General features: G+C 56.2%; 196 protein-coding genes, 1 tRNA gene, 1 pseudogene and 1 riboswitch. Of the genes and pseudogenes, 122 read left to right on the top strand and 76 right to left on the bottom strand.

The window, feature by feature from the left end; all coding sequences use genetic code 11:
• From folC to hisP, 10 genes are all read left to right on the top strand, one after another.
• A partial coding sequence (gene folC / locus ACOTX2_RS02830) for a bifunctional tetrahydrofolate synthase/dihydrofolate synthase (protein WP_421625873.1) occupies window positions 1-893 on the top strand: 893 nt, incomplete at its 5' end.
• Entirely contained in the window at window positions 883-1,569 is a 687-nt protein-coding gene (gene dedD, locus ACOTX2_RS02825) for a cell division protein DedD (RefSeq protein WP_023300639.1), read from the top strand. The genes folC and dedD, both read left to right, overlap by 11 nt.
• 254 nt (window positions 1,570-1,823) lie before the next feature.
• Entirely contained in the window at window positions 1,824-2,312 is a 489-nt protein-coding gene (cvpA, locus tag ACOTX2_RS02820) for a colicin V production protein (protein WP_000262116.1), read from the top strand.
• A gap of 33 nt (window positions 2,313-2,345) precedes the next feature.
• On the top strand, window positions 2,346-3,863 hold the full coding sequence (gene purF, locus ACOTX2_RS02815) for an amidophosphoribosyltransferase (RefSeq protein ID WP_008502595.1): 1,518 nt from the start codon (window positions 2,346-2,348) through the stop codon (window positions 3,861-3,863).
• An 89-nt stretch (window positions 3,864-3,952) separates the two neighbouring features.
• A complete protein-coding gene (locus tag ACOTX2_RS02810; RefSeq protein WP_015572254.1) occupies window positions 3,953-4,522 on the top strand; it encodes a UbiX family flavin prenyltransferase in 570 nt (189 codons plus the stop codon).
• Between the two features lie 290 nt (window positions 4,523-4,812).
• Window positions 4,813-5,595: a lysine/arginine/ornithine ABC transporter substrate-binding protein ArgT gene (argT, locus tag ACOTX2_RS02805; protein WP_063147684.1), complete on the top strand. Its 783-nt coding sequence runs from the start codon at window positions 4,813-4,815 to the stop codon at window positions 5,593-5,595.
• 224 nt (window positions 5,596-5,819) lie between these two features.
• On the top strand, window positions 5,820-6,602 hold the full coding sequence (hisJ, locus tag ACOTX2_RS02800) for a histidine ABC transporter substrate-binding protein HisJ (RefSeq protein ID WP_003861421.1): 783 nt from the start codon (window positions 5,820-5,822) through the stop codon (window positions 6,600-6,602).
• 88 nt (window positions 6,603-6,690) lie between these two features.
• On the top strand, window positions 6,691-7,377 hold the full coding sequence (locus ACOTX2_RS02795; protein ID WP_006811404.1) for a histidine ABC transporter permease HisQ: 687 nt from the start codon (window positions 6,691-6,693) through the stop codon (window positions 7,375-7,377).
• Window positions 7,374-8,087, top strand: a complete 714-nt coding sequence (locus ACOTX2_RS02790) for an ABC transporter permease (protein WP_003861424.1) — start codon at window positions 7,374-7,376, stop codon at window positions 8,085-8,087. The genes ACOTX2_RS02795 and ACOTX2_RS02790 overlap by 4 nt, the downstream gene beginning before the upstream one ends.
• A 9-nt stretch (window positions 8,088-8,096) precedes the next feature.
• A complete protein-coding gene (hisP, locus tag ACOTX2_RS02785) occupies window positions 8,097-8,870 on the top strand; it encodes a histidine ABC transporter ATP-binding protein HisP (protein WP_003861426.1) in 774 nt (257 codons plus the stop codon).
• 139 nt (window positions 8,871-9,009) lie between these two features.
• On the opposite strand, the gene ACOTX2_RS02780 is transcribed toward hisP, so the two are convergent.
• The 4 genes from ACOTX2_RS02780 to yfcG all read right to left on the bottom strand — a co-directional run bounded on the left by ACOTX2_RS02780 (window position 9,010) and on the right by yfcG (window position 11,544).
• A complete protein-coding gene (locus ACOTX2_RS02780) occupies window positions 9,010-9,519 on the bottom strand; it encodes a GNAT family N-acetyltransferase (RefSeq protein WP_045308691.1) in 510 nt (169 codons plus the stop codon).
• Between the two features lie 44 nt (window positions 9,520-9,563).
• Window positions 9,564-10,457: a TIGR01777 family oxidoreductase gene (locus tag ACOTX2_RS02775; protein WP_058647003.1), complete on the bottom strand. Its 894-nt coding sequence runs from the start codon at window positions 10,455-10,457 to the stop codon at window positions 9,564-9,566.
• Window positions 10,458-10,470: 13 nt separating this feature from the next.
• On the bottom strand, window positions 10,471-10,839 hold the full coding sequence (gene folX, locus ACOTX2_RS02770; protein ID WP_063147685.1) for a dihydroneopterin triphosphate 2'-epimerase: 369 nt from the start codon (window positions 10,837-10,839) through the stop codon (window positions 10,471-10,473).
• A gap of 75 nt (window positions 10,840-10,914) precedes the next feature.
• Complete coding sequence (gene yfcG, locus ACOTX2_RS02765) at window positions 10,915-11,544, bottom strand: GSH-dependent disulfide bond oxidoreductase (protein ID WP_022648841.1); 630 nt, start codon at window positions 11,542-11,544, stop codon at window positions 10,915-10,917.
• 140 nt (window positions 11,545-11,684) lie between these two features.
• Here yfcG and yfcF point away from each other — a divergent pair, with 140 nt between their 5' ends.
• From yfcF to yfcD, 3 genes are read left to right on the top strand one after another with little or no spacing between them, the layout of a single operon-like run.
• Complete coding sequence (yfcF, locus tag ACOTX2_RS02760) at window positions 11,685-12,329, top strand: glutathione transferase (RefSeq protein WP_023300634.1); 645 nt, start codon at window positions 11,685-11,687, stop codon at window positions 12,327-12,329.
• Between the two features lie 56 nt (window positions 12,330-12,385).
• Complete coding sequence (yfcE, locus tag ACOTX2_RS02755) at window positions 12,386-12,937, top strand: phosphodiesterase (RefSeq protein ID WP_063147686.1); 552 nt, start codon at window positions 12,386-12,388, stop codon at window positions 12,935-12,937.
• Window positions 12,938-12,992: 55 nt separating this feature from the next.
• Window positions 12,993-13,559, top strand: coding sequence for an NUDIX hydrolase YfcD (gene yfcD / locus ACOTX2_RS02750; protein WP_006811396.1), 567 nt, complete (start codon window positions 12,993-12,995; stop codon window positions 13,557-13,559).
• A gap of 3 nt (window positions 13,560-13,562) precedes the next feature.
• Here yfcD and ACOTX2_RS02745 read toward each other — a convergent pair whose 3' ends face one another.
• The gene (locus ACOTX2_RS02745) at window positions 13,563-14,582 is read right to left on the bottom strand and encodes a LacI family DNA-binding transcriptional regulator (RefSeq protein WP_003861441.1); all 1,020 of its coding nucleotides are present in this window, start codon (window positions 14,580-14,582) and stop codon (window positions 13,563-13,565) included.
• 236 nt (window positions 14,583-14,818) lie between these two features.
• Between ACOTX2_RS02745 and ACOTX2_RS02740 the strand changes: the two genes are divergently transcribed.
• From ACOTX2_RS02740 to ACOTX2_RS02720, 5 genes are all read left to right on the top strand, one after another.
• Window positions 14,819-15,262 carry a PTS sugar transporter subunit IIA gene (locus ACOTX2_RS02740; protein WP_063147687.1) on the top strand — a complete coding sequence of 148 codons (444 nt, stop codon included), beginning with the start codon at window positions 14,819-14,821 and terminating at the stop codon, window positions 15,260-15,262.
• Between the two features lie 79 nt (window positions 15,263-15,341).
• A complete protein-coding gene (locus ACOTX2_RS02735) occupies window positions 15,342-15,614 on the top strand; it encodes a PTS sugar transporter subunit IIB (RefSeq protein WP_003861447.1) in 273 nt (90 codons plus the stop codon).
• A gap of 21 nt (window positions 15,615-15,635) precedes the next feature.
• Window positions 15,636-17,027: a PTS ascorbate transporter subunit IIC gene (locus tag ACOTX2_RS02730; RefSeq protein WP_017383437.1), complete on the top strand. Its 1,392-nt coding sequence runs from the start codon at window positions 15,636-15,638 to the stop codon at window positions 17,025-17,027.
• Window positions 17,024-17,854, top strand: a complete 831-nt coding sequence (locus tag ACOTX2_RS02725; RefSeq protein WP_023300630.1) for a transketolase — start codon at window positions 17,024-17,026, stop codon at window positions 17,852-17,854. The genes ACOTX2_RS02730 and ACOTX2_RS02725 overlap by 4 nt, the downstream gene beginning before the upstream one ends.
• Window positions 17,847-18,800 (top strand): transketolase family protein, encoded by a 954-nt coding sequence (locus ACOTX2_RS02720; RefSeq protein ID WP_023306640.1) that lies wholly within the window; start codon window positions 17,847-17,849, stop codon window positions 18,798-18,800. The genes ACOTX2_RS02725 and ACOTX2_RS02720 overlap by 8 nt, the downstream gene beginning before the upstream one ends.
• Window positions 18,801-18,910: 110 nt before the next feature.
• Here ACOTX2_RS02720 and pta read toward each other — a convergent pair whose 3' ends face one another.
• Both pta and ackA read right to left on the bottom strand, forming a co-directional pair.
• Window positions 18,911-21,052 (bottom strand): phosphate acetyltransferase, encoded by a 2,142-nt coding sequence (gene pta, locus ACOTX2_RS02715; protein WP_022648836.1) that lies wholly within the window; start codon window positions 21,050-21,052, stop codon window positions 18,911-18,913.
• Window positions 21,053-21,127: 75 nt separating this feature from the next.
• A complete protein-coding gene (gene ackA / locus ACOTX2_RS02710) occupies window positions 21,128-22,330 on the bottom strand; it encodes an acetate kinase (RefSeq protein WP_022648835.1) in 1,203 nt (400 codons plus the stop codon).
• 335 nt (window positions 22,331-22,665) lie between these two features.
• Here ackA and yfbV point away from each other — a divergent pair, with 335 nt between their 5' ends.
• From yfbV to ACOTX2_RS02690, 4 genes are all read left to right on the top strand, one after another.
• Window positions 22,666-23,121 (top strand): terminus macrodomain insulation protein YfbV, encoded by a 456-nt coding sequence (gene yfbV, locus ACOTX2_RS02705; RefSeq protein WP_003861459.1) that lies wholly within the window; start codon window positions 22,666-22,668, stop codon window positions 23,119-23,121.
• Between the two features lie 92 nt (window positions 23,122-23,213).
• A complete protein-coding gene (locus ACOTX2_RS02700; RefSeq protein ID WP_008502874.1) occupies window positions 23,214-23,708 on the top strand; it encodes a YfbU family protein in 495 nt (164 codons plus the stop codon).
• Between the two features lie 11 nt (window positions 23,709-23,719).
• Window positions 23,720-24,379, top strand: a complete 660-nt coding sequence (locus ACOTX2_RS02695) for a sugar phosphatase (RefSeq protein ID WP_022648834.1) — start codon at window positions 23,720-23,722, stop codon at window positions 24,377-24,379.
• 75 nt (window positions 24,380-24,454) lie between these two features.
• Window positions 24,455-26,287 carry an SLC13 family permease gene (locus tag ACOTX2_RS02690; RefSeq protein WP_063146680.1) on the top strand — a complete coding sequence of 611 codons (1,833 nt, stop codon included), beginning with the start codon at window positions 24,455-24,457 and terminating at the stop codon, window positions 26,285-26,287.
• Window positions 26,288-26,369: 82 nt separating this feature from the next.
• On the opposite strand, the gene yfbR is transcribed toward ACOTX2_RS02690, so the two are convergent.
• Both yfbR and alaA read right to left on the bottom strand, forming a co-directional pair.
• Entirely contained in the window at window positions 26,370-26,969 is a 600-nt protein-coding gene (yfbR, locus tag ACOTX2_RS02685) for a 5'-deoxynucleotidase (RefSeq protein WP_022648832.1), read from the bottom strand.
• Between the two features lie 117 nt (window positions 26,970-27,086).
• A complete protein-coding gene (alaA, locus tag ACOTX2_RS02680) occupies window positions 27,087-28,301 on the bottom strand; it encodes an alanine transaminase AlaA (RefSeq protein WP_022648831.1) in 1,215 nt (404 codons plus the stop codon).
• Between the two features lie 936 nt (window positions 28,302-29,237).
• On the opposite strand from alaA, the gene lrhA reads away from it, so the two are divergent.
• From lrhA to nuoN, 14 genes are all read left to right on the top strand, one after another.
• Window positions 29,238-30,176, top strand: coding sequence for a transcriptional regulator LrhA (gene lrhA / locus ACOTX2_RS02675; RefSeq protein ID WP_032622483.1), 939 nt, complete (start codon window positions 29,238-29,240; stop codon window positions 30,174-30,176).
• A 631-nt stretch (window positions 30,177-30,807) separates the two neighbouring features.
• Window positions 30,808-31,248 carry an NADH-quinone oxidoreductase subunit NuoA gene (gene nuoA, locus ACOTX2_RS02670; RefSeq protein WP_003861475.1) on the top strand — a complete coding sequence of 147 codons (441 nt, stop codon included), beginning with the start codon at window positions 30,808-30,810 and terminating at the stop codon, window positions 31,246-31,248.
• Window positions 31,249-31,263: 15 nt separating this feature from the next.
• Complete coding sequence (gene nuoB / locus ACOTX2_RS02665) at window positions 31,264-31,938, top strand: NADH-quinone oxidoreductase subunit NuoB (protein ID WP_003861482.1); 675 nt, start codon at window positions 31,264-31,266, stop codon at window positions 31,936-31,938.
• A gap of 89 nt (window positions 31,939-32,027) precedes the next feature.
• Window positions 32,028-33,830 carry an NADH-quinone oxidoreductase subunit C/D gene (gene nuoC, locus ACOTX2_RS02660; protein ID WP_003861484.1) on the top strand — a complete coding sequence of 601 codons (1,803 nt, stop codon included), beginning with the start codon at window positions 32,028-32,030 and terminating at the stop codon, window positions 33,828-33,830.
• Between the two features lie 2 nt (window positions 33,831-33,832).
• A complete protein-coding gene (nuoE, locus tag ACOTX2_RS02655; protein ID WP_063147688.1) occupies window positions 33,833-34,333 on the top strand; it encodes an NADH-quinone oxidoreductase subunit NuoE in 501 nt (166 codons plus the stop codon).
• A complete protein-coding gene (nuoF, locus tag ACOTX2_RS02650; protein WP_006811381.1) occupies window positions 34,330-35,667 on the top strand; it encodes an NADH-quinone oxidoreductase subunit NuoF in 1,338 nt (445 codons plus the stop codon). Before nuoE ends, nuoF begins: the two co-directional genes overlap by 4 nt.
• Window positions 35,668-35,721: 54 nt before the next feature.
• Complete coding sequence (gene nuoG / locus ACOTX2_RS02645; protein ID WP_023300626.1) at window positions 35,722-38,445, top strand: NADH-quinone oxidoreductase subunit NuoG; 2,724 nt, start codon at window positions 35,722-35,724, stop codon at window positions 38,443-38,445.
• On the top strand, window positions 38,442-39,419 hold the full coding sequence (gene nuoH / locus ACOTX2_RS02640) for an NADH-quinone oxidoreductase subunit NuoH (protein WP_022648828.1): 978 nt from the start codon (window positions 38,442-38,444) through the stop codon (window positions 39,417-39,419). The genes nuoG and nuoH overlap by 4 nt, the downstream gene beginning before the upstream one ends.
• Window positions 39,420-39,433: 14 nt before the next feature.
• Window positions 39,434-39,976 (top strand): NADH-quinone oxidoreductase subunit NuoI, encoded by a 543-nt coding sequence (gene nuoI, locus ACOTX2_RS02635; protein WP_003861491.1) that lies wholly within the window; start codon window positions 39,434-39,436, stop codon window positions 39,974-39,976.
• Between the two features lie 10 nt (window positions 39,977-39,986).
• Window positions 39,987-40,541: an NADH-quinone oxidoreductase subunit J gene (gene nuoJ / locus ACOTX2_RS02630; protein ID WP_006176507.1), complete on the top strand. Its 555-nt coding sequence runs from the start codon at window positions 39,987-39,989 to the stop codon at window positions 40,539-40,541.
• Complete coding sequence (gene nuoK / locus ACOTX2_RS02625) at window positions 40,538-40,840, top strand: NADH-quinone oxidoreductase subunit NuoK (protein ID WP_006176506.1); 303 nt, start codon at window positions 40,538-40,540, stop codon at window positions 40,838-40,840. The genes nuoJ and nuoK overlap by 4 nt, the downstream gene beginning before the upstream one ends.
• Entirely contained in the window at window positions 40,837-42,678 is a 1,842-nt protein-coding gene (nuoL, locus tag ACOTX2_RS02620) for an NADH-quinone oxidoreductase subunit L (RefSeq protein ID WP_023300625.1), read from the top strand. Before nuoK ends, nuoL begins: the two co-directional genes overlap by 4 nt.
• Window positions 42,679-42,838: 160 nt before the next feature.
• Window positions 42,839-44,368, top strand: a complete 1,530-nt coding sequence (gene nuoM, locus ACOTX2_RS02615) for an NADH-quinone oxidoreductase subunit M (protein ID WP_023300624.1) — start codon at window positions 42,839-42,841, stop codon at window positions 44,366-44,368.
• A 6-nt stretch (window positions 44,369-44,374) separates the two neighbouring features.
• A complete protein-coding gene (nuoN, locus tag ACOTX2_RS02610) occupies window positions 44,375-45,832 on the top strand; it encodes an NADH-quinone oxidoreductase subunit NuoN (RefSeq protein WP_046619075.1) in 1,458 nt (485 codons plus the stop codon).
• A gap of 99 nt (window positions 45,833-45,931) precedes the next feature.
• Here nuoN and ACOTX2_RS02605 read toward each other — a convergent pair whose 3' ends face one another.
• Both ACOTX2_RS02605 and rbn read right to left on the bottom strand, forming a co-directional pair.
• Complete coding sequence (locus ACOTX2_RS02605; protein WP_023306639.1) at window positions 45,932-46,936, bottom strand: chemotaxis protein; 1,005 nt, start codon at window positions 46,934-46,936, stop codon at window positions 45,932-45,934.
• A gap of 64 nt (window positions 46,937-47,000) precedes the next feature.
• Window positions 47,001-47,918, bottom strand: coding sequence for a ribonuclease BN (gene rbn, locus ACOTX2_RS02600; protein WP_022648823.1), 918 nt, complete (start codon window positions 47,916-47,918; stop codon window positions 47,001-47,003).
• 71 nt (window positions 47,919-47,989) lie between these two features.
• Here rbn and ACOTX2_RS02595 point away from each other — a divergent pair, with 71 nt between their 5' ends.
• From ACOTX2_RS02595 to menE, 8 genes are all read left to right on the top strand, one after another.
• Window positions 47,990-48,454: a GNAT family N-acetyltransferase gene (locus ACOTX2_RS02595; RefSeq protein ID WP_023300622.1), complete on the top strand. Its 465-nt coding sequence runs from the start codon at window positions 47,990-47,992 to the stop codon at window positions 48,452-48,454.
• A gap of 50 nt (window positions 48,455-48,504) precedes the next feature.
• Complete coding sequence (elaB, locus tag ACOTX2_RS02590; protein ID WP_022648821.1) at window positions 48,505-48,810, top strand: stress response protein ElaB; 306 nt, start codon at window positions 48,505-48,507, stop codon at window positions 48,808-48,810.
• A gap of 86 nt (window positions 48,811-48,896) precedes the next feature.
• Window positions 48,897-50,192 (top strand): isochorismate synthase MenF, encoded by a 1,296-nt coding sequence (gene menF / locus ACOTX2_RS02585; RefSeq protein ID WP_063147689.1) that lies wholly within the window; start codon window positions 48,897-48,899, stop codon window positions 50,190-50,192.
• Window positions 50,193-50,280: 88 nt separating this feature from the next.
• Window positions 50,281-51,951, top strand: coding sequence for a 2-succinyl-5-enolpyruvyl-6-hydroxy-3-cyclohexene-1-carboxylic-acid synthase (gene menD, locus ACOTX2_RS02580; RefSeq protein ID WP_063147690.1), 1,671 nt, complete (start codon window positions 50,281-50,283; stop codon window positions 51,949-51,951).
• Window positions 51,948-52,724 (top strand): 2-succinyl-6-hydroxy-2,4-cyclohexadiene-1-carboxylate synthase, encoded by a 777-nt coding sequence (gene menH, locus ACOTX2_RS02575; RefSeq protein ID WP_063147691.1) that lies wholly within the window; start codon window positions 51,948-51,950, stop codon window positions 52,722-52,724. Before menD ends, menH begins: the two co-directional genes overlap by 4 nt.
• Window positions 52,721-53,578, top strand: a complete 858-nt coding sequence (gene menB / locus ACOTX2_RS02570) for a 1,4-dihydroxy-2-naphthoyl-CoA synthase (protein WP_014832749.1) — start codon at window positions 52,721-52,723, stop codon at window positions 53,576-53,578. The genes menH and menB overlap by 4 nt, the downstream gene beginning before the upstream one ends.
• Window positions 53,578-54,543 carry an o-succinylbenzoate synthase gene (gene menC / locus ACOTX2_RS02565; protein WP_058677678.1) on the top strand — a complete coding sequence of 322 codons (966 nt, stop codon included), beginning with the start codon at window positions 53,578-53,580 and terminating at the stop codon, window positions 54,541-54,543. The genes menB and menC overlap by 1 nt, the downstream gene beginning before the upstream one ends.
• Window positions 54,540-55,901 carry an o-succinylbenzoate--CoA ligase gene (gene menE, locus ACOTX2_RS02560; protein WP_063147692.1) on the top strand — a complete coding sequence of 454 codons (1,362 nt, stop codon included), beginning with the start codon at window positions 54,540-54,542 and terminating at the stop codon, window positions 55,899-55,901. The genes menC and menE overlap by 4 nt, the downstream gene beginning before the upstream one ends.
• Here menE and ACOTX2_RS02555 read toward each other — a convergent pair whose 3' ends face one another.
• The 3 genes from ACOTX2_RS02555 to ACOTX2_RS02545 are packed head-to-tail and all read right to left on the bottom strand — an operon-like array spanning window position 55,902 to window position 58,851.
• Window positions 55,902-57,416, bottom strand: a complete 1,515-nt coding sequence (locus tag ACOTX2_RS02555; RefSeq protein WP_023300617.1) for a tripartite tricarboxylate transporter permease — start codon at window positions 57,414-57,416, stop codon at window positions 55,902-55,904.
• Window positions 57,417-57,427: 11 nt separating this feature from the next.
• Window positions 57,428-57,859, bottom strand: coding sequence for a tripartite tricarboxylate transporter TctB family protein (locus ACOTX2_RS02550; RefSeq protein ID WP_022648813.1), 432 nt, complete (start codon window positions 57,857-57,859; stop codon window positions 57,428-57,430).
• Window positions 57,860-57,870: 11 nt separating this feature from the next.
• Window positions 57,871-58,851, bottom strand: a complete 981-nt coding sequence (locus tag ACOTX2_RS02545) for a Bug family tripartite tricarboxylate transporter substrate binding protein (RefSeq protein ID WP_022648812.1) — start codon at window positions 58,849-58,851, stop codon at window positions 57,871-57,873.
• Between the two features lie 152 nt (window positions 58,852-59,003).
• Here ACOTX2_RS02545 and tctD point away from each other — a divergent pair, with 152 nt between their 5' ends.
• From tctD to ACOTX2_RS02525, 4 genes are all read left to right on the top strand, one after another.
• Complete coding sequence (gene tctD / locus ACOTX2_RS02540) at window positions 59,004-59,678, top strand: transcriptional regulator TctD (RefSeq protein ID WP_046619087.1); 675 nt, start codon at window positions 59,004-59,006, stop codon at window positions 59,676-59,678.
• A complete protein-coding gene (locus ACOTX2_RS02535) occupies window positions 59,665-61,074 on the top strand; it encodes a sensor histidine kinase (RefSeq protein ID WP_063147693.1) in 1,410 nt (469 codons plus the stop codon). Before tctD ends, ACOTX2_RS02535 begins: the two co-directional genes overlap by 14 nt.
• 129 nt (window positions 61,075-61,203) lie before the next feature.
• Window positions 61,204-61,743 (top strand): YfaZ family outer membrane protein, encoded by a 540-nt coding sequence (locus ACOTX2_RS02530; protein ID WP_022648809.1) that lies wholly within the window; start codon window positions 61,204-61,206, stop codon window positions 61,741-61,743.
• A 94-nt stretch (window positions 61,744-61,837) separates the two neighbouring features.
• The gene (locus ACOTX2_RS02525; protein WP_023300615.1) at window positions 61,838-63,037 is read left to right on the top strand and encodes a nicotinamide mononucleotide deamidase-related protein YfaY; all 1,200 of its coding nucleotides are present in this window, start codon (window positions 61,838-61,840) and stop codon (window positions 63,035-63,037) included.
• A gap of 31 nt (window positions 63,038-63,068) precedes the next feature.
• Here ACOTX2_RS02525 and glpC read toward each other — a convergent pair whose 3' ends face one another.
• Genes glpC through glpA form a run of 3 tightly spaced genes read right to left on the bottom strand, consistent with a single transcriptional unit; the run spans window position 63,069 to window position 67,091 of the window.
• A complete protein-coding gene (gene glpC / locus ACOTX2_RS02520; protein ID WP_063147694.1) occupies window positions 63,069-64,259 on the bottom strand; it encodes an anaerobic glycerol-3-phosphate dehydrogenase subunit GlpC in 1,191 nt (396 codons plus the stop codon).
• The gene (gene glpB / locus ACOTX2_RS02515) at window positions 64,256-65,473 is read right to left on the bottom strand and encodes a glycerol-3-phosphate dehydrogenase subunit GlpB (protein ID WP_063147695.1); all 1,218 of its coding nucleotides are present in this window, start codon (window positions 65,471-65,473) and stop codon (window positions 64,256-64,258) included. The genes glpC and glpB overlap by 4 nt, the downstream gene beginning before the upstream one ends.
• The gene (gene glpA / locus ACOTX2_RS02510) at window positions 65,463-67,091 is read right to left on the bottom strand and encodes an anaerobic glycerol-3-phosphate dehydrogenase subunit A (protein ID WP_063147696.1); all 1,629 of its coding nucleotides are present in this window, start codon (window positions 67,089-67,091) and stop codon (window positions 65,463-65,465) included. The genes glpB and glpA overlap by 11 nt, the downstream gene beginning before the upstream one ends.
• A gap of 250 nt (window positions 67,092-67,341) precedes the next feature.
• On the opposite strand from glpA, the gene glpT reads away from it, so the two are divergent.
• On the top strand, window positions 67,342-68,694 hold the full coding sequence (glpT, locus tag ACOTX2_RS02505) for a glycerol-3-phosphate transporter (protein WP_063147697.1): 1,353 nt from the start codon (window positions 67,342-67,344) through the stop codon (window positions 68,692-68,694).
• A gap of 11 nt (window positions 68,695-68,705) precedes the next feature.
• Window positions 68,706-69,764 carry a glycerophosphodiester phosphodiesterase gene (glpQ, locus tag ACOTX2_RS02500; protein WP_063147698.1) on the top strand — a complete coding sequence of 353 codons (1,059 nt, stop codon included), beginning with the start codon at window positions 68,706-68,708 and terminating at the stop codon, window positions 69,762-69,764.
• 161 nt (window positions 69,765-69,925) lie between these two features.
• On the opposite strand, the gene yfaE is transcribed toward glpQ, so the two are convergent.
• From yfaE to ubiG, 4 genes are all read right to left on the bottom strand, one after another.
• On the bottom strand, window positions 69,926-70,180 hold the full coding sequence (yfaE, locus tag ACOTX2_RS02495; protein WP_003859419.1) for a class I ribonucleotide reductase maintenance protein YfaE: 255 nt from the start codon (window positions 70,178-70,180) through the stop codon (window positions 69,926-69,928).
• On the bottom strand, window positions 70,180-71,310 hold the full coding sequence (gene nrdB, locus ACOTX2_RS02490) for a class Ia ribonucleoside-diphosphate reductase subunit beta (RefSeq protein ID WP_023306627.1): 1,131 nt from the start codon (window positions 71,308-71,310) through the stop codon (window positions 70,180-70,182). The genes yfaE and nrdB overlap by 1 nt, the downstream gene beginning before the upstream one ends.
• A 108-nt stretch (window positions 71,311-71,418) precedes the next feature.
• Entirely contained in the window at window positions 71,419-73,704 is a 2,286-nt protein-coding gene (nrdA, locus tag ACOTX2_RS02485) for a class 1a ribonucleoside-diphosphate reductase subunit alpha (protein WP_023300610.1), read from the bottom strand.
• Window positions 73,705-74,053: 349 nt separating this feature from the next.
• Window positions 74,054-74,782: a bifunctional 2-polyprenyl-6-hydroxyphenol methylase/3-demethylubiquinol 3-O-methyltransferase UbiG gene (gene ubiG / locus ACOTX2_RS02480; protein ID WP_045620901.1), complete on the bottom strand. Its 729-nt coding sequence runs from the start codon at window positions 74,780-74,782 to the stop codon at window positions 74,054-74,056.
• A gap of 146 nt (window positions 74,783-74,928) precedes the next feature.
• On the opposite strand from ubiG, the gene gyrA reads away from it, so the two are divergent.
• Window positions 74,929-77,565, top strand: a complete 2,637-nt coding sequence (gyrA, locus tag ACOTX2_RS02475; protein ID WP_023300608.1) for a DNA topoisomerase (ATP-hydrolyzing) subunit A — start codon at window positions 74,929-74,931, stop codon at window positions 77,563-77,565.
• A gap of 134 nt (window positions 77,566-77,699) precedes the next feature.
• On the top strand, window positions 77,700-80,546 hold the full coding sequence (gene rcsC / locus ACOTX2_RS02470) for a two-component system sensor histidine kinase RcsC (protein WP_063147699.1): 2,847 nt from the start codon (window positions 77,700-77,702) through the stop codon (window positions 80,544-80,546).
• A gap of 111 nt (window positions 80,547-80,657) precedes the next feature.
• On the opposite strand, the gene rcsB is transcribed toward rcsC, so the two are convergent.
• A complete protein-coding gene (rcsB, locus tag ACOTX2_RS02465; protein ID WP_003859405.1) occupies window positions 80,658-81,308 on the bottom strand; it encodes a response regulator transcription factor RcsB in 651 nt (216 codons plus the stop codon).
• A 16-nt stretch (window positions 81,309-81,324) separates the two neighbouring features.
• Window positions 81,325-83,997 carry a phosphotransferase RcsD gene (gene rcsD, locus ACOTX2_RS02460; RefSeq protein WP_023300606.1) on the bottom strand — a complete coding sequence of 891 codons (2,673 nt, stop codon included), beginning with the start codon at window positions 83,995-83,997 and terminating at the stop codon, window positions 81,325-81,327.
• A gap of 746 nt (window positions 83,998-84,743) precedes the next feature.
• Between rcsD and ACOTX2_RS02455 the strand changes: the two genes are divergently transcribed.
• The 6 genes from ACOTX2_RS02455 (at window position 84,744) to mgtE (ending at window position 92,082) form a co-directional block, all read left to right on the top strand.
• Complete coding sequence (locus tag ACOTX2_RS02455; protein WP_048966266.1) at window positions 84,744-85,835, top strand: porin OmpC; 1,092 nt, start codon at window positions 84,744-84,746, stop codon at window positions 85,833-85,835.
• A gap of 113 nt (window positions 85,836-85,948) precedes the next feature.
• Complete coding sequence (gene apbE, locus ACOTX2_RS02450) at window positions 85,949-87,004, top strand: FAD:protein FMN transferase ApbE (protein WP_023300605.1); 1,056 nt, start codon at window positions 85,949-85,951, stop codon at window positions 87,002-87,004.
• A gap of 72 nt (window positions 87,005-87,076) precedes the next feature.
• Window positions 87,077-88,135, top strand: a complete 1,059-nt coding sequence (ada, locus tag ACOTX2_RS02445) for a bifunctional DNA-binding transcriptional regulator/O6-methylguanine-DNA methyltransferase Ada (protein ID WP_023300604.1) — start codon at window positions 87,077-87,079, stop codon at window positions 88,133-88,135.
• A complete protein-coding gene (alkB, locus tag ACOTX2_RS02440; RefSeq protein WP_023300603.1) occupies window positions 88,135-88,785 on the top strand; it encodes a DNA oxidative demethylase AlkB in 651 nt (216 codons plus the stop codon). The genes ada and alkB overlap by 1 nt, the downstream gene beginning before the upstream one ends.
• A gap of 76 nt (window positions 88,786-88,861) precedes the next feature.
• Complete coding sequence (locus tag ACOTX2_RS02435) at window positions 88,862-90,505, top strand: multidrug ABC transporter permease/ATP-binding protein (RefSeq protein WP_003859392.1); 1,644 nt, start codon at window positions 88,862-88,864, stop codon at window positions 90,503-90,505.
• Between the two features lie 140 nt (window positions 90,506-90,645).
• Window positions 90,646-92,082, top strand: coding sequence for a magnesium transporter (gene mgtE, locus ACOTX2_RS02430; RefSeq protein WP_006811337.1), 1,437 nt, complete (start codon window positions 90,646-90,648; stop codon window positions 92,080-92,082).
• Here mgtE and ACOTX2_RS02425 read toward each other — a convergent pair.
• Entirely contained in the window at window positions 92,045-93,340 is a 1,296-nt protein-coding gene (locus ACOTX2_RS02425) for a SulP family inorganic anion transporter (RefSeq protein ID WP_063147735.1), read from the bottom strand. The genes mgtE and ACOTX2_RS02425 overlap by 38 nt on opposite strands.
• 187 nt (window positions 93,341-93,527) lie before the next feature.
• Between ACOTX2_RS02425 and mqo the strand changes: the two genes are divergently transcribed.
• A complete protein-coding gene (mqo, locus tag ACOTX2_RS02420) occupies window positions 93,528-95,177 on the top strand; it encodes a malate dehydrogenase (quinone) (RefSeq protein ID WP_032622479.1) in 1,650 nt (549 codons plus the stop codon).
• 134 nt (window positions 95,178-95,311) lie between these two features.
• On the opposite strand, the gene eco is transcribed toward mqo, so the two are convergent.
• Complete coding sequence (eco, locus tag ACOTX2_RS02415) at window positions 95,312-95,821, bottom strand: serine protease inhibitor ecotin (protein WP_032622478.1); 510 nt, start codon at window positions 95,819-95,821, stop codon at window positions 95,312-95,314.
• A 202-nt stretch (window positions 95,822-96,023) separates the two neighbouring features.
• Here eco and ACOTX2_RS02410 point away from each other — a divergent pair, with 202 nt between their 5' ends.
• Window positions 96,024-96,284 (top strand): DUF2534 family protein, encoded by a 261-nt coding sequence (locus tag ACOTX2_RS02410; protein ID WP_006811332.1) that lies wholly within the window; start codon window positions 96,024-96,026, stop codon window positions 96,282-96,284.
• Window positions 96,285-96,350: 66 nt separating this feature from the next.
• Here ACOTX2_RS02410 and ACOTX2_RS02405 read toward each other — a convergent pair.
• The 3 genes from ACOTX2_RS02405 to ACOTX2_RS02395 form a co-directional block, all read right to left on the bottom strand.
• Window positions 96,351-96,427 (bottom strand) — tRNA-Pro (locus tag ACOTX2_RS02405).
• 73 nt (window positions 96,428-96,500) lie between these two features.
• On the bottom strand, window positions 96,501-98,261 hold the full coding sequence (yejM, locus tag ACOTX2_RS02400; protein ID WP_022648735.1) for an LPS biosynthesis-modulating metalloenzyme YejM: 1,761 nt from the start codon (window positions 98,259-98,261) through the stop codon (window positions 96,501-96,503).
• A 19-nt stretch (window positions 98,262-98,280) separates the two neighbouring features.
• Entirely contained in the window at window positions 98,281-98,508 is a 228-nt protein-coding gene (locus tag ACOTX2_RS02395; RefSeq protein ID WP_001135586.1) for a YejL family protein, read from the bottom strand.
• 134 nt (window positions 98,509-98,642) lie between these two features.
• On the opposite strand from ACOTX2_RS02395, the gene yejK reads away from it, so the two are divergent.
• Window positions 98,643-99,650 (top strand): nucleoid-associated protein YejK, encoded by a 1,008-nt coding sequence (yejK, locus tag ACOTX2_RS02390; protein ID WP_017693031.1) that lies wholly within the window; start codon window positions 98,643-98,645, stop codon window positions 99,648-99,650.
• Between the two features lie 51 nt (window positions 99,651-99,701).
• On the opposite strand, the gene rplY is transcribed toward yejK, so the two are convergent.
• On the bottom strand, window positions 99,702-99,986 hold the full coding sequence (gene rplY, locus ACOTX2_RS02385) for a 50S ribosomal protein L25 (protein WP_022648733.1): 285 nt from the start codon (window positions 99,984-99,986) through the stop codon (window positions 99,702-99,704).
• Between the two features lie 125 nt (window positions 99,987-100,111).
• The gene (locus ACOTX2_RS02380) at window positions 100,112-101,872 is read right to left on the bottom strand and encodes a DEAD/DEAH box helicase (RefSeq protein WP_063147700.1); all 1,761 of its coding nucleotides are present in this window, start codon (window positions 101,870-101,872) and stop codon (window positions 100,112-100,114) included.
• 151 nt (window positions 101,873-102,023) lie between these two features.
• On the opposite strand from ACOTX2_RS02380, the gene rsuA reads away from it, so the two are divergent.
• The 3 genes from rsuA (at window position 102,024) to ACOTX2_RS02365 (ending at window position 104,567) form a co-directional block, all read left to right on the top strand.
• Complete coding sequence (rsuA, locus tag ACOTX2_RS02375) at window positions 102,024-102,731, top strand: 16S rRNA pseudouridine(516) synthase RsuA (protein ID WP_063147701.1); 708 nt, start codon at window positions 102,024-102,026, stop codon at window positions 102,729-102,731.
• A gap of 15 nt (window positions 102,732-102,746) precedes the next feature.
• Entirely contained in the window at window positions 102,747-103,946 is a 1,200-nt protein-coding gene (locus tag ACOTX2_RS02370) for a Bcr/CflA family multidrug efflux MFS transporter (RefSeq protein WP_063147702.1), read from the top strand.
• 276 nt (window positions 103,947-104,222) lie between these two features.
• The gene (locus ACOTX2_RS02365) at window positions 104,223-104,567 is read left to right on the top strand and encodes a YejG family protein (protein ID WP_003859372.1); all 345 of its coding nucleotides are present in this window, start codon (window positions 104,223-104,225) and stop codon (window positions 104,565-104,567) included.
• A 3-nt stretch (window positions 104,568-104,570) separates the two neighbouring features.
• Here the strand turns inward: ACOTX2_RS02365 and yejF are convergent, their stop codons facing one another.
• The 9 genes from yejF to ACOTX2_RS02320 form a co-directional block, all read right to left on the bottom strand.
• A complete protein-coding gene (gene yejF, locus ACOTX2_RS02360) occupies window positions 104,571-106,160 on the bottom strand; it encodes a microcin C ABC transporter ATP-binding protein YejF (protein ID WP_063147703.1) in 1,590 nt (529 codons plus the stop codon).
• 1 nt (window position 106,161) lies between these two features.
• A complete protein-coding gene (locus tag ACOTX2_RS02355) occupies window positions 106,162-107,187 on the bottom strand; it encodes a microcin C ABC transporter permease (RefSeq protein WP_045308660.1) in 1,026 nt (341 codons plus the stop codon).
• Window positions 107,187-108,281, bottom strand: a complete 1,095-nt coding sequence (locus tag ACOTX2_RS02350; protein ID WP_003859369.1) for a microcin C ABC transporter permease YejB — start codon at window positions 108,279-108,281, stop codon at window positions 107,187-107,189. Before ACOTX2_RS02350 ends, ACOTX2_RS02355 begins: the two co-directional genes overlap by 1 nt.
• Window positions 108,282-108,290: 9 nt before the next feature.
• Window positions 108,291-110,096, bottom strand: coding sequence for an extracellular solute-binding protein (locus tag ACOTX2_RS02345; protein ID WP_063147704.1), 1,806 nt, complete (start codon window positions 110,094-110,096; stop codon window positions 108,291-108,293).
• Between the two features lie 75 nt (window positions 110,097-110,171).
• On the bottom strand, window positions 110,172-111,725 hold the full coding sequence (locus ACOTX2_RS02340) for a cyclic di-GMP phosphodiesterase (RefSeq protein ID WP_046619109.1): 1,554 nt from the start codon (window positions 111,723-111,725) through the stop codon (window positions 110,172-110,174).
• A 127-nt stretch (window positions 111,726-111,852) separates the two neighbouring features.
• Window positions 111,853-112,422, bottom strand: coding sequence for a bifunctional murein DD-endopeptidase/murein LD-carboxypeptidase (gene mepS / locus ACOTX2_RS02335; RefSeq protein ID WP_003859364.1), 570 nt, complete (start codon window positions 112,420-112,422; stop codon window positions 111,853-111,855).
• 424 nt (window positions 112,423-112,846) lie between these two features.
• The gene (locus tag ACOTX2_RS02330) at window positions 112,847-113,551 is read right to left on the bottom strand and encodes a phosphatase PAP2 family protein (RefSeq protein ID WP_046619110.1); all 705 of its coding nucleotides are present in this window, start codon (window positions 113,549-113,551) and stop codon (window positions 112,847-112,849) included.
• Between the two features lie 33 nt (window positions 113,552-113,584).
• Window positions 113,585-114,571: a CobW family GTP-binding protein gene (locus tag ACOTX2_RS02325; RefSeq protein WP_063147705.1), complete on the bottom strand. Its 987-nt coding sequence runs from the start codon at window positions 114,569-114,571 to the stop codon at window positions 113,585-113,587.
• Between the two features lie 123 nt (window positions 114,572-114,694).
• Window positions 114,695-116,161 (bottom strand): mannitol dehydrogenase family protein, encoded by a 1,467-nt coding sequence (locus ACOTX2_RS02320; RefSeq protein WP_063147706.1) that lies wholly within the window; start codon window positions 116,159-116,161, stop codon window positions 114,695-114,697.
• A 205-nt stretch (window positions 116,162-116,366) separates the two neighbouring features.
• Between ACOTX2_RS02320 and uxuA the strand changes: the two genes are divergently transcribed.
• The gene (uxuA, locus tag ACOTX2_RS02315) at window positions 116,367-117,557 is read left to right on the top strand and encodes a mannonate dehydratase (protein ID WP_023306613.1); all 1,191 of its coding nucleotides are present in this window, start codon (window positions 116,367-116,369) and stop codon (window positions 117,555-117,557) included.
• 116 nt (window positions 117,558-117,673) lie between these two features.
• Here the strand turns inward: uxuA and yeiP are convergent, their stop codons facing one another.
• On the bottom strand, window positions 117,674-118,246 hold the full coding sequence (yeiP, locus tag ACOTX2_RS02310) for an elongation factor P-like protein YeiP (RefSeq protein ID WP_003859355.1): 573 nt from the start codon (window positions 118,244-118,246) through the stop codon (window positions 117,674-117,676).
• Window positions 118,247-118,410: 164 nt separating this feature from the next.
• Here yeiP and ACOTX2_RS02305 point away from each other — a divergent pair, with 164 nt between their 5' ends.
• Window positions 118,411-118,665, top strand: a complete 255-nt coding sequence (locus tag ACOTX2_RS02305; RefSeq protein WP_048966258.1) for a YkgJ family cysteine cluster protein — start codon at window positions 118,411-118,413, stop codon at window positions 118,663-118,665.
• Here the strand turns inward: ACOTX2_RS02305 and setB are convergent.
• Together setB and ACOTX2_RS02295 are read right to left on the bottom strand one after the other, a co-directional pair.
• Window positions 118,662-119,843, bottom strand: a complete 1,182-nt coding sequence (gene setB, locus ACOTX2_RS02300; protein ID WP_038416423.1) for a sugar efflux transporter SetB — start codon at window positions 119,841-119,843, stop codon at window positions 118,662-118,664. The genes ACOTX2_RS02305 and setB overlap by 4 nt on opposite strands.
• A gap of 103 nt (window positions 119,844-119,946) precedes the next feature.
• Window positions 119,947-120,126 carry a hypothetical protein gene (locus ACOTX2_RS02295; protein WP_139152663.1) on the bottom strand — a complete coding sequence of 60 codons (180 nt, stop codon included), beginning with the start codon at window positions 120,124-120,126 and terminating at the stop codon, window positions 119,947-119,949.
• 75 nt (window positions 120,127-120,201) lie between these two features.
• Between ACOTX2_RS02295 and fruB the strand changes: the two genes are divergently transcribed.
• From fruB to fruA, 3 genes are read left to right on the top strand one after another with little or no spacing between them, the layout of a single operon-like run.
• Complete coding sequence (fruB, locus tag ACOTX2_RS02290) at window positions 120,202-121,332, top strand: fused PTS fructose transporter subunit IIA/HPr protein (RefSeq protein WP_022648705.1); 1,131 nt, start codon at window positions 120,202-120,204, stop codon at window positions 121,330-121,332.
• Entirely contained in the window at window positions 121,332-122,270 is a 939-nt protein-coding gene (gene fruK / locus ACOTX2_RS02285; protein ID WP_006811313.1) for a 1-phosphofructokinase, read from the top strand. Before fruB ends, fruK begins: the two co-directional genes overlap by 1 nt.
• A 16-nt stretch (window positions 122,271-122,286) precedes the next feature.
• Complete coding sequence (gene fruA, locus ACOTX2_RS02280) at window positions 122,287-123,972, top strand: PTS fructose transporter subunit IIBC (protein WP_063147707.1); 1,686 nt, start codon at window positions 122,287-122,289, stop codon at window positions 123,970-123,972.
• A 74-nt stretch (window positions 123,973-124,046) separates the two neighbouring features.
• On the opposite strand, the gene nfo is transcribed toward fruA, so the two are convergent.
• Both nfo and ACOTX2_RS02270 read right to left on the bottom strand, forming a co-directional pair.
• Window positions 124,047-124,904, bottom strand: a complete 858-nt coding sequence (gene nfo / locus ACOTX2_RS02275; protein ID WP_032623904.1) for a deoxyribonuclease IV — start codon at window positions 124,902-124,904, stop codon at window positions 124,047-124,049.
• Window positions 124,905-124,968: 64 nt separating this feature from the next.
• Entirely contained in the window at window positions 124,969-126,015 is a 1,047-nt protein-coding gene (locus tag ACOTX2_RS02270; protein ID WP_023306611.1) for a YeiH family protein, read from the bottom strand.
• A 97-nt stretch (window positions 126,016-126,112) separates the two neighbouring features.
• Here ACOTX2_RS02270 and yieE point away from each other — a divergent pair, with 97 nt between their 5' ends.
• Together yieE and ACOTX2_RS02260 are read left to right on the top strand one after the other, a co-directional pair.
• Complete coding sequence (yieE, locus tag ACOTX2_RS02265; RefSeq protein ID WP_003859337.1) at window positions 126,113-126,979, top strand: DNA-binding transcriptional regulator YeiE; 867 nt, start codon at window positions 126,113-126,115, stop codon at window positions 126,977-126,979.
• 170 nt (window positions 126,980-127,149) lie between these two features.
• Window positions 127,150-128,619: an amino acid permease gene (locus ACOTX2_RS02260; protein ID WP_022648700.1), complete on the top strand. Its 1,470-nt coding sequence runs from the start codon at window positions 127,150-127,152 to the stop codon at window positions 128,617-128,619.
• A gap of 54 nt (window positions 128,620-128,673) precedes the next feature.
• Here the strand turns inward: ACOTX2_RS02260 and ACOTX2_RS02255 are convergent, their stop codons facing one another.
• Both ACOTX2_RS02255 and fghA read right to left on the bottom strand, forming a co-directional pair.
• The gene (locus tag ACOTX2_RS02255) at window positions 128,674-130,659 is read right to left on the bottom strand and encodes a ligand-gated channel protein (protein ID WP_023306610.1); all 1,986 of its coding nucleotides are present in this window, start codon (window positions 130,657-130,659) and stop codon (window positions 128,674-128,676) included.
• Window positions 130,660-130,920: 261 nt separating this feature from the next.
• Window positions 130,921-131,748: an S-formylglutathione hydrolase gene (gene fghA / locus ACOTX2_RS02250; protein WP_038416422.1), complete on the bottom strand. Its 828-nt coding sequence runs from the start codon at window positions 131,746-131,748 to the stop codon at window positions 130,921-130,923.
• Window positions 131,749-131,885: 137 nt separating this feature from the next.
• Here fghA and ACOTX2_RS02245 point away from each other — a divergent pair, with 137 nt between their 5' ends.
• From ACOTX2_RS02245 to mglC, 7 genes are all read left to right on the top strand, one after another.
• The gene (locus tag ACOTX2_RS02245; RefSeq protein ID WP_022648697.1) at window positions 131,886-133,034 is read left to right on the top strand and encodes a YbfB/YjiJ family MFS transporter; all 1,149 of its coding nucleotides are present in this window, start codon (window positions 131,886-131,888) and stop codon (window positions 133,032-133,034) included.
• A 102-nt stretch (window positions 133,035-133,136) separates the two neighbouring features.
• Window positions 133,137-133,805 (top strand): GTP cyclohydrolase I FolE, encoded by a 669-nt coding sequence (gene folE / locus ACOTX2_RS02240; RefSeq protein ID WP_017383384.1) that lies wholly within the window; start codon window positions 133,137-133,139, stop codon window positions 133,803-133,805.
• Between the two features lie 18 nt (window positions 133,806-133,823).
• A complete protein-coding gene (gene yeiB, locus ACOTX2_RS02235) occupies window positions 133,824-134,981 on the top strand; it encodes a DUF418 domain-containing protein YeiB (RefSeq protein WP_046619122.1) in 1,158 nt (385 codons plus the stop codon).
• Between the two features lie 155 nt (window positions 134,982-135,136).
• The gene (gene galS, locus ACOTX2_RS02230; protein WP_048966254.1) at window positions 135,137-136,159 is read left to right on the top strand and encodes an HTH-type transcriptional regulator GalS; all 1,023 of its coding nucleotides are present in this window, start codon (window positions 135,137-135,139) and stop codon (window positions 136,157-136,159) included.
• A gap of 295 nt (window positions 136,160-136,454) precedes the next feature.
• Window positions 136,455-137,453, top strand: coding sequence for a galactose/glucose ABC transporter substrate-binding protein MglB (mglB, locus tag ACOTX2_RS02225; protein ID WP_022648695.1), 999 nt, complete (start codon window positions 136,455-136,457; stop codon window positions 137,451-137,453).
• 79 nt (window positions 137,454-137,532) lie between these two features.
• Window positions 137,533-139,053, top strand: coding sequence for a galactose/methyl galactoside ABC transporter ATP-binding protein MglA (gene mglA, locus ACOTX2_RS02220; protein WP_003859320.1), 1,521 nt, complete (start codon window positions 137,533-137,535; stop codon window positions 139,051-139,053).
• 15 nt (window positions 139,054-139,068) lie between these two features.
• Window positions 139,069-140,079 (top strand): galactose/methyl galactoside ABC transporter permease MglC, encoded by a 1,011-nt coding sequence (gene mglC, locus ACOTX2_RS02215; protein ID WP_022648694.1) that lies wholly within the window; start codon window positions 139,069-139,071, stop codon window positions 140,077-140,079.
• Window positions 140,080-140,206: 127 nt separating this feature from the next.
• Here mglC and sanA read toward each other — a convergent pair whose 3' ends face one another.
• The 4 genes from sanA to ACOTX2_RS02195 form a co-directional block, all read right to left on the bottom strand.
• A complete protein-coding gene (sanA, locus tag ACOTX2_RS02210; RefSeq protein WP_022648693.1) occupies window positions 140,207-140,917 on the bottom strand; it encodes an outer membrane permeability protein SanA in 711 nt (236 codons plus the stop codon).
• Between the two features lie 127 nt (window positions 140,918-141,044).
• Window positions 141,045-141,929, bottom strand: a complete 885-nt coding sequence (cdd, locus tag ACOTX2_RS02205; protein WP_022648692.1) for a cytidine deaminase — start codon at window positions 141,927-141,929, stop codon at window positions 141,045-141,047.
• A gap of 128 nt (window positions 141,930-142,057) precedes the next feature.
• On the bottom strand, window positions 142,058-142,753 hold the full coding sequence (locus ACOTX2_RS02200) for a CidB/LrgB family autolysis modulator (RefSeq protein WP_022648691.1): 696 nt from the start codon (window positions 142,751-142,753) through the stop codon (window positions 142,058-142,060).
• On the bottom strand, window positions 142,750-143,145 hold the full coding sequence (locus ACOTX2_RS02195; protein WP_022648690.1) for a CidA/LrgA family protein: 396 nt from the start codon (window positions 143,143-143,145) through the stop codon (window positions 142,750-142,752). Before ACOTX2_RS02195 ends, ACOTX2_RS02200 begins: the two co-directional genes overlap by 4 nt.
• A 168-nt stretch (window positions 143,146-143,313) precedes the next feature.
• Here ACOTX2_RS02195 and dusC point away from each other — a divergent pair, with 168 nt between their 5' ends.
• The 3 genes from dusC (at window position 143,314) to ACOTX2_RS02180 (ending at window position 146,816) form a co-directional block, all read left to right on the top strand.
• On the top strand, window positions 143,314-144,249 hold the full coding sequence (gene dusC, locus ACOTX2_RS02190; protein WP_023306604.1) for a tRNA dihydrouridine(16) synthase DusC: 936 nt from the start codon (window positions 143,314-143,316) through the stop codon (window positions 144,247-144,249).
• A gap of 333 nt (window positions 144,250-144,582) precedes the next feature.
• Window positions 144,583-146,001, top strand: coding sequence for a multidrug resistance outer membrane protein MdtQ (gene mdtQ, locus ACOTX2_RS02185; protein ID WP_048965843.1), 1,419 nt, complete (start codon window positions 144,583-144,585; stop codon window positions 145,999-146,001).
• 50 nt (window positions 146,002-146,051) lie between these two features.
• Complete coding sequence (locus ACOTX2_RS02180) at window positions 146,052-146,816, top strand: SDR family oxidoreductase (RefSeq protein ID WP_063147708.1); 765 nt, start codon at window positions 146,052-146,054, stop codon at window positions 146,814-146,816.
• 101 nt (window positions 146,817-146,917) lie between these two features.
• Here the strand turns inward: ACOTX2_RS02180 and ACOTX2_RS02175 are convergent, their stop codons facing one another.
• Window positions 146,918-147,490 carry a DedA family protein gene (locus ACOTX2_RS02175; protein WP_063147709.1) on the bottom strand — a complete coding sequence of 191 codons (573 nt, stop codon included), beginning with the start codon at window positions 147,488-147,490 and terminating at the stop codon, window positions 146,918-146,920.
• A gap of 157 nt (window positions 147,491-147,647) precedes the next feature.
• Here ACOTX2_RS02175 and ACOTX2_RS02170 point away from each other — a divergent pair, with 157 nt between their 5' ends.
• Entirely contained in the window at window positions 147,648-148,235 is a 588-nt protein-coding gene (locus ACOTX2_RS02170; protein ID WP_003859296.1) for a Yip1 family protein, read from the top strand.
• A gap of 167 nt (window positions 148,236-148,402) precedes the next feature.
• Window positions 148,403-149,326 carry a D-alanyl-D-alanine endopeptidase gene (gene pbpG, locus ACOTX2_RS02165; protein ID WP_063147710.1) on the top strand — a complete coding sequence of 308 codons (924 nt, stop codon included), beginning with the start codon at window positions 148,403-148,405 and terminating at the stop codon, window positions 149,324-149,326.
• Between the two features lie 105 nt (window positions 149,327-149,431).
• Here pbpG and ACOTX2_RS02160 read toward each other — a convergent pair whose 3' ends face one another.
• Both ACOTX2_RS02160 and dld read right to left on the bottom strand, forming a co-directional pair.
• Window positions 149,432-149,986 (bottom strand): GNAT family N-acetyltransferase, encoded by a 555-nt coding sequence (locus ACOTX2_RS02160; RefSeq protein WP_022648685.1) that lies wholly within the window; start codon window positions 149,984-149,986, stop codon window positions 149,432-149,434.
• 102 nt (window positions 149,987-150,088) lie between these two features.
• Entirely contained in the window at window positions 150,089-151,846 is a 1,758-nt protein-coding gene (gene dld / locus ACOTX2_RS02155) for a D-lactate dehydrogenase (protein ID WP_038416416.1), read from the bottom strand.
• A 189-nt stretch (window positions 151,847-152,035) separates the two neighbouring features.
• Here dld and bglX point away from each other — a divergent pair, with 189 nt between their 5' ends.
• The 5 genes from bglX (at window position 152,036) to ACOTX2_RS02130 (ending at window position 158,221) form a co-directional block, all read left to right on the top strand.
• Entirely contained in the window at window positions 152,036-154,333 is a 2,298-nt protein-coding gene (gene bglX / locus ACOTX2_RS02150; protein WP_063146228.1) for a beta-glucosidase BglX, read from the top strand.
• A gap of 136 nt (window positions 154,334-154,469) precedes the next feature.
• Complete coding sequence (gene osmF / locus ACOTX2_RS02145) at window positions 154,470-155,387, top strand: glycine betaine ABC transporter substrate-binding protein OsmF (protein WP_022648682.1); 918 nt, start codon at window positions 154,470-154,472, stop codon at window positions 155,385-155,387.
• Between the two features lie 12 nt (window positions 155,388-155,399).
• Window positions 155,400-156,557: an ABC transporter permease gene (locus ACOTX2_RS02140; protein WP_063147711.1), complete on the top strand. Its 1,158-nt coding sequence runs from the start codon at window positions 155,400-155,402 to the stop codon at window positions 156,555-156,557.
• On the top strand, window positions 156,550-157,500 hold the full coding sequence (locus tag ACOTX2_RS02135) for an ABC transporter ATP-binding protein (protein WP_063147712.1): 951 nt from the start codon (window positions 156,550-156,552) through the stop codon (window positions 157,498-157,500). The genes ACOTX2_RS02140 and ACOTX2_RS02135 overlap by 8 nt, the downstream gene beginning before the upstream one ends.
• The gene (locus ACOTX2_RS02130) at window positions 157,484-158,221 is read left to right on the top strand and encodes an ABC transporter permease (RefSeq protein ID WP_063147713.1); all 738 of its coding nucleotides are present in this window, start codon (window positions 157,484-157,486) and stop codon (window positions 158,219-158,221) included. The genes ACOTX2_RS02135 and ACOTX2_RS02130 overlap by 17 nt, the downstream gene beginning before the upstream one ends.
• Here ACOTX2_RS02130 and ACOTX2_RS02125 read toward each other — a convergent pair.
• Both ACOTX2_RS02125 and mlrA read right to left on the bottom strand, forming a co-directional pair.
• Complete coding sequence (locus ACOTX2_RS02125) at window positions 158,196-158,309, bottom strand: protein YohO (protein WP_022648678.1); 114 nt, start codon at window positions 158,307-158,309, stop codon at window positions 158,196-158,198. The genes ACOTX2_RS02130 and ACOTX2_RS02125 overlap by 26 nt on opposite strands.
• A gap of 69 nt (window positions 158,310-158,378) precedes the next feature.
• Window positions 158,379-159,119, bottom strand: coding sequence for an HTH-type transcriptional regulator MlrA (mlrA, locus tag ACOTX2_RS02120; protein ID WP_022648677.1), 741 nt, complete (start codon window positions 159,117-159,119; stop codon window positions 158,379-158,381).
• A 218-nt stretch (window positions 159,120-159,337) separates the two neighbouring features.
• Here mlrA and ACOTX2_RS02115 point away from each other — a divergent pair, with 218 nt between their 5' ends.
• Genes ACOTX2_RS02115 through ACOTX2_RS02105 form a run of 3 tightly spaced genes read left to right on the top strand, consistent with a single transcriptional unit; the run spans window position 159,338 to window position 162,253 of the window.
• Window positions 159,338-161,023 (top strand): sensor histidine kinase, encoded by a 1,686-nt coding sequence (locus ACOTX2_RS02115; protein ID WP_003859271.1) that lies wholly within the window; start codon window positions 159,338-159,340, stop codon window positions 161,021-161,023.
• Complete coding sequence (btsR, locus tag ACOTX2_RS02110) at window positions 161,017-161,736, top strand: two-component system response regulator BtsR (protein ID WP_022648676.1); 720 nt, start codon at window positions 161,017-161,019, stop codon at window positions 161,734-161,736. Before ACOTX2_RS02115 ends, btsR begins: the two co-directional genes overlap by 7 nt.
• Window positions 161,737-161,782: 46 nt before the next feature.
• A complete protein-coding gene (locus ACOTX2_RS02105) occupies window positions 161,783-162,253 on the top strand; it encodes a DUF1456 family protein (protein WP_015572337.1) in 471 nt (156 codons plus the stop codon).
• Between the two features lie 108 nt (window positions 162,254-162,361).
• Here ACOTX2_RS02105 and metG read toward each other — a convergent pair whose 3' ends face one another.
• A complete protein-coding gene (gene metG, locus ACOTX2_RS02100; protein ID WP_023300575.1) occupies window positions 162,362-164,395 on the bottom strand; it encodes a methionine--tRNA ligase in 2,034 nt (677 codons plus the stop codon).
• A 137-nt stretch (window positions 164,396-164,532) separates the two neighbouring features.
• Between metG and apbC the strand changes: the two genes are divergently transcribed.
• Window positions 164,533-165,642, top strand: coding sequence for an iron-sulfur cluster carrier protein ApbC (gene apbC / locus ACOTX2_RS02095; protein ID WP_023300574.1), 1,110 nt, complete (start codon window positions 164,533-164,535; stop codon window positions 165,640-165,642).
• Window positions 165,643-165,731: 89 nt separating this feature from the next.
• Here apbC and ACOTX2_RS02090 read toward each other — a convergent pair whose 3' ends face one another.
• Both ACOTX2_RS02090 and ACOTX2_RS02085 read right to left on the bottom strand, forming a co-directional pair.
• The gene (locus ACOTX2_RS02090; protein WP_032622520.1) at window positions 165,732-166,208 is read right to left on the bottom strand and encodes a GNAT family N-acetyltransferase; all 477 of its coding nucleotides are present in this window, start codon (window positions 166,206-166,208) and stop codon (window positions 165,732-165,734) included.
• Window positions 166,159-166,491: an RcnB family protein gene (locus ACOTX2_RS02085; RefSeq protein ID WP_022648672.1), complete on the bottom strand. Its 333-nt coding sequence runs from the start codon at window positions 166,489-166,491 to the stop codon at window positions 166,159-166,161. Before ACOTX2_RS02085 ends, ACOTX2_RS02090 begins: the two co-directional genes overlap by 50 nt.
• A 455-nt stretch (window positions 166,492-166,946) precedes the next feature.
• Between ACOTX2_RS02085 and ACOTX2_RS02080 the strand changes: the two genes are divergently transcribed.
• The 3 genes from ACOTX2_RS02080 to ACOTX2_RS02070 are packed head-to-tail and all read left to right on the top strand — an operon-like array spanning window position 166,947 to window position 170,715.
• Window positions 166,947-168,077 carry a polysaccharide export protein gene (locus tag ACOTX2_RS02080; RefSeq protein ID WP_063147714.1) on the top strand — a complete coding sequence of 377 codons (1,131 nt, stop codon included), beginning with the start codon at window positions 166,947-166,949 and terminating at the stop codon, window positions 168,075-168,077.
• Window positions 168,077-168,526, top strand: coding sequence for a phosphotyrosine protein phosphatase (locus ACOTX2_RS02075; RefSeq protein WP_022648670.1), 450 nt, complete (start codon window positions 168,077-168,079; stop codon window positions 168,524-168,526). The genes ACOTX2_RS02080 and ACOTX2_RS02075 overlap by 1 nt, the downstream gene beginning before the upstream one ends.
• Window positions 168,526-170,715 (top strand): polysaccharide biosynthesis tyrosine autokinase, encoded by a 2,190-nt coding sequence (locus ACOTX2_RS02070; RefSeq protein WP_058677655.1) that lies wholly within the window; start codon window positions 168,526-168,528, stop codon window positions 170,713-170,715. The genes ACOTX2_RS02075 and ACOTX2_RS02070 overlap by 1 nt, the downstream gene beginning before the upstream one ends.
• Window positions 170,716-170,767: 52 nt before the next feature.
• Here the strand turns inward: ACOTX2_RS02070 and ACOTX2_RS02065 are convergent, their stop codons facing one another.
• The 4 genes from ACOTX2_RS02065 to ACOTX2_RS02050 all read right to left on the bottom strand — a co-directional run bounded on the left by ACOTX2_RS02065 (window position 170,768) and on the right by ACOTX2_RS02050 (window position 175,820).
• Window positions 170,768-172,234, bottom strand: a complete 1,467-nt coding sequence (locus tag ACOTX2_RS02065; RefSeq protein WP_063147715.1) for a pyridoxal phosphate-dependent decarboxylase family protein — start codon at window positions 172,232-172,234, stop codon at window positions 170,768-170,770.
• Window positions 172,235-172,252: 18 nt separating this feature from the next.
• Complete coding sequence (locus tag ACOTX2_RS02060; RefSeq protein ID WP_032623920.1) at window positions 172,253-173,629, bottom strand: diaminobutyrate--2-oxoglutarate transaminase; 1,377 nt, start codon at window positions 173,627-173,629, stop codon at window positions 172,253-172,255.
• A gap of 311 nt (window positions 173,630-173,940) precedes the next feature.
• Complete coding sequence (locus ACOTX2_RS02055; RefSeq protein ID WP_022648666.1) at window positions 173,941-174,384, bottom strand: hypothetical protein; 444 nt, start codon at window positions 174,382-174,384, stop codon at window positions 173,941-173,943.
• A 206-nt stretch (window positions 174,385-174,590) separates the two neighbouring features.
• Window positions 174,591-175,820: a YadA C-terminal domain-containing protein gene (locus tag ACOTX2_RS02050; protein WP_063147716.1), complete on the bottom strand. Its 1,230-nt coding sequence runs from the start codon at window positions 175,818-175,820 to the stop codon at window positions 174,591-174,593.
• Window positions 175,821-176,502: 682 nt separating this feature from the next.
• Window positions 176,503-176,599: riboswitch (TPP riboswitch) on the top strand.
• Window positions 176,600-176,634: 35 nt separating this feature from the next.
• Between ACOTX2_RS02050 and thiM the strand changes: the two genes are divergently transcribed.
• From thiM to ACOTX2_RS02035, 3 genes are read left to right on the top strand one after another with little or no spacing between them, the layout of a single operon-like run.
• Window positions 176,635-177,405: a hydroxyethylthiazole kinase gene (gene thiM, locus ACOTX2_RS02045; protein ID WP_063147717.1), complete on the top strand. Its 771-nt coding sequence runs from the start codon at window positions 176,635-176,637 to the stop codon at window positions 177,403-177,405.
• The gene (gene thiD, locus ACOTX2_RS02040; protein WP_023300565.1) at window positions 177,402-178,202 is read left to right on the top strand and encodes a bifunctional hydroxymethylpyrimidine kinase/phosphomethylpyrimidine kinase; all 801 of its coding nucleotides are present in this window, start codon (window positions 177,402-177,404) and stop codon (window positions 178,200-178,202) included. The genes thiM and thiD overlap by 4 nt, the downstream gene beginning before the upstream one ends.
• Window positions 178,203-178,243: 41 nt before the next feature.
• Window positions 178,244-178,990: a GntR family transcriptional regulator gene (locus ACOTX2_RS02035; RefSeq protein WP_022648658.1), complete on the top strand. Its 747-nt coding sequence runs from the start codon at window positions 178,244-178,246 to the stop codon at window positions 178,988-178,990.
• Here ACOTX2_RS02035 and ACOTX2_RS02030 read toward each other — a convergent pair.
• Genes ACOTX2_RS02030 through ACOTX2_RS02020 form a run of 3 tightly spaced genes read right to left on the bottom strand, consistent with a single transcriptional unit; the run spans window position 178,964 to window position 182,192 of the window.
• Window positions 178,964-179,917 (bottom strand): PfkB family carbohydrate kinase, encoded by a 954-nt coding sequence (locus ACOTX2_RS02030; RefSeq protein WP_063147718.1) that lies wholly within the window; start codon window positions 179,915-179,917, stop codon window positions 178,964-178,966. The genes ACOTX2_RS02035 and ACOTX2_RS02030 overlap by 27 nt on opposite strands.
• Window positions 179,914-180,918: an ADP-ribosylglycohydrolase family protein gene (locus ACOTX2_RS02025; protein WP_023300562.1), complete on the bottom strand. Its 1,005-nt coding sequence runs from the start codon at window positions 180,916-180,918 to the stop codon at window positions 179,914-179,916. The genes ACOTX2_RS02030 and ACOTX2_RS02025 overlap by 4 nt, the downstream gene beginning before the upstream one ends.
• Window positions 180,915-182,192, bottom strand: a complete 1,278-nt coding sequence (locus tag ACOTX2_RS02020; RefSeq protein ID WP_063147719.1) for a nucleoside permease — start codon at window positions 182,190-182,192, stop codon at window positions 180,915-180,917. The genes ACOTX2_RS02025 and ACOTX2_RS02020 overlap by 4 nt, the downstream gene beginning before the upstream one ends.
• Window positions 182,193-182,440: 248 nt before the next feature.
• On the opposite strand from ACOTX2_RS02020, the pseudogene fbaB reads away from it, so the two are divergent.
• Window positions 182,441-183,492: pseudogene (gene fbaB / locus ACOTX2_RS02015) on the top strand (class I fructose-bisphosphate aldolase).
• A gap of 88 nt (window positions 183,493-183,580) precedes the next feature.
• On the opposite strand, the gene yegS reads toward fbaB, so the two are convergent.
• The 9 genes from yegS to yegD form a co-directional block, all read right to left on the bottom strand.
• Window positions 183,581-184,480 (bottom strand): lipid kinase YegS, encoded by a 900-nt coding sequence (gene yegS, locus ACOTX2_RS02010; RefSeq protein WP_023306584.1) that lies wholly within the window; start codon window positions 184,478-184,480, stop codon window positions 183,581-183,583.
• A gap of 248 nt (window positions 184,481-184,728) precedes the next feature.
• Complete coding sequence (gene yegQ, locus ACOTX2_RS02005) at window positions 184,729-186,090, bottom strand: tRNA 5-hydroxyuridine modification protein YegQ (RefSeq protein WP_038416385.1); 1,362 nt, start codon at window positions 186,088-186,090, stop codon at window positions 184,729-184,731.
• 209 nt (window positions 186,091-186,299) lie between these two features.
• Complete coding sequence (gene baeR / locus ACOTX2_RS02000) at window positions 186,300-187,022, bottom strand: two-component system response regulator BaeR (RefSeq protein WP_015572364.1); 723 nt, start codon at window positions 187,020-187,022, stop codon at window positions 186,300-186,302.
• Window positions 187,019-188,422 carry a two-component system sensor histidine kinase BaeS gene (gene baeS, locus ACOTX2_RS01995; RefSeq protein ID WP_063147720.1) on the bottom strand — a complete coding sequence of 468 codons (1,404 nt, stop codon included), beginning with the start codon at window positions 188,420-188,422 and terminating at the stop codon, window positions 187,019-187,021. The genes baeR and baeS overlap by 4 nt, the downstream gene beginning before the upstream one ends.
• Window positions 188,419-189,834, bottom strand: a complete 1,416-nt coding sequence (locus tag ACOTX2_RS01990) for an MFS transporter (RefSeq protein ID WP_063147721.1) — start codon at window positions 189,832-189,834, stop codon at window positions 188,419-188,421. The genes baeS and ACOTX2_RS01990 overlap by 4 nt, the downstream gene beginning before the upstream one ends.
• A complete protein-coding gene (gene mdtC, locus ACOTX2_RS01985; protein ID WP_045621311.1) occupies window positions 189,835-192,912 on the bottom strand; it encodes a multidrug efflux RND transporter permease subunit MdtC in 3,078 nt (1,025 codons plus the stop codon). It lies immediately after the preceding gene.
• Entirely contained in the window at window positions 192,913-196,035 is a 3,123-nt protein-coding gene (locus ACOTX2_RS01980) for an MdtB/MuxB family multidrug efflux RND transporter permease subunit (RefSeq protein WP_063147722.1), read from the bottom strand.
• Window positions 196,035-197,237, bottom strand: a complete 1,203-nt coding sequence (locus ACOTX2_RS01975) for an MdtA/MuxA family multidrug efflux RND transporter periplasmic adaptor subunit (protein WP_063147723.1) — start codon at window positions 197,235-197,237, stop codon at window positions 196,035-196,037. Before ACOTX2_RS01975 ends, ACOTX2_RS01980 begins: the two co-directional genes overlap by 1 nt.
• Window positions 197,238-197,446: 209 nt before the next feature.
• Window positions 197,447-198,799 (bottom strand): molecular chaperone, encoded by a 1,353-nt coding sequence (yegD, locus tag ACOTX2_RS01970; RefSeq protein WP_063147724.1) that lies wholly within the window; start codon window positions 198,797-198,799, stop codon window positions 197,447-197,449.
• Window positions 198,800-198,929: 130 nt separating this feature from the next.
• Here yegD and alkA point away from each other — a divergent pair, with 130 nt between their 5' ends.
• Complete coding sequence (gene alkA, locus ACOTX2_RS01965) at window positions 198,930-199,802, top strand: DNA-3-methyladenine glycosylase 2 (protein ID WP_063146243.1); 873 nt, start codon at window positions 198,930-198,932, stop codon at window positions 199,800-199,802.
• Here the strand turns inward: alkA and ACOTX2_RS01960 are convergent.
• Entirely contained in the window at window positions 199,767-203,096 is a 3,330-nt protein-coding gene (locus ACOTX2_RS01960) for a diguanylate cyclase (RefSeq protein WP_063843710.1), read from the bottom strand. The genes alkA and ACOTX2_RS01960 overlap by 36 nt on opposite strands.
• A 342-nt stretch (window positions 203,097-203,438) precedes the next feature.
• Here ACOTX2_RS01960 and udk point away from each other — a divergent pair, with 342 nt between their 5' ends.
• The 3 genes from udk to asmA all read left to right on the top strand — a co-directional run bounded on the left by udk (window position 203,439) and on the right by asmA (window position 206,627).
• The gene (gene udk, locus ACOTX2_RS01955; protein ID WP_000130320.1) at window positions 203,439-204,080 is read left to right on the top strand and encodes a uridine kinase; all 642 of its coding nucleotides are present in this window, start codon (window positions 203,439-203,441) and stop codon (window positions 204,078-204,080) included.
• Between the two features lie 91 nt (window positions 204,081-204,171).
• Window positions 204,172-204,753, top strand: coding sequence for a dCTP deaminase (gene dcd, locus ACOTX2_RS01950; protein WP_006811250.1), 582 nt, complete (start codon window positions 204,172-204,174; stop codon window positions 204,751-204,753).
• A gap of 23 nt (window positions 204,754-204,776) precedes the next feature.
• Window positions 204,777-206,627, top strand: coding sequence for an outer membrane assembly protein AsmA (asmA, locus tag ACOTX2_RS01945; protein ID WP_063147726.1), 1,851 nt, complete (start codon window positions 204,777-204,779; stop codon window positions 206,625-206,627).
• 90 nt (window positions 206,628-206,717) lie between these two features.
• On the opposite strand, the gene ACOTX2_RS01940 is transcribed toward asmA, so the two are convergent.
• Entirely contained in the window at window positions 206,718-208,301 is a 1,584-nt protein-coding gene (locus ACOTX2_RS01940; protein ID WP_063147727.1) for a TerC family protein, read from the bottom strand.
• 693 nt (window positions 208,302-208,994) lie between these two features.
• Between ACOTX2_RS01940 and ACOTX2_RS01935 the strand changes: the two genes are divergently transcribed.
• The 19 genes from ACOTX2_RS01935 to wcaL all read left to right on the top strand — a co-directional run bounded on the left by ACOTX2_RS01935 (window position 208,995) and on the right by wcaL (window position 230,190).
• The gene (locus ACOTX2_RS01935; RefSeq protein WP_022648641.1) at window positions 208,995-210,131 is read left to right on the top strand and encodes a polysaccharide export protein; all 1,137 of its coding nucleotides are present in this window, start codon (window positions 208,995-208,997) and stop codon (window positions 210,129-210,131) included.
• Window positions 210,132-210,137: 6 nt separating this feature from the next.
• Window positions 210,138-210,581 (top strand): low molecular weight protein-tyrosine-phosphatase Wzb, encoded by a 444-nt coding sequence (gene wzb, locus ACOTX2_RS01930; protein WP_003862078.1) that lies wholly within the window; start codon window positions 210,138-210,140, stop codon window positions 210,579-210,581.
• A 2-nt stretch (window positions 210,582-210,583) separates the two neighbouring features.
• Entirely contained in the window at window positions 210,584-212,746 is a 2,163-nt protein-coding gene (gene wzc / locus ACOTX2_RS01925; RefSeq protein ID WP_063147728.1) for a tyrosine-protein kinase Wzc, read from the top strand.
• A gap of 122 nt (window positions 212,747-212,868) precedes the next feature.
• Complete coding sequence (gene wcaA, locus ACOTX2_RS01920; RefSeq protein WP_006811246.1) at window positions 212,869-213,711, top strand: colanic acid biosynthesis glycosyltransferase WcaA; 843 nt, start codon at window positions 212,869-212,871, stop codon at window positions 213,709-213,711.
• Complete coding sequence (gene wcaB / locus ACOTX2_RS01915) at window positions 213,711-214,202, top strand: colanic acid biosynthesis acetyltransferase WcaB (RefSeq protein ID WP_023300548.1); 492 nt, start codon at window positions 213,711-213,713, stop codon at window positions 214,200-214,202. The genes wcaA and wcaB overlap by 1 nt, the downstream gene beginning before the upstream one ends.
• Entirely contained in the window at window positions 214,199-215,416 is a 1,218-nt protein-coding gene (wcaC, locus tag ACOTX2_RS01910; protein ID WP_023300547.1) for a colanic acid biosynthesis glycosyltransferase WcaC, read from the top strand. Before wcaB ends, wcaC begins: the two co-directional genes overlap by 4 nt.
• Complete coding sequence (gene wcaD, locus ACOTX2_RS01905) at window positions 215,391-216,611, top strand: colanic acid polymerase WcaD (RefSeq protein WP_022648637.1); 1,221 nt, start codon at window positions 215,391-215,393, stop codon at window positions 216,609-216,611. Before wcaC ends, wcaD begins: the two co-directional genes overlap by 26 nt.
• A 16-nt stretch (window positions 216,612-216,627) precedes the next feature.
• Window positions 216,628-217,374: a colanic acid biosynthesis glycosyltransferase WcaE gene (wcaE, locus tag ACOTX2_RS01900; RefSeq protein WP_023300546.1), complete on the top strand. Its 747-nt coding sequence runs from the start codon at window positions 216,628-216,630 to the stop codon at window positions 217,372-217,374.
• Between the two features lie 16 nt (window positions 217,375-217,390).
• Complete coding sequence (wcaF, locus tag ACOTX2_RS01895; protein ID WP_003863512.1) at window positions 217,391-217,939, top strand: colanic acid biosynthesis acetyltransferase WcaF; 549 nt, start codon at window positions 217,391-217,393, stop codon at window positions 217,937-217,939.
• A gap of 24 nt (window positions 217,940-217,963) precedes the next feature.
• Entirely contained in the window at window positions 217,964-219,085 is a 1,122-nt protein-coding gene (gene gmd, locus ACOTX2_RS01890) for a GDP-mannose 4,6-dehydratase (protein ID WP_003863514.1), read from the top strand.
• Window positions 219,086-219,087: 2 nt separating this feature from the next.
• Window positions 219,088-220,053 carry a GDP-L-fucose synthase gene (fcl, locus tag ACOTX2_RS01885; RefSeq protein ID WP_015572377.1) on the top strand — a complete coding sequence of 322 codons (966 nt, stop codon included), beginning with the start codon at window positions 219,088-219,090 and terminating at the stop codon, window positions 220,051-220,053.
• Window positions 220,054-220,055: 2 nt separating this feature from the next.
• The gene (locus ACOTX2_RS01880) at window positions 220,056-220,535 is read left to right on the top strand and encodes a GDP-mannose mannosyl hydrolase (RefSeq protein ID WP_074136338.1); all 480 of its coding nucleotides are present in this window, start codon (window positions 220,056-220,058) and stop codon (window positions 220,533-220,535) included.
• The gene (wcaI, locus tag ACOTX2_RS01875) at window positions 220,532-221,755 is read left to right on the top strand and encodes a colanic acid biosynthesis fucosyltransferase WcaI (RefSeq protein WP_022648633.1); all 1,224 of its coding nucleotides are present in this window, start codon (window positions 220,532-220,534) and stop codon (window positions 221,753-221,755) included. Before ACOTX2_RS01880 ends, wcaI begins: the two co-directional genes overlap by 4 nt.
• A 3-nt stretch (window positions 221,756-221,758) precedes the next feature.
• Window positions 221,759-223,195: a mannose-1-phosphate guanyltransferase gene (cpsB, locus tag ACOTX2_RS01870; RefSeq protein ID WP_063137677.1), complete on the top strand. Its 1,437-nt coding sequence runs from the start codon at window positions 221,759-221,761 to the stop codon at window positions 223,193-223,195.
• Window positions 223,196-223,303: 108 nt separating this feature from the next.
• Window positions 223,304-224,674, top strand: a complete 1,371-nt coding sequence (gene cpsG, locus ACOTX2_RS01865; RefSeq protein WP_022648631.1) for a colanic acid biosynthesis phosphomannomutase CpsG — start codon at window positions 223,304-223,306, stop codon at window positions 224,672-224,674.
• Between the two features lie 128 nt (window positions 224,675-224,802).
• Window positions 224,803-226,197, top strand: coding sequence for an undecaprenyl-phosphate glucose phosphotransferase (gene wcaJ, locus ACOTX2_RS01860; RefSeq protein ID WP_023300544.1), 1,395 nt, complete (start codon window positions 224,803-224,805; stop codon window positions 226,195-226,197).
• 1 nt (window position 226,198) lies between these two features.
• Entirely contained in the window at window positions 226,199-227,677 is a 1,479-nt protein-coding gene (gene wzxC / locus ACOTX2_RS01855; protein WP_063843711.1) for a colanic acid undecaprenyl disphosphate flippase WzxC, read from the top strand.
• 15 nt (window positions 227,678-227,692) lie between these two features.
• Complete coding sequence (gene wcaK / locus ACOTX2_RS01850; RefSeq protein WP_063147730.1) at window positions 227,693-228,973, top strand: colanic acid biosynthesis pyruvyl transferase WcaK; 1,281 nt, start codon at window positions 227,693-227,695, stop codon at window positions 228,971-228,973.
• Entirely contained in the window at window positions 228,970-230,190 is a 1,221-nt protein-coding gene (wcaL, locus tag ACOTX2_RS01845) for a colanic acid biosynthesis glycosyltransferase WcaL (RefSeq protein WP_063147731.1), read from the top strand. Before wcaK ends, wcaL begins: the two co-directional genes overlap by 4 nt.
• Window positions 230,191-230,311 lie beyond the last annotated feature (121 nt).

Raw genomic sequence — 230,311 nt, 5'->3', positions numbered from 1 at the left:
ACGGCACCCTGTCGGCGCTGTGGCTGTTTAAGCAGGCGCAGCTGGACGTGGTGATCCTGGAAGTGGGGCTGGGCGGGCGTCTGGATGCCACCAATATGGTAGATGCGGATGTCGCCGTCGTCACCAGCATCGCGCTGGATCACACCGACTGGCTGGGGCCCGACCGCGAAAGCATTGGCCGTGAGAAGGCCGGTATTTTCCGGGCCAATAAGCCTGCCGTGGTTGGCGAACCGGACATGCCACATACCATCGCTGAAGTGGCGAAAGAGAAGGGTGCTCGACTGCTGCGTCGCGGCGTGGACTGGCAGTATGAGGTGCAGGACAACGGCTGGCGCTTCAGCGACGCGCAGGGCGTGCTGGAGAATCTGCCGCTGCCGCAGGTGCCACAGCCTAACGCGGCGACTGCGCTGGCAGCCCTACGCGCCAGCGGATTAGCGGTAAGCGAGCAGGCAATCCGCGATGGCATTCAGAACGCACTGCTGCCGGGACGTTTTCAGATTGTGAGTGAGTCACCGCGTCTGATTCTGGATGTTGCACATAACCCGCATGCGGCGGCGTACCTCGCAGGACGTCTCAAATCGTTACCAAAAACCGGGCGCGTGCTGGCGGTTATCGGTATGCTTCATGATAAAGATATCGGCGGCACGCTGGCCTGCATGGAGAGTGTGGTCGATAGCTGGTATTGTGCTCCTCTGGAAGGGCCGCGCGGCGCGACTGCTGAGCAGTTGATGGAACATCTCGGCAAAGGCGAAATCTACAGCAGTGTGGTTTCGGCCTGGCGTGCCGCGATGGCGGAGGCTAAACCAGAAGATACCGTGCTGGTGTGTGGGTCATTCCACACGGTGGCACATGTCATGGAAGTGATGGACGCGGGGAGAACCGGTGGCGAGTAAGTTTCAGAACCGTTTAACAGGAACCATTGTGCTGGTCGCGCTCGGGGTGATTATTCTCCCGGGATTGCTCGACGGGCAGAAAAAGCATTACCAGGATGAATTTGCGGCCATTCCGCTGGTACCCAAACCGGGCGATCGCGACGAGCCCGATATGCTGCCAGCGGCAACGCAGGCGCTGCCAGCCCAGCCGCCTGAAGGCGCAGCGGAAGAGGTGCGCGCAGGTGATGCAGCCGCGCCGTCTCTTGACCCGTCGCGTCTGGCGACGAACAATAACATCGAGATTGATCCGGTGCCGGTAGAACAGCCTAAGCCTGTTGAGAAGCCGAAACCGGTGGAGAAGCCGCAGCCGAAACCGCAGCGGGATAAAGCGGCCGAGCAACTGGCAGCCGCTTCAGAAACGCCACCGCCGGCGAAACAGGACGCGGCCCCTACCGGCAAAGCCTATGTCGTTCAGCTCGGTGCATTGAAAAATGCAGATAAGGTCAATGAGATTGTGAGTAAACTGCGCGGCGCGGGATACCGTGTTTATACTTCACCCACCACGCCGGTACAGGGTAAAATTACCCGTATCCTCGTGGGGCCGGATGCGTCTAAAGATAAGCTCAAAGGTTCGCTTGGCGAGCTGAAGCAAATCTCCGGCCTGAGCGGTGTGGTGATGAACTACAGCGCAAACTGACAGAAATTACCCCCTCACCCTAACCCTCTCCCCAAAGGGGCTAGGGGATGGTTTGCTCCCTCTCCCTTGAGGGAGATGGCCGGGGTGAGGGGGAGGCAGACGTTCACAGAAACGTCAAAGGTGCGGTGGCGTTGAGCATTTTTTCAGCGCCTTTTTTATTTACGCGTGGGAAGGAAATCCCTACGCAAACGTTTTCTTTTTCTGTTAGAATTCGCCCCGAACTGGATGACAGGGCGTTTAATCGTGGGACACATATGGTCTGGATTGATTACGCCATCATTGCGGTGATTGGTTTTTCCTGTCTGGTTAGCCTGATCCGTGGCTTTGTTCGTGAAGCGTTATCGCTGGTAACCTGGGGTTGTGCTTTCTTTGTTGCCAGTCATTACTACACTTACCTGTCTGTCTGGTTCACGGGCTTTGAAGATGAACTGGTCCGAAACGGAATCGCCATCGCGGTGCTGTTTATCGCGACGCTGATTGTCGGCGCTATCGTCAATTACGTGATAGGTCAGCTGGTCGAGAAAACCGGTCTGTCAGGAACGGACAGGGTGCTCGGCATCTGTTTCGGCGCGTTGCGAGGCGTGCTGATTGTGGCCGCGATCCTGTTCTTCCTGGATACCTTTACCGGGTTCTCCAAAAGTGAAGACTGGCAAAAATCGCAGCTCATTCCGGAGTTCAGCTTCATCATCAGATGGTTCTTTGACTATCTGCAAAGCTCGTCGAGTTTCTTGCCCAGGGCATAAACCCTGAGATGTGGCTTAACGAGGAAAAGACGAATGTGCGGTATTGTCGGTATCGCCGGTTTCATGCCGGTAAACCAGTCGATTTATGACGCGTTAACGGTGCTTCAGCACCGTGGGCAGGATGCTGCGGGTATCATCACCATTGATGCAAACAACTGCTTCCGTTTACGCAAGGCGAATGGCCTGGTAAACGATGTGTTTGAAGCCCGCCATATGCAGCGTCTGCAAGGTAATATGGGGATCGGTCACGTTCGTTATCCTACTGCTGGCAGTTCCAGCGCCTCTGAGGCTCAGCCTTTTTACGTTAACTCCCCGTATGGCATCACGCTTGCCCACAATGGCAATCTGACCAATGCCCACGAGCTGCGTAAAAAGCTGTTTGAAGAGAAACGTCGCCACATTAACACCACGTCTGATTCTGAAATCCTGCTCAATATCTTTGCCAGCGAGCTGGATAACTTCCGCCATTATCCGCTGGAAGCAGACAACATTTTTGCCGCCGTTGCCGCGACTAATCGCCAGATCCGTGGCGCGTACGCTTGCGTGGCGATGATTATCGGTCACGGCATGGTGGCCTTCCGCGATCCAAATGGCATTCGCCCGCTGGTGCTCGGCAAACGTGACCTCGGCGATGGCCGTTCCGAGTACATGGTTGCCTCCGAAAGCGTGGCGCTGGACACGCTGGGCTTCGAATTCCTGCGTGATGTCGCGCCAGGCGAAGCGGTCTACATCACCGAGAAGGGCCAGCTGTTTACCCGCCAGTGCGCCGACAATCCGGTGAGCAACCCGTGCCTGTTCGAATACGTTTACTTCGCGCGTCCGGACTCGTTCATCGACAAAATTTCCGTTTACAGCGCGCGCGTCAACATGGGGACGAAGCTGGGCGAGAAGATTGCCCGCGAGTGGGACGATCTCGACATCGACGTCGTGATCCCAATCCCTGAAACCTCCTGTGATATCGCGCTGGAAATTGCCCGTATTCTGGACAAGCCGTACCGTCAGGGCTTCGTGAAAAACCGCTACGTTGGCCGCACCTTTATCATGCCGGGCCAGCAGCTGCGTCGTAAGTCCGTACGTCGTAAGCTAAACGCTAACCGTGCCGAGTTCCGCGACAAGAATGTGCTGCTGGTGGACGACTCCATTGTGCGCGGCACGACGTCTGAGCAGATCATCGAGATGGCGCGTGAGGCCGGGGCGAAGAAAGTATATCTCGCCTCCGCAGCGCCGGAAATTCGCTTCCCGAACGTGTATGGCATTGATATGCCAACCGCTAATGAGCTGATTGCGCATGGCCGTGAAGTGGATGAGATTCGCCAGATCATCGGGGCCGACGGCCTGATTTTCCAGGATCTGAACGATCTGATCGATGCGGTGCGCGCCGAGAACCCGGATATTCAGCAGTTCGAATGCTCGGTATTCAATGGGATCTACGTGACAAAAGACGTAGACCAGCAGTATCTCGACTACCTTGATTCTCTGCGTAACGACGATGCGAAAGCCGTCCAGCTGCAAAACGATCTCGAAAGCTTAGAGATGCACAACGAAGGTTGATGCGTATGCAGGTGAGGGCGTTCGCCCTCACTTGCAACTCCCCGTAAAATCCTGCACAGTCAGCCCTGAAATCAGCAAGGGCAAAAATCATGAAACGACTCATTGTAGGGATCAGCGGTGCCAGCGGCGCGATTTATGGCGTCCGGCTGTTACAGGTGCTGCGTGACGTTGCTGGCGTAGAAACCCATCTGGTGATGAGCCAGGCGGCGCGTCAGACCCTCTCTCTTGAAACCGATCTCTCTCTGCGCGACGTTCAGGCGCTGGCTGATGTTGTCCACGATGCCCGCGATATCGCCGCCAGCATCTCTTCGGGCTCGTTTAAAACGGCCGGCATGGTTATTTTGCCCTGTTCGATTAAAACCCTCTCCGGTATCGTAAACAGCTATACCGACACGCTGGTGACGCGTGCGGCGGACGTTGTGCTGAAAGAGCGTCGTCCTCTGGTGCTCTGCGTGCGGGAAACGCCGCTACACCTGGGACATCTGCGTTTAATGACGCAGGCAGCCGAACTGGGAGCTGTGATAATGCCGCCGGTCCCCGCGTTCTATCATCGTCCACAAACGCTGGACGATGTCATCAACCAGACCGTTAACCGCGTGCTGGATCAGTTCGATATAGATCTGCCGGAAGATCTCTTTACCCGCTGGCAGGGGGCGTGAGGCTGTGCACAAACAAGGTGCATGAAATGACTGCTTGCCCTGTTTCAGGGCAAAACTGCAACCGCGATCATATCCTCGACATTTAATTCGTTTTTTCCCTTTTTCTCTTTCCGGTTCGTTCGGCAGACCTGCTATCTTTCACCATTAAGGCAGTATCGCAACGTTTTATTAACATATTTAACGTCGTAGTTTTAACCCGACGACAATGTGGCATAAGACCTGCAAGAGCAGCCTGCAACACAACACACAACATAAACCATAATAAAATCACGGTTCTTGAGGGTAAATGTATGAAGAAGACGGTTCTGGCTCTGTCTTTGCTCGTGGGCTTGAGTGCAGCAGCAAGTAGCTATGCAGCGCTACCACAGACAGTTCGTATCGGTACAGACGCAACCTACGCGCCATTCTCCTCCAAGGATGCGAAAGGCGACTTCGTGGGGTTTGATATCGATCTGGGAAATGAGATGTGCAAACGCATGGAAGTGAAATGCACATGGGTGGGCAGTGACTTTGACGCGCTGATCCCGTCGCTGAAAGCCAAGAAAATTGATGCCATTATCTCTTCTCTCTCCATCACGGAAAAACGTCAGCAGGAGATCGCCTTCTCAGAGAAGCTCTACGCTGCCGACTCACGTTTGATTGCCGCGAAAGGCTCGCCAATCCAGCCGACCATCGACTCGCTGAAAGGCAAACATGTTGGCGTGCTTCAGGGCTCGACCCAGGAAGGTTACGCCAATGCTAACTGGCGCGAGAAGGGCGTCGATGTGGTCGCTTACCAGAACCAGGATCTGATCTACTCTGACCTGGCGGCAGGCCGTCTGGATGCCGCGTTTCAGGATGAAGTCGCCGCGAGCGAAGGCTTCCTGAAACAGTCTGCGGGTAAAGAGTACGCCTTTGCCGGCCCGTCGGTGAAAGACAAAAAATACTTTGGCGACGGCACCGGTATTGGCCTGCGTAAGGATGATACCGAGCTGAAAGCCGCCTTCAACAAAGCGTTTAATGAGCTGCGTAAAGACGGTACCTACGACAAACTGGCGAAGAAATACTTCGATTTCAACGTCTACGGTGATTAATACCTGAATGAGATGCACTGATGTGGTGCATCTTTAGGGGGAGTGTTCCAGCATGGTGCAAGCAATGCACCATATTGGAACGCTGTGTGCATAGTTAAGCATTTTAAATGCAAAAATTCCCGTTCAGAGGCATTAATCTTTGCCTGAGTGAGGGGATTAATGGCACATTAACGGCACCCCGTAGTCGTAAAATCTCGTATTTAGACAGTTTGTTGAGGACAGATATGAAAAAACTGGTGTTGTCACTTTCTCTGGTACTGGCCTTTTCCAGCGCCACCGCAGCATTCGCAGCCATTCCGCAGAAAATTCGTATTGGGACTGACCCAACCTACGCGCCTTTCGAATCGAAAAATGCGAAGGGGGAACTGGTCGGTTTTGACATCGATCTGGCTAACGAGCTGTGCAAACGCATTAAAGCGCAATGTACCTACGTTGAAAACCCGCTGGACGCGCTAATCCCGTCCCTGAAAGCGAAAAAAATTGACGTGATCATGTCCTCCCTGTCTATCACCGAAAAACGTCAGCAGGAGATTGCCTTCACGGACAAACTCTACGCGGCTGACTCACGTCTGGTGGTGGCGAAATCCTCTGACATTCAGCCAACCCTTGAATCTCTGAAGGGCAAACGCGTGGGCGTGTTGCAGGGTACGACGCAGGAAACCTACGGTAACGAGCACTGGGCGCCAAAGGGGATTGAAATTGTCTCTTACCAGGGTCAGGAAAACATCTACGCAGACCTGACGGCAGGCCGTATTGACGCGGCATTCCAGGATGAAGTGGCGGCAAGCGAAGGCTTCCTGAAACAGCCTGTGGGTAAAGATTACAAGTTCGGCGGTCCGTCCATTAAGGACGAAAAACTCTTTGGCGTTGGCACCGGTATGGGCCTGCGGAAAGAAGACAACGAACTGCGTGAAGCCCTGAACAAAGCGTTCGCCGAGATGCGCGCGGACGGCACTTACGACAAGCTGGCGAAAAAGTACTTCGATTTTAATGTTTACGGCGGCTAATCGCCCCGTCTGATAACGTGCGGCCCCTCCCGTTGCGGGAGGGGAAAAGACACGGTTCCACCACTCACGAGACGACAGGGCACGCGGTATGCTGTACGGATTTTCTGGCGTTATTTTACAGGGCGCGCTTGTCACCCTTGAGCTGGCTATCAGCTCCGTGGTGCTGGCGGTGCTGATAGGCCTGGCGGGCGCGGGGGCAAAGTTATCCGCCAACAGACCGCTGGCGCTGATATTTGAAGGCTATACCACGCTGATTCGCGGCGTGCCTGACCTGGTGCTGATGCTGCTGATCTTTTATGGCCTGCAAATCGCACTTAACGGCGTCACGGATGCCATCGGCATGGATCAGATCGATATCGACCCGATGGTGGCCGGTATTATTACCCTTGGTTTTATCTACGGTGCTTATTTCACTGAGACCTTTCGCGGCGCTTACATGGCCGTGCCGAAAGGGCACATTGAAGCGGCGACCGCCTACGGTTTTACCTCCTCACAAACGTTTCGCCGGATCATGTTCCCGGCCATGATGCGCTACGCGCTGCCGGGCATCGGTAACAACTGGCAGGTTATTCTCAAGGCAACGGCGCTGGTCTCCCTGCTGGGTCTGGAAGATGTGGTGAAGGCCACGCAGCTGGCGGGTAAAAGTACCTGGGAACCGTTCTATTTTGCGGTGGTCTGCGGCGTAATCTATCTGGTCTTTACGACCGTCTCCAATGGTGTGCTGCTTCTGCTCGAACGTCGCTACTCCGTGGGTGTGAAGAGGGCTGACCTGTGATTGAGATTATTCAGGAGTACTGGAAATCCCTGCTGTGGACGGATGGCTACCGCTTTACTGGCGTGGCGATCACGCTGTGGCTGCTGATCTCCTCGGTGGTCATGGGCGGCATTCTGGCGGTGTTTCTCGCCATTGGCCGCGTGTCGAACAATAAATTTATCCAGTTTCCGATCTGGCTGTTCACCTACGTGTTTCGCGGTACGCCGCTGTACGTGCAGCTGCTGGTGTTCTATTCCGGAATGTACACGCTGGAGATCGTGAAAGGCACCGAGATGCTGAACGCGTTCTTCCGCAGCGGTCTGAACTGTACGGTGCTGGCGCTGACTCTTAATACCTGCGCCTATACCACCGAAATCTTCGCCGGGGCCATTCGTTCCGTGCCGCACGGTGAGATTGAGGCGGCGCGCGCGTATGGCTTTTCCTCCGTGAAGCTCTACCGCTGTATTATTCTGCCTTCAGCGCTGCGCATTGCGCTGCCGGCGTACAGCAACGAAGTGATTTTAATGCTGCATTCGACGGCACTGGCGTTTACCGCCACGGTACCTGATCTGTTAAAGATTGCCCGCGATATTAACTCTGCCACCTACCAGCCGTTTACGGCGTTTGGCATTGCGGCAGTGCTCTATTTGATCATTTCTTACGTCCTGATCAGCCTGTTCCGTAAGGCTGAAAAACGCTGGTTGCAGCATATAAAACCGTCGACGCACTGAGAATTTATAATGGCTGAGAACAAATTAAACGTAATTGATTTGCACAAGCGCTACGGCGAACATGAAGTGCTGAAAGGGGTGTCGCTGGAGGCTAACGCGGGCGACGTGATCAGTATTATCGGCTCATCAGGTTCGGGTAAAAGTACCTTCCTGCGCTGCATCAACTTCCTCGAAAAGCCGAGCGAAGGATCGATTGTGGTGAGCGGACAGAACATCAACATGGTCCGTGATAAAGACGGTCAGCTTAAAGTGGCGGATAAAAACCAGCTGCGCCTGCTGCGTACGCGTCTGACAATGGTATTCCAGCACTTCAATCTCTGGAGCCACATGACGGTGCTGGAAAACGTGATGGAAGCGCCGGTTCAGGTGCTCGGCTTAAGCAAGCAGGAAGCCCGCGAGCGTGCGGTCAAATACCTGGCGAAAGTGGGTATCGACGAGCGGCAGCAGATCAAATATCCGGTGCACCTGTCAGGGGGACAGCAGCAGCGTGTTTCCATCGCCCGCGCGCTGGCGATGGAGCCGGAAGTATTGCTGTTTGACGAACCGACTTCCGCGCTGGACCCGGAACTCGTTGGCGAAGTGCTGCGCATCATGCAGAAGCTGGCGGAAGAGGGCAAAACGATGGTGGTGGTGACGCACGAGATGGGCTTCGCCCGTAACGTTTCTAACCACGTTATCTTCCTGCATCAGGGCAAGATTGAGGAGCAGGGGCATCCGGACGAAGTGCTGGCGAACCCGCAAAGCCCGCGTTTGCAGCAGTTCCTGAAAGGCTCGTTGAAGTAGGTTTGGCCTTTCTCCCTCTCCCTGTGGGAGAGGGCCGGGGTGAGGGCATCAGCCCCAGAGCCGCCCAATTGCCCGGTGGCGCTTCGCTTTCCGGGCCTACAAAAACCGTAGGCCGGGCAAACGCAGTGTCGCCCGGCATTCAGACCGCACCACACTCCAGCCGATACACCCAGTCGTCATACCGTACGCCGTTAATCTCGTACGCCTTCTCCAGTACCTGTGTGCGCACAAAACCTGCTTTCTCAAGAACCCGCACCGACCCGCCATTATCCGCCAGCACGTACGCGTTAAGCGCCTTCACGCCCGTCTGGTTAAATGCATACTCACACACCGCGCGCAGCGCCTCGCTGGCAATGCCTTTTCCCTGCGCGTCAGGCACAACCGTGTAGCCAATATCCGCCTCTTCACGGTTCGCCGCACTGATTTGCAGGCCGATATCCCCGAGCGGCGTAACGTCGTTATGCAGACGGATCACAAAGACATGCTCCGCCATCAGGCGCGCGGCAAATACGCGGCGCGTCTCTTTTTCAGGCATGATAGCGGCCATATAGCGCATGATGTTGGGGTCTTCGCGCAGAGAGCGAAAGAACGCCCAGTCAGAAGGTTCGAAAGGGGTGAGGTGAAGCCGGGTTGTGGTGATGGTTGCCATAGTTACGCCATATCATCCAGAGATGGCGTATAACTCTAACATATTCACTGCACCACATCCCCCAGCGCCTCTTCCAGGTCATACCAGCGGAACGTAAATCCGGCCGCTTCCAGCCGTTTTGGCAGCGCGCGCTGGCCGCCCAGCACCAGCACCGAAGATTCGCCCATCAACAGCCGAATCGCCGTCGCAGGCACGCGCAGTACCGCCGGGCGATGCAGGGCATGACCCAGGGCGTGAGCAAACTGTTCATTACGTACGGGGTAGGGAGATACCATGTTAAACGGCCCGCGCAGGTCGTTATCCAGCAGCCAGAGAATACCGTTGACCATATCGTCGATATGGATCCACGCCAGATACTGACGACCGTTGCCGATGGGCCCGCCAAGCCCCATTTTAAACGGCGGCAACATTTTACCGAGAATACCGCCTTTCGGAGCAAGCACCACGCCGGTGCGCAGCAGGCAGACGCGGGTGTTATCGCTCTGCGCCCCGCAGGCGATACGCTCCCACTGGGCGCAGAGTTTATGGGTAAACTCGTTGTGCGGCGGCTCTTCTTCGGTCACCACCACTTCACCGAGATCGCCATAATAGCCTGTTGCAGAGCCGGAAATCAGCACCGAGGGCGGCATCTCGCTGTTACGAATCAGCTCAACCAGCCTTTCGGTCATGTTCCAGCGGCTGCTGCATAAACGCTGTTTTTGCTCTTCGGTCCAGCGTTTATCGGCGATTGGTTCGCCTGCAAGGTTGATGACGGCGTCAAAGCCGTTCAGATCCTGCCGTTCCGCCAGGCCTTTCCAGATCTCAACGCCGGTGCCCAGCACCTGGCGCGCTTTCTCCGGGCTGCGCGTGACCACGGTAATGTCGTGATGCAACGCATGCAAACGTGGAATGAGATGGCGACCAATCAGCCCCGTACCGCCGGTGAGCAGGATCTTCATACAACCTCCAGGTTTACGCCTGGCGCTGCCAGCTTAACGTCATGGAGACGGAGTCGGCGTAGCGCAGGGCGTGAAGTTTATCGATCTCCACTTCAGCATAAGTGACCCAGTGGTGTTCGCGTGCGATGTCGAGCACATCCTGAGTTAATTTTTCCAGTAGCGCAAAACGGTTGTTCTCAACGTACTGGATGATGCTTTTGGTGATCGTGCGATAGTTCAGCGCGTCATTGATGTCTTCGCTGGCGCACGCCTTGTCTGCCGGGTAATGGATCACGACATTCACCACGATATCCTGGCGATTCGCGATCTCCTCCTCTTTGATACCAATGAATGTGCGTAAGCGTAGGTTTTTTATACGAATAATAGCGTCATGCTGGGACATTGCAGGTCTTCTCCGTGTCAGTATTTTTACCTCATCATACATGAGGAGAACACCTGCACCCAACGGGGCACAGGCTCAAATCTGATGGATTTTTTGCATGGCGCGTTCGGTTGCCGGGCGGGTCCGGATGCGCTCAAACCAGTTGTTCACCGCCGGATAAGTGGCCAGGTCGATCCGGTGGCGTTCATGAGTGTTGATCCACGGCCAGCAGGCGATATCTGCGATGCTGTAATGCTCACCTCCCAGCCATGGTGATTTTTCCAGCCGACGGTTCAGTACCCCGTACAGGCGCTGGGTTTCGACCTGATATCGCTCAATGGCGTAAGGGATCGTCTGCGGCGCATAGGCGGTAAAGTGATGATTCTGCCCCAGCATCGGCCCCAGGCCGCTCGACTGCCAGAATAACCATTGCAGCGTGTGATGACGCTCGCGCAACTCCCCGCTCAGGAGCTTGCCGGTTTTCTCTGCCAAATAAAGCAAAATCTCTCCGGACTCAAACAGGCTTAACGGTTTGCCCCCGTCAGAAGGCAGGTTATCAATGATGGCCGGAATTTTATTGTTGGGCGAGATGGCCAGAAAAACGGGGCGGAACTGATCGCCTTTGCTGATATCCACGCGAATGATCCGGTAGTCCAGTTCGGCTTCTTCAAGAAAGAGGGTGATCTTATGGCCATTAGGGGTGGGGGCATAATAGAGATCTATCATTCTCAACTCCTGTCAGTGCGAATAGTGTTGCCATGAAAAATCAGTATAGGTGCTTGTTGTAAATCGTGAGTTTTCATCAAGTGACAGCGAGGCAAAGAGATTATATGTTGAGTGAAAACCGATCAGCCGATGAGGATGTTATGAGCCAGCCTGTAATAACGTTGTGGTCCGATGCGAACTTTTTTTCTCCTTATGTCATGAGCGTTTATGTGGCGCTGGCAGAAAAGGGGCTAACTTTTAGTCTGAAAACCGTTGACCTGGACAGCGGCGAACATCTGAAGCCTCAGTGGCAGGGCTACGCGCTCACCCGCCGTGTCCCTGTGCTGGAGATTGACGGTTTTGAGTTGAGTGAATCCTCAGCGATTGACGAGTACCTTGAAGACCGCTTTGCCCCACCAGAGTGGGAACGCATCTATCCTCACGATCTGCAAAAGCGCGCCCGCGCCCGCCAGATCCAGGCGTGGCTGCGTAGCGACCTGGTGCCGATTCGCACAGAACGCTCCACGGACGTGGTTTTCGCTGGCGTCAAAAAGCCCGCCCTCAGCGAGGAAGGCTTATCCAGCGCCCGGAAGCTGATTGATACCGCGTCATCGCTGCTGTCACAGGGTAACCCAAACCTGTTTGGCGAGTGGTGTATTGCCGACACCGATCTGGCGCTGATGCTCAATCGCCTTATCCTCAACGGCGATGACGTCCCACAGCTACTGGTGGATTACGCCACATTCCAGTGGCAACGCGCGTCGGTACAGCGCTATCTGGCACTCTCTGCTAAGCGCGCGGGCTGATAAGACGGGGCGCTTGAGGTATGATAGGGGCAGTCTGAATTCCCGAGGAGTAACTGATGAAACTGATGCTTGCGTCGGATATTCATGGATCGCTGCCCGCGACCGAACGCGTGTTATCTCTGTTTGCCCAAAGCGGGGCGCAATGGCTGGTGATCCTGGGCGATGTGTTAAACCACGGCCCACGCAATGCGTTGCCGGAAGGCTATGCTCCCGCGCAGGTGGCGGAAAAACTTAATCATTTTGCCTCGCGCATTATCGCCGTTCGCGGCAACTGCGACAGCGAAGTTGACCAGATGCTGCTGCAATTTCCCATCACCGCTCCCTGGCAACAGGTGTTGATGGAAAACAGCCGTTTGTTCCTGACCCACGGGCACCTGTTCGGCCCGGATAACCTGCCGTCACTCGCCGCTGGCGATGTCCTGGTTTATGGTCATACTCATATTCCGGTGGCGGAAAAACGCGGGGCGTTTTACCACTTTAACCCCGGGTCTGTCAGCATTCCTAAAGGCGGTAACCCGGCAAGCTACGGCATGTATGAAGACGGGACATTAAGCGTTATCGCACTTAATGATCAGCAAGTTATTGCGCAGATAGCGATTAATCCGTAAGTTACACCACAACTGCAAACGCGCCGAAAGAGCGCTTAGACGAGAAGGTTTCCCGATGGTGGAGCAGAATCATTTGGCAAGTACTGAGTGGGTTGACATTGTCAGCGAAGAGAATGAAGTGATCGCGCAGGCCAGCCGCGAACAAATGCGTGCGGAGCGTCTGCGTCACCGCGCGACTTACATCGTTGTTCATGACGGCATGGGCAAGATTCTGGTCCAGCGTCGCACTGACACCAAAGATTTTCTTCCTGGTATGCTGGATGCCACAGCGGGTGGCGTCGTGCAGGCCGATGAAGTATTGCTGGATTCCGCGCGTCGTGAAGCGGAAGAAGAGTTAGGTATCGCTGGCGTGCCGTTTGCCGAGCACGGACAGTTTTATTTCGAAGATGAGCATTGTCGCGTCTGGGGCGGGCTGTTTAGCTGCGTTTCCCACGGACCTTTCGCCTTGCAGGAAGAGGAAGTGAGCGAAGTGTGCTGGATGACGCCGGAAGAGATCACCGCGCGTTGCGACGAATTCACGCCGGATTCCCTTAAAGCACTGGCGCTGTGGATGACCCGCAACGCCAAAAACGAATCCGCTAAACCGGAAAATAAGGCGGAAAAAGAGGAAGAGGCTGAGTAAGCCTTAACAGCTTTCCCGCAAACACAGGCTGGACGCGATGGGTTTATGGTCGCGCCAGTCTCCGTCATTCAGACGTTCCAGTAACGCTTTCCCGGCTTCAATCCCAATCTTGCGATGCGGTACTGCCATCGTCGTCAGCGGCGGCTGACAGACGCGGCTGACGTCGCTGTCGCCAAAGCCCACGACCGCTAAATCGTCCGGCACCTTGATGCGCCGACGCTGGCACTCATACAGCGCGCCGCAGGCCAGTTCATCTGATACGCACACCAGCGCATCCAGCTCCGGCCACGCCAGCAGAAACTCCGGCAATTGTGCCGCACCGGTGGAGAAGTTCGGCGGCATGGCGGCATTAATCACTCTGTTTGGCGCCAGGTGGTGGCGCAGCATCGCCTTGTACCAGCCCTGCAAATGCTGCTGAAAAATCCACTGCTCCTGGTTAGCGCACAGCAGGCCAATATTCTGGTAGCCGCGCTGAATCACCATTTCGGTAAGTTCATACATGGCGGCGACGTTATCAATCCCGATATTCATATCAATAGGATCGGCACGCATTGCACCCATTTCCATCACCGGGATAGAGGCGTTTTTTAGCCAGTGTCGCACGGTGTCGGAGTGCTCGACGCTGAGCAGTATCGCCGCGGCGATGTTCGAGGCCAGCAGCGTTTCAAGCAGTTTCTCTTCCTGTTCAAGACGATGCTGAGATTCCGCCAGCATAATCTGATATCCGGCTGGCTGGAGCACCTGCTGTAGCCCGGCGAACATCTCGGAACAGCCAGCTTCGGAAAGATTGGGTACAACCATCGCAATCGTCCATGACGATGCCGATGCCAGTGCGCTGGCGGCAAGATTGGGCATGTAACCCAGCTCCTGCACCGCGGCTTCAATTTTTTCACGCAGTTTATCGGAAACCTGTTCGGGCGTGCGGAGGGCACGGGAAACAGTCATCGTGCCTACGCCGGCAAGCTGCGCGACATCCGCGAGCGTTACTTTTCCGGTACTGCGCCGTTTTCGGGTTAAAGACATACATCTTCCTGCTGACAGGACGCGATTTAGTTTCATCCTTCATTTTACGTGACAGGCAGTATACGCCTTAAATCCCTTTTTTTGCTGTGATTTCGCACCAGGATAGCAATTTGATAGCGCTATCACAGTTCTGCATGTTAGTCGTTGGTAGCGCTATCTTTGTGATCGCGATCGCAGTCATTAATTGATGGGTTGAATAGAGTTTGCCCATGTCTGGTCTTTAGCGGGAGTGAAAAATGCTCAAAAAGTGGATATATGATACAACCATCATCCTACAGGATAGCGTTGAAAGCTGGCCCCAGGCGCTGGAACTGTGCGCGAAACCGCTGCTGGATTTGCAGGTCATTGCGCCGAAATATGTCACGGCTATCATTGAGCAGCATCACAGGTTAGGTCCCTACTATGTGCTGGCTCCTGGGCTGGCAATGCCACATGCGCGACCGGAAGAAGGGGCGAAAGGACTTGGCCTGTCATTATTAAAACTGAAACAGGGCGTCTCATTTGGTGCTGGTGAGTTTGACCCCGTCGATGTGATTGTGATGCTGGCGGCGCCGGACAAACATAGCCATATCGAAATGATCTCCGCCTTAGCAGAATTATTTTCCAGCGACGAAGATATGGCTGAATTACATCGGGCGAATACGCTGGAGGAGATAAAAACCGTCATCAATCGCTTCTGATTTAATTATTTAATCCGATTCATCTCAACATTACGCGTCAGCGTGATGGGGCGTGCTCTACTCAAAAAAGGGGATAACAATGAAAATTATGGCTATTTGCGGCTCCGGCCTGGGCAGCAGTTTTATGGTCGAAATGAATATTAAAAAGGTGCTCAAAAAACTGGAAATTGAGGCAGAGGTTGAACACTCCGATCTCTCCTCGGCCACGCCGGGCGCGGCGGACCTGTTTGTAATGGCGAAAGACATTGCCGCCAGCGCCAGCGTGCCGGAAAGCCAGCTGGTGGTGATCAACAATATTATCGATATCAACGAACTCGAAGCGCAGCTGCGCGCCTGGTTCGAAAGACAATAATCCTGAAAAGGCGAGGTGGATATGTTTATCCTTGAAACGCTGAATTTCGTTGTTGATATTTTAAAAGTCCCTTCAGTCCTGGTCGGGTTAATTGCCCTGATTGGTCTGGTGGCGCAGAAAAAAGCCTTTTCAGATGTGGTAAAAGGCACAATTAAAACCATTCTCGGCTTTATTGTACTGGGCGGCGGCGCAACCGTGCTGGTGGGCTCTTTAAATCCGCTCGGCGGTATGTTTGAGCACGCCTTTAATATTCAGGGCATTATTCCCAACAATGAAGCTATTGTGTCAATTGCCCTGGAAAAATATGGTGCCTCCACCGCGCTCATTATGGCTTTCGGGATGGTGGCGAATATTATTGTCGCGCGCTTTACCCGCCTGAAGTACATCTTCCTGACCGGGCATCACACCTTCTACATGGCGTGCATGATTGGCGTGATCCTGACGGTCGCAGGCTTCGAAGGGGTAGGGCTGGTCTTCACCGGTTCGTTGATCCTTGGCCTGATTATGGCCTTCTTCCCGGCGATTGCGCAGCGCTATATGAAGCGTATTACCGGCAACGATGAGATCGCCTTCGGTCATTTCGGCACGCTGGGCTACGTGCTGTCCGGCTGGATTGGCAGCAAGGTCGGTAAAGGCTCGCGCTCCACCGAAGAGATGAACCTGCCGAAGAACCTCAGCTTCCTGCGCGACAGTTCGATCTCCATCTCACTGACCATGATGATTATCTACCTGATTATGGCGGTGAGCGCCGGGCGTGAGTACGTGGAGGCCACCTTCAGCGGCGGCCAGAACTACCTGGTGTACGCCATCATTATGGCCATCACCTTCGCGGCAGGCGTGTTTATCATCTTGCAGGGTGTGCGCCTGATTCTGGCGGAGATTGTCCCGGCCTTTACCGGCTTCTCGGAAAAACTGGTGCCCAATGCGCGACCTGCGCTGGACTGCCCGGTGGTCTACCCGTATGCGCCAAACGCGGTGCTGATTGGCTTCCTGTTCAGCTTCCTCGGCGGGATTGTAGGCTTGTTCATCTGCGGTCAGTTTAGCTGGGTGCTGATCCTGCCGGGCGTCGTGCCGCATTTCTTCACCGGTGCAACGGCGGGCGTGTTTGGGAACGCCACCGGCGGACGTCGCGGGGCGATGATTGGCGCCTTTGCTAACGGCCTGCTGATCACCTTCCTGCCGGTCCTGCTGCTGCCTGTTCTGGGCGCGATTGGCTTTGCGAATACGACCTTCTCGGACGCCGACTTTGGCGCCGTCGGGATTGTGCTCGGCAACCTGGCGCGCTTCCTGTCGCCGCTTGCCATCACCGGACTGGTTGTTGTGTTGTTTGCGCTGCTGGTGGCCTACAACGTCTTCGCTAAAAACAAACCTGCCAGCGGTAACGCGCAGGAAAACCCCGGAGCCAAATCATGAATGAAAATGAAATAACCGAACTGGCGCGTCAGATCCGCCTTGAGACGCTGAAATCCCTGACGCAGCTGGGTTTTGGTCACTACGGCGGCAGCATGTCAGTCGTTGAAACACTGGCCGTTCTGTACGGCGCGGTAATGAAAATTGACCCGGCCGATCCGGACTGGCCAGAGCGCGATTACTTTGTGCTGTCGAAGGGACATGCGGGCCCGGCGCTGTACAGCACGCTGGCGATTAAGGGCTACTTCCCGATTGAAGAGCTGAGCACGCTAAACCAGAACGGAACGCGTCTGCCAAGCCACCCGGATCGCCTGAAAACACGCGGCGTGGATGCCACCACCGGATCGCTGGGTCAGGGGATCTCCATTGCAGGCGGCATGGCGCTGTCGCACAAGCTGGCAGAAAGGCCAAACCGGGTGTTTTGCATCGTTGGCGACGGGGAGCTGAACGAAGGGCAGTGCTGGGAAGCCTTCCAGTTTATTGCACACCATCGACTGAACAATCTGACGGTGTTCGTGGACTGGAACAAACAGCAGCTCGACGGCGAGCTGGACGAAATCATCAGCGCCTTCGATCTGGAAGGCAAATTCCGGGCCTTTGGTTTTGACGTGGTGACGGTGAAAGGGGACGACATTCCGGCGCTGCTGGAGGTGACCGCACCGATCCCTGCGACCGATGCGCGTCCGCGAGTGGTGATCCTCGACAGCATCAAAGGGCAGGGGGTGCCATACCTGGAACAGCTCAGCAACTCGCATCACCTGCGATTAACTGAGGAAAGCAAAGCGGCGCTCAACGAGACGATTCGCCAACTGGAGGCTTCACATGATTAAGGTTGCACCGACAGGACAGAAAGATTCGGTTGAGATGCGTAAGGTCTATGCGGGTTTTGTGGCAAAACAGATTGAGGCCGGGAGCGAGATTATTGCGCTCGAAGCGGATCTGATGAGTTCGATGGCGATGGACGGCGTAGCGCGTGATTATCCACAGCACGTCATCAACTGCGGCATTATGGAGGCCAACGTGATTGGGACGGCCGCCGGGCTGTCGCTCACCGGACGTAAGCCGTTCGTCCATACCTTTACCGCCTTTGCCAGCCGTCGCTGCTTCGACCAGCTGTTTATGTCCCTGGACTACCAGCGCAATAACGTGAAGGTGATTGCCTCGGATGCGGGCGTGACGGCCTGCCACAACGGCGGGACGCATATGTCGTTTGAGGATATGGGCATCGTGCGCGGTCTGGCGCATTCAGTGGTGCTGGAGGTGACCGATGCGGTGATGTTCGAAGATGTGCTGCGTCAGCTTATCGACCTGGAAGGCTTCTACTGGGTGCGGACCATCCGTAAACAGGCGCCGAGCGTCTATGCCCCGGGGTCAACCTTCACCATCGGCAAGGGCAACGTGCTGCGCGAGGGAACCGATATTACCCTGATTGCTAACGGCATTATGGTGGCGGAAGCGCTGGAGGCGGCGCGCCAGCTGGAGCAGGAGGGGGTAAGCGCAGCGGTCATCGACATGTTTACCCTGAAGCCCATCGATCGGATGCTGGTGAAAAATTATGCCGAGAAAACCAGGCGTATTGTGACCTGCGAAAACCACAGCATTCACAACGGGCTGGGGTCGGCGGTGGCGGAAGTGCTGGTGGAAACCTGTCCGGTGCCGATGCGGCGGGTTGGGGTGAAGGAGCGTTACGGTCAGGTAGGCACGCAGGACTTCCTGCAGAAGGAGTATGGCCTGACGGCACATGACATTGTGTCGGCGGCACGAGAGTTGCTGTAATAAAAAAGGCGACCGTTGAATGGTCGCCTTTTTTTGCCGGATGGCGCTTCGCTTATCCGGCCTACAAAACCCTGGGCCCGGTAAGCGCTAGCGCCACCGGGCTTTTTAGCTTACTGCTGCTGCGAAGACTGAATCGCCGTCAGCGCGATGGTGTAGACGATATCGTCAACCAGCGCACCACGAGACAGGTCGTTCACAGGCTTGCGCATACCTTGCAGCATTGGCCCGATGGAGATCAGGTCTGCTGAACGCTGTACCGCTTTATAGGTGGTGTTACCGGTGTTCAGATCCGGGAAGATGAACACGGTAGCGCGACCTGCAACCGGCGAGTTAGGCGCTTTAGATTTCGCAACGTCAGCCATTACCGCGGCATCGTACTGGAGCGGGCCGTCGATCATCAGATCCGGACGTTTTTCCTGCGCAATGCGGGTCGCTTCACGGACTTTCTCTACGTCGCTGCCTGCACCAGAGGTACCGGTGGAGTAGGAGAGCATCGCGACGCGCGGTTCGATACCGAAGGCAGTCGCGGAGTCCGCAGACTGGATTGCGATTTCTGCCAGCTGCTCTGCGGTTGGGTCCGGGTTGATCGCGCAGTCGCCATAAACGTAAACCTGTTCAGGCAGCAGCATGAAGAACACGGAGGAGACCAGAGAGCTGCCCGGTGCGGTTTTGATCAGCTGCAACGGTGGACGGATGGTGTTCGCGGTGGTGTGAACCGCACCGGAAACCAGGCCGTCAACTTCGTCCTGCTCCAGCATCAGCGTACCCAGCACGACGTTGTCTTCCAGCTGCTCGCGCGCAACGGCTTCGGTCATGCCCTTGTTCTTACGCAGCTCAACCAGGCGGGCAACGTAGCTTTCGCGAACCACTTCCGGGTCAACGATCTCAATGCCAGCGCCCAGCTCAACGCCCTGAGACGCCGCAACGCGGTTGATCTCATCCGGGTTACCCAGCAGCACACAGGTCGCGATACCGCGCTCTGCACAGATGGCCGCCGCTTTAACGGTACGTGGTTCGTCACCTTCTGGCAGAACCACGCGTTTGCCCGCTTTACGCGCCAGCTCGGTCAGCTGGTAACGGAAGGCTGGAGGAGACAGACGACGGCTGCGCTCGGACGTCGCCGTCAGGGATTCGATCCAGTCTGCGTTGATGTAGCCCGCAACGTATTCCTGAACTTTCTCGATACGCTCGTGGTCATCAACCGGCACTTCGAGGTTGAAGCTTTGCAGGCTCAGGGAGGTCTGCCAGGTGTTGGTGTTCACCATGAATACTGGCAGGCCAGTGGCGAACGCACGTTCGCACAGCTTGCTGACGCGCGGGTCCATCTCGTAGGCACCGGTCAGCAGGATCGCACCGATTTCCACGCCGTTCATCGCAGCCAGGCACGCTGCAACCAGCACGTCTGGACGGTCAGCAGAGGTCACCAGCAGGGAACCTGCGCGGAAGTGTTCCAGCATGTGCGGAATGCTGCGCGCGCAGAAGGTCACGGACTTCACGCGGCGGGTGTTGATATCGCCTTCGTTAACGATGGTGGCATTCAGGTGACGCGCCATATCGATTGCACGGGTGGCAATCAGATCGAAGCTCCATGGCACCGCACCCAGCACCGGCAGTGGGCTGGAATCCTGCAGCTTAGCCGGGTCAACTTTGATGACTTTCGCTTTGGAAGAGTCGTCGAAGATTTCGGACAGGTCAGGACGCGTACGGCCCTGCTCATCTACTGGCGCGTTCAGCTTGTTAACAATCACGCCGGTGATGCTGGTGTTTTTCGCACCGCCGAAGCTGCTGCGCGTCAGTTCGATACGCTCTTTCAGCTGCTCTGGGGTGTCCGTGCCCTGAGACATCACGAAAACGATCTCTGCGTTCAGGGTTTTCGCGATTTCAAAGTTCAGAGACTGGGCAAACTGGTGTTTACGGGTCGGGACCAGGCCTTCAACCAGCACCACTTCAGCGTCCTGCGCGTTTGCGTGGTAGTTGGCGATGATCTCTTCCATCAGCACGTCTTTCTGGTTGCTGGAGAGCAGAGATTCAACGTGGCTCATCTTCAGCGGTTCAGCCGCTGGCAGATTGGAGTTCTTACGAACGATGGAGGTGGTCTGGTCTGGCGCATCGCCACCGGCACGTGGCTGGGCGATAGGCTTAAAGACGCTCAGACGAACGCCTTTGCGTTCCATAGCGCGGATCACGCCGAGGCTGACGCTGGTCAGGCCGACGCTGGTTCCGGTAGGGATCAGCATAATAGTACGGGACACGGTTTATCCTCTTTCGTTACCGCCGCGTTGGGCGGGCTACAAAACAGCACCGCCAGCATTGCTGGCGGTGTGGAATCAGGCAGTCAGGCGGCACGCGTCTTGCGCGATGACCAGCTCTTCGTTAGTTGGGATAACGATAGCCGGGCGGGTGCCTTCTTTGTTGATGAAGCCAGACTTGCCGAAGCGGGCAGCCAGGTTACGCTCGTGATCGACTTCGAAGCCCAGTACGCCCAGTTTGCCCAGGGACAGCTCACGTACCATTGCCGCGTTCTCACCGATGCCGCCGGTGAAGATAACCGCGTCCAGACGACCGTCCATCAGCGCGGTGTAAGAACCGATGTACTTCGCCAGACGGTGGCAATAAACGTCCATTGCACGTTTAGCGTCAGCTTTTTCTGCGTAGTTGTCTTCAACGTAACGGCAGTCGCTGGTGACTTCGGTCAGACCCAGCAGGCCAGACTCTTTGGTCAGCATTTTGTTGATGTCGTCAACGCTCATGCCCAGGGTGTCGTGCAGGTGGAAGATGATCGCCGGGTCGATATCACCGGAACGGGTACCCATCACCAGACCTTCCAGCGGGGTCAGACCCATAGAGGTATCAACACACTTACCGTTGCGGATAGCAGAAACAGAACCACCGTTGCCCAGGTGGCAGGTGATGATGTTGACTTCTTCAACCGGCTTGTTCAGTACTTTTGCGGCTTCCTGAGTCACATAGAAGTGGCTGGTGCCGTGTGCGCCGTAGCGACGTACGCCGTGCTCTTTGTACAGGCTGTATGGCAGGGCATAGAGGTAAGACTCTTCCGGCATGGTCTGATGAAACGCGGTGTCAAACACGGCCACGTTTTTATCTTTCAGATTCGGGAAGGATTTCAGTGCTTCAGCGATACCGATCAGGTGAGCCGGGTTATGCAGCGGTGCGAAAGACGCAGAGTCTTTGATGCCCTGAATCACAGAGTCGTCGATTACCACGGAGCTGGTGTATTTTTCGCCGCCGTGGACGATACGGTGACCAATCGCAGTCAGCTGAGCAGACAGTTCTGGTTTTTGTGCCAGAATAGTGTTAACGATAAAGTTCAGCGCTTCACTGTGAGCGGCGCCTGCACCTAAAGCCGCTTCTTGTTTGCTGCCGTCCATCTTCCACTTGATACGTGCTTCAGGCAGATGGAAACATTCGGCCAAACCAGAGAGGTACTCATCACCGTTGAGCGCATCGATGATGGCGAATTTCAGTGAAGAGCTACCGCAGTTCAGAACCAGTACTAACTTACTCGACATGGAAGTACCTATAATTGATACGTGGCTAAAAAAACGTCAATGAGTCTAAAGCGTAACGCATGCTGACTCAGACATTTATGATTAACATCATGCCAAACGAACATTCTGGCAGGATGGAAGAAATACCTATTATTTTAAGCCATTTTGAACATTTTTCAGACAATGGCATAATATGCGATAATTTGACGAGTTAACGCTTCTCGTCTACGGCCTATCAGGCTGGCACAGGATACCCGATACGGGGTAGCGATGACAAAATATTTTGAACGTTGTCATAGCCTGTTGTGGTTTTGCACGAAAATTTTAATTTTTATATGTGAAGTTGAGGTACAGCCATGTCAACACCTGAAATCCCGTCCGTGAACTTTTTTAGTCTGTTTCGTCGGGGACAGCATTACGCAAAGACATGGCCGATGGAAAAGCGCCTCGCGCCCATGTTTATTGAAAATCGCACTATTCGCGCCACGCGCTATGCGATTCGCTTTATGCCCCCGATCGCCGTCTTTACTCTTTGCTGGCAAATTGCGCTGGGTGGACAGCTTGGACCTGCCGTCGCGACGGCGCTCTTTGCGTTAAGCCTGCCCATGCAGGGATTGTGGTGGTTAGGTAAACGTTCCGTCACGCCACTTCCGCCTTCTATTTTACACTGGTTTTATGAAGTGCGTGGAAAACTGGAGGAGGCCGGCCAGGCGCTCGCCCCGGTTGAAGGCAAGCCGGATTATCAGGCGCTGGCGGACACCCTCAAGCGCGCGTTTAAACAGCTTGATAAAACATTCCTCGATGATTTGTGATTGATCATCGAAACGACGACCAAAAGAAGGCACAGTAACAATCAGTTACCGTGTCTTTTTTTTACAGTGCAATGCGCTACAGGAGTCGAAAGATGGAAATGACCCATGCTCAACGTCTGATTTTGTCTAACCAGTACAAGATGATGACTATGCTTGATCCCGATAACGCTGCGCGCTACAGCCGCCTGCAAACCATTGTTGAACGTGGTTTTGGCTTGCAGATGCGCGAACTGGATCGCGAATTTGGCGAACTGAAAGAGGAAACCTGCCGTATCGTTATCGACATCATGGAGATGTACCATGCGCTGCATGTGTCCTGGACCAATCTGAAAGACCAGCAGTCCATTGACGAGCGCCGCGTAACGTTCCTGGGCTTTGATGCCGCGACAGAAGCGCGCTATCTGAGCTATGTGCGCTTTATGGTGAACACCGAAGGGCGCTACACTCATTTTGATGCGGGTACGCACGGCTTCAACGCCCAGACCCCAATGTGGGATAAGTATCAACGTATGCTGAGCGCGTGGCACGCCTGTCCGCGTCAGTACCATTTAAGCAGCAACGAAATTCAACAAATCATTAATGCCTGACGGAGGTGCGTGTGCAGTGTAAAGGTTTTCTGTTTGATCTGGACGGTACGCTGGTGGATTCGCTGCCGGTAGTGGAGCGTTCCTGGTGTCATTGGGCCGACAGGCACGGCATTGACCATCAGGATGTACTGAATTTCATCCATGGCAAACAGGCCATTACCTCATTGCGGCACTTCCTGGCGGGACGTCCTGAGGAAGAGATTCAGGCGGAGTTCAAATATCTGGAGCAGATTGAAGCTACCGACACTGAGGGCATCACCGCGCTGCCCGGTGCGCGCGAATTGCTTGAGCATCTGAATGAAGCGCAGATCCCGTGGGCTATCGTCACCTCCGGCTCGGTTCCTGTCGCGCATGCCCGCCATAAGGCGGCCGGTTTACCGACGCCGGACGTCTTCATTACCGCTGAGCGCGTAAAGCGCGGCAAGCCCGAACCGGATGCGTTTCTGCTCGGCGCTGAACTGCTCGGCCTTGCGCCAGCGGAGTGCGTGGTGGTGGAAGACGCGGCGGCAGGCGTGCTGGCCGGGCTGAACGCCGGAAGCCACGTCATTGCCGTTAACGTCCCGGCGGGGTCCCCCCGGCTGGAGGAGGCGGATTTTGTGCTTAATACTCTGACCGCCATCGACGTCTCGAAGGCATCAGACGGCGTTGTAACCGTCTCGCTAAAAATGTAATCCCATGATATAGCCCCGCATTACCGGGGCTTTTTTATGGCAGAATTGCTTCTCCTCCACTGACAAGGACATGTTGTGAACGGTGAACTGATTTGGGTCCTGAGCCTGCTGTTAATCGCCATCATTCTTTTTGCCACGGGCAAGGTGCGCATGGATGCCGTCGCCCTGTTTGTGATTGTCGCGTTCGTTCTGAGCGGTACCCTTTCCCTGCCGGAAGCCTTTTCCGGGTTTAGCGATCCCAACGTTATTTTGATTGCCGCCCTGTTTATTATTGGCGACGGGCTGGTACGCACCGGCGTGGCGACGATGATGGGGTCGTGGCTGGTTAAAGTGGCGGGCAGCAGCGAAACCAAAATGCTGATTTACCTGATGCTGACGGTCGCCGGACTGGGTGCGTTTATGAGCTCGACGGGGGTCGTGGCCATCTTTATTCCGGTTGTGCTGAGCGTCTGCATGAGGATGCAGATCTCCCCGTCGCGGCTGATGATGCCGTTGAGCTTTGCCGGGCTCATCAGCGGCATGATGACGCTGGTCGCGACCCCGCCGAACCTCGTCGTAAACAGCGAACTGATCCGTGAGGGGCTTGAGGGGTTTAGCTTTTTCAGCGTCACGCCGATCGGGCTGGTTGTACTGGTGATGGGCATTATCTATATGCTGTTGACCCGTTTCGCGCTGAAAGGGGAGAAGCAGGACAAAGCCAAAGAGGGCTGGAAGCGGCGAACTTTTCGCGATTTGATCAAAGAGTACCGTCTGACCGGGCGCGCCCGTCGGCTGGCTATCCGCCCCGGTTCGCCGATGATAGGCCAGCGGCTGGACGACCTTAAGCTACGCGAACGCTATGGCGCGAACGTCATCGGGGTTGAGCGCTGGCGTCGTTTTCGTCGGGTAATCGTTAACGTGAATGGGGTGTCAGAGTTTCGCGCGCGTGACGTCCTGCTGATTGATATGTCCACCGCGGACGTGGATCTGCGAGAGTTTTGTAGCGAGCAACTGCTGGAGCCGATGGTGCTGCGCGGCGAGTATTTCTCCGACCGGGCGCTGGATGTGGGTATGGCCGAGGTGTCTCTAATCCCGGAATCGGAGTTATTGGGCAAAACCGTGCGCGAAATCGGCTTTCGTACCCGCTATGGTCTCAACGTGGTGGGCCTGAAGCGCGATGGCGTAGCCCTTGAAGGGGCGGTGGTGGATGAGCCGATCCTGCTGGGGGATATCTTCCTCGTGGTCGGCAACTGGAAACTGATTAGCCAGCTCGGGCAGAAAGGCCGCGATTTTGTGGTGCTGAATATGCCGATTGAAGAGAGCGACGCGTCACCGGCGCACAGTCAGGCGCCCCATGCGATTTTTTGCCTGGTGTTGATGGTCGCGTTGATGCTGACGGACGAGATCCCTAACCCGGTGGCGGCGATAATCGCCTGTCTGTTAATGGGCAAATTCCGCTGTATCGACGCCGAAAGCGCTTACAAAGCGATTCACTGGCCAAGCATCATTCTCATCGTTGGGATGATGCCCTTCGCCCTGGCGCTACAGAAAACCGGCGGGGTGGATTTGATCGTAAAAGGCTTAATGGACGCGGGCGGGGGATATGGTCCGTACCTGATGATGGTTTGCCTGTTCGTCATGTGCGCCACCATTGGTTTGTTCATCTCCAATACCGCAACGGCGGTGCTGATGGCGCCTATTGCGCTGGCGATGGCAAAATCGATGGGCGTTTCGCCCTATCCGTTTGCGATGGTGGTAGCGATGGCGGCGTCCGCGGCATTTATGACGCCGGTATCTTCCCCGGTCAATACCCTGGTGCTGGGGCCGGGAAACTATCGATTCAGCGATTTTGTAAAGCTGGGCGTGCCGTTCACCGTGCTGGTGATGCTGGTATGCGTGGTGCTGATTCCGGTGTTATATCCGTTCTGAGAACATCGCCGGGTGGCGGCTACGCCTTACCCGGCCTACGTGATTCGTAGGCCCTGCAAGCGCAGCGCCGCTGGGCGAAAAACTACAGCGGCGAATCCTGACTGATCTCATCCAGCGACAAATGGAAGCTCGGCACAAACACCTGCATAAAGTAATCCATCTCTTCGCTACGGCGGGAGTCGAGCGTTTTCTCCAGACGCGTTTTCGCCAGCAGGAACTCGTTATTCCCCGCGGATAACTCTTCCAGACATTTCAGGTAGGCGCACAGCGCATCGGCCTGCTTAACCAGGGATTTCTCCTCTTCCGTATACTGATGCTCGTCGATCAGCGGCCCGAAGATATCACGCAGCTCATCAGGCACCATATCGATCAGCTTCTGCTGGGCAATCTTCTCAATGGCCTTATATTCCTGGGCAATCTGCGAGTTGAAATATTTCACCGGCGTAGGCAGATCCCCGGTCAGCACTTCCGATGCATCGTGGTACAACGCCAGCAGGGCGATACGTTCGGCATTAACCTGCCCGTTGAATTTGCGGTTTTTAATTGCTGCCAGCGCATGAGCGACCATAGCAACCTGCAAACTGTGCTCAGACACATTTTCAGTGCGCACGTTGCGCATCAGCGGCCAGCGGTTGATGAGTTTCAGGCGGGAGAGGTGGGCAAAGAAATGACTCTGACTCATAGGTTACCTTATGTCTTCACTGCGGCGGACTTCATTGTGCGGGGAGGGGAGGGAAGATGCAAATTTGCAGATGTTACAGGCCGGGTAAGCGCAGCGCCACCCGGCGGAAAGTCAGCGTTACTGATGGTACCCCGAGAGGAATCGCCCGAAGCGGCTGATGGCCATTTCGAGATCGTCTTCGCGCGGCAGGGTTACAATACGCACGTGATCCGGCCACGGCCAGTTAAACGCCGTCCCCTGAACCAGCAGCACTTTTTCCTGCAACAGGAAGTCGAGCACCATTTTCTGGTCGTCGTGAATATTGAAGCGCTTCGCGTCGATTTTCGGGAACATATACAGCGCGCCGTTAGGCTTCACGCAGGAGACGCCCGGAATATCATTAATTAATTCCCATGCACGGTTGCGCTGTTCATAGAGGCGGCCGCCTGGAACGATAAACTCGCTGATGCTTTGATAGCCCCCGAGTGCTGTCTGGATCGCATGTTGCGCCGGTACGTTGGCGCACAGACGCATGGATGCCAGCATCTCCAGCCCTTCAATGTAGCCTTTCGCATGTTTTTTCGGACCGTTCAGTACCATCCAGCCCTGACGGAAACCTGCAACGCGGTAAGTTTTAGACAGTCCGTTAAAGGTGACCGTCAGCAGATCGGGCGCCAGCGCGGCGATAGAGTGGTGCTGCGCCGCGTCGTACAGGATCTTGTCGTAAATCTCGTCGGCAAAGATGATCAGGTTGTGCAGGCGGGCGATCTCGACGATCTCCATCAGCAGCTCTTTTGAATAGACCGCGCCCGTCGGGTTATTCGGGTTAATGATCACGATTCCCCGGGTGCGCGGTGTTATTTTGGCGCGAATGTCATCCAGATCCGGGAACCAGTCCGACGATTCATCGCAAAGATAGTGCACCGCTTTACCGCTGGAGAGCGATACCGCAGCCGTCCACAGCGGATAGTCTGGAGCGGGAACCAGCATTTCATCGCCGCTGTTCAGGAGCGCCTGCATCGCCTGAACGATCAGCTCCGAGACACCGTTGCCAATGTAGATATCTTCAACGGTGACGTCGCGCATACCGCGAGCCTGATAGTGCTGCATAATGGCTTTACGGGCGGAATAAAGCCCTTTTGAATCGCAGTAGCCTTGTGCAGTGGGCAGGTTACGGATCACATCCACCAGGATCTCATCCGGCGCTTCAAAACCAAATGGCGCGGGGTTGCCGATGTTGAGTTTCAGAACCTTATTGCCTTCCTCTTCAAGGCGTTTTGCCTCTTTGAGTACCGGGCCACGGATGTCGTAACAGACGTTGTCGAGCTTGCTGGATTTTTCGATAGGGGACATGAACCTTTAACCTTTTCGCTATTATTGCAACTTCCTGCCGTGGAAGCAGCACGGAACAATGTACTCCCACCGCGCTTCGTTTTGAAGGGCGCACAGAAGAAGATTTTGTCCAACCAGGCAGCACTGCTGTGATTGCTTAATCTAATGATGGAGTGATTTTGCGCCTGAAATTACCGTGAAAACGCTTAATGTTGGGTTTTTTATGCTGAAAGTTTCACATAAATATTAATATTATTCTGATTTAAATTAAAAGACGATCCGGGCTGAAGCGTTAGTCCCCCTGAGTGACCATTCGTAAAACCTGAATGCTGAGATACAGTTTGCTCTATTAGCAAAGCCAGGTTAAAAGTTACTCATGTGAAATTAATGTTAAGTGTTATTAATGAATGGCCTGAATCTAAATTAAACTTTATTTATTATTAACGAAGAAAATGCAACTTTCGTTAATTTTAATAAAAAGAGTGTAGTTGCTTATCATTGGCGTTAAATCCGTTATATTGCAATAAGACTTATAAATATAGTGGATTTGGGTTAAGATGTGTTTTGGGAATGCAGCGTAGCGATAGGCCTGTTACGTATATCAGCTTCTGCCTTCCTGTATTAATCGATTGTTATTGTTAAAGTAATCTCTGGCTGATTGGGTAAGTCACATCTTGCTACGCTGGCAACGCTGCGATATAGATGGCAGAAAACATGTCTTACTCTTAATGGAATTTACATCTACCTTCAGATAACGAAATATCCTGAACGCAAGAGAATAAAAATAACGTCATGAAACGTGATTTCTGACTGTTGATATACCAAAGTACAATAACTATCTGTCAGGCAGTCTGCCGGGCCGGGACGCGAGGGAAACTCTTCAGAAGGAATTGCTTAACTGTTACACACAGCTTCAACCCGGGCAGCTCCGCACGAGCAACCTGAAAGTGAAAAGATATGATAAATGCAAATCGTCCGATAATGAATCTCGACCTCGATCTGCTGAGAACGTTTGTTGCGGTCGCCGATCTCAACACTTTTGCAGCAGCTGCTGCCGCCGTTTGCCGTACCCAGTCCGCCGTGAGTCAGCAAATGCAGCGGCTGGAACAACTGGTTGGTAAAGAGCTTTTTGCGCGTCATGGACGTAATAAGCTTTTAACAGAACATGGTATTCAGCTTCTGGGTTATGCCAGAAAGATACTGCGCTTTAATGATGAAGCCTGTATGTCTTTAATGTTTAGCAACCTTCAGGGAGTGTTAACATTAGGGGCGTCAGATGAATCAGCAGATACCATTTTGCCCTTCCTTCTCAACCGAATTAGCTCGGTTTATCCGAAGCTTGCCCTGGACGTTAGCGTTAAACGCAATGCCTTCATGGTTGAGATGCTGAAAGAAAACGAGGTTGACCTGGTGGTCACCACGCATCGACCTGGCCAGTATGACTGCCTGACGCTGCGTACTTCTCCTACGCACTGGTACTGTGCCGCGGAGTACGTATTGCAAAAAGGTGAGCCAATACCCCTGGTCCTGCTGGACGATCCTAGTCCGTTCCGCGATATGGTGCTGACTGCGCTCAACGAAGCCAGTATTCCGTGGCGCCTGGCGTACGTTGCGTCAACGTTGCCTGCGGTACGAGCGGCAGTGAAGGCCGGACTTGGCGTAACAGCCCGTCCGGTGGAGATGATGAGCCCCGATCTGCGTGTGCTGGGTCAATCTGAGGGACTCCCGTCGTTGCCGGATACGGAGTACCTGCTGTGCCATAATGCCGCCAGCAACAACGAGCTAGCGAAAGTGGTATTCGAGGCAATGGAAAACTACCACAATCCATGGCAGTACGCGCCTGTTACTCCGGAAGGAGGGGATGACTCCCTGATTGTGGAAAGGGATTTTGAGTGATCATTCCCCCAAAATTCTCGTAACAAAATGTAAGTGCAAAAAAGAGCCACTCGCATGATTTTTTCCTGCGAGTGGTTTTTTTTGCTATTCATAACCGCGAACGGAGCAGGGTTAAAGCAAATACCGCTTATTTATCAATGCAGAAAATGCTTTTGGTTAAGTTGTAAACGATACCTCTTCTAACTTGCCTAATACCCCGCCGATGTTAAAAAAACAGGAAATATGTTGCTGTTTTTTTGATTGAATTAACAAAAGCGTGTCTCAGATCAAGAAAATACTCCCATTTGGGGGGAGGAATCGTTGGCAAATCCTGTCAAAATAGGAGGGTTATTTTTTTTACTTCCAAAACGGACACGATTCAACAAGATGCATTTGACGTAAAGTCATGTACCCACCAGGGTTAAAGGGCACCAAATGTTAATGAGAATCGCACGTTGTAATTTAATGTGAAGAAACCTTTGTTAAAGTTGACAAAAGGTTATAGAAAGGAGTAAAAAACCCCATCATTTTGCTGTCTATGTCTCATTTCTGACAGTTAGTGTAAGGTTATTTTGTTCCTCCCCATGAATCGATGTGATGCCCATCTGCCAGCAAGAGCAGTGTCGTCGGTATCACTTTTGATGAGTAAGCAATGAGTATGTCAACATCCACAGAAGTCATCGCTCATCACTGGGCATTCGCAATCTTTCTTATTGTAGCCATTGGCCTGTGCTGCCTGATGTTAGTCGGCGGCTGGTTCCTGGGCGGTCGCGCCCGCGCAAGGCACAAAAACACACCTTTCGAATCAGGTATTGATTCAGTAGGTACCGCTCGCTTACGCCTGTCTGCCAAGTTCTACCTGGTAGCCATGTTCTTCGTCATTTTCGACGTGGAAGCGCTTTACCTCTTCGCGTGGTCTACCTCCATTCGCGAAAGTGGTTGGGTGGGCTTTGTCGAGGCCGCAATTTTCATTTTAGTGTTACTGGCCGGTCTGGTTTATCTGGTGCGTATTGGCGCGCTGGACTGGACACCTGTGCGTTCACGCCGTGAACACATCAACCCGGAAAACAGTATCTCTAATCGTCAGCAGTAACAGCGAGGCAATAAGATGGATTATACGCTCACCCGCATAGATCCTAACGGTGAGAATGACCGTTACCCCCTGCAAAAACAGGAGATCGTAACCGACCCCCTGGAGCAAGAAGTCAACAAAAGCGTGTACATGGGCAAGCTCGAACATGCCATGCACGATATGGTCAACTGGGGTCGTAAGAACTCCATCTGGCCATACAACTTTGGCCTTTCTTGCTGCTACGTTGAAATGGTGACGTCATTCACTGCGGTGCATGACGTTGCGCGTTTTGGGGCCGAGGTACTGCGTGCTTCTCCACGTCAGGCTGACCTGATGGTGGTGGCCGGGACCTGCTTTACCAAGATGGCACCGGTTATTCAGCGTCTTTATGACCAGATGCTGGAGCCAAAATGGGTAATCTCCATGGGCGCATGTGCAAACTCCGGCGGTATGTACGACATTTATTCCGTTGTGCAGGGCGTTGATAAGTTCATTCCGGTGGATGTGTACATCCCGGGCTGCCCGCCGCGTCCAGAGGCCTATATGCAGGCGCTGATGCTGCTGCAGGAGTCAATCGGTAAAGAACGCCGTCCGCTCTCCTGGGTTGTCGGCGATCAAGGTGTCTATCGCGCGAACATGCAGTCTGAGCGCGAGCGTAAACGTGGTGAACGTATTGCCGTCACCAACCTGCGTACGCCTGACGAAATTTAATTTGCGCCTGTGGGCCTGGAGAACACCTTCGCATATCACTACTCAAATAGCGCGAAGCCAGGCTTAACAGTCACCACGGACCATTTGCAATGGTGAACAATATGACCGACTTAACCGCGCAAGAAGCCGCCTGGCAGACCCGGGATCATCTCGATGACCCCGTCATTGGCGAACTGCGCAACCGTTTTGGGCCGGATGCCTTTACTGTTCAGGCCACCCGCACCGGGGTACCCGTTGTTTGGGTGAAGCGTGAGCAATTACTGGAAGTTGTCGATTTCCTCAAGAAATTGCCAAAACCTTACGTCATGCTGTTTGACTTACACGGCATGGACGAACGTCTGAGAACGCACCGCCAGGGTCTCCCTGCTGCGGATTTTTCCGTTTTCTACCACCTGATCTCAATAGACCGCAACACGGATATCATGCTCAAGGTGGCATTGTCTGAAAACGACATGCATCTGCCGACGATCACCAAACTTTTCCCAAACGCTAACTGGTACGAGCGTGAAACCTGGGAAATGTTCGGCATGACCTTCGACGGCCACCCCCATCTGACGCGCATCATGATGCCGCAGACCTGGACCGGCCACCCGCTGCGTAAAGACTACCCGGCACGCGCCACCGAATTCGACCCGTTTGAGCTGACCAAAGCCAAGCAGGATCTGGAGATGGAAGCGCTGACCTTCAAGCCGGAAGACTGGGGCATGAAGCGCGGCACCGAAAACGAGGACTTCATGTTCCTTAACCTCGGTCCAAACCACCCGTCTGCGCACGGTGCATTCCGTATTATTCTTCAGCTTGACGGCGAAGAGATTGTCGACTGCGTGCCTGACATTGGCTACCACCACCGTGGTGCCGAGAAGATGGGTGAGCGTCAGTCCTGGCACAGCTACATTCCGTATACTGACCGTATCGAATACCTCGGCGGCTGCGTAAACGAGATGCCATACGTGCTGGCCGTTGAGAAACTGGCAGGCATCACCGTCCCGGATCGCGTTAACGTGATTCGCGTGATGCTGTCTGAACTGTTCCGTATTAACAGCCACCTGCTGTACATCTCCACGTTCATTCAGGACGTCGGCGCGATGACGCCGGTCTTCTTCGCCTTTACCGACCGTCAGAAAATCTACGATCTGGTGGAAGCGATTACCGGTTTCCGTATGCACCCGGCCTGGTTCCGCATCGGCGGCGTGGCGCACGATCTGCCGCGCGGCTGGGACCGCCTGCTGCGTGAATTCCTCGACTGGATGCCGAAACGTCTGGCGTCTTACGAGAAAGCCGCGCTGCGTAACTCCATCCTGAAAGGCCGCTCCCAGGGCGTTGCCGCCTACGGCGCGAAAGAGGCGCTGGAGTGGGGAACCACAGGTGCTGGCCTGCGTGCGACCGGTATTGATTTCGACGTGCGTAAAGCCCGTCCTTACTCTGGCTACGAGAACTTCGACTTTGAAGTCCCGGTTGGCGGCGGCGTTTCCGACTGCTACACCCGCGTGATGCTGAAAGTGGAAGAGCTGCGCCAGAGCCTGCGCATCCTTGAGCAGTGCCTCAACAACATGCCGGAAGGCCCGTTCAAGGCGGATCACCCGCTGACGACGCCGCCACCGAAAGAGCGCACGCTGCAACATATCGAAACCCTGATCACCCACTTCTTGCAGGTTTCCTGGGGCCCGGTCATGCCGGCACAAGAATCCTTCCAGATGATTGAAGCGACCAAGGGTATCAACAGCTACTACCTCACCAGCGACGGCAGCACCATGAGCTACCGTACCCGCGTGCGTACGCCAAGCTTTGCGCACCTGCAGCAGATCCCGGCCGCTATTCGCGGCAGTCTGGTCTCCGACCTGATTGTGTATCTGGGTAGTATCGATTTTGTTATGTCAGATGTGGACCGCTAATTATGCACGAGAATCAACAACCACAAACCGAGGCTTTTGAGCTGAGTGAAGCAGAGCGTGCCGCCATTGAGCACGAGATGCACCACTACGAAGACCCGCGTGCGGCGTCCATTGAAGCGCTGAAAATCGTACAGAAACAGCGTGGTTGGGTGCCGGATGGGGCGATCTATGAGATCGCAAAATTGCTGGGCATTCCGGCAAGTGACGTAGAAGGCGTAGCCACGTTCTACAGCCAGATCTTCCGTCAGCCGGTCGGCCGCCATGTGATCCGCTACTGTGACAGCGTTGTCTGCCACATTACCGGTTATCAGGGCATTCAGGCTGCGATTGAGAAGAAACTTAATATTAAGCCGGGCCAGACCACGTTCGACGGACGCTTTACCCTGCTGCCAACCTGCTGCCTGGGTAACTGCGACAAGGGACCGACCATGATGATTGATGAGGACACTCACAGCCATCTGACGCCGGAAGCGATTCCTGACCTGCTGGAGCAGTACAAATGAAAACTGTAATTCGTACTGCTGAGACGCATCCGCTGACCTGGCGTCTGCGTGATGACAAACAGCCGGTCTGGCTCGACGAATATCAGAGCAAAAACGGCTATGCCGGTGCGCGTAAAGCCCTCGGCGGCATGGCGCCAGACGACATCGTTAATGCGGTAAAAGATTCTGGCCTGAAAGGGCGCGGCGGTGCGGGCTTCTCCACCGGTCTGAAGTGGAGCCTGATGCCGAAAGATGAATCCATGAACATCCGTTACCTGCTGTGTAACGCCGATGAAATGGAGCCGGGTACCTATAAAGACCGCCTGCTGATGGAACAGCTGCCGCACCTGCTGGTGGAAGGCATGCTGATCTCCGCGTTCGCGCTGAAAGCGTACCGTGGCTACATCTTCCTGCGCGGTGAATACATCGAAGCGGCTGAAAACCTGCGTCGCGCGATTGCCGAAGCCACTGAAGCCGGACTGCTGGGTAAAAACATCCTGGGCACCGGGTTTGACTTCGAGCTGTTCGTGCACACCGGTGCCGGGCGTTATATCTGCGGTGAAGAAACCGCGCTGATTAACTCCCTGGAAGGCCGCCGCGCGAACCCGCGCTCCAAGCCACCGTTCCCGGCAAGCTCCGGCGTGTGGGGTAAACCGACCTGTGTAAACAACGTCGAAACCCTGTGTAACGTTCCGGCTATCCTTGCGAACGGCGTGGAGTGGTATCAGGGCATCTCATCAAGTAAAGATGCCGGTACCAAGCTGATGGGCTTCTCCGGTCGCGTGAAGAATCCTGGCGTCTGGGAGCTGCCGTTCGGCACCACCGCACGTGAAATTCTTGAAGACTACGCCGGCGGTATGCGCGATGGCCTGAAATTCAAAGCCTGGCAGCCGGGTGGGGCAGGGACAGACTTCTTAACCGAAGCCCACCTTGACCTGCCAATGGAGTTCGAAAGCATTGGTAAAGCAGGCAGCCGTCTGGGTACCGCGCTGGCGATGGCCGTCGACCACGAGATCGGCATGGTATCCCTGGTGCGTAACCTGGAAGAGTTCTTCGCCCGCGAGTCCTGCGGCTGGTGTACACCATGCCGTGACGGTCTGCCGTGGAGCGTGAAGATCCTGCGCGCTATCGAACGTGGCGAAGGCCAGCCTGGCGATATCGAGACACTTGAGCAACTGTGTCGATTCTTAGGGCCAGGTAAAACCTTCTGTGCCCATGCACCGGGTGCCGTCGAGCCGCTGCAGAGCGCGATTAAATATTTCCGCGACGAATTCGAAGCAGGCATCAAGCAGCCGTTCAGCAATACCCATTCTATCAATGGTATTCAGCCGAACCTGCTGAAAGCACGCTGGTAAAAACAGAATTTTGATTAACGCTCGGTTTCGGCCGAGCCAACTGGAAGCATGCTAATGGCTACGATTCATGTAGACGGCAAAGAATACGAAGTCAACGGGGCGGACAACCTGCTGGAAGCTTGTCTGTCTCTTGGCCTCGATATTCCGTACTTTTGCTGGCATCCGGCGCTGGGCAGCGTCGGTGCTTGCCGCCAGTGTGCGGTGAAGCAATATCAAAACGCGGAAGACACGCGTGGTCGACTGGTGATGTCCTGTATGACGCCAGCCACCGAAGGCACTTTTATTTCGATTGATGACGAAGAAGCCAAACAGTTCCGCGAAAGCGTAGTGGAGTGGTTGATGACCAACCACCCACACGACTGTCCGGTGTGTGAGGAGGGTGGTAACTGCCACCTTCAGGATATGACCGTCATGACTGGTCACAGCTTCCGTCGCTATCGCTTTACCAAGCGTACTCACCGAAATCAGGATCTGGGGCCGTTCATCTCTCACGAAATGAACCGCTGCATCGCCTGCTACCGCTGCGTGCGTTACTACAAAGATTATGCAGACGGTCAGGATCTGGGCGTGTATGGCGCGCATGACAACGTTTACTTCGGTCGTCCGGAAGACGGTACGCTTGAAAGCGAATTCTCCGGTAACCTGGTAGAAATCTGCCCGACCGGCGTGTTCACGGATAAAACCCACTCCGAGCGTTACAACCGTAAATGGGACATGCAGTTTGCGCCAAGCATCTGCCAGCAGTGCTCCCTCGGCTGTAACACCAGCCCGGGTGAACGTTACGGTGAACTGCGTCGTATCGAAAACCGTTACAACGGTACCGTTAATCACTACTTCCTCTGCGATCGCGGTCGTTTTGGCTATGGCTATGTGAACCTGAAAGACCGTCCGCGTCAGCCGGTTCAGCGCCGTGGCGACGACGTCATTACCCTCAACGCTGAACAGGCGATGCAGGGCGCGGCAGATATTCTGCGCCAGTCGAAGAAAGTGATCGGCATCGGCTCCCCGCGCGCCAGCATCGAAAGCAACTTCGCGCTGCGTGAGCTGGTTGGGGCGGAAAACTTCTATACCGGTATCGCCCATGGCGAGCAGGAACGTCTGCAACTGGTGCTGAAAGTGCTGCGTGAAGGCGGTGTACACACGCCTGCGCTGCGCGAAATCGAATCCTATGATGCGGTTCTGGTGCTCGGGGAAGACCTGACGCAGACCGGCGCACGCGCGGCTCTGGCGGTTCGTCAGGCGGTGAAGGGTAAAGCACGTGAAATGGCAGCGGCGCAGAAAGTGGCTGACTGGCAGATTGCGGCGATCCTCAACATCGGCCAGCGCGCGAAGCATCCTCTGTTTGTGACTAACGTCGACAACACCCGTCTGGACGATATCGCCGCGTGGACCTACTGCGCACCGGTTGAAGATCAGGCTCGCCTCGGCTTTGCCATTGCCCACGCGCTGGACAGCAACTCGCCGGCCGTTGAACTGGATCGCGACCTGCAGAACAAGGTCGACGTGATTGTTCAGGCGCTGGCGGGGGCGAAGAAACCACTGATCATTTCCGGTACCAACGCCGGTAGCGCTGAAATCATTCAGGCCGCAGCGAACGTTGCCAAAGCCCTGAAGGGCCGTGGCGCTGACGTCGGTGTGACCATGATTGCCCGTGCGGTGAACAGCATCGGACTGGGCATGATTGGCGGCGGCTCGCTGGAAGAAGCGTTAAGCGAACTGGAATCCGGTTCTGCTGATGCGGTGGTAGTGCTGGAAAATGACCTGCATCGCCACGCTTCCGCCGCTCGCGTTGACGCCGCGCTCTCCAAAGCACCGCTGGTGATGGTTATCGACCATCAGCGCACCGCGATCATGGACAAAGCACACCTGGTGCTCTCTGCTGCAAGCTTCGCAGAAAGCGACGGGACGGTGATCAACAACGAAGGCCGCGCACAGCGCTTCTTCCAGGTTTATGACCCGGCCTACTACGACAGCAACACCGTGATGCTGGAAAGCTGGCGCTGGCTGCACTCTCTGCACAGCACCGTGCAGAGCCGTGAAGTGGACTGGACGCAGCTCGACCACGTTATCGACGCGGTTGTTGAGAAACTGCCTCAGCTGGCGGGCATTAAAGACGCCGCGCCTGACGCAAGCTTCCGTATTCGCGGCCAGAAACTGGCGCGTGAGCCGCACCGCTACAGCGGTCGTACTGCGATGCGTGCCAATATCAGCGTGCACGAACCGCGTCAGCCGCAGGATAAAGACACCATGTTCGCCTTCTCGATGGAAGGGAACAACCAGCCGTCTGCGCCGCGTTCGCAAATCCCATTTGCATGGGCACCGGGCTGGAACTCCCCGCAGGCATGGAACAAATTCCAGGCTGAAGTGGGTGGTCATCTGCGCCACGGCGATCCGGGCGTGCGTCTGATTGAAGCCTCCGAAACCGATCTGGACTTCTTCTCTACCGTTCCGGAACGTTTCCAGGCTCAGGAAGGCCACTGGCGTATTGCGCCGTACTACCATCTGTTCGGTAGCGACGAAATGTCCCAGCGTTCTCCGGTATTCCAGCAGCGTATGCCGCAGCCGTACATCAAGCTCAACCCGGCGGATGCCGCGAAGCTTGGCGTTAACGCGGGTGCGAACATTGCCTTTAGCTACGACGGCCAGACAATCAGCCTGCCGCTGATTATTTCTGAAAGCCTGTCAGCAGGGCAGGTGGGTCTGCCTATGGGTATGCCTGGCATCGCGCCGGTCCTGGCGGGTGCGCATCTTGATAACCTTCAGGAGGCAAAAGCATGAGTTGGTTAACGCCGGATCTTATCGACATCCTGCTGAGCATTCTGAAAGCGGTCGTCATTCTGCTGGTGGTCGTCACCTGCGGCGCGTTCATGAGCTTTGGTGAACGTCGTCTGCTCGGTCTGTTCCAGAACCGTTACGGACCGAACCGCGTGGGCTGGGGTGGTTCACTCCAGCTGGTGGCGGACATGATCAAGATGTTCTTTAAAGAGGACTGGGTTCCGCGCTTCTCGGACCGCGTGATCTTTACGCTGGCGCCGATGATCGCCTTTACCTCGCTGCTGCTGGCGTTTGCTATCGTTCCCGTCAGCCCGACCTGGGTGGTGGCTGACCTGAACATCGGCATTCTGTTCTTCCTGATGATGGCAGGCCTCGCGGTGTACGCGGTGCTGTTCGCAGGCTGGTCCAGTAACAACAAATACTCGCTGCTGGGTGCGATGCGTGCTTCCGCGCAGACGCTGAGCTACGAAGTGTTCCTGGGGCTCTCCCTGATGGGCGTGGTGGCGCAGGCCGGTTCATTCAACATGACCGACATCGTCAACAACCAGGCCGACATCTGGAACGTTATCCCGCAGTTCTTTGGTTTTGTGACCTTTGCTATCGCGGGCGTGGCGGTGTGTCACCGTCACCCGTTTGACCAGCCAGAAGCCGAACAGGAACTGGCCGACGGTTACCACATTGAATATTCCGGTATGAAATTCGGTCTGTTCTTCGTGGGCGAGTACATCGGTATCGTCACCATTTCCGCGTTGATGGTAACGCTGTTCTTTGGTGGCTGGCATGGCCCGTTCTTACCGCCGTTCATCTGGTTCGCGCTGAAAACCGCGTTCTTCATGATGATGTTCATTTTGATTCGTGCGTCCTTACCGCGTCCGCGTTATGACCAGGTAATGTCCTTCGGCTGGAAAGTGTGCCTGCCGCTGACGCTCGTCAACTTGTTGGTAACGGCGGCTGTCATTCTCTGGCAGCAGCCATAAGGGGCTTTGAGATCATGACCTTAAAAGAATTACTCGTAGGCTTTGGCACCCAGGTACGCAGTATCTGGATGATCGGCTTGCACGCGTTTGCCAAACGCGAAACCCGGATGTATCCGGAAGAGCCGGTATATCTGCCGCCGCGCTACCGTGGCCGTATCGTGCTGACGCGCGACCCGGACGGTTCCGAGCGCTGCGTAGCCTGTAACCTGTGTGCGGTAGCGTGTCCGGTAGGCTGTATCTCTCTGCAGAAAGCCGAGACGGTGGACGGCCGCTGGTACCCTGAGTTCTTCCGCATCAACTTCTCACGCTGCATTTTCTGCGGTCTGTGTGAAGAAGCGTGCCCAACCACGGCGATTCAGCTGACTCCAGACTTCGAGCTGGGTGAGTACAAGCGTCAGGACCTGGTGTACGAGAAAGAGGATCTGCTGATTTCCGGTCCGGGCAAATACCCGGAATATAACTTCTACCGGATGGCGGGTATGGCAATCGACGGCAAAGATAAGGGCGAAGCAGAGAACGAAGCTAAGCCTATCGACGTCAAGAGCCTGTTACCGTAAGGAGAGGGCAATGGAATTCGCTTTTTATATCTGTGGCCTTATCGCCATCCTGGCTACGCTGCGAGTGATCACGCACACCAATCCGGTGCATGCGTTGCTGTATTTAATCATTTCGCTGCTGGCTATTTCCGGGGTGTTCTTTGCGCTGGGCGCGCATTTTGCCGGTGCGCTGGAAATTATCGTCTACGCGGGTGCCATTATGGTGCTGTTCGTGTTCGTGGTGATGATGCTCAACCTGGGCGGCTCTGAAATTGAGCAGGAACGTCAATGGTTAAAACCGCAGGTGTGGATTGGCCCGGCAATTTTGTCGGCCATCATGCTGGTGGTGATTGTTTACGCTATTCTGGGCGTTAACGACCAGGGCATTGACGGCACGCCAATCAGCGCCAAGGCTGTTGGTATTGCGCTGTTTGGTCCGTACGTTCTGGCGGTTGAACTGGCCTCTATGCTGCTGCTGGCGGGCCTGGTTGTTGCCTTCCACGTCGGTCGCGAAGAACGTGTTGGTGAGGTGCTGAGCAACCGCACTGATGACCGTGCGAAAAGAAAAACGGAGGAGCGCGCATGATCCCCTTAACACATGGACTGATCCTCGCTGCGATTTTGTTCGTTCTGGGCTTAACCGGTCTGGTTATCCGCCGCAATCTGCTGTTTATGCTGATCGGTCTGGAAATCATGATCAACGCTTCCGCGCTGGCCTTTGTGGTCGCCGGTAGCTACTGGGGCCAGGCCGACGGTCAGGTGATGTACATTCTCGCCATCAGCCTCGCGGCTGCCGAAGCGAGTATTGGCCTGGCGCTGTTGCTGCAGCTCCATCGTCGCCGCCAGAACCTGAACATCGATTCAGTAAGTGAGTTGCGTGGATGAACATGCTTGCCTTAACCATTATTTTTCCGCTGATTGGCTTCGTGCTGCTGGCATTTTCTCGCGGCCGCTGGTCTGAGAATCTGTCTGCCACCGTGGGCATTGGCTCAATCGGTCTGGCTGCGCTGGTGACAGCGTATGCGGGTATCGATTTCTTTAACAATGGACGTCAGGCCTATAGCGTGCCGCTGTGGAACTGGATGTCGGTCGGTAACTTCAACATCGGTTTCAACCTGGTGCTGGATGGTCTGTCTCTGACCATGCTCTCCGTGGTCACCGGCGTCGGCTTCCTGATCCACATGTTCGCCTCCTGGTACATGCGCGGTGAAGAGGGATACTCCCGCTTCTTCGCCTACACCAACCTGTTTATCGCCAGCATGGTGGTTCTGGTGCTGGCCGATAACCTGCTGCTGATGTATCTGGGCTGGGAAGGCGTGGGTCTGTGCTCTTACCTGCTGATCGGTTTCTACTACACCGATCCGAAGAATGGCGCAGCGGCCATGAAAGCGTTCGTCGTGACCCGTGTGGGTGACGTCTTCCTCGCTTTCGCGCTGTTCATTCTCTACAACGAACTGGGCACGCTGAACTTCCGCGAAATGGTGGAACTGGCGCCAGCGCACTTCGAAGCAGGCAACAACATGCTGTGGTGGGCAACGCTGATGCTGCTGGGTGGTGCTGTGGGTAAATCCGCACAGCTGCCGTTGCAGACATGGCTTGCCGACGCGATGGCGGGTCCAACCCCTGTCTCCGCGCTGATCCACGCTGCGACCATGGTCACCGCCGGTGTCTACCTGATTGCGCGTACCCATGGCCTGTTCCTGATGACCCCGGAAATTCTGCATCTGGTGGGTATCGTCGGTGCGGTTACGCTGGTGCTGGCAGGCTTTGCCGCACTGGTGCAGACCGACATCAAACGCGTTCTCGCGTACTCCACCATGAGCCAGATTGGTTACATGTTCCTGGCGCTGGGCGTTCAGGCGTGGGACGCAGCCATTTTCCACCTGATGACGCACGCGTTCTTTAAAGCGCTGCTGTTCCTCTCATCCGGTTCGGTGATCCTGGCCTGCCACCACGAGCAGAATATCTTCAAAATGGGCGGACTGCGTAAGTCCATCCCGCTGGTCTATATCTGCTTCCTGGTAGGCGGCGCGGCGCTGGCGGCACTGCCGCTGATTACCGCAGGCTTCTTCAGTAAGGATGAAATCCTGGCGGGCGCCATGGCGAATGGTCATATCAATCTGATGGTTGCGGGTCTGGTCGGTGCGTTTATGACCTCCCTGTACACCTTCCGTATGATTTTCATCGTCTTCCACGGTAAAGAACAAATTCACGCCCACGCAGGGAAGGGGATTACCCACCACCTGCCGCTGATTGTGCTGCTGGTACTCTCCACCTTCGTTGGCGCGATGATTGTGCCACCGTTGCAGGGCGTACTGCCGGCAACAACCGAGCTTGAGCACGGTCGCGTTCTGACGCTTGAAATCACCTCCGGCGTTGTGGCTATCGCGGGCATCCTGATTGCCGCATGGCTGTGGCTGGGCAAACGCACGCTGGTGACTGCCGTTGCCAACAGCGCGCCGGGCCGTCTGCTGGGCACCTGGTGGTACAACGCATGGGGCTTCGACTGGCTGTACGACATGATCTTCGTGAAGCCGTTCCTGGGCATTGCGTGGCTGTTGAAGCGCGATCCGCTGAACAGCCTGATGAATATCCCGGCGATCCTCTCTCGCTTTGCAGGTAAAGGCCTGCTGTACAGCGAGAACGGCTATCTGCGCTGGTATGTGGCATCCATGAGCATCGGTGCGGTTGTCGTGCTGGCGCTGCTGATGGTGTTGCGATAGTGGTTTTTGCCCGGTGGCGCTGCGCTTACCGGGCCTACGAGACCGTAGGTCGGGTAAGCGTGATCGTCACCCGACACCACAAACCGCACTAACACGTGAATTTTGTCGAATTCGTTGAAAATCGGTCCCTGAGGGACTTTAACAAGGAATAAAAATCGCCATGTTATTACCCTGGCTAATATTAATTCCCTTCATCGGCGGCTTCCTGTGCTGGCAGACTGAACGCTTTGGCGTGAAGATGCCGCGCTGGATCGCGCTGATCACCATGGGATTGACGCTCGCGCTTGGCCTGCAACTGTGGTTGCAGGGTGGCTACTCATTGACCCAGTCTGCGGGCCTTCCGCAGTGGCAATCTGAGTTCATTCTGCCGTGGATCCCACGTTTCGGTATCACGATCCACCTTGCGATTGACGGTCTGTCGCTGCTGATGGTCGTGCTGACCGGTCTGCTCGGCGTTCTGGCGGTACTCTGCTCCTGGCGAGAAATCGAAAAATACCAGGGCTTCTTCCACCTGAACCTGATGTGGATCCTGGGCGGCGTTATCGGCGTGTTCCTGGCCATCGACATGTTCCTGTTCTTCTTCTTCTGGGAGATGATGCTGGTGCCGATGTACTTCCTGATCGCGCTGTGGGGCCACAAGGCATCCGACGGTAAAACGCGTATCACGGCGGCCACCAAGTTCTTCATCTACACCCAGGCGAGTGGTCTGGTGATGTTGATTGCCATCCTGGCGCTGGTGTTTGTGCATTACAACGCCACCGGCGTCTGGACCTTCAACTATGAAGATCTGCTGAAGACCCCGATGTCCCACGGTGTGGAATACCTGCTGATGCTCGGCTTCTTCATCGCCTTCGCGGTGAAAATGCCGGTAGTTCCGCTGCACGGCTGGCTGCCGGACGCGCACTCTCAGGCGCCAACGGCGGGTTCCGTTGACCTGGCGGGTATCTTGCTGAAAACGGCGGCCTACGGTCTGCTGCGTTTCTCCCTGCCGCTGTTCCCGAACGCCTCCGCAGAGTTTGCGCCGATTGCCATGTGGCTTGGCGTGATCGGTATCTTCTACGGTGCATGGATGGCCTTCACGCAGTACGACATCAAACGTCTGATTGCTTACACCTCCGTTTCCCACATGGGCTTCGTACTGATTGCCATCTACACCGGTAGCCAGCTGGCGTACCAGGGCGCGGTGATCCAGATGATTGCGCACGGCTTGTCCGCTGCCGGTCTCTTCATCCTGTGCGGTCAGCTGTACGAACGTCTGCATACCCGCGACATGCGTATGATGGGCGGCCTGTGGGGCAAAATGAAATGGCTGCCTGCACTCTCCATGTTCTTCGCGGTTGCCACCCTGGGTATGCCAGGTACCGGTAACTTCGTTGGCGAATTTATGATTCTGTTCGGCAGCTTCAAAGTGGTTCCGATGATTACCGTCATCTCCACCTTTGGTCTGGTGTTCGCCTCCGTGTACTCGCTGGCGATGCTGCACCGCGCCTACTTCGGTAAAGCGAAGAGCGAAATTGCTGCTAAAGAACTGCCGGGGATGTCGCTGCGTGAGCTGTCCATCATCCTGCTGCTGGTCGTACTGCTGGTGCTGCTGGGCTTCTATCCGCAGCCGATTCTGGATACCTCGCACTCCGCGATGGGTAACATCCAGCAGTGGTTTGTTAATTCTGCTTCTACTACAAGGCCGTAATTCGCCATGACAATAACTCCACAACAACTGATCGCGCTGCTACCGCTGCTGATCGTCGGATTGACGGTGGTGGTTGTGATGCTCTCCATTGCGTGGCGACGCAATCACTTCCTGAATGCGACCCTGTCCGTTCTGGGTCTGAACGCTGCGTTAGTCTCCCTCTGGTTTGTTGGCCAGGCGGGCGCAATGGACGTCACGCCGCTGATGCGCGTTGACGGCTACGCCATGCTCTACACCGGTCTGGTGCTGCTGGCGAGCCTGGCAACCTGTACCTTTGCGTACCCGTGGCTCGAAGGGTACAACGACAACAAAGAAGAGTTTTACCTGCTGGTACTGATTGCCGCACTGGGCGGCATTCTGCTGGCGAACGCGAACCACATGGCCGCGCTGTTCCTCGGTATTGAGCTGATCTCACTGCCGCTGTTCGGCCTGATTGGTTACGCCTTCCGCCAGAAACGCTCACTGGAAGCGGCGATCAAGTACACCATCATGTCCGCTGCTGCGTCGTCGTTCCTGCTGTTCGGTATCGCGCTGCTGTATGCACAGACGGGTAACCTCTCCTTCCTGGCGCTCGGCAAGAGCCTCGGCGACGGCATGATGCATGAGCCGCTGCTGCTGGCGGGTCTGGGCATGATGATTGTTGGCCTTGGCTTTAAACTCTCTCTGGTGCCGTTCCACCTGTGGACGCCAGACGTTTATCAGGGTGCGCCAGCGCCGGTCTCTACCTTCCTGGCGACGGCGAGCAAAATCGCTATCTTTGGCGTGGTCATGCGTCTGTTCCTGTACGCCCCGGTGGGTGACAGCGAAGCGGTTCGCGTGGTGCTGGGCATTATCGCGTTCGTCTCCATCATCTTCGGTAACCTGATGGCGCTGAGCCAGACCAACATTAAGCGTCTGCTGGGCTACTCCTCAATCTCCCATCTGGGCTACCTGCTGGTGGCGCTGATTGCGCTGCAAAGCGGTGAGATGTCGATGGAAACCGTGGGTGTGTATCTGGCCGGTTACCTGTTCAGCAGCCTCGGCGCGTTCGGCGTGGTGAGCCTGATGTCCAGCCCGTACCGTGGCCCGGATGCAGATTCCCTGTTCTCCTACCGTGGTCTGTTCTGGCACCGTCCGATTCTGTCTGCGGTAATGACCGTGATGATGCTCTCTCTGGCGGGTATCCCGATGACGCTGGGCTTTATCGGTAAGTTCTACGTGCTGGCCGTCGGTGTGCAGGCGGGTCTGTGGTGGCTGACTGCCGGTGTCGTTATCGGCTCCGCGATTGGTCTTTACTACTACCTGCGTGTGGCTGTGAGCCTGTACCTGAGCGCGCCTCAGCAGCTCAACCGTGATGCACCGTCCAACTGGCAGTACAGCGCCGGGGGGATCGTGGTGCTGATCTCCGCGCTTCTGGTGCTAATCTTCGGTATCTATCCGCAGCCGCTGATTGAGATTGTGCAGCGCGCGATGCCGCTGATGTAAAAGCAAAAAACCCGCCTCGGCGGGTTTTTTATTGCCCAGCGGCGCTACGCTTGCAGGGCCTACAGGTCTTGTAGGTCGGGTAAGCGAAGCGCCACCCGACTAAGCTAACTGCTTCCTGCTTATAAGCGGCCCGTCAATCTTCTTCATCGAGCGGTCCAGCACCTCTTCAATCACCGACGACAGCTCATTCAGCTCAAACTTCGCCACATAGCCGTCAGCCTTCACTTTGCGTATATGATCTTCGTTCGCGTTGCCGGAAAGAGACGAGTGGATCACCACCGGAATATCTTTCAGTACCGGGTCAGTTTTGATTTTGCGCGTCAGCGTAAAGCCGTCCATCTCCGGCATTTCGAGGTCGGTTAATACCAGGGCAATCTTATCGGTAACGGGGACGCCCTCAGCCTGAGCCTGCGCGGCCAGCTGAGTGATTTTCTCCCATGCGTCTTTGCCGGTGATATGCAGCTGAGCCGGGATCTCCATTGCCTGCAATCCCTTCTCCAGCATTGAGCGCGCTACTTTCGAGTCTTCAGCAACAATCGCGACAGAGCCAGGCTTGATGTTGAATTTGGTGGTTTCCAGATGGGTGGCGTGCAGATCGTGGTTCGCCGGGGTGATGTCATACAGGATCTGCTCCACGTCGAGCACCATTGCCAGATCGTTGGTATCGGTCTTATCGTCCAGACAGGCAATGCTGGTGATGTAGCGACCGCTGACGGCGGTTTCCGCGGCGTGCACCTGCTTCCAGTCGAGACGCATGATGTTCTCCACCGATTCCACGGCAAACGCCTGCACGCTGCGGGCATATTCGGTGATCAGCAAAATGTTTAGCCCGGTGGCTGGCTTGCAGCCGGCGACGGCGGCCAGATCGATCACCGGGATCACCTGGTCGCGAATATTTACCATCCCCATCAGCGGAGACTTCATTCCCGCTGGTTTGGTGAAGGTCGGCATCGGCACAATTTCGCGCAGTTTGAACACGTTGATGCCGAACAGCTCGGATTTATTTTCGTTCAGAGAGGTGCCAAGACGGAACAGCAACAGTTCAAAACGGTTGGACTGGGTCAGGTTCGCCCTGTCATCAATATCTTTCTGGAAATTATCCATTCTACCCTCAAGAGAAATGCTGGCCTTTTAATCGTTATCGGCACCCTGAGGGAAAAATGAAGGACTAAACGCTGACCTGAGCAAAATCTTCCGCCAGCTCGCATGCCGGGAACACCTCCCGACACTCTGCCAGCAGGCTTTCACAGCCGCGGACGTCATAGCGTGAGCTGACGTGAGTGACAATCAGTTTCCGGACGCCAGCCTCGCGCGCCAGCTGCGCGGCCTGACGCGTTGAGCTGTGCCCCCGGCTATTGGCTTTTTCTTCCATCGCCGCTTCCAGCGTTGCCTCATGCACCATCACATCCACACCCCCGGCAAGCCGGAGCGCCGAAGGGCAGGGGGCGGTATCCCCAAAAATAGCCAGTTTTTTGCCCGGCTGCGGCGGCGCAAGGTAATCCTGACCGTTGATGACGCGCCCGTCTTCCAGCGTGACGGTCTCGCCGTGCTTCAGACGCTGGAACAGCGGGCCAGGTTTCACCCCATCGGCCTGCAACGCGGCGGCGTTCAGCGCGCCGGGCTTGTCATGCTCCTCAACGCGATAGCCGTAGCATTCCACCGGATGGTTAAGCGGGTAAGCGCGCACCTGGTAATCTCCGTCGTCGAACACCAGACCTTCGCCGATCTCAACCACCTCCAGCGGATAATCGGTCCACGAGCCGCTCAGGCGCAGCGTGGTCTCAACGAATGCCTGAATACCCGCAGGGCCATAAATGGTCAGCGGGTTAGCGTTACCGGCCATCGAACGGCTACACAGCAGGCCCGGCAGGCCAAACAGATGGTCGCCGTGCAGATGGGTGATAAATATTTTATCCACTTTCCCCGGGTGGTATGAGGTATGCAGCAACTGATGCTGCGTACCTTCGCCGCAGTCAAACAGCCACAGCCCGCCGCGGGTAGGATGCTTAAGATCCAGCAGAATCGCCGTCACGTTGCGTGAGCGGGTTGGCACGCCCGCGGACGTACCCAGAAAAATCAGTTCCATAACGCAATCAGCCCTTTGCCGAATGGGAAGGGGTTTAGTATAACGTGATGAACCCCAGGAAGGAGAAACACATGATCCAGTGGCAAGATCTACACCACAGCGAACTGACTATTCAGTCACTCTACGCCCTGCTCAAACTGCGCTGCGAAGTTTTTGTGGTTGAACAAACCTGCCCGTATCAGGATATCGACGGCGATGACCTGGTCGGCGAGAACCGGCACATCCTCGGCTGGCGCGATAACGAGCTGGTGGCGTATGCGAGGATTCTGAAAAGCGAAGAGGATTTTGACCCTGTCGTCATTGGCCGCGTCATTATCAGCGGAAGCGCGCGCGGTGAAAAGCTGGGCTATCAGCTGATGGAAAAAACGCTGGACGCATGCCTGAAACGGTGGCCAGACAAGGCGTTATACCTGGGCGCGCAGGCGCATTTGCAATCATTCTATGGCCATTTTGGTTTTACCCCGGTCACGGACATTTACGATGAAGATGGCATCCCACACATCGGTATGGCGCGCGAAGCGAAACAGGCGCAATAGCGAGACGTTGTCTATAGTTATCGGACTGGTGTACTAACATGGAGAAAAATATGTCATTTCAATCCTGGGATACCCGAGCAGACGACGATTTAACGCTGTTAAGCGAAACGCTGGAAGAAGTACTGCGCTCTTCAGGCGATCCTGCCGATCAGAAGTACATTGAGCTCAAAGCCCGCGCCGAGCAGGCGCTGCATGACGTGAAAAACCGCGTCAGCAACGCATCCGACAATTACTACTACCGCGCCAAACAGGCGGTTTATCGTGCCGACGATTATGTGCACGAAAAGCCGTGGCAGGGCATTGGGGTCGGTGCGGCCGTAGGGCTGGTGCTGGGCCTGCTGTTAGCCCGTCGTTAAGCCGGTAAACCCCTCCCTACACGTGGGTACTGCTATTTATCATCAGTACCCCGTATAATGTAAGGTTTTAACAGGGAGAGGTTCGCGTGCATTCGATTTCCATCGCGCTGGAACGCCTGCGCACTCAGCTTGCGCAAGCGTTACCCGCTACACCCGGTTTACGCCATTTCGATGTCTCTTTCCCGTTAAACGACGCCTTCGATCCGCTGGCCTGGCTGGGTGTGCAGCGATGCTATCCCCAGTTTTACTGGCAACAGCGGAGCGGTGATGAAGAACTTGCCGCGCTCGGAAGCCTCGCCCATTTTGACTCTCTGGCCTCGGCTTCCCGGTTTTTGCACACCCATGACGTAGCCAATGATACCCGTATCTGCGGCCTGAACGCCTTCAACCCGGCACAGGGAAATCTGTTTTTACCGCGCCTTCTCTGGCGACGGTCTGGCGGGGTCGCCACGCTGCGCCTGCAACTGTGGAGCGAAACGTCGCTGTGTGACGATGCCGGTGACGCACTGAAGTTTATTGATAACCTGCGCGACGCCGCGCCGATCCGCCCGTTGTCCGTGCAGATTGTGCAGGAAACCCATCATCCGGAAAAACCGGAATGGCTGGCGTTGATTCGTCAGGCGACGGATACCCTTGCTCGCGGCGATTTTGAGAAAGTGGTGCTCGCACGTGCTACAGACGTGCAGTGCCAGCAGCCCGTGAACGCCATCGCGCTAATGGCCGCCAGCCGCGCGCTAAACCTCAACTGCTATCATTTTTGTATGGTCTTTGACGCCAGCAACGCGTTCCTCGGCTCGACGCCCGAGCGACTGTGGCGGCGACGCGGCATGCTGCTGCGCACTGAAGCGCTGGCAGGCACCGTCGCCAGCCATTCTGACGATAAGCAGGCCCAGCGTCTGGGCGACTGGCTGATGAACGACGACAAAAATCAGCGGGAAAATATGCTGGTGGTGGAAGATATCTGCCAGCGTCTTCAGCACCATACCCGGACGCTGGAGATCCTCCCAGCGCAGGTGCTGCGTCTGCGCAAGGTGCAGCATTTACGCCGCTGTATCTGGACCGAACTCAAACAGTCTGATGACGAGCAGTGTCTGCATATTCTGCAACCGACGGCGGCGGTGGCCGGGCTGCCGCGTCAGGCAGCGCGAGAATTTATTGCGAAAGTGGAGCCGTTTGACCGGGAGTGGTACGCCGGATCGGCGGGCTATTTATCGCGCGATCAAAGCGAGTTCTGCGTGGCATTACGCTCCGCCCGCGTTCATGATGCCGCGCTGCGTCTTTATGCGGGGGCGGGCATCGTCAGCGGCTCCGATCCAGAGCAGGAGTGGCAGGAGATCGAAAATAAGGCCGCCGGGCTGCGTTCCCTCCTCCTGAGGGATTAATACTGATTCGTGCAATCCCGATTCATATCAAAATTCTGACTTTTTCTATTATTTATACTGTGTCGCATTCTTGATACTGGACAATCTCATGTCAGTAAGTTCTTTTAACCGACGCTGGGCGACGGTGATCCTTGAAGCCCTGACCCGCCATGGTGTCAGGCATGTGTGTATTGCTCCGGGCTCTCGCTCCACGCCGCTCACCCTTGTTGCGGCGGAAAACAGGGCTTTTATTCATCACACCCATTTTGACGAGCGTGGTCTCGGCCACCTGGCGCTCGGGCTGGCGAAAGTCAGCAACGCGCCCGTGGCGGTGATAGTGACTTCCGGCACGGCGGTGGCAAACCTCTATCCGGCGCTGATTGAAGCGGGGTTAACCGGCGAAAAGCTGATTTTACTCACCGCCGATCGTCCTCCGGAACTTATTGACTGCGGCGCGAACCAGGCGATTCGTCAGCCTGGCATTTTTGCCTCGCATCCTTCACAGACGGTCTCGTTGCCGCGCCCCACCCAGGATATTCCCGCCAGCTGGCTGGTCTCAACTCTCGACCACGCCATGAACGCACTGCGCAGCGGCGGGCTGCACATTAACTGCCCGTTTGCCGAACCGCTGTACGGCGAAATGAACGAGACCGGCCTAGCCTGGCAACAGCAGCTGGGAGAATGGTGGGAGAGCGAAAAGCCCTGGCTGCGTGAGCAGACGCATCTGGAAAGCGCTAAGCAGCGCGACTGGTTCTTCTGGCGCCAGAAGCGCGGGGTGGTGATTGCCGGGCGGATGAGTGCGGCGGAAGGCAAGCTGGCGGCGGAGTGGGCACAAACGCTTGGCTGGCCGCTGATTGGTGACGTGCTTTCCCAGACGGGCCAGCCGCTGCCCTGCGCTGACCTCTGGCTGGGGAACGCGAAAGCGGTCACCGAGCTGGCGCAGGCGCAAATTGTCGTCCAGCTGGGCTCGAGCCTGACGGGCAAGCGACTGCTCCAGTGGCAGGCCACCTGTACGCCAGAAGAGTACTGGCTGGTGGATCCGCTCGAAGGACGCCTTGACCCGGCGCACCATCGCGGTCGCCGCCTGGTGAGCGATATTGACAGCTGGCTGGAATTGCATCCGGCGGAAAAACGCAAACCCTGGGCGGTGGAGATCCCGGCGCTGTCGCGTCAGGCGTGGGAACTCACCAAAGCGCAGTGCGAGGAGTTCAGTGAAGCCGGGCTGGCGCACCGTATCCGCAAATATCTTCCCGAGCAGGGGCAACTTTTTGTCGGTAACAGCCTGGTGGTGCGCCTGATTGACGCCTTTTCGCAGCTGCCCGCGGGTTATCCGGTATACAGCAACCGGGGCGCGAGCGGCATTGACGGGCTGATCTCCACCGCCGCTGGCGTACAGCGGGCCAGCGCAAAATCCACGCTGGCGATTGTGGGGGATCTCTCAGCCCTCTACGATCTCAACGCGCTGGCGCTCCTGCGTCAGGCGTCGGCTCCGTTCGTGCTGATTGTTGTTAACAATAACGGCGGACAGATTTTCTCCCTGCTGCCGACGCCGCAAAGCGAACGTGAGCGCTTCTATCTGATGCCGCAAAACGTGCAGTTCGAACACGCCGCCGCCATGTTCAGCCTGAAGTACCATCGCCCGGAAAACTGGGACGCGCTGGAGACGGCGCTGAACACCGCCTGGCGGCAGCCTGGCGCGACGCTGATTGAGCTGGTGGTAAACGATTCTGACGGCGCGCAGAAGCTGCAACATCTGCTGGCGCAGGTGAGTCACCTGTGATCCTCGCTGGCGTCACTCTGCCCGGAAAATCAGGCTACCCCTGGCTGGTTTTCTTGCACGGTTTTTCCGGTGACTGTCGTGAGTGGCAGACCGTTGGGGCGTCGCTGCATGACTACCCCAGGCTCTACCTTGACCTGCCCGGGCACGGTGGTTCAGCGGATACGGGCGTGACGGGGTTTGCAGAGGTAAGTGAATTGCTCACGTATACCTTAATTAGTTACAACATACTAAATTACTGGCTGGTAGGGTACTCACTCGGTGGCCGCATTGCGATGTTCCATGCCTGCCAGCATCCTGCGGGGTTAGACGGGGTGATTGTGGAAGGTGGACACCCTGGGCTGCAAGACGTCGAGGCGCGCCAGGCGCGGCTGACCTCGGACCGCCGCTGGGCGTCACGTTTTCGCAGTGAGCCGCTTGAAGCCGTCTTTGCCGACTGGTATCAACAGCCGGTCTTTACCTCCCTTACGGATGAACAGCGCAACGCGCTGATCGCGCTGCGTAGCCGGAACAACGGCCCGAGGCTGGCTGAGATGCTGGAAGCCACCTCGCTTGCCGTTCAGCCTGATTTACGTCCCGCGCTCACCGCGCGTGATTTTTCTTTCGACTATCTCTATGGCGAACGTGACGGGAAGTTTGCAGCCATCGCTGCTGAACTTAACGCCATGCGTCATGCTATCCCTCATGCCGGACACAACGCCCACCGGGACAACCCGGAAGCGGTTGCCGCGAGTCTGGCTCAGATACTACGTTATCGAACAAAGGACACGCTATGATCTATCCTGATGAAAACATGCTTTACGCGCCGGTTGAATGGCAGGACTGCTCCGAAGGCTACACCGACATTCGCTACCACAAATCCACCGATGGTATCGCCAAAATCACCATCAATCGTCCACAGGTACGCAACGCGTTTCGTCCGCTGACCGTAAAAGAGATGATCCAGGCGCTGGCGGATGCACGCTACGACGACAACATCGGCGTCATCGTCCTCACCGGGGAAGGGGAGAAAGCCTTTTGCTCGGGCGGCGATCAGAAAGTCCGCGGCGACTACGGCGGATACCAGGATGATGCCGGCACGCACCACCTGAACGTGCTGGATTTCCAGCGCCAGATCCGCACCTGTCCAAAACCAGTGGTTGCGATGGTGGCAGGTTATTCCATCGGCGGCGGTCACGTGTTGCACATGATGTGTGACCTGACTATCGCGGCGGAAAATGCCATTTTCGGTCAGACTGGCCCGAAAGTTGGCTCCTTCGACGGCGGCTGGGGCGCGTCCTACATGGCGCGCATCGTCGGCCAGAAAAAAGCCCGCGAAATCTGGTTCCTGTGCCGTCAGTACAACGCCCAGGAAGCGCTGGACATGGGGCTGGTTAACACCGTGGTGCCGATCGCCGATCTGGAAAAAGAGACCGTGCGCTGGTGTCGCGAAATGCTGCAAAACAGCCCAATGGCGCTGCGCTGCCTGAAAGCAGCCCTCAATGCCGACTGTGACGGTCAGGCGGGACTTCAGGAGCTGGCGGGTAACGCCACCATGCTGTTCTATATGACCGAAGAGGGTCAGGAAGGGCGCAACGCGTTCAACGAAAAACGCCAGCCAGACTTCAGCAAATACAAACGGAACCCGTAATGCGTCGCGCGCAGGTTTACCGCTGGCAGATACCGATGGACGCGGGCGTGGTACTGCGTGAAAGGCGGTTAAAAACCCGTGATGGCTTTTTCGTGCATCTCCGGCAGGGCGAGCGGGAAGGGTGGGGCGAAATCGCCCCGCTTCCGGGCTTTAGCCTGGAAACGCTGGATGAGGCGCAGGCGGCGCTGATGGCCTGGACGCACGAATGGCGTGAGGGGGCAGATCCGTCGCTGCCGGACGTTCCTTCCGTCGCGTTCGGCATCAGCTGCGCGCTGGCAGAGCTGGACGGCCGTTTGCCGGATGCGGCGAATTATCGCGCCGCGCCACTCTGTTCCGGCGATCCGGATGAACTTTTCGCGCTGCTCTCCGGGATGCCTGGCGAGAAGGTGGCGAAAATTAAGGTCGGCCTGTACGAAGCGGTGCGCGACGGGATGGTGGTTAACCTGTTACTAGAAGCCATTCCCGATCTGCACCTGCGCCTGGACGCCAACCGCGCCTGGACGCCGCTCAGGGCGCAGCAGTTTGCGAAGTACGTCAACCCGGCGTACCGCAACCGCATCGCGTTTCTCGAAGAGCCGTGCAAAACGCGCGACGACTCTCGCGCCTTCGCCCGGGAAACCGGCATTGCCATTGCCTGGGATGAGAGCCTGCGCGAAGCCGGTTTTACGTTTGTCGCCGAGCCGGGCGTCGGGGCCGTGGTCATTAAGCCAACGCTGACCGGCAGCCTCGACACGGTGCGCGAGCAGGTTGCGGCGGCCCATGCCGCAGGGCTGACGGCGGTGATCAGTTCATCCATCGAATCCAGCCTCGGGCTGACGCAGCTGGCGCGCATCGCTGCATGGTTAACGCCGGACACCGTTCCCGGTCTTGATACGCTAAACCTGATGCAGGCCCAGCTGATTCGCCAGTGGCCGGACAGCACCTTACCGTGCCTCGACGTCGGGACGCTGGAGCCGCTGCAATGACTTTTACCGACTGGCCGTGGCGGCACTGGCGCTCCAGGAGTGCCGATACACCCGCGCTGCGTTTAGACGATATAACGCTCAACTGGTCACAGCTGGGCGAGCGTATCGATCGTCTGGCAGCCGGTTTTCAGTCTCAGGGTGTCAGGGACGGTGACGGCGTCATGCTGCTCGCCCACAACCATCCGCAGACCCTGCTGGCCTGGCTGGCGCTGCTTCAGTGCGGCGCCCGCATTTTGCCGGTGAACCCTCAGCTTCCCCGACCGCTGCTGGACGTCCTCCTGCCGCAGATGACCCTGCGCTTTGCGCTGGTGCTTAACGGTGAGTATGACGGTCTGTCTGGGCTGGTATTAAGAGAGGGAGAGGGGCAGGGCGGCGTGACGTGGCGGGCAGAACGGCTGGCCTCAATGACGCTCACCTCCGGCTCCACCGGCTTGCCGAAAGCGGCGGTGCACACCTGTGCCGCCCACCTTGCCAGCGCAAAAGGCGTGTTGTCGCTGATGCCTTATGGCGGTGATGACGACTGGCTGCTGTCCTTGCCGCTGTTTCACGTCTCTGGTCAGGGGATTTTGTGGCGCTGGTTGCAGGGCGGAGGCCGTCTCACCGTGCGTGAAAAACAGCCGCTGGAGCAGGCCCTGCAGGGCTGTACCCACGCCTCGCTGGTGCCGACGCAGCTGTGGCGGCTGCTCAATTCACACCATCCCGTTGCGCTGAAAGCCGTGCTGCTCGGCGGGGCGGAAATCCCCGTTGAGCTGACCGAACAGGCGCGCAAGCAGGGGATCCGCACGTTCTGCGGCTACGGTCTGACCGAGTTCGCCTCCACCGTCTGCGCCAAAGAGGCCGACGGCGCGCCGGACGTGGGCAGCGCGCTGCCGGGCAGAGACCTTCAGGTGGTGAACGGTGAAGTCTGGATCCGGGCGGAAAGCATGGCGGCGGGCTACTGGCGAGACGGCGCCTTACTGCCGCTGGTCAACGAGCAGGGCTGGTTCGCCACCCGCGATCGCGGCGAGTGGCATGACGGACGCCTGACCATTCTGGGCCGAATGGACAATCTCTTTTTTAGCGGCGGAGAAGGGATCCAGCCGGAAGCGCTGGAGCGCGTTATCGTCTCACATCCGCAGGTTAGCCAGGTGTTTATCGTCCCGCTGGATGACGCCGAATACGGGCAACGCCCGGTGGCGGTAGTGGAATGTGAGCCGGGCACGGATATCACGCTGTTGCCGGAGTGGGTTCAGGGCAGGCTGGCACGCTTTGAGCAGCCGGTACACTGGCTGGCGCTGCCGTCAGAACTGAAAAATGGCGGGATAAAGATCTCCCGCCAGGCGTTAAGGCAGTGGGTCAATGCCCTGTTGAGGGGCTAATCAGCCGATATCCGGCTGCGGTTTCTGCTGGCGTCGACGCATCCAGCGCAGCACCGGCGGCACGACAATCACCATGATCGCCATCGCCAGCAGGATCTTCGTCACGCTGCTCTCCCACAGGATCGCCATGTTGCCATTGCTGATGGAGAGGGCGCGGCGCAGGTTCTGCTCCAGCATTTCCCCCAATACAAACCCTAAAATCAGCGGCGACATCGGGAAGTGCATCTTGCGCAGAATGTAGCCCAGCACGCCGAGCAGCACCATTAACACCAGGTCGAAGGTGGTGCTGTGCACCGCGTACACCCCAACCGCAGAGACGGCGGCGATGGCCGGGACCAGGAACCACAGGGGAATGGTCAGCATGCGGGTGAACAGCCCGATCAGCGGGATGTTCATCACCAGCAGCATCACGTTGGCGATCAGCAGCGCCGCAATCAAGCCCCAGACGATATCGGGCTGCTCGGTAAACATCGCCGGACCCGGGGTGATGTTATAGAGCGTCAGCGCGCCCATCATCACCGCCGTGGTGCCGGAGCCCGGCACGCCGAGGGTCAGCATCGGGATAAACGAGCCGCAGGCCGAGGCGTTATTGGCTGCCTCTGGCGCCGCCACGCCGCGTATATCGCCCTTACCGAAGCTGTCGCTGTTGCCGCTCAGCTTTTTCTCGGTCATGTAGGTGATGGCGCTGGCGATGGTCGCCCCCGCGCCGGGCAGGATGCCGACAAAGAAACCAATCACCGACGAACGCAGGGTAGCACCCACACACTGTGCCCCCTCTTTGGCATTAAAGAGCATGCGGCCGGTTTTGCGCACCAGCGTCTGCCCGCTGCTGGTATGTTCCAGCATCAGTAAGATTTCTGAGACAGAGAACAGGCCAATCACGACGACAATGAACTGCACGCCGTCGGACAGGTGAACGCTGTCGAAGGTAAAGCGATAAACCCCGGTGTTGGCATCCACGCCGACGGTGGCCAGACTGAGGCCAATCAACGCAGACAAAAACGACTTCAGCGGATTCTGCGCCATCATGCTGCCGAGACAGGCGATGGCAAATACCATCAGGGCAAAATACTCGGCCGGACCAAACGCCAGCGACCACTGGGCCAGCGCCGGGGCGAAGAGGATGATGCCGCCAATGGCGATCAGGGAGCCAAAGAACGAGCTGACGGCGGAAATAGAGAGCGCCACGCCGCCGCGTCCCTGCTGCGCCATCGGATAACCATCCAGCGCGGTCATAATGGCGGCGGCATCGCCGGGCACGTTAAGCAGTATCGAGGAAATACGCCCCCCGTATTCGCAGCCGATATAAACCGTCGCCAGCAGGATCAACGCCGACTCCGCAGGCAGGTGCAGCGCAAAGGCCAGCGGCAGTAAAATCGCCACGCCGTTGATAGGCCCAAGGCCCGGCAGCAGGCCAACGATCGTCCCGACGAAACAGCCGATCAGGGCGATCACCAGGTTTTCCGGGGTCATCGCTACCGCGAACCCCTGAGAGAGATAGATCCAGGTATCCATAGCGTGCTCCGTTAGTTAAACCATGCGCCGAGCGGCAGGGTCACGTCCAGCAGGCGGTCGAAGGCGTACCAGAGTAAAATGCCCAGTACGACCCCGGAGATCCCCGCCGCAGGCAGCGAGGCGTTAAACAGTATGCCAATCACCATCGTCAGCAGGGCGGTGGCGATCGGGAAGCCGAGCCACTCAAAGCCCCACGCGTACATCAGCAGAACAATCACCATTACCAGCAGACGTTGCAGCGTGCGGCGTGGCGGCCACTCCACGGTGTCCGGATGGCGCAGCAGCAGGGCCACCGAACAGAGCAGCATCAGGCCGACAATGCCTACGGGAAAGGGGCGTGGCCCCACGGGTTCATAGCTGTATTCGCTGTGGATCTGCCAGGCGACGAACAGGCCGCCAATGCAGAGCAGCAGCCATATCCCGGCAAAAATGCGATCGCTCATAGCGCCTCCGGTTATTTCGCCAGACCAAAGGCTTTCGCCTGTTCGCGGTAGTCATTCACCTGTTTTTTCACGTACTCGTCCAGCTGCTTGCCGTTCAGGTTGAACTCAAACAGCCCGCGCAGATCGCGCTGTTTTTTGAACTCCTCGGTTTGCTGAAGTTTTGCGAAGGTATCCACCCACCACTGGTACTCGGCGTCGGTCACTTTTGGCCCGACGAAGAAGCCACGGATGATCGGCCAGACCAGGTTATAACCCTGCTCTTTGGCGGTTGGGACGTCTGCCAGCTGGCCCGGCAGACGGTTTTCTGAGAAGACCGCCAGCACGCGGATCTTATCCCCGCTCAGGTAGGGCACCATTTCGCTGAGATCGCCCGATACTGCCTGCACGTGATTGCCCATCAGCGCCGTCACCGGCTCACCGCCGCCTTCAAAGGCCACGTAGCGCATTTTGTGCGGATCCACTTTGGCCTGCTGCGCCAGCAGCGCGGCTTTCATCCAGTCCTGGCTGCCGATAGAGGCGCCTGCGCCAATCACCACGCTGTTCGGATCTTTTTCCATGGCGGTCAGCAGATCTTTCAGGGATTTCCACGGGGAGTCGGCGCGAACGGCGATCATGCCGTAATCGGTGCCCACGGTGGCGAGCCAGCGCACGTCATTTACGTCATAACGACCAAATTTCCCCTGCGACAGGTTCAGCAGCGAGCCGCCGGAGAAGGCCACCACGGTGCCGGGTTCAGCAGGGCGCTGGGCGACGATGGCGTTATAGGCTACCGCGCCCACGCCGCCGGGCATGTAGGTGACGCGCATTGGTTTCTCGATGGCCTTCGTCTCCAGCAGGCTGACCTGAATTAGCTTACAGGTCAGGTCGAAGCCGCCGCCGGGTTTGGCCGGGGCGATACACTCGGTGCGGGACGGGGTGTCCTGCGCCTGGACGACAGAGGCACTCAACAGCAATGCGCTTGCAGCAAGGGTAGAAAGTAATTGTTTTTTCATCGTTTATCCTCACGCCGGAGAACCGGGAGTACGAGTACGGGTGTCTTTTTTCTGATTATGTGAACCACCTTGTAGCGGTTCCGTTGCGTGATTGTTAAAACAATAACCTTTCATTTCCCTTTCACTGCGACACCAACTTTACAGGATGTGATATGCGTCTCTTACTCGCGGAAGATAATCGTGAGCTGGCTCACTGGCTGGAGAAAGCGCTGGTACAAAGCGGATTTGCCGTGGATTGCGTCAACGATGGACGGGCGGCCGATCACCTTTTGCAGGGGGAAAACTATGCCGTCGCGATCCTTGATATCGGCATGCCCGGCTTCGACGGGCTGGAGGTGGTGCATCGTCTGAGAAAGCGCGGGCAGACGCTGCCGGTGCTGTTTCTCACCGCCCGCAGCAACGTGGCAGACAGGGTGAAAGGGCTGAATGCCGGGGCGGATGACTATCTTCCGAAGCCGTTCGAGCTGGAGGAGCTTGATGCCCGCCTGCGCGCGCTGCTGCGCCGCAGCGAAGGGCGAACCCAGGAGCGCCAGCGGCTGGGAGAGCTGGAGTACGATGATGAAGGCTTTTTTCTGCTGCGCGATGAACCCCTTTCCCTCACGCCGCGCGAGCTCTCTTTACTGAAGGTGCTGATGCACCGCCGGACCCGTCCCGTCTCCCGGCAACAGCTCTTCGACCAGGTGTTCAGCCTGAACGACGACGTCAGCCCCGAGAGTATCGATCTCTATATTCACCGCCTGCGTAAGAAGCTGACCGGCAGCGGCGTGAGGATCACCACCCTCCGGGGACTGGGCTACGTGCTGGAGTGCGGCGATGAAGTGGGTTAAGCCGCAGTCGCTTTACCTGCAACTTTTGCTCTTTCTGGGTTTGCCGCTGCTGCTGTTATGGGGGCTGTCAGCCTTTAACAGCTACGTTAGCGCGCTACAGGCGGCGACGCAGGCCTATGACCGTACGCTGTTATCCTCGGCTCGCACCGTGTCTGAGCGGCTGGTGGTGCACAAGGGCAAGCTGCTGGTGAACGTGCCCTGGGTCGTGCTCGACAGCTTTGAGCTGAACATGAACGATCGCCTCTACTACAAGGTGGTTGACCCTGACGGGCGGACGATCTCCGGCTATGACGATCTGCCAAATATGCCTCCCTCCACGTCGCGCACCACTCACTATCCGGCGCTGGCGTGGTTTTATCATACCGAGTATCGCGGGCAGGCGATCCGCGTGGCGAAGCTGCTCCAGCCGGTTAACGAAGATAACGTGTTCGGGATGGCGGAAATTTACGTCGCAGAAACGTTGCAGTCGCGGCGCTATCTGGCCACACAGCTGCTGTTTTCCTCACTCGTGTCGCAGGGGCTGCTGGTGCTGCTGACGCTGGTCCTGACCGCCTGGCTGCTGCGCCGCGTGCTGCGCCCAATGCGGCAACTCTCTTCGCTGATGGTGCGCCGTGAACCCGGGCTGCTGGCCCCGCTGCCGGAGCTGCTGCCCTGGTCGGAAACGCGGCTGCTGATTGTGGCGTTTAACCGTTACATCGACCGGTTGCGCGGCGTACTTTCGCGGCAGGAGCGCTTCAATGCCGATGCCTCACACCAGCTCAAAACGCCGCTGGCGGTGCTAAAAACGCAGGTATCCGTTGCTCTGACGCGTAACGATCCGGCGCTGTGGCAGGAGAGCTTACGGGCAATGAACGTTACGCTGGATAACACCATCGTGCTGACGGAAAGGCTGTTACAGCTTTCGGCGGTGAAGCGGAAAGAGCAGGGGGAGCGACAGTTTGCCCCTGTCGATCTGGTGCAGGTGGTGCAAAACTGCTGCTTTTCGCGGCTGGCACAGGCGCGCAGCAAGGGTATCGATCTCGGTTATGACGGCGTACAACAGCCGGTAATGATTGAGGGGGATGACGTTCTGCTGGGCGAACTCTGCGCTAACCTGCTGGAGAACGCGATCAAATACACGCCGGAGCAGGGCATCGTGACGGTATACCTGCGCATGGATAACGATGCCGTTGAGCTGAGCGTGGAGGACAGCGGACCGGGTATTGCCGAAGACCAGATCTCCCAGGCCATGCTGCCGTTTCATCGGCTGGATAACGTGGGCGATGCCGCCGGGTCCGGCATTGGCCTGGCGCTGGCCAACGATATTGCCCGCCTGCACCGCAGCCATCTTCAGCTGATGCCCAGTGAAAATCTGGGCGGCCTGTGCGTAAAAATTCGTTTTTTATTGATGATATAAATACCGATATTATCAAATCGTTACAAACTAATTGCCCGATGTCCACTGAGCGCATTGATCCCACAGACAGTCAGGTTAAAATCTCGCGGTTTTTGGACATCTCTGAATATATTGTGCGGGATCACGACAATGAAAAAAGTGGCATTAATGGGCTTAGGCCTGATGTTTGTATCGGCAGCAGCCAACGCTATTTCCTTCAACGGCTCGGCGGGCGAAGATTATACCCACCTGGGCTTTGGTCTTGGCACGGATAGCGCAGGCCTGGCGATGACCGGCGGCTGGACGCATAACGACGACGATGGGGATGCGGCAAGCCTGGGGCTGGGCTTCAACGTACCTTTGGGTCCTTTCCTGGCGACAGTCGGCGGTAAAGGGATTTACACCAACCCGAACGACGGTGACGAAGGTTATGCGGCGGCAGTGGGCGGCGGTTTGCAGTGGAAAATCGGCGACAGCTTTGGCCTGTTCGGTGAGTACTACTACTCTCCGGATTCCCTCTCCAGCGGTATCGATAGCTATGAGGAAGCCAACGTGGGTGGACGCTGGACCATCATCCGTCCTGTCACCATCGAAGCGGGTTATCGTTATCTGAACCTGGCGGGTAAAGACGGCCACCGCGACAACGCGCTGGCAGATGGTCCCTACATCGGTGTGAGCGCAGGTTTCTAATCCTTTCGGCGCGGCGTTCAGTCGCGCCAGTTTCTCTCTTCCCCCGGTCTTCGATTGCGCTATAGTGTTTTGACCATTGAAATGGGAGAACACAATGATAAACGTGGAAATGTTATCCACTGGCGACGAAGTGCTGCATGGGCAAATCATTGATACCAATGCCGCCTGGCTCGCCGATCTCTTCTTTGAGCAAGGATTACCGTTAACGCGCCGCAACACCGTGGGTGACAATCTTGAGTCGCTGGTCAACGTTCTGCGCGAGCGCAGCGAACGCTGCGACGTGCTGATTGTGAACGGCGGGCTTGGGCCCACCAGCGACGATCTCAGCGCGCTGGCCGCCGCCACGGCCAGAGGTGAAGGCCTGGTCCTGCACGAGGCGTGGCTGGCACAGATGGAGCGATTTTTCTCCGAGCGTGGCCGCGTGATGGCCCCCAGCAACCGCAAGCAGGCTGAAATTCCCGCCAGCGCGGAACTGATTGATAACCCGGTCGGCACCGCCTGCGGGTTTGCCGTTCAGTTGAACCGCTGCCTGATGTTCTTCACTCCGGGCGTGCCGTCGGAATTTAAAGTGATGGTCGAGCAGCAGATCCTGCCGCGCCTGCGCGCGCGCTTCACGCTGCCTGAACCGCCGCTGTGCCTGCGTCTGACCACCTTTGGCCGCTCGGAAAGCGATCTGGCTCAGAGCCTCGATCACCTGCAACTGCCTCCCGGCGTGTCGATGGGCTATCGCTCCTCCATGCCGATTATTGAACTGAAGCTGACCGGACCGGCGTCAGAGAAAGCCGCTATGCTGGCACTGTGGCCGGAAGTGCAGCGCGTCGCCGGGGAAAGCCTGATTTTCGAAGGAACGGAAGGGCTGCCGGCGCAGATCGCAGCGCATTTGCAGTCCCGCCAGCTGAGCGTGACGTTAAGCGAGCAGTTTACCGGTGGGCTTCTGGCGCTTCAGCTTACCCGGGCGGGTGCGCCGCTGCTGGCCAGTGAAGTGGTGCCGTTCCAGCAGGAGACGCTGGCGCAGACGGCGCGCTGGGCATCCGAGCGCAGAGTGAAGCATTTCGCCGGACTGGCGCTGTTTGTGGGCGGGCTGGATGAGGAGCACCTCAACTTTGCCCTGGCAACGCCGGAAGGGACCCACGCCCTGCGGGTGAAGATGAGTATTACCCGCCACAGCCTGGCCGTGCGTCAGGAGGTGTGCGCGATGATGGCGCTGAACATGCTGCGCCGCTGGCTGAACGGGAAAGAGGTCGCCAGCGAGCACGGCTGGATCAACGTCGTGGAATCGCTGTTTGTAGAGTGAGAATGTGCCGGGGGAGTGTCCCCGGCAACGGTTACGCCAGTGCGTTTGCCAGCAAGGTAATGGGATGTTCACAGCGTTTGCTGGTGGACATCTCGATCTGCCACTTGCAGGTTTCGCAGTCCGTCACCACGATATCTGCGCCGCTCTCTTCAATCTGCCGGAACAGCGGCGCGCCAATGGCCTGTGACGTTGGGTAGTTTTCACGCTTGAATCCGTAGGTGCCAGCGATGCCGCAGCAGCGTGAGTCCAGCACCGTCAGCTCCAGCCCCGGGATCAGCCGCAGCAGATCCAGCGTATAGATCGACCAGCCCATCTTCTCCATATGACATGGCGTGTGATACACCACCTTCAACGGCAATTTGCCCAGCGGTAACGTCTGCCCACTGTCAAGTTTGCGCCAGAGAAAACGGGTCGCCAGCTCAATGTGCTCGCGCAAGCCGGTGTTATCCACATCCAGCAGATGCGGATATTCATCGCGCAGCGTGAAGGTACAGGTTGACGACGTCGCCAGTACCGGTATCCCTTTGTCGACGATCGCCTCACGTAAAGAGGTGACGTTGCTTTTCGCCTGCCTGCGCGTTTTGTCGGTAAAACCGTTGGCAATCAGCGGAACGCCGCAGCACTTCTCTTTGCTCAGCAGCTGAACGCCCGTCCCCATGGCGTTCAGCACTTTCAGCAGGTCTTTCCCCAGCTGCGGATGGTTGTAGTTCACGTAGCAGCCGTGGAAGAAGGCAACTTGCTCAGCAAACTGCGCCTGTTCTGCCGCCACGGATTTATACCAGCGGCGGAAGGTGCCGTGAGAATATTTCGGCAGACTGCGGTGATGGTCGATTTTGAGCGTCGCATCCAGCAGCCTGCGCACCGGCTTCAGGGCGGTGGCGGCATTGACGACCGGCGCGAAAGGCGTCGAGAGGCTGCCCATCAGATCGGTGTGGCTCAGTATCGCGTCGCGCAGCGTCGGTTTTTGCGTACTGTAGCGGGCGCGGGCGCGCTGGATGATATCGCCTATTTTCACGTCCGACGGGCAGGCAACTTCGCAGCGTTTGCAGTTTATGCAGTATTTCAGCGCCTCGTCGTAGAGCGCGCCGTCCTTCAGGCGCAGACGCTCCCCGTCGGGGCCGGCCTGTTTCGGGCCGGGATAGCGCGGATCGACGCCGCTGACCGGGCAAACCGTGGTGCAGACCGTGCATTTGATACAGCTTTCAAATCGGGTGTCGTTCATTGTGCTCCCTCCCTGCGCTGGATAATCTGCTCCGCGACATGCAGCGCGGTGACGGCGCAGACGCCGCCACCGCAGCCCTGTGCCACGGGATCGTACCCGCCCAGAACCGAGCCGATGGCGTAAAGATTTTCAACCGGTTCCCCGCCCAGCTGCGGGCGCAGCTGGGTATCGACGATCACGCCGAACTGCTGCCAGGGCTGCGGGGTGAAGAAATCGCTTTGATACCAGTCCGCGCGGGAAGCGCTTTGCCGGACATCCAGCCCGAGAATTGCCTCACGCACGCCATCCCGGCTGCTCAGCAGACCGTTACTGAAGAAGCTGCCGCTTGCCAGCACCGTATAGTGTGCACGAAGCGGGATGTCGCCGTGGTTGCGGGTCCAGATTTCGCTTACCGCGCCCTCTGCCAGGGTGATTTTTTTCACCTCGTCGCCTGCCATCCAGACGCCACCCTGGGCGACAAACTGACGTTGAAGCTGGGTATGCAGACGAATGCCGGGCACGGAAGGGGGGAGCGTCGGCAGTAAACCGAGCGTACAGGGCAGGCGCGCCGAGAGCCAGCGCCAGAGCCGGTTGTCCGTTAAGCCAAAACAGGCGGGCATAAACAGGGCGTCGCAGGTCTCGCCGAGCGGTTGAAGCGCCGCGTACAGCTGCGGCCAGTAGCGTTCATTATCCAGCAGGCGGGCAATGTTCACCGCACGAAACTCGCTGGGGTTTTCGCGCAGCACGTCGAGCTCGGGGAGATCAATCTCCGCCGTATCCACCTGAATGCCCTGCTGTCTGAGAGACGCGGCGGCAAGATGCGGCTGGAAATCAAGGAAACCGCTGATCCCCACCACCCGCACGTGCCCGGCAGCGATGGGGGCGACAGGCACCTCTTCCGGGCTAAGCCAGGCGGCGCGTAGAGTGCCGAGCGGCGTGACGCGCTGATGATTTTGCTCGGCGTCACCCTGCATGCGTGCGCCGCAGGCGGTCAGCAGGTGTTCGGTTTCGCAGGCAAAGCGGGCCATATTCTCTGCGCCCGTCAGGCGGTAGGGATGTTCAGGCGGCAGATCGGCGAACGATAGCGCGCCCAGTAAATCCAGCGAGCCGGAAGAGAAGTGCAGGGCACTTTGACCGCGAGTGACAATGGCGCAGCGCAGACCCCGCTGCGTCAGTTTGAGACCGCACAGCAGGCCCGCCAGCCCTCCACCCACAATCACGGTATCAAATTTCATGGTTGTGCTCCTTCTCCAGACCGCAAAGTCCCTGATAGACCCAGCGGGTAAACTCACTTTCGCGCAGGGCATCGCCCCAGGCGACGGGCTGAATGCCTTTCCAGCGCTCATTTAAAAAATCGCTGAGCTGGGCGAGCGACTGGGTTGAGGAGGTGGCATGAAAACGTTGCAGCAGCCCGGCGGCACGGCAGGCGCACAGCTCCCCCTGACAGGTGCCCATCCCGACTCGCGTGCGGCGGCGTAAATCAAGCAGGTTGTTCACCGTCAGGTTTTCCACGGCATATTGCACCTCGCCTGCGGTCACGGCTTCGCATTCGCACACCAGGCTGCGGCTGAGTCGCCCTTCACCAAGCCAGGTCGGGGTGCGGTCGCCGTGGCGGTAAATCGCCGAACCGCGAAGCGGGGCAGGAAGTGAAATGATTTTGTGCAGCGTTTTTTCTGTCGATTGCTGCGAGCCGGGCAGAGCCTGTTCCGCCGTCACGCACGGCGCGGTGTTGCCGAGCTTACGGCAGACGGCATCGGTGGCGCACTGCGCCATCAGCCGGTAGGTCATCAGCTTGCCGCCGGTAATGGTGATAAACCCGTCCATGCCGTCGCGTTCGGCGTGATCGAGCAGCACGATGCCGCGGCTGACGTTACGCCCGCTCGGATCGTTGTCGCTGGCGACGAGGGGACGCACGCCCGCGTAGGCACGCAGAATACGCGTCTGCGCCATCACCGGGGCCAGCTTTTCCCCTTCGCGCAGCAGAATATCCACCTCTTCGGCGGTAACGCGGTTGTAATCGATTTCGCTGTAGTCCACATGCATTGAGGTCGTGCCGATCAACGAAATGGTGTCCCCCGGCACGAGGATGTCGGCGTCAGACGGTTTACGGCAGCGGTTGATGACATGGTTATTGATGCGATGGTCGAGGATCAGCAGCGAGCCTTTGGCCGGGAACATGCGGACGGATAAATCGGCGTATTCCGCGATGCGCTGGCCCCAGATCCCCGCCGCGTTGACCACGACGGTGGCATACAGCTCGCGGTGTTCATTGTACTGCGTATCACACACGCGCACCCCGCGTACGGTATTACCTTCACGAATAAGCCCGGTGACGTGATGCCCGGTCAGGATCTGTGCACCGTGTTCCCGCGCGTCGAGCATATTGGCGGCGGTCAGGCGGAAAGGATCAATGGTTCCGTCAGGCACTTTTACCGCGCCCAGTAACGCCGGGTTTACCGAGGGTTCAAGACGGCGCGCCTGTGCAGGATCGAGCGCCTCGGCCTGAATGCCTGCCGCCGTGCAGGCGGTGATAAAGGTTTGCTGAAAGCCGAAATCATCTTCGGGAAGGGTGATAAAAAGGCCGTTGGTCGGTTCAACGCAGTGGCGGGCGATGCGCCTGAGGATCTGGTTTTCAGCAATACACTCGCGCGCGGACTCAGCGTCAGTGACTGCATAGCGGGCGCCGCTGTGCAACAGACCGTGGTTACGCCCCGTTGCGCCGGTGGCGATGTCGTGGCGTTCCAGAAGCGTGACGCTCAATCCCCGCAGGGCGCAGTCGCGTGCGATGCCGGCACCCGTCGCGCCACCGCCAATGATAATCACATCGCTGAAGCGTGGATCGTGAATTGTCATTGCCTTTCCTCTATGTTCGTTTTTTAGCATTTAGCCACATTGATCGTGTGGTTTGTTTGATTTCGAACATAAACGCGCGAAATTCGAAAGTGAAACGTGATTTCATGCGCTTTTTTGCGCATTCTGTCATATTTCTGTAACAATCTGTGCGTTGATTCACAGTAACATTCACCGTGATTTCTTAACATCGCCGCCTCTGTAGCCGGGCGCGAGATGCCCGGTCATTTTTTGAAAGGCCACGGAGGCTGTTATGCTCAGTATCTTTAAACCTGCGCCACACCGGGCGCGACTGCCAGAGGCAGAGATTGATCCTCTCTACCGCCGTCTGCGTTGGCAAATCTTCCTCGGGATCTTCTTCGGGTATGCGGCGTACTATCTGGTACGTAAAAACTTTGCGCTCGCCATGCCGTACCTGGTGGAACAAGGCTTCTCCCGCGGCGATCTGGGCTTTGCGCTGTCGGGGATCTCCATCGCGTACGGTTTTTCGAAGTTCATTATGGGGTCGGTGTCGGATCGCTCGAATCCGCGCGTGTTCCTGCCCGCCGGTCTGATCCTCGCGGCAGCGGTGATGCTGTTCATGGGCTTTGTGCCATGGGCGACCTCCAGCATTGCCGTCATGTTCGTACTGCTGTTCCTCTGCGGCTGGTTCCAGGGGATGGGGTGGCCGCCATGCGGACGTACCATGGTGCACTGGTGGTCACAGAAAGAGCGCGGTGGGATTGTATCGGTCTGGAACTGCGCGCATAACGTCGGGGGCGGGCTTCCGCCGCTGCTGTTCCTGCTGGGGATGGCCTGGTTCAACGACTGGCACGCGGCGCTCTATATGCCTGCCTTTGGCGCCATTCTGGTGGCGATTATCGCCTTCGCCCTGATGCGCGACACGCCGCAGTCCTGCGGCCTGCCGCCGATTGAAGAGTACAAAAACGACTACCCGGATGATTACAGCGAGAAGCACGAAGAAGAGCTGACCGCGAAACAGATCTTCATGAAGTATGTGCTGCCAAACAAGCTGCTGTGGTACATCGCGGTGGCGAACGTGTTTGTCTACCTGCTGCGCTACGGCATCCTCGACTGGTCCCCGACTTACCTGAAAGAGGTGAAGCACTTTGCGCTGGATAAATCCTCCTGGGCCTATTTCCTGTATGAATACGCGGGCATTCCCGGCACGCTGATCTGCGGCTGGATGTCGGACAAAGTGTTTAAGGGCAACCGTGGGGCGACGGGCGTGTTCTTTATGACGCTGGTGACCATCGCGACGGTCGTTTACTGGCTTAACCCGCCGGGTAATCCGGGTGTGGATATGGCCTGTATGATCGTAATCGGCTTCCTGATTTATGGTCCGGTTATGCTGATCGGCCTGCACGCGCTGGAGCTGGCGCCGAAGAAAGCGGCTGGCACGGCGGCAGGCTTTACCGGTCTGTTTGGCTACCTCGGCGGTTCAGTGGCGGCAAGCGCCATCGTCGGTTACACCGTCGACTTCTTCGGCTGGGATGGCGGCTTTATGGTGATGATTGGCGGCAGCGTGCTGGCTGTTCTGCTGCTGGTTGTTGTGATGATTGGTGAAAAACGTCATCACGCCGAAGTGCTGGCGCGTCGTCAATAAGGAGCATTGCGATGAAATTAACTCAGTTAGCGACAGGCCTGCTGCTGGCGGGCCTGATGACAGGCTCCGCGCTGGCGGCGGATAAAATCGTGATCGCCCACCGTGGCGCCAGCGGTTATCTGCCGGAGCATACGCTGCCGGCAAAAGCGATGGCCTATGCCCAGGGCGCGGATTATCTGGAGCAGGATCTGGTGATGACCAAGGACGACCAGCTGGTCGTTCTGCATGACCACTATCTTGACCGCGTGACGGACGTGGCGGAGCGTTTCCCGGATCGCGCCCGTAAAGATGGTCGCTACTACGCCATCGACTTCACGCTGGCGGAGATCCGCTCGCTGAAGTTTACCGAGGGCTTCGAGATTGAGAACGGTAAGAAGGTGCAGGTCTATCCGGGGCGTTTCCCGATGGGCAAGTCTGACTTCCGTATTCACACCTTCGAAGAGGAGATCGAGTTTGTTCAGGGGCTGAACCACTCGACGGGCAAAAATATCGGTATCTACCCGGAAATCAAAGCGCCGTGGTTCCACCATCAGGAAGGAAAAGACATTGCCGCGAAGACGCTGGAGGTACTGAAAAAGTACGGCTACACCAGCAAGAAGGATAAGGTTTTCCTGCAATGTTTCGATGCCGCGGAACTGAAGCGCATCAAAACTGAGCTGGAGCCGAAGATGGGGATGGATCTCAATCTGGTGCAGCTGATTGCCTATACCGACTGGAATGAAACTCAGGAAAAACAGCCGGACGGGAAGTGGGTGAACTACAGCTACGACTGGATGTTTAAGCCGGGCGCGATGAAGCAGATTGCGCAGTACGCCGACGGCATCGGGCCGGATTACCACATGCTGGTGGCGGAAGGCTCAACGCCGGGCCACGTGAAGCTGACGGCGATGGTGAAAGAGGCGCATGCGAGCAAGATGCAGGTGCATCCGTATACCGTGCGTGCAGACCAGCTGCCGGAGTATGCGACGGACGTGAATCAGCTTTACGACGTGCTGTATAACCAGGCGGATGTGGACGGATTGTTTACGGATTTCCCGGATAAAGCGGTCGAATTCATTCACCGGAAGTAGGTTTTGTAGGTCGGGTAAGGCGAAGCCGCCACCCGACAATCAGGCTCTGCGGCCTGATGCCCTCACCCTAACCCTCTCCCCGGAGGGGCGAGGGGATTGCTCAGTGCTCGCATTAATTTGTGGGGAACCCTCTCCCACCGGGAGAGGGGATAAGGACAACATCACATCTCGATCTCTATATCGCCTTTTGCCCGGCAGCAGCAGGGCAAAATTTCCCCTTCACTGATAAAGGCCAGCGGTTCGGTCAGCCAGTCTACCTGGCCTGCGACCAGACGGCAGCGGCAGGAGCCGCAGTAGCCTTCACGACACTGGTACTCGACTTCTACCTGATGCGCTTCAAGCGCCACCAGCAGAGAAGGGTGCTCTTCCTGGCACAACACCTCTGTACCCGAAAGGCTCAGCGTTACGCGGCTCATCAGAGCTGGAAATCGCTCAGGTCGTCGGTGTTGACTTCAGAATCAATCTGACCGACCAGGTAAGAACTCACTTCCACTTCCTGCGGCGCGACCTGCACGTTATCGGACACCAGCCAGGTGTTGATCCACGGGATTGGGTTAGAGCGCGTCTGGAACGGCAGGTCGAGACCGACGGCCTGCATGCGGATGTTGGTGATGTACTCAACGTACTGGCACAGAATGTCTTTGTTCAGGCCAATCATGGAGCCGTCGCGGAACAGGTAGTCTGCCCACTCTTTCTCCTGCTGGGCCGCCAGCACGAACAGGTCGTAGCATTCCTGTTTGCACTCTTCCGCAATTTCCGCCATCTCCGGATCGTCTGCACCGCTGCGCAGCAGGTTCAGCATATGCTGAGTCCCGGTCAGGTGCAGGGCTTCGTCACGGGCAATCAGACGGATAATTTTGGCGTTGCCTTCCATCAGTTTGCGCTCGGCAAACGCGAAGGAGCAGGCGAAGCTCACGTAGAAGCGGATTGCTTCCAGGGCGTTGACGCTCATCAGGCACAGATAGAGCTGTTTTTTCAGGATCCGCAGGTTTACGGTGACGGTTTTACCGTTCACGTTGTGCGTACCTTCGCCCAGCAGATGCCAGTAGCTGGTCATCTCGATCAGTTCGTCATAGTAGTGCGCAATGCCTTCGGCGCGCTTCTGGATCTGTTCGTTGGTGACGATATCATCAAACACCACCGCCGGATCGTTCACGATGTTGCGGATGATGTGGGTGTAAGAGCGGGAGTGGATCGTCTCGGAGAACGCCCATGTCTCAACCCAGGTTTCCAGCTCAGGAATCGAGATCAGCGGCAGCAGCGCCACGTTCGGACTACGACCCTGAATGGAGTCCAGCAGCGTCTGGTATTTCAGGTTGCTGAGGAAGATGTGCTTTTCGTGTTCCGGCAGCGCCTGGAAATCGATACGGTCGCGGGAAACGTCAACTTCTTCCGGACGCCAGAAGAAAGAGAGTTGCTTTTCAATCAGCTTTTCGAAGATGTCATATTTTTGCTGATCGTAGCGTGCCACGTTGACCGGCTGGCCGAAGAACATCGGCTCTTTGAGCTGGTCGTTTTTCGTCTGTGAAAAGGTGGTATATGCCATTGCGGTGAGTCCTGTGGTGTTATTTCCCCTCACCCCGGCCCTCTCCCACAGGGAGAGGGGGAAAGAGTTCCCTCTCCCTGTGGGAGGGGGTTAGGGTGAGGGAATTTATTAGATCTTACATGCGCCGCTTTCGCAGCCATCGTCCTGAATTGACGGCGCCAGGTCGTCCTGGGCGTCTTCCGCACCATCACGGGTGTTGTGATAGTACAGGGTCTTCACGCCAAATTTGTAGGCGGTGAGCAGGTCTTTCAGCAGTTGCTGCATCGGAACCTTGCCTGACGGGAAGCGCGTCGGGTCGTAGTTGGTATTGGCAGAGATCGACTGGTCGATAAACTTCTGCATGATACCCACCAGTTGCAGGTAGCCATCGTTGTTTGGCATTTCCCACAGCAGCTCGTAGTTGTTGCCCAGCGTTTCGTAATCCGGTACCACCTGACGCAGCACGCCGTCTTTCGACGCTTTGATGCTGACATGGCCGCGCGGTGGCTCAATACCGTTGGTGGCGTTGGAGATTTGCGAAGAGGTCTCGGACGGCATCAGGGCAGAGAGCGTGGAGTTACGCAGGCCGTGAGTTTTAATGGACTCGCGCAGGCCTTCCCAGTCGAGGTGCAGCGGCTCGCTGACGATCGCATCCAGGTCTTTTTTGTAGGTGTCGATCGGCAGAATGCCTTTCGCGTAGGTGGTTTCATTGAACCACGGGCACGCGCCTTGTTCTTTCGCCAGCTCGTTGGAGGCTTTCATCAGGTAGTACTGAATGGCTTCGAACGTCTGGTGCGTCAGATTGTTGGCGCTGCCGTCGGAGTAACGCTTGCCGTTTTTCGCCAGCCAGTAGGCGAAGTTGATCACGCCGATACCTAAAGTGCGACGGCCCATTGCGCCGCGTTTTGCCGCCGGGATTGGGTAATCCTGGTAGTCCAGCAGGGCGTCGAGCGCACGAACCGCCAGCACGGCCAGCTCTTCCAGCTCGTCCAGGCTCTTAATCGCACCCAGGTTGAACGCAGAGAGCGTACACAGGGCGATTTCACCGTTTTCATCGTTCACATCGTCCAGCGGTTTGGTCGGCAGGGCGATCTCCAGGCACAGGTTGGACTGGCGCACTGGCGCAACCACCGGATCGAACGGGCTGTGGGTGTTGCAGTGGTCAACGTTCTGGATGTAGATACGGCCGGTAGAGGCACGTTCCTGCATCATCAGGGAGAACAGATCGACCGCCTTCACGCGCTGCTTGCGGATGCTGTCGTCTTTTTCGTATTTGGTGTACAGACGCTCGAATTCGTCCTGATCGGCGAAGAACGCGTCGTACAGACCCGGGACGTCGGATGGGCTGAACAGGGTGATATCTTCACCTTTCAGCAGGCGGGTGTACATCAGCTTGTTGATCTGCACGCCGTAGTCCATGTGACGCACGCGGTTGCCTTCCACGCCGCGGTTGTTCTTCAGAACCAGCAGGCTTTCCACTTCCAGGTGCCACATTGGGTAGAACAGGGTCGCAGCGCCACCGCGCACGCCGCCCTGAGAGCAGGATTTTACTGCCGTCTGGAAGTGCTTGTAGAACGGGATACAGCCGGTGTGGAACGCTTCACCGCCGCGGATCGGGCTGCCAAGCGCACGGATACGACCAGCGTTGATGCCGATACCAGCACGCTGGGAGACGTATTTTACGATGGCGCTGGAGGTCGCGTTGATGGAATCCAGGCTGTCACCACACTCGATCAGTACGCAGGAGCTGAACTGACGGGTAGGGGTACGCACGCCAGACATGATTGGCGTAGGCAGAGAAATCTTGAACGTAGAGACCGCATCGTAGAAACGCTTCACGTAGTCCAGACGGGTTTCACGTGGATAATTAGAGAACAGGCAGGCGGCCACCAGAATATAGAGGAACTGGGCGCTCTCGTAGATTTCGCCCGTCACACGGTTCTGAACCAGGTATTTGCCTTCGAGCTGCTTCACCGCCGCGTAGGAGAAGTTCATGTCGCGCCAGTGATCGATAAACCCGTTCATCTGCTCGAACTCTTCTTCCGTATAGTCTTCCAGCAGATGCGTGTCGTATTTGCCCAGCTCAACCATTTTCACTACGTGATCGTAAAGCTTCGGCGGCTCGAACTGGCCGTAGGCTTTCTTACGCAGGTGGAAAATCGCCAGACGCGCAGCGAGGTACTGATAATCCGGTGCGTCGCGGGAGATCAGATCTGCCGCTGCTTTGATAATGGTTTCGTGGATATCAGACGTTTTGATGCCGTCGTAGAACTGAATGTGAGAACGCAGTTCGACCTGGGATATAGATACGTTGTTCAGTCCTTCTGCTGCCCAGTCGAGAACTCGATGGATTTTGTCCAGATTGATACGCTCGGTAGTACCGTCGCGCTTTGTCACCAGCAGACTCTGATTCATGTGGGTTTTTACCTGTCCGTGAAATAAAAAAATATCCCCCGCTTATCCACAGAACCGTCTTGTGACTAACTCTGTGGATAAATACTACATATAGGGGTTTTGCGATAAGAAGAACGCTATATGGTGAGTATTCTAGTATCGAATCTTTTCAGCACAAGGGTTGATTTTGACGTTAAATTGAGGTTGTGAAAGGGTAAAAAAGGCTAAGTCCTCGTACCGTAAGGCCTGGAAGAGATGTCAATATTCCAGAAAAAAAATTCAAAATTTGATCGAGTGCTGATTTCTTCAACGGGAGGTCAGAATTGCGCAACATGATGTCGCGCAATCTTTATAAGAATAACGAATGACGTTAGTCGTTTTTGGCGGTTGTGTGCAACATATAGTTAACATCCACGCCCGGGGCAAGTTTGAATTTATCCGTCAGAGGATTGTAGTGCAGACCCGTCATGTGCTGTTCCTTAAGCCATGTCTGGTCAACCCAGCCCAGCAGTTCGGCAGGCTTGATGAACTTCTTCACGTCGTGCGTCCCTTTCGGCACCATGCGCAGCACATATTCCGCGCCTACCACGGCCATCAGCCAGGCTTTGCCGTTGCGGTTGATGGTCGAGAAGAAGACCTGTCCACCCGGTTTCACCAGTTTTGCACAGGCGTTGACGACCGACTGCGGATCGGGAACGTGCTCCAGCATCTCCATGCAGGTCACCACGTCATACTGGTGCGCATGTTTAGCCGCGTGCTCTTCCACGGTTTCCTGGACATATTCTACCTGTACGCCGGACTCCAGCGCATGAAGACGCGCAACCTGTAGAGGTTCGAAGCCCATGTCCAGACCGGTGACGGTGGCCCCTTCGCGCGCCATGCTTTCCGCCAGGATGCCGCCGCCGCAGCCGACGTCGAGCACTTTCTTACCGAACAGACCGCCGGAACGCTCCGCGATATAGCCCAGACGTAGCGGGTTAATACGATGCAGAGGTTTGAACTCACCTTCGAGATCCCACCAGCGGGACGCCACCGCTTCAAATTTGGCAATCTCTTCGTGGTCAACGTTGTGAGCCACCGGGGATTTTTCGGCATTCATGGGCGCTTTTACTCCTTATTTAGCAAGACAAATGAGTATATCAGGCAATCCCTGTGAATAAAGCGTATAGGTTTACCTGTATCACCGCGGCTGTGTTATAATTTGCGACCTTTGAATCCGGGATACAGTAGAGGGATAGCGGTTAGATGAGCGACCTTGCGAGAGAAATTACACCGGTTAACATCGAGGAAGAGCTGAAAAGCTCCTATCTGGACTATGCGATGTCGGTCATTGTTGGCCGTGCGCTGCCGGACGTCCGCGATGGCCTTAAGCCGGTACACCGTCGCGTACTATACGCCATGAACGTATTGGGCAATGACTGGAATAAAGCCTACAAAAAATCTGCCCGTGTCGTTGGTGACGTAATCGGTAAATACCATCCCCATGGTGATTCCGCGGTGTACGACACCATTGTCCGTATGGCGCAGCCTTTCTCGCTGCGTTACATGCTGGTAGATGGTCAGGGTAACTTTGGTTCTATCGACGGCGACTCCGCCGCGGCAATGCGTTATACGGAAATCCGTCTGGCGAAGATTGCCCATGAGCTGATGGCTGACCTGGAAAAAGAGACGGTTGATTTCGTTGATAACTACGACGGCACGGAAAAAATTCCTGACGTTATGCCAACGAAGATCCCAAACCTGCTGGTGAACGGTTCGTCCGGTATCGCAGTGGGTATGGCAACCAACATTCCGCCGCACAACATCACGGAAGTGATTAACGGCTGCCTGGCCTACATCGACGATGAAGACATCAGCATTGAAGGGCTGATGGAACACATCCCGGGCCCGGACTTCCCGACGGCGGCAATCATCAACGGCCGTCGCGGTATTGAAGAAGCGTACCGTACCGGTCGCGGCAAGATTTACATCCGTGCCCGCGCCGAAGTGGAAGCGGACGCCAAAACCGGCCGTGAAACCATTATTGTTCACGAGATCCCGTATCAGGTGAACAAAGCGCGTCTGATTGAAAAAATCGCCGAGCTGGTAAAAGAAAAACGCGTTGAAGGCATCAGCGCGCTGCGCGACGAGTCTGACAAAGACGGTATGCGCATCGTGATTGAAATCAAGCGCGACGCGGTGGGTGAAGTTGTGCTGAACAACCTTTACTCCCAGACTCAGCTTCAGGTCTCCTTCGGTATCAACATGGTTGCGCTGCACCATGGCCAGCCGAAGATCATGAACCTGAAAGAGATCCTGAGCGCGTTTGTGCGTCACCGCCGTGAAGTGGTGACTCGCCGTACCATCTTTGAACTGCGCAAAGCGCGCGATCGTGCCCATATCCTTGAAGCACTGGCCGTTGCGCTGGCGAACATCGACCCGATCATCGAACTGATCCGCCGTGCGCCGACGCCAGCAGAAGCGAAGGCGTCGCTGGTTGCGCGTCCATGGGATCTGGGCAACGTGGCGGCGATGCTGGAACGTGCCGGCGATGATGCTGCGCGTCCTGAGTGGCTGGAGCCGGAATTCGGCGTGCGTGACGGTCAGTACTATCTGACTGAACAGCAGGCCCAGGCGATTCTGGATCTGCGTTTGCAGAAACTGACCGGCCTTGAGCATGAAAAACTGCTCGACGAGTACAAAGAGCTGCTGGAGCAGATTGCCGAGCTGCTGCATATCCTGGGTAGCGCAGAGCGCCTGATGGAAGTGATCCGTGAAGAGCTGGAGCTGGTTCGCGATCAGTTCGGCGACGAGCGTCGCACCGAAATCACGGCCAACAGCTCTGATATCAACATTGAAGATCTGATCAACCGCGAAGACGTGGTCGTGACGCTGTCTCACCAGGGTTACGTGAAGTATCAGCCGTTGACCGACTACGAAGCACAGCGTCGTGGCGGTAAAGGTAAATCTGCGGCGCGTATTAAAGAAGAAGACTTCATTGACCGTCTGCTGGTGGCCAACACCCACGACACGATCCTCTGCTTCTCCAGCCGGGGCCGTCTGTACTGGATGAAAGTCTATCAGCTGCCGGAAGCGAGCCGTGGCGCGCGGGGTCGACCTATCGTTAACCTGCTGCCGCTGGAAGCGAACGAACGTATCACCGCCATTCTGCCGGTACGCGAGTACGAAGAGGGTGTGAACGTCTTTATGGCAACCGCGAGCGGTACCGTGAAGAAAACCGCGCTGACCGAATTCAGCCGTCCACGTTCCGCCGGGATCATCGCGGTGAACCTGAACGAAGGCGACGAGCTGATCGGCGTGGATCTGACCTCCGGTTCTGATGAAGTGATGCTGTTCTCTGCGGCCGGTAAAGTGGTGCGCTTTAAAGAGAACGCCGTGCGCGCAATGGGTCGTACGGCGACCGGCGTGCGTGGTATCAAGCTGGCGGGTGAAGACAGCGTGGTTTCCCTGATCGTTCCGCGTGGCGAAGGCGCAATCCTGACCGTCACCCAGAACGGCTACGGTAAACGTACGGCGGAAAGCGAATACCCGACCAAGTCTCGCGGCACGCAGGGCGTTATCTCCATCAAAGTGACCGAGCGCAACGGTTCCGTTGTTGGCGCGGTGCAGGTGGACGACGCGGACCAGATCATGATGATCACCGATGCCGGTACGCTGGTGCGTACCCGCGTGTCAGAGATCAGCGTGGTGGGTCGTAACACCCAGGGCGTTATCCTCATCCGTACTGCGGAAGATGAAAACGTCGTCGGTCTGCAACGCGTTGCTGAGCCGGTGGATGACGAAGAGCTCGACTCTATCGACGGCAGCGTCGCGGAAGGGGATGATGAAATCGTCCCGGAAGCGGACACCGATGATGAAGCAGCGGATGACGCTGACGAGTAACGTCTCCTGACGCATAAAGGGCCGGTTTCCGGCCCTTTTGTTTTGCGCAAGCAGACAAGTGAACGTTGCGACAAGCCGCGTTTACCGCTACCTTAACCACATTCTTTTTTCCCCGATGGCGGAGCCTCGCCCCTTTGAAATACCTCGTCTCCTTTCGTACCACGTTAAAAGTCTCTCGCTATCTGTTTCGGGCGCTTGCGCTACTGCTATGGTTGCTGGTGGCACTGCTCTCGGTGTTTTACATCGTTAACGCGTTACACCAGAAAGAAGCGGAGATCCGCCAGGAGTTTAACTTAAGCTCGGATCAGGCCCAGCGCTATATCCAGCGCACGTCTGACGTGATGAAAGAGCTTAAGTATATCGCTGAGAATCGACTGACGGCGGAGAACGGCATTCTTGCCCTCCGCGGTCGGGATGAAAAAACCGAAGTACCTGATTTCGAACCGCTCTTCCCGGACTCCGATTGTTCCGCGATGGGCAAAGCCTGGCGTGGCTCACTGGAGTCCCTGTCATGGTTTATGCGCTACTGGCGCGATAATTTTTCGGCCGCTTACGATCTAAACCGCGTCTACCTGATTGGCAACGAAAATCTTTGCATGGCGGACTTCGGTCTGCGAGATATGCCCGTCGAACGCGAAGACGCGCTGAATAGCCTGCATGAGCGCATAGTGAAATACCGCAATGCGCCTCAGGAAGAGCGCGGGAACAACATCTTCTGGATAAGCCAGGGGCCGCGCATGGGCGTCGGCTATTTCTATGCCCTGACTCCGGTTTACCTCGGAAACCGCCTGCAAGCGCTGCTGGGGATTGAACAAACCATCCGCATGGAAAACTTCTTCACGCCGGGCAGTCTGCCGATGGGCGTGACCATTCTGGATGAGAACGGCCACCCACTCATCTCCCTTACCGGGCCTGAAAACCGCCTGAAAGTGGAGCCCAGCTGGATGCAGGAGCGGTCATGGTTTGGCTATACCTCCGGGTTCCGCGAGCTGGTGCTGAAGAAAAGTTTACCGCCATCGTCGCTGAGCATTGTCTATTCGCTGCCGGTGGACAAGGTGCTGGAGCGCATTCGCATCCTGATCCTTAACGCCATTTTGTTGAACATCGCGGTAGGCGTCGCGCTGTTTATGCTGGCGAGAATGTATGAGCGGCGGATCTTTATTCCGGCGGAAGCGGATGCTCAGCGTCTGGAGGAGCACGAGCAGTTTAACCGTAAGATTGTCGCCTCGGCGCCGGTAGGGATCTGTATCCTGCGTACTCAGGACGGGACAAATATCCTCAGTAACGAGCTTGCCCATAACTACCTGAACATGCTCACGCATGAAGACCGCCAGCGGTTAACGCAGATCATCTGTGGGCAACAGGTTAACTTTGTGGATGTGCTGACCAGCACGCACACCAATCTGCAAATCAGCTTCGTCCATTCGCGCTACCGCAATGAAAACGTGGCGATTTGCGTGCTGGTGGACGTCTCCGCGCGCGTTAAGATGGAAGAGTCATTGCAGGATATGGCGCAGGCGGCGGAGCAGGCCAGCCAGTCGAAATCGATGTTCCTCGCGACCGTCAGCCATGAGCTGCGTACGCCGCTGTACGGCATTATCGGTAACCTCGATCTTCTCCAGACCAAAGAGCTGCCGAAAGGGGTCGACCGCCTGGTGACGGCGATGAACAACTCGTCCAGCCTGCTGCTGAAAATTATCAGCGATATTCTCGACTTCTCTAAAATTGAATCCGAGCAGTTGAAAATAGAACCGCGTGAGTTCTCCCCGCGCGAGGTGATGAACCATATCAGCGCCAACTATCTGCCGCTGGTGGTGCGCAAACAGCTGGGGCTGTACTGCTTTATCGAGCCGGATGTGCCGCTGACGCTGCATGGCGATCCGATGCGTCTGCAACAGGTCATCTCGAACCTGCTAAGCAACGCCATCAAATTCACCGATATCGGCTGTATTGTGCTGCATGTCTGCCGGGCAGGGGAGTACCTGACTATTCGCGTACGCGACACGGGTGTTGGCATTCCGGCGAAAGAGGTCGTTCGCCTGTTCGATCCGTTCTTCCAGGTGGGGACGGGCGTCCAGCGTAATTTCCAGGGGACCGGGCTGGGTCTGGCGATTTGCGAGAAGCTTATCAGCATGATGGACGGGGATATCTCCGTCGATACCGAGCCGGGTATGGGCAGCCAGTTCACCATCCGTATCCCGCTCTACTCGGCACACTATCCGGTGAAAACCACGGTCGACGGGCTGAGCGAAAAGCACTGCTGGCTGGCGGTGCACAACGCCTCCTTACATGATTTCCTGACCTCGATGCTGACCAGCAGCGGCGTGCGGGTCTCACGCTATGAAGGCCAGACGCCGGACGCAGATGACATGCTGATTACTGACGTTGAGCCAGACAAGGCGTGGGCGGGGCGGGGCGTGGTGATGTTCTGCCGCCGTCATATCGGTATTCCGATTGAGCGTTCGCCCGGGGTATGGGTGCACAGTGTGGCGACACCGCACGAAATGTTGGGCTTGCTGGCGCGTATTTACAGCGTACAGCTTGAGGACAGCGATGGCGCTACCGTGCTGGCTTCCCCTGATGAGCTGGCATCGGTGAATGACGATATGATGATTCTGGTCGTCGACGATCATCCGATTAACCGTCGTCTGCTCGCAGACCAGCTTGGCTCTCTGGGCTATCAGTGTAAAACGGCCAATGATGGCGTGGATGCCCTGAATGTCTTAAGTAAGAATCATATTGATATTGTGCTCAGTGATGTGAACATGCCTAACATGGACGGCTATCGTCTGACGCAGCGTATCCGACAGCTGGGGCTGACGCTGCCGGTGGTGGGGGTGACAGCCAACGCACTGGCGGAGGAGAAGCAGCGCTGTCTGGAGTCGGGAATGGACAGCTGTCTGTCGAAGCCGGTCACGCTGGATGTACTGAAGCAGACGCTATCCGTGTATGCGGAGCGGGTGCGAAAAGCAAGACAATAAAAAAGGCCCGAAAGGGCCTTTTTTATGTGTCCGACGGCACTGCGCTTGCGCGGGCCTACGGGGTCTTTAGACCGGGTAACCGCGAGGGTCACCCGGCGTAGACAGCGACGATCAATCTTTGTCCGTTGCGCTCAGCGTCACGGAAGAGAGATAGTTCAGCAGGGCGATATCGTTATCCACACCCAGCTTCATCATCGCGGATTTTTTCTGGCTACTGATGGTTTTGATACTGCGGTTCAGTTTCTTGGCGATTTCAGTAACCAGGAAACCTTCAGCGAACAGACGCAGAACTTCACTCTCTTTAGGCGAGAGACGCTTGTCGCCATAGCCACCCGCGCTGATTTTTTCAAGCAGGCGTGAGACGCTCTCAGGCGTGAATTTCTTCCCTTTCTGTAGCGCCGCCAGCGCTTTAGGCAGATCGGTAGGTGCGCCTTGTTTCAGCACAATCCCTTCAATATCAAGATCCAGAACGGCGCTCAGGATCGCCGGGTTATTGTTCATGGTCAGAACAATGATCGAAATGTCCGGGAAGTGGCGTTTAATGTATTTGATGAGCGTAATCCCATCACCGTATTTATCCCCAGGCATGGAGAGATCGGTAATGAGCACGTGCGCATCAAGTTTAGGCAGGTTGTTAATAAGGGCTGTGGAATCTTCAAATTCACCGACTACATTCACCCACTCGATCTGTTCAAGTGATTTGCGAATACCGAACAGTACAATCGGATGGTCATCGGCAATAATTACGTTCATATTGTTCATGTATAAGGCTACCTTGCTACAGCAAGCTCTTGACGTAAGCGTCAATGTCGCTGATGTATTTTTCAATGCCAGAGGCATCTTTCTCACGAATTAGATGTTCCAGCGTTTCACATAACTGCTTGCCGGGAACCAGATTAAGCATGGCAAACACCCCTTTAAGCCGGTGTGCTGTCTGTGCCAGCGCTGCAAAATCCTGCGCAGCGGACTCAGTATACAACCGCTTAACATCATCTGGTACTGTATCAACGAAGAGCGAATAATATCCGCTGGCATGGAGTTCGGCATTTTCATCGCCGCCTAACGGTGACTCCAGGATCTCTTCCTGCGCCAGATTCTCTTCAATCAGTTGTAATACAGCTTCCTGCATTGCATTGCTCATATTAAAGTTGACGCGCAGCTGCCCAGGGCCGATTTTCCGCACGCCTGGCTCATCATCGCTTAAAAGCAAGCCGGAGGCAGTAAGATTAGACGGATTATCAGTTAAAAATAGATCAAATTCTTGACTCGCGAGCCTTTCGTCCGGGGTAATGCAGGACGCGCCCCAGTTTTCCAGCTGACGAACGACGATATTACGGATCTCACTGGAGGTCACGTCCACCATCACCACCACATCATCCAGCAGACGCTCTTCATCCTCTTCCTGAGGATTCGCCGCCATTTTAACATGCAAGGAGTAGCGGGTGCCGAGGGATTCGCGCGCCTTAATGTTCAGATGACCGCCCAGCTTACGCGCCAGCTGATCGCAGAGCCAGAAGGTGAGGGCATTCGCCTTACCGTAGTGGTCGCGCTGGGTATCGTTCAGGAACGGGAAGTGCAGGTTATCGATTTCGCTCACGGTGACGCCTTCGCCCGTATCCAGAATACGGAACGTCAGACGATCGTCGGTGGACTCATCGGTGCTGACTTCAAGGGTGATCTTGCCGATCTGTGTCGTGGTGACGGCATACTGAATCAACATCATCAGGATGCGACGCAGGGCATCGCGATCGCCGTGACGCTCGTCGTTGGCCGGTAAATGGTTGTTGATCAGCAGCTGGAGCCCTTTGCGCTTGATCACCGGCAGGACTTCCGGAACCACCTCATCAATCAGATCCTGGATGGAGAAGAGCGTAGGGGTGCCCTTCCAGATGTCATTCTCCAGCATGTTCGCAAGCTGGATTTCGTCCACCAGACGAACCAGCGAGTCGGCCTGGCTGCTAAGCTGTCGGCTTTCCGGCGTGCTTAAATCAGCAATCTGCGTGGCGAGTGACTTCAGCGGCTGTTTAAAGGCATCGCCAATGTTTTGCATAAACGCCGCGCGGCCATGCTGGTTTTTCTCATACAGCCTTTGCGCCTGCTTGAGCTTTTTATTCACCAGCACTTCGCGATCCTGATCGCGGATGATGAAGATTTGCGTGCGCGAGGCGACCTGACTGCGGAACTGACGGATCTCATACAGTTCATTATTAATGGTGGCCTGAATGACTCCCTGATGCTGGTCCGCCATGGCCGTAATATTTTGCAGGTTAAGATGCGGCAGAAGGTGATCGGCAATTTTGTTGCTCATCACCGTCCGGTTTGCTTCCTGATCGTGAACAAGCACCCCAAGCGGCAGCACGGAAATAATCTCTTCATTCAGGGCACGAAGAACACGCAACTCGTTGCTGGTCCCGGCTGATACCGACGTCGAGTCGCTCTGGCGGCCCGACTGGAAACGGAAGGTGCTGTAGCCAAACAGCGCCAGCGCCAGCAGGCCGATATTCAACAGCAGCGGCAGCATAATGTTTTGCAGGGTATCAAGCATCAGGGTGCCAAAAGGCACCTGCCACACCAGCCGCATACCGGTTGAGTTGAGCGATGAGGCAATCTCAATCTTCGAGCCATTAAATGAGATCGCTACGCTGTCCGGGCCTTCTTTATCCGACGGCGTGCGCATATTTTGGGTGCTGTTGTCTGGCTCCAGTCGGAAACTGTCCAGCGGCATATCCGGCGGGATAAGATCGTTAATTGGCAGATCGAAGGCAACCACGGTCGCCAGATGGCCCGGCTGGTTAAAGGTGGTTCGCAGCGTAAAGTAGTGGCCATTCTGCCAGGCAAGACGGCGTAATGACGAGAAACTTTCGCGCTCGTCCAGCGCGTTGGCCTGTTGCAGCATTTCTGCCCGACGGGAATCGACAATGCTGCCAACGGTGGTCTCTTTAAAGCCCGACGAGAGATCCTTAAGCGGCAGGGTCGAGATCAGGATCATGCTGTTGTCCTGACCGTTCAGGTAATACATGGACCACGGTACGGTCTCGGCGCCCCACAGGGTGTCCAGATAGGAGGAGATCCGCTGCGTCATCTCAAGCGTTGCGCTGTCGTGCGAGCCGAAAATCAGGGCTTCCGTCTTGCGCTGCGGTTTTTCAAGGTAATACACATCCTGCTTAAGGCGCGTTTCCTGTAACCCTTCGCCTGATGAGGTGGCAGGTGCGGCGGCGATATTGTCGTAGATTTGCCAGGTCGCGTAGCGCCACGTATCAATGCGCTTATGCACCGCATGGGTGATATCGACAATTTGATAGCTTTTATCTTTAAGCCAGGTATTCACGGCGCTCTGAACCATCACTCCCATTGTGACTAACAGCACAACGATCAACAGAAGAAAGAAACGGGTGATGCTGCCCGGTAGAAGGGAGAATTTGCTCGGGGCGGTAGTTTCAGTCTGACTCATCGATGTGTTTAACCCGTAATGGCCGCGCGGTAATGGGATAGGGCAGTATAAAGGGTAATAACTGAATTTCCAGCGTCGTTATCGGTATGACCTTGACTTTTTATCTGTCGCAACCCGCTTCAACGTCATCCGTGTGAAAGATGTACAAAACCCAGTGAAATGTACAAATATGCTGTTACAACGGCAATAAAATAGCACGAATTAACAAGAAATTAATTTTGAAAGTGAAAAGGAAAATCTGTAATCGCCGGGCGATGGATTTAGTTAATAGTCGTTATCATTACAGACGGGTAGCACATAAAATGTCTGTTGACGTAAAGAAAGGTAAAAAAAAAACCGAATGCGGAGCATCCGGTTCAATTAGGGATAAACAGACATTCAGAACTGAATGACGGTAATAAATAAAGTTAATGATGATAGCGAGGGTTATTTTAATGGTGTTGACGGGAATTTTTTTGTCATTCAGTGCTGTACTCTTTTTTAAGTTAGTCTTTTGAATTTTATAGGATATATTTTTGTTTTGATTATCCGTGCTATATTTTTAAACTTTTGATGCTTTGTGAAAGTTCCTTGAAATTTACACATTGAAACATCTTGATGGTAAAGTGAAACATCTTCAAAGTTTTCGTATCATATTCCTGTTGGATTATTCTGCATTTTTGAGGAGAATGAACTTGCCGACTGGTTAAGAGGGTTGACCAGTAAGCAGTGGTAAATAATAAGGCATATAACAGAGGGTTAATAAAATGAAAGTTAAAGTACTGTCCCTCCTGGTACCAGCTCTGCTGGTGGCAGGCGCAGCAAATGCGGCTGAAATTTATAACAAAGACGGCAACAAATTAGATCTGTACGGTAAAGTGGATGGCCTGCACTATTTCTCTGATGACGACAGTGCAGACGGCGACCAGACCTACATGCGTCTGGGCTTCAAAGGCGAAACTCAGGTTAACGACCAGCTGACCGGTTACGGCCAGTGGGAATACCAGATCCAGGGTAACTCTGGTGAGAACGAAAACAACTCATGGACGCGTGTGGCGTTCGCAGGTCTGAAATTCGCTGATGCGGGTTCATTCGACTACGGTCGTAACTACGGCGTTGTTTACGATGTGACTTCCTGGACCGACGTTCTGCCGGAGTTCGGCGGCGATACCTACGGTTCTGACAACTTCATGCAGCAGCGTGGTAACGGCTTCGCGACCTACCGTAACCAGGACTTCTTCGGTCTGGTTGATGGTCTGAACTTCGCGTTGCAGTACCAGGGTAAAAACGGCAGCGCAAGCGGCGAAGGCCAGACCAACAACGGTCGTGACGCGCTGCGTCAGAACGGTGACGGCTACGGCGGCTCTCTGACTTACGATCTGGGCGAAGGCTTCGCACTCGGTACGGCAGTCACCAGTTCTAAACGTACTGCTGACCAGAACGCTGCGGGCTACTACGGTGAAGGCGATCGCGCAGAGACCTACACCGGTGGTCTGAAATACGACGCGAACAACATCTACCTGGCTGCACAGTATACTCAGACTTACAACGCGACCCGCGTTGGCGATCAGGGCTGGGCTAACAAAGCACAGAACTTCGAAGTGGTTGCTCAGTATCAGTTCGACTTCGGCCTGCGTCCATCCGTGGCTTACCTGCAGTCTAAAGGTAAAGACATCGAAAACTATGGCGATCAGGATATCCTGAAGTATGTTGACGTGGGTGCGACTTACTACTTCAACAAAAACATGTCCACCTATGTTGATTACAAAATCAATCTGCTGGATGAAAATGACTTCACCCGTCAGACAGGTATCGGTACTGACGATATCGTCGCGCTGGGTCTGGTTTACCAGTTCTAATTGCTCATACTGCAACAAAGGGGCCATCAGGCCCCTTTTTTCGTGCTTTTTTAGGGTCTTCAAATACGCTGTTTTAGTGTACTCTTGCCGCCCTGGCATGAGGATAATAACCAATGGATATGACTTTTTTACGCGCCAGCGTTCTGGCGACTTTTTTACTCCTGACCGCGTGTGACTCTTCTACACAGCCCGCAAAAATCGACGCACCCGCCGCGACGGTGCTGGAAGGGAAAACCATGGGGACCTTCTGGCGCGTCAGCGTGATGGATATTGATAAGTCCCGCGCTGAAGAACTACGCGGTAAAATTCAGGCGCAGCTGGATGCCGACGATCAGCTACTCTCTACCTATAAAAATGACTCAGCGCTGATGCGTTTCAATCGCTCCAGCAGCACCTCGCTGTGGCCGGTGAGCGAAGCAATGGCCGATATCGTCACGGAAGCCATGCGCGTGGGCTACAAAACCAACGGCGCAATGGATGTGACCGTGGGGCCGCTGGTGAACCTGTGGGGATTTGGCCCCAACAAGCAGCCGGTGACCACACCCGATCAAGCCGCCATCGACGACGCCCGCGCGCGTACAGGGTTACAGCATCTGGCGGTGATCTCCCAGTACGGTCAGCAATACCTGCAAAAAGACATTCCCGACCTGTTTGTGGATCTCTCCACGGTAGGCGAGGGGTATGCTGCGGATCATCTCGCGGCCCTGATGGCGCAGGAAGGTATTCCCCGTTATCTGGTTTCCGTCGGGGGCGCGCTCGTCAGCCGGGGCATGAACGCCAGCGGCAGGCCGTGGCGAGTGGCCATCCAAAAACCAACCGATCAGCAGAACGCGGTGCAGGCGATTGTCGACATCAACGGGCACGGTATCAGCACCTCCGGAAGCTACCGCAACTATTACGAGCTGGATGGCAAACGTATCTCGCATGTGATTGATCCGCAAACCGGACGCCCGATTACCCACAACCTGGTGTCCGTGACTGTGATAGCGCCAACTGCGCTGGAAGCCGACGCCTGGGATACCGGATTGATGGTGCTCGGCACGGAGAAGGCCAAAGAGGTGGTGCGTCAGGAAGGGCTGGCCGTTTATATGATCACCAAAGAGGCTGACGGGTTTAAAACCTGGAGTTCACCGCAGTTCAACAGCTTCCTGGTGAGCGAAAAAAATTAAAAAGCAAGGTTGCGGGTTTTTGTTCGGTGGCGTTCAGGCAAGCTGAGCGTATGCTTGTAAGAGGAGCCGATGATGAAAAACACAACCTATCTTACCGATGAGGATCGCTGGCAGGCTGTTCTGGCCCGCGATCCGCGTGCGGATAACCAGTTTGTCTTTGCCGTGCAGACGACCGGCATTTATTGTCGTCCGTCCTGCCGTGCCCGCCACGCGCTGCGTAAAAATGTCTGCTTTTATCCTGATGCTCACCAGGCCGCGCAGGCGGGTTTCCGCCCCTGTAAGCGCTGTAGGCCGGACCAGGTCGACCCTATGGCGCAGAAAAAGGCCAACGTTGCGCTGGCCTGCCGACTGCTTGAGCAGGATGCCGCGCTGAACCTGGAGGCACTGGCGCAGCAGGTTGGCATGAGTCCGTTCCATTTCCACCGCTTGTTTAAATCCGTCACCGGCATGACGCCGAAAGCATGGCAGCAGGCCGCGCGTGAACAACGCCTGCGTAGCCTGCTTGCACAGGGCGGTAAAATCACCGATGCCGTACTGGCCGCTGGCTTCCCGGACGGCAGCAGCTACTACCGTAAAGCCAACGGCGCGCTGGGCATGACGGCGAAACAGTACCGTAACGGAGAGGCTGCGGTCCGCTATGCCATCAGCGACTGCTCGCTGGGCCACTGTCTGGTGGCGGAAAGCGAGCGCGGGATCTGCGCAATACTGCTGGGTGATGACGACGCCGGGCTGACGGCTGAGCTGCTGTCACTGTTTCCGCTTGCCGTCCGCGAACCGATGGAAGGCGCATTTGCCGGGCGTGTTCGTCAGGTGATTGCCTCTGTCGACAGCCGCGCGACGCCGTTGACGCTGCCGCTGGATATCCGGGGTACCGCCTTCCAGCAGCAGGTCTGGCAGGCGCTGCGGGCTATCCCCTGCGGTGAAACGGCGAGCTATCAGCAGGTGGCGAAGGCCATTGGTAAACCCAATGCCGTACGTGCCGTGGCGGGGGCCTGCGGAGCCAACAAACTGGCGATAGTTATCCCCTGTCACCGCGTGGTGCGTAACGACGGTGCGCTGTCGGGTTATCGCTGGGGCGCAGCGCGTAAGGTGCTATTGTTGAAACGTGAGGCGAACAACCCGGAGGGATAATGCTCGATCTTTTTGCTGATGCTGAACCCTGGCAGGAGCCGCTCGCGCCGGGGGCGACGATCCTGAGACGTTTTGCGCTTTCCCGCGCGGCGGCGTTGTTCGACGGTATTGATACCGTCACCGCCCGTTCGCCGTTTCGCCATATGGTCACGCCGGGCGGGTATACCATGTCCGTGGCGATGACCAACTGCGGCGAACTGGGATGGGCGACGAATGAGCGGGGCTATGTATATGCCGCGAACGACCCGCTGACGGATCGGCCGTGGCCGCCGATGCCGGAGGCGTTTCAGGCGCTGTGTCACGATGCCGCCGTCGCGGCCGGCTATCCTGATTTTCGTCCCGATGCCTGTCTGATCAACCGCTATGCCGTCGGGGCAAAGCTCTCCCTGCATCAGGATAAGGACGAGCCTGACCTGCGCGCGCCGATTGTCTCGGTATCCCTTGGGCTGCCCGCTGTCTTTCAGTTTGGCGGCCTGCGGCGCAACGACCCGCTCAAACGGCTGATGCTGGAGCATGGCGATGTGGTGGTCTGGGGCGGTGAATCACGGCTTTTTTATCACGGCATTCAGCCGCTTAAAAATGGCGATCACCCGGTGGCGGGGGCGTTTCGCTACAACCTCACGTTCCGCCAGGCAGCGTACAGAGAATAAAAATAAGAATTATTCTTGATGTGTGTGAAAGGCAGTTTACACTGCTGGCTGATTTTTCTTGTCCGGATTGCTCTGCATGCAACTACTTCTTCTTGTCTGGCGGCAGTATCGCTGGCCTTTTATCGCGGTGATGGCGCTAAGCCTTGCCAGCGCGGCGCTGGGGATCGGCCTGATTGCCTTCATTAACGTGCGTTTGATCGAAATGGTCGACACGTCACTCTCCGTCCTGCCGGAATTTCTGGGTTTACTGCTGCTGCTGATGGCAGTCACGCTCGGGTCACAGCTGGCGCTGACCGCGCTCGGCCACCACTTCGTTTTCCGTCTGCGCAGCGAGTTCATCAAACGGATCCTTGATACTCAAGTGGAACGCATCGAACAGCTGGGAAGTGCTTCTCTGCTGGCGGGGCTGACCAGCGATGTGCGCGCCATTACCATCGCCTTTGTGCGCCTGCCGGAGCTGGTGCAGGGGATCATCCTGACCTTTGGCTCGGCAGCCTATCTCGCCTGGCTCTCCAGCAAAATGCTGGCGGTAACGGCGCTGTGGATTGTTATTACCATCTGGGGCGGGTTCCTGCTGGTATCACGCGTCTATAAGCACATGGCGGTGCTGCGCGAAACGGAAGACAAGCTCTATAACGATTATCAGACAGTGCTGGAAGGGCGCAAAGAGCTGACGCTGAACCGCGAGCGCGCCGAACATATCTTCAACCATCTCTATATCCCGGATGCGCACGAATATCGTCATCACATTATTCGCGCCGATACGTTCCACCTGAGCGCCGTGAACTGGTCCAACATCATGATGCTGGGTGCCATTGGCCTGGTGTTCTGGATGGCGAACAGCCTGGGGTGGGCGGATACCAACGTGGCGGCAACGTACTCCCTGACGCTGCTGTTTTTACGCACGCCGCTGCTGTCGGCCGTTGGCGCACTGCCGACGCTGCTGAGCGCACAGGTGGCCTTCAACAAGCTGAAGAAGTTCGACCTTGCGCCGTTTAAGGCTGAGTTCCCGCGCCCGCAGGCCTTTCCGAACTGGCAAACGCTTGAGCTGCGTAACGTGACCTTCCGCTATCAGGATAACGCCTTCTCCGTGGGGCCGATAAATCTGACCATTCACCGCGGCGAACTGCTGTTCCTGATCGGCGGTAACGGCAGCGGCAAATCCACGCTGGCGATGCTGCTGACGGGCCTCTACCAGCCGCAATCAGGCGAAATTTTGCTGGATGGCAAAGCGCTGAGCGCGGAGAAACCGGAGGACTACCGCAAGCTCTTCTCGGCGGTATTTACCGACGTCTGGCTGTTCGACCGGCTGCTGGGCCCGGAAGGGCAGCAGGCGGATCCGGCGCTGGTGGAGAAGTGGCTTGCGCATCTGCAAATGTCACACAAGCTGGAGCTACAGGATGGCAAAATCCTGAATCTCAAGCTGTCGAAAGGGCAGAAGAAGCGCGTGGCGCTGCTGCTGGCGCTGGCCGAAGAGCGCGACATCATCCTGCTGGATGAATGGGCCGCCGATCAGGACCCGCACTTCCGTCGCGAGTTTTATCAGGTCCTGCTGCCGCTGATGCAGGCGATGGGGAAAACCATTTTTGCCATCAGCCATGACGATCACTACTTCATTCACGCCGACCGTCTGCTGGAGATGCGCGACGGCAAACTGAGCGAGCTGACCGGCGATGAGCGCGATGCGGCGTCACGGGACGCGGTGGCGCGCACGGCCTGATTGCAATTGTGCCGGGTGGCCCCCGGCACACTCATTTTTCATATATGCCGTTTTTTTCTCCATCCCGACCCGCCGTTTATTCTTATTTACATATCCCCGCGCTATGCTTAACGCCAACTCATTTAATGGATTTATGATTGATGTCGGTATTAAAGAAAAACAGCGCCAGGCAGCGTGACCAGGAGCGTGCGCGGCTCATCTGGCTCCTGACGACCGATAAAGCGGTCACGTCAACGTTATTGGGTAAGCTAACCCTGGCTGAGCAATATGATGTCGGCACGCTGGCCGACGATATTGCTGAGGTAGGTGCGCTGGTTGCACATTTACCACCTCCGGATCTGGCGGATACCCTGGAGGCATTGCCTTCCGAGGAGCGCCACGCCCTGTGGCGGCTGGTGCAGGATCATGAGCGCGGTCAGGTGCTGCTTGAAGCCTCGGAAAACGTCTGGGATGACCTTATCGATGAGATGAGCGACCGGGACATTCTTGACGCCCTGCAAACGCTGGATATCGACGAGCAGATTTACCTCGTTCAACATCTTCCGCGCAACCTGACCGGACGCCTGCTGGCTTCCCTGCCTGCCGAAGAGCGGGCGCGCGTGCGTCAGGTGATGCACTACGAGAAAAACAGCGTCGGCGCGATCATGGAGTTTGGCGTCATCACCGTGCGTCCGGACGTCACCCTGGGTACGGTGCAGCGCTATCTTCGTCGCCTGGGCAGTATGCCGGACAACACCGATAAACTGTTCGTCACCTCGCGGGATAAAACCCTGCTCGGGGAGCTGGAGCTTAAAACGATCCTGCTGAACAGCACCCAGCAGCGGGTAAGTGAGGTCATGGAAACCGAGCCGATGGTCTTCTCGCCGGAAGACGATGCCGAAAAAGCCGCGCGTACCTTCGAACGTGATGACCTGGTGAGCGCGGCGGTGGTGGATTCGGTGGGCAAGCTGATGGGGCGTCTGACCATTGATGAGATCGTTGACGTGGTCTATGAAGAGACCGATAACGACCTGCGTGCCCTTGGCGGTATCAGTGCCGAAGACGATGTTCATGCCTCCGTCGGCAAGGCCGTCAAAACCCGCTGGGCGTGGCTCGCCATCAATTTATGCACCGCGTTCGTGGCGTCCCGCGTTATTGACGGCTTCGAACATACTATTTCCCAGCTGGTGGCCCTGGCGTCGTTGATGCCGATTGTGGCGGGGATCGGCGGGAACACCGGCAACCAGACTATCACCATGATCGTTCGCGCCCTGGCGCTGGAAAACATTCAGCCGGGTAATTTTTCGTGGCTGATTTTCAGGGAGATGGGCGTCGCGCTGATTAACGGCCTGGTCTGGGGCGGCATCATGGGCGGCATTACCTGGTGGTTGTACGATGATATGGCGCTGGGCGGGGTCATGATGCTGGCGATGGTGCTGAACCTGCTGGTGGCGGCGATGATGGGCGTGATTATCCCATTGACGATGACCCGGCTGGGGCGCGACCCCGCGGTGGGGTCGAGCGTGATGATCACCGCCATTACCGATACCGGCGGTTTCTTTATTTTTCTTGGACTGGCGACGATTTTTCTTCTGTAGCCAGTGCTTTTTGCTTAAGTCGGGTAGGGAGGATGAACATCATCACAATCCCGCCCAGCACGCCAATCGCCAGGTTGCCGGTGGAAACCGTTGCCACAACCGTCACCAGCATCACGACGGTTTCAGCCACCGGCGCGTTTTTCAGCGTTCCGGGCTGAACGCTATGCCAGCTAAAGGTCTTGACGGCCACAATGGCCATAATACCCGCCAGTACCGCCATCGGGATTTTGGCCATCACCTCGCTGAGCGCCGTAACCAGCACCAGCAGTACGATACCTGCCGCAAGGGTGGAGATACGGCTTCTGCCTTTCCCCATCTCCACGTTAACGATGGTCTGCCCAATCATCGCGCAGCCCGCAATGCCGCCGTAGAACCCGGCCATAATATTCCCCACGCCCAGACCGATGCTCTCGCGGCGCTTGCTTGAAGGGGTAACGGTCAGTTCATCCACCAGTTTTGCCGTCAGCAAGGATTCCAGCAGGCCAACAAAAGCGATACTTAGCGCGCACGGCCAGATAATGCTCAGGGTTTCCAGATTAAGCGGCACCAGCAGTTGCGTAAAGCCCGGCAAACCGCCGCTCATGGAGCCTTCATCCCCTACCGTTGGCAGGATTTGCCCGCTGGTGACGGTGAACAAAGTCAGCAGCACAATGGCAATCAGCGGGGAGGGCACGCTTTTGATATAGCGTGGCACCCACAGCACAATCAGCAGCGTCAGCACGAACAGGCCCACTATCAGCGGGCTTCGGCTCCAGAAATGGGGCACCTGGGCAAAGAAAATCAAAATGCCAAGGGCGTTAACAAACCCGGTCATCACCGACTGGGGAATAAAGCGCATCAGCCGCGCCATTCCCAGCGCGCCGAACAGGATCTGAATCACGCCAGCCATCACCACCGCGGGCAGAATGTACTGTACGCCGTGTTGATGGACCATCGGGCCAATCACCAGCGCGACGGAACCGGCCGCCGCCGTCACCATGGCCGGACGCCCGCCGAGCAGGGAAAGGGCGAAACAGAGCACCACGGAGGCGATAAGGCTCACTTTCGGATCCACGCCCGCGACCACGGAAAACGAAATCACTTCCGGGATCAGCGCCAGCGCGGTAATCACGCCGGCCAGGGTTTCGCGCATCAGACGTTGAGGCGAACGTAAAACGGTGGCGACATGGCCTTCTTGGGGTACAGACGAGTGAGGTAATGACATAACAATTCGCTGGTAGGGGCAGGCTTCCGTGCGCGCGATCACAAAGTGCAGCATCATAGCCAGGAAAATCGTCGGGTGCCAGCCTGTATGCCAAAACCCTACAAACAATCCATCATTAAATTTCACAATTACAATAATTTCGTAACCTTTAAACAATATTTAAAAGTTGCTACCGTGCCACCGCAGCGTGTTTCACCTGTAATTTCTACGCATCAAGCACTATTCAACTAAGGCATAAATGATGAAAAAAATGACTGCCGTGCTCTTTTCTCTGGCCGTGGGGCTGAACGCCGTCTCGCTGGCGGCGAAGGCTGACGCACCAAAAGAGCAGGAAACGGATGTCCTTTTAATTGGTGGCGGCATCATGAGCGCCACGCTGGGCACATATCTTCAGGAATTAGAGCCGAACTGGTCCATGACGATGGTCGAGCGCCTTGATGGCGTGGCGCAGGAAAGCTCTAACGGCTGGAATAACGCCGGGACGGGGCACTCGGCACTTATGGAACTGAACTATACGCCGCAGAAAAAGGACGGTTCCATTAGTATCGAGAAGGCGGTAGAGATCAACGAAGCGTTCCAGATCTCACGTCAGTTCTGGTCTCACCAGGTGAACAGCGGTGTGTTGCACAATCCGCACTCCTTCATCAACACCGTTCCGCACATGAGCTTTGTGTGGGGCGATCAAAACGTCAACTTCCTGCGTGCGCGCTACGCTGCCCTGCAACAGAGCACGCTTTTCCGCGGGATGAAATACTCTGAAGATCACGCTCAAATCAAAGAGTGGGCGCCGCTGGTTATGGAAGGCCGCGATCCGAACCAGAAAGTGGCGGCGACCCGCACTGAAATTGGTACTGACGTTAACTACGGTGAAATCACCCGTCAGCTGGTGGCCTCTCTGAAGAAAAAAGAGAACTTTAACCTGCAACTCAGCTCCGAAGTGCGTGGTTTCAAGCGCAACGCGGATAACAGCTGGAGCGTGACCGTTGCCGATCTGAAAAACAACGAAGCCGAGCATGTGATTAAGGCGAAGTTCGTGTTTATCGGTGCTGGCGGCGCGGCGCTGAAACTGTTGCAGGAGTCCGGTATTCCGGAAGCGGACGACTACGCCGGCTTCCCGGTTGGCGGCCAGTTCCTGGTGTCGGAAAACCCTGAAGTGGTTAACCGTCATCTGGCTAAAGTGTACGGTCAGGCTTCTGTTGGTGCGCCACCGATGTCCGTTCCCCATATCGACACCCGTATGCTGGACGGTAAGCGCGTAGTGCTGTTCGGGCCGTTCGCCACATTCTCCACCAAGTTCCTGAAAAACGGTTCCCTTTGGGATCTGCTGAGCGCGACCACGACGTCGAACGTCAAGCCAATGATGGACGTGGGACTGGATAACTTCGATCTGGTGAAATACCTGATTAGCCAGGTGATGCTCTCTGATGAAGAACGCTTCGAGGCGCTGAAAGAGTACTATCCGCAGGCGAAGAAAGAAGACTGGCGTCTGTGGCAGGCGGGTCAGCGCGTGCAGATCATCAAACGCGATCCGAAAGAGGGCGGTGTGCTGCGTCTGGGTACCGAAGTAGTAAGCGATAAGGATGGCACTATTGCCGCGCTGCTGGGAGCATCCCCGGGGGCGTCTACCGCTGCGCCAATCATGCTACACCTGATGGAAAAAGTGTTTAAGGACAAAGTATCCAGCCCGGAATGGCAGGCGAAGCTGAAAACCATTATTCCATCCTACGGTACGAAGCTGAACGGTAACGTTGACGCCACGGAACAAGAGCTGGAATACACCAGTCGCGTTCTGCAACTGCAATACGTCAAACCGCAGGCTGCGGATGCTGCGCCACAGGCAGAGCTGAAGCCTCAGGCGGAAAACAAGCCGGTTGCGGATATCGCGCTGTAAGGTAAACGCAAAACGGTAACATCCGTTACCGTTTTTCGTGTTTTCTCCCTCTCCCACCGGGAGAGGGTTGGGGTGAGGGCACCAGAACGCACCCTTTCCAGGTCGGGTAAGCGTGAGCGCCACCCGACTTATTTTTAACGAACTACTGCTTGTCCTACCGTCTCATCCGCCTTCCATACGCGATATTTCACATCCACGTTTTCCGGCGTATAAACGACAATCGGCAGCTTGCTGTTATAGCGCAGCAGACTGTTATCACCCAGATAGGCGGTGATAAATTTCTTCTCTTTCTTGCCGTCCGGGCACGCCATCATGGTGGAGACTGGCGAGGTTACTTTGTCGAAGACATAGTAGTCATAACCCCAGCCTTCCAGTGTTTTGCTTTCCAGTTGGCCGCCCAGACGATGCTGGTTGCAGTCCACTTCCAGCGTTTGGCCGATTAACAGCTCGACTTTGAAATTCCCTTCATTCTGCTGAGCCGGGAGCTGAATAACCTGGCGCTTCATCCCTTTGTCCGCTTGCGGATACGGGGCAACTTTTTCCAGCGGCTGCTCTTTTGGGGTTTCGCTGGCGAAAGCGCTGGTGCTCGCGCACGCAGCGGCGATAAGGGCGATGGCAAATTTAGGTGCGTTTTTCACTGTCATTCCTTTTTGTTAAAACGATCCCGGAAAGACTAACATAATGTATGTGAATGGTTGGCGTAATTTACTCACATTTTCATTTTAAACGGAGTAAAGCACTGCTTTTATGCTCTTTTATTGGTGTTTAATGCTGTGGTGGAGTCGGTGCAGAGATCGTGTTATTTTACGCGTTAATTATTGTTATTCATCTGTAAAGGGAGAAGAGATGGTACGGGAAAAACTGAAGACACCTGAAGGCCGCAAGTTCCTGCTGGCGTTACTGGTTGTGTTTATGATTGCTGCTGCATGCGTGGGGCGAGCAACCATTGTCGGCGTGATCGAGCAGTACAACATCCCGCTCTCTGCGTGGACAACCAGCATGTTTGTCCTGCAATCAGCGATGATCTTTGTTTACAGTCTGGTGTTCACCGTTCTGCTGGCGATTCCGCTGGGGATTTTCTTTCTCGGTGGGCGTGAGAAGCACTAAGCATTGTGCATGCGAAGACAGGCAATAAAAAAACAGCCATAAGCGGCTGGTTTTTTTGTGTAGTTTTGGTCGGCACGAGAGGATTTGAACCTCCGACCCCCGACACCCCATGACGGTGCGCTACCAGGCTGCGCTACGTGCCGACGCATAAAAGGAATACTACTCGATTCCTTTTTGATTGCAAGGGGGAAGCAACGCTAACTGATTCATAAATAATCAGTTAGCGATAAAGCGCTTCTCGTCTGTCAGCACCTGCAACAGCAAGCTGAGCTGCGGTTTCTGGTCTTTCAGCTTCTCACCTTCGAGGCTGTACGTCTGGTAATTGCCGTTGCTGTTCAGCACAAGGGACAGCGTCGGCGTGGTCACCACCAGCGTGTTTTCGCCAGCAGCCGTGACCCAATTATGACGCCGCGTGGCGCTAAAGAGGTCTTGTCCCTGCGAGTATTCAATTGCCGGCGTGCTAACGTGCAGCAGCCGCTGCATTAACGTGGTCATGACGTCTTTATGGTCGGTCAGCATATTGATGCGTTGCGCGGGAGTGCCCGGCCAGTGGATCACCAGCGGGACATGCAGGTTCGGGCGCGACCAGTCCATGCCCTTCGCTTCGTCGCCGAGCGGCACGCCATGCCCCGCCGTGATAATGACGACCGTATTGTCCAGCTTGCCCGCGTCGCGCAGGGCGGTCAGCACGCGAGCGATCTGCGCATCGACATCACCCGCCGCACGGCTATAGCGGCGCGCGAAGCCTTTCTGATTGCTGTCATCAAGATTTGTGCCGTTAAACGCAACCCAGGAGAACCAGCGGTTATCTTCCTGTGCATAACGCTTCAGCCAGTCTATCCACTGGTCAGCAGTCCGATCGTCAGACTGGCTCTGCGCGGCTGGCAGTGAGAAATCAGACAGCAGCGCCTGGCGGTACAGCGAGCTGTTGAAACCATCAGAGGCGAACAGCCCCAGCTGGTAGCCCTGCTGATTAAGCCCGGTAATCAATGCAGCCGGAATACGGGCCGACAGCACGCCGTCCATATAACTCGGTGAAATGCCGTAGAACAGACCGAAAATACCCGCGTCGGTCGAATTACCGGAACTCATATGCTGAGTGAATACGATGTTGTTCTCAGCGAATTCAGCCAGGGCAGGCATTTGCTTCTCATAGCGAGAATAGTTCAGGCCATCGACGGTAATCAGCAGCACGTTCTGACCGCGCCCCATGTCGCGATATTTCAGATCGCTCAGGGGATACTGCACGCTGACCGCTTCCGGATTACCCTGTTCGACCAGACGACGCTGATACTCCTGCGCGTCCAGCAGACCGTGTTTTTCAAGGAAACGACGTGCCGTCATCGGATAGGAGAGCGGCAGATTCGCGCGCTGCATGGTAATAGGGCGGTAGAAGTTCGCATCTGCCCAGATATACATCAGGTGCGAACCGATAAATGAGGCGAAAAAGAGCGCCGCGACGGGCTTCGCATAATGTCGGCGTCGGGTCAGGCTGCGGAGCTTTTGCCAGCTCCACGTCGCGAACAACATTTCGATCAGCAGGATAATCGGCACGCTGATAAACATCAGCTGCCAGTCGCGGGCGGTCTCGTTCTGATCCGGGTTAATCACCAGCTCCCAGACGACAGGATTCAGGTGCAGGTGGAACCGGGTAAAGACTTCGCTGTCGATAAGCAACAGCGTCATGCCCGCCGTCGCAAGAATGGCGGACAGGAAGCGCATCAGCCGCTGCGACATGACGATAAACGTCAGTGGGAACAGGATCAGCAGATAGGTGGCGAAGACCAGAAAGCTAAAGTGACCAACAAGGCTCATCCACGAGTAGATACGCCCGGTTAACGTGGTTGGCCAGTCTGCCACAAACAGATAACGGCAGCCGAGCACCATCGCCAACAGAATGTTGAACAGGGCAAACCAGTGCCCCCAGCTGACCATCTGGGAGACTTTTTCACGGTAGCGCTGACGATTCGTCACCATAAACTGTTGTTCGTTTCCCTTAGTGTGCCTGGTCGTCGCTAACTGATGACTGCAAAGCCTGGGCGAAAGATTTGGCGATCGCCTGACGCTGAGCCGGAGCAACGCTGGTATTGATCAGGTTGGTAACCATATTTCCCAAAACCATCAGGGAGAGATCGGTTGGCGTTTTATGTTTTTCCAGTACGTTGACCAGCTCACTGAGCAGTTGTTCAACGTGTTCGTCACTGTAGCGGGAATGTTGTGGCATAAATCAAAATCAGTTTGTTGAGAGAAGGGCGACATATTACCGTAGCAACAGCTTTTTTTCCCATTTTTTATCTTCTGTTGCACACATGCGTTGGTGGTGGTTGAATACCGCCCGGTCTAAAAGGAGAGTTTATCATGAGTCTGGAAATCAACCAGATTGCCTTGCACCAGCTTATCAAGCGTGATGAGCAAACCCTTGAAGTGGTGCTACGCGATTCGTTACTGGAACCAACGCCTACCGTTGTCGAGATGATGGCGGAGTTGCATCGCGTCTACAGCGCGAAAAATAAAGCCTATGGCTTGTTCAGCGAAGAGAGCGAGCTGGCGGATAGCCTGCGCCTGCAACGTCAGGGCGAAGAGGATTTCCTGGCATTCAGCCGCGCTGCAACCGGCCGTCTTCGTGACGAACTGGCGAAATATCCCTTCGCCGATGGCGGTATCGTCCTGTTCTGCCACTACCGCTATCTGGCGGTAGAGTATCTGCTGGTCACCGTGCTGAATAATTTAAGCAGCATGCGTGTGAACGAGCAGTTGGATATCAGCTCAACGCACTATCTGGATATCAACCATGCGGATATTGTGGCGCGTATTGATTTAACTGAATGGGAAACCAATCCGGAATCGACGCGCTACCTGACCTTCCTTAAAGGCCGCGTGGGCCGCAAAGTGGCCGATTTCTTTATGGACTTCCTCGGTGCCAGTGAAGGGCTGAACGCCAAAGCGCAGAACAAAGGTCTGCTCCAGGCGGTGGATGACTTTACCGCTGAGGCGCAGCTGGATAAATCTGAGCGTCAGACCGTGCGTCAGCAGGTTTACAGCTACTGTAACGAGCAGTTACAGGCCGGGGAAGAGATTGAGCTGGAGTCGCTGTCCAAAGAGCTGGCGGGCGTCAGCGAAGTCAGCTTCCAGGAATTTACCGCAGAAAAAGGCTATGAGCTGGAAGAGAGCTTCCCGGCGGATCGCAGTACGCTGCGTCAGCTGACGAAATTTGCCGGTAGCGGCGGTGGGTTAACCATTAACTTTGATGCCATGCTGCTCGGGGAACGTATCTTCTGGGATCCGGCGACCGACACGCTGACCATTAAAGGCACGCCGCCGAATCTGCGCGATCAGCTCCAGCGTCGCACCTCAGGCGGTAAGTAGCGGCCATAAAAAAACCCCGCAGAAGCGGGGTTTTTCTCGACTGGTTTGCGATTACGCGCGAACGAAGTCGATGTGAGACAGTTTTGGCTTGAACGGGTGACGCTGAACAGCCTGAACTTTCACTTTTTCTTCTTTACCGCCAACAACGATGGTCAGAACTTCGCTGTAGAATTCAGCTTTATTCTGCATGTTCCACACTTTGTCGTGATCCAGTTCGATTGCAACTGGAGCAGCTTCGCCACCGTAAACGATAGCCGGGAACTTGTTAGCGTTACGCAGGCGGCGGCTCGCACCCTTACCCTGCACGTTACGTACTTCTGCTTCGATAGTGAACATTGATTTCTCTCTGTATTTAAAACCCTGCTACAGGCGACCCAGCAGCAGGTGAGTGTTCTGCCTCACGGATGTGAAGCGGGCGGCATTTTATACTCAAATGGCTCGCGCATCAACGAAAAGTCCCGTTAACCGCGCAATTCGTTTGCCCGGCGAAAGCGTCCTTCATAGTCAAAGACCTTCTCACGCACCTGCCAGAACTGCCCTTTTTTACGGGCGACAACAAAATCAGGATGGCGCAGCAGCGCCTGCTGGCGCACGATATCGGCAACGGTTATCCAGCGCAGCGGCACGCCGGGCGTGCGGGTATGCGGGCGGATAAAGAGCTGTTCGAACGCGGTGCGCTGGGCGGGCGTCTGGACCCTGAACCGCTCGCTGACGTCTGCGCCGTCCTCGTCGTAATAGGTAATCTTTAGCCACTCGCCTTTTTCATCCGCACCGGGCTGTAAGACCATGCCGGAACAGCGCAGCACCAGCGCATCTTTCAGTTTCAGCGCCGCTTTCAGCATGTCATCCGGGTCGACCAACACCGTGTCACACTCCCGACAGCGGCGGGCAGCGATATCGTTCTCGGCGTTGCACTGCGGGCAGTTTTTGAAGCGGAAGCGGAAATCACACTGTTCGCGATGGCCTTCATCGTCTTCAAACCAGCCCTGACAGCGGCGGCCAAAATGTTCGATCAGCGTGCCGTCGGCGGTAGTTTTGCCCCAGAAAGTGTTGGCAAACCCGCAGGCCGGACAAAACACCTGTACCGGCACGTTGTCGCTCTTGCCTTTTGGCGTGCCCACTTCCGGGGAGTAGAGATCGTGCGGATTACCGGCATAATCGAGGATCAGACAGTCGGTTTTGCCCGGTGCCAGGCGCAGGCCACGGCCGACAATCTGCTGGTACAGGCTGACGGATTCGGTCGGGCGAAGAATCGCAATCAGGTCAACGTGCGGTGCGTCAAACCCGGTGGTTAATACGGAGACATTCACCAGGTAGCGGAACTGCTGGGCTTTGAAAGCCTCAATCAGGCTGTCGCGCTCCGGCCCGGGGGTTTCACCGGTAATTAACGCCGCGTCGTTGGTGGGCAGAAGCCCCGTGATTTCGCGCGCGTGTTCGACGGTAGCAGCAAAAATCATCACCCCTTTGCGCATTTGCGCAAACTCTTCAATCTGGCTGATGATATGCGGCGTGATCCGCTTCTGTATTTTCAGCTCATGGTTAAGATCCGCCTCGCTGAACAGCCCGTTGCTCTGCGCCTGTAAGCGGCTGAAATCGTACTGCACGACCGGCATATCCAGCCGCTCCGGTGGCGTCAGATAGCCATGCTTGATCATGTAGCGCAGCGGAAGCTCATAGATACAGTCGCGGAACAGGGCCTTTTCATCGCCACGCACCATGCCGTGATAATGAAACTGATAAATCCAGCCCTTGCCCAGACGAAATGGCGTGGCGGTCAGGCCAAGCAGGCGTAAGTGAGGGTTCACCTCTCTCAGATGAGTGAGGATTTGCTGATACTGGCTGTCGTCGTCATCGCTGATGCGGTGACACTCATCGACAATCAGCAGGGAAAACTCGCTGCGAAACAGGTCCAGGTTGCGCGCAACGGACTGTACGCTGCCAAACACCACTTTCCCGTGGCTCTCTTTGCGCTTCAGCCCGGCGGCAAAAATATCGGCCTCCAGGCCGAGCGCGCAATATTTGGCGTGGTTTTGCGCCACCAGCTCTTTTACGTGCGCCAGCACCAGCACGCGCCCGCGAGCCAGGCGCGCCAGTTCGGCAATCACCAGGCTTTTACCGGCTCCGGTCGGGAGCACGATGGCGGCGGGTTCCCGGTGCTTGCGAAACCAGGCGAGGGTGGCATCAACGGCTTCTTGCTGATAGGGGCGTAGTGTGAACGTCATGGCTTCTCTATTCAGTTAACTCGCATATAGTATGCCACGAAACTTTTTCCCTTGAGTGGCGCAACCAGACCATTATACTGAACTGTTTCTGACTGCTTCTTTTTCGGACGCGTAGTCCGACTTCCAGCACCATTAAGGCTAAAAAGATTTCATGCGACTTGATAAGTTTATCGCTCAGCAACTCGGCGTAAGCCGCGCTATTGCCGGGCGTGAAATTCGCGCCAGCCGCGTAACCGTGGACGGCGACATTGTGAAAGACAGCGCTTTTAAACTCCAGCCTGACCACCAGGTGGAGTATGACGGCAACCCGCTGACCCAGCAGAATGGCCCGCGCTACTTCATGCTCAACAAACCGGAAGGTTACGTCTGTTCAACGGACGATCCGGATCACCCGACGGTGCTCTACTTCCTCGACGAACCTGTGGCGCACAAGCTGCATGCGGCAGGGCGACTGGATATTGATACCACCGGCCTGGTGCTGATGACCGATGACGGTCAGTGGTCGCACCGCATCACCTCCCCGCGCCATCACTGTGAGAAAACCTATCGGGTGACACTTGAGTCGCCGGTCTCGGATGACACGGCAGAGCAATTCGCAAAAGGCGTTCAGCTACATAATGAAAAAGATCTGACCAAACCGGCGGTGCTGGAAGTCATTACCCCAACGGACGTCCGTCTGACCATCAGTGAAGGCCGCTACCACCAGGTGAAACGGATGTTTGCCGCCGTGGGCAACCACGTTGTGGGGCTGCATCGTGAACGTATCGGCGCGATTGAACTCGATCCAGACCTGGCGCCAAGGGAATATCGTCCGCTGACGGAAGAAGAGATTGCCAGCGTCGGGCTGCTTTCACGCTAAATTCAGGAGAACCCTGTGACCACCAGGCCACACTCGTCGTTTAAAATCGTATTTATCCTTGGCCTGTTGGCCATGCTGATGCCGCTGTCTATCGATATGTATCTGCCCGCGCTGCCGGTGATTTCCGCGCAGTTTGGCGTACCGGCAGGCAGCGCACAGATGACGCTCAGCACCTACATTCTTGGTTTTGCGCTCGGCCAGCTCTTTTATGGCCCAATGGCAGACAGCCTGGGGCGCAAACCCGTTATTCTGGGCGGGACGTTGATATTTGCCGCGGCGGCGGTGGCCTGCGCGCTGGCGCAGAGTATCGATCAGCTGATCGTGATGCGTTTCTTCCATGGCCTGGCTGCGGCTGCGGCAAGCGTGGTGATTAACGCGCTGATGCGCGACATCTACCCGAAGGAAGAGTTCTCACGCATGATGTCGTTCGTCATGCTGGTCACAACCATTGCGCCGCTGGTCGCCCCCATGGTGGGCGGGGCGGTGCTGGTGTGGTTCAGCTGGCATGCGATTTTCTGGATCCTGGCGATTGCCGCGCTGCTGGCCTCGGTGATGATCTTCGTCTTTATCGATGAAACGCTGCCGGTCGAGCGCCGTCAGAAGTTTCACGTCCGCACCACGCTTGGCAACTTTGCCTCGCTGTTTCGCCATAAGCGCGTGCTGAGCTATATGCTGGCCAGCGGCTTTAGCTTTGCCGGGATGTTTTCGTTCCTGAGCGCGGGGCCGTTTGTGTACATCGAACTGAACCATGTGTCACCCCAGCACTTTGGTTACTACTTCGCGCTGAATATCGTGTTCCTGTTTGTGATGACCATTATCAACAGCCGCTTTGTCCGGCGGGTCGGGGCGCTGAATATGTTCCGCGCCGGGCTGTGGATCCAGTTCGTGATGGCTATCTGGCTGGTATTGAGCGCATTGTTGGGCGTCGGTTTTTGGGCGCTGGTGATGGGCGTGGCGGCGTTTGTTGGCTGCGTCTCGATGGTCTCATCCAACGCGATGGCGGTGATCCTCGACGAATTCCCGCATATGGCGGGCACCGCCTCGTCGCTGGCAGGGACGTTCCGTTTCGGGATTGGCGCGATTGTCGGGGCGCTGCTCTCAATGGCGACGTTTAATACTGCCTGGCCGATGCTGTGGGCGATTGCCCTCTGCGCGACTTGCTCCATCCTCTTCTATCTTTACGCCAGCCGGCCCCGTAAGACGGCGCATAAATGAGCACTTAAGGCCCGAAACGGGCCTTTTTGTTGACCCATATCAACCAACCCTCGGTTCGTTTACCCGGTGTTTGTTTCTTTTATGTAAAATCTATTTATGTAAAAAGTCACATCATTGTATTTAAAAAGGTTGAGTTAGATCGCAGAAACGGGTACATATAGCGCCGACGCGAGCCTGCAACGCCTATAAAATCCGCTAAACAGTGCAGGTTGGCGATGATGTGTTACTATAAATGTAAATAAATTGTGAAGTAAATTTGCTTCCGGGGATCTGAACGTGAATACATTACAACTCTCCATTGTCCATCGCTTGCCCCAGAGCTATCGCTGGTCGACGGGTTTTGCAGGTTCGAAAGTTGAACCGATTCCGCAAAGCGTTGCCGGGGAGGATAATTGTCTGGTGGCGCTCAAGCTGCTTAGCCCGAGCGATGAAAATGCGTGGCCGGTTATGGAACGTCTCAGCCAGGCGCTGACGGACATCGAAGTAGACAGCTCCGTGCTGGAATGCGAAGGTGAGCCGTGCCTGTTTGTTAACAGCCAGGATGAATTTGCTGCGACCTGCCGTCTGAAAAACTTCGGCGTGGCGATTGCCGAACCGTTCTCCGGTCAATATCCTTTCTGAGTGCTAGTCAGCGGACAATAGCTGGCGCGTGTAATCCTGCGCAGGCGCAGTGAATACGCGCTGGCACTCTCCCTGCTCAACGACTTCTCCCTGCCGCAATACCACCACCTGATGGCAAAGCGCACGCACCACCTGTAAATCGTGGCTGATAAAGATATAGGCCAGCCGATGCTTTTCCTGTAGCCCCTTCAGCAGCGCCAGAATTTGCGCCTGCACGGTGCGGTCCAGTGAAGAGGTAGGCTCGTCCAGCACGATCAGCTCCGGTTTCAGGATCAACGCGCGGGCAATCGCTATACGCTGGCGCTGTCCGCCGGAAAACTCAGCCGGATACCGGTGCCGGGTCTCGGGATCTAAACCCACTTCCGCCATCACCCGCTTAACGTCGATTTCACGCTGTTGTGCCGTCAGCGCGGGCTGATGAACGCGCAGGCCCTCTTCAATAATCTGCAATACGCTCAGCCGCGGGTTCAGCGAAGAGTTCGGATCCTGAAAGACCACCTGCATCCGCGGGCGGACGGGCAGCATTTGGCGGCGGCTCAGGTTTTGCAGCGGCATGCCGTCAAAGAGAATGCTTCCCTGCGAGGCGATCAGGCGCAGCAGCGCCAGGCCGGTGGTGCTTTTGCCCGAACCGGATTCGCCCACAAGCCCAAGCGACTCGCCCGGACGCAGAGAGAAGCTCATGTTTTTCAGAACATGATTGTGATCGACCACGCGACGCAAAATGCCTTTGCGGATCGGGAATGACACCGACAGGTCCTCAACCTTCAGCAACGGTGCGCTGTCAGCGTTAAGCGGAACCGGGTCGCCAGAGGGTTCGCTATCGAGCAGGCGCTGTGTATACGGGTGCTGAGGCGCGCTCAGCAGGGCAGTTGCCCTGTTCTGTTCGACGCAGCGGCCATTTTGCATCACGGCCACCGCGTCAGCGAGCTTTTTCACGATGCCCAGGTTATGCGTAATAAACAGCAGGCTCATGTTCAGCTCGTCGCGCAGTTCGCGCAGCAGTTGCAGAATTTGCGCCTGCACCGTGACGTCCAGCGCGGTGGTGGGTTCATCCGCAATCAACAGTTCGGGGCGCGTCAGCAGCGCCATCGCGATCATCACGCGCTGGCGCTCGCCGCCGGAAAGCTGATGCGGGAAATCGTTCAGCCGTTTCGCCGCATTACGAATGCCGGTGCGTTCAAGGCAGTCCAGAATTTCCCCCCGCGCTGCCTCTTTACGCATTCCCCGATGAAGTGACAGCACTTCATAGAGCTGTTTTTCCAGCGTATGCAATGGATTGAGCGACACCATCGGCTCCTGAAAAATCATGGCAATCTTATTGCCACGAATGCCGCGCAGGGTTTGCTCATCAGCGTTCAGCAGGGATTGTCCATGGAACAGAATATCCCCGTGCGGATAGCTGACCGGCGGGGAAGGGAGCAGGCGCAGCACCGACAGTGCCGAAACGCTCTTACCGGAGCCGGATTCCCCGACCAGCGCCAGCGTCTCTCCGCGCTGGATCTGCAACGATAAATCCGTCACCACCGGGCGAGATTCGCCCTGTTTTGAAAACGCAATCGACAGATTTTCTATGCTCAGAAGAGGCCGGGTCATGTCATACCGCCTTGTTGGGATCGAAGGCATCGCGCACGGCTTCGCCAATAAAAATCAGCAGGGAAAGCAGCACCGCCACGGAGAGGAATGCGGCGATGCCCAGCCAGGGGGCCTGGAGGTTGTTTTTGCCCTGCAACAGCAGTTCGCCAAGAGACGGTGAGCCCAGCGGCAAACCGAAACCAAGAAAATCAAGCGACGTCAGGGTGGTAATGGAGCTACACAAAATAAACGGCAGGAAGGTGAGGGTCGCCACCACCGCATTGGGAAGCATGTGACGGAAGATAATTGCGCGATCGCTCACGCCTAATGCCTGCGCGGCGCGAATATAATCGTAATTTCGCGTGCGCAGAAACTCCGCGCGCACCACGCCGACCAGTGCCATCCAGCCGAACAGGACGGTGATGCCTAACAGCCACCAGAAGCCAGGCTGTACTACGCTGGACAGCAGGATAATCAGAAACAGCGTCGGCATACCGGACCAGACTTCAATTACGCGCTGCCCCCACAAATCGATTTTTCCACCGTAATAGCCCTGCACGGCGCCCGCCACGACGCCCATCACGCTGCTAAAGAGCGTCAGAAGCAGCCCAAACAGGAGCGAGATGCGGGTGCCATAGAGGATGCGCGCCAGCACATCGCCGCCGTTGGCGTCCGTTCCCAGCCAGTTCTGCGAGGAAGGCGGGGAAGGGAAGGGGGTGGACGTGGCGTAGTTAATACTGTTCGCGCCAAAGCGAATCGGTGCCCAAAGCGCCCAGCCGTGCTGCGCGATCTGTTCACGTAACCAGGGATCCTGATACTCGGCTGGCGTCGCAAACGGACCGCCAAAATCGCTTTCGCTATAGGTAGTAAGCACCGGCACGTACCAGCGATCTTTGAAATGCACCAGCAGGGGTTTATCGTTGGCAATCAGTTCGGAACACAGACTTAAGGCGAACAGGACGGCGAAGATCCACAGCGACCAGTAGCCGCGACGGTTGTGGCGAAAGCGCGCCCAGCGGGCCTGATTGACGGGGCTTAAACGCAACATCAGCGGCCCTCAAAATCGATACGGGGATCGACCAGCGTATAGCTGATATCGCTGATGATATTCAGCAGCAGGCCGATCAGGGTGAAAATGTACAGTGTGCCAAACATCACCGGGTAATCACGGGAGACGGTGGCCTCATAGCCGAGCAGCCCTAAACCGTTGAGAGAGAACATCACTTCTATCAGCAGAGAGCCGGTAAAAAACATACTGATGAACGTGGCGGGAAAACCGGCAATCACCAGCAGCATGGCGTTACGAAAAACGTGCTTCCACATAATCTGCTTTTCACCGACGCCTTTGGCGCGCGCGGTGACGACGTACTGTTTGCGGATCTCATCAAGAAAGGCATTTTTGGTCAGCATCGTAAGCGCCGCAAAACCGCCGATAACCGTCGCCAGCACCGGAAGCGTGATGTGCCAGAAGTAATCGGTGATTTTCTGATACCACGGCAACGTGCTGAAATCCGCAGAGACCAGCCCGCGCAGCGGGAAGAGGTCGAAATAACTGCCGCCAGCGAAAAAGACAATCAGCAGCACGGCAAACAGAAACGCCGGGATAGCGTAGCCGATGATAATGAACGTGCTGCTCCAGATATCAAAACGGCTACCGTTGTAGACCGCTTTGCGGATCCCCAGCGGAATGGAGACCAGATAAATAATCAGCGTCCCCCACAGTCCGAGCGTGATGGAAACCGGAAGGCTTTGCTTGATCAGGGTTAGCACCGAGGCGCTGCGAAACAGGCTGTCGCCAAAATCGAAACGGACATAATCCCAGAGCATCCTGAAATAACGCTCGTGCAGCGGCTTGTCAAAACCATAGCGATGGGTGATCTCGGCAATCACCTCCGGATCCAGTCCCCGACCGCCCCGGTAGTGGCTTTCGCTGATATTGCCCACGCCCGTCCGGGCATGGCTGGCCCCCATTCCTTCACCGCCGCCGCCCGGCATGCCGCCAGCGTGACCAAATTCTATGGCCGCAATCGCCTGGTCCACCGGGCCGCCGGGGGCAATCTGCACGATAAAAAAGTTAATGGTAATGATGGCCCATAGCGTCGGGATAACCAGCAGCAGCCTGCGGATAAGATAAGCGCCCATCGTCACTCCTCAACGCCGCGCTGCGGGCAGTTTTGCGGCTTTATTCACGTCATACCACCACGTATCAAAACCAAGCGTATAAACCGGGCGAACGGCGGGCAGGGAGAATTTGTCCCAGCGGGCCACGCGATCTTCACCCATGTACCACATCGGCAGCATGTAATAGTTCCAGGTTAACACCCGGTCAAGCGCGCGCCCGAGCGGCAGAAGTTTCTCTTTATCGCCCTGAGCGGCAACGATTTTCGCGATCAGCGCATCAATCACCGGACTCTTTACCCCCGGAGCGTTGTAGGAGGAGTCGATATACCCCGATGCCCAGGAGATTTGCAGGTCTGAACTCGGCCACGGCTGGGCAGCCCACAGGGTTTGCATCATGTCGTAATCGCGACTGCGCTTGCGGTTGGTCAGCTGGGCAATATCGACCTGGCGGATATTCATGGTCACCCCAAGACGGGCAAGGTTCTTCTTAAACGGCAGCACCCACTGATCGTTTGCGCCGGAGGCAATCAGCAGTTCGAAGCTGAGCGGCTTACCAGTTTTAACATTTACTCGTAGCCGATTTTTCAACACCCAGCCAGCGTCATCCAGCAGTTTGCTGGCTTTCAGCAGGTTGTCCCGGTCGAACCCGTTTCCGTCGGATTTTGGCGGTTCAAATAGGCGGGTGAACACTTCCGGCGGGAGCTCCGCTTTCATTGGCGCCAGCAAAACCAGCTCGTCCGCGTGGGGATAATCACGGGCGGCATATTCAGTATTCTGGAAATAGCTGTTCGCCCGGCTGTAGGCTCCGTAAAACAGCGCTTTGTTCATCCATTCGAAATCAAACGCCAGGGTAATAGCTTCACGCACCCGACGATCGGAAAAAACCGGGCGCTGAATATTAAACGCCAGCCAGCGCGTGTCCTGCGCGGATTCGTTTTTATGTTCGTCTTTAACGATATAGCCTTTCGCGAAATTTTTTCCGATATACCGGGTCGCCCAGTTTTTGGCGCTGTTCTCGACACGTAAATCAAATGCGCCTGCCTTAAACGCCTCGAAGGCCACGTTATCATCCAGGTAGTAGTCGTAGCGGATTGTATCGAAGTTCCAGCGGCCCCGGTTTACCGGCAGCGTGGCTGCCCAGTAATCTTTCACGCGGGAATAGATCACGTACTGGCCCATTCGCCAGTCGGTAATGCGATACGGTCCTCCGGCCAGCGGCGGGGAAGAGAGGGGATCGCTCAGCTTATGGTTTTTCCAGAATGATTCGGGCATGACGGGCAGGGAGAACAGGCTCAGCATATTCTCTTTGTTTGGCTCAGGGAGTTCGATTCGCACGGTCAGCGGGGCGATGGCTTTCACCGTGGTGCCCTTGTACACCAGACGAAACTGCGGCACGCCTTCGGTCATAAATTTATGAAAGGTGAACGTCACATCGCGGGCGCTAACCGGCGTACCGTCGTGAAAACGCGCCCGCGGATTAATCGCGATTTCTGCCCAGCTAAAATCATCGGCGTAACGCACGTTCTCAGCGACCAGGGGATAATAGCTGCCGGGCTCGTCGTCGGAGGTGACGAACAGCGTGTCATAGAGGGATTCGGTACGCGCTGCCGCCACGCCGCGCAGGGCGAAGCGGTTAAAGTTGTCAAACGTTCCGGTCGCGGAAAGCGTCACGTTCCCGCCTTTCGGGGCGGCGGGGTTCACATAATCGTAGTGAGTAAAGTTGACCGCATACTTCGGCTCGCCAATGACGGCAAAGGCCGTGCTCTCTTTGATGGTCTGCGCCTGGCTCGACAGGCTCACCAGCGCCAACAGCATCAATACAACGCGCATAATCATAGTGCGGCGGATCCCTTTGTTCACAGGCAGGCTCGGTTGAGGAGAATAATAAGGGACAGCGCCGTGATTGTGAAATTATTCCCCGAGCGTGATGTCGGGTTGCCACGTCCTGAACTGCTCCAGCGGCATTGGTCGGCCGATCCAGTAGCCCTGAAGATAGTTCACGCCATGCTCGCGCAGCCACGCCGCCTGCTCGGGCGTTTCAACACCCTCGGCGACGGTTAACATATTCAGGCGTTCTGCCAGCGTCAGCACCGCGTCAAGCACTGGCGAGGTAACGGTTTCAGTCCCGATGGCATTCACGAAGCCACGGTCAATTTTCAGGTAATCCATCGTGAAGCGTTCCAGATAGATCAGCGCGCTGTGGCCGGTGCCAAAATCATCGATGGCGATTTCAAAACCTTCATTGTGCAGCCATTCAAACAGCTGATTTGCCTCGCGGTGGTTGATCATGTCGCGCTCGGTTATTTCCAGCACAATCTGGAAGTGATCGGGCGGAAGGGCAGCGGCAAACGCGCGCATATCCTCCTTAAAGTTTTCCGCATGCAGATGACCGGGCGCGATGTTGATCCCAAACTTGGCCCCAGGCGGGAGCACCGTTTGCAGGACAGGGGCATCGCGGATAATCAGGTCAAAAAGATGCAGCGTCAGCGGGACAATCAGCTTCTGCGCTTCAGCGAAGTTAATAAAGGCATCCGGTGGAATTTCGCCCATCACCGGGTGCTTCCAGCGCATCAGGACTTCCAGCCCGGTCATTCTGAGCGACTGCGCATCCACGACGGGCTGATAGACCACGTAGAACTGGTCGTGCTTGATGGCCGTAAGGATCTCTTTCCCGGGATTCAGACGGATAGTGAGAATATAGAAATTCAGCAGACCTGCCGCAATACCGCAGACCAGGCCGAAGAACACGGCGTAGAGCAGTTCATCGGTCTTCCAGGCTTGCGCATAGACGTTAACGGTCAGAGGAATATTTTTCAGCGTGGCGGTGCGGGCAGGGACCTCAGGCAAATCCCGCGCCTGAACCAGCATTCCGGACTGGGTGGATAACGCGGAGTCGCCAATGACGATCGATATTCCGGAAAATTCATCCTGACGTGACGTATAAAGAAGGTAAGGCGTCAGGTTGATGTTCACGGAGGTAAATACGCCGCCGTCTTTTACCAGCGGATTGCGATACCAGATAGCGATCGCGGGTTTATCCGGCAGCATGGGCGTACCCGGCAGGAGCGCGATATCAACAGGTTTGCTGATGTGTAGCTGAGGGATAAGCGTTTCCATTGGGGTATTCATCGGACCTGTTGCCGAAGAGCAGAAGGCCTGTTTATCCCGGACCAGCAAAAAGGCGCGCACGTTAATACTGAAGGCCGCGCGTGAGGTGAGCGCCGCACTGACCTCTTCACAGCTGTTCAGCGTGAGCGGCTGGAGCGTATCAATAGAGGTTTTAAGCTCGTCGAAAAAGCTCTCCATGTAGACGCTTAAATCCGTAATGAGGGTATCGTACCTGACTTCTCGCTTGTGATAACTCCAGTAAAACTGTAACGCACTCAGAAGCAGGGCGGTAAACAACCCCGTCAGAATACTGAGAAACAGTATCTTGCGGTTGCTGGAGAAGTAGCGGGTAAACATAGATGTCGTGATTCCTGAAATGACGCTGGATGTCTATCAGTGTAACGGGCAAAAAAAAACACTGCCGGAGCAGTGCTTTTTTAATCGTATCGCCAGCCAAGGGATAACCAACGATACGACAGCAATATTAACTACGGCTCAGAACGCGGCGAGCTTCGTTGTAGCGCTTCTTCCAGTAAGGTTCGTTCATGCTGGAAATCGTCACACCACTGCTGGTGGAAGCATGGACAAACTGATCGTTACCGATATAGATGCCAACGTGTCGACCGGTTGAACCTGCTCTGAACAGGACTAAATCGCCCGTACGCAGTTTAGTGCGCGAAATGGACTTGCCCATTTCCTGCTGTTCATAAGTAGAACGCGGAAGGTCTAACCCAAACTGCTCACGGAAAGTACGCTGTACGAATGCGGAGCAATCGATGCCTTTCTTGGTGCTGCCGCCCAGGCGGTAACGCACGCCTTTCCAGTCAGCATACTGATCCATAATACGCGACTTAACGTCGAGATTACGCACCATATTTTCAAATTCATCCTGAGAGGCTTGCAGTGAAGAGGAATCTTCCATTCCCACAACACGCGTCTCAGGATGCATATTCTTCGCGGTGTTCGTCGTACTACATGCCGAAAGCAGAACCGCCACTGCAATCGCCGGGATCCCCCGCAAGATATATCTCAAAATTGGTTGAGATTTGACCATTTTGTTTGTTTTCCCTTGTAGTCCTTAACGAAAATATCGTTATAAAAATGCCAACCGTGACGAGACTAATTATCTGTTCACAATGAGACAATTCTTTATGGTGAAATCTGTGGCACAACGCACAAAATTATTCACCACGATAATAATTATCTCAATGGGGCAAAACGAGTTCGAGGTTAACCGATTGCAAAGGGCATTGCGAGCAAAAAAGACCGTTTTTTTATAAGAAAATGTGATACACAACGTTACAGCGCGGAATTGCTCAAAATGCCGCCATTCATACCGGTAATCCCTGCAATTGCTTCATTTTTATCACGAATTGTATGACGGAATGATGACAGCGCTGAATGATACCGGAAAGAAGTGACTCAGGGATCGAAAACGATCCCTGATGAATGGTGTTAATTAGCGTTATTTATTTGTTTCAGACTTGTTTAAATTTGCCGGGAAGATAGCGATCAAAAATACCTATTACGCGATCGCTCAGGGGAGTCATCAACACCCAAGGCAAACCAATTAACACCGCCGTGAGGGAGCCTACGGCGATATCTGTCAGCCAGTGAGCGCCAATCATCACCCGCGGGAATGCAAATACCACCACAATAACCAGGGCGATGGCGAAGGCTTTTTTACCGAAATAGCGCAGCATGAAGCCAGCAAAAATCAGCAGCATCATACCGTGGTCGCCCGGGAAGCTGTCCTTCGAGGCGTCTTTGGTTGGAATATGAAGCAGCTCGCTGACGCGGTTAATATTCGGGAAAGAGAGCGACGGACTGGCGCGTTTAACCGGCATCAGATGCTGCGCCAGCTGGTTGATAATCACGGCTGCCAGCAGCATGACCAGGCCGATAATCAGAATACGGCGACGACCCGTTTTGTCTTCCTTCAGCCAGAAGGAGAGCATCAGACAGCCCATTGCCAGCAGCGAACAGCCGTCAAACGCGCGGTTGTTGGTGATCGCCACCAGCCACAGGAAGGCTTCACTCTTCGCCAGCGCCTGGTTAAAGAAGTGGAACAGCCCGGAATCCAGCGGGAACCAGAATCCGTGATCCGCCGGGATATACCAGGAGAAAAAAAGCGCCAGACCGGCAGCGTTGAGCAATAAAATAGCAGGAAGTCGAGTCGTCATAGTCTTCAGCAATGTGTGAAATCAGGGGCAACGTTAGCCGCCCAAACTTAAACGAAGCTTCAACAGGCTTGACTGGAGGGCATTCCAGTCGGTATTAACCGCACTAATTAACTCTATCCGGCTGTCGGGTGGCGCGACGTTCTGGGTTTCTATAAAGAAATCCTCGCCCTGACGATTAATGCGCACCAGACCATCCGGGGTGCGCATGATCCCTTTTACCCGCTCAACCGGCGCCAGTCTTGCCCATTCCAGTATACCAATGGTGTCGAAAACCGTATCGGCATCGAAGATCCAGCCGCAGGCCTGGTGTCCCTGGCCGCTGTTCAGATTTCGACGCCAGCGCTGATGTTCCGGCAGGCTCAGCGCTGCCAGACCTTGCTTCGCGCCGTGGCTATGCGAATGCTCAGCGCTGGCAGGCAGTTGCGTCTGGTTGAGGCGGGGAAGATCGAGCAGGGCGCCATCAATGTTGCCCTGGGTGGTCTGCACGTACTGACGTCCACCGCCAGCCTGCTGCCACCAGGCATTGAACGCGGCCTGACTCTCAGCCGTCGCGCGATCGGATTTATTCGCCACGATAATATCTGCCGAGGCGAGCTGGTCGCGGAAATTGTCGTTATTGATCGCTTTTTCATTCAGCAGCTGGCGGGGGTCGAGCAGGCAAAGCGTCGCACGCAGCTCAAGCCACGGCTCGTAGACCGGGGCGGTCAGTAAATCAAGAATTTGCTTCGGATGACCCAGCCCAGTGGGTTCAATCAGCAGACGGTCAGGCTTGCCCTGACGCAGCAGCGTATTCAGCCCGACCTGCATCGGCAGACCATTCACACAGCACATACACCCGCCCGGGATCTCTTTCACCATCGCGCCGCTGTCGGCGAGCAACGCGCCGTCGATCCCCACTTCGCCAAATTCGTTGACCAGCACGGCCCACTTTTCCGCCGGATCTTTATTGGCCAGCAAATGCAGAATGGACGTAGTTTTACCGCTGCCGAGAAAACCGGTGATCAGGTTGGTTTTGGTCACGTGCGCTCCGATAAATAATTGTGATGTAGTAACAACTATCTATCATCCTGACGAAAAAATCGGGCATTGAGAAGAGGGAGGGCGAACGGAGCGTAAAACCGTTCGCCTTAAACGCTATAATCGCTAAATTTTTAACGTTTCGATAACGGCCTGACGCGCGCCGAGCCGGACGAGGCGCTGGTACGCGCCGGTGATTGCCTCGACAAAGACAGGGTTTTTCGGCAGGTCGTCGCCAAAGATTTCTTTTAGCGTCAGCAGGGCGCTAACGCGTTCTGCGTCACTGCTGGAAGCGACAATGGCCTGAAACTTGTCGCTCAGCGGATCGCGCACGTCAATGGCGTTGCCCTGGTCGTCCGTCCCGCTGACGTAGCGCATCCAGCCTGCGACGCCCAGCGCCAGTAATGGCCAGGCGGTGTTACGCTCAAGATGCATGTGGATCCCATCCAGCATGCGCTGAGGCAGCTTCTGACTGCCGTCCATAGCGATTTGCCAGGTGCGGTGCTGTAGCGCCGGGTTGGCGAAGCGGTCAAGCAGGCTGTCAGCATAGGCTGTCAGATCGACGTTGGTGATGCGCAGCGTAGGGGCCTGCTCATTCAGCATCAGCCTGCGGGCAGCCTCGCGGAAGCTATCGTCCTGCATACATTCATTTATGTGCGCGTAGCCGGCAAGGTAGCCCAGATACGCCAGGAAGGAGTGGCTGCCGTTCAGCATCCGCAGCTTCATCTGCTCCCAGGGCAGGACATCCTCAACCATCTGTACGCCTGCAACCTCCCATTCCGGACGCCCGGCGACAAAGTTATCTTCCACTACCCACTGAATGAACGGTTCACAGCTGATGGCGCAGGGATCTTCAACGCCAAGTTCCTGGGTGATTTCCGCGAGTGAGGCGTCAGTGGCGGCGGGCACGATTCGGTCGACCATGGTGCCAGGGAAGCTCACGTGCGCCTCGATCCATCCGGCCAGCTCTGCGGAACGCTTTCCGGCCATGCCGAGAACGGCATTTTTCACCACGTGGCCGTTGTCGGGAATATTGTCGCAGGAGAGCACGGTAAACGCGGGTAGCCCCCGCTCGCGGCGGCGATGAAGCGCTTCGACCAGAATACCCGGCGCGGAATGCGGCTCAGACGGATGCTCAAGATCGTGCAGAATGCGGCTGTTGTGCATATCCAGTTTCCCCGTCGCCGGATCGATGCAGTAGCCTTTTTCGGTAATGGTGAGGGAGACAATGGCCACCTGCGGTTCGCAGAACTTCTCAATAATGGCTGCCAGCGAGTCGAGTTTTGCGTTCAGGCACTCTTTTACCGCACCGATAATAATGGGCTGATTGCCTTCGGCACCTTTCTCCAGCACGGTAAACAGATGATCCTGCGCGCGGAGCTGGCGCATGAGAACATCGCCGCTAAAGAGACTAATCTCACAAATACCCCAGTCGCCTCCTTTGGCGTTCAGCACCCGGTTTGTTAACAACGCCTGATGCGCCCGGTGGAACGCGCCAAAGCCGAAATGGACGATGCGGGAGCGTAACTGCTCGCGATCGTAGCGGGGCTGCTGGACATGAGCAGGAAGCGCGGTGGAGGCAATAGTCTTCATGTAGTACACACCTGATTAACCATTAATTAACAATGCCAGTGTAAAGTTATATGACAACAAATTAAATTGGTAAGCCGTAAATATCCCGGTTATGTGAGTTTGATCAATCAATGTCGCGCGCTGTGTTGACCACTTCGATTAAACATGTATGGTAGTCGTCATTGAGGTGATTCATATTGGTATAACAACTTGAGAGGGTGGGGCAATGGAACAAACCTGGCGTTGGTACGGGCCGAACGATCCGGTTTCTCTTGATGATGTGCGTCAGGCTGGCGCAACGGGTGTGGTCACGGCGCTGCATCATATTCCGAACGGTCAGGTGTGGCCGGTGGAGGAAATCCAAAAGCGTCAGGCACAGCTGGCAGAGAAGGGTCTAACCTGGTCTGTCGTGGAAAGTATTCCGGTTCACGAAGATATCAAAACCCACTCCGGTGAGTGTGAAACCTGGATTGCGAATTATCAGCAGAGCATTCGTAACCTGGCGGCCTGCGGTATTGATACCGTCTGCTATAACTTTATGCCAATTCTGGACTGGACGCGTACCGACCTGGAATATGAAATGGCCGATGGTTCGAAGGCGCTGCGTTTCGATCAAATCGCTTTTGCGGCTTTCGAGCTGCACATTCTGAAGCGTCCGGGGGCGGAAGCAGACTACACCGCCGAAGAGCAGCAGCAGGCGCTGGCGTGGTTCAATGCCGCCAGTGAAGCGGACATTGAGAAGCTGGTTCGCAATATAATCGCGGGCCTGCCGGGGGCGGAAGAGGGCTATACCCTCGATCAGTTCCGCGCGCGCCTGGCGGAATATGGCGATATCGATAAAAACCAGCTGCGTGAAAACATGGCGCACTTCCTGCGCGCTATTGTGCCGGTGGCAGAAGAAGTCGGCGTGCGGCTGGCGGTCCATCCGGACGATCCTCCGCGCCCAATCCTCGGCCTGCCGCGTATCGTGTCGACCATTGAGGATATGCAGTGGCTAAAAGAGACGGTGGACAGCATCTACAACGGCTTTACCATGTGTACGGGCTCTTACGGCGTGCGTGCGGATAACGATCTGGTGCGGATGATCGAAACCTTTGGGGATCGCATTCATTTCACTCACCTGCGTGCAACCTGCCGTGAAGAGAATCCGAAAACCTTCCATGAAGCAGCCCACCTTGGCGGCGACGTGAACATGGTTGCGGTGGTGGATGCCATTCTCTCTGAAGAAGTACGTCGTAAGCAGGCGGGGGATGTACGTCCTATCCCGTTCCGTCCGGATCACGGGCATCAGATGCTGGACGATCTGCGCAAGAAAACGAATCCAGGGTATTCGGCGATTGGCCGTCTGAAAGGGATGGCGGAAGTGCGCGGTATCGAGCTGGCGCTGAAAATGACGAAGTATCCAGAGCTTCTGTAAGCCTGATTGCCCGGTGGCGCTACGCTTACCGGGCCTACGAAAAACCGGCTCTGAGGCCGGTTTTTGTGTTTTTGTAGGCCGGGTAAGGCGCAGCCGCCACCCGGCAAACGCCACAATCAGTCAGCGCGACCCATATAGCGTTTTTCTTCGATATGGATACGGATTTTCTCGCCCGCTGACAGGTATTCTGGCACCTGTACGACCAGACCGGTAGTCAGGGTAGCCGGTTTGTTACGCGCGCTTGCAGACGCGCCTTTGATGCCCGGTGCCGTTTCAACGATTTCCAGATCAACGGTCTGCGGCAGCTCCAGCGCCAGCAGCACGCCATCCCAGGTCAGCACCTGCATGTCCGGCATTCCACCTTCAGGAATAAACAGCAGCTCTTCTTCGATCTGATCTTTGGTGAAGATATACGGGGTGTAATCTTCTTTATCCATGAACACGTATTCGTTGCCGTCGATATAAGAAAAATCAACGTAGCGACGGGTCAGGGTCACGGTATCCACGATATCGTCGCCTTTAAAACGTTCTTCCACTTTCAGGCCGGTACGGACATCGGAGAAACGCATTTTATACAGCGTTGCTGCGCCACGGGCGCTGGGTGCCTGAATGTCGATATCTTTCACAATCAGCAGTTTGCCGTTGTAATTCAGTACCATACCTTTCTTGATTTCGTTCGCTCTTGGCATTGCAGTAATCCTGTTTACGGGAGGTAAAAAATATCGCGCCAAATTACTCGCGCGCGGCCTTTCAGGCAAGCGGAATTCGTGGGTTTTGCTATCAATACATAAAAGGTGTTACTGTGCGCGCAATGCCCGACTGCGCGGGCATCTGCCACCAACAGAGAGCATGTATGGATTGTCGTTCCGACTGTGGCGCGTGCTGTACCGCACCGTCCATCTCAAGCCCCATTCCAGGCATGCCACAAGGCAAGCCTGCCAATACCCGCTGCGTTCAGCTCTCTGAATCTAACCTGTGCATGATCTTTGGCTCGCCTTTACGCCCGAAGGTGTGCTCCGGGCTCCAGCCTGACGCCGAAATGTGCGGCAGTACGCGCCAGCAGGCCATCACTTACCTGCTTGAGCTGGAAGCGCTCACCGCGCCTTAAACGTCCTTAATCCGCGTCAGGCAGCTCAGCGTCAGGACGCACATCACCAGCGCAATCCAGAACACCGTATGATAGTTCCAGATTTCAGCCACAACGCCCGCCAGTGAGCCTGCAATAATCCAGCCCACGCGGGTGGTATTAGTATAAAGGGTGGTGGCAGCGCCTGCCTGACCCGGCATCAGATCCTGGAAGTAGAGCATGCCGATACCGGCCAGAATGCCGATATAAATGGCGTTCAGCAGCTGTAAAGCAAGAAGCAGCGCTGGCGTATGAACCGTCAGCATACCGATATAAAACAGCAGCCCGGCAACGGCGGCGATGCGCATCAAAAAGCGCTTGCCGAAGCGCTTCGCGTAATAGCCCGCAATCAGCATGGTGGGGATCTCAAGCCCCGCGGCGGTTCCCATCATGATCCCGGCCAGCTTCTCCGGCAGATGCAGCTCATCAATAATAAACAACGGCATATTAATGATATAGAGGCTGTTCGTTCCCCACATCAGCGTACAGATAATGAATAACAGTAGTGCGTCGCGCCGGTTACGCCGCGGTGCTTCCAGCGTACCGGTCGCCACTTTCGGCTCTTTACGCATGGAAGGCAGGAAGAACCATACCATTGCGCCACACACCACGAAGGCTACCGCCGCGCTGAGGTACATTACCGTAAAGCCAAAACCCATTGCCAGCGCGTAGGCGAGCGGGGGGCCAATCACCCACGCAAGCGACACCTGCGCGCGCAGTATCGAGCTGAACATCACCGCTTCCCGTCCTGTACGGTCGGCGTGCTCGCGGGCAAGGGCGAACATCTGCGGGTTGGCGGTCGAGCCGAAGCTGCTCAGGAACACCCCAACAAACAGCAGAATGAAATAGTTGCGGTTCCAGGCAAACAACACGCAGGCGAAAACGCCCAGCAGACAGCAAAAAACAATCAGGCTTTTGCGATCGCCTTTTCTGTCGGAACGCCCGGCCAGAAACTGGCTGACCAGGATGCCAATGATGGCGCTCCCGGTGAAGAAGAAGCCAACCATCGCCGGACGCGCGTGGACTTCGTTGGTCAGAAACAGGCTCAGCGTAGGCGTTTGTAACGCACCGGCAATACCGGTGAGGAAAGCAACAATCAAAAACGCCGTTGACGTCAAATCAAAGGGCTTTGGTGAGGCGGCAGCGGGGGTGTTATGCATGTTCAGTCTTTGCGAGTAACAGAGAGAGGCGGAGTTTACGCCGCCTGTCATTAAATAAACAGAGGGCAAAATCAAGATTGCCACAATAAATCAAAATAGCATTTCAGTTTAACGCTGTTTCGCTGAAGCGTGCTGAACCTGTTTGCTGAACATCAGCAAAAACCTCCCTATTGAAGAAGAAATGTGCTGCACTTCTAAATTCTGCAACAAGAAATGTAACTTTTCTTGCAACCTTTTGTAGAAAAGACAAGACTTCTTGAAACGTTTCAGCGCTATCTTGCATGTCCTGTAGAAGCAGGTTAGCGCATATTTTCTCAGTTAAGCTGAAACGATTCAATTTCAGCAGGAGAGGAGAATCATGTTCCAGTTATCTGTTCAGGATATCCACCCGGGCGAACAGGCCGGGAATAAAGAAGAGGCTATTCGCCAGGTCGCCGCTGCGCTCGTGCAGGCTGGCAACGTGGCGGACGGCTACGTCAACGGCATGCTGGCGCGTGAACAGCAGACCTCCACCTTCCTCGGTAACGGTATTGCAATTCCGCACGGCACCACGGACACCCGCGATCAGGTGCTGAAAACCGGCGTGCAGGTTTACCAGTTCCCGCAGGGCGTGCTCTGGGGCGAGGGGCAGGTGGCTTACGTGGCGATCGGTATCGCGGCCAGCGGTGACGAACATCTGGGCCTGCTGCGTCAGCTGACGCACGTGCTGAGCGATGATGCCGTCGCGGAACAGCTTAAATCCGCCACCACTGCTGAAGAGCTGCGTGCCCTGCTGATGGGCGAAAAACAGAGCGAAGCGCTGAAGCTGGATAATGAAACCCTGATGCTGGACGTCGTTGCGTCCGATCTGGTGACGCTCCAGGCGCTGAACGCGGCTCGCCTGAAAGAGGTGGGGGCGGCTGATACCGCCTTTGTGACCCGCACCATCAATGATAAGCCTTTAAACCTGGGTCAGGGCATCTGGCTGAACGACAGTGCTGAAGGCAACCTGCGCAGTGCTATCGCGGTCAGCCGTGCTGCGGTTGCCTTTGAGACAGACGGGGAACGCGCCGCGATGCTGGTAACCGTTGCCATGGCTGACGATCAGCCGGTATCCGTCCTGAAGCGCCTTGGCGATCTGCTGCTGAACAATAAAGCTGAAAAATTGCTGAACGCAGACGCGGCGACGGTGCTGGCCCTGTTGACCAGCGACGATGCGCTGACGGACGACCTGCTGAGCGCGGAGTACGTGGTGCGTAACGAACACGGCCTGCATGCCCGTCCGGGCACCATGCTGGTGAATACCATTAAACAATTTGAAAGTGAGATCACCGTGACCAATCTGGACGGTTCGGGTAAACCAGCCAACGGGCGCAGCCTGATGAAAGTTGTCGCGCTGGGTGTGAAGAAAGGCCATCGTCTGCGTTTTACCGCGCAGGGTGCTGATGCTGAACAGGCGCTGAAAGCGATTGGCGACGCCATCGCGGCCGGTCTGGGGGAGGGCGCATAATGAGCAGACGTGTTGCGACCATTACGCTGAACCCGGCTTACGATCTGGTGGGCTTCTGCCCGGAAATTGAGCGTGGCGAAGTTAACCTGGTGCGAACCACCGGCCTGCATGCTGCAGGGAAAGGGATTAACGTGGCGAAGGTGCTGAAAGATCTCGGTATCGACGTCACCGTTGGCGGCTTCCTTGGCAAAGACAACCAGGACGGTTTTCAGCAGTTGTTCAGTGAACTGGGCATCGCCAACCGTTTTCAGGTTGTGCAGGGCCGTACCCGTATTAACGTTAAGCTGACCGAGAAAGACGGTGAAGTAACCGATCTGAACTTCTCCGGCTTCGAAGTGACCCCGGCTGACTGGGAGCGCTTCGTTGCCGATTCCCTGAGCTGGCTGGGCCAGTTTGACATGGTGTGCGTCAGCGGCAGCTTGCCGTCCGGCGTCAGCCCGGAAGCGTTCACCGACTGGATGACGCGCCTGCGCAGCCAGTGCCCGTGCATTATTTTTGACAGCAGCCGCGACGCGCTGGTCGCCGGTCTGAAAGCCTCGCCATGGCTGGTTAAGCCTAACCGCCGTGAACTGGAAATCTGGGCGGGCCGTAAGCTGCCAGAATTAAAGGATGTGATTGACGCTGCCCATGCGCTGCGCGAGCAGGGTATCGCTCATGTGGTGATTTCGCTGGGTGCAGAAGGTGCCCTGTGGGTTAACGCCTCCGGGGAATGGATTGCCAAACCGCCTTCTATGGAAGTGGTCAGCACCGTGGGTGCCGGGGATTCGATGGTTGGCGGCCTGATCTACGGTCTGCTGATGCGCGAATCCAGTGAACATACCCTACGCCTTGCTACCGCCGTTGCGGCCCTGGCCGTGAGCCAGAGCAATGTCGGTATTACCGATCGTACCCAGTTAGCCGCGATGATGGCGCGCGTTGACTTAAAACCTTTTAACTAACAGCAGGAGAGGAATAATGAAAACGCTGCTGATCATTGACTCCGGTCTCGGACAGGCTCGTGCCTATATGGCGAAGACCCTGCTGGGCGCGGCGGCACAAAAAGCGCACCTGGATATCATTGATAACCCGGGTGATGCTGAAATGGCGATTGTTCTGGGCGAAAAAATCCCCGCGGACAGCGCCCTGAACGGCAAAAAAGTGTGGCTGGGCGATATTAACCGCGCGGTGGCACACCCTGAACTGTTTCTGAGCGAAGCAAAAGGTCATGCGACGGTTTACAGTGCACCCGTTGAGGCCGCGCCGGTCGCAACCGCTGGGCCGAAACGCATTGTTGCGGTAACGGCCTGCCCGACAGGTGTGGCTCACACCTTTATGGCGGCTGAAGCCATTGAAACCGAAGCGAAAAAACGCGGCTGGTGGGTGAAGGTTGAAACTCGCGGCTCTGTTGGCGCGGGTAATGCCATCACACCGGAAGAGGTGGCCGAAGCCGATCTGGTGATCGTGGCGGCCGATATCGAAGTGGATCTGGCGAAGTTTGCCGGTAAGCCGATGTACCGCACCTCAACCGGCCTGGCGCTGAAGAAAACTGCGCAGGAGTTTGATAAAGCGCTGGCGGAAGCCAAACCTTATCAGGCGACCGGTGCGGCTAAGACGCCTGGCGAAGGTAAGAAAGAGTCTGCGGGTGCCTATCGTCACCTGTTAACCGGGGTTTCCTACATGCTGCCGATGGTGGTGGCGGGCGGCCTGTGTATTGCGCTCTCCTTTGCCTTTGGTATCGAAGCCTTTAAAGAGCAGGGCACGCTGGCGGCAGCCTTGATGCAGATTGGTGGCGGCTCCGCGTTTGCGCTGATGGTGCCGGTGCTGGCGGGCTTTATCGCCTTCTCCATCGCTGACCGTCCGGGTCTGACGCCGGGTCTTATCGGCGGTATGCTGGCCGTGAGCACTGGTTCTGGCTTTATCGGCGGTATTATTGCCGGTTTCCTTGCCGGTTACGTGGCGAAGCTCATCAGCTCTAAGCTGAAGCTGCCGCAGAGTATGGAGGCGCTGAAACCTATCCTGATCATCCCGCTGATTTCCAGCCTGGTGGTCGGTCTGGCGATGATTTACCTGATTGGTAAGCCGGTCGCGGGCATTCTGGAAGGTCTGACCCACTGGCTGCAAACCATGGGGACGGCGAACGCGGTGCTGTTGGGCGCAATCCTCGGCGGTATGATGTGTACCGACATGGGCGGTCCGGTAAACAAAGCGGCATACGCGTTCGGCGTTGGCCTGCTGAGTACCCAGACCTATGCGCCTATGGCGGCGATCATGGCGGCAGGTATGGTGCCTCCGCTGGCGCTTGGCCTGGCGACAATCATTGCCCGTCGTAAGTTCGATAAAGCGCAGCAGGAAGGCGGCAAAGCGGCGCTGGTGCTGGGTCTGTGCTTCATTACCGAAGGCGCAATACCGTTTGCGGCGCGCGATCCAATGCGTGTTCTGCCATGCTGTATCGTCGGCGGTGCGGTAACGGGAGCTATCTCCATGGCGGTAGGTGCGAAACTGATGGCACCGCACGGCGGTCTGTTCGTCCTGCTGATCCCTGGCGCCATCACGCCGGTGCTGGGCTACCTGCTGGCGATTGTTGCCGGTACGCTGGTGGCGGGTCTGTCTTACGCGGTGCTGAAGCGTCCGGAAGCGGAAGTGGTCGCAAAAGCAGCCTAAAAGAGGTGTCGGGTGGCGGCTTCGCCTTACCCGACCTACAAAAAAGCCGGGTCGCGTTTAGCGCCCGGCTTTTTTTATGCCGCCTGTTCAGCGGTCTGCTGTGCCTTCAGCCAGGCAATCTCTTCTGCCCAGATATCCGGATTGATGGTTTCCAGCACCATTGGAATGCCGTCGAAGCGGGCATCCTGCATGATAAAGCGGAACGCATCGTGGCCGATATTACCTTCGCCCAGGCTGTGGTGACGGTCTACGCGGCTGCCGAACGCGCTTTTCGCATCGTTTAAGTGCATACCGCGAAGATACTTAAAGCCAACAATACGCTCGAACTCTTCGAAGGTATTTTTCGTGGCCTCGGTTGTGCGCAGATCATACCCGGCGGCAAACGCGTGGCAGGTATCAATGCATACGCCCACGCGGGATTTGTCTTCCACGCCGTCGATGATCGCCGCCAGATGCTCAAACTTAAAGCCGAGGTTGCTGCCCTGACCGGCGGTATTCTCAATCACCGCCGTCACGCCCTGGGTTTTATCCAGCGTCATGTTGATGGACTCGGCGATGCGCGCCAGACAGGCGTCTTCGTCGATTTGCATCAGATGGCTACCGGGATGGAAGTTCAGCAGCGTCAGCCCCAGCTGTTCACAGCGCTGAACCTCATCCAGGAATGCTTCGCGGGATTTTTCCAGCGCCTCAGCAACCGGGTGGCCGAGGTTAATCAGGTAGCTGTCGTGCGGGAGGATCTGCCCAGGCCCATAGCGGTATTTCTCGCAGGCGGCTTTGAAGTCATCAATCACTTCCGCGGTGAGGGGAGCTGCGCGCCACTGGCGCTGGTTTTTGGTGAACAGGGCGAAAGCGGTCGCCTCGATTTCGGCGGCGCGAATGGCGGCATTCGCAAGGCCACCGGCAGCGCTGACGTGCGCTCCAACATATTTCATAAAAAGACTCCTGTTAACCCGAAATGCCTATGATAGCGGGTTAACAGGAGAAGGACGAGATGGTTTATGCCAACAGGCTGTGTACCGCAAGGTTAATCGCACCGCCGCCAACAATCAGCCAGATGAACAGCACCAGCGCCATCAGCAGCGGTTTCGCCCCGGCTTTTTTCAGCGCGCTGACGTGCGTGGTGACGCCCAGCGCCGCCATCGCCATCGCCAGCAGGACCGTATCCAGCGTGACCAGCATATCCACCATCACTTTTGGCAGCAGGTGGAAAGAGTTGAAGATAGCGACCACGATGAACAGGATCGCAAACCACGGAATGGTGATTTTGCTTTTCTCGCTGCCGCCTGCAGGAGCCAGCTGTTTAACCCGCGCCGCGAGGAAAATCAGGAACGGGGCCAGCATCATCACGCGCAGCATTTTGGCAATGACCGCCGCGTTTTCCGCTTCCGGGTTAATGGCGTGACCTGCCGCCACCACCTGCGCCACTTCGTGCATGGTTGAGCCGATATAAATGCCGTAGGTTTCCGGGCTAAACCAGTGCGCCACCAGCGGATACATGGCTGGATACAGGAAGATCGCCAGCGTACCGAAGATAACTACCGTCGCGACGGCAACCGTGACTTTACTGGCTTCGGCTTTGACTACCGGCTCTGTTGCCAGTACAGCCGCTGCGCCGCAGATGCTGCTACCCGCACCGATCAGCCAGCTGGTCTGTTTGTCCAGTCCAAAGATCTTCTGGCCGATAAAGCACGCCAGTAAAAAGGTGCTCGAAAGGGTCAGGACGTCGATGGCAATCCCGCTGACACCCACATCCGCGATCTGCGAAAAGGTGAGACGGAAGCCATAAAGGATGATCCCGAGACGTAATAAATGCTGCTTGGCGAAAATCACGCCGCCGTCGCAGGATTTCCAGATGTGCGGGTAAACGGTGTTCCCGACCACCATGCCGAGCAGAATGGCCAGCGTCAGGGCGCTGAACCCTGCGCCGGCAACAGCTGGTATACTGCCACCCCATAAGGCCACGCCGGTAACCACGGCGCTGAGCGCGAGACCCGGCACGAAGTGCCACACTGTACGATGATGTTGTAAGGTGATTTCTGACATAACCTTCTCCTTTGTCTGGCTAAAGGTTACGGCGCTCTGGCTTAAAAATAAAATTGATTATATATTTATAATCAATCTTTATAAGTGGTAAGCAACCATGCACATTACATTGCGTCAGCTGGAAGTATTTGCCGAGGTGCTGAAAAGCGGCTCGACAACCCAGGCGTCACAAATGCTGGCGCTCTCGCAGTCCGCCGTTAGCGCGGCCTTGACCGATCTTGAAGGGCAACTGGGCGTCCAGCTTTTCGACAGGGTAGGAAAGCGACTGGTGGTGAACGAACATGGCCGCCTGCTGTATCCGCGTGCCCTGGCCTTGCTTGAGCAGGCAACGGAGATCGAACAGCTGTTCCGCGAGGACAACGGCGCTATTCGCGTCTACGCCAGCAGCACGATCGGTAACTACATCCTGCCGGAAGTGATCGCCCGCTACCGCCGGGATTTTCCGACCCTGCCGCTGGAGATGAGCGTCGGCAACAGCCAGGACGTGATTAATGCGGTGATTGATTTCCGCGTGGACATCGGTCTTATCGAAGGGCCGTGCCACAACGTTGATATCATTGCGGAGCCCTGGCTTGAGGATGAGCTGGTGGTGTTTGCTTCCCCGGCCTCTTCTTTACTCCAGGGCGAGGTTACACTGGAGCGTCTGGCGCAGGCGCAGTGGATCCTGCGAGAGCAGGGCTCCGGCACGCGTGAGATTGTCGATTATCTGCTGCTGTCCCATCTGCCGCAGTTCCAGCTAGGGATGGAGTTAGGTAACTCCGAGGCCATTAAGCATGCCGTACGTCATGGCCTGGGCATTAGCTGTCTTTCCCGACGGGTGATCGCCGAACAGCTGGAAACCGGCTCTCTGGTTGAGATCCCCGTTCCGCTGCCGAAGCTGGTGCGCACGCTGTGGTGCATCCACCATCGTCAGAAACACCTTTCCAGCTCGCTCCAGCGTTTTCTGCGCTATTGCGAGATGTAAAAGCGCCCCTCACCCTGGCCCTCTCCCCAAAGGGGAGAGGGAAAAATTATGCTTTACTTATAATCCTGGCCGAGTCATGAAGCTCTCTTATAACTGAGCATTTCTGCCGGAAGCAACGCAGATCGTCTGCTACAATCGCGCCTCATTTATTGAATGGACAGCATTTTCACATGGTTTCAGAAACTAAAACCACAGAAGCGCCCGCGCTACGTCGCGCACTTAAGGCGCGTCACCTGACGATGATCGCCATTGGCGGCTCCATCGGTACGGGTCTTTTCGTTGCCTCTGGCGCAACAATTTCGGCAGCCGGCCCGGGTGGGGCATTATTCTCTTATATCCTGATTGGCCTGATGGTCTACTTCCTGATGACCAGCCTGGGCGAACTGGCGGCATACATGCCGGTGTCTGGTTCGTTTTCGACCTACGGACAAAAATACGTTGAGGAAGGCTTCGGCTTCGCGCTGGGCTGGAACTACTGGTACAACTGGGCGGTGACCATCGCCGTTGACCTGGTCGCGGCACAGCTGGTGATGACCTGGTGGTTCCCGGACACGCCAGGCTGGATCTGGAGCGCCCTGTTCCTGGCGGTCATCTTCCTGCTGAACTACATCTCCGTGCGCGGTTTCGGCGAAGCGGAATACTGGTTCTCTTTGATTAAAGTGGCAACCGTCATCATCTTTATCGTCGTCGGTGTGGCGATGATCGTTGGTATTTTCAAAGGGGCCGAACCGGCGGGCTGGAGTAACTGGACAATAGGCGATGCGCCGTTTGCCGGGGGCTTCTCGGCGATGATTGGCGTGGCGATGATTGTCGGCTTCTCCTTCCAGGGCACCGAACTGATTGGCATTGCGGCCGGTGAATCCGAAAACCCGGAGAAGACCATCCCGCGCGCGGTGCGTCAGGTGTTCTGGCGTATCCTGCTGTTCTATGTGTTCGCGATCCTGATTATCAGCCTGATCATTCCGTATACCGACCCAAGCCTGCTGCGTAACGACGTAAAAGACATCAGCGTCAGCCCGTTCACGCTGGTCTTCCAGCACGCGGGTCTGCTCTCAGCGGCGGCGGTGATGAACGCGGTGATCCTGACGGCGGTACTGTCTGCGGGTAACTCCGGGATGTACGCCTCCACCCGCATGCTCTACACCCTGGCCTGCGACGGTAAAGCGCCGCGTATTTTCTCGAAACTGTCTCGCGGTGGCGTGCCACGCAACGCGCTGTATGCGACCACGGTGATTGCGGGTCTCTGTTTCCTGACCTCCATGTTCGGCAACCAGACGGTCTACCTGTGGCTGCTTAACACCTCTGGTATGACGGGCTTCATTGCCTGGCTGGGCATTGCCATCAGCCACTACCGTTTCCGTCGCGGGTACGTCAAGCAGGGGCATGATCTGAATAACCTGCCGTACCGGTCAGGATTCTTCCCGCTGGGGCCGATCTTCGCCTTTGTTCTGTGCCTGATCATTACCCTGGGCCAGAACTATGAGGCCTTCCTTGCGGACACCATTGACTGGGGCGCCGTCACGGCCACCTATATTGGCATTCCGCTGTTCCTGATCATCTGGTTTGGCTACAAACTGACGAAAGGAACGCGCTTCGTTCGCTACAGTGAAATGGATTTCCCGGAACGATTCAAACAATAACCGCACTTCCTCTCTTTTAGCCCGCTCAATCGAGCGGGCTTTTTTATGGGCAGATCAGAAGCTGTAGGTCATGCCAACGGTATAGCGACGGCCATCCAGCACGGTGTCATACGTATCGTAATCAATCTGCTTATCGAGCACGTTATACACACCGGCAGTAACCAGCAGGTTTTTGTTGGCGTTGTAGCGCATACCGACATCAACCTGAGTGTAGGACGGTGTACCCTGTGACATTGACGTGCGGCTCAGATACTCAGACGTTTTACCGCGCAGGTTCAGACGGCTCCAGAAGCCGACGTCGGGCGTCGCCTGCCAGTCCAGGGTGGTGTTGAACATGTGTTTTGGCATTTTGTTCAGTGGCTTGCCGGAGAACTGGCCGCTCTTCTGCTCGGATTCCGTATAGGTGTAGTTTGCAGTCCAGTTCACATCGCGCGTGATTTTCCAGCCGAACGAGGACTCCACACCGCGCATATTGGCTTTGTCCACGTTGACGCGATCGCTGACGAAATCATAGCTATGATCGCCAATCGTACAGGCGGGATCGGCGCTGCTGTTACAGCGGCGAACTTCCGTAATTTTATCCTTGAAGTCGGTATTAAACAGCGTCACACCGGCATTAAGGTTATCGTTGTTATCCCAGAGCAGGGCGAGCTCTTCGCTCAGGCTCTTCTCGGGTTTCAGATCCGGGTTGCCGACGATGATACCGTCAAGACGGCCGCCACCTGTCACCTGGCCCCAGCTGGCAGACGACTGACGCAGATCCGGCGCACGATAGCCAGCAGAAACCCCGCCTTTCAACGTCCACTGATCGGCCAGGTGCCATACGCCGTAACCGCGCGGCGTCCAGTTCGTCCCGTAGTTTTGGTCTTTATCCATACGCAGGCCGCCGGTCAACGTAAAGCTTTCCGTCATTGACCATTCATCTTCGGCAAACAGGGCCCAGCTCCAGCGCGTCAGTTTGTTCAGGCCGTCAGCAGCTTCTAGCTGATTGCCGTTGTCGCGCAATTTCTCATAACGGTACTGTCCGCCGAGGGTCAACGTATGATCGCCGAGGAAGATCTGGTTCTGGTTGTTAAAGGTGGTGTTGTAGGAACGCATTTTGCGACCTGGATTATTGGTCTCTTCCTGCTGGATATAGCTGGTGGTATTGAAGTCGTCGTAATAACCACTGTGGGTTAACGAGTAGGTCGTGTGCTCATAGCGCGAGTCGCTTTTGGTATTTGGCGTACAAGTTGTTCCCCGGCAGGTTTCAGCCGCTTTCGACATCCCCGGGGTGCTGTTTCTGTCCTGAAGCTCGCGAGCAAAGTCGAGATCGAAATCGTTCTTCTCGTCCGGCGTGAAGTTCAGCGTAATGCCACCGTTACGCATTTTCTGCTCGTTATAGCCGTTCACGATTTTATCTTCTGCGCGGCGTGACAACAGCCCCGTCACTTTTGCACCCAGCAGCCCGTCAATCAGGGGACCAGAGGCGTAGGCGTTGGTCTGGAAGATATCGCCGGAGTCATGATTTTCCTGGAAGGTTGCATCGCCATGCAACGAACCGGTCCAGGCTTTGGTGTTCGAGACTTTTTTGGTAATGACGTTAATGACGCCACCCATAGCATCGGAGCCGTAAAGCGAGGACATCGGGCCGCGGATGACCTCGATGCGCTCAATGGACTCCAGCGGCGGCAGCCAGCCTTGTTCAATACCCGAGTTGTCGCTGTTGGGGCGGGTGCTTCGCGTACTGACGCGTTTGCCGTTCACCAGGAACAGGGTGTACTGAGAGGCCATGCCGCGAATACTGATATCACTGCTACTTCCACCGCCGGTGACGACGACGCCCGGGACATCTCTCAGGGCATCGGTAACATCACGGTAGGCTTTATCTTCAATCTGCTGTTTTGAAATCACAGAGATGGAGGCGGGGGCATTCTGGATCTTTTGTTCAAAACCCGTCGCGGTAACGACAACGGTGTCCTGATCGGCTGCGTGAACGAAGGGGGAACATGTGGCAGCGCCAATGGCGACGGCCAGGAGCTTAATGCGTGGTATTGTCATTTGTACATTCCGTATAAAAATGAAAAAAACTCCATCGGGATAACCCTGAGAACTGTATGTTTTTGTCTTGTAAGCACTCTTTGAGATGGAGAAGAGCCTGGAATTGTACAAAAGAATGTAGAATTGTAAACACAAATGATAATTGAAATCATTTGTGTTTGAGTGAGGGCGACGGAAAACAGGCTGGATTCAAGCGGATAGGATTATGTAAATGAGGGGAAAGGCCCGACAGGCGAGAGGCTATCGGGCAAACAGCTGTATTTACGCGAACAAATGTGTCGCATGGAAGCGAAGATGATCTTCAATAAAGGACGCCATAAAGTAATAGCTGTGATCGTATCCCGGCTGTATGCGCAGAGTCAGCGGCCAGTCCTTCTGGCGCGCGGCTTCCGCCAGCACCGCAGGCTGTAACTGCCCGGCGAGGAACTGATCGGCATCACCCTGATCCACCAGCATCGGGATAGCGTCTTCTGGCTGGCTTGCCAGCAACAGCGCACAGCTGTCCCATTCCTGCCATTTCTCTGCATCCTCACCCAGATAGTGCGTGAAGGCTTTTTGCCCCCACGGCACCTGCGTTGGGTTCACAATCGGCGCAAATGCGGACACGCTGGTGTATTTCCCCGGATTTTTCAGCGCCATTATCAGCGCCCCGTGGCCACCCATCGAATGTCCGCTTATCGCGCAGCGCTCGCTGACCGCGAACTGAGAGTGCACCAGGGCAGGCAGTTCATCGCGAATGTAGTCATACATGCGGTAATGGCTCGCCCAGGGTTGTTCCGTGGCGTTGAGATAGAACCCGGCGCCTTTACCCAAATCGTATCCGGCATCGTCGGCCACGTCATCGCCACGCGGGCTGGTATCTGGCATCACCAGCGCAATGCCCAGTTCGGCGGCAATACGCTGGGCGCCCGCTTTGGTGGTGAAATTTTCGTCGTTGCAGGTCAGGCCTGAAAGCCAGTACAGCACCGGTGGATTGTCCGCAGGGGGCAGGAAAATGCTGAACGTCATAGCACAGTTCAGCGTGGTGGAGTCGTGCCGCCAGCGCTGCTGTCGACCTTCAAAACAACGATGCTCTTCGAGCAGTTCCATGCAGGGCTCCTTATCCGAAAGACTATTCATTAAACGCATAATACAGAGTTTTCATTGACCTGTGAGCAACTTTCACTTTCGCAGGACGGCGAGATGTTGCATCATAAATTTACTTTTCTTTAACAATTGGAGCGATCATGGCGCTGCGTATCGCGCTCAGCGGATTTGTGGTTCTGGTCGTGGCGATGGGGATAGGGCGCTTCGCCTTCACGCCTCAGGTGCCGCTGATGATTGCCGCCGGGCAACTCACGCTTACCAGCGCGGGGCTGGTGGCGGCAATGAACTACCTGGGCTATCTGGTGGGGGCATGGGATGCTATGCGCGCTCATCGCTTCGTTGAAACGCGTCTCTGGCTTGGCATCACTGGCGCGGTGGCGCTGACGCTGCTCTCTGCGGCGGCAGATAATGCTGTCGTTCACGGCCTGCTGCGCTTTGTGATCGGCTGCATGAGCGGCTGGTCGATGGTGCTGATTGCCGCCTGGACCAACGAGCGGCTGGGGCAGCTGGGCAAGCCGGGGCTTAGTGCAGCCGTCTTTGCCGGACCCGGGGCCGGTATCGCCCTGAGTGGCCTGCTGGCGGTCTATATTCAGGCGAGATCCCTGTCTGCCGGCGCGGCATGGCAAATCTACGGCGTACTGGCGCTGGTGCTGATTGCGCTGGTGGCGCGCTACCTGCCGCGCGCGGGCCAGCTTCATCGCCCCGGTACCGCGCCTGAGCCGCTGTTGTTGACCGCGGATCTCAGGCGTCTGGTCTGGAGCTACAGCCTGGCAGGGTTCGGCTATATCCTCCCTGCGACCTTCCTGTCGCAAATGGCGGCGGTGCGTTTCCCGGGCAGCCTGTTTGCCCAGTTTGTCTGGCCAATATTTGGCGCCGCCTCGGTGGTGGGGATTGCGCTCAGTATTGCCCTGCGGCATACATCAAGCGCTAACCGCAGGCTGGCGATTGTTCTCTGGTTACAGGGGATAGGCGTGCTGGCGGCCTGGCTGCTGCCGGGCATTGGCGGCTTGCTGACGGGTGGGCTGCTGGTGGGCGGCGGGTTCCTCTGCGCCGTGCAGCTCTCTCTTCTGTACGGTCGCGAGCTGGCGCCAGATCATACGCGTTATATGGCGGGACTGCTCACCACCGGGTATGCCATTGGTCAGCTGATTGGTCCGGTCACGTCGGCACTCTCGACCTGGCTCACGCACCGGCTGGAACCCGCGCTGGGGCTGGCGGGGATCGCGCTGTTCGCTGGCGGAGCGTTAGTCTGGAACCGTCAGGCTGAAAGGCAACAGCAATTGCAATAATTATCGACGTGAATACTGGATTATGTGCGTCGCCTCACGCACAATGAGCGCACACTTTTGCCACAACGAGGGCAAAAGACGCCACACCTGCAGGAGAAAAGAATGTCATCACTCAGTAAAGAAGCAGCCCTTGTCCATGAAGCGCTGGTTGCGCGCGGTCTTGAAACGCCACTGCGCCCGCCGGTGCAGGAGCTGGACAATGTTACCCGCAAGAGTCTGATCGCCGGCCATATGACGGAGATCATGCAACTGCTGAATCTCGATCTGAGCGACGACAGCCTGATGGAGACGCCGCACCGCATCGCGAAAATGTACGTCGACGAAATTTTCTCCGGCCTGGATTACGCGAACTTCCCGAAAATCACCGTCATTGAAAACAAGATGAAGGTCGATGAGATGGTGACGGTACGCGATATCACGCTGACCAGCACCTGCGAGCATCACTTTGTGACCATCGATGGTAAAGCGACGGTGGCCTATATTCCAAAAGATACGGTCATTGGCCTGTCCAAGATCAACCGCATCGTGCAGTTCTTTGCCCAGCGTCCTCAAGTGCAGGAGCGTCTGACGCAGCAGATCCTGACCGCACTGCAAACCCTGTTGGGGACTAACAACGTGGCGGTGTCTATCGACGCGGTTCACTACTGCGTGAAAGCGCGTGGCGTGCGTGATGCAACCAGCGCGACTACCACCACCTCGCTGGGCGGCCTGTTCAAATCGAGCCAGAACACCCGCCAGGAGTTTCTGCGCGCCGTGCGCCACCACAACTAATCAGACAGGGCAGGGACCATGGAGCGAAACGTCACGCTCGATTTTGTTCGCGGCGTCGCCATTCTCGGTATCCTGCTGCTGAATATCAGCGCCTTCGGTCTGCCGAAGGCCGCCTATCTGAACCCTGCATGGTATGGCGACATCACGCGCAGCGACGCCTGGACGTGGGCAATCCTTGATCTCTTCGCACAGGTTAAATTTCTGACCCTCTTTGCGCTTCTGTTTGGCGCGGGACTTCAGCTTCTCCTCAAACGCGGTACGCGCTGGATCCAGTCGCGTTTAACGCTGCTGGTTATCCTCGGTTTTATTCACGGGCTGCTTTTCTGGGACGGCGATATTCTGCTCGCGTATGGTCTGGTGGGCCTGATTTGCTGGCGGCTGATCCGCGACGCGCCCGGTGTAAAAAGCCTCTTTAATACTGGCGTGATGCTCTATGTCATGGGACTGACCGTGTTATTGCTGCTTGGCATGATTGCCGATGCTTCCACCAGTCGTTCGTGGATCCCGGATGCGGCCAATCTGCAATATGAGCAGTTCTGGAAGCTGAAAGGCGGCATGGAAGCGATCGGCAACCGGGCCGATATGCTCGGCGATAACCTGCTGGCGCTGGGGGCGCAATACGGCTGGCAGCTGGCGGGGATGATGCTGATGGGCGCAGCCCTGATGCGCACCGGCTGGCTGAAAGGAGAATTTAGCCTGCGACACTATCGTCTCACAGGCGCTGGCCTGGTACTGCTCGGCGTGATGATTAACCTTCCGGCGGTGATCTTACAGTGGCATCTTCAGTGGGATTACCGCTGGTGCGCCTTCCTGTTGCAGGTGCCGCGAGAGCTGAGCGCGCCGTTCCAGACCATTGGCTATGCGGCGCTGATCTATGGCTTCTGGCCCCGGCTTTCTCGCCTGTGGATCGTCAGTGCGGTGGCCTGCGTTGGACGGATGGCGTTAAGCAATTACATCCTGCAAACGCTGATATGCACCACGCTTTTCTACCGATTCGGCCTGTTTATGAAATTCGACCGCCTGACGCTGCTGGCGTTTGTTATTCCGGTCTGGATTGTTAACGTGGTGTTTTCAGTTATCTGGCTGCGTTTTTTCCGCCAGGGCCCGCTGGAGTGGGTATGGCGACGGTTAACCGCCCTTGCGTCGGGCGTGTCATTGCGTAATACATCCAGATAACGATCTGGATCACAATCATTAACAAAACGGATGTAAGCGTTTTCATCTGTGTGAGCTTCTTCACGTAGTCTCCTCTCTCTCGCTGCCAGAATAGCCACCTTGCTAAACACAGGGGGTGTCTGTGAGTTGCTGCAATCCTTTTAAGGGTGGTGAATATGATCACCATTCGTGACGTCGCCCGCCAGGCGGGTGTTTCTGTTGCTACTGTCTCCCGCGTGCTGAACAACAGTGCGCTGGTCAGCCCTGAAACGCGTGAAACCGTAATGAAAGCCGTGACCCAGCTGGGGTACCGGCCAAACGCCAATGCTCAGGCGCTGGCGACGCAGGTCAGCGATACCATTGGTGTCGTGGTGATGGACGTGTCGGACGCCTTCTTCGGCGCGCTGGTCAAAGCGGTGGACGTCGTTGCCCAGCAGCACCAGAAATATGTGCTGATTGGCAACAGCTATCACGAGGCTGAAAAAGAGCGTTATGCCATTGAGGTACTGATCCGCCAGCGCTGTAACGCCCTGATTGTGCACTCAAAAGCCCTGAGCGATGAAGAGCTGGCCGGGTTTATGGAGCAGATCCCCGGTATGGTGCTGATCAACCGTATCGTCCCCGGTTATGCGCATCGCTGTGTCGGTCTGGATAACATCAGCGGCGCGATGATGGCGACGCGGATGCTCATCAGCAACGGCCATCAGCGCATTGGTTATCTGGCTTCCAGCCACGGTATTGAAGACGACATGATGCGCCGTGAGGGCTGGCAAAACGCCCTGAAAGAACAGGGCATTGCGCCGCTGGAGAGCTGGGTAGGTACCAGTTCGCCGGACATGCAGGGCGGTGAAGCGGCAATGGTTGAACTGCTGGGGCGTAATCTTCAGCTGACGGCCGTGTTTGCCTATAACGACAGCATGGCGGCAGGTGCGCTTACCGCGCTGAAAGATAATGGCATTGCGGTGCCGCAGCATTTATCGCTGATCGGTTTTGATGATATTCCGATTGCCCGTTACACCGATCCGCAGCTGACAACGGTGCGTTACCCCATTGCGTCGATGGCGAAACTGGCGACAGAGCTGGCGTTACAGGGGGCGGCAGGGCTGTTAGATCCTGACGCAACGCATTGTTTTATGCCGACTTTAGTACGCCGCCATTCGGTCGCTATTCGACAAACTGTGGCTCCGATCACTAACTGATAACATCACGTGATGTAACCGTTTTCAATCTGTGAGTAAATTCACAGTATCTTAACAAGCCGCTGTCTATGATGTCAGCGTTTTAGGGGCTGAAACACAATGTAACGGTGATTATTCACTTTTACCGTTACCAGAATGCCTCAAACAACGAATAAAACGCATTTCTGGAGCGTTACCGAACACGGAAGCTGGACATTTTATAAGTGAACTTCGGCGATCAGTAACGTTTTATTAACATCTGCCCGCCGACCGTTTTTCACAAGAACTACCCTGCATAAAAAAAACCGGAGATACCATGAATAAGAAGGTGTTGACTCTGTCTGCTGTCATGGCAAGCATGCTTTTTGGCGCAGCAGCACACGCAGCGGATACCCGTATTGGCGTGACTATCTATAAATACGACGACAACTTCATGTCCGTTGTGCGTAAAGCAATTGAAAAAGATGCTAAATCAGCGCCAGACGTGCAGCTGCTGATGAATGACTCCCAGAATGACCAGTCTAAACAGAACGATCAGATTGACGTTCTTCTGGCAAAAGGCGTGAAAGCGCTGGCTATTAACCTGGTTGACCCGGCTGCGGCAGGTACGGTGATCGAGAAAGCACGCGGCCAGAACGTGCCGATTGTCTTCTTCAACAAAGAGCCTTCCCGTAAAGCGCTGGACAGCTACGATAAAGCGTATTACGTGGGTACTGACTCCAAAGAGTCCGGGATTATCCAGGGCGATCTTATTGCGAAACACTGGGCGGCGAACCCAAACTGGGATATGAACAAAGATGGTCAGATCCAGTTCGTTCTGCTGAAAGGCGAACCGGGCCATCCGGATGCTGAAGCACGTACCACCTACGTTATTAAAGAGCTGAACGACAAGGGCCTGAAAACCCAGCAGCTGGCGTTAGACACCGCAATGTGGGACACCGCTCAGGCGAAAGATAAGATGGATGCGTGGCTCTCTGGCCCGAACGCCAACAAAATTGAAGTGGTCATCGCCAACAACGATGCAATGGCAATGGGTGCAGTTGAAGCGCTGAAAGCACACAACAAATCCGCCATTCCTGTATTCGGTGTGGATGCCCTGCCAGAAGCGCTGGCGCTGGTGAAATCTGGCGCAATGGCCGGTACCGTGCTGAACGATGCTAACAACCAGGCGAAAGCCACCTTCGATCTGGCGAAAAACCTCGCTGATGGTAAAGGCGCTGCTGACGGCACCAGCTGGAAAATTGAAAACAAAATCGTTCGCGTTCCTTACGTGGGCGTAGACCAGTCCAACCTGGCTGAGTTTATCGGTAAATAAGTTATCTGAATTGTCTTCACTGGGCGCAATTCGTTGCGCCCTTTTATAACGCGATATGCGAGGCCAACAAGGTATAATTATGGTCAGCACAACTACTCAGTCGTCCGGTGAATACTTGTTGGAAATGACCGGTGTTAACAAGTCATTCCCCGGTGTTAAGGCGCTCGATAATGTTAATTTAAAAGTTCGTCCTCACTCTATTCATGCGTTAATGGGTGAAAACGGTGCGGGTAAATCAACATTATTAAAATGCCTTTTTGGGATCTATCAAAAAGATTCTGGCAGCATTCTTTTTCAGGGAAAAGAGATCGACTTCCATTCAGCGAAAGAAGCGCTGGAGAACGGTATCTCGATGGTACACCAGGAATTAAACCTGGTTCTGCAACGTTCAGTTATGGATAATATGTGGTTGGGCCGCTATCCAACCAAAGGTGTCTTTGTCGATCAGGATAAAATGTATCGCGACACCAAAGCCATTTTCGATGAGCTGGATATTGATATTGACCCGCGCGCACGCGTCGGGACATTATCCGTTTCCCAGATGCAGATGATCGAAATTGCCAAAGCGTTCTCCTATGATGCGAAAATCGTGATCATGGATGAACCGACATCGTCATTGACGGAAAAAGAGGTTAACCACCTTTTTACCATCATCCGTAAGCTGAAAGATCGCGGCTGCGGCATTGTCTATATCTCACATAAAATGGAAGAGATCTTCCAGCTGTGCGATGAAATTACCATCCTGCGCGATGGCCAGTGGATTGCCACCCAGCCGCTGGAAGGGCTGGACATGGACAAGATCATCGCCATGATGGTTGGCCGTTCATTGAACCAGCGCTTCCCGGATAAAGAAAACAAGCCGGGCGAAGTGATTCTGGAGGTGCGTAACCTGACCTCACTGCGTCAGCCGTCCATCCGCGATGTCTCTTTCGATTTGCACAAGGGCGAGATCCTTGGTATCGCAGGGCTGGTGGGCGCTAAGCGCACCGATATCGTGGAAACCCTGTTTGGTATCCGTGAGAAAGCCGAAGGCACCATTACCCTGCACGGTAAGAAAATCAACAACCACAACGCCAATGAAGCCATTAATAATGGTTTTGCGCTGGTGACGGAAGAGCGGCGTTCCACCGGTATTTACGCTTATCTTGATATTAACTTTAACTCGTTAATTTCTAATATTCGCAATTACAAAAACAAGGTCGGGTTGCTTGATAATTCCCGCATGAAGAGCGATACCCAGTGGGTGATTGACTCCATGCGTGTGAAAACGCCGGGCCACCGCACGCAAATTGGCTCACTCTCGGGAGGGAACCAGCAGAAAGTCATTATTGGTCGCTGGCTATTAACCCAGCCTGAAATACTGATGCTGGATGAACCTACGCGCGGTATCGACGTGGGTGCAAAATTCGAGATTTACCAGCTGATCGCAGAGCTGGCGAAAAAAGATAAAGGGATCATTATTATTTCTTCCGAAATGCCGGAATTGTTAGGGATCACAGACCGTATTCTGGTTATGAGCAATGGTCTCGTTGCCGGTATTGTTGAAACCAAAACGACAACGCAAAACGAAATTTTGCGTCTTGCGTCTTTGCACCTTTAAGATCAGGGGCTCCTCATGAGTGCGTTAAATAAAAAAAGTTTTCTCACTTATCTGAAAGAAGGCGGTATTTACGTTGTTCTTTTAGTCTTGCTGGCGATAATTATTTTCCAGGACCCAACGTTCTTAAGTCTGCTGAACTTAAGTAATATTCTGACCCAGTCTTCCGTACGTATTATCATCGCACTGGGCGTGGCAGGGCTCATCGTTACCCAGGGGACAGACCTTTCGGCAGGGCGCCAGGTGGGTCTGGCGGCGGTTATTGCGGCAACCCTGTTGCAGTCGATGGAAAACGCCAACAAGGTGTTCCCGGAGATGGCGACCATGCCGATTTTCGTGGTGATCCTGATCGTATGCGCCATCGGCGCGGTAATTGGGCTGATTAACGGCATCATCATTGCTTACCTGAACGTGACGCCATTCATCACCACGCTTGGCACGATGATCATCGTTTATGGTATCAACTCCCTGTACTACGATTTCGTCGGCGCGTCTCCAATCTCTGGCTTCGAAAGCGGCTTCTCGACCTTCACGCAGGGGTTTGTTGCGCTGGGCAGCTTCCGTCTCTCCTATATCACCTTCTATGCGCTGATTGCGGTGGCGTTCGTCTGGATCCTGTGGAACAAAACCCGCTTCGGTAAAAACATCTTTGCTATCGGGGGTAACCCGGAAGCGGCGAAAGTCTCCGGCGTCAACGTGGCTCTGAACCTGCTGATGATTTATGCCCTGTCCGGTGTGTTCTACGCCTTCGGCGGGATGCTGGAAGCAGGCCGTATCGGCTCTGCCACCAACAACCTCGGCTTTATGTACGAACTGGATGCGATTGCGGCCTGCGTGGTCGGCGGCGTCTCCTTCAGCGGCGGCGTGGGTACCGTGCTGGGCGTGGTGACCGGTGTGATCATCTTCACCGTGATCAACTACGGCCTGACCTACATCGGCGTGAACCCGTACTGGCAGTACATCATCAAGGGCGCGATCATTATCTTCGCGGTTGCCCTGGATTCACTGAAGTACGCGCGTAAGAAATAAGTTCTTCAGAATGGAAAGGCCCGCTCACGTAGCGGGCCTTTTTTTGCCCGGTGGCGCGACGCTTACCGGGCCTACAAAATCGCGATCGTAGGTCGGGTAAGGCGAAGCCGCCACCCGACATCAGTTATTACTTCTTCTGCATTTCCAGCAGCTGCTCCGGCGTCACCGCCGGATAACCTTGCGCATTTTCAGGCACTTCGTGCATCGTTGGGATCGGCACCAGCGGGCCTAAAAAGCGCGGTTCACGCTTGAACAGGTACAGGTCAGCCAGCGCGCCAAAACGGGCGCCAAACTCGCGTACGCGCACGCTCAACATATCCTTTGGCGACGGCACGGCGTAGCACTGGGCCTGGATCCCCATATGCAGGGCGATAAACAGCGCCCGCTCGCAGTGGAAACGCTGGGTGATGATGATGAAATCGTTGGTGTCGAACACCTTGCGGGTACGCACGATGGAATCAAGCGTGCGGAATCCGGCGTAGTCGAGCACGATATCGGCCGGGTCGACGCCTGCGGCAATCAGGTCTTTGCGCATCGTCACCGGCTCGTTATAGCTTTGCAGCGCGTTATCGCCGCTCAGCAGCAGATAGTTCACCTTGCCGCTGTTATAGGCGTTCAGCGCGCCCTGAATACGATACCGGTAATACTGATTGATGACGCCGGTGCGGTAATACTTGGCGGTGCCAAGCACCACGCCAACCTGGCGGTAGGGGAGGTCCTGTAGGTCGTCAAAAATGTAGGGAGCTGTTTTCCAGCTCATCCAGCGGTCGAGACCCAGCACGATCAACAGCAGTATGCCGACCAGGACAGACAGGCTGTAAAACACGCGCTTTAACATGCAGATGGCTCGTACCGATGATGAAATTTCCCTCAGGCTACTGTACCCGCCTGGTTAGCGCAAGAAACAGCGATTCAACTGAGGGGTTTTTCGTCAGACTGGCGGGCAAATCTGCCCGCCGAACAGATTATGCCAGCAGCACGCGGTCGATGGTTGAACAGCCCAGCGCTTTCAGCGTGGCTGCGGTCGCGTCCCACTGGATCAGCGGTGCATCGGCCTTTTCAGCAAGGATCGCGCGCTGAATATCCGGGTAGTCATACCCGTTCAGGCTGAGCAGGTTCAGGGCGCCCTGGAGCGGAGGCAGCGTCGGGTTAAACGCGGCGTTCTCTGCATAGCTGCCGGTGAAGATGCGGCCGTCGCGGCACTGAAGGGCGACGCCGCTTGGTGATTTGCTGTATGGCGTGTGGCTTTTATTGGCGGCGGCAATGGCCGCTTCGCTGAGCGCATCCCCTGAGAGCGCGTAACCGTGGTCCTGCTCGTCCATCAGCAGGGTTTTGATCTCAAGATCTTTAGGGCCAAAAGCATCCGGCAGGTAATCACCCAGCGTATGCGGCGCGCGTCCCGGCAGGTTGATACGCAGTTCAAGACCGCTGTTCAGCTCATTCATAAACTGGCGGCAGTGGCCGCAAGGGGTATAGTTGACGGTGATGGCGCGCAGGGCCTTTTCGCCGCGCAGCCAGGCGTGACTGATGGCACTCTGCTCCGCATGAACGGTTTGCTGCATGGTCGCACCGAGAAACTCCATGTTCCCGCCGAAGTACCAGGTCCCGCTCACGCCGCGCGCAATTGCGCCTACGTTAAAATGGGAAAGGTCAGCGCGGGCGCAAGCAGCCGCCAGCGGCAGCAGGGCGAAAGCCAGCGCGTCTTCGTCCAGCCCCGTTGCCTGTTTAAGCGTCGTGACCTGATCTGCCGTCAGCAGGGCGGGGAAATGCGCATCCGCCAGAACCGGAGCCAGGGCTGATTGCAAATTCTCTGCAAGCTGAGAGAAAGCAGCTTGAAAACGTGGATGCATGACGTTGCCTCATCAAGGTTAATGGATCGGTAGTGTACGGAGCCGCACGGCCTTTATATGTGATCCAAATCTCATTATGTATGCAACTTATGAAATGAAAATGAAATTTGCGCGACGCATCGCAAATTTTAGCCCATTACTGCCAGAATAATCGGGAAGATAAACGGCGCAAGCAGGGAGGTTATAATCCCGCAGATCACCAGCGCCAGAGAGCTGAATGCCCCTTCCTGATAATCCAGCTCCGCGCAGCGTGCGGTGCCCAGCGCGTGCGAGGCGGTACCCATCGCCAGACCGCGCGCCGCTTTGGTCCGAATTTTCATGATATTCAGCAGCGTATGACCAAACACCGCGCCCAGGATACCGACGAAAATCACGCACACGGCGCTGATGGCCGGAATGCCGCCGATACTGCCGCCCACGGCCATGGCAATCGGCGTAGTAACGGATTTAGGCAGAATAGAGGCGGCGATCTGCGGCGATGCGCCCATCAATAAGGCCACCGAGGTACCGGTGATCATCGCAACAAGGCTACCCACAAAGCAGATGGTTATGATGGATTTCCAGCGCGCGCGGATCTGATGCAGTTGCTCATATAAAGGAAACGCCAGCGCCACCACGGCAGGCTGCAACAAATCGTTGAGGATCTTGCTCCCGGCGAAGTAACGTTCATAAGAAATGCCGGTGAGCAGCAGAAAAGGAATAATCACCACCATGGCGACCAGCAGCGGGTTGAGCAACGGCATTTTGAAACGAACCGCAAGCTTACGCGCAGCAAAGAACACCACCAGGGTTAACGGCAGGGACCACCAGATATTCGCCATCATTTTTTTGTTTTCTCCCCGATGACCTTACGTTCGCCATGCACAATGTGTGAGCTCCAGCTGACGACCAGGAAAACTACCAGCGTACTGATGGCGCAGGAGACCACTATCGGGCCGAACTGCGCCTTAAGCACATCGTAATACTGCATAACCCCAACGCCGATAGGCACAAAAAGCAGGGCCATATAGCGAATGAGAACGAAGCACCCCGGGTTGACCCATTTCGCGGGCAGCACCTGTAATGCCAGCAGCACAAACAGGATCAACATGCCGATAATGCTGCCGGGGATGGTAATAGGCAGCAGCGACGCGATAAAAATGCCGGCGTACAGGCAGGCATAAATCAGGACGAAGGCGCGAAGGTATTGCCAGATAGTATTCAGTGATTTGCTCATGGTGAAAGTCCTTGCTGAGACGTATTCATCATACAATTAAACCTGAAAATGTGCCACGGATCACATCATGAATTTTGGGCATACCAGACATTCCAGAATGGAACGCCGGGCTTTCAACATACATAGAGAGCAGCTACTATAGCGCGTCTTTTTTCACAGGTACTCAGAATGCGTGTTTTACTGGCCCCGATGGAAGGCGTGCTCGACTCTCTCGTGCGCGAGCTGCTTACCGAGGTGAACGATTACGATCTCTGCGTGACGGAGTTTTTGCGCGTGGTCGATATGTTGCTGCCAGAAAAATCATTTTATCGTCTCTGTCCGGAACTGCATCGTCAGAGCCGCACCCCCTCCGGTACGCTGGTGCGCGTCCAGCTGCTCGGCCAGTATCCTGAGTGGCTGGCGGAAAACGCCGCCCGCGCGGTAGCGCTTGGCTCGTACGGTGTCGATCTTAACTGCGGCTGTCCGTCAAAGCTGGTCAACGGCAGCGGCGGCGGGGCGACGTTACTCAAAGATCCGGAATTGATTTATCGCGGCGCAAAGGCCATGCGTGAGGCGGTGCCATCGCATCTACCGGTGACGGTCAAAGTGCGTCTGGGATGGGACAGCGGCGACAGGCAGTTTGAAATTGCCGACGCGGTGCAGCAGGCGGGCGCCACCGAGCTGGTGGTGCACGGGCGAACCAAAGAGGATGGTTATAAAGCCGAGCGCATTAACTGGCAGGCGATTGGCGAGATCCGCAAACGGCTTACTATTCCGGTGATTGCTAACGGCGAAATCTGGGATTATGAGAGCGCGCAGGCCTGCCTCAAAGAGACCGGCTGTAATGCCGTGATGATTGGCCGCGGTGCGCTGAACGTGCCGAACCTCAGCCGGGTGGTGAAATACAATGAGCCGCGGATGCCGTGGGCGGACGTGGTGAAACTCCTGCAAAAATACACGCGGCTGGAAAAGCAGGGCGATACCGGGTTGTATCACGTCGCGCGCATTAAGCAGTGGCTGAGTTATTTACGGAAAGAGTACGACGACGCGCTGGGATTATTTCAGGAGATCCGTACGCTACAGACGTCGGCGGATATTGCCCGTGTGATCCAGTCGAAGCACTGAGCGAAGTGTGAATACGTTTGCCCGGCGCGGAGCCGGGCAAACGTATCAGAAAATCATTTTGAATACACCGGTTACCACCAGCAGCCCTATCAGAAATATAATCAAAATAACCCACAATAATATTTTCATTCGCTTCTCCTGCGTATGTCTGTCGTCAGTAAGTGTAGCAGTCAATTCATAATTGGTATGAATAGGTGAAATTAAATCATTCGCTTGGGGAATAAATTTCCGGATATGAAAATGTATAACAATATGCGGATTGCCACGCGTTACTAAAAAACGGAACGTCAGTAAGCGTAAGTTGCGCCTTTATTTTTTTGAGTTTATGGCGTAATGAAACGTTCTCTTACTTTATCTCTGAGTGCTCCCCTTATTTTTATGCTGGCCGCCTGCGCGCCGGAGCATGCCACGGTGTCTCCAGTGAAAACGCAAGCCGCCGCCGCTGCTGTAAATACCCAACTAAGTCATGCCGACTGGCCAAAAAACGAATGGTGGAAAGATTTTAATGACCCTCAGCTCAACGCGCTGATCGCTAAAGCGCTGGCGGATGCGCCGGATATGCAAATTGCCCGGCAGCGCATCACCCTGGCAGAAGCACAGGCGAAAGCCGCTGTCGCTGCTGATGGTCCACAAATGGATTTTTCCGCAGATGTGGAACGGCAAAAGATGTCGGCAGAGGGGCTGATGGGGCCATTCGCCCTGACTGACCCGGCGGCGGGGACAACCGGACCCTGGTACACCAACGGCACCTTTGGTCTGACGGCCGGATGGGATCTGGATTTATGGGGTAAAAACCGCGCCCAAATTGAGGCCCGCATCGGTAAGGTGAATGCGCAAAAAGCGGAGCTGGAGCAGACCCGACAGCTGCTCGCCAGCAGCGTCGCGCGGCTGTACTGGGACTGGCAGACCGAGGCCGCGGTGGGTGACGTGCTCGCGCAGATCAAACGGGAGCAGGAAAATATCATCGGTGCCGATCGTGAGCTTTATCAGCACGGCATTACCTCCTCGGTGGAAGGCGTTGAAACAGATATCAATGCCAGCAAAACCGATGAACAGCTCGCTGACGTGCACGGCAAAATGAAGGCCATTGAGGCGCGTCTGAATGCATTGACCAATACCCCTTCAGTCACGCTCGCCCGGCATGCCTTACCTGACGCAGAGGCGTCGCTGCCGTCAACGCTCGGTTATGAGCTGCTGGCTCGCCGCCCGGATTTGCAGGAGGCGCACTGGTATATCGAAGCGTCCATGAGCGAAGTGGATGCCGCCAGAGCCGCGTTCTACCCTGACATCAATTTGATGGCGTTCTTACAGCAGGATGCGTTGCACCTTAGCGACCTGTTCCGCTCATCTGCTCAGCAAATGGGCGTAACCGCGGGGCTGACGCTGCCAATTTTTGACAGTGGTCGGTTGAATGCGAACCTGGATATCGCCCAGGCGCAAAACAACCTCTCCGTGGCGAACTACAACAAGGCCGTAGTGGACGCCGTAAACCAGGTTGCCCGGACGGCCAGCGAAGTGGAAACCCTGACCGCCAAAAATCAGCACCAGCAGCAGATCGAAAAAGATGCGGCGCGCGTCGTTGCGCTGGCACAGGCGCGCTTCAGCGCGGGGATCATTGCCGGCTCGCGGGTGAGTGAAGCAAAAATTCCGGCGCTCAAAGAGCGTATTGCCGGGTTGATGCTGAAAGGTCAGTACGTGGATGCTACGCTCCAGCTCACCTCCGCGCTGGGTGGCGGATATCATCACAGCTAAAATCGCGCATTATCTATACTTACCTCTTTGCAGATTTTCAGGAGGTGAGTATGACGCGAGTCGCAATTGTTACCGCATCGGATTCAGGAATTGGCAAAACGACGGCCCTGATGCTGGCCGAACGCGGGTTTGATATCGGGGTGACCTGGCATTCAGATGAGGAAGGGGCGCTGGCAACCTGCCGTGAAATTGAAGCGCGCGGGCAGCGTGCCGAGGCCATCCAGCTCGACTTAAGCAATTTGCCGGAAGGCGCAAAGGCCATTGAAACCCTGATTACGCGTTTCGGGCGGCTGGATGTGCTGGTAAACAATGCCGGGGCGATGAACAAAGCGCCATTTCTGGACCTGTCGTTTGACGACTGGCGGCACATATTCACCGTTGACGTGGACGGCGCGTTTCTCTGCTCGCAAATCGCGGCGCGTCAGATGGTGAAGCAGGAAGAAGGGGGGCGGATCGTGAACATCACCTCGGTGCATGAACATACACCATTGCCGGACGCCAGCGCCTATACGGCGGCCAAACATGCCCTGGGCGGGTTAACAAAATCGATGGCGCTGGAGCTGGTTAAACATAAGATTCTGGTGAACGCCGTTGCGCCTGGTGCGATCGCCACGCCGATGAATGATATGGACGACAGCGAAGTGAAAGAAGGCTCAATGCCGGAAATCCCGCTGGCACGGCCAGGGCATACCAAAGAAATAGCCAGCCTGGTGGCGTGGCTGTGTGACAGCGACGCCAGCTACACCACCGGGCAGTCGTTTATCGTCGACGGTGGTTTTATGCTGGCGAATCCGCAGTTTAAGCCAGCAGAATAAACATTCCCCTCACCCCAGCCCTCTCCCCAAAGGGGAGAGGGTGTATAGAGTTCCCTCTCCCCTTTGGGGAGAGGGGTAGGGTGAGGGGCAGCAGGCCGCACTCACTCTTCATCCCGCCGCTTTTCACGATGCTTGAGCCACAGCCGTACCCCAATCACCACCGCAACAACCAGGATCAACCAGGCCCAGTGTTTAAGATGCTGATCGAGATTATGCAGCCACGGGCCTATCACTTCGCCACCCACGTAGCCAAGCGTGGTAAAAATCAACGCCCAGGCAATCGCCCCGATAATGTTCAGCGGCAGGAAAATTTTCGGCGGTAAGCGGCTCGCGCCAATCAATATTGGCCCAATGATGCGAAAGCCATACATAAAGCGGGTGCCAATCACAAACATATAGGGATGCCGCTGGATAAGCCGCTGAGCACGAAGAATTTTCTTTTGATGCTTAGCAAAACGTTGTAAAAGCGTCGGACCAAAGCGCAGACCCAGAAAGTAGAGCAGCTGGTCGCCAATCATACCGCCCAGTGCGACGGCGGCGACCACCAGCGGGAATTTAAGCAATCCCTGATGTGCGGCCACTCCGCCCAGCAGCGTGATGGTTTCACCCTCTGCCACGCTGCCGATGACCAGCGCGGCGTATCCATATTGTTCAATAAGACCGTTGATATCCATTAAGTAAATGTCGTCTCCCTTACTGTGCCTGCGTTAATCATATACCCCATCCATCAACCACGCGGCAATCAACGGAAATTTCCCACTGTACATAAAATAATCTAAAGCCTGCATTATACTTTAGCTATCGCTGACGGGCCGACAACAAGGGGGCGTTATGAACCATGTCTGGGGACTTTTCTCCCATCCCGATCGTGAAATGCAGGTCATCCGTAACGAGAACGAAACGGTCGCGCATCACTACACCCACCACGTCCTGCTGATGGCAGCGGTGCCGGTGGTCTGCGCGTTTATTGGTACTACGCAAATAGGCTGGAACTTTGGTGACGGCACCGTGGTTCAGCTTTCCTGGTTTACCGGACTGTACCTGGCCATTCTGTTTTATGGCCTGATGCTGGCCGGGGTGGCGGTAATGGGGCGGGTCATCCACTGGATGGCGCGCAACTATCCGCAGCGCCCGTCGCTGGCACACTGTATGGTCTTCGCCGGATACGTCGCGACCCCGCTGTTCTTAAGCGGTATTGTTGCGCTCTATCCACTGGTCTGGCTGTGCGCGCTGATCGGTACGGTTGCCCTCTTTTACACCGGTTATCTGCTGTATGTAGGAGTGCCAACCTTCCTCAACATCAATAAAGAAGAGGGCCTGAGCTTCTCCAGCTCTACGCTTGCCATCGGCGTGCTGGTCCTTGAGGCGCTACTGGCCCTGACAGTTATTCTTTGGGGTTATGGATACCGTCTCTTTTAAGTCCCCTGCATTGCTGGCGTAAATGCCAGCAATGCAGCATCTGGTTATGATTCTCCGCTGGCGACAACGCACGGTGACCGCTATGATGCCGAAGCCAGCCTGTGTTTATCCGTCGACACAGGCGGTGTACGTCATAACGTGCGTGAATCATTATCAGAAGTCTCATCATGCTGAAATTTCGAGTGTCACTCCTTAGTCTTGCGCTACTGTTGGGCGTCTCCGCTACCGCGCCAGCCATCGCCAAAACGCCCGCAGTTGCCACCGCTGCTGCGCAACCCCAGATTGCGTCCGGCAGCGCGATGATCTTTGACCTGAATACCAACAAGGTGATCTACGCCAGTCACCCGGATCTGGTGCGCCCGATCGCTTCCATAACCAAAGTCATGACCGCGATGGTGGTGCTTGATGCACGACTGCCGCTGGACGAAAAGCTAAAAGTGGATATCAGCCACACGCCAGAGATGAACGGGATCTACTCTCGCGTGCGTCTGAACAGTGAAATCAGCCGTAAAAATATGCTGCTGTTGGCGCTGATGTCCTCAGAGAACCGCGCGGCGGCGAGCCTTGCCCACCATTATCCTGGCGGTTACGACGCGTTTATCCGCGCGATGAATGCCAAAGCCAAAGCGCTGGGGATGAAAAATACCCATTTCGTGGAGCCAACCGGTCTGTCGATCCATAACGTCTCGACGGCGCGTGATTTAACCAAGCTGCTGATCGCCAGTAAGCAATACCCGCTGATTGGTCAGCTCAGCACCACGCGTGAGGAGATGGCGACATTCTCGAACCCGGCGTATACGCTGCCGTTCCGCAACACTAACCATCTGGTGTATCGCGATAACTGGAATATTCAGTTAACCAAGACCGGATTCACCAATGCGGCAGGGCACTGCCTGGTGATGCGCACCGTGTTTAACGGTAAACCAGTGGCGCTGGTGGTGATGGATGCCTTCGGCAAATATACCCACTTTGCGGATGCCAGCCGCCTGCGCACCTGGATTGAAACCGGGAAAGTGCAGCCGGTGCCGGCTTCAGCGCTGGCGTATAAAAAGCAGAAAGCGGAACAGATGGCGACGGCGCAGAACGACTGAGTCGCCTGTCTGTGCCGGGTGGCGGCTTCGCCTTACCCGGCCTACGGCCCTAAAGCGGCCCCGATACGTAGGCCCGGTAAGCGGAGCGCCACCGGGCGAAAGCGCCTACTCCGGCAGCGTCCAGTCACCATCGTTGAGTGGACGCTGCATGATCAACGTATCCCGCCAGTCGCCCTTCTTATACCCTACGCTGCGCAGTTGACCGACAACCTCGAAGCCATGTTTTTTATGCAGCCGTAGCGATCCCGCATTATTGTTTCCGTCACCGACCACAGCAATCATCTGCCGCCAGGGACCTTGCTCACATCGTGCAATCAGGGCATCCATCAGCGCCGAGCCAAACCCGCGCCCGGTGGTGCTGGCATCCACATAGATGGATTCCTCAAGGGTGTACCGGTAGGCCTGACGTGGACGATAAAACGTGGCGTAGCAGTAGCCGACGACAATGCCGCGATACAGCGCAACCAGCCACGGTAAACCGCTGTCGGTCACACTCTTCATCCGCTGACGCATCTCATCGACGGTGGGGGGAACTTCCTCGAAGGACGCACGGCCATGAAGCACATGCCAGGCGTATATCGCCGAGATGGCATGTGCATCGTCAGGAAGGGCGTCGCGCACCTCGATTTCAGTTTCGGGTAAAATCTCTACAGCCGACATGTTCTGCCCGCTCCTTGTTTGGAAAGCCAGAGAAACGTTTCTCTGGCAACAGGCAGATACTCTAGTACGATTGAGGAGAGCTTAACAATCTCTTAAATTTGGCTATAGGCGTTCATCAGAGGCTTGCGTATTTTGCTTCTCTGTTTCGGCACTCTCTTTCCAGTATTTCTTCCGCGTTGTCTTACCAATGCCGGGGTTCATACTGTTTGTAGGGTCATTTTTGCGATAAAACTGTTTAAGCGTCTCCGGCGCTTTGTACAGATGCCCCACGTTATGCTCGGCAGGATATTGCGCGCCACGCTCGTGCAGCAACGCCAGCATCTGCTCTTTCAACGCATGCGCATCCACCCCTTTTTTGACGATGTAATCCTGGTGGAAGACATAGCACATGAAGTGGCCGTAATAGAGCTTGTGCACCAGCTTGCTGTCAATCTCCGGCGGCAGATGTTCAAACCACTCGGTATCGTTGCGACGCAGGGCAATATCCAGCGCCAGAATATCCTCTACCTCTTCGGAATGCACAGCCTGATAACGGATAGCCGCACCCGCCGCGGCGAAGCGGTGCAGGAAGGCTTTGCTGCCTTCTTCCGGCGTGCAGGCGAAGAAATCCCCGTCGGCAGTTTTGAAGAACTCGGTGAGCCAGCTCTGCGCTTCGGCAATTCCGTCCCCGGCCATTTTCAGCAGCAGGTGGTGCTCATACTTATCGCGCCAGGTCTTCATCCGCTCCGGTAAATGCGCCGGGAAGGCGTTGCCCAGTTTCTGCATAAAGCGGTCGGTGAAGTGCGGTTTGAACAGCGACACTTTCTCCAGCATCGCGTCGGTGCGGCCCTTCATGGTGAAGAAGAACGGCATTTTGTCGGTGCCGAGCTTGTCGATCATCAGGAAGGTATCTTTGCCGTAGCGCTCAGCGATGTCATAAATGTCCCGGTGCATATACTCGCCCGCCACCGGCAGGTGAGTGAACTCGGCCAGAATATGACGGCGGATCTCCGTCAGCACCTCCGGCTGATTGGTGCCAATGTAAAACACCTGCTGCTTTTTCTCTGCCGGGAAGGTATCGAGGCGCACCGCAAAAACGGCCAGCTTGCCCGCGCAGCCGGAGGATTCAAACAGGCGATCCGGATCGGCGTTATAGCGCGCTGGCGTATCGGCATTGATATCGCGCACGCGGGTGATGTAATCGTGGTCATGCGCGTGACGGCCATCGTGCTGAACGTCTTCGTCCTTCACGCGGTCATCGTCAAGTTTGCTGAGGATCTGCTCTGGCGTTACACCCAGATCGATCCCCAAATGGTTAACCAGCGTCAGCTTGCCGTTTTCATCGATACGGGCAAACAGCGACATCTCCGTGTAGGCCGGGCCGCGCTGCACCAGCGAGCCGCCGGAGTTATTGCAGATCCCGCCGATCACCGAGGCACCAATGCACGAAGAGCCGATCACCGAGTGCGGTTCGCGACCCAGCGGCTTAAGCGCCTTTTCCAGCGAGTAGAGCGTGGTGCCGGGGAAGGCGAGTACCTGTTCGCCCTTGTCCAGCAGGTGCAGTTTGTCGAGGCGCAGGGTGCTGATAATCACGATGTCACGATCGTAATCGTTGCCGTTCGGCGTGGAGCCTTCAGTCAGGCCGGTGTTAGCAGCCTGCATTAAAATAATCTTGTCTGCCGCAACGCAGGCGCTGAGCACGCGCCACAGTTCGAGCAACGTACCGGGGAAGACCACCGCCAGCGCGTCGCCCTGGCCGGAGCGAAAGCCCTTACGGTAGCGGGCGGTTTTGGCCGGGTCGGTAAGCAGGTGAGAGTGACCAACCAGGCGCGACAGTTCGTTAATAAAAGTAGTGTTATCGTTAGTTCGAACAGAAGACATCTTCCACTCCTTGTGGTGGGGCAAATTTCTCGCTGTAAAGCATAGCGCGATTAGCCGTTGAGCGGTCGGGTATTCATGAGAAAAATCAGAGAATAACCCTGCAAGGTTTTCAGGCTTTGTGGCACACTGCGCTTTTCGCACGGTCTGGCCGGGTGCTTCCCGCGGTTATTGATGAGAGAGAATAACAACATGAAATGGCTATGTTATGTAGGTGTCGCCGTCAGCCTGGCGCTGCAACCTGCGCTGGCAGAGGATTTGTTTGGTAATCACCCGCTCACGCCTGAAGCCCGCGACGCCTTTGTCACGGATTTACTCAAAAAGATGACGGTCGATGAGAAAATCGGCCAGCTGCGCCTGATCAGCGTCGGCCCGGAGAACCCGAAAGAAGCCATTCGCGAGATGATCAAAGACGGGCAGGTAGGAGCCATTTTTAACACCGTTACCCGCCAGGATATCCGCAAAATGCAGGATCAGGTGATGGAACTGAGCCGCCTGAAAATTCCGCTGTTCTTCGCCTACGACGTGGTGCACGGCCAGCGTACCGTCTTCCCGATTAGCCTCGGCTTAGCCTCCTCCTTTAACCTCGATGCGGTGAAAACCGTCGGGCGCGTATCGGCATATGAAGCCGCAGACGACGGCCTGAACATGACCTGGGCGCCGATGGTAGACGTCTCCCGCGATCCGCGCTGGGGCCGTGCTTCGGAGGGCTTTGGGGAAGATACTTATTTAACCGCTACGATGGGCAAAACCATGGTGGAAGCGATGCAGGGCAAAAGTCCGGCAGATCGTTACTCGGTGATGACCAGCGTCAAGCACTTCGCCGCCTATGGCGCGGTGGAAGGCGGCAAAGAGTACAACACCGTGGACATGAGTCCGCAGCGCCTGTTTAACGACTATATGCCGCCGTACAAAGCGGGGCTGGACGCGGGCAGCGGCGCGGTGATGGTGGCATTGAACTCTCTCAACGGCACGCCTGCCACCTCCGATTCGTGGCTGCTGAAAGATGTGCTGCGCGACCAGTGGGGCTTCAAGGGCATCACCGTTTCGGATCACGGGGCGATTAAAGAGCTGATCAAGCACGGCACAGCGTCTGACCCGGAAGATGCGGTACGCGTGGCGCTCAAGTCCGGCATCAACATGAGCATGAGCGACGAATACTACAGCAAATACCTGCCGGGGCTGGTGAAGAGCGGCAAGGTGACGATGGCGGAGCTGGACGATGCCGCTCGCCACGTGCTGAACGTGAAATATGACATGGGGCTGTTTAACGATCCTTACAGCCATCTGGGGCCGAAGGAGTCTGACCCGGCAGACACCAATGCTGAAAGCCGCCTGCACCGCAAAGAAGCCCGCGAAGTGGCGCGCGAAAGCCTGGTACTGCTGAAAAACCGTCTCGACACGCTGCCGCTGAAAAAATCCGGCACCATTGCCGTGGTCGGTCCGCTGGCCGACAGCAAGCGTGACGTCATGGGCAGCTGGTCCGCCGCAGGCGTGGCGGATCAGTCCGTTACCGTGCTGACAGGCATTAAGAGCGCCGTGGGTGATAATGCAAAAGTGGTTTACGCCAAAGGCGCAAACGTCACCGACGATAAAGACATCGTGACCTTCCTCAACCAGTACGAGGAAGCGGTGAAGGTGGATCCACGCACGCCGAAAGAGATGATCGACGAAGCGGTTAACGCCGCGAAGCAGTCCGACGTGGTGGTCGCCGTGGTGGGTGAAGCGCAGGGGATGGCGCACGAAGCCTCCAGCCGGACCGACATCACGATCCCGCAAAGCCAGCGTGACCTGATCGCGGCCCTGAAAGCCACCGGCAAGCCGCTGGTGCTGGTGCTGATGAACGGGCGTCCGCTGGCGCTGGTGAAAGAAGACCAGCAGGCTGACGCCATTCTGGAAACCTGGTTCGCCGGTACCGAAGGCGGTAACGCCATTGCCGACGTGCTGTTTGGCGATTACAACCCGTCCGGCAAGCTGCCGATGTCCTTCCCGCGCTCCGTCGGGCAGATCCCGGTTTACTACAGCCACCTGAACACCGGTCGTCCGTACAACGCCGACAAGCCGAACAAGTACACGTCCCGTTACTTCGACGAGGCTAACGGCCCGCTCTATCCGTTTGGCTATGGCCTGAGCTACACCACGTTTAAGGTCTCTGACGTGAAAATGTCGGCGCCGACCCTGAAGCGTGACGGCAAAGTGACCGCCAGCGTGGAAGTGACCAACAGCGGCAAACGCGAAGGCGCGACGGTGATCCAGATGTACGTTCAGGATGTCACGGCCTCCATGAGCCGTCCGGTGAAACAGCTGCGCGGCTTCGAAAAGGTCAACCTGAAACCGGGCGAAACCAAAACGGTCAGCTTCCCGATTGACGTAAATGCGCTGAAGTTCTGGAATCAGCAGATGAAATACGATGCCGAGCCTGGCAAATTCAACGTCTTCATCGGCGTGGATTCCGCCCGCGTGAACAAAGCCGAGTTTGAACTGCAATAATCTTACCTTTCTCCCTATCCCCCGCCTGGCGGGGGATGCCTCTCATCTGGTACGAAAAACGGTTAAATTCACTGTTTTAAGCTACGCTTTTCTCTCAAGCCTATGAAAAAGGCCACAAAATAATGAGGAAAGTAGAATGACGATTATTAAGGGGATAACAGGGTCGGCGGTGCTACTGGCGGCGCTGAGCCTGCCGTTACAGGCCGCAGAGCCGGTTAAGGTGGGTTCCAAAATTGATACCGAGGGCGCGTTGCTCGGCAATATCATTTTGCAGGTACTCGAAAGCCACGGCGTGAAAACGGTCAATAAAGTGCAGCTTGGCACCACGCCTGTCGTGCGCGGTGCAATCACTTCCGGCGAGCTGGATATCTACCCGGAATACACCGGCAACGGGGCATTCTTCTTCAAGGATGAAAACGATCCGGCCTGGAAAAATGCCAAAGCCGGGTACGAAAAAGTCAAAAAGCTGGACGCGGAAAAAAATAAGCTGGTCTGGCTTACACCGGCACCGGCCAACAACACCTGGACCATCGCGGTGCGCAAAGATATCGCCGAGAAAGGCAAGCTCACCTCGCTTGACGATCTCAGCCGCTACCTGAAAGAGAAGGGCGAGTTTAAGCTCGCGGCCTCGGCAGAGTTTATCGAGCGCGCTGATGCCCTGCCAGCGTTTGAAAAAGCTTATGATTTCAAGCTCGATCAGGCACAGCTACTTTCTCTGGCGGGCGGCGACACGGCGGTGACCATTAAGGCGGCGGCGCAGAAAACCTCCGGCGTCAACGCGGCGATGGCTTACGGCACCGACGGCCCGGTCGCGGCGCTTGGTCTGCAAACCCTGACCGACCCGAAAGGCGTTCAGCCAATTTACGCCCCAACCCCGGTCGTGCGCGAGGCGGTGCTGAAAGCCTACCCGGATATCGACGATTGGCTCAAACCGGTGTTTGAAAAACTGGATGCGAAAACGCTGCAACAGCTGAATGCCAGCATTGCCGTAGAGGGGCTGGATGCCAAAAAAGTGGCTGCCGACTTCCTCAAACAACAAGGGCTTGTGAAGTAACGGGACAAGGCTGTGCCAATAAAATGCCATAACCGCGTTCTGCTGCTGTTGGCCTGTGTGGCCATCGCGGCGGTCGCGTTACCTTTTGTGAATGTCGCGCCAAACCGTCTGGTGTCGGGCGAACCGCGCGCGCTGTGGCAGATCTGGGCATTTACGCCGCTGCTGCTGGGCGCGGCGCTGGCGAGTACCGTAGTCTTAGCCTTCTGGCCGGGGCGAAACGCGCTGTGGCTGACGCTTCTGCTCAGCGAAGCGCTGTTTATCGTACTGTTCTGGAGCGCAGGACAGGCGGCAACGCAGATGGCCTCGGTTGAAAGCCCGCTGGCGCGCACGTCGATTGGCAGCGGCCTGTGGCTGTGGCTGGCACTCTGCCTGCTGGCCTGTAGCGATGCCATTCGCCGCCTGACGCCGATACCTGTGTGGCGCTGGCTGCTGAACGCGCAATTCTGGGTTATCCCCCTGCTGATCCTCTTCAGCGGCGAGCTGAATCAACTCTCGCTGTTAAAAGAGTACGTCAACCGTCAGGAGGTGTTTGACAACGCGCTGGCGCAACATCTGACGATCCTGTTCGGGACGCTGGTCCCGGCGCTGCTGCTGGGCGTGCCGCTGGGCATGTGGTGCTACCGACATCCCAGCCGCCAGGGTGCCGTCTTTACCGTGCTCAACGTTATTCAGACCATCCCCTCCGTTGCCCTGTTTGGCCTGCTGATTGCCCCCCTCGCCGGTCTGGTTAAATCCTTCCCTGCGTTGGCCGCGGCAGGCATTGCCGGAACCGGGCTGACCCCGGCGCTGATTGCCCTTGTGTTGTATGCGCTGCTGCCACTGGTGCGCGGCGTGGTGGCTGGGTTAAGCCAGGTTCCGCCCGACGTGCTGGAAAGCGCCCATGCGATGGGGATGAGTGCGCGCCAGTGTTTCTGGAAAATACAGCTGCCGCTTGCGCTTCCGCTGCTGGTTCGCAGCCTGCGGGTGGTGACGGTGCAAACCGTGGGGATGGCGGTGATTGCCGCGCTGATCGGGGCGGGCGGCTTTGGGGCGCTGGTGTTCCAGGGGCTGCTCAGCAGCGCGCTGGATCTGGTGTTGCTGGGCGTTGTGCCCACGATTGCGCTGGCGGTCGTGCTGGATGCCCTGTTTGCCCTGTGGCTCGCGCTGCTCAGGAGAAGAGCCAATGATTGAATTTCATGATGTGAGTAAAACCTTTGCGGGCCGTCCGGCGGCAAGCCATCTCAATCTGCATTTTGCCGAGGGGGCGTTCTCGGTATTGATCGGGACGTCGGGGTCGGGAAAATCGACGACGCTGAAGATGATCAATCGGCTGGTGGAGCACGACAGCGGGACGATTCGCTTTGCCGGAGAGGAGATCCGCAGCCTGCCGGTGCTGGAGCTGCGGCGGCGTATGGGCTACGCCATTCAGTCCATCGGCCTGTTTCCCCACTGGACGGTGGCGCAGAACATTGCCACCGTGCCACAGCTGGAAAAATGGTCCCGGGGGAAGATCAATGAGCGTGTCGACGAGTTGATGGCGTTGCTGGGCCTGGACGCGTCGCTTCGCGACCGCTACCCGCACCAGCTTTCCGGCGGACAACAGCAGCGGGTCGGGGTGGCGCGCGCGCTGGCCGCTAACCCGCAGGTACTGCTGATGGATGAGCCCTTCGGCGCGCTGGATCCGGTCACCCGCGGCGCACTTCAGGCCGAGATGAGCCGCATCCACCGTATTCTCGGGCGTACCATCGTGCTGGTGACGCATGATATCGACGAAGCACTGCGGCTGGCCGATCGTCTGGTACTGATGGATCACGGCGAAGTCGTCCAGCAGGGTACGCCGCTTGAGCTGTTAACGTCGCCGGCAAACGATTTTGTGCGTGAGTTCTTTGGCCGCAGCGAGCTGGGTGTCAGGCTGCTCTCGCTGCGCACCGTCAGGGACTATCTGCGTCCGCAGGATGCGCAAATCGTTGGTGAACCGCTGCATGACGGGATGAGCCTGCGCGATGCCCTTTCGGCGTTTGTCGCCCGGCAGTGTGAGGTGTTACCCGTTGCGGACGGGCAGGGGACACCATGCGGGACAATCCATTTTCGCGATCTGCTGGCGGGGGAGGTGACGCGTGAAGTGGGTCCGTGATCCGTTACTCTGGCTGACAGGGCTGTTTATCGCCTTACTCTACCTGATGCCGCACAGCGCGGCGCTGTTTAATGCGCTTATTCCCGGGCTGCCGCGCCCGGTGTACCAGCAGGAGAGCTTTGTTAATCTCACCCTGGCGCACTTCTGGCTGGTAGCGGTGTCAAGCGTGATTGCCATCGTGCTGGGCACAGGCGCCGGTATTGCGGTGACGCGGCCTGCGGGCAGGGAGTTCCGTCCGCTGGTGGAGACCATCGCCGCAACGGGGCAGACCTTCCCGCCGGTGGCCGTGCTGGCGATTGCCGTGCCGGCGATCGGTTTTGGGCAGGAGCCTGCCATCATTGCGCTGATTTTGTACGGCGTGTTGCCCATTCTGCAAGGGACGCTGGCGGGGATTGCGGCGGTGCCTGCATCGGTGCTGAGCGTAGCGGAAGGGATGGGGATGAGCGCCTGGCAGCGGCTACTGAAGGTTGAACTGCCGCTGGCCGCACCGGTGATTATTGCCGGTGTGCGGACGTCCGTGATCATCAACATTGGTACGGCAACCATCGCGTCGACGGTCGGGGTCAATACGCTGGGGACGCCAATCATTATTGGGTTAAGCGGGTTTAACACGGCTTATATTATTCAGGGGGCGGTTCTGGTTGCGCTGGCGGCGATTGTGGTGGATCGCCTGTTTGAACGCATGGCCGGATACCTCAGCCAACACCGCCGCGAACAATAAACGAGTAACCTGCAAGCATAACGCCACCGATACCGCTGACGGCCATCAGTGCAAAAAGGGTAATTACGGCCAGTTTCGTTGCCTTCATCATGTGCTCCTGTTGTTAACGGAACAATTATACGGTGAAGCGCAGCTGTTAATGAACCATTAAATGCCGTTACAACGCATTTGGCCCCAGCGAGTAAACGGGATAACCATGTTCGCGCCATTCCGTCAGGAGCTGCTGCTGGGAAGCGGAGGGGACTTCGCCACACCAGACCAGCAGCGTCTGCCCCTCAAACAGTTCCGGCCTGAGCTGTGCCAGGGAGTGTGCAAGCACGTCAACGCGCCAGCCCTGCTGGGTGGCAATCCAGGCTTCGAGCCACAGCCGGGTGGTATCGTGGACGTTCCAGCCGATCACCAGCGCATCTTTGCTGTTTTTATTCCGCGCTGAGGCAAGACAGACGGAAATATAGTTAATCAGCACGCCATCAAGCATACTGAGCAGTGCCTGTAAGGTGGTTTGCTGACACTGAAGCCGACGCCGTAGGGGAATAAAAAGATGGGTGATCAGGGTTTGCGCGGGGTAGTCTCGACCCTGTTCTTTGATCCAGCCGCGCAGACGCTGCAAATTGCCGGTCTGCAACAGCCTCAGCAGCGTTTCCTGCTGCTCGCGCCAGAGATGCTGCGTATCAGGATCGTCCTGGCTCAGAAGCGACTTCACCTTGCCTACCTGTACGCCATTGTCGATCCAGCTTTTGATCTCGCGTATCCGGTCAATATCCGCATCGTTAAACAGGCGGTGCCCGCCGTCCGTTCTTTGCGGCTTAAGCAATCCATACCGTCGCTGCCACGCCCGTAGCGTAACGGGATTGATATCACACAGGAGTGCCACTTCACCTATCGTGTAAAGCGCCATTTTCGCCCCCAGGCTTGCGCGTCCCCAGCTTAACTGTAGACCCACTTTGCGGAACCAGGAAAATTTGATTCTTTTTTGTACAAATTATACGAAAGACAGGTTATCTCCGGCAAAAGGTGTGATGACGGACACGATTTATCGCTTTTTTGGCACGTTTCAAAGAAAGTTAACCGCCATCAGTGTATGTTACGCGTTTTTAGAATGTGCGGTTTGTGAGTATGTACGAGTTTAATCTGGTGCTGCTGTTGCTTCAGCAGATGTGCGTGTTTCTTGTCATCGCCTGGTTGATGAGCAAAACGCGCCTGTTCATTCCGCTGATGCAGGTCACCGTCCGTCTGCCGCACAAATTCCTCTGCTACGTCGTATTTTCCATATTCTGCATTATGGGGACCTGGTTTGGTCTCCATATTGAAGATTCCATCGCCAATACGCGCGCCATTGGCGCGGTAATGGGCGGGCTGCTCGGAGGCCCGGTCGTGGGCGGTCTGGTGGGGTTAACCGGCGGCCTGCACCGCTATTCGATGGGCGGTATGACGGCACTAAGCTGCATGATCTCCACCATTGTCGAAGGGCTGCTCGGTGGTCTCGTCCACAGCTATATGATTAAGCGCGGACGGCCGGATAAAGTGTTCAGTCCCCTTACCGCCGGGGCGATCACCTTCGTGGCGGAAATGGCGCAGATGGCGATCATCCTGCTGATCGCGCGCCCGTTTGACGATGCGTTACATCTGGTCAGCAGCATTGCCGCACCGATGATGGTCACCAATACCGTTGGTGCGGCGCTGTTTATGCGCATTCTGCTCGACAAACGCGCCATGTTCGAAAAATACACCTCGGCATTTTCTGCCACCGCCTTAAAAGTTGCGGCGTCGACGGAAGGGATCCTGCGGCAGGGATTCAACGAGGAGAACAGCATGAAGGTGGCGCAGGTGCTGTATAAAGAGCTGGATATCGGGGCCGTGGCGATTACCGATCGCGAAAAGTTGCTGGCGTTTACCGGTACCGGGGACGACCACCATCTTCCAGGTAAGCCGATCTCCTCGGCCTACACTTTGCGCGCTATTGAAACGGGTGAAGTGGTGTATGCCGACGGGAATGAAGTGCCGTACCGCTGTTCCCTGCATCCGCAGTGCAAACTTGGCTCTACGCTGGTCATTCCCCTGCGGGGCGAAAACCAGCGCGTCATGGGCACCATTAAGCTTTACGAAGCCAAAAATCGCCTGTTCAGCTCCATCAACCGCACGCTGGGGGAGGGGATCGCCCAGCTGCTTTCGGCGCAAATCCTGGCGGGGCAGTATGAACGGCAAAAAGCGCTGCTGACGCAGTCAGAAATTAAGCTCCTGCACGCTCAGGTGAATCCGCATTTCCTGTTTAACGCGCTCAACACGCTGAAGGCGGTGATCCGCCGCGACAGCGATCAAGCCGCGCAGCTGGTACAATTTCTGTCGACATTTTTCCGCAAAAACCTGAAGCGTCCCTCGGAGATCGTCACCCTCGCGGACGAGATTGAGCATGTAAACGCCTATCTGCAAATTGAAAAAGCGCGCTTCCAGTCACGATTACAGGTGTCGTTATCCGTCCCGGATGAGCTGGCGTATCAGCATCTTCCGGCCTTTACCCTGCAACCGATTGTGGAGAACGCCATTAAGCACGGGACGTCGCAGCTGCTGGGAACCGGAGAAATCATGATTTCCGCTTCCCGTTTTAACCACCATCTGGTGCTGGATATTGAAGATAACGCGGGGCTGTATGAAGCCTCCGCGTCAGGCGGTCTGGGCATGAGCCTGGTGGATAAGCGCCTGCGCGCACATTTTGGTGATGACTGCGGTATCACCGTCGCCTGTGAGCCAGACCGCTATACCCGAATTACCTTACGATTGCCGCTGGAGGAGAACGCATGTTAAGAGTGCTGATTGTTGATGATGAGCCGTTAGCACGGGAAAACCTGCGTGTCCTGTTGCAGGAGCAGAGTGATATTGAGGTCGTGGGGGAATGCGCCAATGCCATTGAAGGCATCGGGGCTGTGCATAAACTGCGCCCGGACGTGCTGTTCCTCGATATTCAGATGCCGCGCATCAGCGGTCTGGAGATGGTCGGCATGCTCGACCCGGAGCACCGCCCCTATATCGTCTTTCTGACGGCCTTTGATGAGTACGCGGTAAAGGCGTTTGAAGAGCACGCGTTTGATTATCTGCTGAAACCGATTGAAGAGAAACGCCTTGAAAAGACCCTGACCCGTCTGCGCCAGGAGCGTACCGCGCAGGACGTGACGCTGCTGCCGGAGCATCAGCAGCCCCTGAAGTTTATCCCCTGTACCGGGCACAGCCGGATTTACCTCCTGCAAATGGACGACGTTGCCTTTGTCAGCAGTCGTCTGAGCGGGGTATACGTCACCAGCGCTGAAGGCAACGAAGGCTTTACCGAGCTTACGTTACGCACGCTGGAGAGCCGCACGCCGCTGATTCGCTGTCATCGACAGTATCTGGTGAACATGGCGCACCTGAAGGAGATCCGCCTGGAAGATAACGGCCAGGCCGAACTGGTGCTACGTGCAGGGCAAACCGTGCCCGTCAGTCGTCGCTATCTGAAAAGTTTGAAAGAGGCGATAGGGCTGTAAAACTGGTACACTGCGCGCCATTGCATCATCGACATTCGAAGGCTCTATGCTAAGTAACGATATTCTTCGTAGCCTGCGCTACACCCTGAAAGCGAACAATAATGACATGGTGCGCATTCTTGCGCTCTCCGACATGGAATCCACGTCCGCCGGGTTCGACACCTGGATGACTAAAGAAGATGAAGAGGGTTTTGTTCGCTGCCCGGACATCATTCTGTCGGGCTTCCTGAACGGCCTGATCTACGACAAGCGCGGCAAAGATGAATCTGCGCCTGAGCTGGCGCTGGAGCGTCGGGTGAATAACAACACGGTGCTGAAAAAGCTGCGTATTGCGTTCTCCCTGAAAACTGACGACATTCTGGCGATCATGACCGAGCAGAAATTTCGCGTGTCGATGCCGGAAATCACCGCCATGATGCGCGCGCCGGATCATAAAAATTACCGCGAGTGTGGGGATCAGTTTCTGCGTTATTTCCTGCGTGGGTTGACGCAGCGGGTGCATAACCAGAAGGGGTGATTTTTAGCCGGGTGGCGGCCTCGCCTTACCCGGCCTAAAAACTCGTAGGCCAGTGCAAGCGTAGCGCCGCCGGGCAAAAAAAAGCCGGATTCTCATCCGGCTTATTTATTACTTCACCTGCTGACCCGGCTTCGCGCCTTCGTCAGGGCTTAACAGGAAGATGTCTTTTCCGCCCGGGCCTGCGGCCATCACCATCCCTTCAGAGATGCCGAAGCGCATTTTACGCGGCGCCAGGTTTGCCACCATCACGGTCTGACGACCGATCAGCACCTGCGGATCAGGGTACGCTGAACGAATGCCGGAGAAGACGTTACGTTTCTCGCCGCCCAGATCCAGCGTCAGACGCAGCAGTTTGTCAGAACCTTCCACGAACTCCGCGTTTTCGATCAGCGCCACGCGCAGGTCGACTTTGGCGAAATCATCAAAGGTGATGGTCTCCTGAATCGGATCGTCCGCCAGCGGGCCGGTCACCGGCGCGGCAGCCGCTTTCACCTCTTCTTTTGATGCTTCCACCAGCGCGTCAACCTGTTTCATCTCGATGCGGTTATACAGCGCCTTGAAGGTGTTCACCTTGTGGCCGAGCAGCGGCTGCTGGATGGCATCCCAGGTCAGTTCGGTGTTCAGGAATGCTTCCGCGCGGGCTGCCAGCTGCGGCAGAACCGGCTTCAGCCAGGTCATCAGCACGCGGAACATGTTCAGACCCATGGTGCAGATCGCCTGCAAGTCGGCGTCGCGGCCTTCCTGTTTCGCCACCACCCATGGTGCCTGCTCGTCGACATATCGGTTGGCCACGTCTGCCAGCGCCATGATTTCGCGAATGGCTTTACCAAATTCACGACTTTCCCAGGCTTCGCCAACCGCAGCGGCGGCGTCGGTGAAGGTTTTATACAGCTCAGGATCGGCCAGTTCGGCAGAGAGCACGCCGTCAAAGCGTTTAGCGATAAAACCTGCGTTACGGGACGCCAGGTTCACCACCTTGTTGACGATGTCCGCGTTCACGCGTTGCACGAAATCTTCCAGATTCAGGTCGATATCGTCGATGCGGGAAGAGAGCTTCGCGGTGTAGTAGTAGCGCAGGCTATCCGCATCGAAGTGGTTCAGCCAGGTGCTGGCCTTAATAAACGTCCCGCGAGATTTGGACATCTTCGCACCGTTGACCGTTACGTAGCCGTGTACGAACAGGTTAGTCGGCTTGCGGAAATTGCTGCCTTCAAGCATCGCTGGCCAGAACAGGCTGTGGAAGTAAACGATGTCTTTGCCGATGAAGTGGTACAGCTCGGCGGTGGAATCTTTCTTCCAGTACTCGTCGAAGCTTAGGGTATCGCCGCGCTTGTCACACAGGTTCTTGAAGGAGCCCATGTAGCCGATTGGCGCATCCAGCCAGACGTAGAAATATTTGCCCGGCGCGTTCGGGATTTCGAAGCCGAAGTATGGCGCATCGCGGGAGATATCCCACTGCTGCAGACCGGATTCAAACCACTCCTGCATCTTGTTCGCCACCTGCTCCTGCAGCGCGCCGCTGCGGGTCCACGCCTGCAGCATTTCGCTGAACGACGGCAGGTCGAAGAAGAAGTGCTCGGAGTCACGCATCACCGGCGTGGCGCCGGAAACCACGGATTTCGGCTCGATAAGCTCGGTCGGGCTGTAGGTCGCGCCACACACTTCGCAGTTATCGCCGTACTGGTCCGGGGATTTACATTTCGGACAGGTGCCTTTGACGAAACGGTCCGGCAGGAACATGCCTTTTTCCGGATCGTACAGCTGAGAGATGGTGCGGTTTTTAATGAAACCATTCTCTTTCAGACGGGTGTAGATCAGCTCTGACAGCTCGCGGTTCTCGTCGCTGTGCGTGGAGTGATAGTTGTCATAGCTGATGTCAAAGCCAGCAAAATCGGTCTGATGCTCCTGACTCATTTCGGCGATCATCTGTTCCGGGGAAATTCCCAGCTGCTGCGCTTTCAGCATGATTGGGGTGCCGTGGGCATCGTCCGCACAGATGAAATTCACCTCGTGGCCGCGCATTCGCTGGTAACGGACCCAGACATCAGCCTGGATATGCTCCAGCATGTGGCCGAGGTGGATTGAGCCGTTGGCGTACGGCAGGGCGCACGTTACCAGAATTTTTTTCGCGACTTGAGTCATAGTAGGCATTACTTCTTTTAACTGTAAAAAGGGTTTTCGATATTACCAAAAGGGGCATTATTAAGTAAGCACAAACCACGGCCTTTCAGGTAAACTTGTTCATCTAAGGTCTTATTCACAAGAACAAAGGAGTCGGGATGAGTTCTCAATCCCAGGCCAAATCACCGGAAGCCTTACGAGCAATGGTCGCCGGGACGCTGGCTAATTTTCAGCATCCAACCCTGAAGCACAATCTCACGACGCTGAAAGCGCTTCATCATGTCGCATGGCTGGACGATACGCTGCACATTGAGCTGCAGATGCCGTTCGTCTGGACCAGCGCCTTTGATGCCCTGAAAGAGCAAACCAGCTCTGAGCTGCTGCGCATTACTGGCGCAAAAGCAATTGACTGGAAGCTAAGCCACAGCATCGCCACGCTCAAGCGCGTGAAAAATCAGCCGGGCGTTAACGGCGTGAAGAACATCATCGCCGTCAGTTCTGGCAAGGGTGGGGTGGGTAAATCGTCGACCGCCGTGAACCTGGCGCTTGCTCTGGCGGCAGAAGGGGCGAAAGTCGGCATTCTGGATGCTGATATTTATGGCCCGTCCATTCCGAACATGCTGGGTGCTGAAAACCAGCGTCCAACTTCGCCGGACGGTACCCACATGGCGCCGATCGTGGCGCACGGTCTGGCGACCAACTCCATTGGTTACCTGGTCACGGACGATAACGCAATGGTCTGGCGCGGCCCGATGGCCAGCAAAGCGTTGCTGCAAATGTTGCAGGAGACAATGTGGCCTGACCTCGATTATCTGGTGCTGGACATGCCGCCGGGCACCGGTGATATCCAGCTGACGCTGGCGCAGAACATTCCGGTCACCGGCGCCGTCGTGGTCACCACGCCGCAGGATATCGCGCTGATCGACGCCAAAAAAGGCATCGTGATGTTCGAGAAGGTGGAGGTGCCGGTACTCGGCATCGTCGAAAACATGAGCATGCACATTTGCAGCAACTGTGGACACCATGAGCCGATCTTCGGTACCGGCGGTGCGGAGAAGCTGGCGGCGCAATATCACACCCAGCTGCTGGGGCAACTGCCGTTGCATATCACACTGCGCGAAGATCTGGATAGCGGTAAGCCGACGGTGGTCAGCCGTCCTGATAGCGAATTCACGGAAATCTATCGTCAGCTGGCGGGGCGCGTTGCGGCGCAACTGTACTGGCAGGGGGACGTGATCCCGAGTGAGATCGCCTTCCGCGCGGTGTAACGCCTCTGCGCGTTAGTGCCGGGTGGCGGCTTCGCCTTACCCGGCCTACCTCGATTTTGTAGGTCAGGTAAGCGTAGCGCCACCTGACTTTACCCAAGCCGATAGTGCATCAAATAATACTCTCCTTCCGGAGAATCCCCCGTCGCCTCAATGTGCCAGCCGTGGCGCTGGTAAAACGCAACCGCTCGCTCATTCTTCACCAGACACTTCAGGGCGCCTGTACTGGTAAACGTCCTCTGTACTTGTTCCAGTAACAAACGGCCAACTCCCAGACGCTGATACTGCGGGTCGACAAACAGATTGTGCAAAAAGTTATCATTTTCCCAGACGGAGGCAAACCCTACCCGGTGACCGTCGTGAATCGCAACCCAGATCTGCTCGTCACGCGTTGCGGCGTCAAAATCCTCAAGCTGCCATTCAGAATTGTCCAGCCATGGCCAGGCCACGCGTCGTGCATGCAGGTACAGCGTGCGCAGAAATGGCCGGTCGTCCTCCTGCCAGGGCCGGATCATCGTATCAGCGGTGATAGAAAATATCTCCGTTATAGGCTTTGTAGATTTTGCCATCAGCATCGCCAATCAGAACATAATTTTCACCCATGTAGGTCCAGTGCGTACCGGCATCGGGCGCGGGAAGGTTACGTAGCTGGTACTGTTTGATGGTGTACTCTGGCGTCTGATACTGCGCGGGCGCGGTATCGCCAATCTTAAATTTGGTGAAGTCGGCGATGAACTCCTGCTCTTCATAAGCCTTAATGCCGGAAGGCGCGGCGGCCGTTTGCGGGGCTGCGAATGCGGAGCCCGCCAGAGACAGTAATACACCCAGAAGCACCAATTTACGCTTAGCCATTTTTTCTCCAGTGATATCGTTACGGATACGCTTGTCTGCGGGGGACAGTGCGGCAGACAGCCCATTTTAAGTATCAAAACAGGGTGTGTTTGAAAAAAAATGTAACAAAAGTGAACGGTTTTGTGTAGTGCCAGCGGTTGTGAGTATTTTTGATATGAATGCGTGCTGACGGGAATAATTCATTGTAACTATCGTTTTGCTGAATTAATTCTGAAAATACATTGTTGCCGTAATTTTATAAACTGTAGATCGTGCTTTTTTTTGCCACAGGCTTTAAGATTTTCAGGAAGATTATATTTTAATTAATTGCCCGTCACAGATCGGGCAATTCGTGTCTTCACTTTTAGATTACGTTTTAGTATTCCCTTGAAAAGAAACTTATTTCAAGCGTGGGTTAGCGCAGGGCTGCGCCCCGTCGGGCGTTCGCTACGAGCAGGGATGATAAGTATATATAAATGAAAAACACAACAGCATTATCTGTAATATTCTTAGCAATAAGTCAGTTGGCGGGGTGCGTAATTTCTCCTGGCCAAACGTTAAGTTCCGCAGGCAAAAAAATAATTGCGCCGGCTGATCTCAATAATAGTTTAGATAAACAAATCGAAATTTATCCACTTACGCCCGGATTAATTGAGAAACTACGTCCCGCAGCAGCTAAATCTCAGGCAAATCCTAATCTTGATGAGCAGGTCAAAAACTGGGAATACCGTATTGGAATCGGTGACATCCTGACGGTCACCGTCTGGGATCACCCGGAGCTGACTACGCCCGCGGGACAGTATCGCAGCGCAAGCGATACGGGAAACTGGGTCAATGCCGATGGCACGCTCTTTTATCCTTACGTGGGTAAACTGCACGTGGCGGGAAAAACGGTTTCCAGAGTGCGCGAGGAGATCACCGCGCGGCTGGATAACGTCATTGAAAGCCCCCAGGTCGACGTCAGCGTTGCCGCTTTCCGTTCGCAAAAAGCCTACGTTACGGGAGAAGTGGCGAAATCTGGCCAGCAGGCCATCACCAACATTCCGCTGACGGTTACGGATGCCGTTAATGCCGCAGGTGGGCTTACTGCTGATGCGGACTGGCGGAACGTGGTGCTGACTCACAACGGTCAGGATTCCCGAATTTCCCTGTATGCCCTGATGCAGCATGGCGATTTAACCCAGAATAAGCTGCTCAACCCTGGCGACATCTTGTTTATTCCCCGCAACGATGCGCTGAAAGTATTCGTGATGGGCGAAGTTGTTAAACAGAGCACGCTGAAGATGGATCGCAGCGGCATGACGTTGGCCGAAGCGCTCGGCAATGCCGGTGGCCTGGACCAGAATATGGCTGATGCGACGGGTATTTTTGTTATCCGCTCGGTACGCGAGTCCGGGAAAATTGCGAATATCTATCAACTGAATGCAAAAGACGCTTCAGCCATGGTGCTGGGCACCGAGTTTCAGCTTGAGCCTTACGACATTGTCTATGTCACCACTGCTCCACTCTCCCGCTGGAATCGCGTAATAACACAGCTTGTTCCGACAATCAGCGGGGTGCATGACCTCACCGAAACGGTTCGTTATATCAGATCGTGGCCGCAATAATGTTCGAATCAATACTCGTGGTATGTACCGGAAATGTCTGCCGTTCTCCGATTGGAGAACGGCTTTTGCGCCAGCACTTGCCCGACAGACACATCACCTCGGCGGGAATACTCGGCCTTGAGGGGTATCCGGCGGATGAGTGCGCCCAGGACGTGGCCTGGCGGCATGGGATCTCCCTCGACGGTCATGTGGCGCGCAGGCTGACACGCAGGCTGATGCAGGGATCCGATCTCATCCTGGTTATGGAGCCGGAACATCTTCGCTTCATTGCAGCCATGGCACCGGAAAACAGGGGGAAGTCGCTGCTTTTTGGGCAGTGGTTGGAGCCGCAGGATATCCCAGACCCCTATCGTAAAAGCCGTGAAGCGTTTGAATATGTGTTCGGGCTATTGGGTAAAGCCAGCCAGGAATGGGCACGTCGTTTAGGACAGAAAGGAATAAAGCATTAATGTCGTCTTACACAACAGACAGTTATGGTGCAGGGGCACCCGAACAAAATGAAATCGATCTCGTTCGTTTGCTCGGCGAAATGATCGACCACCGCACGATGATATTGTGCGTGACTTTCCTTTTCACTCTATGCGCGGGCCTCTATGCCTGGGTTACGCCACCTGTTTATCAGGCGGATGCTATGGTGCAAATAGAAAGCAAACAGGATAACGGCCTGCTCAAAGGCTTGAGCCAGCTGGGCACCGATATTTCGCCGGATGTTGCCCCTGAAATTTTACTGTTGAAATCTCGCATGATCCTCGGCGAGACCGTCGACAAATTAGATCTGACGTATCAGGCAAAGCAGCGCGTTTTGCCTGTGGTGGGGCGTCTCTGGCAGCGTCTGCAAGGGCGTGGGCAGGGCAACATAACGTTAGGCGAACTCCAGATCCCGCAGGTGGAGGGCAAAGCGCAAGAACTCACGCTGACCGTACAGGAAGCGGGAAGGTATCACCTGACGGGCGAAAACATTGAGGCAGACGGCCAGGTGGGTAAAACGCTGGTTACGCAAGGGATCGTGCTGCGGGTGACCTCGATTGAGGCGACGCCAGGCACACAGTTTTCGCTTAAGTCGTTGACGCGCCTGGAGACGATCAATGCACTGAAGAAGCGTCTGACGGTCGTGGAATCGGAGAAACAGAGCGGTATTGTGACCTTAACCCTGACGGGTGAAGATCCTGACAAAATCGCCCGGGTGCTGAATGCGATTGCTGAAAATTATCTTCAGCAAAATATCGCGCGCCAGGAGGCTCAGGATTCGCGTAGTCTGGATTTTTTACAGGAGCAGTTACCGAAAATCAGAGCGGACCTGGATCAGGCTGAAGCGCGGCTGAATGCCTACCGGGCGCAGCGCGACTCTGTGGATCTGTCTTTAGAGGCAAAATCCGTCCTGGATCAGGTTGTGAACGTTGAGAATCAGCTAAATGAGCTGACGTTCCGGGAGGCAGAAATTTCCCAGCTCTTTAAAAAGAGTCACCCTACCTACCGTGCATTGCATGAAAAAAGACAAACCCTTGTGCGGGAACGGGATCGTCTTAATAACCGTGTGTCCTCAATGCCCTCCACGCAGCAGGAGATTTTACGCCTGAGCCGCGATGTTGAGTCGGGCCGCACGATTTATTTACAGCTTTTGACGCGTCAGCAGGAGCTGAATATTTCCCGCTCCAGCGCTGTCGGGAACGTGAGGATCATTGATGAGGCGGTTACACTCCCGGATCCGATAAAACCGCGAAAAGCGCTAATCATTGCGCTTGGCGTGCTGTTCGGGCTCATCCTTTCAATGGGGACCGTACTGGTACGCCAGGCGTTCAAACGTGGGATCACGCTTTCCGAACAGCTGGAAGCGCAGGGGATGCCGGTTCTGGCGACGTTACCACGTTCACAGTGGCTGTGGAGTAAAACGCATTTGCGCAGAAAAAATCCGTTTTCTCGTCGCTGGACACACAAAACCTCGGATGTACCTTTCCTGCCAGTCGATCGACCTGCTGATATGTTTGTTGAAGCGGTACGCGGGCTGCGAACCAGTCTGCATTTCACCATGATGGAGGCTGAGAATCGCATTGTGATGATTTCTGGCCCCACGCAGGACTGCGGAAAAACGCTGGTGGCGACGAACCTGGCGGCCATTGCCGGGCAGAGCGGTCAGCGTGCGCTGTTTATAGATGCGGATATGCGCCAGGGTTATGTGCATAATATTTTTGGCCTGGAGAACCGCCACGGATTATCCTGCCTGCTGGAGGGGAAGCGCGACTTTGGGGAGGTCATTCAGCATGCTGAAAAAGGGGGAATTGACGTCATCACCTGCGGCCCGGAACCCCTGCGTCCGTTAGAAATGCTGTTAAGCGAACGGTTCATTGACATCATGTCCTGGGTTAACGAGCACTATGACATTGTCATCATCGATACACCCCCAGTTCTTGCCGTCAATGATGCCGCGCTGGTTGCCAGAGCAGCCGGAACAACGCTAATGGTTGCCCGTTACGATAAAACCAGCGTGAAAGAGATGGAGAATACCGTTAAACGTCTACAGCACGTTGGCGTGAAGGTCAGCGGCACAATCCTCAACGATATTGTTAAATCCGCAGCGCTGTTTTACAGCTCGGGGTACAGCCAGTATGACTACGGTTATGCTTCGAGGAAAAAAGGATAGGGGCGTCAGGACGGGAAAATAAACCCTCTCCCGGATGGGAGAGGGAAAAGCATTACTTCGCCATCACTTCCTGCGCGGTATGCTCAACCAGAGACAGCAGGACTTTAACGTCCTCCAGCGTCACGGTTGGGTTCAGCAGGGTCAGCTTCAGGCAGGTGACGCCGTTATGCTCGGTCACCCCGACGTTTGCGCGGCCGGATTCCAGCAGTGCATCGCCAATTTTCTGGTTCAGCAGGGCGATATCGGCGTCAGCCATCTGGGTCTGCGGACGGAAGCGGAACAGCACGCTTGCCAGCTGGGGTTGCATAACCAGTTCCAGAGCAGACTGCTCTTTTACGTAAGCCGCAACCTGCTGTGCCAGCGTCACGCCGTGATCGATAATTGCCGCGTATTGCTCCTGACCCAGCGCTTCCAGGCTCATCCACAGTTTCAGCGCGTCGAAACGACGGGTGGTTTGCAGAGATTTGGAAACCAGGTTAGGCACGCCCGCTTCTTCATCGAACTCAGAGTTCAGGTAAGCCGCCTGATAGCGCATCAGCTCATAATGACGTGCTTCTTTCAGCAAGAAGGCACCGCAGCTGATGGTCTGGAAGAACTGCTTGTGGAAGTCCAGCGTTACGGAGTCCACCAGCTCGATGCCGTCCAGGTAGTGACGATACTGCTCAGACATCAGCAGCGCGCCGCCCCAGGCCGCATCAACGTGTACCCAGATATTCTGTTTCGCAGCCAGCTCGGCAATGGCACGCAGCGGATCGATAGCACCCGCATCCGTCGTGCCGGCCGTGGCCACAATCGCCAGAATCTGTTCGCCGTTCGCGTTGCACTGTTCGATTTTCGCCGCCAGATCGGTGAGATCCATGCGGGAGAATTCATCAGTTTTCACCTGCACCACGGACTGGTAGCCCAGGCCCATCAGCGCCATGTTTTTCTGCACGGAGAAGTGGGCGTTTTCAGAGCACAGCACGCGAATTTTGCGCAGATCGCCCACCAGACCGTCCTGCTGTACCGAGTGGCCCTGACGCGCGAAGAACGCATCACGCGCCAGCATCAGGCCCATCAGGTTACTCTGGGTGCCGCCGCTGGTGAAGACGCCTGCGTCGCCAGCCTGATAACCCACGCGGGTACGCAGCCATTCGATCAGCTTGATCTCAATAATGGTTGCGGACGGGCTTTGATCCCAGGAGTCCATACTCTGGTTGGTGGCGTTAATCAGCACTTCCGCCGCCTGGCTTACGACCAGGCTTGGGCAGTGCAGGTGCGCCACGCACTGCGGGTGATGAACGGACAAACTGTCTTTCAGGAAGAACTCCACGGCGCGTTCAATCGCCGCTTCGTTGCCCAGCCCTTTCGGGTTGAAATCCAGCTTAATACGGTCGCGCAGCTCCGCGACCGTTTTGCCCTGGTACATCTCAGGCTGTTTCAGCCACTGCATCACAGCCTGAGTGCTTTGTTCAATCGCCTGCTGGTAAGCTTCAATGCTCTGGGCAGAGGAGAACAAAATTGGGTTTGAATCAGACATCGTAATCAACAACTCCGGTTACGCCGGGCGAACGCCCGCAGCAAGCAGTGCCTGCTCGAATTTATCCAGGAAGACTTTCAGCTCGTCATCGCTGATCAGCAGTGACGGCAGCAGACGCAGAACGATACCGTTACGGCCGCCACGCTCCAGAATCAGGCCTGCTTCGAAGCACTTCTTCTGGATCAGTGCAGACAGCTCGCCATCGCCCGGGAAGCAACCCATGTGGTCGGCGGCTTCATGTGGCTTAACGATTTCAATACCGATCATCATGCCCAGACCGCGAACGTGGCCGATCACCGGATAGCGTTTCGCCATCTCTTTCAGCTGGCCTTTCAGCCATTCGCCCTGTGCGGCAACTTTGCCCGCGATATTCTGGTCTTTCAGGATCTTCAGCGTCGTCAGACCGGTTGCCATCGCCAGCTGGTTGCCGCGGAAGGTACCGGTGTGGTGACCAGGCGCCCACGCATCGAACTGCTTCTTGATACCGAGCACAGCCAGTGGCAGACCGCCGCCAACTGCTTTGGACATCACGATGATGTCAGGCTCAATGCCTGCGTGTTCGAAGGCAAAGAATTTACCGGTACGGGCAAAGCCAGCCTGAACTTCGTCGAGGATCAGCAGAATGCCGTGTTCCTGAGTCACTTTACGGATGCGCTGCAACCACTCAGCCGGAGCCGGGTTCACGCCGCCTTCGCCCTGAACAGCTTCAAGGATCACCGCGGCAGGTTTACGCACGCCGCTTTCAACGTCGTTGATCAGGTTATCGAAGTAGTAGGTCAGCGCCTTCACGCCCGCTTCACCACCGATACCCAGTGGGCAGCGGTACTCGTGTGGGTAAGGCATGAACTGGACTTCTGGCATCATACCGTCAACCGCTTCTTTCGGAGACAGGTTACCGGTGACGGACAGTGCACCGTGGGTCATACCGTGGTAACCACCAGAGAAACTGATGATACCGCTGCGACCGGTTACTTTTTTCGCCAGCTTCAGCGCCGCTTCAACGGCGTCAGCCCCGGACGGGCCAGTGAATTGCAGACAGTACTCTTTGCCCTGACCAGGCAACAGAGAGAGTAGGTATTCTGAAAACGCGTCTTTCAACGGCGTAGTCAGATCCAGGGTATGTAACGGCAAGCCGCTGGTAATGACATTTTGGATGCTTTTCAGCACATCAGGATGATTGTGGCCAAGCGCGAGGGTGCCTGCGCCTGCTAAACAGTCAAGGTATTCTTTATTATCTGCATCGGTGATCCACACGCCTTCTGCTTTCGTGATCGCTAAAGGCAGTTTGCGCGGATAACTCCTGACGTTAGATTCAAACTCGGCCTGACGGGCCAGATAGGTTTCGTTGCTTTTGTGGGCATCTACGGTGTCAATACGGACTTTATCCGTCATCATATCACTCCTACAACCGCCGCTTCGTTATGAGCAACGATTGAATAAAAAGTTAAAAAACAGATGGGGCCTGAAAAAAACGCCGCCAATATAGAGCCTTTTGTCACCGGGCTCAATGGTTAATTTGTTTACTGTTTTGTGACACAGGGTACAGGGGAGGGGATAACCTCATTTTCCGGCAAAAATATGCAGTTTATTCTCAATAAAAACAGTGGGTTATATATGGATTGTCAGCATTGTAAAATCAGATGAAAGAGTGTGGCAAATTGTGCGCCTGGCAGGCTAAAAGGAGGCGGAGAGCCTCCTTAGACTGTTTATTTTTGGGTAACGCGTAAAACGCCGTGTTCACGTCCCTTTGTTTTATTCCATGACGCGTCCGTAATACCGTTTTCATCCAGACTTATCGATATCACAAAACCGTTACCATGGATCTCATAAAAATTCGCATTCAGACGTTTAACGCTGGCTTTTTTGCCGTTCACGGTAGCGCTAAAAAAGCCGTTAGAAAGGGTAGCGTTAACCGTATCCGACGAGAACGAGGCTTCGCGAAGGGGATCGTGAACGGATGCCGTTGGTTCGTGTTGTGCCGCGTTTTCCGCTTTGGTTTTGCTGATATCGCAAGATCCATCGCCAGCGCTAATTTGCGTGCATCCCGAGCGCTCTAACTGAGCACGATAGTGTGCGCTAATGGCGTGTGCAGGCGAAATACACCCAGCAAGTACGGCAGCGCTTAACACTAGCATCATTGATTTTTTCATTTTATCACCTTAAAAACGACACAAATAATAAGAAACGTACATAATGCCGATCCAGACCCCGACCGAAATAAGCAATAGATACAGGGCAGCTGAAATAAAAATGTGTTTGAGCATGTTATTGGCCATCATCATACTTTCCATCAGCGAAGTACTGTCGCCCTGAAAAGCTTCCTCTATTATGAATGTAGTCGAGTTACGTGTTTTTCTTAAAAGCCAATCCCGATGCCTGCGCCCATAGCAAGATCATTATTTGTAGAATCGCTTACGCCAGCTTTAACGATGGTGTTGCTACCAACGTGGAAGGATGCACCCACACTAACAGCTTGCTCGTCTTTAAAGCTACCTACACCAGCAGAGAACATGACAGCCTGTTCTTTCTCTACTTGAGGCATAGAGGCGATAGCTACAGCGCTAGCAGCACCTGAACGGGCTTCTTTCTTATTGCTATCAACTTCATCTTTCAGGCTCTTGAATTGAGAGTTAGTGTTAGCTTGCGCTTGTGCGAACACTTGTTGAGCAGCTTTCAGATCTTTAGCTTGTGCTGTAGTTTGGGTATTGAGTGACTTAACCAGATTGATAGTTTTAGTATCAACTTCTTTCTTAGTGATGGTAGTTGTGATTCCGTTAGAGCCAGCTTTACCTGCATCCCCTTTATCACCTTTAGCGCCAGTGTCGCCCTTATCACCTTTGATGGAATCTCCTTTATCTCCTTTCTCACCCTTAACACCTGGAGCACCATCTTTCCCAGCTATTCCTTGTGCGCCTGTATCACCTTTTAAACCTTGCGCACCAGTTGCACCTGCAGCGCCTGTAGCACCCGTTGCCCCGTCTTTACCGTCAACACCATCTTTACCATTAACACCGTCTTTAGGTGGTGTTTGGTTCTCTAAAGCGGTGATCCGTTGATCATGGTTAATCAATACAGAACCTTGTAACGCGCTTTCATCTTGCAATGATTTAATATCGGAACCATTGTTAACAACACCCTGTAAAGCAGTGTCTGCTTTGTTTTTAATGTCATTAATCAAAATATTTTGTTTGTTGTCGGTGGAGATCTGATCAGCTTTGTTGTCATCTACTTTCTGATTCAAAGTAGAGTTAAATTGTGCATTAGCATTAACACCAGCTTGAGCAGCATCAGCTTTATTTACAGCAGTGTTAGCAGTATCTTGCGCATTATTGATAGCAATGTTTGCCTTCTCAACATCCCCTTGCAGATTATAGATTTGTCCGTCTTGTTGAGTGTTGCTAGCCTTGATGTTATCAAGGTTATATGCGGTGTTGTTAGTCCCTTGAACCTGAATAAAAGTACCTGAATTGGTAACATTATCGTTAAGAGTTACATTTACATCAGCAGCTTTAGCTACGTTCATTGTACCAGCAAAAAGAGCACCGATAATAGCGACAGCGATGACGGTTTGTCTAACAGGTTTCATTTGAAATGACTCACAGTGTTTGGCAGATAAAATATACGCTAGCGATATTGCTAACGTTTGTTTAAGCAGAGCTGAATGGGTAAGTTTAAGTGTGTCGAATTTTATAGTTGTATTTAATATTTATGTTGGTAACGGAGCGAAACTATAGATATTTCGCGGCGAGAAATATTGATTTTGATCATGTTTCTTATTAATGATAAGAATGATGAGAAATAATGCTCTTGCATTGTTTCTTCTTTAAAATCAATTTGTTGTGATGCGCTTGCGAACTGTCTTAATTTAACCTTATGATTTTTATGAGATTTTATTTTAACACTTATGCGGTTTTTATTTAAGTGATGGAAATTAAGGTTTACACGGGGTTTTTCAAATGAAAATCACAACCTTTAAAGCTGAAAGTAAACATTATCGAGTGGGTGTATTTAAATAAAGGGCAAGATATTCTTCCGTAAGATTTTCAATGTAGACATTAAATAAAGATATTTTTAATGTGAATTCAATGTTAGTTATTTATTCAGTACAAATAATACCGGAAAATGAACAATAGAATTTCTCATTTTTTGTGTAACCTGAACCCGTCTGTACCTTCTGAGGCAGTGAGATAAAGGGAAAATGGTTGTCAGCAGGCTCAACCACGGGTACACTAAATAACAAAGTATTGTTTAAACTTTTGTTTTATAAATGATTTGACTCGGGGTGCCCTTCCTTGCGAAGGCTGAGAAATACCCGTATTACCTGATCTGGATAATGCCAGCGTAGGGAAGTCAGATGCCTACCCGGTCATCGCTTCTTTCCGCACGGTAGGAGCGAAACCATGCAGCCTGACCTGCTCGACTCACACGTTTTACATCAATTCCGAACCCGTTCCCCGCTCACGCACTGTATGACCAACGATGTCGTGCAGACCTTCACCGCCAACGTTCTGCTCGCGCTCGGTGCTTCCCCGGCAATGGTGATCGAAGCCGAGGAAGCGGAACAGTTTGCCGCGCTTGCCGATGCCCTGCTCGTCAACGTTGGCACGCTCACCGCGCCGCGCGCCCAGTCGATGCGTCGGGCTATTGAGAGCGCGGTAGCCGCGGGCACACCCTGGGTTCTGGACCCCGTCGCGGTTGGCGCGCTGGCGTTCCGCACCCGTTTTTGCCAGCAAATATTATCCCTTAAACCTGCGGCCATTCGTGGCAACGCCTCCGAAATCCTCGCCCTTGCCGGAATGAGTGCGGGCGGACGTGGGGTCGATTCCACCGATACGGCAGCGAGCGCGTTGACCGCTGCGCAGGCGCTTGCCCGCCAGGCCCACGCCGTTGTAGTCGTCACAGGGGAAGTGGATCACATCACCGACGGCCAGCGAACCCGTACGGTCGCGGGGGGCGACCCGCTGATGACCCGCGTGGTAGGAACTGGCTGTGCGCTCTCGGCGGTCGTCGCCGCCTGCTGCTCGCTGCCTGGCGACAGGCTTGATAACGCGGCGGCAGCCTGCGGCTTTATGAAGCGCGCAGGGTCAGTTGCCCTGACTCAAAGCCGGGGGCCCGGCAGCTTTGTCTCCGCGTTTCTGGACGCGCTTTACGCGCTGAAGGAACAGGTATGACACGCATTAATGCCCTGACTATTGCGGGAACCGATCCAAGCGGCGGAGCGGGGATCCAGGCAGACCTGAAAACCTTCTCTGCGCTCGGCGCATACGGGTGCTCGGTTATCACCGCGCTGGTTGCGCAAAACACGCGCGGCGTACAGTCGGTGTATCGCATTGACCCGGATTTTGTCGCCGCGCAGCTGGATTCGGTATTCAGCGACGTACGTATCGACACCACCAAGATCGGCATGCTGGCAGAGGCGGACATTGTTGAAGCGGTCGCTGAACGTCTCAAACACTACCAGATAAAAAACGTGGTGCTTGATACCGTGATGCTGGCCAAAAGCGGCGATCCGCTGCTCTCCGCCTCGGCTGTCGACACTCTGCGTAAAAAGCTGCTGCCGCAGGTTGCGCTGATCACGCCAAACCTGCCTGAAGCCGCCGCGCTGCTGGATGCGCCACACGCGCAAAACGAACGTGAGATGAAAGAGCAGGGGAATGCGCTGCTGGCGATGGGGTGTCGCGCGGTGCTGATGAAAGGCGGCCATCTTGATGATGCAGAAAGCCCGGACTGGCTTTTCACCCACGATGGCACGCAACGTTTCACCGCGCCACGCGTCCAGACCAAAAACACCCACGGCACGGGCTGTACGCTCTCGGCGGCGCTGGCGGCGCTGCGTCCTCGTCACGCCACATGGGCGGATACGGTGCAGGAGGCGAAGGTCTGGCTCTCGGGCGCGCTGGCAAAAGCCGATTCTCTGGAAGTGGGTCACGGTATTGGTCCGGTTCACCATTTTCATGCATGGTGGTAAGCCGTATACTGGCATGAAACTCATGCCAGAGAAAAACAGAGATGGAACAAGCGCATACCCGGTTAATTGCTCAACTCAAGGAACGAATTGCCGCACCGGACAACACGCCGCTGTATCTGAAATTTGCCGAAACGGTCAAGAACGCGGTGCGCAGCGGTGTGCTCGCGCACGGTAATATTTTGCCCGGCGAGCGCGATCTGAGCCAGCTGGCCGGTGTGTCGCGTATTACGGTGCGTAAAGCCATGCAGGCGCTGGAAGAGGCTGGCGTCGTTACCCGCGCGCGTGGATACGGGACGCAAATCAACAATATCTTTGAATATTCGCTGAAAGAGGCGCGCGGCTTTTCTCAGCAGGTGGTGCTGCGTGGCAAAACGCCCAACACCCTGTGGGTCAATAAACGCATCGTGAAGTGCCCGGAAGAGATCGCCCGCCATCTTTCCCTTGCGCCGGAAAGCGATGTGTTTTTACTTAAGCGCATCCGTTACGTGGATGACGATGCGGTATCGATAGAGGAGTCCTGGGTACCGGTAGGATTAATTCCCAACCCGGACGACATTGGCGTCTCGCTTTATGATTACTTCCGCAGCCAGAATATCTTTCCGCAGCGCACCCGTTCCCGCGTCAGCGCCCGGATGCCGGACAGCGAGTTTCAGGCGCATATCAAGATGGACGATAAGATACCGGTGCTGGTGATCAAGCAAGTCGCGCTCGATCAACAGCAGCGGCCAATTGAGTACAGCATCAGCTACTGCCGCAGCGACCTATACGTCTTTGTGTGCGAGGAGTAGGGCCTCGCGCGTGGGGGCGCAGTCTCCACCGCGATGGCTGACTACCCAGGCGGCCACGGCATTGCCAAGCTGTACCGACTCTGGCAGTGACCATCCCGCAGCCAGCCCGGCAAGGGTACCTCCCGCATGGCTGTCACCGGCACCGATGGTATCGACGACGGTAGCAGGAAACGCCGGAACGTGTCCGGAAGCGTCAGCGTCGTACCAGACCGCCCCGTCTTTATCATGGCGTACGATTAGCGCAGCGCCAAACCGTTGCTGCCACTGAGTGCCGAGCTGTTCCACGTTCACGCCAAGCCATTCGGCGGCAAGTTCCGCCTCCTGCCGATTGAGCGAGACAACCGGTTTACGGGCCATAATCCGCGCCATCAGCGGGTCGGGAATATCCGCGATGCGCGGACCGAAATCGATAAAGAGCGTCACATCCTGAAGACGTTCCACCCAGGCCGTTAGCAGCTCGCCGCTGGGCGACGCCAGCTGGTAGCCGGACAAATAGACCAGGCTTTTCTCTGGCACGCTTAACCCGTCCAGCCAGCGTTGCTGCCACTGATTCTCCACGCCGCTAAACGACATGAAGGTCCGTTCACCGTCAGGCTCCACCAGCGCCAGGCACCAGCCGTTATCGCCCGTTTCCGCTTCCACGGCGCTGTGCAGATCCTGCTTCGCCATGGCATTACGGATAATATCGGCCCACACGCCGTGGCCAACGGGAAGCGCGTTTTGCGCTGCAATGCCGAGCCGCTTGAGGGCGATGGCGATATTCAGCGCGCAGCCGCCAATATTCACTCCCTGTTGCTTCAGCTCGATATCACACCCGCGCCAGGGCAGGGCGTAGGCGTCGGCAATCACGTCGATGACCGCCGCGCCGAGCACCGTTACGGGGCGCGTAGCGTGAAGGGTTTCGAGACGGCGGGCAAAAGCACTCATACGCCCTCCCTTTGCTCCCGGAAGTGCAGTAGTTTTTCGCAGTAGCGTCCAAAATCAAGCTGGTTTACGGCATCAAGTTCGCTTTTAAGCGCCGGATCAATGGCCTGTACACCGTGCAGCGCGCCACAGATGGCCGTTGCCATCGCGCCGATAGTGTCCGTATCACCGCCCAGGTTGGCGCATAACACCGCGCAGCGGTTCGGATCGGTGCCCGCGAGTTCGACCATCGCAATCGCCGCCGGTACGGACTCCAGTGTGCTCGTGCCCGCGCCAATAAGCTGATAGATCTGCTCGCTGGCGGACTCCGTACCGTTGGCTTCGCGCACGGTTTTCAGGGCCAGCTCAATACGAGCGGAAAGCGATGCGCTGAAAGTGGTTGTGTTCGCCTCCTGCGCCGCACGGGCAATACCCGGCAGGGCATCGGCGATGTTCTGCCAGCGCTCGCCGTCGATAGCGCGTGAAACCGCCCACGCGATCACCACCGCACCGGCGATGGCGAGATCCGATTTATGGGTCGGGCTGGAGGCTAACGCAACCTGTTCAACAAAATGTGCCAGACGCGTGGCCGGTAGCAGGCATCCCAGCGGGGAGGCGCGCATCGCCGCCCCGTTGGTGACGCCGTTATTTTCCAGCTCGCTCACCGGCTTGCCGTCACGGATGGCGTTCAGGGCAATTTTGGAGGTCGGGCCGAGCACATTCTTATTGAACGCGTCAAAATCCAGCGCCCAGTCCAGAATATGCTTACCGATAACGTCAGGATTAATTTCCCCGTCGCATTCGATAATCGCGTCGGCCAGGCACAGCGCCATCGACGTATCATCCGTAAATTCGGCCTGATTAAAGTAGCAGGCGGCATTATTCTCAGCCGGGCCGGGTAAGAAACGGTCGATCCAGCCGAAGTGCGCTTTCACCCGCTTGCGCGGCCACAGTTCAGACGGCATCCCCATCGCATCCCCTAACGCCTGCCCGTAAAGAGCACCGAGAATACGGTCTTGTTTCATTTAACTTCCCCTCGTGTCAGCGCGGTATCGCCATCAACCACCTCAATTGCGGTGATCTCTTTATCCGATTCGCGGAAAAACAGCATAAACAGCACGGCAATCACTACAATCATGATTGCACCAAACGTCCACATTCCGGCCCAGTTGAAGGTCAGCCCATTCACCGGCTCTTTATAGGCGAACATTTTTTCCATCATCACGCCGCCGAGACGGTAACCCAGCAGGCTACCAAAGCCCTGACAGCACAGCGTGATCAAGCCCTGCGCCGCGTTGCGCATATGCACGGGCGCTTTTTTATCCACGTAGATGTACGCGGTGACGTAATAGAAGTCATAGCTTACGCCGTGCAGCAGAATGCCGAGGAACAGCAGGGCGTAGGTGAAGTATTGTTCGGCGCCGCCGTAAACAAAGAAGCCGTAGCGAATGGCGGCGGTGATCAGCCCCAGCAGCAAGACCTTCTTAATACCAAAGCGTTTGGTAAAGAACGGCAGAGCGAGCATGAAGAAGATTTCAGAGAACTGGCCGAGGGTCATCCAGCCGGTGGCGTTTTTCATCCCCACTTCGGTGAGATAGCCGTTGGCAAAGATGTAGTAGAAAGCCAGCGGCATGGCGAACAGGAATGAGCAGAAGAAGAACACCAGGAAGTTTTTATCGCGCAGCAGGATCAGCGCATCCAGCCCCAGCATCACTTTGATATCCAGCTTGCCGGTGCTCTTCGGCGGGGTATTCGGCAGGAAAAGTGCGAAGACGCCGAGCAGAAGGGAGCTGGCAGCGGTCATCAGCAGCGGGATATTGGTGTCAGAGATGTCGCTATAGCCCATCATCTGCGGCAGGAAGCCGCACGCCAGACCGGATGCAATCCAGCCGATGGTGCCCATCACGCGGATGCGCGGGAAATCAGCCTCCACGTCATCGACGTTCGCAAAAGCGATGCTGTTCGTCAGCGCGATGGTCGGCATATAGGTCAGGGAGTAGGCCAGCAGCAGCGGGAAGAAGGTGCTGAACTGGGTTTGCTGTGCTGCGAAATACATCAGAATCGCGCCAGCGAACATCAGCACGGCCAGCACTTTCTGGGCGGCGAAGAAACGGTCCGTCAGCGAGCCGACCAGGATAGGAGAGAGGATCGCGGCAATAGCGGTACAGGCGTACGACCAGCCAATTTCCCCGGCGGTAAACCCGCTCTTATTCAGCCACAGCCACAGCGGCACAAACCATGCGCCCCAGATAAACCATTCAACGAACATCATGAATGACAGTTGGACTTTCGTTTTCATTTTTTAATCCTGCATGTCAGAGGTACGCATGTAACATACCATGTGATAATACCTTTTAAATACCTTTAAGGCGATTGTTTGATCAGTGTAACAAAAATGTTGTACACGAAACGAGCCAGCAGATTGTGCTTAAAAAAGTTGCAAATGGTGGAAAATAGGTTAAGTCGGTACCAGGCTTAGTCTGCCTGCAAAAACGTGGGCTTGGATCACACGCTCCGACATCATGTCGGACTTACGGGAGCATCACTATGACTGATATTGCGCAACTGCTTGGCAAAGACGCCGACAGCCTTTACAGCATCGTTGTATGACCATTCCAGCCGACCAGCTTTATCTGCCTGGCCATGATTACGTAGACCGCGTCATGGTCGACAATAACCGTCCTCCTGCCGTACTGCGAAACATGCAGACGCTTTATAATACCGGCCGCCTGGGCGGAACCGGGTACCTCTCTATTCTGCCCGTTGACCAGGGCGTTGAACACTCTGCGGGGGCATCGTTTGCCGCGAACCCGCTCTATTTTGATCCGAAAAATATCGTCGAGCTGGCGATTGAGGCGGGCTGTAACTGCGTGGCCTCCACCTACGGCGTGCTGGCCTCCGTGTCGCGTCGCTATGCCCACCGCATTCCGTTCCTCGTTAAGCTGAACCACAACGAAACCCTGAGCTACCCAACCGAATACGACCAGACGCTCTACGCCAGCGTCGAGCAGGCGTTCAATATGGGTGCGGTGGCGGTCGGGGCAACCATCTATTTCGGTTCTGAACAGTCGCGTCGTCAGATAGAAGAGAGCTCCGCGGCGTTCGAGCGCGCCCACGAGCTGGGCATGGTAACCGTGCTGTGGGCCTATCTGCGTAACGGCTCGTTCAAAAAAGACGGTGTGGATTACCACGTGTCTGCGGATCTGACCGGTCAGGCAAACCACCTTGCGGCGACCATCGGCGCGGACATAGTGAAGCAGAAAATGGCCGAGAATAACGGCGGCTATAAAGCGGTGAACTTTGGCTATACCGACGACCGCGTCTACAGCAAGCTGACTAGCGACAACCCGATCGATCTGGTGCGCTACCAGCTGGCGAACTGCTATATGGGCCGCGCCGGGCTGATTAACTCCGGCGGTGCGGCAGGCGGTGAAACCGACCTGACCGATGCGGTGCGCACGGCGGTGATTAACAAACGCGCTGGCGGCATGGGGCTGATCCTCGGCCGTAAGGCGTTCAAAAAATCTATGGCCGACGGCGTGAAGCTGATCAACGCGGTTCAGGACGTCTATCTGGACAGTAAGGTCACGATCGCTTAAGTCTTTTCCCCTCACCCTAACCCTCTCCCCAACGGGGAGAGGGGACTGTTCAGTGCATACGGGAAGAGGGCCGCCACCCGGCAACACATCAGCGCAAAAGCTGACAGTCCGGCGGCAACCGGCACTGCAACGCGCCGGGCAAAACTTCGATGCGGAATCGCTCGCCGCTGAGCGGCTCTCCGTCAAGGTTAAAGGTCATGCCGTGGGGGGCGATCACTTCAAACCACGCGGATTTCCCGTCGATGATATTGGGGCTCTCCTCTGGCTGCGTCAGCGTCGTAAACAGCGCCGGCAGTAGCCCGTCGCCGGTAAAAATACGCAGCTGTAATTGACCGTCATTAATCAGCGCTTCCGGGCAAAGCTGCTGTCCGCCGCCTGCCTGACGCCCGTTGCCGATACCAATCACCAGCGCGTCGCCCTGCCAGTGGAAGTTTTCACCTTGGATCTCACAGCTGTCGGGCCTGAGCGTGTCCATGCGCATCAGACCATGGATGAGATACGAAACGCCGCCCAGCGCGGCTTTCAGTTTTTCCGGCGTTTCGCTGGTAATGCGGGTGCCGAAACCGCCCGTCGCCATATTGATAAAGCAGGTTTTTTCATTCACCTGAGCAATATCGACGGCGGTAGCCTTACCGAGAATGGCCAGCTGTAGCGCTTTTCCTACATCCTCCGGAATACCGGCGCTGGTGGCAAAATCGTTGGCGGTACCGAGCGGTAAAATCCCCATCGCCGGGCGAGCTGCGTCGTTGAGGTCAATGAGCGCACCGGCGATCTCGTTGATCGTTCCGTCGCCGCCGCCGGAAATGATGGTCTGAACACCTAACCTGATGCCCTCGTCGATGTAGCGCGCCGCATCGCCTTTTTCAAACGTTACTCGCACGTGTATGCATGCTCCGTCTTCACGCAATTCGGTAATCGCCTGGCGCAGCAGATCGTTGCCTGCACTCTTGCCGTTAAGAATTAATAAACTGTCTGGATAGGTTGCCATCCGGGTTGCTCCCTTTTTTAGCTATAGAAAGAGTGTATCCCAGAGAGGGAAAAAGCGGGTAAGAACAGGATGAAAGGCAAAAAATAAGCCCGCGTAAGGGAGATTACGCAGGCTAAGGAGGTGGTTCCTGGTACAGCTAGCATTTATGGGTTATGTTTTTCAGCGGGGGGATAATACCCGTATTGAACGAAGCGGTATGTGATCCGATTCTAAGAATTATCCCAGCGTGAAAAAATCCCGTTGATTGACTATTTGCCGTGTGGATTTCGGGTATTTTCACCTTCAAAATTGCGCATCAGCAGCGCAAACTCCAGCTCTACTTCTTCAGGAACCGGCAGCCAGACCACATGGCCGTCGCCAGGTGCGACCTCAATCGCCTCACCTTTTTTGTTTTCCAGATGCTCCAGGCGGAAGTTCATGTTGCCCTGCGGTGTCATCAGCTCCAGGCTGTCGCCTTTAGTGAATTTGTTTTTTACGGCGACGGCGGCCAGCGGGCCTTTACGCTCGCCGGTGAAGTCGCCTACAAACTGCTGGCGTTCGGAAATGGAGTAGCCATGCTCGTAGTTCTGGTAGTCGTCGTGGGTATGTCGACGCAGGAAACCTTCGGTATATCCGCGATGCGCCAGACCTTCCAGCGTTTCCAGCAGGCTGGTGTCGAACGGTTTACCGGCGGCGGCATCGTCGATGGCTTTGCGATACACCTGCGCGGTACGAGCGCAGTAGTAATAGGACTTGGTGCGGCCTTCGATTTTCAGGGAGTGCACGCCCATCTGGGTTAAACGCTCCACGTGCGCGATGGCGCGCAGATCCTTCGAGTTCATGATATAGGTGCCGTGCTCGTCTTCGAAGGCGGTCATGTACTCACCCGGACGTTTGGCTTCTTCGATCATAAACACGCTGTCGGTAGGCGCGCCGATACCCAGCGTTGGCTCAACGTTGGTGACCGGGATCGGCTCGTGTTTATGCACGATGTTACCGATGTCATCCTCTTTGCCTTCCTGAACGTTATATTCCCAGCGGCAGGCGTTGGTGCAGGTGCCCTGGTTCGGGTCACGCTTGTTGATATAGCCAGAGAGCAGGCAGCGGCCGGAGTAGGCCATGCACAGCGCGCCGTGAACGAAGATTTCGATCTCCATATCCGGCACCTGGGTGCGGATCTCTTCGATCTCTTCGAGAGACAGCTCGCGAGACAGAATGACGCGGGTCAGCCCCATCTGCTTCCAGAATTTCACCGTTGCCCAGTTGACGGCGTTAGCCTGCACCGAGAGGTGAATGTCCATATCAGGGAAGTTCTCCCGAACCAGCATGATTAAACCCGGGTCTGACATGATCAGTGCGTCCGGCCCCATCTCCACGACCGGCTTCAGGTCACGAATGAACGTTTTCAGCTTGGCGTTGTGCGGCGCGATGTTCACCACCACGTAGAATTTTTTGCCCAGGGCATGCGCTTCGTTGATGCCGAGCTGAAGATTCTCGTGGTTGAATTCGTTGTTACGCACGCGCAGCGAATAGCGCGGCTGGCCCGCGTAGACGGCGTCGGCACCATAGGCGAAAGCGTAACGCATATTTTGCAGCGTTCCCGCCGGGGAAAGGAGTTCCGGTTTAAACATGTTTGTTCTCGTTCTGATGACAGGTCAGATCCGCGTGCACCAGGTGCAGCGGTAAGGGGAGATCCCCCACTTTAAGGGCGGGCATTGTAGCGCTGCGGGGCGGGGAGGTAAAGCCCGGACCCCTCACCCTAACCCTCTCCCCAGGGGGGAGAGGGGACTAAAACACCCTCTCCCCCCTGGGGAGAGGGCAGGGTGAGGGGAGAATGTTGTCAGGCAATCCTGCACGCATCCGCTTCCCAGCGATACCCCACGCCGTACACCGCGCGAATAAACGACTGGTCGGCGTCCAGCGCCTCCAGCTTGCGGCGCAGGTTTTTGATGTGGCTGTCGATGGTGCGGTCGGTCACCACGCGGTAATCGTCATACAGATGGTTGAGCAGCTGCTCGCGGGAAAACACTTTTCCCGGCTCGTGGGAGAGGGTTTTCAGCAGGCGGAACTCCGCGGGGGTGAGATCCAATAGTTTGCTGCGCCAGCTCGCCTGGAAGCGGCTTTCGTCGACGATCAGCGGGCTTTGCGCATCCAGCACCTGCAATTCACGCTGCGGCTTGCAGCGGCGGAGGATGGTTTTCACGCGAGCGACCACCTCCCGCGGGCTGTAAGGCTTGCAGATGTAATCGTCGGCGCCGATTTCGAGCCCCAGCAGACGGTCGATCTCTTCGATTTTGGCCGTCACCATCACGATGGGCACATCGGAGAAACGACGAATTTCCCGGCACAGGGTCAGGCCGTCAGTACCCGGCAGCATCAGATCCAGCAGGATCAGATCCGGCGGCGTCTGGCGCACGTAGGGCAGCACCTGGTCGCCGTGGCTGATAAGCGTTGGCGCATAGCTCGCAGCGCGCAAATAGTCGATCAGCAGTTGCCCAAGTTTAGGCTCGTCTTCCACGATCAAAATACGCGGTGTGTTGTCGTCAATCGGTAACTCGGTCATGCTTCCCTCGATAAATCCCGTTCCAGAGGTAACTCTACTGTAATGCTAACCCCGCCAAAAGGCGAATGGGCGGCGCGGATGGTGCCACCATGCGCCTCCACAATGTTTACGCAAATCGCCAGCCCAAGGCCGGAGCCCCCGCTGGCGCGGTTACGCGAACCTTCGGTGCGATAGAAGCGCTCGAACAGTTTTTCCAGCTGCGCATCCTTCACGCCAGGGGCGGAGTCCGCAAAGGTCAGGGCAAAGCGCCCGTTCTCCTGCTTGCCGGAGATATGCAACCCGCCGCCGCCGTCGGTGTAGCGGAGGCTGTTCTCCAGCAGATTATTGAACAGCTGCATCAGGCGATCTCTGTCGCCGAATACCACCGCGCTGTCAGGCAGCGAGAGGTTGATTTTCAGGTCACGGCTGGCGAAGCGTTCGCGGAACGCGCCGGTCACGACTTCAAGGATATTGATCACGTCGATTGGGGCTTTCTGGTAGGCCAGGGCGCCTTCATCGGACATGGAAAGCTGATGCAGATCGTCCACCAGCTTGGTCAGCGTACCGACTTCCGCCTGTAGCGAGGCCACGGATTCGGGGGTGAACTGCCGCAAGCCGTCCTGAATCGCCTCCAGCTCGCCGCGCAGCACCGCCAGCGGGGTGCGCAGCTCGTGCGAAATGTCGGCCATAAAGTCGCGGCGCATCTGCTGGTTTTTCTCCAGCGTGCTGGCGAGCTGGTTGAAGTCCTGCGCCAGCTTGCCCAGTTCATCCTGACTGCGGGTGTTCACGCGGGTCGAGAAATCACCCGCCGCCAGCTTATGCGTGCCTTCCACCAGGCGTTTAACCGGCGCCAGCAGGCCGCGCGCCAGCGGGAAGGTGGCGAGCGCCGCAAGCAGGGTAGAAAGCGCGACAATCAGCCAACTGGTCTGGCGCTGCTGGCGGTCAAAGTTGATGTCGGTGTTGCGCGTCAGCCGCTCGACCGGCGAGGCAATAACCCAGCCCACCGTGGCGCCGTTCGAGGTGATGGCGCGCTTTGTACCGTCCGGCGGTACCGGCGAGCGTGGGCCAACAAGCACGCGCATCTCCTGATCAATCACCCAGAACTGGGTGCGCCAGCCGTGCGGCGGCATGCCCGGCCCCGGACGGTCGTCGTCATTATCGTGCTCCAGCGAGCGCAGAATTTGAAATATAAAACGATCGTTATTGCGCAGAAAACGCCAGTTACCGTGCAGGCTATACTGTTCCCCCAGCGCGTCGCTTAAGCCCTGTAAGCGCTGTTCGTTACCGTGCTTGATGTAGTCAATAAAGCCGCGCTCAAAGCTGACCCGCACCGCCCAGTGCATGGTAATCAGCAGGACGATACAGGTAGCGAAAATCGCCACAAAAAGCTTACCGGTGATCCCCGGACGCCAGAATTTCATGGTGCACTCCTTTTGCCGCGTCGGATCACAACGTTTTTGGTCGTGTCATTCGGTACTCTGGCAAAGATAAAAGCGGGCAGGGCGATAATTACCGCCATGCTGAGGTAGGTGTATAAAAAGACCTGATGCGCGACGGGGGTGTCGGCGCTGAGATGGTGCTGACCGTACATGCCGAGCAGCAATCCGGCGACCGTGACCCCCACGCTCATAGAGAGCTGCATGATCATCGACAGCAGGCTGTTACCACTGCTCGCCAGTTCGTCCGGCAGATCTTTCAGCGTCAGGGTGTTCATCGACGAGAAGCGCATGGAGTTGATGATCCCCTGGCAGAACAGCACCAGCGGCAGGATGTAGTACCAGCCCAGCAGCGCCACGGCCATAAACAGCAGACTAACCAGCGCCAGCCCGAGCGTGGCGGCCACCAGCACCCGGCGATAGCCAAAGCGGTTTACCACCTGCACCACAATACGCTTCATCCCCATGCTGCCGAGCACCATCGGGATCATCATCAGCCCGGCATGGAACGGCGAGAAGCCCATCCCAATCTGTAAAAATACCGGCGTCATAAACGGCAACATGCCGCTGCCGATGCGTCCGGCAAAGCTGCCGAACAGACCAAGACGGTAGGTGGGATTCTTGAACAGGTTCAGGCTAAACAGCGCGTTAGCGTTGCCTCTGGCATGCCACAGATACCAGAGAATGGCGGTGACACCCAGCGCTACCAGCAGGGCGAGCGACAGGGAGGAGATCCCCAGCCCTTTTTGCCCGTCGAGCGCCAGGGTGAGCGTCGCCATGCCAGCTGCCAGCAGGATGAAGCCAAAGAAATCAAAGCGCCGGGTCTGCATTTTATAGTTCGGCATCAGCGTCAGGGTGGCAATCGCGCCGATAATACCGACCGGCAGGTTGATCAGGAAGATCCAGTGCCAGGAGGCATACTCCACCAGAATACCGCCCAGCGCCGGGCCCAGCAGCGGGCCGACCTGACCGGGCAGGGTGACGAAGGTCATCGCCGCCATATACTGCGCGCGCGGAACAATTTTCAGCACCGTTAACCGCCCGACGGGCACCATCATCGCGCCGCCGACGCCCTGTAGCACGCGCGCCATCACCAGCTGGTCGAGGGTATTGGCCTGGGCGCAAAACAGCGAGCCGGTGGTAAACAGCACAATGGCGGTGAAGAAGATGTTCCGTACGCCCACTTTATCCGCCAGCCAGCCGCTGGCGGGCAGCATCACGGCGACCGTCAGCACGTAGGCGACAATCACCATATGCATGTGCAGCGGGCTCTCCCCCAGGCTTTTCGCCATTGAGGGGAGGGCTGTGTTCACGATGGTCGTGTCCAGCGACTGCATAAAGAAGCCGAACGCGACGATCCACAATTGCCAGCGAACGTTACTGGGTAGGTCGGTCATTTACTCGGTCACCGTGGTTCTCTTTTTACGCGAAAAACGCAGCCGCAGGCGGTCAAAGAACAGATAGACTACCGGCGTGGTGTAGAGCGTCAGCAGCTGGCTCATCACCAGGCCGCCAACGATCGTGATCCCCAGCGGCTGGCGCAGTTCAGAGCCGTCACCGCCGGATATGACCAGCGGCAGTGCGCCGAACAGCGCGGCCAGCGTAGTCATCATGATCGGGCGAAAACGCAGCAGACAGGCCTGGAATATCGCCTCGTCCGGCGTCAGGTTGCCGTTACGCTGGGCATCCAGGGCAAAGTCGACCATCATTATCGCGTTTTTCTTCACAATACCTATTAATAGCATGATCCCAATGAGCGCGATGAGGCTGAATGGAGCACCGAACAGCTCCAGCGCCAGCAGCGCCCCCACGCCCGCAGAGGGAAGCGTGGAGAGAATGGTCAACGGGTGCACGTAGCTTTCATACAGCACGCCCAGCACGATGTACACCGTGGCAATGGCCGCCAGGATCAAAATGACCTGCGAGTTCATGGTGTCCTGGAACACCTGCGCCGTACCGGCAAAGCTGCCGCGCACGGAGGAGGGCACCCCGAGCTGGGTCATGGCGCGGTTAATGGCATCGCTGGCCTCAGACAGCGACGAGCCGGTTGGCAGGTTAAACGACACGGTCGAGGCGGCGGAAAGCCCCTGGTGGTTCACCGACAGCGGCGCGTTCGACGGCTGCCAGCTGGCGAAGTACGACAGCGGGATCGCCTTGCCGTCATTATTGATCACAAACATCTTGTCCAGCGCGCTGATGTCCTGGGTATAGCGCGGATCAACTTCCATCACCACCTTGTACTGGTTCATCGGCTGATAGATGGTGGAGACTTCACGCTGCCCGAAGGCGTTGTTAAGCAGGCTGTTGGCCGCCTCCACGTTAATGCCCAGGCGGGCCATAGTTTCACGATCGTAGGTGAGCGCCATCTCCGCGCCGTTGTTCTGGCTGTCGGAGTTCACGTCCGCCAGCTGCGGCAGCGCGGCCAGCGCTTTACGGATCTTCGGCTCCCACTCGCGCAGGGCGGCTAAGTCATCCGAGAGCAGGGTGTACTGATAGCTGGCGTTAGCCTGTCGTCCGCCGACGCGGATATCCTGAACGGCCATCAAAAACAGGTTCGCCCCCGGCTCTTTGGCGAGCTTCACCCGCAAGCGGTCAATGATCTGCTGCGCCGTTTCGTGACGTTCACCGCGCGGCTTAAGGGTAATAAACATCATCCCGCTGTTAACGCGCGAGCCGCCGGTAAAGCCGGTAACGTTGTCTACGGCCGGATCTTCCCGGATGATTTTCATAAAGTCCTGAAGCTTGCCGCGCATTGCCTGGAACGAAATGCTCTGGTCTGCCTGAATACCGCCCATCAGCACGCCGGTATCCTGCTCCGGGAAGAAGGTTTTCGGGATGGTGATATACATCCAGACGTTGAGCCCGATGGTGGCGATAAGCACCAGCCCGACAATACGCGTGTGGTTCAGCACCCATTTCAGCGATTTGCCGTAGCCGGACTGCATCGCCATCAGGACGTGGCCAAAGCCTTTCCGGCGCGGCTGTGAGTGCGGTTGGCTGCGCTTTAGCATCCAGCCGCACATCATCGGCGTTAGCGTCAGCGAAATCACCAGTGAGATACCAATGGCGACGGAGAGCGTGACGGCAAATTCGCGCAGCAGTCGCCCCGGCAGGCCACCCATCAGCAGCAGCGGCAGGAACACCGCCACCAGCGACAGGCTCATGGACAGGACCGTGAAGCCCACTTCGCGCGTCCCCTGAAGCGCCGCCTGGAGCGGCTTCATGCCCGCTTCCAGATGACGCGAGATATTCTCCAGCACCACGATGGCATCATCCACCACAAACCCGGTGGCAATCGTCAGCGCCATCAGCGACAGGTTGTTAAGGCTAAACCCGCACAGGTACATGGCGGCAAAGGTGCCTATCAGCGATACCGGGACCGCCACCGCCGGGATCAGCGTGGCGCGCCCCGAACGCAGGAACAGGAACACCACCAGAATTACCAGCGCGACGGAGATGATCAGCGTTTGCTCTACCTCTTCAAGCGAGGCGCGGATGGTGGGGGAACGGTCCTGCGCAATCTGGAGATCGATGGCCGCCGGAATGGTTTCCTGAAGCTCCGGCAGCCGCGCGCGGATACTGTTCACCGTCTGAATGATGTTGGCTTCCGGCAGCTTGCGGATCATCAGCAAAATCGCCGGTTTGGCATTGGTCATCCCGGCGTTACGCACGTCCTGCACCGAATCGGTGACGCTGGCGACGTCGCTCAGGCGCACCGCCGCGCCGTTGTTGTAGTGAATAATCAACGGCTGATACTCGGCGGCGGTTTTCAGCTCGTCATTGGTCTGGATCTGCCAGCGGTGGCTGCTGTCCTCAATCGCCCCCTGCGGCTTACGCACGTTGGCGTTGCTGATAGCGGATCGCACGTCGTCCAGCGACACGCCCTGATTAAACAGCGCCTGCGGATTCAGCCCCACGCGCACGGCGGGCAAGGAGCTGCCGCCGACGTCCACGTCACCCACGCCGTCAATCTGGGCGATGGTTTGCGCCAGCTGGGTGGAGGCAAAATCGTACAGCTCGCCCTGGGAGTAGGTCTCTGACGTAAGCGTCAGGATCATGATCGGCGCATCGGACGGGTTGGCCTTGCGGTAGGTTGGACGGCTCGGCATGCCGCTCGGCAGCAGGCTTTGGGCGGCGTTAATCGCGGCCTGCACGTCGCGCGCCGCACCGTTGATATCCCGGTCGAAGTTAAATTCCAGAATGATGCGCGTGCTGCCCAGCGAACTGCTGGAGGTCATCTCGTTAACCCCGGCAATCCGCCCAAGCGATCGCTCAAGCGGCGTCGCCACCGATGAGGCCATGGTTTCCGGCGATGCGCCCGGCAGCGAGGCGCTGACCATGATCACCGGGAAATCGACCTGCGGTAGCGGGGCCACCGGCAGCAGCCGGAAGCCGAGCACGCCGCACAGGGTGATAGCGACGGAGAGTAAAATCGTCGCCACCGGACGGTAAATGAAGAGGGCGAAAAACTTCACTTACGCCTCCTCTTCACGTTTCGGGAAGCGGCTTTTCGTCCACAGGGCCAGACGGTCAAACAGTAGGTAGATAACCGGCGTGGTAAACAGCGTCAGCACCTGGCTCACGAGCAGACCGCCGACCATGCCGATGCCCAGCGGACGGCGCAGTTCGGCCCCCACGCCGGTGCTTAGCATCAGTGGCAGGGCGCCCAACAGGGCGGCGAGGGTGGTCATCAGGATCGGGCGAAAACGCAGCAGACAGGCCTGGTAAATGGCCTCGCGCGGCGCCATACCCTGCTCGCGCTCGGCGGCCAGTGCAAAGTCGATCATCATGATGGCGTTTTTCTTCACGATGCCGATAAGCAGGATGATGCCAATTATCGCAATCACGTCCAGTTCGCTCCCCGCCAGCATCAGCGCCAGCAGCGCCCCCACGCCCGCTGTCGGCAGGGTGGAGAGGATGGTGATCGGGTGGATGAAACTCTCATACAGCACGCCAAGCACGATATACATCGCCACCACCGCCGCGACAATCAGCCAGACGGTGCTGCCCAGCGCGGCCTGGAACGCCAGCGTACTGCCCTGGAACTGGGTCTGAATATCGGACGGGAAGCTGAGTTCTTTCTCCGCGCCCAGAATGGCCTCCACCGCTTCGCCCAGGGAATACCCGTCCGGCACGTTGAACGAAATGGTGGTGGACGGGAACTGATCGAGATGGTTAATCGACAGCGGGGTGTGGCGCTCTTCCACGCTGGCAATGGCGCTGAGCGGCACAATCCCGCCGTCTTTGCTGGTCAGGCGTATTGAGTCCAGCGCGGCAAGCCCGGGCGTGTTCTCGGTGTTATGTTCCAGCACCACGCGATACTGGTTGGCCTGGGTGTAAATGGTGGAGATCAGTCGCTGACCAAAGGCGTTATACAGGGCGTTATCCACATCGGACATGGTAATGCCCAGACGGCTGGCGGTGTCGCGGTTGACGTTCACGTACGCCGCCAGCCCTTTATCCTGCCAGTCGCTGCTGACGTCAGAAACCTGCGGCAGTGCTTTCAGCTTATCCACCAGCTGCGGCACCCAGGTGCTGAGTGCATCAAGCGAGGTGGCCTGGAGCGTAAACTGGTACTGCGTGCGGCTCACCTGCGTATCAATGGTTAAATCCTGGATCGGTTGCAGATACAGCTCAATGCCCGGCACGCGCGCCACCGCGCTTTGCAGGCGCTCAATTACCGCGTTGACGCGATCGTCGCGGTCATCAAGCGGTTTAAGGTTAATTTGCAGGCGCGCGCTGTTGAGCGACGGGTTGGTGCCGTCCACGCCCACGTAGGCAGTCAGGCTTTCCACCGCCGGATCTTTCATGATGATCTCAGACACCTGCTGCTGGCGCTGCGCCATGTTGGCGAAGGAGACCGTCTGCGGCGCCTGAAGCGTGCCCTGAATAATGCCGATGTCCTGAATCGGGAAGAAGCCTTTCGGAATGAAAATCCACAGCATCACGCTGAGCGCCAGGGTGCCGAGCGCCACGCCGAGCGTCGCCCAGGGATGGTTCAGGACTTTCGCCAGCACGCGGCCGTAGGCGGCGATAATGCGCTCGAACATCCGCTCGGAGGCGCGCGAGAAGCGGTTTTGCTTGCGCAAAGATTCGTGGCTCAGCATGCGGGCGCACATCATCGGCGTTAGCGTCAGCGACACCACGGCAGAGATCAGAATGGCGACCGCCAGCGTCACGGCAAACTCGCGGAACAGCCGCCCGACGATATCGCCCATAAACAGTAGCGGGATCAGCACCGCAATCAGCGAGAAGGTGAGCGAGATGATGGTAAAGCCAATTTCTCCTGCGCCCTTCAGCGCGGCGGCTAAGGGCTTTTCACCTTTTTCGATATAGCGCGAGATGTTCTCGATGACCACGATGGCATCGTCCACCACGAACCCGGTGGCGATGGTGAGCGCCATCAGCGTCAGGTTATTTATCGAAAAGTCGAGGAACACCATCACCGCAAACGTCCCGACCAGCGAGAGCGGCACGGCGACGGCGGGAATGATGGTTGCCGGAACGTTGCGCAGGAACAGGTAGATGATCATCACCACCAGCGCAATCGCCAGCATCAGCTCGAACTGGGTGTCTGACACCGAGGCGCGAATATTCGTGGTGCGGTCAGAAAGCACTTTCACGCTCACCGATTTTGGCAGGCTTTCCACCAGCTGCGGCAGCATGGTGCGAATGCTGTCGGCGGTATCAATAATGTTCGCGCCCGGCTGGCGCTGAACGTTCATGACAATCGCCTGCTGCTTATTGGCCCACGCCCCGAGCCAGCTGTTTTCCGCGCCTTGTTCGACGGTTGCCACGTCGCCCAGGCGGATCGGCGCGCCGTTTTGATAGGCCACAATCAGCTGGCGGTATTCATCGGCGGACTGCATCTGGTCGTTGGCGGAGAGCGTAACCGCTCGGGTTGGGCCGTCCAGCGAGCCCTTCGCTGAGTTAACGTTGGCGCTGCTGATGGCGGTGCGAATGGTTTCGCTGGTTAACCCCAGCGCGGCAATGGCCTGGGCATTGAGCTTAACGCGCACAGCGGGGCGTTGACCGCCCGCCAGCGTCACCAGTCCCACGCCGGTCACCTGCGAAATCTTCTGTGCCACGCGGGTTTCAACCATGTCTTCCACCTGCGTCATCGGCATGGCCGAGGAGGTGACGGCAAGGGTCATGATCGGCGGGTCTGCCGGGTTGACCTTGCTGTAAACCGGTGGATTCGGCAGGTCAGACGGCAGCAGGTTAGTGGCAGCGTTAATCGCGGCCTGCACCTCCTGCTCGGCGACGTCCAGCGACAGCGTGAGCTGGAACTGAAGCGTGACGACCGAGGCGCCGCCGGAGCTCTGGGAGGACATCTGCTTCAGGCCAGACATCTGGCCGAACTGGCGCTCCAGCGGGGCGGTGATGGCGGACGTCACCACATCCGGACTGGCGCCCGGATAGAGGGTGACAACCTGAATGGTCGGGTAGTCCACTTCCGGCAGCGCCGACACGGGCAGAAAACGGTAGCCAATGATCCCGGCCAGCAGGATCGCCACCATCAACAGGGTCGTCGCAACCGGACGTAAGATAAACAGGCGTGATGGCCCACCTGTAGAGCTCGGCGGCATCACCTGCATCAGGCTTTTGCTCCTGTATTCTGCGCTTCCACCACCTCGACCTGCGCCCCTTCGGTCAGACGGTCAATACCGTCGGTCACGACGCGGTCGCCAGCGGACAGCCCGGCACTGATCACCACCGTCTGACTGTCCTGGATCCCGGTTTTCACCAGATGTTTGCTGACCTTGTTTTCGCTGTTCAGCACCCAGACAAAGTTGCCTTCACTGCCCATTTGCAGGGCCGCCGTCGGGATAACCACGGCGTTTTCTTCGGTCGCGACCAGCATTCGCGCATTGACGAACTGATTCGGGAACAGGGCATCGTCCTGATTGTTGAAGCGTGCTTTAAGCTTGATGGTGCCGGTGGTGGTATCGATCTGGTTATCCAGGCTAAGTAGCGAACCTTCGCTCAGCTTCTGCTTGTTGGTACGATCCCAGGCTTCAACCACCAGCGCTTTTCCGGCCTTCTGCGCCTGTATCACCGTCGCAATGTCGCTTTCCGGCAGGGTAAAGACGAGATCGATAGGGTGCGTCTGGGTGATCACCACGATGCCCGTGGTGTCGCCGCTGGAGATTTGGTTGCCGATATCAACCTGTTTCAGGCCCACGCGGCCGTCAATCGGCGCGGTGATCCGGCTCCAGTCGAGCTGGAGCTGGGCGCTGGCGACCGCGGCTTCGTCGGCCTTGATGGTGCCCTGAGATTCACTGACCAGAGACTGCTGGGTATCCAGCTCCTGGCGCGACACGAGGTTGGTTTTTACCAGCTGCTGATAGCGGGCTAAATCGCGGCGGGCATTGGCGAGGGTGGCTTTGTCTTTCGCGAGCTGCCCCTGCGCCTGCGCCAGGGCCACCTTAAACTGGCTTGGGTCGATTTCCGCCAGCAGATCGCCGGCTTTCACCTGCTGGCCTTCCTGGAAGTGGATGGCCATCAGCTGACCGTCCACGCGGCTACGTACCGTCACGGTGTTGGCGGCGGTAATGGTTCCCAGCCCGGAGAGATAACGAGGCACCGCTTTATTCACCGCCGTTGCCGCCTGCACCGGTGCCAGCGCCGCGCCGCGAATACCGTGGCGCCCGCCGCCCGTTGGACGTTGTGAGGGGCTATTGGCGCCAGCAGGTGCCGTGGAGTTCGCGGACTGGCTGTGCCAGTACCAGGCGGCGGCCAGGACCACCACAATCAGACCAACGGCGATTGCCCAGCGGGATTTGTTACTGCCTTTCATCGTTATACGTTCTCGTCCTGAAACACTTTCGGGGAATGATACTAGTTTAGTCAGGTAACACAGCGGAAAAATGGAGGAAATATGGAAGACTGTCAGGAATGGTCTGAGTGTGGCGCGTTGTTTCGCCGGGTGGCGGCTTCGCCTTACCCGGCCTACAAGATCCTCGAACCGTAGGCCGGGTAAGCGCAGCGCCACCCGGCACAACCCCATTAGCTAAACACCACCTGCGCCCAGCGGGCCAGTCCTGCCGTAACGGAGCCAAAGTCATCGCCGCCGGCAATCGGGATCCCCGGCAGCTGTTCCGCCAGCGCTTTCTTGATCAGCGGGGAACGGGCGCTACCGCCGGTCAGGTAAATCACGTCCGGTTTCTCTTTGCCATTCTCAAGCGCCAGCTGCACCTGCTCCAGAATACGCTGTAGCGGCTGAACCAGCGCCATTTCCAGCCCTTCCTGGGTGATAGCCGTAGCCAGATCGTCACTGATAAACGGCAGCGTAACCGCATGCTCAGGACGATCGGAAAGGGCGATTTTGCTCTCTTCGGCGGTGCGCACCACCCGGTAGCTTAGACGCTGACGCCACACCTTATACAGCAGCGCGACCTTCTCTGCATCCTGCGCATCACGCACCAGATCGTTAAGGAAACGCCCATTCGCGGTGCTGTAAAAATCACTCTGGGCAGGGACGTCGTTGATGGCAATCGCATTCCACCATGGCAGGATCGGCAGGGCGATGCCTTTCTCGGTTTGACCGCCCATGCCGAGCAGCGGCATCAGGCTCTTGAATGCCAGGGCGATATCCAGATCGTTACCGCCCACGCGGCAGCCGCTGTGTCCCAGCAGGCTGTTTTCACGATCGCGACGATGATGCCACTGCGGACCCATCAGCAGTAATGAACAGTCCGTCGTACCACCGCCGATGTCCACCACCAGCACCCGTTTCTCTTCCGTCAGCGTTGCTTCAAAATCCAGTCCCGCCGCAACCGGCTCATACTGGAACACCACGTCACGGAAGCCAGCCCGGTGCGCTGCACGCTCAAGGATCCCCTGCGCCTGCTGGTTGGCTTCGTCGCCGCCCAGCCCCTGGAAGTTGATCGGACGGCCAATCACCGCCTGGGTGATGGCATCCGACACCTGGGATTGCGCCTGATTGCGGATGTGCAGCATCATCGCGCAGACCAGATCTTCAAACATCGCCACCTGCTGTGGTTTCAGGCCGCTGGCGCCGAGGAAGGATTTCGGCGATTTAACGAAGTAGACCTCTTCCGGGTCTTCAATGTACTGCCCGAGGGAAGAGAGGCCGAACTGCACGCTGGAAGGGGTAACGTCGATATCTTCCTCGCGGTTAAAGCTGACCGCACGGCGCAGCAGCGCCTGGGTTTCCGCCGCCGTGGCCGGAACCTGATGATGGCGGAACAGCCACTCGCTCACCGCTTCACGCGTGGGCGCACAGAGCATTGACGGCAACAGCGTACTGCCGTTTTCCATTTTCAGGAGCTGCGGTTGTCCGTTTTGCATTATCGCAACCGAGCAGTTTGCGGTGCCGTAGTCGAATCCAATAAACACAATAAATCCCCATGCCGGTGAGAAGGGGCGAGACTTTAGCGAAATGTCTGCCAGGCGACAACAGGAATATGAAAGCAAGGCGCAACGCGATCTTTCGGTTTATGCTGAGGTAAATACAAAAGGAGAGACGATGTACACCCTGAACTGGCAACCGCCCTACGACTGGCAGTGGATGTTTGGCTTTCTTGCCGCGCGTGCGGTCACAGGGGTTGAGACCGTTACGGAGGATTACTACGAACGCAGTTTTGGCTATGCGGGGCACCAGGGCGTTTTACGGGTTACGCCAGACAGCGCAACCCATACGCTGGCGGTGTCGCTCAGCCCTGGCCTGATCCCGGTGGCGGATATTTGCCTGGATCGCATTGCCCGCCTGTTCGATCTTGATTGCGACCCGCTAAGAATTGCGCAGACCCTGGGCGACCTCGGCGCGGCGCGGCCGGGGTTACGTTTGCCGGGCGCGATGGATGCCTACGAGCAGGGCGTGCGCGCCATTCTCGGGCAACTGGTGAGCGTGGCGATGGCGGCAAAACTGGCGTCAAGAGTGGTGGCGCTGTGCGGTGAACCCATCCAGGACGCGCCGGGCTACCTCTGTTTTCCTCCGCCAGAGGTACTGGCCGCGGTGGATCCGCTGGCGTTGAAAGCCCTTGGGATGCCGCTCAAGCGTGCGGAGTCGTTGATTCATCTGGCGCAGTCGGTGGTGGAGGGTGAATTCCCGCTGTTCCCGCCTGCGAACGTCGAGGCCGGGATGAAGGCGCTACAGCAGCGCCCCGGCATCGGGCGCTGGACCGCAAATTATCTGGCCTTGCGCGGCTGGCAGGCGAAGGATGTTTTCCTGCCGGATGATTATCTCATTAAACAGCGCTTTGCCGGTATGACGCCCGCGCAGATCCGTCGCTATGCCGAGCGCTGGCAGCCGTGGCGCTCGTATGCGCTGTTACATATCTGGTACACCGACGGCTGGTCGCCGTCAGTTGATGGCGAAATAGCTGGTATTCAGCAGTAGATCGAGCGGCTGCGCTTCCCCGATGGTGTCGCCGTAAATAAAGTCAATGCCGATGCCCGACAGCGTATTCATCATGATCGACTGATGGCATGGCCCGGCAATGGTTTTTATGCCCAGACGCTGGGCGTGGCCCTGAATGATGGTCACCATCATCTCATCCATCAGATTGCCGTGGACGTTGGTCACCACGTCTGCATCCAGCAGCAGATAATCAGCGGTGTTGGCGCTGAGCTGGCTGAAGACGTTCATATCGCGTCCAACCCGGGTCAGCACCACGCGACAGCCAGCCTGACGAAGCTTTTGCAGACCCTGCTGCACGTTTTCATCCGTATTGCTCAGCACATCAACGGCGATCGCCAGATGCAGCAGCCGCGCCGGCAGCGGACCTCTGGTGATCAGGTCGAGCAGCTCATCCACCAGCGTGACGCTGGCTAAACCCGCTTCTGAGAGCGGCAGCGCGACGCCCATCCCTTTGGCCGCCACCTGTGCGGCATAGGTACGGAAAAATTCGCTGAATATGCGTCGGTCAAGGGCGTGCAGCAGCTCCGGCTCCGCCAGCCCGGCGCGGAAGGCATGCTCTTCCAGCACTTCCCCCTGGCTGGTCCACAACCGCAGGGAAATCAGCCAGAAGCTACTGCTCTCGGGAATGCGCGGTGAGGCGACGCTGCGGGCGATCATCAGCAGATGATTATCTTTGATCATGTGCCACTGCTCATCCAGCGACATCATGCTGCGCGTGCTGTGGATCCGCTCCTGCTGGGGTTCATAGATGGTGACCACACCGCGCCCGCTGTTTTTCGAGGCGTAACAGGCGATATCGGCCTGAGACATCACTTCCGCTGTCTGATAATTAGCGTCGTCAATCAACGTGATCCCCGCGCTGGCGCCGATGCGGTGCAGGCGTCCTTCCCAGGAAAAATGATAGTTGTTAATGGCGTCGATCAACCGGCCCGCAATATAGCGTGCGCTTTCGACGTTGCAGTCCGGCAGCAGCAGGCCAAACTCGTCGCCGCCCAGACGCGCCAGCACGTCGCTGGAGCGCAGCATGGTCAGCATCAGCGAAGAGAGTTCGCGCAGGAGCGCGTCGCCCGCCGCGTGGCCTGCGGTATCGTTCACCGCTTTAAAACGGTCAAGATCGATAAAGACCAGCGCGTGACGCTGATGGGTCTCCTGTACCGTCTGCAACAGGCGCTTAAGATGGTTTTCAAAACTGACGCGGTTCGCCAGGTGGGTAAGGGCGTCATGGGAAGCGCTGTAGCTCAGCTGGCGCAGCATTTTGCGCGACTCGGTGACATCCTGAATCACCAGCACCGAGCCGATAGCGTGCCCCTCCAGGGTGCTGAGCGGGGTAATGCTGTAATGAATGTCGAAACTGCCGCCATTCCGGCAGTTAAGCACCACATCCTGTTCGATATCGGTACGGGACATATCGCCGCTGTGGATGTTTTCCATTAACGGGCCGTTCTCGCCGAAGGTAATGTGCAGCACCTTCAGAACGGGCTGACCCAGCGCTTCGCTTTGCGACCAGCCGCTCATCTTCTCTGCGACCGGGTTCATAAAGGTGATGTTCATGTCGATATCGGTGCACAGCACCGCTTCGCCGATGGAGTCGAGGGTGATATGCAGGCGCTCTTTTTCCTGGAACAGCGCCTCGTTCAGTTGCTTCACCTCGGTCATATCCATGTTGATCCCTAACAGCCGCTCCACTTCGCCCTGTTTGTTCAGCACCCGGTTCGCCAGCGAACGAATGTGGCGAATGCCATCCTTGACGCGAATGCGAAATTCCAGCTTGAAAGGCACCCTGGCCTGGAGTGACTCACGCAGTACCTGTTCGGCGTGCGCACGATCTTCAGGCACCATGGCCGCATGCCAGAGCTGCCAGGTAGGTTTAATGTGCGGGGGGATCTCGTACAGCTCAAACATCCGTTTATCCCAGCTGATCACGTCCGGCTCGAGATCCCACTCCCAGATCCCGATGCCGCCGGCTTCGTTCGCGAGGGTGATACGCTCCATCAGACGCTTATTCACCCACTCGGTCTGTTTCAGGTCGTTGATGTCTTCAATCTGGGCAATAAAGTAGAGCGGCGTGCCGTCTGCATGGCGCACAACGGAAACGGCCAGCAGCGCCCACACCACTTCGCCGCTGCGGGTGTAGTAGCGTTTTTCGAGGCTGTAGCTGTTGATCTCCCCGTTAATCAGCTGTTGCAACTGCTCCAGGTCGGTATTTAAATCTTCCGGCCAGGTTAACTGCTGGAACGTGAGCGACTGAAGCTCAGACTGACTGTAACCGAGGAAATTGCACAGCGCCTTGTTGGCCTGAAGCCACTGGCCCTCAATGCCCACCAGCGCCATACCAATCGCGGAATATTCCATCGCATTACGAAAACGTTCTTCGCTTTCAGTAATATGTTTACGCTCGGCCCGGAAGGCATACATCACCATCGTCATAATGTTGGCGGGGAGCAGCATCATCAGGAAGGGAAGCCATGGCGCGTTGAAGGTCACCATCATGTTTGAAGGTGTCATGGAGGGCGGGTTTCGCGCCATCATCAAGGACACCATCATGATGGTGAATAAAAAAATCAGGAATGCTTCCATTCGCGGCAGGCGTACCGCGCTCCACATCAGCAAAACGATGATGCAGGTGAACGGCCACGGCAGCCAGGTGATTGCCGTCCAGCTAAGAACCAGCGTAACGACCAGGGTCACCAGCGTTTCCAGCAGCAGTCTCGGGTTGCGGTGGCGCAGCAGGTAATGCGGTTTAAACAGCAGACCTAACGGTACAAGCGCCAGCGCGCCAATGGCTTCTGAAAGTACCCAAAACAGAAAATTACGCAGCGGCTCCGCGCCTGGCACCAGAAAATGAACCAGAATGCCGCCCACCAGCGGCGGCACCAGGGCGCTGCCGAGGGCAAGGCGTATCCAGTCGTTGAGGTTTTGCAGCGGGTTATACCAGGGGAGCAGCTTACGCAGCAACACCGCACCAACACAAGCCTCAATAATATTGATTGCCGTGTAGGTTAAGTTGATTGATTCCCATGAAAAGAGCATCCACGAGGCAAAAATATTGCCAAAGGAGCAGGCGAGGGCGATGCCGGGCCACATTTTTCCCGCATGGCGGTAAAACGCCACCATCATAATGGATGTCGGGAACCACAATGGCGCCAGCAGCGTACCAAAGCGAGTCAGCTCAAGGGAAAATAAGGTGAAGATGAACGTGACCAGACCCAGACAGACAAGCCGCAGTAAAGGATGTGGGGTAGTAACCAAAACCCGCTGGTATTGTTTATTCATTACCGCTCTATCCAGGGACGCCGTGTTGTCAGGAGCCAGCTCCGGACGCGTGAAATCATTAATTTGGTTTATGCTAGTACAAACATTTTACAATTCATATGCTGAGTGCTCAGATTTTGACTTCATAGACTTATAAAATAGTTACTCTGCGAAGAAGGGGGGTGAAATGGTGAAAATCCGTGCGTAAAAATTTCGCTAAAGGCGTGAAACGGCCCTTTTCAGCCCGCCTCGCATAACCTGCGCATTCGACTGGTATCACGCCCCCGAAATCCCTATAATTGCCGCGTTTGACGCTCCGGCGTCGTCCTTCCTTACATCCAGGTTAATCAGGTCGCTAAATTTATGACTGATAAGTCTCATCAGTGCGTCATCATAGGCATCGCCGGCGCATCGGCTTCAGGTAAAAGTCTTATTGCCAGTACGCTTTATCGCGAACTGCGTGAACAAGTGGGTGATGAGCATATCGGTGTTATTCCCGAAGATAGCTATTACAAAGATCAATCCCATCTTTCGATGGAAGAGCGCGTAAAAACCAACTACGACCACCCCAGTGCGATGGATCACAGTCTGCTGTTCCAGCATCTGGAAGCGCTGAAGCGCGGCGAGGCGATTGAGCTGCCCGTCTACAGTTACGTGGAACATACCCGCACCCAGGAAACGATCCGCATTGAGCCCAAGAAGGTGATTATCCTTGAAGGGATTTTGCTGCTCACCGACGCCCGTCTGCGCGAATCAATGAACTTCTCGATTTTCGTCGATACCCCGCTGGATATCTGCCTGATGCGGCGTATTAAACGCGACGTTAACGAACGCGGTCGCTCCATGGACTCCGTGATGGCGCAGTATCAGAAAACCGTTCGCCCGATGTTCCTGCAATTTATTGAGCCTTCTAAACAATACGCCGATATTATTGTGCCTCGCGGCGGTAAAAACCGTATTGCCATTGATATCTTAAAAGCGAAAATCAGTCAGTTTTTTGAATAAGCCGTGTGAATTGTGTACCGTTCAGAGATAACCTGGTTTTGCCCTGACGCCGTAAGGATTCAGGGCGCGATGCACGAAAGGAGAAAGTGCCATGCGTCTTTGTGACCGCGATATAGAAGCCTGGCTGGATGAAGGCCGCCTGTCTATCACCCCGCGTCCGCCGGTTGAGCGTATTAACGGCGTGACCGTCGATGTACGTCTGGGGAATAAGTTCCGCACCTTCAGCGGCCACACGGCACCGTTTATCGACCTCAGCGGGCCGAAAGACGAAGTCAGTGCAGCGCTGGATCGCGTCATGAGTGACGAAATCGTCATCGAAGAAGGAGAGGCGTTTTATCTCCATCCTGGCGAACTGGCGCTGGCGGTGACCTTTGAATCGGTCACGCTGCCTGCGGATCTGGTCGGCTGGCTTGACGGACGCTCTTCTCTGGCGCGTCTGGGCCTGATGGTGCACGTCACCGCGCACCGTATCGATCCGGGCTGGTCTGGCCGTATCGTGCTGGAGTTCTTTAACGCCGGTAAACTGCCGCTGGCGCTTCGCCCGGGAATGATGATCGGTGCGTTGAGCTTCGAACCGCTGACCGGCCCGGCAGACCGTCCTTATAACCGCCGTCAGGACGCAAAATATCGCGACCAGCAGGGTGCGGTTGCCAGCCGTATCGATAAAGACTGATCTGTGAGTTCACTGAGGAAGCCATGAGAAGAGTTCTGACAACGCTGATGATTTTGCTGGTGGTGCTGGTGGCTGGCCTTTCAGCGTTGGTGCTGCTGGTTAACCCGAATGACTTCCGGGCCTACATGGTGCGGCAGGTTGAAGCGCGCAGCGGGTATGAACTCAAGCTGGACGGGCCGCTGCGCTGGCACGTCTGGCCGCAGCTCAGCATTCTCTCCGGACGTATGTCGCTCACCGCGCCGGGCGCCGCGCAGCCGCTTGTTACGGCGGATAACATGCGTCTTGATGTCGCGCTCATCCCGCTCTTATCCCATCAGCTCCAGGTTGAACAGGTGATGCTGAAAGGGGCGGTGATTCAACTTACGCCACAAACCGAAGCCGTTCGTCAGGCGAATGCTCCGGTCGCACCGCGTGAAAATACTTTGCCTGACGTTCCGTCTGACACCGGCTGGTCTTTCGATATTGGTAATCTGAAAGTTGCTGACAGCGTGCTGGTTTTCCAGCATGAGGATGACGAACAGATCACCGTCCGTAATATCAACCTCAAGATGGAGCAGGACGCCAACCATCACGCGACCATGGAGTTCTCCGGGCGGATCAACCGTAACCAGCGCGATCTCAACCTGTCGATGAATGCGAACGTGAACGCCTCTGACTACCCGCACCAGCTGACGGCGGACGTTCAGCAGGTCAACTGGCAGCTGACCGGCGCGGATTTACCCGCGAAGGGGATCGCCGGCCAGGGCACGATGCAGGCGGTGTGGCACGAAGAGCGCAAACAGCTCGAACTGAACGCGCTCAACCTCCAGGCCAACGACAGTTCCCTGAAGGGGCAGGCGAGCGTCACGCTTGATGAGAAACCCAAGTGGGTGTTGGATCTGCAATTCGACAAGCTGAACCTTGAGAACCTGCTCGCGGCCCAAACGGTGAATGCGACCGATGAGGGTGTCGCGCAGGTAGGGCAAAGCCAGGTCACGCAGTCGCGTCCGGTGATCTCCTCCAGTCTCGATCTGCCTGACTACAATGGTCTGCGCGGATTCACCGCCGACATTCTGCTGAAAGCGAACAGCGTGCGCTGGCGTGGGATTGATTTTACTGACGTCAACAGCCAGATGTTCAACCACAACGGCCTGCTGGTCATCTCTGAGCTCAGCGGAAAAATGGGGGCAGGAAATCTCTCCCTGCCGGGCACGCTGGACGTACGTAAAGACGTTGCCAGCGCCGCGTTCCAGCCGCGTCTGGAAAACGTTGAGATTGGCACCATCCTGAAAGCCTTTAATTACCCGATTTCCCTCACGGGGCAGCTGTCGCTGGCCGGGGATTTCTCCGGCACGAAGATTGATGCGAACGCCTTCCGTCGTAGCTGGAAGGGGCAGGCGCACGTTGAGCTAAAAGATTCACGCATGGAAGGGCTGAACTTCCAGCAACTGGTGCAGCAGGCGGTAGAGCGCAGCAGCAGCGTGAAGGCGAATGAAAACTACGACAGCGCAACCCGTCTCGACAGCTTTACCAGCGAGCTTGCCCTCGACAACGGTCAGCTCTCGCTCGACGAGATGCAGGGAATCTCGTCCCTGCTGGCGCTGACCGGAAACGGCGCGCTGGATCTGGTGAAAGAGACGGTTGACACCCGCTTCAACGTCCGCGTGAAGGCTGGCTGGGAAGGGGAAGGCCAGCTTGTCGAGTTCCTGAAACAGACGCCGATACCGCTGCGCGTGTACGGAAAATGGCAGGAACTCAATTACAGTTTGCAGGTCGATCAGATCCTGCGTAAGCACCTTCAGGATGAAGCGAAACGTCGGCTGAATGACTGGGCGGACCGCAATAAAGAGTCTCAGTCTGGTAAGGACGTGAAAAAGTTGCTCGATAAGCTCTGATGCCTGTTGTGCCGGGTGGCGGCTTCGCCTTACCCGGCCTACAAAAGCCAGACACCGTAGGCCGGGTAAGCGAAGCGCCACCCGGCTTTTTTACACCTCAAAATCCATCTCATCTTCACCGCGCAGCGGTATCAGCTGCACCTTCTGCACGCGATGGCTCTCTACTTGCAAGGTTTTGATCATGTAATCCCCCACCTGGACCTCTTCGCCCGGCTGCGGAATACGTTGCAGATATTCCATCAGCAAACCGGCGATGGTGTGGTATTCGCGCTTCTCGTCCAGCGGAAGCGGAACGAACTGCACCAGATCTTCGAGCGGCATATGGCCGTTGGCGGTCCAGCTGCCGTCTGCGTTTTTCTGAATATCGTGGCGTGCATCGATCTCATCCACCTCATTAGGCAGATTACCGGCGATGGTTTCCATCACGTCGCTGAGCGTCATCAGCCCTTCCACAGAACCAAACTCATCAACGACAAACGCGAAGTGGGTACGCGCGTTGCGGAACTGCTCCAGCGCGGAGAGCAGCGGCAGCGCTTCCGGGAAGACCAGCGGCTGGCGCACCAGCGCGCGCAGGTTGAGCGGCTCACCGTGAAGCTGCTGTTGCAGCAGGTCAATCACGTGTACCACGCCCAGCAGCTCTTCTTCCTCTTCTCCGCCGGTCACCACCACGCGGGTGTGCTGGTTTTTATCCAGCAGGGCACGGATCTGCTCTTCCGGTGCCGTCAGGTCAATATGCTCAATGTCGTGGCGGGAGGTCATGATACTGCTGACCGAGCGCTGGTTGAGGTTAAGCACGCGCTCTATCATCCGGCGTTCCTGCGGGTTGAAGATCTGCCCGTCGCTGTGGTCGGCTAGCATCGCAGCGGATTCAGCATCCAGCTCGGCATCCTCTTTTTTGCCGCTCAGCAGGCGCATCACCGTATCTGCGGTGCGCTGTCGTAATGTCTGGTTCGCGGAAAGAAAACGGCGGCGGTTGAAAATGGCCAGCTGGTTAAGAAACTCAATAAGCACCGAGAAACCAATGGCTGCGTACAGATATCCTTTCGGGATATGGAAGCCAAAACCATCCGCCACCAGGCTAAAGCCAATCATCAGCAGGAAGCTCAGACAGAGAATGACGATAGTCGGGTGACTGTTCACGAAGCGCGTCAGGGCTTTACTGGCGAGCACCATCAGGGTGATGGCAATGATCACGGCGGCCATCATCACCGCCAGATGGTCAACCATCCCGACGGCAGTAATCACGGAGTCGAGAGAAAAGACGGCATCCAGCACCACTATCTGCGCGACCACCGGCCAGAATTTAGCGCCGCGCCGCTGGGTGGGGTTTTCACTGTCTTTTCCTTCCAGCCGCTCATTAAGCTCAACCGTGGCTTTGAACAGCAGGAACAATCCGCCGAAAAGCATGATCAGGTCGCGGGCGCTAAAGCTCAGACCCTGCACGCTGAATAAGGGTTTGGTGAGCGTGACCAGCCATGATATTGAGGCCAGTAACAGCAGACGCATCACCATGGCGAGCAGAAGACCCGTCACGCGGGCGCGGTCGCGTTGTGAAGGGGGTAATTTATCGGCAAGGATGGCGATAAACACCAGGTTATCAATGCCGAGCACTAATTCGATGACGACCAGCGTCACCAGCCCGGCCCAGATTGATGGATCGGCAATCCATTCCATAGTAAATGCAATACCTTCTGTTATATGACTAATGTCACACTTCGATCATGGATAAAGCAGACGGAAATTGCAATGCCGGGTTGAGATTTCTCTTAATGCTACACTCAGGTAAAACCCATTTGCGGGGCGGTGTAAATAAGTTAAATGCGAAGATTTAATTACAAAAGACGATATTTAGGATATATCGCAATAAATGGTCTGGCGCTCTATTTTGTCAATATAAAGAAAATCCGAAAACCTCAAAACTTTGCTCTTAATATTAATCTTAAAAACGAATATTAGGACGGTTGTCTCCTTGCCTGCTATTAGGTTAGCTGCAACAATTCTTCCAGCATCAAATGTTAAATCTCCTTGTTGCTATTTTTGTTTCAGTCTTTGGTGAAGGTTATACATTATCAATCACCCGTTTAAGGTGGCGGATATATTTCTCAAAAGGCCTGATCCAAGAGGGTGTCTAACCATAACGCATTGTTTAGTCAGTGGATTGGTAACTGAAAGCCAAGGGCGGTAGCGTGCCTGAAAGCGTGTGAATCAGCCTCAATTATTCTGTCAATAGCCAATGGATGAATAAGCTTTTTTTAGGACTGATGCCAGTTATATTGCTAAATGATTAACTGCATTCTGATTGTCACCACGACCCGCGCTTATTTTAATTGCACAGGATAATTACTCTGCCAAAGTGATAAATAATCAATGATGAAATCCAAAATGAAATTGATGCCATTATTGGTGTCTGTGACCTTGATGAGTGGTTGCACGGTCTTTCCCGGCAGCAATATGTCAACAATGGGCAAGGATGTGATTAAACAGCAGGATGCTGATTTTGATCTCGACAAAATGGTGAATGTTTACCCATTAACCCCACGTCTGGTAGAACAATTACGCCCACGTCCGAATGTTGCTCAGCCAAATATGTCTCTGGACCAGGAAATTGCCTCTTACCAGTATCGCGTTGGTCCGGGTGACGTCATTAACGTGACCGTCTGGGATCACCCTGAACTGACCACACCTGCGGGCCAGTACCGCAGCTCAAGCGACACCGGTAACTGGGTACAGTCCGATGGCACCATGTTCTATCCCTACATTGGCAAAGTGCACGTCGCGGGAAAAACGCTTGCTGAGATCCGTAGTGATATTACCGGCCGCCTGGCGCAGTACATTGCTGACCCGCAGGTGGACGTTAATATCGCCGCGTTCCGATCCCAGAAAGCCTATATCTCAGGCCAGGTCAACAAATCCGGCCAGCAGGCTATCACCAACGTCCCGCTCACCGTTCTTGATGCGATCAATGCTGCAGGCGGCTTAACCGACGGTGCTGACTGGCGCAACGTGGTGCTGACCCACAACGGCAAAGAGCAGCGCATTTCGCTTCAGGCGCTGATGCAAAACGGTGACCTGACCCAGAACCGTCTCCTCTATCCGGGCGATATTCTTTACGTGCCGCGCAACGACGATCTGAAAGTGTTCGTGATGGGTGAAGTGAAGAAACAGAGCACCCTTAAGATGGACTTCAGCGGTATGACCCTGACCGAAGCCCTGGGCAACGCGGAAGGTATCGATCTGACCGCCTCCAACGCCAGCGGCATCTTTGTGATCCGTCCGATCAAAGGCGAAAACGCGAAAGGCAAGATTGCCAACATCTACCAGCTGGACATGTCCGACGCGACGTCGCTGGTCATGGCAACGTCGTTCCGTCTCCAGCCATACGATGTGGTCTATGTCACCACCGCGCCGGTTGCCCGCTGGAACCGTCTGATCAACCAGTTGCTGCCTACCATCAGTGGCGTTCGCTACATGACGGATACGGCGAGCGACATTCATACCTGGTAAGCCGCGATGTTTAACAAAATTCTGGTGGTGTGTGTGGGGAACATTTGCCGTTCCCCCACGGCTGAAAGGCTGTTGAAAAATTACCAGCCTGCGTTAACGGTCGACTCCGCAGGGCTGGGCGCGCTGGTCGGAAAAGGTGCCGACGAACGTGCCGCAAGCGTCGCCCTTGAGCATAACCTCTCACTCGACGGGCACGTTGCCCGTCAGGTCTCTGGCCGAATGTGCCGGGAATATGACCTGATCCTCGCGATGGAAAAACGCCACATTCACGCGCTGTGCGATATCGCACCGGAGATGCGCGGCAAGGTGATGCTGTTTGGTCACTGGGATGGTGAGCGCGAAATTCCCGATCCGTATCGCAAGAGCCGCGAGGCCTTTGAGGCGGTATACACCTTACTAGACCAGTCTGCCCGCCAGTGGGCGCAGGCACTGAAAGCTCAGCAGGGATAACAATGACAGAAAAAACAAGACCTTCTGCCGCCCCGACGTCGGGCAGTGATGAAATCGATATCGGTCGCCTGGTCGGGACCGTTATTGAAGCGAAATGGTGGGTGCTGGGTATAACCGCCATCTTTGCCGTGGCGGCGATCGTTTATACGCTGTTCGCGACGCCTATTTACAGCGCCGACGCGCTGGTGCAGATCGAACAAAATACCGGAAACTCGCTGGTTCAGGATATCGGCTCTGCGCTGGCCAACAAGCCGCCGGCATCGGAGGCTGAAATTCAGCTGATCCAGTCGCGCCTGGTATTGGGCAAAACGGTTCACGATCTGGGGCTGGATATCGCGGTCACCAAAAACACCTTCCCGGTGTTTGGCGCAGGCTGGGATCGCCTGATGGGGCGCAGTAACGATACGGTAAAAGTGACTGACTTCGTGATTCCAAAAGGGGCAGGGGACCAAACCTTTACCCTGACCGTGCTGGGACCAAAACAGTATCAGCTGACCAGCGACGCAGGCTTCAGCGCGCGCGGCGAAGTGGGGCAGATGCTGACCAAAGAGGGCGTGAGCATCAGGGTTGGTGCCATTCAAGCGCACGAGGGCGGTGAGTTTACGGTCACCAAATTCTCGACGCTCGGAATGATCAACAATCTGCAAAACAACCTGACCGTCACCGAAAACGGCAAGGACACCGGCGTCCTGAGCATGACCTTCACCGGTGAAGACAAGGATCAAATCCGCGACATCCTGAACAGCATCACCCGTAACTACCTTGAGCAGAACGTTGAGCGCAAGTCAGCGGAAGCCGCTAAAAGCCTCGCGTTCCTCAGTAAACAGCTGCCGGAGGTGCGCGCCCGTCTGGATGACGCCGAGAACAAGCTGAACGCATACCGTCAGGATAAAGACTCCGTCGACCTGCCGCTGGAGGCGAAATCGGTTCTCGACTCCATGGTCAATATTGATGCGCAGCTAAACGAGCTGACCTTTAAAGAGGCGGAAATTTCCAAGCTCTATACCAAACGTCACCCGGCGTACCGCACGCTGCTCGAGAAACGTCGTACCCTGGAAGAAGAGAAGGCGAAGCTGAATGACCGCGTGACCGCGATGCCGAAGACGCAGCAGGAAATCGTACGCCTGACGCGTGATGTGGAATCCGGCCAGCAGGTTTACATGCAACTGCTGAACAAGCAGCAGGAGCTGAAAATCACCGAAGCCAGCACCGTGGGCGACGTGCGTATCGTTGACCCGGCGATTACCCAGCCGGGCGTGCTGAAGCCGAAGAAAGCGCTGATTATCCTCGGCAGCATTATTCTCGGCCTGATGCTCTCTATCGTCGGCGTGCTGCTGCGCTCGCTGTTCAACCGCGGTATCGAAAGCCCGCAGGTGCTGGAAGAGAACGGGATCAGCGTGTACGCCAGCATCCCGCTTTCGGAGTGGCAGAAGTCCCGTGACAGCGTCAAAACCGTTAAGGGCGTCAAGCGTTACAAACAGAGCCAGCTGCTGGCCGTGGGTAACCCGACCGACCTGGCGATTGAAGCGGTGCGTAGTCTGCGTACCAGCCTCCACTTCGCCATGATGCAGGCCAAAAACAACGTCCTGATGATGACAGGTGTCAGCCCGTCAATTGGTAAGACCTTCGTCTGTGCCAACCTGGCGGCGGTGGTGAGCCAGACCAACAAGCGCGTGCTGCTGATCGACTGCGACATGCGTAAGGGCTACACCCATGAGCTGCTGGGTACCAACAACGTTAATGGCCTGTCGGAAATCCTGCTGGGTAAAGGGGAGATCAGCGAGAGCGCCAAGCCGACCTCGATTCCGAAATTTGACCTGATCCCGCGTGGCCAGGTACCGCCGAACCCGTCTGAACTGCTGATGAGCGAGCGCTTCACGCAGCTGATCGAGTGGGCAAGCAAAAACTATGACCTGGTGCTGATCGATACCCCACCAATTCTGGCGGTCACCGACGCCGCCGTGGTAGGGCGTCATGCGGGCACCACGCTGATGGTTGCACGCTATGCGGTGAACACCCTGAAGGAAGTGGAAACCAGCCTGAGCCGCTTTGAGCAGAACGGTATTGAGGTGAAAGGGGTCATTCTGAACTCCATCTTCCGCCGTGCGACGGGTTATCAGGATTACGGCTACTACGAGTACGAATACAAGTCTGACTCTAAATAACAAAACACACCCCACACCCCTCACCCTAACCCTCTCCCCTGAGGGGAGAGGGGACTGCCTGGTGCGGTCTTTCACCCTCCCCCCTTCGGGGAGAGGGCCGGGGTGAGGGGCAGGAGGAATACATGAGCACACAACGCCCTTTGATTTCTATCTATATGCCGACATGGAATCGTCAGCAGCTGGCGATCCGCGCGATTAAATCGGTCCTGCGTCAGGATTACGATAACTGGGAACTGATTATCGTGGATGACTGTTCCTCCTCTTACGAACAGCTGCAAAAGTTTGTCGAAGACCTGAACGACCCGCGCGTGGTGTACACGCACAACGCCATCAACTCCGGGGCGTGCGCGGTGCGCAATCAGGCGATTATGCAGGCGAAAGGGCAGTATCTGACCGGTATCGACGATGATGACGAATGGACGCCAAACCGTCTGTCGATCTTCCTGTCGCACAAAGCGCAGCTGGTGACCCACGCGTTTCTGTATGCCAACGACTATGTCTGTCAGGGCGAGGTCTATTCGCAGCCGGCCAGCCTGCCGCTGTATCCGAAATCACCGTATTCCCGCCGCCTGTTCTACAAGCGCAACATCATTGGCAATCAGGTATTTACCTGGGCCTGGCGCTTTAAGGAGTGTCTGTTCGATACCGAGCTGAAGGCCGCACAGGATTACGACATTTTCCTGCGGATGGTGGTGGAGTACGGCGAGCCGTGGAAGGTGGAAGAGGCCACGCAGATCCTGCACATCAACCACGGGGAGATGCAGATCACCTCGTCACCGAAAAAATTCTCGGGCTACTTCCATTTTTACCGCAAGCACAAGGACAAGTTTGACCGTGCCAGCCGGAAGTATCAGCTCTTTACCCTCTATCAGATCCGCAATAAGCGCATGAACTGGCGCACGCTGCTGACGCTGCTGTCGGTGCGTAACGGCAAGCGTCTGGCTGACGGGCTTCGGGGGAAATAATGTTTCTGGAAGATTGCCGCGCTAACAGCTGGAGCCTGCGCCCGTGCTGCATGGTTCTGGCCTACCGTATTGCGCACTTTTGCTCGGTGTGGCGCAAAAAAAATGTGCTGAACAATATCTGGGCCGCGCCGGTGCTGGTGCTGTACCGCATCATCACCGAATGCTTTTTTGGCTATGAAATTCAGGCCGCTGCCACCATTGGCCGCCGCTTTACCATTCATCACGGCTATGCGGTCGTCATCAACAAGTTCGTCGTCGCGGGTGATGATTTCACTATTCGCCACGGGGTGACAATCGGCAACCGTGGGCCAGACAGCCTGGCCTGCCCGGTGATTGGCAATAACGTCGAGCTGGGCGCCAACGTGGTGATGATCGGGGAGATTACCGTGGGCAATAACGTGACGGTTGGCGCAGGCAGCGTGGTGCTGGACAGCATTCCGGACAATGCGCTGGTGGTGGGCGAGAAAGCCCGCGTGAAGGTGATTAAATGAACATTCTGCAATTTAACGTACGCCTCGCAGAGGGCGGGGCGGCAGGCGTAGCGCTGGATCTGCACCAGCGCGCGCTGCAAAAAGGATTACAGTCGCGCTTTGTTTACGGTTACGGCAAGGGCGGCAAGAAAAGCGTCAGCCATGATAACTATCCGCAGGTGTTGAAGCAGACGCCACGTCTGACCTCCATCGCCAATATTGCGCTGTTCCGCCTGTTTAACCGCGACCTGTTCGGCAACCTGAATAATCTCTACCGCACCGTCACCCGCACCCGCGGGCCGGTTGTGCTGCACTTCCACGTGCTACACAGCTACTGGCTGAATCTGGAAGAGGTGGTAGCGTTTTGTGGCAAGGTGAAGGCGCACAAGCCGGACACCCGTTTCGTCTGGACGCTACACGACCACTGGAGCGTGACCGGACGCTGCGCCTTTACCGACGGCTGCGAAGGCTGGAAAGATAACTGCCAGAAATGCCCTACGCTCAGCAACTATCCGCCGGTGAAGGTCGATCGCGCGCATCAGCTGGTTGAGGGCAAGCGTCAGCTGTTCCGCGACATGCTCTCGCTCGGCTGCACCTTTATCTCTCCAAGCCAGCACGTGGCAGATGCTTTTAATAGCCTGTACGGAGCAGGGCGCTGCCAGATTATCAACAACGGTATTGATGTGGCGACGGAAGAGATCCTGGCCGAACTGACGCCCGTAGCCATTACCACCGGCAAGCCGAAAATCGCTGTCGTCGCCCATGACCTGCGCTACGACGGCAAAACCAACCAACAGCTGGTGCGCGACATGATGGCGCTCGGCGACAAAATTGAACTGCATACCTTCGGCAAATTCTCGCCGTTCGAAGGCGCTAACGTGGTGAATCACGGGTTTGAAACCGACAAGCGCAAACTGATGAGCGCGCTCAACGGTATGGACGCGCTGGTGTTCAGCTCTCGCGTGGACAACTACCCGCTGATCCTGTGTGAAGCGCTCTCCATCGGCGTGCCGGTGATTGCCACCCACAGCGACGCCGCGCGGGAAGTGCTGGAGAAATCCGGCGGTAAAACCTTCAGTGAAAACGAGGTGCTGCCGCTGGTGCAGTTGTCGAAGGCCGATATCGCGCAGGCTGTTTTTGGCACGGACCTGGAATCGTTCCGCAACCGCAGCCGCAAAGCGTACAGTGGACAACAGATGCTGGAGGAGTATGTCTCGTTCTATCAGAATCTGTAGTTATCTGCTGCTGCCGCTGATCTACCTGCTGGTCAACGTCAAGATTGCCCAGCTCGGTGAAAGCTTCCCAATCACCATCGTCACCTTCCTGCCGGTTCTGCTGTTGCTATACGTTGATAAGCTTAACCTCAAAAAGCTGATGATTGCGCTGGGGATCGGGTTTGGTCTGACGGCGTTTAACTACATCTTTGGTCAGTCGCTGGACGCCAGCAAATATGTCACCTCCACCATGCTGTTTGTTTATATCGTTATCATTATTGGCATGGTGTGGAGTATTCGTTTTAAAACTATCTCTCCGCACAATTATAGGAAAATCCTCAGGTTCTTTTATATTGTCGTCGGGCTGATTGTTATGCTTGCGGCATTGGAGATGGCGCAAATTATTCTCACAGGCGGCAGTAGCCTGATGGAAATAATTTCGAAATATCTTATATACAGTAACAGCTATGTACTGAACTTCATTAAGTTTGGTGGCAAGCGTACCACTGCGCTCTATTTTGAACCGGCGTTTTTTGCTCTGGCATTAATCTCAATTTGGCTCAGCATCAAACAGTTCGGTATCAAAACCCCCAAGACCGATGCTATGATTCTTGCAGGAATCGTTCTGTCAGGGTCGTTCTCAGGGGTAATGACGTTTATTCTGTTTTACCTGCTGGAGTGGGCGTTCCAGTACCTGAACAAAGAGGCGATTAAGAAAAAACTGCCGCTGGCGATCATTTCTCTGACGGTATTTTTAGTGGGCGTAATATTCGCCTTCCCGTACATTTCTGAACGTCTGGGTGATTTGGGAACGGAAGGTTCGTCGTCCTATTATCGCATCATTGGTCCACTGGTGATGGTGGGTTATTCCTTAACCCATATTGATGGCGTAGTAAGATTCGGCTCACTTTACGAATATGTTGCATCATTCGGAATCTTTAACGGTGCGGATGTCGGTAAAACCATAGACAATGGTCTGTATCTGTTAATTATCTATTTTTCCTGGTTCGCCGTACTGTTGACACTGTGGTATCTGTTTAAAGTTTTCAAAATGATGATTAACGCGTTTGGTGATAACCAGAACTTTCGCGTGCAACTTTATCTGTTCACACCGGTGTCGTTGTTTTTTACCGGGTCAATATTTAGCCCGGAATATGCATTCTTAATTGTATGTCCGTTTATTTTGCGCAAAGCGTTGAATATTACGAGCGTATGACGAAATGAGGTGATTTATGTTTCTTAGCGTCATTACTGTCGCCTTTCGTAACCACGAAGGGGTGGTAAAAACCTGGCGCTCGCTGCGCAACCTGGCGCGCGATCCGAGCCTCACCTTTGAGTGGATCGTGGTCGATGGCGGCTCGAACGACGGCACGGCGGAGTTCCTGGAAAAACTTAACGGTGAGTTCAACTTACGTTACATCAGCGAGAAAGATAAAGGCATTTACGATGCCATGAATAAAGGCATCAACATGGCGCAGGGGCGCTACGCCATCTTCCTCAATTCCGGCGACGTGTTCCATGAAGATGTGGCGCTGTTTGCACGCCAGCTGGCGCGCCAGAAAGAAGATGCCATGTTTATCGGTGATGCGCTGCTTGATTTCGGCGAGGGGAAAAAAGTGCTGCGCGGCGCGAAACCAGGCTGGTATATCTACCACAGCTTGCCGGCAAGCCATCAGGCTATTTTCTTCCCGATGAGTGGCCTGAAAAAGCAGCCTTATGATTTGCAATATAAAGTGTCATCAGATTATGCCCTGGCCGCCAGCCTGTACAAATCTGGCTACCCGTTCCGTCGAATTAAAGGACTGGTATCCGAATTTTCAATGGGCGGCGTGTCAACCTCGAATAATCTGGAATTGTGCCAGGATGCCAAAAACGTGCAGCGTAAAATATTACGCGTACCGGGGTTCTGGGCGGAATTATCTTATTTCTTACGTCTGAAAACGACGGGTAAAGCGAAAGCCTTATATAACAAAGCCTGAGATATAAGGAAACGTAATGCAGGAATTAAATGGATTCTCCGTGCCGAAAGGTTTTCGGGGCGGGAGCGGTATTAAAGTTCAACTGTGGTGGGCTGTACAGGCAACGTTATTTGCCTGGTCGCCGCAAATACTGTACCGCTGGCGCGCATTTTTACTGCGTCTGTTTGGCGCAAAAATAGGAAAAAACGTAGTCATTCGTCCTTCGGTGAAAATTACTTATCCCTGGAAATTAACGCTTGGGGATTACGCCTGGGTTGGGGATGACGCGGTGTTATATACCCTTGGCGAGATTACGATTGGCGCAAATTCGGTGGTTTCACAGAAGTGTTATTTGTGCACCGGCAGCCACGATTTTATGAGCCCGCATTTTGATATTACCGCTTCGCCTGTTGTGATCGGTGAAAAATGCTGGCTGGCAACAGACGTCTTTGTTGCACCCGGTGTTTCTGTTGGCGATGGCACGGTAGTCGGTGCCCGCAGCAGCGTTTTTAAATCGCTACCGGCAAATAAAATTTGCCGTGGCAACCCCGCAGTGGTGATACGCGAACGCGTTGAAACTGATTAAATTCATAAGTAGAGGAATATAAACATGTCTAAAGTCGCTCTCATCACCGGCGTTACCGGGCAGGATGGTTCTTACCTGGCAGAGTTACTGCTGGAAAAAGGGTATGAAGTACACGGTATTAAACGTCGTGCCTCTTCATTTAACACCGAACGTGTCGATCATATTTATCAGGATCCTCACGCGGCGAACCCGAAATTCCACCTGCACTACGGCGACCTGACCGATACCTCCAACCTGACCCGCATCCTGCAGGAAGTACAGCCGGATGAAGTCTACAACCTGGGCGCGATGAGCCACGTTGCGGTCTCCTTCGAATCCCCGGAATACACCGCTGACGTGGACGCCATGGGTACGCTGCGTCTGCTGGAAGCGATTCGCTTCCTGGGTCTTGAGAAGAAAACCCGTTTCTATCAGGCATCTACCTCTGAGCTGTATGGTCTGGTGCAGGAAATTCCGCAGAAAGAGACTACGCCGTTCTACCCACGTTCTCCGTACGCGGTAGCGAAACTGTACGCTTATTGGATCACTGTGAACTACCGTGAATCCTACGGCATGTACGCCTGTAACGGCATTCTGTTCAACCACGAATCCCCACGTCGTGGCGAAACCTTCGTGACCCGTAAAATTACCCGCGCTATCGCCAACATCGCTCAGGGTCTGGAATCCTGCCTGCACCTCGGCAACATGGACTCCCTGCGTGACTGGGGCCATGCGAAAGACTACGTGAAAATGCAGTGGATGATGCTGCAGCAGGAACAGCCAGAAGATTTCGTGATCGCGACCGGCGTGCAGTACTCCGTACGTCAGTTCGTTGAGATGGCTGCGGCACAGCTGGGCATCAAGCTGCGCTTCGAAGGCACCGGCGTGGAAGAGAAGGGTATCGTTGTTTCCGTGACCGGCCACGACGCACCGGGCGTGAAGCCAGGCGACGTGATTGTTCAGGTGGATCCGCGTTACTTCCGTCCTGCTGAAGTGGAAACCCTGCTGGGCGACCCAACCAAAGCGCACGAGAAGCTGGGCTGGAAACCAGAAACCACCCTGCAAGAAATGGTATCCGAGATGGTGGCCAAAGATCTTGAAGCAGCGAAAAAACACTCCCTGCTCAAGTCCCATGGCTACGAGGTTGCCATCGCGCTGGAGTCCTGAGAATGACAAAACAACGTATTTTTGTCGCCGGTCATCGCGGAATGGTGGGTTCCGCGATTGTCCGCCAGCTTGAACAGCGCGGCGACGTTGAGGTGATTGTTCGCACGCGTGACGAGCTGAACCTGCTTGACAGCAAAGCGGTGCAGGACTTCTTCGCCAGCGAACGTATCGACCAGGTGTATCTGGCGGCGGCGAAGGTGGGCGGCATTGTCGCTAACAACACCTACCCGGCGGATTTCATCTACGAGAACATGATGATTGAGAGCAACATCATTCACGCGGCGCATCTGCACAACGTGAACAAGCTGCTGTTCCTCGGTTCATCCTGTATCTACCCAAAAATGGCGAAACAGCCGATCGCCGAGAGCGAACTGTTGCAGGGCACGCTGGAAGCCACCAACGAGCCGTACGCGATTGCCAAAATTGCCGGGATCAAGCTGTGTGAATCGTACAACCGTCAGTATAACCGCGACTATCGCTCGGTGATGCCGACCAACCTGTACGGACCGCACGACAACTTCCACCCGAGCAATTCGCACGTGATCCCGGCGCTGCTGCGTCGTTTCCACGAGGCGACTGCCGAAAACGCCCCGGACGTGGTGGTGTGGGGCAGCGGCACGCCAATGCGCGAGTTCCTGCACGTGGACGATATGGCGGCAGCCAGCATTCACGTCATGGAGCTGGATCGCGAGGTGTGGCAGGAAAACACCGAGCCGATGCTGTCGCACATTAACGTCGGGACCGGCGTGGACTGCACCATTCGCGAGCTGGCGCAGACCATCGCGCAGGTGGTGGGCTACAAAGGACGCGTGGTGTTTGATGCCACCAAACCGGACGGCACGCCGCGCAAGCTGCTGGACGTGACCCGTCTGCATCAGCTTGGCTGGTATCACGAGGTCTCACTGGAGCAGGGGCTGGCCAGCACCTACCAGTGGTTCCTGGAAAACCAGCACCGCTTCCGGGGGTAATGATGTTTTTAAGTCAGGAAGATTTTGCCACGGTGGTGCGTTCCACTCCGCTCATCTCAATTGATTTGATCGTGGAGAACGAACGCGGCGAGTTCTTGCTGGGGAAACGAACCAATCGTCCTGCACAGGGCTTCTGGTTCGTGCCCGGCGGGCGCGTGCAGAAGGATGAGACGCTAAGCGATGCGTTTGAGCGTCTCACTCTGGCGGAACTGGGCCTGCAACTGCCGATGGCAGCGGGCCAGTTTTACGGGGTCTGGCAGCACTTCTATGACGATAACTTTTCGGGCACCGGGTTCACCACGCACTATGTCGTGCTGGGGTTCCGCCTGAAGGTGAGTGAGGCAGACCTGCGTCTGCCTGATTCTCAGCATGACGATTACCGCTGGTTAACGCCAGAGGCGCTGCTGGCAAACGACAACGTCCATGACAACAGTCGGGCGTACTTCCTTGCGGAACGTCAGGCCGAGGTGCCAGGCCTATGAAAATCCTCGTCTACGGAATTAACTACTCGCCGGAGCTTACCGGTATCGGGAAATACACCGGCGAGATGGTCGAGTGGATGGCGAGCCAGGGACATGACGTGCGGGTGATTACTGCCCCGCCGTATTACCCGGAGTGGAAGGTAGGCGAACGCTATTCCAGCTGGCGCTACCGCCGCGAAGAGGGGGCTGCGACCGTCTGGCGCTGCCCGCTCTACGTGCCGAAACAGCCCTCGACGCTGAAACGTTTAATTCATCTGGGCAGCTTTGCCCTGAGCAGTTTTTTCCCGCTGATGGCGCAACGTCGCTGGAAGCCGGATCGCATCATCGGCGTGGTGCCGACGCTGTTCTGCACGCCAGGCATGCGCCTGCTGGGAAAACTCTCCGGCGCGCGCACCCTGCTGCACATTCAGGATTATGAAGTGGACGCCATGCTCGGACTGGGGATGGCCGGGAAAGGCAAGGGCGGCAAGGTGGCGAAGCTCGCCAGCGCCTTTGAGCGCAGCGGCCTGCACAACGTGGATTACGTCTCGACCATCTCGCGCTCGATGATGAACAAGGCGCAGGAGAAGGGTGTCCCGGCGGAGAAGGTGATCTTCTTTCCGAACTGGTCCGAAGTGGCGCGTTTCCGCGATGTGACAGACCAGGATGCGCAGGCGTTACGCGCGCAGCTCGGTTTGCCTGAAGATCAAAAAATCATTCTTTACTCAGGCAACATCGGTGAAAAACAGGGGCTGGAGAGCGTGATTGACGCCGCGCTTCAGCTGAGCGAACACCCGTGGATGTTCGTGATAGTCGGGCAGGGCGGGGGTAAAGCGCGGCTGGAAAAAATGGCCAGCGAGCGCGGACTGACCAACATCCGCTTCTTCCCGCTTCAGTCTTATGACGCGCTGCCCGCGCTGCTGAAAATGGCAGATTGCCATCTGGTGGTGCAAAAACGCGGCGCGGCGGATGCGGTGCTGCCGTCCAAGCTGACCAACATTCTGGCAGTGGGCGGAAATGCGGTGATTACGGCAGAAGCCGCAACAGAATTAGGCCAGCTGTGCAACAGCTACCCGGGCATTGCCGTTTGCGTAGAGCCAGAATCGGTTCCTGCGCTGGTGACCGGAATTGAGCAGGCACTCGCCATGCCAAAAGAGAACACGGTGGCACGTGAATATGCCGAACGCACGCTCGAGAAAGAGAACGTGCTGAGCCAATTTATTGCAGATATACGGGGATAAATCATGAGTCAAACCACTTTGTATCCGGTCGTAATGGCGGGTGGATCCGGGAGCCGGTTGTGGCCACTGTCCCGCGTGCTTTATCCAAAACAATTTCTGTGCCTGAAGGGCGACCTCACCATGCTGCAAACGACGGTTAACCGTCTGCACGGCGTGGAGTGTGAAAGCCCGGTGGTGATCTGTAACGAGCAGCACCGCTTTATCGTTGCCGAGCAACTGCGCCAGCTGAATAAACTGACCGAAAATATCATTCTGGAGCCTGCCGGACGCAACACCGCGCCTGCTATTGCTCTTGCGGCGCTGGCAGCAAAACGCAGCAGCCCGGACTGCGACCCGCTGATGCTGGTGCTGGCGGCTGACCACGTTATTCAGCAGGAAGACGCCTTCCGCGACGCGGTTCGCGCGGCGATTCCTTACGCTGAGAACGGCAAGCTGGTGACCTTCGGCATCGTGCCGGATCTTCCGGAAACCGGCTATGGCTACATTCGCCGCGGCAGCGTTACGCCTGGTGAAGGCGACAGCGTGGCCTTTGACGTGGCGCAGTTTGTCGAAAAACCGAATCTGGAAACCGCCCAGGCCTACGTGGCCAGCGGTGAATACTACTGGAACAGCGGTATGTTCCTGTTCCGCGCCGGTCGCTACCTGGAAGAGCTGGAAAAATATCGCCCCGATATCTTACATGCCTGCGAAAAAGCGATGGCGGTGGTGGATCCGGATCTCGATTTTATCCGCGTGGACGAAGAAGCCTTCCTCGCCTGTCCGGAAGAGTCCATTGACTATGCGGTGATGGAACGTACGGCAGATGCGGTAGTGGTGCCTATGGATGCGGGCTGGAGCGACGTTGGCTCCTGGTCGTCACTGTGGGAGATTAGCGCGCATACCCCGGAGGGTAACGTCCATCACGGTGATGTGATCAGCCACAAAACGGAAAACAGCTACGTCTACGCCGAATCTGGCCTTGTCACCACGGTAGGGGTGAAAGATCTGGTGGTCGTGCAGACCAAAGACGCGGTGCTGATTGCCGACCGTAATGCCGTGCAGGACGTTAAAAAAGTGGTGGAGAAGATCAAGGCCGATGGCCGCCACGAACACCATATTCACCGCGAAGTCTACCGTCCGTGGGGCAAATATGACTCCATTGACGCCGGCGAGCGTTACCAGGTGAAACGTATCACCGTGAAGCCGGGTGAAGGGCTGTCGGTGCAGATGCACCATCACCGCGCCGAACACTGGGTAGTGGTGGCGGGAACCGCCAAAGTGACCATCAACGGTGAAGTGAAGCTGCTCGGTGAAAACGAATCCATTTATATTCCGCTGGGTGCCACGCACTGTCTGGAAAACCCGGGGAAAATTCCACTCGACTTAATTGAGGTGCGTTCCGGTTCGTATCTGGAAGAGGACGATATCGTGCGCTTCCAGGACCGCTACGGGCGGGTGTAGCGCCGTCTTAACGCCGGATGGCGCTTCGCTTATCCGGCCTACGAATGAATAAAAAACAATTAAGCCTGTTAACGGGCGGGCCAACTGTTGCCTGAAAAAGGGGTCATCATGGAAAAATTAACCTGTTTTAAAGCCTACGATATTCGCGGCAAGCTGGGCGAAGAGCTGAACGAAGACATTGCGTGGCGCATCGGCCGCGCGTACGGCGAATACCTGAAACCACAAACTATCGTGCTGGGCGGCGACGTGCGTCTCACCAGCGAATCCCTGAAGCTGGCGCTGGCGAAAGGGCTACAGGACGCGGGCGTCGACGTGCTGGACATTGGCCTTTCCGGTACCGAAGAGATCTATTTTGCCACCTTCCATCTGGGCGTGGACGGCGGTATCGAAGTGACGGCCAGCCATAACCCGATGGACTACAACGGCATGAAGCTGGTGCGCAAGGGCGCGCGTCCTATCAGCGGCGATACCGGCCTGCGCGACGTGCAGCGTCTGGCCGAGGCCAACGACTTCCCGCCGGTGAACGAAGCGAAGCGCGGCAGCTATAAGCAGATCAACCTGCAAAAAGAGTACATCGACCACCTGCTGGGCTACATCAACGTGGCGAACCTCAAACCGCTGAAGCTGGTGATTAACTCCGGCAACGGCGCGGCAGGCCCGGTTGTCGATGCACTTGAAGCCCGCTTTAAGGCGCTGAACGTGCCGGTGACCTTCGTCAAAGTGCACAACACGCCTGACGGAAACTTCCCGAACGGTATTCCTAACCCGCTGCTGCCGGAGTGCCGCGACGACACCCGCAACGCGGTGATTGAGCACGGCGCCGATATGGGTATCGCCTTTGACGGCGATTTCGACCGCTGCTTCCTGTTCGACGAGAAAGGGCAGTTTATCGAAGGCTATTACATCGTTGGCCTGCTGGCGGAAGCGTTCCTTGAGAAAAACCCGGGGGCGAAGATCATTCATGATCCGCGCCTCTCCTGGAACACCGTCGACGTGGTGAAGGCCGCGGGCGGCGAGCCGGTGATGTCTAAAACCGGCCACGCGTTTATCAAAGAGCGTATGCGCGAGGAAGACGCCATCTACGGCGGCGAGATGAGCGCCCACCACTATTTCCGTGATTTTGCCTACTGCGACAGCGGGATGATCCCGTGGCTGCTGGTAACCGAGCTGCTGTGCCTGAAAGGGCAGAGCCTGGGCGAACTGGTACGCGACCGCATGGCGGCGTTCCCGGCGAGCGGCGAGATCAACAGCAAACTAGCACAGCCAGCCGAGGCCATCGCCCGCGTCGAACAGCACTTTGCCATTCATGCGCTGGAGATTGACCGTACCGACGGTATCAGCATGGCGTTCCCGCAGTGGCGCTTCAACCTGCGCTCTTCCAACACTGAGCCGGTGGTGCGCCTGAACGTTGAGTCCCGCGCCGATACCGCGCTGATGGAAGCCCGAACGAAGGACATTCTGGCGCTGTTGAATCAGTAAAAAGAAAACCTTACCCCTCACCCTAACCCTCTCCCCACAGGGGAGAGGGAACTTGAACACCCTCTCCCCTTTGGGGAGAGGGCCGGGGCGAGGGGCGAGGGGAAAGGTTTAGAACTAAAGGAACAACGATGACAAATCTAAAAAAGCGCGAGCGAGCGAGAACGAATGCATCGTTAATCTCTATGGTGCAGCGTTTTTCTGATATCACCATCATGGTCGGCGGACTGTGGGCGGTGTGTTGGGTCAGCGGGCAGCCGTTCTTATACATGCACTTGCTGATGGCGTTGATTGCGCTGGTGGTGTTTCAGATGATCGGCGGCATGACCGATTTCTATCGTTCATGGCGTGGCGTCAAAATGACCACCGAACTGATGCTGCTGCTCCAGAACTGGACCTTAAGCCTGATTTTCAGCGCAGGCCTGGTGGCGTTCAGCCATGATTTTGATAATCGGCTTGTGACCTATCTCTGCTGGTATCTGTTAACCAGCGTTGGCATGGTGGTCTGCCGCTCGCTGATCCGCTTTGGCGCGGGCTGGCTGCGCAACCGTGGGTATAACCGTCGCTTTGTTGCCGTGGCGGGCGACCTGCCGGTGGGACAGGTGTTGCTCGACAGCTTCCGCAAAGAGCCGTGGTTAGGTTTTGAAGTGGTCGGCGTTTATCACGACGCGAAGCCCGGCGGCGTACCATCTGACTGGGCGGGCAGCTACGAACAGCTGATAGAAGACGCGAAAGCCGGCAAAATTCACAACGTCTACATCGCCATGCAGATGAAAGATGAATCCCGCATCAAGACACTGATGCGCGAGCTGGCCGATACCACCTGCTCGGTGATCCTCATCCCTGACGTGTTTACCTTCAATATTCTCCACTCCCGTATTGAAGAGGTGAACGGGGTACCGGTTGTTCCGTTGTACGACACGCCGCTGTCGGGGATTAACCGCGTGCTGAAGCGCGTGGAGGATATCGTACTTTCGTCCCTGATCCTGCTGCTCATCTCCCCGGTGCTGTGCTGCATTGCGCTGGCGGTGAAGCTCAGCTCTCCAGGGCCGATCATCTTCCGTCAGACCCGCTACGGCATGGACGGTAAGCCGATCATGGTGTGGAAATTCCGCTCCATGAAGGTGATGGAGAACGACAAGGTGGTGACCCAGGCGACGCAGAACGATCCGCGCGTCACCCGCGTGGGCAACTTCCTTCGCCGCACCTCGCTGGACGAGCTGCCGCAGTTCATTAACGTGTTCACCGGGGGGATGTCCATCGTCGGGCCGCGTCCTCACGCTGTTGCCCACAACGAGCAGTATCGCACCCTGATTGAAGGCTACATGCTGCGCCATAAGGTGAAGCCGGGCATCACCGGCTGGGCGCAGATTAACGGCTGGCGCGGCGAGACCGACACGCTGGAAAAAATGGAAAAACGCATCGAGTTCGACCTGGAGTACATCCGCGAGTGGAGCCTCTGGTTCGATATCAAGATTGTTTTTCTGACCATTTTCAAAGGCTTCGTGAACAAAGCGGCGTACTAAGATGAGCTTACGTGAAAAAACCATCAGCGGCGCAAAATGGTCAGCCATGGCCACCATCGTCATCATTGGCCTCGGCCTGGTGCAGATGACGGTGCTGGCGCGCATAATCGATAACCACCAGTTTGGTCTGCTGACCGTCTCGCTGGTGATTATCGCCCTGGCCGATACGCTGTCGGACTTTGGTATCGCCAACTCCATTATCCAGCGCAAAGAGATCAGCCATCTGGAGCTGACCACCCTCTACTGGCTGAACGTCGGGCTGGGTATCTTCGTCTTTGTGCTGGTGTTCCTGCTGAGCGATGTGATTGCCGGCGTGCTGCATAACCCGGACCTGGCGCCGCTGATGCGCACCCTGTCGTTCGCTTTCGTGGTGATCCCGCACGGGCAGCAGTTCCGCGCGCTGATGCAGAAGGAGCTGGAGTTCAACAAAATCGGCATGATTGAAACCAGCGCCGTGCTGGCGGGCTTTACCTTCACCGTGGTCAGCGCCCATTTCTGGCCGCTGGCGATGACCGCCATTCTCGGCTACCTCGTTAACTCTGCCGTGCGCACGCTGCTGTTTGGCTTCTTTGGCCGCAAGATTTATCGCCCGGGACTGCATTTTTCGCTGGCGTCTGTTTCATCCAACCTACGCTTCGGCGCGTGGCTGACGGCAGACAGCATTATCAACTATGTGAATACTAACCTCTCTACGCTGGTGCTGGCGCGCATTCTGGGCGCGAGCGTCGCGGGCGGCTACAACCTGGCGTATAACGTCGCGGTTGTCCCGCCGATGAAGCTCAACCCCATCATTACCCGCGTGCTGTTCCCGGCGTTCGCCAAAATTCAGGACGATACCGAGAAGCTGCGCGTGAACTTTTACAAGCTGCTCTCCGTGGTGGGGATCATCAACTTCCCGGTACTGCTGGGGCTGATGGTGGTCGCCAGCAATTTCGTACCGCTGGTGTTTGGCGGGAAGTGGAACAGCATCATCCCGATCCTGCAACTGCTGTGCGTTGTGGGGCTGCTGCGCTCGGTGGGGAACCCGATTGGTTCTCTGCTGATGGCGAAGGCGCGCGTGGATATCAGCTTCAAGTTCAACGTGTTTAAAACCTTCCTGTTTATTCCGGCAATTATTGTGGGCGGGCACATGGCGGGTGCCATTGGCGTGACGCTCGGCTTCCTGCTGGTGCAGATCGTCAATACCGTGCTGAGCTACTTCGTGATGATCAAACCGGTGCTGGGCTCCAGCTACCGTCAGTACATTCTCAGCCTGTGGCTGCCGTTTTATCTCTCCTTACCGACTCTGGCGGTGAGCTACGGCCTGGGCGTGGTGCTCAACGGGCATCTGCCGCTGGCGGCGCTGCTTGCGGTGCAGGTCACGGCAGGCGCGCTGGCATTCGGCGTGATGATTGTGCTGTCACGCAATGCGCTGGTGGTTGAGATAAAGCGCCAGTTTTGCCGTAACGAAAAAATGAAAACGCTGCTTCGCGCAGGCTAATTTTACGAGGCCATTATGAAATTACTTATTCTTGGCAACCATACCTGCGGCAACCGTGGCGACAGCGCCATCCTGCGCGGTTTATTGGATGCAATTAACACCCTTAAGCCTGAGACAGAAGTGGATGTGATGAGCCGTTATCCGGTCAGCTCATCCTGGTTACTGAACCGCCCGGTGATGGGCGACCCGCTCTACAGCCAGATGAAACAGCACAACAACGCTGCGGGCGTGATGGGGCGCGTGAAGAAAGTACTGCGTCGCCGCTACCAGCATCAGGTGCTGCTTTCTCGCGTAACCGACACCGGCAAGCTGCGCAACATCGCCATCGCGCAGGGCTTTACCGATTTCGTGCGTCTGCTGTCCGGCTATGACGCCATTATTCAGGTGGGCGGTTCGTTCTTCGTTGACCTGTACGGCGTGCCGCAGTTTGAGCATGCGCTCTGCACCTTTATGGCGAAAAAACCGCTGTTTATGATTGGCCACAGCGTCGGGCCGTTCCAGGATCCGCAGTTCAACCAGCTGGCGAACTATGTCTTCGGCCACTGTGACGCGCTGATCCTGCGTGAATCGGTCAGCCTCGACATGATGAAACGTAGCGAAATCGACACCACCAAAGTGGAGCACGGCGTAGACACCGCCTGGCTGGTGGATCATCAGGATGACAGCTTCCAGGCCAGCTACGCGGTACAGCACTGGCTGGACGTGGCGGCAAAACAGAAAACCGTCGCCATTACCCTGCGTGAACTTGCGCCGTTCGATAAACGCCTCGGCACGACTCAGGCGGCGTATGAAAAAGCCTTTGCCGAGGTGGTGAACCGCGTGCTGGACAGCGGTTACCAGGTGCTGGCGCTCTCCACCTGTACCGGTATCGACAGCTACAACAAAGATGACCGCATGGTGGCGCTCAACCTGCGTAACCTGGTCAACGACCCGTCCCGCTATCACGTGGTGATGGACGAACTGAACGACCTGGAGATGGGCAAGCTGCTCTCCGCCTGCGACCTGACCGTGGGCACGCGTCTGCACTCGGCCATTATCTCGATGAACTTCGGCACGCCAGCCATCGCTATCAACTACGAGCACAAGTCCGCAGGCATTATGCAGCAGCTCGGTATGCCGGAAATGGCCGTTGATATTCGTCATCTGCTGGACGGATCGCTGGGTGCGATGGTGGGCGACACGCTCGGCCAGCTGCCTGCGATCAACGAACGTCTGGCGGTGTCGGTGAAAGCCGAACGCGAAAAAGGTATTGGCATGGTGAAATCCGTCCTCGACCGCGTCCGGGAGGGGAAATGAAGGTTGGTTTCTTCTTACTGAAATTTCCGCTGTCGTCTGAAACTTTTGTGCTGAACCAAATCACCGCGTTTATCGATATGGGGTATGACGTGGAGATTATCGCCCTGCAAAAGGGCGATACGCAAAACACCCATGCGGCGTATACCCAGTATGGGCTGGAGGCGAAAACCCGCTGGTTGCAGGACGAACCCGCCGGACGGATGAACAAACTGTGCCATCGCGCCGGACAGACGCTGCGCGGTCTGCATCGCGCCTCGACGTGGCGGGCGCTGAATATGTCGCGCTATGGGGGGGAGGCCCGCAACCTGATCTTATCCGCCATTTGTGGGCAAACGGCCCAGCCGTACCGGGCCGATGTCTTTATCGCTCACTTTGGCCCGGCTGGCGTCACGGCGGCAAAACTGCGTGAGCTGGGGGTAATTGACGGCAAAATCGCCACCATTTTCCACGGTATCGATATCTCCAGCCGTGAAGTGCTGAACCACTACACGCCGGAATATCAGCAGCTGTTTCGCCGTGGTGACATGATGCTGCCGATAAGCGACCTGTGGGCCGGGCGCCTGAAAACCATGGGGTGCCCGAGCGAGAAAATCACCGTTTCACGCATGGGCGTGGACATGGAACGCTTCACCCAGCGACCCGTCAAGGTGCCGGGCAAGCCGCTGCAAATTATCTCTGTTGCCCGCCTGACCGAAAAGAAAGGGCTGCACGTAGCCATCGAAGCCTGTCGCCAGCTGAAGGCGCGTGGTGTGGACTTCCACTATCGCATCCTGGGTATCGGGCCGTGGGAGCGTCGCCTGCGCACGCTGATCGAACAGTATCAGCTGGAAGACGTGGTGGAGATGCCGGGCTTCAAGCCGAGCCACGAAGTGAAAGCCATGCTCGATGAGGCGGATGTGTTCCTGCTGCCTTCCGTAACCGGCGCTGACGGCGATATGGAAGGCATTCCCGTGGCGCTGATGGAGGCGATGGCCGTCGGCATTCCGGTGGTCTCGACGTCACACAGCGGCATCCCGGAGCTGATCACCTCTGAGCATTCCGGCTGGCTGGTCCCTGAAAACAATGCGCTGGCGCTGGCGGACCGTCTGGCCGCGTTCAGCGATATCGATCAGCAGACGCTGATCCCTGTGCTGCAAAATGCGCGGCAAAAAGTTGAAGCAGAATTCAATCAGCAGGTGATTAATCGCCAGTTAGCGAGCCTGCTGCAAACGCTGTAACGCTGAGGTTGTATGCTGAAAAAGATTACCCGACGCCGATTTGTCTCTTCTTTATCCGTCCTGGCTGCTATGCCGCTGTTGTCGCCCCGCGCTGCGCGGGCGGCAACCGGGAAGACGGTTT

This window comes from Enterobacter cloacae complex sp. IR5412 (assembly GCF_049237385.1).
Taxonomy (GTDB): Bacteria; Pseudomonadota; Gammaproteobacteria; order Enterobacterales; family Enterobacteriaceae; genus Enterobacter; species Enterobacter intestinihominis.
The sequence above is the reverse complement of the archived record's forward strand: the minus strand, read 5'-3'. Positions and strand labels throughout refer to the sequence as shown.

Bases quoted from the DNA above. Each gene is read 5' to 3' on its own strand.
- wcaC (WP_023300547.1), top strand. From the start codon at position 214,199: ATGAACATTCTGCAATTTAACGTACGCCTCGCAGAGGGCGGGGCGGCA.
- ACOTX2_RS02455 (WP_048966266.1), top strand. From the start codon at position 84,744: ATGAAAGTTAAAGTACTGTCCCTCCTGGTACCAGCTCTGCTGGTGGCA.
- uxuA (WP_023306613.1), top strand. From the start codon at position 116,367: ATGGAACAAACCTGGCGTTGGTACGGGCCGAACGATCCGGTTTCTCTT.
- ACOTX2_RS02730 (WP_017383437.1), top strand. From the start codon at position 15,636: ATGTTTATCCTTGAAACGCTGAATTTCGTTGTTGATATTTTAAAAGTC.
- ACOTX2_RS02435 (WP_003859392.1), top strand. From the start codon at position 88,862: ATGCAACTACTTCTTCTTGTCTGGCGGCAGTATCGCTGGCCTTTTATC.
- glpQ (WP_063147698.1), top strand. From the start codon at position 68,706: ATGAAATTAACTCAGTTAGCGACAGGCCTGCTGCTGGCGGGCCTGATG.
- glpT (WP_063147697.1), top strand. From the start codon at position 67,342: ATGCTCAGTATCTTTAAACCTGCGCCACACCGGGCGCGACTGCCAGAG.
- wcaE (WP_023300546.1), top strand. From the start codon at position 216,628: ATGTTTCTTAGCGTCATTACTGTCGCCTTTCGTAACCACGAAGGGGTG.
- ACOTX2_RS02525 (WP_023300615.1), top strand. From the start codon at position 61,838: ATGATAAACGTGGAAATGTTATCCACTGGCGACGAAGTGCTGCATGGG.
- ACOTX2_RS01960 (WP_063843710.1), bottom strand. From the start codon at position 203,096: ATGAATAAACAATACCAGCGGGTTTTGGTTACTACCCCACATCCTTTA.
- yfaE (WP_003859419.1), bottom strand. From the start codon at position 70,180: ATGAGCCGCGTAACGCTGAGCCTTTCGGGTACAGAGGTGTTGTGCCAG.
- fruB (WP_022648705.1), top strand. From the start codon at position 120,202: ATGTTCCAGTTATCTGTTCAGGATATCCACCCGGGCGAACAGGCCGGG.
- pbpG (WP_063147710.1), top strand. From the start codon at position 148,403: ATGCTGAAATTTCGAGTGTCACTCCTTAGTCTTGCGCTACTGTTGGGC.
- ACOTX2_RS02160 (WP_022648685.1), bottom strand. From the start codon at position 149,986: ATGTCGGCTGTAGAGATTTTACCCGAAACTGAAATCGAGGTGCGCGAC.
- wcaK (WP_063147730.1), top strand. From the start codon at position 227,693: ATGAAATTACTTATTCTTGGCAACCATACCTGCGGCAACCGTGGCGAC.
- nrdA (WP_023300610.1), bottom strand. From the start codon at position 73,704: ATGAATCAGAGTCTGCTGGTGACAAAGCGCGACGGTACTACCGAGCGT.
- glpB (WP_063147695.1), bottom strand. From the start codon at position 65,473: ATGAAATTTGATACCGTGATTGTGGGTGGAGGGCTGGCGGGCCTGCTG.
- hisP (WP_003861426.1), top strand. From the start codon at position 8,097: ATGGCTGAGAACAAATTAAACGTAATTGATTTGCACAAGCGCTACGGC.
- ACOTX2_RS02535 (WP_063147693.1), top strand. From the start codon at position 59,665: ATGAAGTGGGTTAAGCCGCAGTCGCTTTACCTGCAACTTTTGCTCTTT.
- osmF (WP_022648682.1), top strand. From the start codon at position 154,470: ATGACGATTATTAAGGGGATAACAGGGTCGGCGGTGCTACTGGCGGCG.
- ACOTX2_RS02060 (WP_032623920.1), bottom strand. From the start codon at position 173,629: ATGATGACGGATAAAGTCCGTATTGACACCGTAGATGCCCACAAAAGC.
- ACOTX2_RS02200 (WP_022648691.1), bottom strand. From the start codon at position 142,753: ATGATGGCGAATATCTGGTGGTCCCTGCCGTTAACCCTGGTGGTGTTC.
- nuoA (WP_003861475.1), top strand. From the start codon at position 30,808: ATGAGTATGTCAACATCCACAGAAGTCATCGCTCATCACTGGGCATTC.
- ACOTX2_RS02030 (WP_063147718.1), bottom strand. From the start codon at position 179,917: ATGAGTGCTTTTGCCCGCCGTCTCGAAACCCTTCACGCTACGCGCCCC.
- galS (WP_048966254.1), top strand. From the start codon at position 135,137: ATGATCACCATTCGTGACGTCGCCCGCCAGGCGGGTGTTTCTGTTGCT.
- ACOTX2_RS01975 (WP_063147723.1), bottom strand. From the start codon at position 197,237: ATGAAAGGCAGTAACAAATCCCGCTGGGCAATCGCCGTTGGTCTGATT.
- ACOTX2_RS02345 (WP_063147704.1), bottom strand. From the start codon at position 110,096: ATGATTATGCGCGTTGTATTGATGCTGTTGGCGCTGGTGAGCCTGTCG.
- dcd (WP_006811250.1), top strand. From the start codon at position 204,172: ATGCGTCTTTGTGACCGCGATATAGAAGCCTGGCTGGATGAAGGCCGC.
- ackA (WP_022648835.1), bottom strand. From the start codon at position 22,330: ATGTCGAGTAAGTTAGTACTGGTTCTGAACTGCGGTAGCTCTTCACTG.
- cpsG (WP_022648631.1), top strand. From the start codon at position 223,304: ATGGAAAAATTAACCTGTTTTAAAGCCTACGATATTCGCGGCAAGCTG.
- setB (WP_038416423.1), bottom strand. From the start codon at position 119,843: ATGCATAACACCCCCGCTGCCGCCTCACCAAAGCCCTTTGATTTGACG.
- yeiB (WP_046619122.1), top strand. From the start codon at position 133,824: ATGGAGCGAAACGTCACGCTCGATTTTGTTCGCGGCGTCGCCATTCTC.
- dld (WP_038416416.1), bottom strand. From the start codon at position 151,846: ATGTCTTCTGTTCGAACTAACGATAACACTACTTTTATTAACGAACTG.
- glpA (WP_063147696.1), bottom strand. From the start codon at position 67,091: ATGACAATTCACGATCCACGCTTCAGCGATGTGATTATCATTGGCGGT.
- menC (WP_058677678.1), top strand. From the start codon at position 53,578: ATGCGTCGCGCGCAGGTTTACCGCTGGCAGATACCGATGGACGCGGGC.
- ACOTX2_RS02175 (WP_063147709.1), bottom strand. From the start codon at position 147,490: ATGGATATCAACGGTCTTATTGAACAATATGGATACGCCGCGCTGGTC.
- metG (WP_023300575.1), bottom strand. From the start codon at position 164,395: ATGACTCAAGTCGCGAAAAAAATTCTGGTAACGTGCGCCCTGCCGTAC.
- fruA (WP_063147707.1), top strand. From the start codon at position 122,287: ATGAAAACGCTGCTGATCATTGACTCCGGTCTCGGACAGGCTCGTGCC.
- ACOTX2_RS02425 (WP_063147735.1), bottom strand. From the start codon at position 93,340: ATGCTGCACTTTGTGATCGCGCGCACGGAAGCCTGCCCCTACCAGCGA.
- baeS (WP_063147720.1), bottom strand. From the start codon at position 188,422: ATGAAATTCTGGCGTCCGGGGATCACCGGTAAGCTTTTTGTGGCGATT.
- rplY (WP_022648733.1), bottom strand. From the start codon at position 99,986: ATGTTCACTATCGAAGCAGAAGTACGTAACGTGCAGGGTAAGGGTGCG.
- ACOTX2_RS02340 (WP_046619109.1), bottom strand. From the start codon at position 111,725: ATGTTTACCCGCTACTTCTCCAGCAACCGCAAGATACTGTTTCTCAGT.
- ACOTX2_RS02780 (WP_045308691.1), bottom strand. From the start codon at position 9,519: ATGGCAACCATCACCACAACCCGGCTTCACCTCACCCCTTTCGAACCT.
- wcaB (WP_023300548.1), top strand. From the start codon at position 213,711: ATGTTTCTGGAAGATTGCCGCGCTAACAGCTGGAGCCTGCGCCCGTGC.
- asmA (WP_063147726.1), top strand. From the start codon at position 204,777: ATGAGAAGAGTTCTGACAACGCTGATGATTTTGCTGGTGGTGCTGGTG.
- ACOTX2_RS02740 (WP_063147687.1), top strand. From the start codon at position 14,819: ATGCTCAAAAAGTGGATATATGATACAACCATCATCCTACAGGATAGC.
- ACOTX2_RS02085 (WP_022648672.1), bottom strand. From the start codon at position 166,491: ATGGCTAAGCGTAAATTGGTGCTTCTGGGTGTATTACTGTCTCTGGCG.
- ACOTX2_RS02395 (WP_001135586.1), bottom strand. From the start codon at position 98,508: ATGCCACAACATTCCCGCTACAGTGACGAACACGTTGAACAACTGCTC.
- menB (WP_014832749.1), top strand. From the start codon at position 52,721: ATGATCTATCCTGATGAAAACATGCTTTACGCGCCGGTTGAATGGCAG.
- rcsB (WP_003859405.1), bottom strand. From the start codon at position 81,308: ATGAACAATATGAACGTAATTATTGCCGATGACCATCCGATTGTACTG.
- mglB (WP_022648695.1), top strand. From the start codon at position 136,455: ATGAATAAGAAGGTGTTGACTCTGTCTGCTGTCATGGCAAGCATGCTT.
- ACOTX2_RS02605 (WP_023306639.1), bottom strand. From the start codon at position 46,936: ATGGATAATTTCCAGAAAGATATTGATGACAGGGCGAACCTGACCCAG.
- gyrA (WP_023300608.1), top strand. From the start codon at position 74,929: ATGAGCGACCTTGCGAGAGAAATTACACCGGTTAACATCGAGGAAGAG.
- wcaA (WP_006811246.1), top strand. From the start codon at position 212,869: ATGAGCACACAACGCCCTTTGATTTCTATCTATATGCCGACATGGAAT.
- nuoL (WP_023300625.1), top strand. From the start codon at position 40,837: ATGAACATGCTTGCCTTAACCATTATTTTTCCGCTGATTGGCTTCGTG.
- ACOTX2_RS02195 (WP_022648690.1), bottom strand. From the start codon at position 143,145: ATGAGCAAATCACTGAATACTATCTGGCAATACCTTCGCGCCTTCGTC.
- ACOTX2_RS02090 (WP_032622520.1), bottom strand. From the start codon at position 166,208: ATGGCAAAATCTACAAAGCCTATAACGGAGATATTTTCTATCACCGCT.
- ACOTX2_RS02350 (WP_003859369.1), bottom strand. From the start codon at position 108,281: ATGGGCGCTTATCTTATCCGCAGGCTGCTGCTGGTTATCCCGACGCTA.
- ACOTX2_RS02795 (WP_006811404.1), top strand. From the start codon at position 6,691: ATGCTGTACGGATTTTCTGGCGTTATTTTACAGGGCGCGCTTGTCACC.
- wcaI (WP_022648633.1), top strand. From the start codon at position 220,532: ATGAAAATCCTCGTCTACGGAATTAACTACTCGCCGGAGCTTACCGGT.
- cpsB (WP_063137677.1), top strand. From the start codon at position 221,759: ATGAGTCAAACCACTTTGTATCCGGTCGTAATGGCGGGTGGATCCGGG.
- fcl (WP_015572377.1), top strand. From the start codon at position 219,088: ATGACAAAACAACGTATTTTTGTCGCCGGTCATCGCGGAATGGTGGGT.
- nuoI (WP_003861491.1), top strand. From the start codon at position 39,434: ATGACCTTAAAAGAATTACTCGTAGGCTTTGGCACCCAGGTACGCAGT.
- udk (WP_000130320.1), top strand. From the start codon at position 203,439: ATGACTGATAAGTCTCATCAGTGCGTCATCATAGGCATCGCCGGCGCA.
- mglC (WP_022648694.1), top strand. From the start codon at position 139,069: ATGAGTGCGTTAAATAAAAAAAGTTTTCTCACTTATCTGAAAGAAGGC.
- mglA (WP_003859320.1), top strand. From the start codon at position 137,533: ATGGTCAGCACAACTACTCAGTCGTCCGGTGAATACTTGTTGGAAATG.
- yfbR (WP_022648832.1), bottom strand. From the start codon at position 26,969: ATGAGTCAGAGTCATTTCTTTGCCCACCTCTCCCGCCTGAAACTCATC.
- ACOTX2_RS02170 (WP_003859296.1), top strand. From the start codon at position 147,648: ATGAACCATGTCTGGGGACTTTTCTCCCATCCCGATCGTGAAATGCAG.
- bglX (WP_063146228.1), top strand. From the start codon at position 152,036: ATGAAATGGCTATGTTATGTAGGTGTCGCCGTCAGCCTGGCGCTGCAA.
- nrdB (WP_023306627.1), bottom strand. From the start codon at position 71,310: ATGGCATATACCACCTTTTCACAGACGAAAAACGACCAGCTCAAAGAG.
- ACOTX2_RS02260 (WP_022648700.1), top strand. From the start codon at position 127,150: ATGGTTTCAGAAACTAAAACCACAGAAGCGCCCGCGCTACGTCGCGCA.
- ACOTX2_RS02735 (WP_003861447.1), top strand. From the start codon at position 15,342: ATGAAAATTATGGCTATTTGCGGCTCCGGCCTGGGCAGCAGTTTTATG.
- folX (WP_063147685.1), bottom strand. From the start codon at position 10,839: ATGTCCCAGCATGACGCTATTATTCGTATAAAAAACCTACGCTTACGC.
- menE (WP_063147692.1), top strand. From the start codon at position 54,540: ATGACTTTTACCGACTGGCCGTGGCGGCACTGGCGCTCCAGGAGTGCC.
- ACOTX2_RS02545 (WP_022648812.1), bottom strand. From the start codon at position 58,851: ATGAAAAAACAATTACTTTCTACCCTTGCTGCAAGCGCATTGCTGTTG.
- alaA (WP_022648831.1), bottom strand. From the start codon at position 28,301: ATGTCCCCTATCGAAAAATCCAGCAAGCTCGACAACGTCTGTTACGAC.
- rbn (WP_022648823.1), bottom strand. From the start codon at position 47,918: ATGGAACTGATTTTTCTGGGTACGTCCGCGGGCGTGCCAACCCGCTCA.
- nuoH (WP_022648828.1), top strand. From the start codon at position 38,442: ATGAGTTGGTTAACGCCGGATCTTATCGACATCCTGCTGAGCATTCTG.
- ACOTX2_RS02775 (WP_058647003.1), bottom strand. From the start codon at position 10,457: ATGAAGATCCTGCTCACCGGCGGTACGGGGCTGATTGGTCGCCATCTC.
- ACOTX2_RS02745 (WP_003861441.1), bottom strand. From the start codon at position 14,582: ATGTCTTTAACCCGAAAACGGCGCAGTACCGGAAAAGTAACGCTCGCG.
- mepS (WP_003859364.1), bottom strand. From the start codon at position 112,422: ATGGTCAAATCTCAACCAATTTTGAGATATATCTTGCGGGGGATCCCG.
- ACOTX2_RS02245 (WP_022648697.1), top strand. From the start codon at position 131,886: ATGGCGCTGCGTATCGCGCTCAGCGGATTTGTGGTTCTGGTCGTGGCG.
- yegQ (WP_038416385.1), bottom strand. From the start codon at position 186,090: ATGTTTAAACCGGAACTCCTTTCCCCGGCGGGAACGCTGCAAAATATG.
- ACOTX2_RS02055 (WP_022648666.1), bottom strand. From the start codon at position 174,384: ATGAAAAAATCAATGATGCTAGTGTTAAGCGCTGCCGTACTTGCTGGG.
- nuoN (WP_046619075.1), top strand. From the start codon at position 44,375: ATGACAATAACTCCACAACAACTGATCGCGCTGCTACCGCTGCTGATC.
- wzc (WP_063147728.1), top strand. From the start codon at position 210,584: ATGACAGAAAAAACAAGACCTTCTGCCGCCCCGACGTCGGGCAGTGAT.
- cvpA (WP_000262116.1), top strand. From the start codon at position 1,824: ATGGTCTGGATTGATTACGCCATCATTGCGGTGATTGGTTTTTCCTGT.
- ACOTX2_RS02700 (WP_008502874.1), top strand. From the start codon at position 23,214: ATGGAAATGACCCATGCTCAACGTCTGATTTTGTCTAACCAGTACAAG.
- elaB (WP_022648821.1), top strand. From the start codon at position 48,505: ATGTCATTTCAATCCTGGGATACCCGAGCAGACGACGATTTAACGCTG.
- eco (WP_032622478.1), bottom strand. From the start codon at position 95,821: ATGACAGTGAAAAACGCACCTAAATTTGCCATCGCCCTTATCGCCGCT.
- ACOTX2_RS02295 (WP_139152663.1), bottom strand. From the start codon at position 120,126: ATGCAAGATAGCGCTGAAACGTTTCAAGAAGTCTTGTCTTTTCTACAA.
- argT (WP_063147684.1), top strand. From the start codon at position 4,813: ATGAAGAAGACGGTTCTGGCTCTGTCTTTGCTCGTGGGCTTGAGTGCA.
- ACOTX2_RS02135 (WP_063147712.1), top strand. From the start codon at position 156,550: ATGATTGAATTTCATGATGTGAGTAAAACCTTTGCGGGCCGTCCGGCG.
- ACOTX2_RS02070 (WP_058677655.1), top strand. From the start codon at position 168,526: ATGTCGTCTTACACAACAGACAGTTATGGTGCAGGGGCACCCGAACAA.
- ACOTX2_RS02725 (WP_023300630.1), top strand. From the start codon at position 17,024: ATGAATGAAAATGAAATAACCGAACTGGCGCGTCAGATCCGCCTTGAG.
- sanA (WP_022648693.1), bottom strand. From the start codon at position 140,917: ATGTTAAAGCGCGTGTTTTACAGCCTGTCTGTCCTGGTCGGCATACTG.
- ACOTX2_RS02125 (WP_022648678.1), bottom strand. From the start codon at position 158,309: ATGAAGGCAACGAAACTGGCCGTAATTACCCTTTTTGCACTGATGGCC.
- yegS (WP_023306584.1), bottom strand. From the start codon at position 184,480: ATGGCAACCTATCCAGACAGTTTATTAATTCTTAACGGCAAGAGTGCA.
- nuoJ (WP_006176507.1), top strand. From the start codon at position 39,987: ATGGAATTCGCTTTTTATATCTGTGGCCTTATCGCCATCCTGGCTACG.
- mqo (WP_032622479.1), top strand. From the start codon at position 93,528: ATGAAAAAAATGACTGCCGTGCTCTTTTCTCTGGCCGTGGGGCTGAAC.
- wcaF (WP_003863512.1), top strand. From the start codon at position 217,391: ATGCAGGAATTAAATGGATTCTCCGTGCCGAAAGGTTTTCGGGGCGGG.
- ACOTX2_RS01990 (WP_063147721.1), bottom strand. From the start codon at position 189,834: ATGACCGACCTACCCAGTAACGTTCGCTGGCAATTGTGGATCGTCGCG.
- ACOTX2_RS02050 (WP_063147716.1), bottom strand. From the start codon at position 175,820: ATGAAACCTGTTAGACAAACCGTCATCGCTGTCGCTATTATCGGTGCT.
- baeR (WP_015572364.1), bottom strand. From the start codon at position 187,022: ATGACCGAGTTACCGATTGACGACAACACACCGCGTATTTTGATCGTG.
- nuoK (WP_006176506.1), top strand. From the start codon at position 40,538: ATGATCCCCTTAACACATGGACTGATCCTCGCTGCGATTTTGTTCGTT.
- ACOTX2_RS01935 (WP_022648641.1), top strand. From the start codon at position 208,995: ATGATGAAATCCAAAATGAAATTGATGCCATTATTGGTGTCTGTGACC.
- ACOTX2_RS02020 (WP_063147719.1), bottom strand. From the start codon at position 182,192: ATGAAAACGAAAGTCCAACTGTCATTCATGATGTTCGTTGAATGGTTT.
- fghA (WP_038416422.1), bottom strand. From the start codon at position 131,748: ATGGAACTGCTCGAAGAGCATCGTTGTTTTGAAGGTCGACAGCAGCGC.
- ACOTX2_RS02075 (WP_022648670.1), top strand. From the start codon at position 168,077: ATGTTCGAATCAATACTCGTGGTATGTACCGGAAATGTCTGCCGTTCT.
- mdtQ (WP_048965843.1), top strand. From the start codon at position 144,583: ATGAAACGTTCTCTTACTTTATCTCTGAGTGCTCCCCTTATTTTTATG.
- dusC (WP_023306604.1), top strand. From the start codon at position 143,314: ATGCGTGTTTTACTGGCCCCGATGGAAGGCGTGCTCGACTCTCTCGTG.
- lrhA (WP_032622483.1), top strand. From the start codon at position 29,238: ATGATAAATGCAAATCGTCCGATAATGAATCTCGACCTCGATCTGCTG.
- nuoB (WP_003861482.1), top strand. From the start codon at position 31,264: ATGGATTATACGCTCACCCGCATAGATCCTAACGGTGAGAATGACCGT.
- ada (WP_023300604.1), top strand. From the start codon at position 87,077: ATGAAAAACACAACCTATCTTACCGATGAGGATCGCTGGCAGGCTGTT.
- ACOTX2_RS02410 (WP_006811332.1), top strand. From the start codon at position 96,024: ATGGTACGGGAAAAACTGAAGACACCTGAAGGCCGCAAGTTCCTGCTG.
- ACOTX2_RS02550 (WP_022648813.1), bottom strand. From the start codon at position 57,859: ATGAGCGATCGCATTTTTGCCGGGATATGGCTGCTGCTCTGCATTGGC.
- alkB (WP_023300603.1), top strand. From the start codon at position 88,135: ATGCTCGATCTTTTTGCTGATGCTGAACCCTGGCAGGAGCCGCTCGCG.
- ACOTX2_RS01880 (WP_074136338.1), top strand. From the start codon at position 220,056: ATGTTTTTAAGTCAGGAAGATTTTGCCACGGTGGTGCGTTCCACTCCG.
- ACOTX2_RS02255 (WP_023306610.1), bottom strand. From the start codon at position 130,659: ATGACAATACCACGCATTAAGCTCCTGGCCGTCGCCATTGGCGCTGCC.
- yejM (WP_022648735.1), bottom strand. From the start codon at position 98,261: ATGGTGACGAATCGTCAGCGCTACCGTGAAAAAGTCTCCCAGATGGTC.
- ACOTX2_RS02595 (WP_023300622.1), top strand. From the start codon at position 47,990: ATGATCCAGTGGCAAGATCTACACCACAGCGAACTGACTATTCAGTCA.
- ACOTX2_RS02115 (WP_003859271.1), top strand. From the start codon at position 159,338: ATGTACGAGTTTAATCTGGTGCTGCTGTTGCTTCAGCAGATGTGCGTG.
- yieE (WP_003859337.1), top strand. From the start codon at position 126,113: ATGCACATTACATTGCGTCAGCTGGAAGTATTTGCCGAGGTGCTGAAA.
- ACOTX2_RS01940 (WP_063147727.1), bottom strand. From the start codon at position 208,301: ATGGAATGGATTGCCGATCCATCAATCTGGGCCGGGCTGGTGACGCTG.
- mlrA (WP_022648677.1), bottom strand. From the start codon at position 159,119: ATGGCGCTTTACACGATAGGTGAAGTGGCACTCCTGTGTGATATCAAT.
- ACOTX2_RS02025 (WP_023300562.1), bottom strand. From the start codon at position 180,918: ATGAAACAAGACCGTATTCTCGGTGCTCTTTACGGGCAGGCGTTAGGG.
- nuoF (WP_006811381.1), top strand. From the start codon at position 34,330: ATGAAAACTGTAATTCGTACTGCTGAGACGCATCCGCTGACCTGGCGT.
- nfo (WP_032623904.1), bottom strand. From the start codon at position 124,904: ATGAAATATGTTGGAGCGCACGTCAGCGCTGCCGGTGGCCTTGCGAAT.
- ACOTX2_RS02330 (WP_046619110.1), bottom strand. From the start codon at position 113,551: ATGACGACTCGACTTCCTGCTATTTTATTGCTCAACGCTGCCGGTCTG.
- ACOTX2_RS02530 (WP_022648809.1), top strand. From the start codon at position 61,204: ATGAAAAAAGTGGCATTAATGGGCTTAGGCCTGATGTTTGTATCGGCA.
- rsuA (WP_063147701.1), top strand. From the start codon at position 102,024: ATGCGACTTGATAAGTTTATCGCTCAGCAACTCGGCGTAAGCCGCGCT.
- thiM (WP_063147717.1), top strand. From the start codon at position 176,635: ATGCAGCCTGACCTGCTCGACTCACACGTTTTACATCAATTCCGAACC.
- btsR (WP_022648676.1), top strand. From the start codon at position 161,017: ATGTTAAGAGTGCTGATTGTTGATGATGAGCCGTTAGCACGGGAAAAC.
- nuoM (WP_023300624.1), top strand. From the start codon at position 42,839: ATGTTATTACCCTGGCTAATATTAATTCCCTTCATCGGCGGCTTCCTG.
- tctD (WP_046619087.1), top strand. From the start codon at position 59,004: ATGCGTCTCTTACTCGCGGAAGATAATCGTGAGCTGGCTCACTGGCTG.
- wcaL (WP_063147731.1), top strand. From the start codon at position 228,970: ATGAAGGTTGGTTTCTTCTTACTGAAATTTCCGCTGTCGTCTGAAACT.
- yfcF (WP_023300634.1), top strand. From the start codon at position 11,685: ATGAGCCAGCCTGTAATAACGTTGTGGTCCGATGCGAACTTTTTTTCT.
- mgtE (WP_006811337.1), top strand. From the start codon at position 90,646: ATGTCGGTATTAAAGAAAAACAGCGCCAGGCAGCGTGACCAGGAGCGT.
- cdd (WP_022648692.1), bottom strand. From the start codon at position 141,929: ATGCATCCACGTTTTCAAGCTGCTTTCTCTCAGCTTGCAGAGAATTTG.
- ACOTX2_RS02355 (WP_045308660.1), bottom strand. From the start codon at position 107,187: ATGTTGCGTTTAAGCCCCGTCAATCAGGCCCGCTGGGCGCGCTTTCGC.
- alkA (WP_063146243.1), top strand. From the start codon at position 198,930: ATGTACACCCTGAACTGGCAACCGCCCTACGACTGGCAGTGGATGTTT.
- wcaD (WP_022648637.1), top strand. From the start codon at position 215,391: ATGTCTCGTTCTATCAGAATCTGTAGTTATCTGCTGCTGCCGCTGATC.
- gmd (WP_003863514.1), top strand. From the start codon at position 217,964: ATGTCTAAAGTCGCTCTCATCACCGGCGTTACCGGGCAGGATGGTTCT.
- fruK (WP_006811313.1), top strand. From the start codon at position 121,332: ATGAGCAGACGTGTTGCGACCATTACGCTGAACCCGGCTTACGATCTG.
- ubiG (WP_045620901.1), bottom strand. From the start codon at position 74,782: ATGAATGCCGAAAAATCCCCGGTGGCTCACAACGTTGACCACGAAGAG.
- apbC (WP_023300574.1), top strand. From the start codon at position 164,533: ATGAGTTCTCAATCCCAGGCCAAATCACCGGAAGCCTTACGAGCAATG.
- wcaJ (WP_023300544.1), top strand. From the start codon at position 224,803: ATGACAAATCTAAAAAAGCGCGAGCGAGCGAGAACGAATGCATCGTTA.
- ACOTX2_RS02320 (WP_063147706.1), bottom strand. From the start codon at position 116,161: ATGAAGACTATTGCCTCCACCGCGCTTCCTGCTCATGTCCAGCAGCCC.
- ACOTX2_RS02065 (WP_063147715.1), bottom strand. From the start codon at position 172,234: ATGTCTGATTCAAACCCAATTTTGTTCTCCTCTGCCCAGAGCATTGAA.
- rcsD (WP_023300606.1), bottom strand. From the start codon at position 83,997: ATGAGTCAGACTGAAACTACCGCCCCGAGCAAATTCTCCCTTCTACCG.
- yeiP (WP_003859355.1), bottom strand. From the start codon at position 118,246: ATGCCAAGAGCGAACGAAATCAAGAAAGGTATGGTACTGAATTACAAC.
- yfcG (WP_022648841.1), bottom strand. From the start codon at position 11,544: ATGATAGATCTCTATTATGCCCCCACCCCTAATGGCCATAAGATCACC.
- nuoE (WP_063147688.1), top strand. From the start codon at position 33,833: ATGCACGAGAATCAACAACCACAAACCGAGGCTTTTGAGCTGAGTGAA.
- ACOTX2_RS02380 (WP_063147700.1), bottom strand. From the start codon at position 101,872: ATGACGTTCACACTACGCCCCTATCAGCAAGAAGCCGTTGATGCCACC.
- yfcD (WP_006811396.1), top strand. From the start codon at position 12,993: ATGGTGGAGCAGAATCATTTGGCAAGTACTGAGTGGGTTGACATTGTC.
- ACOTX2_RS02305 (WP_048966258.1), top strand. From the start codon at position 118,411: ATGGATTGTCGTTCCGACTGTGGCGCGTGCTGTACCGCACCGTCCATC.
- nuoC (WP_003861484.1), top strand. From the start codon at position 32,028: ATGGTGAACAATATGACCGACTTAACCGCGCAAGAAGCCGCCTGGCAG.
- ACOTX2_RS02810 (WP_015572254.1), top strand. From the start codon at position 3,953: ATGAAACGACTCATTGTAGGGATCAGCGGTGCCAGCGGCGCGATTTAT.
- yejK (WP_017693031.1), top strand. From the start codon at position 98,643: ATGAGTCTGGAAATCAACCAGATTGCCTTGCACCAGCTTATCAAGCGT.
- ACOTX2_RS01980 (WP_063147722.1), bottom strand. From the start codon at position 196,035: ATGCAGGTGATGCCGCCGAGCTCTACAGGTGGGCCATCACGCCTGTTT.
- ACOTX2_RS02180 (WP_063147708.1), top strand. From the start codon at position 146,052: ATGACGCGAGTCGCAATTGTTACCGCATCGGATTCAGGAATTGGCAAA.
- nuoG (WP_023300626.1), top strand. From the start codon at position 35,722: ATGGCTACGATTCATGTAGACGGCAAAGAATACGAAGTCAACGGGGCG.
- ACOTX2_RS02105 (WP_015572337.1), top strand. From the start codon at position 161,783: ATGCTAAGTAACGATATTCTTCGTAGCCTGCGCTACACCCTGAAAGCG.
- hisJ (WP_003861421.1), top strand. From the start codon at position 5,820: ATGAAAAAACTGGTGTTGTCACTTTCTCTGGTACTGGCCTTTTCCAGC.
- glpC (WP_063147694.1), bottom strand. From the start codon at position 64,259: ATGAACGACACCCGATTTGAAAGCTGTATCAAATGCACGGTCTGCACC.
- ACOTX2_RS02080 (WP_063147714.1), top strand. From the start codon at position 166,947: ATGAAAAACACAACAGCATTATCTGTAATATTCTTAGCAATAAGTCAG.
- wzxC (WP_063843711.1), top strand. From the start codon at position 226,199: ATGAGCTTACGTGAAAAAACCATCAGCGGCGCAAAATGGTCAGCCATG.
- yejF (WP_063147703.1), bottom strand. From the start codon at position 106,160: ATGACCCGGCCTCTTCTGAGCATAGAAAATCTGTCGATTGCGTTTTCA.
- yfcE (WP_063147686.1), top strand. From the start codon at position 12,386: ATGAAACTGATGCTTGCGTCGGATATTCATGGATCGCTGCCCGCGACC.
- thiD (WP_023300565.1), top strand. From the start codon at position 177,402: ATGACACGCATTAATGCCCTGACTATTGCGGGAACCGATCCAAGCGGC.
- apbE (WP_023300605.1), top strand. From the start codon at position 85,949: ATGGATATGACTTTTTTACGCGCCAGCGTTCTGGCGACTTTTTTACTC.
- folE (WP_017383384.1), top strand. From the start codon at position 133,137: ATGTCATCACTCAGTAAAGAAGCAGCCCTTGTCCATGAAGCGCTGGTT.
- wzb (WP_003862078.1), top strand. From the start codon at position 210,138: ATGTTTAACAAAATTCTGGTGGTGTGTGTGGGGAACATTTGCCGTTCC.
- ACOTX2_RS02720 (WP_023306640.1), top strand. From the start codon at position 17,847: ATGATTAAGGTTGCACCGACAGGACAGAAAGATTCGGTTGAGATGCGT.
- ACOTX2_RS02035 (WP_022648658.1), top strand. From the start codon at position 178,244: ATGGAACAAGCGCATACCCGGTTAATTGCTCAACTCAAGGAACGAATT.
- menD (WP_063147690.1), top strand. From the start codon at position 50,281: ATGTCAGTAAGTTCTTTTAACCGACGCTGGGCGACGGTGATCCTTGAA.
- purF (WP_008502595.1), top strand. From the start codon at position 2,346: ATGTGCGGTATTGTCGGTATCGCCGGTTTCATGCCGGTAAACCAGTCG.
- yfbV (WP_003861459.1), top strand. From the start codon at position 22,666: ATGTCAACACCTGAAATCCCGTCCGTGAACTTTTTTAGTCTGTTTCGT.
- ACOTX2_RS02270 (WP_023306611.1), bottom strand. From the start codon at position 126,015: ATGTCAGAAATCACCTTACAACATCATCGTACAGTGTGGCACTTCGTG.
- ACOTX2_RS02555 (WP_023300617.1), bottom strand. From the start codon at position 57,416: ATGGATACCTGGATCTATCTCTCTCAGGGGTTCGCGGTAGCGATGACC.